Source organism: Corallococcus sp. AB011P, from assembly GCF_003611605.1.
In the GTDB taxonomy this organism is placed as follows: domain Bacteria; phylum Myxococcota; class Myxococcia; order Myxococcales; family Myxococcaceae; genus Corallococcus; species Corallococcus coralloides.
Window position 1 is genome coordinate 1 of sequence record NZ_RAVX01000015.1, and the last position, 221,328, is coordinate 221,328.

A 221,328-nucleotide genomic window follows, 5' to 3' on the forward strand; every position below is an offset into this window, starting at 1 on the left:
GCTTCACCGCTCCAGCCCTGAACTCTGGGCTGAAACTACGCCGCTGCCGCCGCTGCCTCTTCTCGCTTTCCGACATCCCACACCCTTCCATCACATCGGGGGTGTCCACGGAAGCGGGGGACTCTCAGAGTACCACGCAGAGGTCCTGCGTCGGCTCCGGCGTGTAATGCTGGGATGCCAGGACGCCGGGCAGTGCCGTGCCGCATTGGTTGACGAACTGGCGACGATCGCGAAAGAGCTCGTGACTGCTGGGACCAAGCTGCGGAAGCTCATCACGAAGGACCCCCAGGGTTGAGCCACCATGCCGCGACACTTCTTCGAACTCGACATCGACATTGATGCACCGGGCCGCTGGTATCTGCGGGAGCCCACCGATGTGGATGGGAAACCGGTTCCAGATATCTGGGCGTTTGTATCCGGGAAGACCGTCATGGACCCCGGGACGCTACGTGTGCCGCTGTCGCGGCCCGGTCAGCCACTGGACTTCGACAAGACGACGGTGGCAGGAACGCCCATCGTCAGTGGGCGCATCGCTTCTGTATTCCGCGAGCTGGCACTCCACGACGTGCAGCTCTTCCCGGTGGAAGTCGAGGGACAGGCCGAGCCGTTCTACCTGCTCAATGTGATGCGCGTGATTCGCTGCATCGACGATGCCGCCTGTGAAGAAGCACGACGCTGGACGCCCGAGAACGGACGCCCCGACAAGGTGGGGGAGTACCATGTCGTTTCCGGCTTGCGCATCGACACAACGCAGGTGGGCAACGCCGCCATCTTCCGCCCTTGGGGATTTCTCCTGCCCATCATCCTGGATGGAGACCTCAAGGCGGCCCTGGAACATGCCGGCATCGTGGGCGGGAGGTTCGTTGAAGTGTAGAACTCCGACTCAAGGGTAAGCCCCTGAACATCGCTGCTGTCCGCCCCGCGACCGAGGCCGCCTGGGAGAGGCCAGGAGCCCCCTCAAGGAGCCGCCACGAATTGCAACGACACAACCCCCACGGGCACGGGCTCGCTGGAGATTTGTCGGTCTCCCAGGCAGACGTCCGGAGCTGCCTCGGCCCCACTTCGGGCCCGTGCCGTCACCGTGACCTGCCCGAGGAAGCACAGCCCCCTCGTCAGCGGAATGATGAATTCGCCACTGTCTTGGACCGTGGCGGTACGCGGAGCGAGCAGACACCCCATGCCAGGCTGGCAGTTCAGCAGCTCAGGGGGGAGCAGGGGCCCGCAGGCCGCGGATGGGCTTGATGCGTCTGGCACCGCCTGCAGCGAGAGGGAGACCTGCGTACCCGGGGGGAAAGGGGCACCATTAGGGGCGGTCAGGCGCCCGAAGAGCTGTGCATCCGGAATCCCTGATTGGCCCACCTCCACAGTGGTCCGGGGCGCGAGCAATTGGCCACCCGTGGGCCATACCTCATCGAGTTTCCATGTCGCGGCGCCTCGGAGAACATCGCCGGTCAGCACCTGAAGGATGACCGTCCGGGAACTCTCCTCCTCGCCCAACTGAAGAGGGAGTAGCAATCGGCCCAACTCATCTAGCATCCCTTGCTGTTCACTTGAGCCGTTGCTGAAGGTGCCCAACGAAGTGCGCACCCGGACGGTCTTCTTCGGCTCATCCGGCAACATCACCGCGACGCCGATGGTGCGGCAGCTCTCAAGAACCTCTCGCGCGGCCCGCCGGGGCGGAGAGGCGGGATTGGAGAAGTCCACCTGGGAGAGCGTGATGGTGGGACCCACGAAGGCGATGCGCGCATCCCGAGGCCCACGAAGGAGCAGGTGCGCCGAGGGCGTCACGGGCAGCAAGTTCCCCACCCGCACGCGAAACTGCCACGTGCTGCCCGGCTGATTGGGCGCTACCAGCACCTTGCGCCCGAGAAACGAGTCCGCCTCCCTCTCGGTGAGCTCGAGTGGTGTGGATGTTGGCATCTCGATGCCATCCAACACGGAGGCGATGGTCACCTGTCGATTGCGCAGCGTCGCCGGAACGCGGACCACAATGCCGACCGTACCGATTCCGGCGACGGCCTCGCAGGACTCGCTGTCACAGCCCTCCACGTGCGCCGAGATGTCAGGCGTTGTGAGGTTCACCACTCGCGTTGGCAGGGCGTACGAGTCGATACGCCCCTCGAAGCGCCATGTTCCCTCGGGGGCATCCGGCACGGAGAGGAACTTTCGCCCCACCAGCCGGTCTCCTTCTCGCTCCAACGCCAGTTCCAGCTTGGTGGTCTGCCCCAGCGCGGTGGCATAGACGACGGCCTCCCGGCCCATACCCGCCGGTGCCGAGACAACAAGCTCCTCCTCGCCCAGGCCCGCCGGGAGCCCGTCACAGATGTTGCTCGCGCAGCTCCCCACTCTCAGGGACAACTCGCCGGGCACCGTGAGCGGAAGGGCTGGCGTAGGCGTCGTGTATGTGCCGTCCCCCACGAGGAGCGTCAGGCTCCGCCCAGGCGTGGAGGGGACGAAGACCTCTGTTACCGCAGCGTACTCCTGGTCGTAGGGCGCTTTAAGGTGACGCTGCACGAGCGTCTTGTCACTTCCCTGCGATGCTCCATCGAGCTGCATCTTGAGGGTGGGGGCGGTCACCTCCTTCAGGTTGTCGAACCGCAGGTCTGTGTAGTGGGCCATCACCCGGAGCAGGTCCGTCCCCTGTCTCAACTGGCATGACTCGCCCGGGACGACGCTTGAGTCCGCGCAGCTTTCTAAGCCCAGCTCCGCTGGAGGCGCAGGCACCTCGCCGCAGGCGCGGAAACACTTTTGCTGTGCATCCCATCGCTCCACATATAGGGTGGGACCCTCCTCCAGTTCCGACGCCGAACAGCCCGCGAAGAGCAGGATGAGCAGGTACGTGCCCCGGTTCATGGCTTCTCCATCTTGAACGTGAGCGAGCGGAGTTCGCCGTCGAGTTCGAGGTCGACCACGGCGTAGCTCCCCTTGGTGTGGGCACGGCGCCGGATGACGAGGACGACCTCGGACTCGACCAGGGGCGACGCCCCAACGCGCTGCTCCATCTGGTTTGTCTGAAGGATTGCCTCGAACGAGGGGGTGTTGCGTACCTTGAGCCGCCTACTTGCGCCGGGTAGGTGGCGCAGCTTGAGCGTGACGGAGCCGCCATCTCGAAGCGAGCGGCTCTCCGCGGTGACCTCGAAGTGGGGAGCCGCGGGGAATACCTCCACAATGGACGTATACTGGGCATCGCCGAGCGTCCAGCTCACCCTGCAGGCAGAGGTTGCGGTTTGCGGTGACCGCTCGAACACGATGCCAAAGGCTTGCCGATCGAGCTGCGTCAGGAGAACGCTCTCCGGGGTGACGGAGAAACCCTCGCTGGGATGTATGAATAGGGTGTCGGCACCATCCTTCTCGTAGGTGACAATCGCTCTGGCTGAGGCTTTCGAACGGGTCGGATTGGACTCGACTGTCGCGCTCTTGATCTGGTTGGGCATCTCGTCCTCACTTGACTGGCACGGCGGTGGGGGTACGGCCAGCCAGCAGCCCGGGGATGTTGGCTTGAAGGCTCAGGCTAAAGAGGTGGGTGACCAACCACCGGGGCTGCTCCTGCGTCAGCGTGGAGCGGCGTTCACCGACGAAAGCGGCGCCATAGGAGACGCTGACGTAGGGAGCGGGGTGGAAGGCCAGAGCCGCGAAGAATGGCACGGGGAGATCTGGTGGAGCGCTCAGCCGCTTCTGAGGCCCGAAGGGAGACGCCAGGATCCCGAGCTGCAGCGCGAAAGCCCGGCCCCAGTCGCTCGAGCCATTGCTCCACATGGGCGAGTTCACCGAGTTGGGATAGGCAGTCAGCTCGATGCCGACAGTCACACGCGAGATGCTCTCGACGTTCTCAGCTGGCAGGAGGCCATAGCCAACGATAGGCGTGATATACTCCTCGACGTAGCTCGACTGACTCAGCTGGCTAAGCGGGGCGTTGGCGGTCGTGGAGACGATGGGAGGGCTGATGCGGCTCTCTGCGATCTTCGCCACCGAGTCTCGCTCCGCGTCGCGCCACATCTTGGCGGCTGAGATGTATTCCTGGAGCCGCTCCACGGCCCTCCTCAGGCCATGGCTCGGTGCAGTCCGATAGCGCTCAGGCCATTTTCGCGGATCGTCCGCCCTTGGGGGGCAAGCCCTGTCCTGATACTTGCTATCGGGAGGATCTTTCAGCACCTGGGTGGAAATCCACTGCCCCAACGAGGCGAGGACCTCTTGCTCAGTGCCACCCAAGAGAGGTTTCCTTGGGAATGCGGCTGCGGCCACGCAGAGCTGATGGGCACGCTGTTCAAAGTCCGCCAGTGCCTGCAGTCGTGCTTGCAAGCCTGCTGCGAATGTCTCATCCGAGGACTTGAGTTGGAGAGCCTGGTCCCCTTGGGCTTGGGCTATCAGTCCCACATGTTTTTCCACCAGCTTTGCCGCGGCGAACGCGTCCTCGAACCCATTGCCGACACGAAGCCTGGCAGCCCCATATTCGAGCACGTCGCGCAGCGTCAGTTTGGTCCCCAAGGCCGGGATCGTCTCCAGGTCGAGGTCCACATCGGCGAAATCATCCACGCTTTGGGGCTTCGCGGAGGAGGCCAGTGTCAGCCCCTTGAAGTCCGCCCGGAGCCTGAGGTGTGTGACCTTCAGCTTCTTGTAGAGGTAGGTGTTCCCGTTCCAGGCCAGCTCTTTGCCTTGCGCCACAAGTGTCTCGGCAATTGCATGTGCCAGGGGATCTGTGTCGATGCTGAGAAACTGGCTGCTCGGCCGCCAACCTTGAGCATGGCTGTGCGCTGCAAGCAGGCCCGGCCACGCATTGAGTTCCGCAACGATGTCGCCAGGGGCGTAGCGCAGGTGGGTGGCTGCGTTGACGAGCGTGCCCTTCACGTAGCCAAGGAGTTCTTCCTCGTTCCTGGCGAGGTGCAACTGCTCCTTGAGTGCTCTTACGAGACACTCTTCCTCGGGCAGCGCCTTTCCGTCCGGGGCTGAGCATGATGCCGGAGCCCCATTCCGAACAGCCTCGACCGCGTCAAGATAGCCAATCACCAGCTTGCGGACCGTGATGGCGTCGTCTCTAATCTCTGTCTTCTTGTGGTAGACGAAGAGGCAGTAGTCGGCACCGTCGACGAAGAACTCCGGGGCCGAGACAAGCACGCTGAAGGTGGATTGCTTGCCCTCATCTTCCTTTGGGCGTGTCCACCCCCCTGGAACATAGGCGCCGTGATCGATGCGAAGATCCTCATAGACGGTGTTGCCCGAGTTGTCGTTCCAGAGTTCATTGACGCCGATGCGGCCCCGGCGCTTCCCAAGAAGGGTAGTGTCTGGATTGTCGTCCAGGATGAGCGCTTCCGACACCTGTTGGCAGTTGTCAGCCTCATGGAACTCCAACGCTGGGGCCGCGAAGGGCGACCGGCGGTAGCGCACGAAGACCGGCCATACCTCCATGACCGAGGCTGGCACCTCGCCCTCCAGATAGAAGGTCTTGGTAATGGGCAGTGGACTGATAGGGCCTGCCGGACCGAACTTTACCTTGAGGAGTTCCTGGGCGGTTGCATGGGCTGGAACAGCCAGCGCGGCGGCAATCGCCGCCAAGGTCGCTTGAACTCTCATGATGATTCCTTGGTAGTGAACGAAGCGACGATGTAGAGGCGGCCGGGTGCCGGACGCATCCACAGTCCCGCTCTCAGCCCCACGCACCGTGGGACGACGCCATGAACCTCGCACCGGCACTTCTGCCATGTGCACCCCCTGAGTCAGACGCGCAGGGCTCCATATTGCAGATGTTTTATCTCGAACACAAGCCGCCGCCAGAGGGGCTTGCGCTTCACCGTGGAGATGGCTGCGGGATTTCAAGTGGAATGGATGCGGTGCGCGCGAGCGATCTGCTCGCCATTGAAGATGAGCCGGAGCTCGGCCAGGTAGTTGGGATGGTAGTGCACTCCAAACCTGCGGCGTGAGGTGCTCCACACGTATGAGTGTCCAGCTCATGGTGGGGAAACCGCAGACCCGCCCCAGCTCCGCCATCGGCTGTCATTCCTCCGAAATCAACTTCGGAGGTCGGCTTGTACGCGGTCTCGCATTCAATCGGATCGCACTGTCGCTGGAACCACGCAGCCGTCGCGCCCAATAATCTACGGGTGCCTCCCTGCCTCCCTGCCTCCCTGCCTCCCTGCCTCCCACGCGGCGTACTACCTCTGTCCGCGACAGGCGTCCCTCTCTCTCCATCTGCTCCGTGGCCTGGCTTTCGACTGCCACGCCCGTCAGCCCCTGGCAGGCTCAAACGAAAGCCGGCGCCGAACTGATCGTTGGCAACGACTATCCCCAGCTTGAAGGGCCTGGTCCGCGAACTCGTCTCCGACGTATTCTGGTAATGCGTAGCTCCCTTGCCGCTCCCTCCTCGTTCCAGGAAGAAGCCGGGCTGCCCCCGGGCGGACGATAGAGCGGCTCTGGAAGCTTTCGTCTTCGCGCTTCGAGGCGGAATCCCCCGGAAGATGCTGCCCTACAAGCAGTTCGGCCTGTCGGGCATGACTGCCTGGCGCTGGCTGGAGTCGTGGACCCGGGCCGGCGTGTGGGAAAAGCTCCAGGAGCGGCTGTTCGACCAATTGGGTTTGCGGGCGAGGTGGACTTCTCGCGGGCGTCCATCGACTCTTGGTCTGTTCGAACGTCGAGAGGGGCCCGAGCCAACGAATGGAGCGAATGCGGGTAGCAAACATCATGCTTCTGCGGCGCAACCTCCGCTGGCGTAGGGGTCACGCCCGTTCTCAGTACTCGGGCCGCAGAAGTTTTTCGCGCGCTGGCCCCCAACGACGTGCAGCTCTTTCCCGTGCAGGTCGAGGGACAGGTCGATCCCTATTTCCTCCTCGTCGCGGCGCGCACGGTCCGATGCGTTGATGAGGCCGCGAGTGAAGAGTTCAAGCTCTGGACTCCTGAAGACGGGCAGCCCGAGAAGGTCGGGGGATACAAGTACGTCGCCGGGCTGCGTATCGACAAGGCAAGGGTCGCTGACGAGCGTGTGTTCCGCCCGTGGGGACTTCGGTCCGCGCTCATCGTCGATGGCGACCTCAAGGCCGCACTGGAACAGACAGGCATCGTGGGAGGACAGTTCGTCGAGGTGTAGAACCCTGGCTCATGGAACTTCGTCCCTCCGTCCTCCTGGGCCTGCTGTGCCTCCTGTCAATCACAAGCACCGCGCGTCCGCGCTCCAGTGACCTGGGCATCCCCTTCGGCGGACAGCCCGGTGCGCTCAATGCAATCACCGACGTGAAGGGCGTTGAAGTGGGCCACGTCACGCTGAACACCGGCGCCTCTGTCCGGACTGGCGTCACCGCCGTGCTGCCCCGGGGCCGGGAGGCCGTGGCGCAGCCTGTCTTCGCGGCGACCTTTGACCTCAATGGCAGCGGTGAGATGACCGGCACCCATTGGGTGAAGGAGTCCGGTCTGCTCTCCGGCCCCGTGATGATCAGCGACACCCACGCCGTGGGCGCCGTACACGAAGGCGTCATCGCCTGGGCCCAGAAACGGGACCTCACCTGGGAGCTGGGCCTGCCCGTGGTCGCGGAGACCTGGGACGGCTTCCTCCACGACATCGATGGCTTCCACGTCCGGCCCCTGCACGCGATGCAGGCGCTCGACGCCGCGCGCCCGGGTCCCGTTCCGGAGGGCTCCGTGGGCGGCGGCACGGGCATGATCTGCCATGGCTTCAAGGGCGGCATCGGCACGGCCTCCCGCAAGCTCCCGGCCGAGCAGGGCGGCTACACCCTCGGCGTGCTCGTGCAGTGCAACTACGGCAGCCGCCGCCTCTTCTCCGTCGCGGGCGCTCCCGTGGGCGAGGAGATCCCCGACCTGCGCTCCTGCTACTTCGGAGACGCCCCGCCCAAAGGCCCCTACCGCGCCAACCTGCCGCCCTGCTCGCGGCGAGCCAGCGCCGGTCCGCCGCCTCCGGAAGGCATGGGCTCCATCATCATCGTGGTGGCCACCGACGCGCCGCTCCTGCCGCACCAACTCGACCGCGTGGCCCGGCGCGTGCCTCTCGCGATTGGGAAGATGGGCGGCCTGGGAGAGAACTCCTCCGGCGACATCTTCCTCGCGTTCTCCACCCAGCCCGTGAGCTCCACGGAGGTCGCTCCGGTCTCCATGCTCGACAACGAGCGGATGAGCCCCCTCTTCGAAGCCACCGTGCAGGCCACCCAGGAGGCCATCCTGAACTCGATGCTCGCCTCCGACACGATGACCGGGTTCCAGAGCGTCCGCGTCCATGGCCTGCCACCCGAGCGGCTGGTGAAGGCCCTGCGGAAGTACGGACGCCTGCCGCCGGCCCCGAAGCCCACGAAGTGACAGCGGATCCGCCCGGCCTTTCCCGTGCTCCCTCCACTGCGCCATGCTGCGCCGCCTGACGCAAAACAAGGGGATGCGGAATGGAGACGGACGCCTACGGACCGCCGAAGGATGAGCAGGAACTGGCCGCCATCGCGGACATCACCGCGCAGGCGTTCGCCATGCCGCTCGCGGACTCCGAGACCGTGGTGCGCAAGAACTTCTCCGAGTCCTCGCTGCGCATCCTGCGCGTGAACGGTGACGTGGCCGCCACGCTCACTCTCATCCGCATGGGCCAGTTCCTGGGCGGCCGCTCGGTGCCCCTCATCGGCGTGGGTGGCGTGGGCGTCGCTCCCGCGCACCGGGGCGCCGGCGCCGCCACGCGCCTCTTCCATCACTTCCTGCGCGAGATGCGCGACGAAGGCGCACCCCTCTCCGTCCTCTACCCCGCGACCCAGCCGCTCTACCGGCGCGTGGGCTACGAGGTCTCCGGCGCGCGCTACGAAATCCACGTCGAAGCAGCCTCGCTGGAGCTGGGGGAACGCTCGCTGACCCTGCGTCCCATGCGCCCGTCCGACGACGCGGCGGTGGAGGCGTGCTACCGGCGCTTCGCCTCCCAGCACCACGGCTGGCTGGACCGAGGGGACTACATCTGGCGGCGCGTGCGCACGCCCCGCGGCGACACCGCCTACGGCTACGTCGTGGAGGGCGCGTCCGGCATTGAGGGCTACGTGTACCTCGTGCGGAGCCTCTCGCCCCAGGGCGCCGTGCCCACGCAGGTCCTCAAGCTCACGGACTTCACCGCCACCACGCCCGCCGCCGCGCGACGGCTCCTGCGCTTCCTGGGCGACCACCGCTCGCTGGCGCGGGACGTGATGTGGTTCGGCGGCGCGGACGAACCGCTCCTCGCGCTGCTGCGCGAACAGACCTACCAGGTGAAGCTCTCCATGCACTGGATGACGCGCCTCTTGGACGTCCCCCGGGCCCTGGAGGCGCGCGGCTTCGCTCCCGGCCTGTCCGGCGCGCTCCACCTGGACGTGGAGGACGACCTCCTCCCGGAGAACACGGGGCGTTTCGTGCTGGAGGTGGAAGGCGGCACCGCCCGCGTCCGGCCCGGCGGCGAGGGCCGCCTCAAGCTGCACGTGCGCACCCTGGCGCCGCTCTACACCGGCTTCCTCACGCCTCGCGCACTCCAGCTCGCCGGCATGCTGACCGGGGACGACGCGTCGCTCGACACCGCCAGTGCCCTGTTCTCGGGCCCCGCCCCCTCGCTGCGCGACATGTTCTGACGGACAGGCGCGGGCTACCCGGCCCGCGCAGGGAGTGGTAGGAGCGGCGTCCTCGGACGGAGGAGACTTCACACGTGCGCGCGTTCGTCACCGGTGGCTCGGGGTTCGTCGGGAAGCACCTGCTCGCGGCGCTCGCGAAGCGCGGGGAACCAGCGCGTGCGCTGGCCCGTTCTCCAGAGGCCGCGCAGGCCATCCAGGCCGCGGGCGGCGAACCATGGGAGGGCGACCTCTCCGACCCGGAGCGCCTGCGCCTGGGCATGGAGGGCTGCGACACCGTCTTCCACGCCGCCGCGCACGTGAAGATGTCCGGCCCCCGCGCGGCCTTCTACGAAACCAACGTGCGTGGCACGGAGGCCGTGCTGGAGGCGGCGCGCGCGGCCGGCGTGAAGCGCTTCGTGCACGTGAGCACGGAGGCCGTGCTCGTGGACGGCGGCCCCATGGTGAACCTCCACGAAACGCACCCGCTGCCCGAGCGCCCCGTGGGCCCGTACCCGTCCACCAAGGGCCAGGCTGAACGGCTCGTGCTCCAGGTCAACTCGCCGGAGTTCACCACCGTCGCCGTGCGGCCCCGCATGGTCTGGGGGCCGGGGGACACCACCGTGCTGCCCGCGCTGGTCGCCGCGGTGAAGTCCGGGCGCTTCCGCTGGATTGGCGGCGGGCACTACCTGACGTCCACCTGCCACGTGGCCAACGTCGTGGAGGGCATGCTGCTGGCCGCGGAGAAGGGGCACGGCGGTCAGGCGTACTTCCTCACCGACGGCGCGCCCGTGGAGTTCCGCGCCTTCGTCACCGCGCTCCTGAAGACGCAGGGCGTGGAGCCCGGCGACAAGACCCTGCCCACCGCGCTGGCCGCGACGGTGGCCGTGGTCAGCGACTTCGTCTGGGACATCCTGGGCCTCAAGAGCTCTCCGCCCCTGTCCCGCACGGAGCTGCTGCTCGCGGGCCAGGAGGTGACGGTGAGCGACGAGAAGGCCCGGCTGGAGCTGGGCTACACGGGCAGCGTGTCGCGGGACGAAGGGCTGCGCTCGCTGGCCACGAACGCGGGCTGAAGCGCGGGAAAAGTCCCCCCGGGTTGGAGTAGCCTCCCGGGTCATGCGCAGGTTCGAATTCGTCGACGGCAACAGCTCCAAGTTCTGGATGCCCGAGGTCCAGGGCGCCACGTTCATCGTCACCTACGGTCGCATCGGCACCGCGGGGCAGCGCAAGGAGAAGGCCTTCCCGGACGAGGAGGCCGCCCTGCGCGAGTACAACAAGAAGGTCGCGGAGAAGGTCCGTGAGGGCTACGCAGAGGTGAGCACGGGCGATGCCCCGCCCGCGCCGCCCCCGAAGGCCGCCGCCCCGCCGCCCCCCGCGCTCGTGCTGCCGCGCCGCGTGGTCGCCGCCACGCCTGGCCCTGAGGCCGTGACCGCCGCCGCGTCCGCGCTCTCTCTGCTCCAGTCGAAGCTCAAGGGGCCCAGCTGGAAGGTGACGCGCCTCTCACGCAAGGCCCGTCACGCGCTCCGCGCCCTGGGCGGCGTGGATCCCGCGGCGCACCCGGCCCTGGCCGCGCCCTTCACCGCGCTGATGGCGCACGTGGTGGGGCCCAAGGCGGAAGGACGGCTGCCGGTGCGCCACGCGCTGGGGCTCTTGTCCCAGGTGGACGTGGCCGCCTTCCAGCGCGCGGCGGAGATGTGGAAGGCCGCGCCCGCGGGCTCGGTGCCGGCGGGCGTGGCCGCCGCGCGGACGCTCAACGACCCGGAGCTGGCGCTGCGCGTGACGGCGCTCCTCAGCGAGCGCCCCGACCTGCGCGACGGCTCCGAGGACGCCTGGACGAAGCGCTGGACCGTGCTCAAGCCGCACGTGGAGGCCCACCTGTCCGGCGTGGGCCAGTCGCTCGCCGCCTTCGTGGGCGGCGTGGACGCGGGGGGCGACGCGCACCTGTCCAAGCGGCTCGCCCGGCTGGGAGCGTGACGGCGGAGGCCCGCGCGTCACGCCCGTGGCTAGGGCGCGCTTTCCGCCGCGCTACCACCCGCGGACGCGGCGGGCTTCTGGAGGGTGGCGGCCGTGGGCTCGCGGTCCATCTCCTCCTCGGGGTAGGCCTGCGCCGCGTCCAGGTACTTCTTCGCCTGCACCCGGCGGCGCTCCGCCTTCGACAGCCCCTCGGGGCTCAGCAGCGCGGGGTCCGCGCCTCCGGACTTCTCCACGACGTGGCCGTCGCAGAAGAACCACTCGGTGCGCCCGTCCGGCGACACGCGCGCGAAGAAGAGGTCCGGCTGGCCCACCTTCGAGGGCTTCGGGCACCACGTCTCGCGGGCCTTCGCCTCGCGCTCCGCGCCCTGCTCGCGCCACTGCTTCTGCGCCTCGCGCAGCGCCGCGGCCGCTTGAATCCGGGGCCCCAGCTCCATCCGCTCCCGCGTCTCTGTCAGCAGCTCCCCGCCGCGCCGGGCCAGGTCCGGGAACGCGCCCGCGCGCCGGAAGTCGCAGGTCTTCAGCGCCTGGAGGTTGTTCTCGTGCACCTTCAGCACCGGGGGCAGCGTGCGCAGGCCCTCCTCCAGCAGCGCCAGGTGCTTCGCGTGCTCCAGCGCCTTCGGGTCCAGGGCCTGCTCCGTCTCCTTGACGAAGCGGGCCAGCAGGCCGTTCACCGCGGTCAGCTCGTCCTGGAACCAGCGCGGCTCCGCGTCGCAGGGGCTCGCCTTCGCCCCCGTGTAGTCCCGGTACTCCGCCCGGGACATGCCCAGCGCGTAGTGCTGGACGGGCGGGGCCTGCTTCGCCGCGCAGCCCCCGAACACCGCTCCCAGTCCCAGGAGCGCGATGCTTCGTGCCAGTGTCATCATCTGGCCCATTCTGCCAGTCCTATGAGGACAAACAAACTGGCGGGACGGTTCCTGGAAGGGGAGCGGCCGGGGGAGAGGCTGTGAGTGACAGGGTTGTGACAAAAGCGCCGGTGGGCTTTCCGGGACCGCGACCCGGGGTACGAGGGGGAGCATGAAGCCCCGGGCTCTCCTCGTCATTGGCATGCTGGCCGCGTTGCTGGGGGTGTTCTACCTGCTGGCGGCCCCGATGGCGCCCCGCCCGGGGACGCCGGAGCCGGAGTCCACCGTGCTGCCGTCGCGGCGGCGGGTGACGGACATCACGTTCCTCTACAGCACGGAGAAGCGCGCGTGGGTGGAGGCGGCGCTCGCGGAGTTCGAGCGGACGCATCCGCGGGTGCGGGTGACGCTGGTGGGGCGGGGTTCGCTGGAGGCGGCGCAGGCCATCCTGGAAGGGCGGGAGAAGCCCACGGTGTGGAGTCCGGCGGACAGCGCGGAGTTGCGCATGCTCGCGGCGGACTGGGCGACGGACGCCTCGCACGGGCCGCTGTTCGCCACGCAGGGAGACGCCGCGCCGCATCCGCTGGTGATTACGCCGCTCGTGTTCGTGGGCTGGCAGGACCGGATGGAGGTGTTGCGCAAGGCGGGTGGAGGCGCGGCCCTGTCGTGGAAGACGCTCCAGCGCGCGGTGGCGAGCGACCGGGGCTGGCCCGCGGTGGGAGGCCCGCCGGAGTGGGGCTTCGTGAAGCTGGGCCACACGGACCCCCGGAAGTCCAACTCCGGCCTGCAGGCACTCCTGTCCGCGACGTTGGAGTACCTGGGCCGGCGCGAGGGCGTGAAGGAAGGGGACCTGCTGGATCCGGGCTATCAGGCCTGGCTCCAGGGACTGGAGCGGGGCGTGACGCGCTTCGAGCCGTCCACGGGCACGTTCATGACGGACCTGGTGCGCTACGGGCCGTCCCGCTACGACCTGGCGCTGGTGTACGAGAGCCTGGCCATCGCGCAGCTGGACCACGCGCAGGGCCGGTGGGGGCCGCTGCGGGTGGACTATCCGCCGGTGACGCTGTGGAGCGACCATCCGGCGGCGGTGCTCCAGGCGGACTGGGTGACGCCCGAGCAGCACGAGGCGGCGCTGGAGTGGGTGGCCTTCCTGCGCAGCCCGGAGGTGCAGGCCCGGGCGCTGGCGTTCGGCTTCCGGCCGGCGGATCCGTCCGTGCCGCTGAAGACGCCGGATGCGAACAACCCCTTCACGCGGCTGGCGGCGCACGGCATCCGCGTGGACGTGCCGCCCGCAGCGGATGTGCCGGACGCGTCCGTGCTGCGCACGCTGTTGGATTTGTGGACGCGCATGGGCGTGGGGCGCTGAGGGCCGCACGCAGTAGCCGCCTCCCGGCGGCGGCGTTCCGAGTCCGGAAGGTGGACATTCGGCGGGGACCAGAATGGCTGGCCCCTGTCGTCCCATGTCACGCTTCCAAGTGCATGCGAAGCCACCGCGCCGTCCTCCTGCTGTCGTGTGCCGTCGCCGCGCTCACGGGCTGCCGGAGCGCGACGCGGTCGCCTGATGCTGAAGTCCCCGTTGCTCCGGGAGCGCTGCGGCCCGTGGCGTCCTTCGCGCGCATCGAGGACACGCAGGCGCGCTCCGTGGCGCTCTTCGTGGAGGCGGGGCGGGTGATTGCCCATCCGCGCTGCACCAACTGCCACCCGCCGGACGGGCGGCCCCGGCAGGGCATGGCCCAGCAGGCGCACGTCCCGGCGGTGGTGGGCGGCGAGGATGGCCACGGCGCGCCCGGACTGCCCTGCACGGCCTGTCATCAGGCGACGAACACGCCCACGGTGGGCGCCACCGTGGCCAGCATCCCGGGCAATCCCAAGTGGGCCCTGGCCCCGGTGGGGATGGCGTGGGTGGGGCGCTCGCTGGGCGAAATCTGCGAGCAGCTCAAGGACCCGAAGCGCAACGGCGGCAAGGACCTGTCCGCCATCCAGCACCACATGGCGGAGGACGTGCTCGTGGGCTGGGGCTGGAACCCGGGCCCCGGACGCGAGCCGGTGCCCGGGACGCAGGCGGAGTTCGGCGCGCTCATCCAGGCCTGGGTGGACACCGGCGCCCACTGCCCGAAGCCCTGATGGACAGGGTGACACTCCCGTCATGGCGCGGCTGAGCGGGCACTCACAAAAATGGAACCAGCGTGTCAGGAAAATAGGCCTCAAGCGTCGCTTGCGCACTGGAGGTGGTTCACATGGGTATCAAACTGAGTGGTAGCGATGGAGTGAGTGTAGAGATTCCTGAGGGCGGTACCGGGCTGCAGGGAAGCGACGGCCGGATGGTCGCGATCCCGAAGGGCGGTACCGGGCTGCAGGGAAGCGACGGCCGGATGGTCGCGATCCCGAAGGGCGGTACCGGGCTGCAGGGAAGCGACGGCCGGATGGTCGCGATCCCGAAGGGCGGTACCGGGCTGCAGGGGCCGGACGGTCGGATGGTGGCAGTTCCGGCGGGACGGCTGACGACGACATCACCCTCTGGTCGCCTGAAGCTGGTTCCGATGCGGAAGCGCTAAGTCCATAGGAATTGATAGAAGTCCCCAGCTGCTGTTGCGGCTGGCGTCACGCTCCCAAGCGCCCGACGCCAGCCGCTTCTAGTTTCTAGCTGCCTCTTGTCTCAGGGCCTTCAGTCGCTCCGCGGTGAGGGGCAGGTCCCGCACGCGCAGGCCCGTGGCGTCGAACACGGCGTTGGCGAGCGCCGCGGCTGAAGGACCCTGGCTCGCTTCCCCCGCGCCGAGGAACGGCTCCTCCGGCCGGTCGATGAGCTGCACATCCACGGACGGCGCTTCAGAGAAGGTGAGAATGGGATAGCCCTCCCAGTCGCGAGACAGGATGCGCCGCGAGTCGAATCGCACGGCCTCCTTCAGACTCCAGCTCAGCGATTGGATGAGCCCGCCCTCCAACTGGTTGGCCAGTCCATCCGGGTTGACCACCTCGCCCGCGTCGGCGGCGAGGACGGCGCGCACCATGCGCGGCACGAGTGTGTCCGGAGGCACGACGACCTCCAGGCACACCGCACAGTACGCCGCCAGGTTCTTGTACCGGGCGAAGGCGAGCCCGCGTCCGTGATGCGGCTTGCGCTGGTATCGCTCCCAGCCGAACCGCTCCGTCGCGCGGACGATGACTGCCTTTGCCCGGTCATCGCGAAGCTGCCGGAGCCGGAACGCGGCGGGATCCACGTTCGCGGCGTGCGCCAGTTCGTCCATGAAAGACTCGATGGAGAAGACGTTCGCGTAGGCACCCAGGCCGCGCATGGACGACACGCGCAGGGGCATCGCCGTTACGAAGTGCGTCGTCACGGCCTGCCCCGGAAAGGCATACAGCGGGATGGCGTTGCGGTCGGCGGAGTAGTTCGGCGGCCCGCCGTTCCTGGGTGTCGGCTGGGCGAAGGGCTTCGCCAGCGAACGGCCCGCGAGCAGGTTGCCAGGAACGCCCCCGGGTCGTGTCCCATGCGACATGGACCACAGCGCGTAATCCCAGTCGAGCACGTCCCCGTTCGCGTCCACGCCCGCGCGCACCCGAGTCACCATGGCGGAGCCATAGGGCTCGTTCGTGTGTTCGTCCTCGCGCGACCACTGCACGCGCACCGCGCGGCCGGGCAGGGCGCGGGCCAGCAGCGCGGCGTCCGCCGCCACGTCGTCCGCGCCGTTGTGGCCGTAGCAACCGGAGCCGTCCTGATGCCGGCAGTGCACCTGTTCCTTCGTCAGTCCGAGCATCTTCGCCAGGGCCTCGGCCGTCTCGAAGACGCTCTGGCTGTGGGTGTGCACCGTCATCGTGGCGCCGTCCCACTCCGCCACCGCGCAGGATGGACCGATGGACGCGTGCATCTGATACGGCCGGCGATAGGTGGCCTCCAGCGTGCGCGCGGGCGCGACGTCGGTGGGGCGCTCCACGGAGTGGATGACCGTGTCTTGCGTGCGCTGTGCCAGCAACCACGCATGTGGATCCTCGGGCAGGGGGGCGCCGTCCTTCCAGCGCGCGGCGGCGGCCAGCGCGGCGGCGGCCTGCACCGCCTGCCATTCACGCGTGGCGATGACGCCCAGGAAGCTTCCGTCCCGCACCACCTTGAGCACGCCGGGCATCGCGGCCACCGGCGTGGAGTCCACCGCCACCAGTGATGCACCCGGCGTGGGCGCGCGCACCACGCGGCCGTGCACCAGCGTGTCGGATCGCAGGTCCTGGACGAAGCGCGCTTCCCCCACCACCTTCGCGGGCAGGTCCATCCGGGGAAGGGACCGGCCCACCTGCTTGCGTTGCGCGGCGGGCTTGGGCGCGACGGTCCCGGTGGCCTCGCGCTGGAGTCGCTTTCCTCCCACGAGCTCCCAGTAGGTGACGCGCGCGCGTCCGCCCGTGTCCCGCAGCGTGCCGTCCCGGACGGTGAGCCGCGTCGCCGGGACGCGCAGCTTCTTCGCGGCCATGTCCACCAGCAGCGCGCGCACCTCCGCGGAGGCCTGCCGCACCGCCGCGCCGCCATTGGGAATGGACATGCTCCCGGCCGTGGGACCTTCAGGAGGACAGAGGCGAGTGTCCCCGGACACGACGCGCAGCCGCGACGGTTCGACGTCCAGCTCCTCCGCGCACAATTGTCCCAGCGCGGTGAGGATGCCCTGGCCCAGCTCCACCTTGCCCGTCATCAACGTGACGACGCCGTCCTCGCCGATGCGGATCCACGCATCCAGCCCGGGCGTGCGCGCCAGGCCCTGGGGCAGGCCGTTCTTCTGCCCGGGCGCGGCCCACGCGACCTCCGGCCCCGCGAGCGCGAAGGCCATCACCAGCGAGCCCTTCAACACCGAGCGACGGGAGACCGGAGCGCTCATTCCGCCAGCTCCGCCGCCGCGCGCTGGACCGCGCGCACGATGCGGTTGTGCGAGCCGCACCGGCACAGGTTCGCATCCAGCGCGGTGCGGATGTCCGCCTCGGTGGGCGAGGGCCTCCGGCGCAGGAGTCCCGCCGCGGAGAGGATCATCCCCGGGATGCAGTACGCGCACTGTCCGGCCTGCTCCGTGAGGAACGCGCGCTGGAGCGCGTGCAGCGTGCCGTCCGGAGCGCGCAGCCCCTCCACCGTGGTGACCTCCCGTCCCTGGAGCGACACCGCGGGCACGACGCAGGAGCGCACCGGCACCCCGTCGCGCAGCACGGTGCACGCACCGCACTGGCCCACGCCGCAGCCGTACTTCGCACCGTTGAGCCGCAGCGTGTCGCGCAGCACGTAGAGAAGGGGGATGTCCTCCTCCTCGTCGATGACGTGGGATGCTCCGTTGACGTTCAGCGTGAAGGCCATCCGCGGGCTCCTCCAGGGGAGGTGCGGAAGGCTAGCAGCCCCGCTCAGTGGCTCCGGAAAAGGCGGACACCGAACGTCCGCCTCCCATCAACACCGCGCGGCTCCTACCGCACCAGCGTCACGAACTCGGAGACGCGCAGGGCCCAGGCCTCCGCGGAGTCCAGCTCCGAGCGGGCATCGCAGTAGCGGTCGAACGACGCCTCCGAACCGTCCCGCGCGAAGAGGGCCGCGTTGAAGTCCTTCTGCGCCGTGGTGAGCCACTGGCTCGCGCGCATGCGCAACCAGTTGACCACCTGCGGGGTGGGCTCCACCTGGTTCAGATCCAGCGAGGTGGGGTGCAGCTCCACCATTTCTCCATCCTTCTCAGACTCTGGCATCACGTTCATGGACCGGATGGTTGCCATGGCCCCCAGGCTGAGCACCCGACCCGGATGGACGAGACAAACGTCGGTAGTGAGCAGTTGCCGACGCTGAAATCTTCGCTGAAGGACGGAACGTCAGACTGGCGGGCTGCGTCAGATGACGCCATCCCACCCGGTGTCATTGCGGCGGAAGGCGTCGCGGATGGCCTGAACGGTGGGCTCGGGGAGGGGCCCCTGCTCCAGGGTGCGTGCGTTGGCGCGCAGGTTGTCCAGCCGCGTGGTGCCCACGATGCAGGTGGCCACGCCCGGCGCGAACGCGGTGAAGCGCAGCGCCAGCTCCGGCCAGTCCAGGCCGTCCGTCTGGAGGGCCATGCGCTGCATCCGTTCCCAGTACTCGCCCACGTCGTGCGCGTAGGGGCGCCCCGGGAAGCGCCATGGCGCGTTGGCCAGGGGCCGCTTGGCGATGACGCCCACGCCGCGCTCGAGGGCCTTCGCCACGCCATGGTCCAGCGAGCGCTGGTCGAAGAGGTTCACGGACGTCTGCACCACGGCGAACGCGCCTGTCTCCAGCGCGGCGTCCAACCCGGCGTTGTCGCCCGAGTACGCGGCGGCGCGCACCTTGCCCGCCTCCACGGCGCGGGTGAGCGCCTCGATGAGCCCCGGGCGGTGGAGCACGTCCGGTGGACACGAGTGGAAGTGCAGCACGTCCAGCACGTCGGTGCGCAGGCGCTGGAGGGCCAGGTCCACGCCGCGCGTGATGCACTCGGGGGTCCAGTCCTCCACGCCGGGCACGCCGTAGCCGCACTTGGTGGACAGCACGAACTCGCGGCGGCGCGCACCGAGGAACCGGCCAATCCGCTCCTCGGACACGCCGTAGCTGGGCGCGGTGTCGATGAGGGTGATGCCCGCGTCCAGCACGCCGTTGAGGAGCGCCTCCGCGTCCGCGTCGCTCAGCGCTTCACTGCCCACGGGCCCCGCGCCGAAGCCGAGCGCGGACACGGTGAGGCCACTCTTCCCCAGGGGACGTTGAATCATCGGGTGGGGCCCTCTCCACGCGCGGCCAGGTCGATGAAGCCGCGGATCCAGATGAGGTTCACGGCGTCGCAAGCATCCTGAGACGTGGGCGTGGTGGTCTCCAGCGCGGCGGTGTACGGCACGCCCTGTCGCATGTACCAGTCGGTGACGCTGCCGTCGTGGAAGACGATGAGGCCGTGCTCGTCGGCGTAGGCGTTGTCATCCACCTTGCGGCTCTTCACCACGGTGGCATGCGCGGCGGCGGCCTCCTGCATGGGGTGATACGCGGCCTTGTCCCCGAAGACGTACGCGTACGTGGCGACGCCGCCCAGGTAGTTGTCCTGGTGGATGTCGAGCGCGGCGTCCGGAGCGGGGAAGCGCGCCAGGTCCGTGCGCACCGCGCGCGTCTCCTTGGGGCCGCCGTCGTACAGGGCCCAGCGGAGGATGGACGGGTCACCCACGAGCTCGCCGCGCCACTCGCCGGGGGCGACCTCGTAGCGCATGAAGTCGTTGTTGGGCTTCTCACCGCTGCGGTTGTAGCGGGTGCCGTCCTCGAAGCCGGAGGGGTTGATGCAGGGGTAGACGCGCAGGCCCACGCCCTTGGACTTCGCGTACGCGACGATGTCCGGCAGGTGCTTCGCGAGCGTCAGCGGGCCGGCGGGCTCCTCCCCATGGAAGCCGGACGTGATGACGAGCCAGCGGTCGCCCGGGACGATGAGGCGGAAGAGGGGATAGTCGCGCCCCCCTTCCTGTACCTGGCCGTATTCAGAGAGCTCCCCCAGGGAGGCGTGGGAGCGGATGCGTCGAGCGTAGTCGGTGTAATCCACCGTCCGACCATAACCGCGTGCGTCATTCCTGCCCACGAAGGTTCACGGCGATGCACGGAATGTGTCATGCGCCGCGCACCGTGGGAGGGCGTTACTTCTCGCCGGTGCGCTCGCGGAACTCGCTGGCGAGCGTCTGGCGCTGGGCGGGAGTGAGCGTGCGGTGGACTTCGAGCACGGCATCCACCGCCTTGTGGGCGAAGGCGCGAGCGGCGTCGATGCGCGCGTCCACCAGCGAGTGGAGCTTCGCGGCGTCGGGCGCGTCGGACGTCAGCTGGGTGACGGCCTCGGTGCGCACGGCCTGCTGCCCTTCCATGAGGGACTGGCCTTCGTTGAGGAGGCGGTCCTTCACTGCGTGGATGGAGGAGCGCTGCGCTTCGGTGGCGTTGAGGTCATCCAGCTTGTCGTCCAGCTTCCAGGTGACCATCTGGTTGATGCGAGCCGGGTCGGGCGTGCCGCGGTGATGGCGGCCCCAGCCGAAACCGGTGAGCAGGGTGACGGCGACGACGGCGGTACCGGCGATGACGAGCGTCTTCTTCATGGCGTGCGGCTCCAGGAGTGGGGGTGTCGTTTCCCGCTGCTTGACTGGAACCAATATGGAAGCCGCCGGTTGCGGTGGTTTGAGCTGGCGGTGAAGAAGTGTGAAGGCTCAGCGGCCATCCCAGAACGCCATGTCGCCGTACTCCCAATCCCAGGGCACCCCGGCTTCACCCAACACGAAGCGCACCAGGTGGGGATAGGCGGGCTCGGCGCGGACGTCGTTGCTCAGGATGAGCACGCAGCGGCGTCCACGCGGCAGGCACACGAGGGTGTTGGCGGTGCTGTCGTTGTGGCCGTTCTTGAAGAACCCACGTCCCTGCGGGCCGTCGAACACCACCACGCCAAGGCCTGCCGCCAGGTCCTTGCGCCGTGACTCCGGCGGCAGTTCGTCCTGGAGGGTAGGGAACTGGCTTCGGGTGGTGATGGGCAGCTGCGGCGAGGTCATCCAGGCGAAGGTTTCCGGCGACAGGCCCTCACCACTCACCAGCGCGGCGGCGAAGCGCGACAGGTCATCGAGCGTGGTGTCCATGGAACCGGCCGCGCGCACCCTGCTGCGTTCGTCGTGCGGTTCAACACTGCCGTCGAGCTTCCACCCGTCGGCCAGGTTCTGAGCGAAGTCCGGCCGCCACGTCATGCTGGTCGTGCGCATGCCGAAGCGGTCGAAAACGCGCCGTTGCATCTCCGCGCCCACGTCCAGCCCGAGCCCGCGTTCGAGCACGAACTGCATCAGGATGATGCCGTCGCCGGAGTACGCGAAGCGGCTGCCCGGAGCGAAGTGGATCCGCAGCCGCTCGTCCGGTTCGAGGAATCCGAAGTTGGCGAAGCCCGCACTGTGGGTCAGCAGGACGCGCGGCGAGATGTCCCGCCAGCGTTCGTCACCGGCCAGATGGGACCAGGTCGAATAGCGGTTCTCGTCCGGGTAGTCGGGCAGCGGCTTGTCCAGGTACTTCGAGATGGAGGTGTCGAGGTCGATGCGCTTCTCGTCCGCCAGCTGCATCACGACGTACGCGAAGACCGTCTTGGTGATGGACGCGCCGTACATCACCGTGTCAGTGCGCAGCGGTTCGCCTTTCGCATCACGGGAACCATAGGCCCGGGTCGCGACGACACGACCGTTGTCGATGACCGCGATGGCCAGCCCCTTCGCGCCAGTCGCGGACATCGCGCGAGCCGCTTCCGCATCCAGCGCGGCCACGTCGGGAACGGGCGGCGACTCACGAACCGCCGACGTCGTCGCACAGCCGCTGGCAAGCAACACACACAGGCTCCAGGCACGTAGGGTGTTCCGCAATCGGCTCTCCTCCAGCGCGAAACATCCGCGAAGCAGGAATCGTACTACGTGCCCGAGTGCGACTCCCCGCATCCGGGGGAACGCATTCGCGTCCGCGCTGAACGCGGACGTCGCGGCGCTGAGCAAGAAACTCCGGGCGTTCCCTGGGAGGGGGCTCGCATCTTCGGCTGGCCCTCCGGTTGCTAGCTGGAGTCCCCGGAGCCCGCATCCCCTATCCGAGCTCTCCCCCACGACAGGATGGAACCGCCGTGCCCAACTCTTCCTCACCGTCGACTCCGCAGGTCCCTCTCATCCCCCCTACCACTGAGGTCATCAGCATCCCTGTCGCCGGGCCGCTCGACGTCTCCGGCGACAATGGCGAGTTCCGCCTCATCCAGACCGGCTCCTCCCTGGTCCTGGTCGGAGTCGACGATGACAAGAAGCTCCAGGGCTACTTCAGCGCGTCGACCGTCGCCTACCTCAGCCGCCCCCAGGGGAATCCGAAACGACTGGACCCCTGGACCCACTTCACCATCGAGAAGGACTCCACGCAGTCCTCCCTCGCCTTCCTGACCCAGAAGCGCATTGGCGTGGTCGCGAACCGCGACCTCGTCTACATCTTCTGGATCGACACCTCGAACAACCTCCTGTGCGCGACGCGGGTCTCCCCCGGCTCCACTCGCTCCACGACGGACTGGTGCCAGGTCTCGCTGCCCTCCACGACGGCGGGAGGCAGCGCGACCCCCGTGAAGATCCTCGCCCACGGCGTATCTGCGTGCGCCGGCAAGGGCGCGACGGAAATCCTGCTCAACTACCTCGTCTGGGATTCCACGCACAACCAGCTGCAGGTCTGGCACCTCGTCCTGGACACGGGTGATTACAATCCGTTCACCAATAACTGGGTTTCCAAGCTCCCGTCCTGGTTCGTGACGGCCCCCGCCACCAGTCCTTCCCAGACATCCTCGAACCTTTCGCATCTCGACGTCCGCACCATCCTCGTCACCCAGCCGGGAGCCACCGCCACCGACGCTCCCGTCAACTGCGTCATCGCGGCGCTGTGGGATGAAACCCATACCAACACGACCACCTTCTCCTGGACGCTGGACGCCGCGTGCCACGCCAACGTCAGCGCTTCGCCGCCGGCGCCGATGCTCCTCAACTGGCCCAACTCGACCAGGAGCCGCAAGGCCCTGGGGACGAGCCTGGCCGTGGATCCCGCTGGACGACTGGTCGCCCTGTTCGCCGACGGCAACAAGAGCAACGCGATCTCCATCGCCGTGATTCAAGACATCCTGCCCCTGCGCCAGCTCAATGCGTCGGTCGCCGCGCCTGTCTGGAAGGAGTACGGCAAGATATTCACGAGCACGGAAGAGGACACGATGGGTCCTCTCTCGATGTTCTTCTCGGTCGGCGCCATCCCCGAAGCGTCGAGCCAGGACGCAACCACCCTCCCCATCATCCTGGGGATGGTGTGGGTCCGCGAGGCTTCCAGCTCGATCGGTTCGCCCATCCAGATGTCCTCCCTGAAGTATGGCGACTTCAAGATGCAGACCGCCCTCCACCCGCCGAAGCAGGAGAACGCGGGCAAGCGTCTGCTCACGTCGGTATGCGACCCGTTCCCCATGCCCATTCCGGCGCCGGAGGTCTGGGGGAACTCCAGCCCCGACGGCATGGCCGACTGGAACATGTTTGATTACGAGATGAACACGACCCAGGAAGACGTGGTCTTGAATGAGATCAACTTCTCCGCGACCCTGGGATTCCAGACCTCCTCGAGGGCGACCGCCTCCGTGGCCGCGTTCGATGGCCTCAAGGCGGGCGGGAGCTTCGGCCTCTCCGTGAAGGCCGGAGGCTCGGGGCGCTTCGCCTGGCAGGACGGCAAGTTCACGGCCCAGAGCATCAAGGTGCAGACGAAGGCCTACCGGCATCCCTACTACCCGCTCAGCGACGCGTCTCCCTACCTGGTCCGGCCCTACGGGTGCTACTTCGGGCGGTCGCTGTTCTGGCTGCGTTCCCAATACGGCACGGCGGCGAACCTCGCCTTCAACCAGAACACCTCGTTCACTCCGGCGCCGTTGATCGTGGCCCACTGGCCCGTCGTCTCGAAGGACGCGGATGAAACCGCGGCGGGTGACTTCTTCAGCTACGCGTGCACGCCCGGCGTGGTCGACTCCTACACCGAGGCGGCAATCAACGCCCGGATGTTCAACCTGTATGCCGAGTGCGTGAACAGGCTGGCGGCCGCCGGCAAGACACCGGCGGAGATCCAGCAGATCTTCACGGCTCCAGACGGAACCGACCTCAGCCAGTTCTACAAAGGCAACAACTACGTCGCCGCCGTCGTCGCGAAGTACGGCACGGAGACCAACATCAATGGCCAGAAGTACCTCAAGTTCGCCATGAGCGGCGGCTCGGTCTGCGACGGCCAGTACCGGGTGTCGAACAGCGAGACCTCGGGCTTCGGCGTCCACCTGGATGTCAACGCCTATGCCGGCTTCGTTCAGGAAGTGGAGGTCGGGACCCCGGGCCTCTCTGCCTCTGGAGAGACGTACATCGGAGGGTCGCTTGACTTCTCCTTCTCGTTCCAGCGCGACTCGACGAGCACCACGTCGAGCGGCGTCGGCGTCTACACCTACCTGAATACGCTGGCGCCGACGCAATCCCTGTCGGCGCGGCTGTACATCCTCAAGGAGGCGTATCTGTGGGCGCTCGAACTGAAGTACTTCCCGGCCATCGCGCGTGATTGGTACCTCCAGGCCCTGGCCACCGCGAAGCAGCAGGGTGAGTTCACCTCTCCGGCGGAGGAGCCGAACCTGGACATGCTGGCTGGCACCACGTCGGCGGACAACCTCCTGCTCTACGAGCAGTCGCTGCCCACGCGCTTCATGTTCGTCGTCACGGGCTGGGACCAGGGGCCGCAGCCCTACACGCCCATCAACGTGCCCAGGGACCTGCCCGGTGGATACGACATCGCCACCTTCAACGTCGGCGTTCCGGACGGCGCCACCTTCAAGCTGCCGGGGCCCTGCGACGTGGCCTACGGAGCGAACGGCCACTTCCGCTTCATCCCGGGTGTGACGGGCAGCATCACCTTCAACGCGGCGACCTTCGGTGATCCGCATTCCGGTGGCGCGAACCTGGGCTACTACCGGCAGGTCGGCTACCCCAACCGCTCGGCATACAACGTCCAGCAGGACTTCACCCGGGTCTGCGCCGAGGGCCAGACGTATGCCCTGGGCGATACGCCGACGACGGTGGCGTTCGGAACCGACACGCTCTGGAACGTGGTCGGTGGGCTGACAGGGACCGTCAGCGCCTCGGATGCCACGTTCGGAGATCCGGCGCGCGGGACGGGCAAGGAGCTTCGCATCCTGTCGAAGTAACAGGACGGAGGGCCCCCGGTGGCGGCGTCGTCACCGGGTTGGCCGTTCCAAAGCCAGCCCAAGCCAATGGCTCAGAGCAGCCCGTCCAGGATGAGCCCACGGCGCTGGTAGTCCTGCATCTGCGCGCCGTCGTGGGCCACCACCGGGTGCAGCTCGGGCGCGGTGCGCAGCAGGTCGTGCAGCCACCGCAGCTGGTGTGCCATCGCCTGTGCATCCTCGCCGCCCAGCCAGTTGGTGAGCCGCGGGTGCCTCCTCGGGAGCCGGATGTTGTCCTGGTGCCAGGCCACGTCGCCAACGAGCAGGAACTCGCGCCCGTCGACGAGCCGCACGTACACCAGCTGGGTGCCGGGCGTGTGGCCCGGGGCCTTGATGAGGACCACGCCGGGGCGCAGCAGGTGCAGGCGCTCGTACTGGAGCGGAGTGAGCCGGGCGCGCAGCTCCGCGGTGAAGCCGGCTTCCTGCGCGAGCGGGCTGCGCAGTTGTTCGTCCGTGAGGTGAACCTTGCTCGCCACCTCGTCCAGGTATGGCGAGTGCGCGATGCCCGCGCAGTGGTCGAAGTGCTCGTGGGTGACGACCGTCGCGTCCGCGCGGCGCAGCGCCTCCTGGACCCGGGTATAGGCCGCGGCGTCGAACTCCGAGCCGGGGAACTGGGCCTGCTGCGTCTTCTCGTCGCTCACGACGTCCACCAGCACCGTGCGGCCGTCGGCATAGACGACCTGGTACGCGTTGAAGTCGAAGGAGAGCTCTCCGAAGCCGCTGCCGGCCACCACGAGCGCGTGGGGCACTCCGGAGGCCCGGCCCACGTGCTGGCTGCGCAGTGCGATGGGGAGCGGCGCGCCGGTGGAGACGGCCAGAGCCCGGATGGCGCCCAGGTCGGCGTCGAAGCGCGATGTCTCCGGTACGTTCACGTCGCTCAGCCCCACGGCCGCGACGACGACCAACACCAGCAACAGGGCCGCGACAGCCAGGCCCACGCGACGCCACAGGGTCCGCTTCATGGCCGGCATCTTGCCGACTCCCGCCGTCGCCCTGCGTGAAATCTCCGCGGTGTGCGCACCTGAGTGCCTCCAGGCGAGTACCGGCGCAAGGCTCGTGAGGGCTGAACCGGAGTCCGTGATTCGCGCTCAGGATGGGGAGCAAGCAGGCCCGGAGCCGGAGGGAAGAGGGCTCAGGGGCACCTCCCGTTCGGCGCAACACGTCGAAGTCGAACGTCCTGCTGTGTAACTCGGCGGAAGTCTACTCGCGGCGTCCTCTCCTTCATCCGCTCCTTCCTGGCCACTGCCTCAAATCCCCGCGCGCACCTGCTTGAGGGAGCTTCTTCCGGGAGCCCTGAAAGCGCCATCCCCCGGGAGAGGTAAAGACAGCTGACATCCGTCTGGACATCCTGCGCCCCGAACACCGACCTCTTGGGGCGTCACACAGGCATGAAGACTCATCGGATGTTGGCAGTGGTCGCGGGACTGTTCCTGGCGGGTTGCGGCGGCGGTGACGACCCGGGGGAGGACAACACTCCCCCGGTGACGTGCTCCGCGGCGAACTGCACGGGCTGCTGTTTCAACAACACCTGCCAGACAGGGAACACTGCTTCTGCGTGTGGCAAGGCCGGGGCCGCGTGCAAGGCGTGCAACGCGGCCCAGGTCTGCAAGACGGAGCAGACGTGTGGTGCGGATCCGGCGGGTGTCTGGTTCGTCCAGCCCACGTCCGCTCAAATCACGGCTAGCAACAATGGCACAGCCTGGGATGCGGATGGCTCCGCGCCAGATGTCTTCGTGGAGATGCAGTGCCCGGGGGCGACGGTGACCTCCGTCACACCGGAAGTGGAGAGCTATACGCCCGCGTGGACTTCGGGCGGTTGCACCGCCACGGCGGGTCGTCTGCTCGCGGAGCCATGGGCCTTCCGCGTCTGGGACAGTGATGTCAGCGTCAATGACACCATCACCGGTGTCCTCCTGTATCAGTTCAGGGAGGAGGATTTCACCGCGGGCCGTGTCACGCTCCAGCCTTCGGGGGGAATGACGTCCATCACCCTTGCCGTGCGGAAGCAACCATAGGGTCGCGAACCGAAACATGCCCGGGGCCACCATCGATGTCGCTGCGGAAGACATCCCTCGGGGCCGGAGCCCTGCCTGATGGCGTCAGGGCTCCGGCGCTCCTTCCCGGGACTTCAGCGGCTACGGGCTGAACATGCCGGTGAGCACGCTGGCGCGGCCTCGGGGCAGCGAGCGCTTGAACGGGCTCGTCGCGAGGTCCGAGCCGGGCTGGTACCAGTTCTGGATCTCCGCGAAGTAGGTCTGGCCCGCCTGCAGCACGCCCGGGGCCGGTACACGCTCTGGAAAGCCGTGTGCAGCGCCGCCACCCGCGTCGCGGCGGTGAAATCGTTGCTCGAGCCCAGCCGGTAGATGTTCACCACGTAGTTCGTGGCCGTGCCGACCAGGGGCTTCGACCAGCGGCTTCGACCAGGGGCTTCGACCAGGGGCTTCGACCAGGGGCTTCGACCAGGGGCTTCGACCAGCGGCTTCGACCAGCGCAGCGAGACGTCGGTCCCACGCCCGTGAGGTTCTGGAACGCGCCGCGTTTCCCAGCGCGTAGCTCTTCGTGAAGCCTGCGGCGGCCAGCGCCACTTTCTGCCACGTCGCAGGGAGCGGGTTGTTGTAGGGCATGTTCCCCGTGACGAGTCCGTCCGCTGCGTGTCGGGATTGAGCTTCACGAGCACGGGCGCCCCGCTGATGGACGCGAGCGCCGAACCCAGCGCGGCCGGCCGGGCGGACATCCAGATTTCGTTGTACGTGCTGACCGCGCCCGGGTTCACCTGGGTGTGCATGGCCTCGAAGTCCGAGCGTCTCCAGTCCACCGCGACGGTGCCTGTCGCGACGGGCTGGGTGAAGGTGCCACTGACAGTGACGGGCTGGCCCTCCACCTGCGTCATGCCCGTGTCGAGCACCTTGTGCATCGTGCGGTAGGGCACTCCATTCGCGCTCGTCTGCAACCGCACCCCGTTTCGCGTTGCAGGAGGGGTACACCCCTCGCCCCTTGCGCGAGAAGGTGACGAGCAGTTCGTTCTTAAAACTCTCGCAGCGCACTCGCCCGAATTTGCGCACCAATACGTCGCATTCATACTTCTCTGGTTACAAGTCGGGGACAGCCCGCTATGCGAGTGACCTCAGTCTGGGCGGTGTTTCGCTATGGTGGGTTGCTGCTCATTTCAATTTTCAGTGGAATTTGGCATCCATTGAACACTGCCGCCTGTAAGAGAAAAGGGTCAAGATCGTCTAGCACGAATCCCCTTTTCTGAAATACGGATGCGCGCACGGAGTCTACTGCATGTGCTCGAATCGTGTTGAATCCCAGGCTTCTGCTTAGGTTGGTGAGTCGCTTAAGAAAGTCAGGAAAGATTCCATTCCCGAGTCCCGCAAATTTCTGGTCTCGGCCCATGGGGCGAGTCGCGATGATTCTTGGGTTGGCGAGATAAATGTCGCCAATGAATAGACTTGATGGGTAGATACCGGCCAGATGCAATATCACGCACTCATGGGGGCCGGCTGTGCCCGTAATTCGAATCTGATTGTGCGGTGCGCCGATTTGTTCCGCAAAATCAGGCGTCGCTTGCCAGATTTTAGGATCTGGCCATCGGCTTAGGGGATGGTGCGAGTCACGAGGTAGATGGGCAAGTCGGTAGTGGCGGTCAACAAAAACTGCTGTGTTGTAGTCTGCGCAGTCTTCGGCGCGAATCTCATCGCGTGTTCTGAAAATACGCCATTTTATGTGGTCCGCGACAATGATCTCCACCTTCGTTCGCGGCAGAAGGTCAAGGAGAACGTTGTCCGTGGCCAGTAGTAGCGACGGAACAGGAGCATTGAGTCGCTCATCCGTCTGCGGCCTGAATGTTCCTCGGTTTATTCGTTGTTCTTGGCGCTCACGGTTTCTGCGTACCATTCGATTAGTATAGCAGGTAGAATCGAACAGTCATGTCGTGACGAGTCGCTCCCCGCTGGGGGCGTGCAGTAGCGTCGAGGGGGCGGCGGAGTGGTATCTCCCTGGAGACTTGATCTCGTCCCATAATTGAGCGAGCAGGCATAGGGGACGGTCGGGCCGCTGATAGACATGGAGGGGATGGCCATGTTTGAAGCTGACCGGTGGACCTGACTGCAGCGTGCAACTGCCCATCTTGGTCTACATGCTCAACAACGGGACGTCCTGCCGCTTCAGCCGCTACGCGCTGCCGTCGGCGGAGTACCCGACCTCTTTGCACGCGGCGCTGCTCGTTGTGTGCACGCTCCTGGCGGTTCCTCCGCCCCAGCAGGCCGAGGGCTGAGTTCGTAGGCGTGTCACGGATGCGGTCGTCGCGGACCATGGCCATGCACCTCGATAGTTTGAACTTCGCGGTGACGAGGTCCTTCTCCTCTCGCGCAAACTTGGGCGCTACCATCGCTCGCCATGGATTCACCTTCCGACCTGTCCTCCGCCGCCCATTCGCCGGTCCCCACGTCGCCGCCGCGCGTGTGGACGGTCCTGGTTGCGTTCGCGCTCCTGGTGACGGCCATCGTCGTCGGGGGCGTCATTTCCGCCAGCATCGCGATGGCGATGGAGATGCTCCGCTCGGGAGTGAGCCCGCAGGACACTGGAGCCATCCAGGCCCTGACGGAGAAACTCAAGTTGATGCCCTGGCTGATGGTCGCGGCCGTGATGACGTCCAGTTGCCTGGGGTTGGTCGCTGCGCTCCTGGGCGGGTTCTTGTCCCCCACGCCGTTGAGGCAGCGGCTGCGCCTGGACGCGGGAACGCCGATACCTGCTTGGGGCTGGGTGGCCGCGCTGGTGGGCTGCTTCACGATGGGGCAAGCGATGGAGAGCTTGTCGGTGCTCGCGGGCGTATGGAATTACGCGGCGTCGCTGAAGGGATTGCAGTCCGCGAGTCAGGGCTCGTTCGTGACCTTCGCGGCGTTGCTGTTCTTCGGCGCGCTGGTGGCGGGCACCGCGGAAGAACTCTTCTTCCGGGGCTACGTGCAGACGCGGCTCGTAGAACGCTGGGGACGCACGGCGGGCATCGCGGGCGCAGCCACGCTCTTTGGCATCCTGCACTTCGACCCCATCCACAGCCCCATGGCCCTGATGATGGGCTTGTTCCTGGGCTGGCTCGCGGAGCGCACGGGAAGCCTGCGGCTGCCCATCTTCGTCCACGTCTTCAACAACCTGACGTCGTTCCTGCTGTCTCGCTATGCGCCGTCCACCACGGAGCTGCCGGCCTCCGTCCACGTGACGCTGCTGGGGGTGTGCTCACTGGCGTTCGTGGGAACAGTGATGGCGTTGCGGCGGATGGATGCCCGTTCTCCAGAGTCCGTGCTCGCCGGGCCCTGAAGCCCTCAGGGGCCCAAGGCACCGCGAGCCTCACCGGCGGCATCCGGCAACTCCGCCGCGAGCTTCGCCCGCAGCGTCGCCACGATGTCCGGATGGTCCCCGGCCACGTCCCGCAGCTCCGACGGATCCGACACCGTGTCGAAGAGCTGCACGCGCACCCCATCCGGCGTGGGCAGCTCCAGCAACTTCCACCGGCCCAGATACAACCCCCGGTGCCGCGCCCGGCGCACCGGGCCCTCCCACTCCGGCTTCAGCGCAATCTCCCCCGTGTCGCCCTCCACCATCGCAATCTCATAGAGCCACGGATACGGCATGCGCACCGTCTGGTACGGCTGCCCATCCCTGTCGCTGAACCAGACATCCGTTTCAATCAACGCGGGCACATCCGGTAGCTGCTTGGGCTCCGGACCCGGCCGCGCGAGCGGCGCCAACGAGCGCCCCCGGAACGACTCCGGCGCGGGCACGCCCAGCAAATCCAACACCGTCGGCGCCACGTCCAACGAGCGCGCCCGCTGCGTCACCTCCCGCCCGGATGCCACCTGCCCGGGCATCCGCACCACGAACGGGATGCGCAGCCCCGCGCTGCCCCACAGGTGGTCGCCGTGGCCCTGACCCAGCCCCTCGTCCTCCAGATGCTCGCCATGGTCCGACACCAGCACGACCAGCGTGTCGTCCCACCGCCCCTGCCGCTCCAGGTCCGCACGCACGTTCCCCACGAGCCCATCAAACGTGCGCACCCCCGCGTCGTAGTTCGCCCCCAGCGCCGCGACGTCCTCCGGCGTGGTCGCGGGCGCATCCGGATCCACCTCCATCCGAGGCGTCGCACCGAACCGCCACGGCCCCCGATACCCCCGCTCCACGTACTTGCCCTCCAGCGGCCACGGCGCGGCGTACGGGAAGTGTGTGGACGACGCGAACACCACCAGCGCGAACGGTGCGTCCTCCGGCAGCCCGTCCAGTACATGCCGCACCCGCGTGCGCAGCGGGGCAGGGTCCGTCAGCTCCGGGAACTCGCCCCGCTCCTTGAACAGCCCCGGCGCCAGCGCTGTCCACGGCAGCAGCGCCACATGGGTGATCAACATCCGCTGCCGCACCAGGTCCGGGAAGCGGAAGTCCGGCGCGGACACCCGCTGGAAGCCATACGGAAACCGCGAGAAGTGGTCCCCCGCGTAGTCCGCCACCACCGCCGTGCGGTACCCCTGCGCCTCCAGCGCTGTCGCCAGCGTGGTGAGCTTCGTCTCACGCGCCTCGCGCCCCACCAGCGTGTGCACCACCGGGTGCTCGCCCGCGTACTGCGACGTGAGCAGCGTCGTCCATGACGGCGCCGTGCGCGGCACCTGCACCACCGTGTCGTTGAAGCGCGTGCCCTCCTCCATCAACCGGTCGATGTTCGGCGACGTGGACCGCGAATAGCCGTTGCCCGACAGATGGTCCGGCCGCAGCCCGTCCGACGCCAGGATGAGCAGGTTCGGTCGCGCACGCACGGTGGACTCCGGACCCTGTTCCGTCCGCGTCAGCCCCAATCCCGTGAAGCCCGCCACCGCCGCCGCGGCCGTCACGCCGCCCAGCACGCCGCGCCAGCGGGTCGACTCCGCCAGCCACCGTCCCACCACCGCCAGCACGCTCATCACCGGCAGCACCAACGCCGCGAACGTCCAACCTGACGGCTGCGTGCCGCTCAGCCCTCGCAGCAGCGCCGCCGTCACCTCCGAGCGCTCGTACAGCGTCGCCGCGTACAGGTGCGGATGCCTCGCCATGTCCCCCGCAACCAGGAAGCCCTCCACCACCAGGCACCCCAGGCCGCTCAGCCAGAACACCGCGCGCCGGCTGCGCTCCGCCGCCCACAGCCCGGCCCCCAGCAGCGCCCCCAGCACCAGCCCCACCACGCAGTACGCGCCAATCAGCCGCGCCACCTGCCACAGCGCCACGCTCCGCCACGCGTTCCACACGTACTCCGTGACGACGTGGCTCTCGTTCCCCTGGTAACCCAGTTGCATGTTCAGCAGGGCACAGAGCGTGTAGAGCGCCAGGAAGACGAGCAGGCCCGCCCGGCAGCCCAGCAGGAGGGCGCGAGCGAGCGTCGGCGGTGTACGGGCGAAGGCGGGCATCCTGGGGCAGCGTGGTCACGAATCCCACGGTGGCCACCCCGTGGCCGGAAGGAGTGCCCACGCCCGGACGGACGGGGGGCTGGAATTCCGCTCCCGGTGTCTCCCGGGCCGGTTTTCCGGGCCCCGCACGCGTGCGTCCCGCTTCTTTCTTCCAGCCCCGTCACTGGACTGGCGAGCAGGGGTTGCGGGCTCTAGTGTTCAGGCGCCTCTTTCTTCACCGGGAGCCGGAACGCCCATGTCCTTTACCCACCTTCACCTCCACACCCTCTATTCGCTGCTGGATGGGGCCATCCGGATGAAGGACCTCATCAAGACGGTGAAGGAGAAGGGCATGTCGAGCGTGGCCGTGACGGACCACGGCAACATGTTCGGCACCATCGACTTCTACAAGAAGGCCAAGGACGCCGGCATCAAGCCCATCCTCGGCCTGGAGGCCTACGTCGCGGGCCCCAAGGGGCGCGAGGACCGTTCGGAGAAGGTGGCCCACCACCTCATCCTCCTGGCCAAGAACGCGGAGGGCTACGCGAACCTGCGCTACCTGTCCTCCACCGCGTACATGAACGGGTTCTACTACCACCCGCGCATCGACAAGCAGGTGCTCGCGGAGCACAGCAAGGGACTGGTCGGCCTCACCGCGTGCCTGGGCGGTGAAGTCACCAGCGCGTGCTTCCGCGGCGACATGGACCACGCCCGCCGCGTGGCCGCCGAATACAAGGGCATCTTCGAGCCCGACAGCTTCTACCTGGAGGTCCAGTCCAACGGCATGGTCGAGCAGGACAAGGCCAACGAGAACCTGAAGCAGCTGTCTCGTGACCTGGACATCCCGCTCGTCGCCACCGCGGACGCGCACTACATCAAGCGCGAGGACGCCAAGGCGCACGAGCTGCTCATGTGCATCGCCAGCGGCAAGACGCTGGCGGACAACAAGCGCCTGCGCCACTCCACCGACAAGCTCTACGTCACGAGCCCGGAGGAGATGCTCGGCTTCTTCTCCGACTCGCCGGAGGCCGTGCACAACAGCATGCGCATCGCGGACATGTGCAACGTGGAGCTGAAGCTGGGCAAGCCCATGCTCCCCACGTTCAAGGTGCCGGACGGCCACACCCCGGACTCCTTCATGTCGGAGCTGGCCTACGAGGGCCTGCGCCAGCGCTTCAAGGAACTGGAAGGCCAGTACCCCATCGACCGCGAGCAGTACCAGGCGCGCCTCACGCTGGAGCTGGGCGTCATCCAGCGCATGGGCTTCTCCGGCTACTTCCTCATCGTCCAGGACTTCATCAACTGGGCCAAGGACCACAACATCCCGGTGGGCCCGGGCCGTGGCTCCGGCGCCGGTTCGCTCGTCGCCTACGCGCTGCGCATCACCGACCTGGACCCCATCCCGTACAACCTCCTCTTCGAGCGCTTCCTCAACCCGGAGCGCGTGTCGATGCCGGACTTCGATATCGACTTCTGCCAGGACCGGCGCGACGAGGTCATCAAGTACGTGGGCCGCAAGTACGGCGAGATGAACGTGGGGCAGATCATCACGTTCGGCTCGCTCAAGGCCAAGAGCGTGCTGCGCGACGTGTGCCGCGTCTTCGGCCTGCCCTTCAGCGAAGGCGACCGCATCGCCAAGCTGGTGCCCGAAGTCCTCAACATCACCTTGAAGGAGGCCATCGAGATGGAGCCTCGCCTCAAGGAGATGATCGAAAAGCCCCAGAACATCGGTGAGGTGGAGGGCAACCCCGTCACCACCAAGGACGTGCTGGAAATCGCGCTCGCGCTGGAGGGCCTGCACCGCCAGCCCGGCATGCACGCCGCGGGCGTGGTCATCGCGGACAAGCCGCTCTGGGAGTTCGTGCCCGTCTACCAGCCGCCCGGCGAAAAGATCCTCATCACCCAGTTCGCCAAGGACGAGGTGGAGGCCGCGGGCCTGGTGAAGTTCGACTTCCTCGGCCTGAAGACGCTCACGGTCATCCAGCACGCGCTGGACCTGGTGAACCGCAACCACGGCAAGGACATCAAGCGGCACGAAATCCCGCTGCACGACGAGAAGATGTGGCAGCTGATGGCGGAGGGCGACACCGCCGGCGTCTTCCAGATGGAGTCCAGCGGCTTCACCGAAATGGTGATGAAGCTGAAGCCGACCTGCTTCGAAGACGTCATCGCCGCGGGTGCGCTCTACCGCCCGGGTCCGCTGGACTCCGGCATGGTGGACGTCTTCATCAACCGCAAGCACGGCCGGGAGAAGGTGGCCTACCCGCACCCCAACCTGGAGCCGGTGCTCAAGGACACCTACGGCGTCATCGTCTACCAGGAACAGGTGATGCAGATCTCCCAGGTGCTGGGAGGCTACACCCTGGGCCGCGCCGACCTTCTTCGCCGCGCCATGGGCAAGAAGAAGGCCGAGGTCATGCAGGCCGAGCGGGCCGGCTTCCTCGAAGGCTGCAAGATCAACAACGTGGACCTGAAGGTCGCGGGCGAAATCTTCGACCTGATGGAGAAGTTCGCCGAGTACGGCTTCAACAAGAGCCACTCCGCGGCGTACGGCCTGGTCACCATCCACACGGCGTGGCTCAAGGCCCACTACCCGTGCGAATTCATGGCCGCCCTTCTCACCAGCGAGAAGGACAACACCGACAAGGTGGTGAAGCACATCGGCGAGGCCCGCGAGTCGGGCACGCAGGTGCTGCCGCCGGACGTGAACCAGTCCGACATGGCCTTCGGCGCGGTGGAGGGGAAGATCCGCTTCGGTCTGGGCGCCATCAAGGGCGTGGGCGAGGGCGCCATCGAGTCCATCCTGGAGGCGCGTAAGGAAGGCCCCTTCAAGAGCCTCTTCGACTTCTGCGAGCGCGTGGACGGCCGCCGCGTCAACCGCAAGGTGCTGGAAGCGCTGGTCAAGGCCGGCGCCTTCGACTTCGAGAAGCGCCCCCGCGCGCAGCTCTTCGAGACCATCGAGCGCGCGATGAACCGCGGCTCCTCCAGCCAGAAGGACAAGGCCGCCGGTCAGAGCTCGCTGTTCGGCATGCTCGCGGGCCCCGCGTCCTCCGGCACCGGCCTCAAGGATGACTACGCGGCGGTGGAGGAGTGGCCGGAGAAGGAGCGCCTGGCCTTCGAGAAGGAGTCCATCGGCTTCTACGTGTCCGGCCACCCGCTGTATCAGTACGAGAAGGAGCTCAAGCGCTACGCGCGGCCCATCACCGCCGTGCAGCGCGCGCGCCGCGACGAGAAGCTCACCGTGGCGGGCATCATCACCGTGCTGCGCGAGCGCCCCACCAAGACGGGCAAGCGCATGGCGTGGGTCACCATTGAAGACCTGTCTGGCTCCACGGAGCTGGTGTGCTTCCCGGGCAAGGACGGCACGCGAAACGTGATGGGCAAGGACGGCAAGTGGTCCAAGCAGGGCCCCAAGCCGGGGTACGAGCACTGGGAGCACCTGCTCAAGTCGGACGACCCCATCCTCGTCACCGGCACGGTGCAGATTTCCCAGCGCGACGAGAACACGCCCACCGCGGAGCTCATCGTCGAGGACATCCAGAGCCTCAAGGCCGTGCGTGAGAAGCGCACCAAGCGCCTGGAGCTGCGGCTGCCCGCGGAGATCGTCACCGAGGAGCGGCTGGCGAAGCTCAACGAGTTGGCGAAGAAGTACGCGGGCGCGACCCCGGTGGCGGTGAGCGTGCTGTTCCCCGGGGAGGCGGAGGCGCACATCTCCGGCACCACCCTCAAGGTGCAGGTGAACGACGATTTGCTCCTCGCGGTGGACCGCCTCTTCGGGCAGAAGGTCGTGGAGTTCGGCTGATTTCGAAAGGAAGCGATTCCATGGCGGACAGCGTGTTCAAGGATGGGCTGCTCAAGGGCAAGACGGCGTTCGTCTCCGGCGGCAGCAGCGGCATCAACCTCGGCATCGCCACCGCGTTCGTGAAGGCGGGCGCGAAGGTGGCCATCAACGGCCGCAACGTGGAGAAGCTGGAGGGCGCGGTGAAGGGCCTTCAGGCCCACGGCACGGCCATGGGCGTGGCCGCGGACGTGCGCGACTACGCGTCGGTGGAGAAGGCGCTCCAGCAGGTGAGGGACGCGTACGGCGAGATCGACGTGCTGGTGTGCGGCGCCGCCGGCAACTTCCCCGCGCCCGTGCTGGGCATGTCCTCCAACGGCTTCAAGGCGGTGATGGACATCGACGTGCTGGGCACCTTCAACGTGTCGCGCGCCGCCTTCGAGCACCTGCGCAAGCCGGGCGCCGCCGTCATCAACATCTCCGCGCCCCAGGCCTACCTGCCCATGGCCATGCAGGCCCACGTGTGCGCCGCGAAGGCCGGCGTGGACATGCTCACCCGCGTGCTCGCCATCGAGTGGGGCGGCACGGGCGTGCGCGTCAATGCCATCACCCCGGGCCCGATTGAGGGCACGGAGGGCATGAGCCGCCTGGCTCCGTCGGAGGGCTCGCGTCAGAAGCTCGCGGAGGCCCTGCCGTTGCAGCGCTTCGGCACCCCGGACGACATCGCCCGGCTGGCCCTCTTCCTGGCCTCGGACGCCGCGTCCTTCATCACCGGCGCCATCATGGTCTGCGACGGCGGCCAGTCCCTCCTGGGCGGCGCCGCGGTGCTCCAGGCCATCAACGGCTGATTCCAGTGTGTGCAAAGTCCCGGCCCTGTTTAGCGGGGGCCGGGGGAGGTCTGCTAGAAAGCACTGCAACCCTGCGTGAAGTGCACGCTGCCGCGCGGGGCTGCTCGCTGGACGGAGACCTCCATGTCCCCACGGATCGCTGTGCTCGCCCGCTGTCTGGGGTTGAGCGTGCTGTGTCTGGGCCTGTCACTCGGCTGCAATGACTCTGGAACCTCCCCGCAGCCCCCGCCCGAGGTGGACGGCGTGGTGGACGTGGCGGCCTCCACGGTGACGGTGGACCGGCCCACGGGGGTGCTCGCGAACGGCCAGGACGTGGCGGTCGTCTCGGTGACGGCGCTGCGCAAGGCGGACGGCTCGCGGCTGTCCGGGCGCACGGTGACGGTGACGGTGGAGGGGGAGGGCGCCTCCGTCCTGGAGTCAGCGGCCATCACCGACGTTACCGGGGTGGCGAGGGCGCGGGTGTCCTCCACGGTGCCGGGCGTGAAGACGGTGAAGGCCTCCGTGCTGGATGATACCGGCAAGAGCGTGCCGCTCACCCAGACGGCCACGGTGGACTTCGCCAGCGTCAGCACCGTGAAGAGGCTGGCGTTCCGCGCGACACTGCCGGACGGCATGGTGGGCGTGCCGCTCGAAGGCCTGGTGGTGGAGGTGCTCGACGGCGCCGGCGCGTTGGTGACGGACAGCACGGCGGAGGTGACGCTGTCGCTGGGCTCGGGCGGCATCGTGCTCCCGGAGGGGCGGCTGACGGTGGCGGCGGTGAACGGCGTCGCGACCTTTTCGGACGTGGTGCTGAAGAAGGCGAGCGGCATCCTAAACTTCATCGCGAAAGCTCCGGGCTGCATCGCCGTGACCAGCAACTTCATCTCGGTGGTGCCGGGCGCGGTGTCGGGGCTGGGGCTGGGCACCCTGCTGGAGACCGCCACGGCGGGCGTGGCGCAGGACCTGGATGTCACGCTCAAGGACCAGTACTCCAACACGGTGACGACCTACTCGGGCACGGTGACGCTGACGTCCACGGACGCGGCCGCGACGCTGCCCGCCGCTCACACGTTCACCGCCGCGAACGCGGGCAGGTTCAAGTTCCAGGGCATCACCTTCCGCACGGCCGGGCGTCAGTTCCTGACCATCGCGGACAGCGCGGGGGACTTCTCGTTCGAGCAGCCCGTGGACGTGTCCGCCGCGGCGCCCTCGAAGCTGGTGTTCACGCAGCAGCCCGCTTCGCCGGTGTCGACGCACGCGTCCTTGGGGGATGTGAAGGTGGCGGTCCAGGACGCCTTCGGCAACCCGGTGTCGGCGACCGGGCTGGCGGTGAAGCTGTCGCTGCCGGCGGGGGCCTTCACGCTCGCGGGGGCCGTGAGCGCGGCTCCGGTGGACGGCGTCGCGACGTTCACGGGGTTGAGCATCGCGGGGCATGGCACCACGCACCTGGTGGCCTCCGCGCAGGGCCTGCAGGACGTGAGCAGCGCGGACGTGCAGGTGGTGGATGACGTGGCGCCCGCGAAGCCGGTGCTGACGCAGACGGGGGCCACGGAGACGGGCCTCACCGTGCAGTGGACGGGCGTGGGGGATGACGGTGTGCAGGGACAGCTCGCGTCGCAGGAGCTTCGTTACTCCACGTCCGCCATCACCACGGACGCGGCCTTCAACGCGGCGACGCCGGTGACCGTCGCCGCCCCCGTGCCCGCGGGCACGGTGCAGTCCGCGAACCTCTCCGGCCTGACGCCGGGCCAGACGTACCACGTGGCGCTGAAGGTGACGGACGCGCACGGCAACTCCGCGCGGTCGGACAGCCTCGCGGTGTCGACGTCGGATCCGCAGGTGGCGCAGCTGGCGTTCACGCCGCAGCCGTCGAACGGCACCGCGGGCTCGGCGCTCGCGAACGTGGCCGTGTCGCTGCTGGACTCGCGCGGCGACGTCGTCTCCACGGCCACTACGGCGGTGACGCTGACCCTCACCGGCCAGTCCGGCTTCCCGGCGGTGACGGTGACGGCGGTGGACGGCGTGGCCACGTTCCCTGGCCTGCGCGTGGATACGGCGGGTACGTTCACGTTCACTGCCACGGCGGGTGCGCTGACGAAGGTGAGCCAGTCCTTCACGGTGGGCGCGGGCGCCGCGGCGAAGCTGGTGCTGGCGCCCTTCCAGGCGCCGGTCAACGCGGGCGCCTTGCTCGCGGTGACCCTGTCCGCGACGGATGTCTACGGGAACATCCTCAAGGACTACACCGGCACGGTGCACTTCACGTCGTCGGACGCGCAGGCGGAGATTCCCGCGGACGCCGTCTTCGCCCCCTCGGACGAGGGCCAGAAGACCGTCTCCGGGCTCGTGTTCAAGACGGCGGGCGCGCGGACCTTCACCGCCACGGACACCGTCACCCCGGCCCTCACGGTGACGGTGGACGTGGACGTGCGGGCTGGCGCGGCCGCGGTCCTCGATGCCGTCGCGAGCTCGGGCCCCTTCGGCGCGGGCCAGTCGCTGAGCTACGAGCTGGTGGCGCGTGACACCTACGGCAACGTGGCGAAGGACTACGCGTCCACGGTGACCTTCTCCTCCACGGACGCGCAGGCGGTGCTGCCCGGGGCCTATACGTTCACCCTGCTGGACGAGGGCCGGCACACCTTCAGCGTGGAGCTGCGCACCGCCGGGGACCAGTCCGTCACCGCGGAGGACGTGGCGGACGCGTCGCTCACGGCCTCGCACACCTACTCCATCATCCCGGCGGCCGTGGGCCATCTGACCTTCGCTTCCGCGCCCACGACGGGCTCGGTGCGGCAGGCGCTGGCGGACATCCAGGTGGCAGTGAAGGACGCCTACGGCAACACCCGCACCGACGCGTCGGCCGACGTGCAGCTGGCGTTGGTGGGCGGCACCTTCGCCCAGGGCATCCCCACGCGCACCACCACGGGCGGCGTGGCCACCTTCGGCGAGCTCAGCATCAACGACGAAGGCACGTACCAGCTCCGGGTGAGCGCGGACGACTTCCAGACCGTCACGTCGGCGGACCTGATCGTCTCCGACGTGGAGTCGCCGGCCGCCGCGGCGGGCTTCAGCGCGACGGCGGTGGACGGTGCCAGCATCCGGCTGGACTGGCAGGCCCCCGGTGATGACGGTGTGCTGGGCACGGCCGCGAGCTACGAGCTGCGCTACGCCACGTTCCCCCTCAACGACGCGACCTTCGGCGTGGCCACGCTCCTGACGGGCGTGGGTGCGCCGCGGACGGCGGGCACGGCGGAGTCCTTCACTGTCACCGGCCTGACGGCAGCCACGACGTACCACTTCGCGCTGAGGACGTTCGACGGCGCGGGCAACGCCAGCATGCTCGCCACCGCGAGCGCCGCCACCACCAACCCGTGTGATGGCTACGTGTGCACGCCGCCCGCGCCCCAGTGCACGGAGGATGGCTATTCGCTGGAGGTGTTCTCGTCGGTGTGCGTGGTGCGGAACGGCTCGCCGACCTGTGAGGACGGCGAGGGGTCCCTCCAGGCCTGCACCGGCGCGGACGCGGTCTGCTACGCGGGCGCGTGCACCAACGCGCCGCACCCGGGCGCGGGCGAGTTGGTCATCTCGGAGGTGATGCACTCGCCTTCCGCGGGCACCACGGAGTACCTGGAGCTGACCAACACCACGTCGAAGCTGCTGGATGCGCACGGCCTGGTGGTGAACCTGGTGGACGGCGCGGGCACGGCCTCGTCCTTCACGGTGCTCCACAACCCCACGTTGCTGGTGCCCCCCGGAGGGAGGACGGTGCTCGCGCAGGACGCGAACTTCACGCGCAATGGTGGCGTGTCGGCGAACACCGACTACGGCATCGACGTGTTCATGGACAGCACCGGCTCCATCACGCTCAAGCAGGGCACGGTGACGGTGGACAGCCTCACGTACACGAGCGCGTTCCCCCAGGCGACGGGCCGGGCCATGAGCCTCGCGTCCAGCATCATCGGGACGAAGGGCAGCGCCCAGGCCTGGTACTGGTGTGAGTCCACCGGCAGCCTGTCCGGCGGGGACCGGGGCACGCCGGGCCAGGCCAACGACGACTGCGGCATGAACGTGGAGAAGCCGCTGAACTGGTGCGCCATCCAGTACCCGAAGACGTTCCCGTCGCCGGACGGCGCCTACCCGGCGACCATCAGCACCACCGACAGCTACGACATCTTCAGCCAGTTCTACAGCTACGACGTCACGCAGCGGAACACGAAGGGCAACGACTCCTACCCCTTCATCGAGGCGCAGCTGGGCTACGGCACGGACGCCACCAACCCGGCGGGCTGGACGTGGACGGCGGCGGCCTTCAACACGGGCTTCACCACGCCGAACTCGAACAACGACGAGATGAAGGCGGTCCTCCAGATCCCCACGGCTGGCACGTACAGCTACGGCTTCCGCTACCGCTTCACGGGCGAGCAGTGGGTGTACTGCGATCAGTTCGGCAAGGTGGATCCTCCCGCGGGTACCTACGGCTCGGTGACGGTGGGCAAGGCCGCGCTGACGAACCACGTGGTCATCAGTGAGGTCAGCGGGGGCCTCACCGGGGCCGCGACGGACGAGTTCATCGAGCTCTACAACCCGACGAACGCGGACGTGGACCTGTCCAACTGGCAGGTCAGCTACAAGTCCGCGACCGGGCCCACCTGGAGCGCCGCGGTCACCATTCCGGCCGGGAAGGTCATTCGCGCCCACGGCTACTTCCTCCTGGGCGGGGCGGCCTACCCCAGCACTGGCGCGGCCGCGAGGGACGTCGGCTACAACAGCTTCGATATGTCGGCCTCCACGACCGCGGGTGGCAACGTCCGCATCCAGCGCCTCGTGGGCTCGACGTACGTGGATGTGGACCGACTGGGCTGGGGAACCGCGGACTCCTCCGAAGGCACCAAGGCTCCGAGCCATCCGGCGTCGGGCGGGAGCATCGAGCGCAAGGCCGTGTCCGCCTCCACCTCCGCCACCATGGCGGTGGGCGGCGCGGACGCCGTTCGAGGCAATGGGTATGACACGGACAACAACGTCAACGACTTCGTGACCCGCGCTGTCCGGCAGCCACAGAACTCCTCGAGCCCGCTCGAGTTCTACTGACGCCTCCGTCCCACCCCTGCTGAAGTCCCAGGAAGGCCGCCTCCGGCACGCACGCCGGGGCGGCCTTCCGCCGTTGGGGCACCGCCCGCCCGTCCGCCGCCCGACGGACGGGGCAGGGGAGGGCGTCCACTGCCCGGCAACCGCCCGCGCCACGCCACACGGATGCTGCCAGGGCCGGCGGAGCGCATTAGCTTTGGGCACTTTCCTGACACCCACGGCTTGAGAGGAGCCTTACCTGTGTCCGAGCCCCTGGTCCCCGACGCCGCCCGCCACGTCACCTGCCCGCCGGAGGAGTTCCGCCGCGCGAGCGAGGAGGCCCTGGCCAGAGCCCGCGACGGCATCGCGCGACTGAAGACGCTGCCCGCCTCCACGCCCCCCAAGGAGGTCCTGGAGGTGTTCGACGAGTCCTCCGCCGCGCTGGATGACGCCGCCGCGCGCGCCAGCGTCGTGCGCCACACGCACCCGGAGGCCGCCCTGCGCGAGGCCGCGGAAGCCTCCGAGCAGGCCATCGAGAACCTGGCCAACGACATCCGCATGGACCGGGGCGTCTACGACGTCCTGGCGCGCGTGGACCTGTCCAACGAGGACGCCGCTACGCGCAAGTGGATGGAGAAGGTGCTGCGAGACTTCCGCCGCGCCGGTGTGGACCGCGACGACGCCACCCGCGCGAAGGTGAAGGCGCTCCAGGAGGAGCTTGTCCGCATTGGCCAGGAGTTCAGCCGCAACATCAGCCAGGACACCCGCAAGGTGTCGCTGCCCCCGTCCGCGCTGGACGGCCTGCCGGAGGACTACGTGCGCGCGCACGCCCCCGGCGAGGACGGCCAGGTGCGCATCTCCACGGACTACCCGGACCTGGTGCCCTTCCTCACCTACGCGCGCGACGGCAAGGCTCGCGAAGAGCTCTGGCGCGCCAACCGCCAGCGCGGCTACCCCGCCAACGTGAACGTGCTCCAGAGCCTGGTGCAGAAGCGCCATGAGCTGGCCACGCTGCTGGGCTACCCGCACTGGGCCGCCTACGCCACCGAGGACAAGATGGTGCGCACCGCGGACGCCGCAGGCACCTTCATCCGGAAGATCGCCGACGCGTCCGAAGAGCGCATGAAGCGCGACTACGCGGTGCTCCTGGAGCGCAAGCGCAAGGACGACCCGAACGCCGACAAGGTGAACCCGTGGGACTCCGGCCACCTGGATGACCGCGTGAAGGCGGAGCAGTACGCCTTCGACTCGCAGACGGTGCGCCCCTACTTCGAATACACGCGCGTGAAGCAGGGCGTGCTGGACCTCACCGCGCGCCTCTTCGGTGTCACCTACAAGCCCGTGAAGGACGTGCCCGTGTGGCACACGGACGTGGAGGTCTACGACGTCTACGAAGGCACCACGCTCAAGGGCCGCTTCTTCCTGGACATGCACCCGCGCGCGGACAAGTACAAGCACGCGGCCCAGTTCACATTGACGAGCGGCAAGTCAGGCCGGCGGCTTCCGGAAGGCGCGCTCATCTGCAACTTCCCCAAGCCCGGCACGGAGCCCGCGCTCATGCAGCACGGCGACGTGGAGACGTTCTTCCACGAGTTCGGCCACCTCTTGCACCACATCTTCGGCGGCCACACGCGCTGGGCGGGCCTGTCCGGCGTGCGCACGGAGTGGGACTTCGTGGAGGCCCCGTCGCAGATGCTGGAGGAGTGGGCGCGCGACGTCACGTGCCTGCAGACCTTCGCGAAGCACTACCAGACGGGGGAGGCGCTGCCCGCGGAGCTGGTGGAGCGCATGCTCGCCGCGGACGAGTTCGGCAAGGGCCTCTTCGTGCGCCAGCAGATGTTCTACGCGGCGCTCAGCCTGGAGCTGTACCGGCGCGATCCGAAGGACCTGGACGCCACCGCGCTCGTGCGAGAGCTGCAGGGCCAGTACATCCCCTTCCCGTACCTGGAGGGCACGTACTTCCACCTCACCTTCGGGCACCTGGATGGGTACTCGTCCAACTACTACACGTACATGTGGTCGTTGGTCATCGCGAAGGACCTCTTCACGGTCTTCCAGACGAAGGGCCTGCTCAACCCCGAGCCCGCGCAGGCCTACCGCCGCGCCGTGCTGGAGCCGGGCGGCTCCGACGACGCCGCCCGCCTCGTGAACCACTTCCTCGGCCGCGACTACGACTTCCGCGCGTACGAGGCGTGGCTCAACAAGGCCGCCTGAGCGGCTGACGACACGGCAGCCCCAGGAGGCTGGGGCTGCCGGTGCTCAGCGGAACGTCACTCCACCTTCGTCTGCTGCACGCGCCAGATCTCCTCCGCGTACTGCTTGATGGTGCGGTCGGAGGAGAAGATGCCCGCGCGGGCGACGTTGATGATGCACTTCTTCGTCCAGGACTCGGTGTCCTTGTAGGCGCGCGCCACTTCCTCCTGCTTCGCCGCGTAGGACGCGAAGTCCGCCAGCACCAGGTAGCGGTCCTCGTTGAGCAGGCTGTCCACCAGCGGCTGGAAGAGGTTGCGGTCCTCCGGCGAGAAGAAGCCGGAGCGGATGAGGTCCAACGCCTCGCGCAGCTCCGTGTTGGACTCGTACACCTCGCGCGGCTTGTAGCCGGCCTTCTTGCGCGCGATGACCTCGTCCGCCGTCAGGCCGAAGAGGAAGAAGTTCTCGTCGCCCACCGCGTCCCGGATTTCGACGTTGGCGCCGTCCAGCGTGCCCAGCGTCAGCGCGCCGTTGAGCATCAGCTTCATGTTGCCCGTGCCGGAGGCCTCCCAGCCCGCCGTGGAAATCTGCTCGGACACGTCCGCCGCGGGGATGATGCGCTCCGCCAGGCTCACCCGGTAGTTGGGCAGGAACACCACCTGCAACCCCGTGGCGCCCGCGTCGCTGTTGACCACCTCCGCGATGCCGTTGATGAGCCGGATGGTCAGCTTCGCCAGGTGGTAGCCCGGCGCCGCCTTCGCGCCGAAGAGGAACGCGCGCGGCGTGATGACGCTCGCCGGGTCGCGCCGCGCCTTCATCCACAGCGCCACGATGTGGACGGCGTCCAGCAGCTGCCGCTTGTACTCGTGCAGGCGCTTGATCTGCACGTCGAAGATGGCGTCCGGATTGAGCTGCACCCAGCGCAAGTCCCTCACGTGCTGGGCCAGCTCCTCCTTGTTGGCGCGCTTCACCTCGCGGAAGGCCTTGCGGAACTCCGGGTCCTCCGCGTGCGCCTCCAGCTTCAGGAGCTGGTCCAGGTCCGTGGCCCAGCCCTCACCGATGCGGCTCGTGATCAGCTTGGACAGGCGCGGGTTGCACCACGCCAGCCACCGGCGCGGCGTCACGCCGTTGGTCTTGTTGTTGAAGCGCTCCGGGTACATCTGCGCGAAGTCCGGCAGCACGTCGCGGCGCAACAGGTCCGTGTGCAGCGCGGCCACGCCGTTGATGCTGTGGCTGCCCACCACGGCCAGGTGGGCCATGCGGATCTTCTTCTCCGGGCCCTCCTCCACCAGGCTCATCCGCTGCTGCTTCTCCACGTCGAACGGGTAGCGGATCTGCACCTGGCGCATGAAGCGCTGGTTGATCTCGAAGATGATTTCGAGGTGACGCGGCAGGAGCCGCTCGAACAGCGACACCGGCCAGCGCTCCATGGCCTCCGCCAGCAGCGTGTGGTTGGTGTAGCCGAACGTCTCCTGGGTGATGGACCACGCCTCGTCCCAGAGCAGGCGCTTCTCGTCCACCAGCACGCGCATCAGCTCCGCCACGCCAATGGCCGGGTGCGTGTCATTGAGCTGGATGGCCACCTTCCGGGAGAAGTCACGGAAGTCGTTGTGGTTCTTCAGGTAGCGCCGGACGATGTCCGCGATGGAGCACGCCACGAAGAAGTACTGCTGCTTGAGGCGCAGCTCCTTGCCGGCCTGGAACGCGTCGTTGGGGTAGAGGACCTTGGAGATGACCTCCGAGTCGTTCTTCTCCACCACGGAGCGCTCGTAGTCACCGGCGTTGAACAGCAGCAGGTCGAACTCCGCGCTCGCGCGCGCCTGCCACAGCCGCAGCGTGTTGACCGTGTTGTTGCCGTAGCCCGCGATGGGTGTGTCGTACGGCACGCCAATCACCGTCTTGCCGCCCACCCAGCGCGCCACCGGCCGGCCATCCGGACCCTGGTGGTGCTCCACGCGCCCGAAGAAGCGCACCGGCACCGCCTTCTCCGGCCGCACGATCTCCCACGGGTTGCCGAACTTCAGCCACTCGTCCGCGCGCTCCACCTGGTGTCCCTCCACCAGGTCCTGGGAGAAGATGCCGAACTCGTAGCGGATGCCGTAGCCCATGCCCGGGTAGCCCAGGGTGGCCAGCGAATCCAGGAAGCACGCCGCCAGCCGGCCCAGACCGCCGTTGCCCAGGCCCGCGTCCGGCTCCATCTCCAGGAGCTGGCTCAGGTCCACGCCGACTTCCTGCATGGCGGCGGCCGCGGCCTCGTACATGTTGAGGTTGAGCAGGTTGTTGCCCAGCGCGCGACCCAACAGGTACTCCGCGGACAGGTAATAGGCGCGCTTGACGTCCTGCTCGTAGTAGGTGCGCGCCGTCTTCACCCAGCGGTCCGTGAGGCGGTCACGCACGGCCAGGGACAGCGCCATGAAGCGGTCGTGCGGGGTGGCCGTCTCCGGGTTCTTGCCGCGCGAATAGCGCACGTGTTCGAAGAAGCCGCGACGGACGCTGGCCGCGTCGAGCCCGGTGCGGCCGCTGTCTTCGGGGGTTCCCGAGGCGGAGGGCGGGGGCGATGCGGGGCGCGCGGAGGCGGGAGGAGCCATAAGTCGGTCGTCTCGAAGGTCGCGAGGGGGTTGATGGACTGTGCAGGCGCCCGCGCTTTTGACGCGGGACGCCCATGACGGAAGGGTACCGTGTCACGCCAGCCCAGGGCAGGGGAAACCCACGTCCCACGCCTGGGGTCGGCCGCTTCCCCCGTCAGGGAGGGAAGGTGCTCGGGGACCCGCCGTGACGCAGCGCGGCCCCAGGGAATGACAGACATCCGCATCGACCTCGTGAGAGGGACCGGAATCACGCGGAAGTAGGGTAAAACGCTTTGTGCATGTCCCTCCCCCTGGATGACCTGGAGCAGCGCATTGCCCTCACCCGGCCGGGGGACACCGTGCGGGGGCTGAGCTTCGCGGCGGTGCTGCGGCTCGTGCACCAGCGGTTGGGGCGTGACGCGGCGGAGCGTCTGCGCGCGCCGCTCATGCAGCGCAGCCCCGTGGACTTCTTCTCCTACCCGGCGGTGGACTTCCTGCGGCTGCTCGCCTTCGCGTCGGAGGCGCTCCAGCCGGAGTTCGGCACGCGTGACGCGGCCCTGCGGGCGTGCGGGGAGGCCATCGTCGGGACGTTCTTCGAGTCCACGGTGGGGCAGACGCTCCTGCGCCTCACCTCTGGCGGCGGAGACCCCAAGCGCCTCTATGGCAACGCGCCCGCGTCGTACTCCACCGCGGTGAGCTACGGGCAGCGCGAGTACCAGGCCCTGGGCGACAAGCGCGTGCGGCTCGTCTTCAAGGGCGACCTGCTGCCCGTGGAGGTCCACGAGGGCATCCTCGTCGGCCCCCTCAGCGCGCTCCACCGCGAGGGCAGCGTGCGGGGCACCGAGCGGTGCCTGGGCGACTCCGAGTTCCTCATCGAGTGGACCTGACGGCTCGGCGAAAAGCGGCGGGCCCCGCTCCACCGTGAAGGGGAGGGGGCCCGGGGGCTGTCAAGGCAAGGCGTTTGGCGCCTACTTCGTGGCGGTGGGCGGCGGGCCCGCCTTGCCAGCGACGGCGGCCACGGACACGGCGTCAATCTGCTGGGCCATGTCCTGCGCCTTGGCGAGGAAGTCCGCCGTCAGCTCCTTGGGCAGCGGATCCGCGCGGGGGAACTTCTGGGTGAGCGGGTTGGCGTAGGTGCCGTTGCGCTTCAGGCCGAAGTGCAGGTGCGGGCCGGTGGAGCGGCCGGTGTTGCCGGAGTAGGCAATCACCTGCTTCTGCCGCACGCGCTGGCCGGAGCGCACGCCGTCGCCGAAGCGCGACAGGTGCATGTACTGCGTCTCCATGCCGTTGGCGTGGCGCAGCACCACCATGTTGCCGGCGGCGCCCGCGTTGCCCGCGGACACGACGGTGCCATCCGCCACGGCCCACACCGGGGTGCCAATGGGCGTGCCGTAGTCCACGCCGTTGTGGTTCTTCACGTACTGGAGCACCGGGTGGAAGCGCGACCCGAAGCTGCTGGTGACGTGCGCGTACTTCAGCGGGCTCTTGAGGAAGGTCTTCTTCGCGCTGGCGCCGTCCTCCTGGAAGAAGTTGGCCTCGCCGTTGGGCAGCACGTAGCGGAACACGCGCTTGTTGCCCACCAGGCCGCCTTCATACGTGGCCGCCAGCACCTCGCCGTAGCGCAGCACGCGGCCCTTGGAGACGAACTTCTCCACCAGGGCCTTGGCCTTGTCGCCCTTGCGCACGTCCCGGTAGAAGTCGATGTCCCACGCGAACACGTCCGACAGCACCAGTCCGATGGACGGGTCCTCTCCGGCCGCGAGTGTCGCCTCGTACAGGGACGAGCTGATCTCCAGCGACACCAGCGACACCTGCTTCTCCACCTCGATGGAGCGCTTGCTGCCGACGTACTTCTCCCCGTCGCGGCGCACCTGCCACTCGTCCACGGTGCTCTGGCGGTAGTCGAAGAAGTCCAGCTCGCCGTTCTTCATCACCAGCCGGAACTGGTCGCCCACGCGCGACTTGCGGAAGTCGAACACGCCCTCCAGCGCGGAGATGACCGCCGTCACCTGCTCGTCGGGCAGCTGCGCGTCGTGCAGCGCGCCCGCCAGCGTCTGGCGCGGCTCGATGCGGCGGTTCTTGATTTCGAACTGGGTGGCGGCTTCGGACGTCGAAGCCACCCCGAGGGCGGCAAGGCAGAGGAGGGAAGCGGTCTTCATGGGGGGCGATACAGGAGTGTAGAGGACTGTTGGTCCTCCGCCCAAATCCTGACCGCACTTCCCAAGCCCGCCTGCCTGCTTGAGGCCCCCGAGGCTCGGAAGACTTACAGCTCCACTTTCTTTTCCGAGTGGTGCTGCCCGTCGTAGCGCAGCAGGGTCCCCTTGCCGTCGTAGCGGGTGATGATGTTCACCGGCCGCCGCCACAGGGACTGGAGGTTGCGCAGCGTCTCCCGCGCGTAGTCTCCCTTCAGGTCCTGCCCGTCATGCTTGTGCGCGAGCAGCAGCTCCGAGCGGTTCTCGTAGTTGCCGTCCACGACCTCGATGATGGGCTGGCCGAAGTTGGTGAGTGACGTGAGCAGCTTGTTCTTCACCTTGCGGAACTCGCGGTCCAAGATCTCCCACGAGTTGCGCTTGTCGTTGAAGCCGTAGACGAAGAGCTTCTGCTGCTGGGCGAACTCGGCGGTGAGGAACGTGTCGATGAAGGTGATGTCGTTGTAGTGCTTGCGCACCTCGAAGATCTTCTCACGCCCCGCGCCCAGCTTCTTGTCCCAGGCCTGGCGCGCGCGAAGGTCATCGCACTCGTCCCACTCCTTGCCGAACTTGCCCTTGTTCCACCGGTCCTCGATGTCCCGCCACAGCTCGATGCCCAGCTTGTACGGGTTGATGGCGCCGGGGCGCACGCCCATGGTGCCGGAGTGGTGGTCCGCGTAGTCGATGATCTCCTCGTCCCGCAGCGCCCGGCGGGTCATGATGGTGGAGTGCCAGTAGCTGGCCCACCCCTCGTTCATGATCTTCGTCTGGCCCTGCGGCGCGAAGTAGTACGCCTCGTCGCGCAGGATGGAGAGGATGTCCACCTCCCACGGCTCCAGCGGCGCGTGCTCCAGGAGGAAGTAGAGCACGTCGCGCTGAGGGCGCTCCGGGAAGCGCTTGCGCTGCTGCTTCTCGTCCTCCGCGCGCTTGCGCTGTGAGTCCATGAACTCCGAAGGGTTGATGAAGCCGCGCATGTACTCGCGGTTCACCTTGAAGCCCTCCACGCGCTCGTTGGACTTCGCTTCTTCCTCCGCGCGCTGCGGATCCGGGTTGCGCCGGATGTGGGGCGCGTGCTGGTCGATGAGGTTCTCCAGCGACAGCGTCCGGTCGATGAAGTCCTCCACCTTCTCCACGCCAATCTTGTCCACCCACCGCCGGACGCGGGTGGCGTGGTTGGCCATGTCGTCAATCATCCGGCGGTTGGTGTGCCGGAAGGAGAAGTTGTTCTTGAAGAAGTCGCAGTGACCGTAGACGTGGGCCATCACCAGCTTCTGGTCCACCTCCGGGTTGCTCTCCATCAAGTAGGCGTAACAGGGGTCGTTGTTGATGACGAGCTCGTAGATTTTCGAAAGCCCGTACTCGTACCCCTTCGCCAGCTGCTCGTACTCCATGCCCCAGCGCCAGTGGGGATAGCGGGTGGGGAAGCCGCCGTAGGCGGCCACCATGTTCATCTCGTCGTAGCTCACCATCTCGAAGACGGTGTCGAAGAAATCCAGGCCGAATTCCTTGGCGTAGCCGTGGATTTCATCCCGCAGCGCTGCGAGTCGCGGTGTGAGGCTCTTGGGCATGGGGCGGTGGCTCCGGTGGGGGATGAGACAGAAGCGCCTTGTCAGCGCCCCTTGCCGAGGAAGTCCTTGATGGAGGCGTAGATGGCGTCCTTGTCCGCGATCTCGCTCAACGAGACGTTGTTCGTGTCACCCACCGCCTCGCGCAGGTCCTTGATGAACTGCCCGCTGCCGTAGGGCGACTCCACCTGCCCGTAGGCGAACTGGTTCACCTGCGGGAGGATGTCGTTGCGGAGCATCTCGATGCACTGGCGCGTGTCGTCCGCGCTCCAGTTGTCCCCGTCGCTGAAGTGGAACGGGTAGATGTTCCACGCGCTCTTCGGGTAGTCCGCCTGGATGATGTCCCGGCACAGCTTGTACGCGCTGGAGATCATCGTCCCGCCGGACTCGCGGGTGTGGAAGAACGTGTCGCGGTCCACTTCGCGGGCCACCGCGTCGTGGATGATGTAGCGCGACTCCAGCCCCTTGTACTGGTGCTTGAGCCACGTATCGAGCCAGAAGCTCTCGATGCGGACGATCTCCTTCTGCTCGTCCCCCATCGAACCGGACACGTCCATCATGTAGATGATGACCGCGTTGGTCTCCGGCAGCTCCTGCAGCTTGTAGCTGCGGTAGCGCCGGTCCTCGCGCGTGGGGATGATGACCGGCATCTTCGGGTCGTAGGTGCCGGTGGCGATTTGCCGCTTCAGGGCCTGCTTGAAGGTGCGCTTGAAGTGGCGCAGGGACTCCGGGCCCGTGGTGTTCACGCCCGTGTATTTCACCTTCTGCGTGACGATGCGCTCGTTCTGCCGCCGTTCGATCCGCGGCAGCTGGAGCTCCTCGCCAAGAATCTGCGCCAGCTCCTCCAGCGTGACGTCCACCTCCAGGGCGTGATCGCCTTCGCCCTGGCCGGCCTGATGCCCGTCCCCGGGCTCCACCGCCCCGGGGCCGAGCTGCTGACCCACGTCACCGTCACCCTGTCCGACGCCGCCCTGCTCCTTGTGGCCGTACTTGAAGCGCGGGATGTCGATGAAGGGGATGGGGATGCTGATGGCATCCTTGCCCTTCTTGCCCAGCATCTCGCCCTTCTGCACGTACTTGCGCAGGTTGGCTTTGATCTTCCCGCGGACGATCTGTTTGAAGCGGGAGTGGTCCTGGTGGATCTTCAAGGTCACGGTGTCACGTCCCTCTTGAGGCAAGTCGCTAGGCGTTACTCCTTGGCGTCACCGCGGGCGAAGATGCTGGCCACGAAGTTCAGCACGTCCGTGGAGCAGATCTCGCAGTACCCGTAGTTCTTCATCATCCGGTCCTTCACCAGGTCGATCTTCTCCTGGGTCTCCTTGTCCACGACGGACGACACCAGGTTCTTGAGCTTGATGCTGTCCTTCTGGTCCTCGAACAGCTTCAGCTCCAGCGCCTTGTGCAGCCGCTCGTTGGTCCGGTAGTTGAAGGTCTTGCCCTCCACGGCGAGCGCGCCGATGTAGTTCATGATCTCCCCGCGGAAGTCGTCCTTGCGGCTCTCGGGGATGTCGATCTTCTCTTCAATCGACCGCATCAAGCGCTCATCCGGCACCTCGTAGATGCCGGTGTACTTGTTGCGGACCTTCTCCTTCTGGGTGAAGGCCTTGATGTTGTCGATGTAGTTGCCGCACAGCTTGCCGATGGCGTCCTCGTCGGCGCTGATGGCGCGCTGGACCTCGTTCTTGACGATGTCCTCGTACTCCTGCTTCACCGTGGTGAGCAGCTCCTTCATGCGCTTGCGCGCGTCCTCGGTGTTGATGAGGGAGTGCGTCTTCAAGCCGGCTTCCAACTCGTTGAGCACCATGAAGGGGTTGATGCAGCCCTCGCCCTTGTCGCTCACCAGGGCGTTGCTGATTTTGTCCTGGATGTAGCGGGCGCTGATGCCCTCCAGGCCCTCGCGCACGGACTCCTTGCGCAGCTCCTTGATGTTGTCCTCGGTGAAGTTGGGGAGCGTCTTGCCGTTGTAGAGCTTGAGCTTCTGCAGGAGCGACAGGTTGTGCTTCTTGGGCTCCTCCAGGCGCGTGAGGACGGCCCACATGGCGGCCATCTCCAGCGTGTGCGGGGCGATGTGCTTGCCCTTGATGGCGCGGGAGTTGAAGTCCTTCTCGTAGATCTTCACCTCTTCCGCGAGCTTGGTGATGTACGGGATGTCAATCTTCACCGTACGGTCGCGCAAGGCCTCCATGAACTCGTTGTTCTCGAGCTTCTTGTACTCGGGCTCGTTGGTGTGCCCGATGATGACCTCGTCGATGTCCGTCTGAGGGAACTTCTTCGGCTTGATCTTGTGCTCCTGCGACGCGCCGAGCAGGTCGTAGAGGAACGCGACGTCCAGCTTGAGCACTTCGACGAACTCGATGACGCCGCGGTTGGCGATGTTGAACTCGCCGTCGAAGTTGAAGGCGCGCGGGTCGGAGTCCGAGCCGTACTCGGCGATCTTCCGGTAGTTGATGTCGCCGGTGAGCTCGGTGGAGTCCTGGTTCTTTTCGTCCTTGGGCTGGAACGTGCCAATGCCCACGCGGTCCTTCTCACTGAAGATGAGCCGGTTGACGTGCACGTGGCCCATGACCTGGGCGAAGTCACCGCCGTACTGGGTCATCAGCTCCTTGAAGACGAAGCGGCACGCGGGGCACAGCTCGCAGCCGTTGGGAATCGTGTAGCCGGACTCGGGCGGGGACAGCTCGGAGAAGACCTTGTCGCGCCACTCACGGGGGATGAGGTTGAGGGGCTCCTCGTTCATCGGGCACTTCATCTTCTCCTTCGTCACCGTGCCGTCCGGCTGCTTCTTGTCGGTGAGCCATGAGAAGGTGTAGGCGGCGCCCTCCGGCGTCTTGGAGTACTCCTCCATGCCCTTCTTGAGCAGGCGGGCGATGGTGGACTTGGACGAGCCCACGGGGCCGTGCAGGAGGATGACGCGCTTCTCCGTGCCGTAGCCTTGCGCCGCGGACTTGAAGACGTTGACCAGCTTCATCAGCGGCACGTCCAGGCCGAAGATGGCGTCCCGGCCGCCGAAGCGCTCGTCGCTGAAGAAGTGGTAGCGGGTGAGCTTCTTCTTGTTGTCGATGTACTCCGACTTCCCGTGGCTGAGGATCATGTCGTAGATCCTCTGGAAGGCGGTGCGGGTGACCTTGGGGTTCTTGCGGACGATTTCGAGGTAGTCCTCGAAAGAGCCCTCCCAGTTGAGTTCCGCGTAGGTCTTCACGTCCTGGAACGCGGCGATCCTGGAGACCCACGAGCCCTTCTCAGCGTCCTTCATGTCTCTCCCTCGTAGCCTCACAGGAGGACGCGAACGGTCGCGTGCTTCCGGGGGGCCAACATGGTGAACCTGGAGGGCTGGAAGGCCATTCCACACCCACTCCGAAGAGGTCCCAGGCGACGACAATCGCGATGCTTCAGCCCCTTCGGGACCCCGCCGCGGAGTGGGACCGCGCGTTCGGCTCGTGTCGGAGGGGAGCCGCCCTCCTCCACGGGGTGAAAAGGCACTTCGATTATAAGGACCCTGACGCGCGCTGGGAGGAGCCCCCCCGGTGCGATGTGTCCGGTCCCACCTCACCCAAGCGCGTACTTCCCGACGCTTGGGCTGCCGCTGGAGGACATCCCGTCCGGGCAGGCCCTCACTGTGGGGCAGCGTCCGTGTCCGCTCCACATGTCGGCGTGACGGCCGGCGCACCGGTTCCATCCCGCCCAGAAGGGTGCGTAACGGCGCGAATCCCACGCTGCCCGGGGAAGTGATTCCCCAAGAAGCACAGGGCAGGCGGGCGGGCACCGGGCAGGTGGGAGGGACGCTGGCTTGGCTTTGAGCCCTGCCTGCGTATCCTCGCGCGCGCCATGGTTCCCGCTTCGAGTCCCGCCGCCCTTGCTTCCCCTCCTACCGCCGTGCCCGGTCTGTCCGCGGTGCCCGCACCCCAGCCCGAGCCGTCCACCCGGTGGTTGGTGGGCCTGCTGCTCCTGGCGGCGCTCCTGCCCCGGTTGGGGGTGTTCTTCATCAACGAGAACCTCTTCGGGGACGCGGTGGTGCGCACGGAGCTGGCGGAGCGGTGGCTTGCCGACCCTCACGTCATCACGTCCTACAAGGACGGCACGTACCAGTTCGGGCCCCTGCACCTGTACCTGGTGGGCGCGGTGCTGTCGGTGTTCGAGCGCGACGTGGCGGGCCGGCTGGTGAGCCTGTTGTTCGGGGTGGCGTCGGTGGTGCCGCTGTTCGCGCTGACGCGGCGGCTGTTCGGCTGGCGCGCGGGCGTGGCCGCGGGGCTGGCCTTCAGCGCGTGGGGCATGCACCTGCAGTTCTCCACCACCGCGGGCAGTGAGTCGGTGTCGCTCTTCTTCATGCTGGCGGTGTTCGCGCTGGTGGCGGAAGGGGTGGAGGAGAACCGCTTCCAGCCGCTGTTCTGGGGCGCGGTGCTGCTCAACTTCGCGTGCGCGCTTCGTTACGACGCGTGGATGTACATCCCGCTCATCACGGTGGCGCTGGTGTTCAGCAGCGAGGACCGGGTGGCGTCCCTGACGCGCGCGGTGGGCTTTGGCCTGGTGTGCCTGCCGTTCCCGCTGTTGTGGATGCAGGGCAACGAGCTGGCGCACGGCGACCCGTTCTTCCCCATCAAGGCGGTGGAGGACTTCCACAAGCAGTGGGTGGCCGACTCGGGTGGTGCGGGGGGCGCGCTGGGCTGGCGGCTGCAGCAGCTGGGGTTCTGGCCCGCGGTGGCGCTCTTCACGCTGACGCCTGGCGTGGCGCTCTTGGGCGCGGTGGGCATGGTGCGCGCGTGGAAGAAGCACCCGGAGACGCGCTGGCTGGTGGTGATGGCGGTGCTGCCCACGCTGTACTTCACCCTGCGCGCGGCGGTGCTGCTGAACTTCGTGCCCCTGGCGCGCTTCACGGTGACGCAGCTGGTGCTCCTGCCGGTGTTCATGGCGCCGGGCCTGGCGGCACTGGTGGGCAACAAGGGGGCCTTCGCGCGCCGCGCGGTGGTGGGGGTGAGCGCGGTGCTGGCGGTGGTGATGCCGGTGGCGCTGGGCATCTACACGTTCCGCACCGAGGGCGGGCTGCATGACTCGCTGCGCCCGGTGAGCCCCACGTCCACGAACCCCGTGGCGGTGATGCAGGTGGCGCGCTACCTCAAGGAGGAGGTGGCGGCGAAGGGCGGCGCGGCGGCCATCGACGATGATCCGCGCTACATGGACCTGCAGGTGGCCTTCTTCTCCACGCTGCCGGAGATGCGCATGGCGCGCGTGCGCTGGGACACCTTCCGCCAGCGCATGGAGGACGCGCGGCCGGAGGTGCTGGTGCGCTTCGACGGCGGCAAGCTGGTGAAGGACCCCGGCGTGCAGCTGGATGGGCGCACGCTGACGCTCGACGGCGTGGCGTACCAGGAGCAGGACGGCTTCTCCGCGCCGCTGCACGTGTACCGGCGTCAGCCGTAGTCCGTCAGCGATTCCCGGAGGTGCTGCTTTAGCCCTCCGGGTCGTAGTTGTCGTCGTAGCCGTCGTCGTTCTTGGGGCGGTGCGCGTCCAGCCAGCCTTGCAGGATGAACTGCGCGGCGAGCTGATCGATGACCTCCCGCCGCTTCTCCCGGCGCACGTCCGCTTCCAGCAGGGTGCGCTGGGCGGCGACGGTGGACAGCCGCTCGTCCCACAGCTCCACGGGCAGTCCAGTCGCGCTCTCCAGCACCTGCGCGAACTTGCGCGAGGCCTCCGCGCGGGGCCCCTCCGTGCCGTTCATGTTGAGGGGCAGTCCCAGGACGAAGCGCGTCACCTCGTGCTCCTTCACGAGCCGGGACAGCTCCGCCAGGTCCCCCTTGAGCGACGTGCGCCGCACGGTGGTGACCGCCTGGGCGGTGAGCCCCAGTCCATCCGAGACGGCCACCCCGATGGTCTTGGTGCCGTAGTCGAGCCCGAAGGTGCGCATGGGCGCGGGACTCTAGCCGCAATCCTCCGCGGCGGACCGACCCGTCCGTGGGTGGGGACGCGGCTTGCGGACCCCGTGGGCCAACCCCGCGTTTCGACTCGCCCCGAGCGCGGTTCCGCCCGGCACCGCCGCTGCAATGCCTGTCCGCGTCCGAAGAGACGGCGCGCGGCACCTGGCAGCACCCACTTCAACCCGTCGCGCGGGAGTATCGATGCTCGACATCCTGAAAGGCGTGGCGAACCTGCTGGGCGGTCCGATGACCGCCGTGGCCGACCTGGCGGGGGACGCCCTGGGGCTTCCCCCCGTCCTCACGAACTCCATCAAGACGGCCGCGGGGGTGATGAGCGGCAACGTGATGATGGCGGCCAGCGGCGCGCTGGGCGTGGCGGATGAGCTGAAGAAGAACCCATCCGCGAAGACGGAGTACTGCGCGCCCCAGGACGCGGCGAAGGCGGGCGCGGGCTACGCGAGCTCCGCTTCGTCGGGGGCTTCGCAGGCGGGAGGCACCTCCGGAAGCCGCAGCCCGCTGGACCCCAAGCTGCTGGACTACGCGGACTCGCTGCGCACGCTGGAGGCGAACTTCGGCTACCTGGACCTGCTGGACGGCAAGAAGGACGGCTCGCTGTCGCACGCGGACCTCCAGCGCATCTCCCAGGACAAGAACGTGTCGCCCTCGCTCCGGGACGCGGCGAAGTTCCTCGTCGACAACCGCGCCTTCTTCGAACAGGTGGACACGGCGAAGAAGAGCCTCCTGCTGCTGAAGCTGCCGGGCATGAACGATGACCGCATCGAGCTGGTGGGCCTCCAGCAGGAGTCCAAGCGGCTGGCCGGCGAGTTCGCGAAGTACGGGCGTCCAGAGCGGCCGGGCCGCCCGGCCCCCACGCCGACGGACTGCGCGCCCCCTCCGACGGACTGCGCGCCGCCCACCACCGGCGGTGGCTCCCGGCCGGGCAGCGGGGCAGGGCGGCCGGGCACTGGCGGCACGGGGCGCCCGGGCAGCGGCACGGGGAGCACGGATGGTGGCGTGTCGGGCCGGCCGGGCCATGGCGGCGGAAGCACCGGGGGCACGGGGCGGCCGGGGGGCAGCGGGGGCACGGGGGCGGTGGATCCGGACCTCAAGGAGTACGCCGACGCGCTCCAGGTGCTGGACGAGAACTGGGACACCTTCGACACGGCGAAGGGGACGAAGGACGGCAAGCTGACGATGGCGGACCTGGAGGCCGTGCTGGACAGCCCGGCGGCGTCCTCCACGCTCAAGCGCGCCGCGCAGTTCTTCACGGACCACCCGGAGTACTGGCACCGCCTGGAGATGGCGGCGAGCGGCGGCCGGGACGGCGTCACCAGCTGGCAGGACCTGGACGCGGAGCTGGACTCGGTGGCGAAGCCGTCGAGCGGCAGCGGCCGGAGCACGGGCGGTTCGCGGGCGCGCGACATCGTGGACAACCCGAACCTGAGCATCGAGCAGAAGGTGCAGGCCCTGCTCATGGGCATCACCGAGGACACCGACGGTGAGCTGCTGGACGTGATGAACGAGATGGCCAGCGCCCGCGAGGAGCGCGCCACGCTGGGCGCCAGCGACTCGGACAAGGCGCGCGGCGCGAAGCTGGATACGAGCATGAAGGAGCTGGAGCTGCGGCTTCAGACGCTGATGGAGAAGCGCAAGGCCATGTTCGACCTGATGAGCAACATGTCATCGAAGTTCAACGAGATGGCGAAGACGGCCATCTCCAACCTGCGCAGCGCGTGAGGGCCGCCATGGGACGCATCATCAAGCACGAAGGCGGCGAGGGACTGACGATGGAGAGCGGCACGGCGCGCAGGCTGAAGGCGTTCGCGCGGGGGGAGACGACCTGGGCGGAGGTGGAGGGGATGACCTTCGAGGAGGCGAAGGCCATCGCGCAGGTGGGCTGCGACCTGGCGGCGGCGGGCCGGCTGGAGGAGGCGCGCATCCTCTTCGAGGGGCTCGTGGAGGGTAACCCGAAGGACTCCGCGGCGCACGCGGCGCTGGGCACCGTGTACCAGAAGCTCGGGAGGGTGGAGGACGCGCTCACCGAGTACACGCACGCGCTGACCGGAGACCCGCGCAACCCCGTGGCGCTGACGGGCCGTGGCGAGCTGCACCTGCGCCGGGGCGAGCGGCAGGGCTTCACGGACATCGCCAACGCGGTGGAGGTGGATCCGCATGGCGAGACGTCCGCGGGCCGCCGCGCGAAGGCCCTGGTGAAGGCCATCACCCTGGTGGCGGTGGAGAAGTTGAAGGAGGGTGCTCCGCCGACGTGAGGCGTTGACGGGAGAGACGTTTCAGGACGGATGTGCCACCGGACAGTTGGGGAGCGGTCCGGGGGCGGCCGGCCGGAGGGTGGGCCTGGATGGCGAGGGGGAATGGCGTGGAGGCCCATCCACCGGCGGCTTCTTGAAAGCGGCTTCAGGGCATGTCGAGCGCGGTGAGCCGCTCCCCGATGGGGGGATGGCTCATGCCCTTGAGCACGACCCAGCGGGGAGGCTCGGGGTCCATCTTGTTGACCCGGGCGGCCTTCACCAGCATCCGGCGGAAGGCGCCGGGGTCGCCGGTGAGGTTCAGACCGTAGCGGTCCGCCTCGCGCTCGCGCTCGCGGGAGAACGCTCCGGACACGGGGGCCGCGAGCGTGATGAGGAGGAACACCACCAGCGAGATCAGCGGCAGGGTGCGGATGTCGCCCGCGCGCTGGACGCCCCACCAGCCCCGGCGGGCGGACAGGCGCTGCAACTGGTCGATGAGGAGGAGCAGGGCCAGCACCGCGAGCGAGGAGACGATGCGGCCAGGCCAGCGTGGCTCGTTCACGTGGCCCGCCTCGTGCGCCACCGCGGCCAGGATTTCATCCTCCGAGAGCTCGCTCAGGATGACGTCGTTGAGGACGATGGTGCGCGTGGGGCCCTGGCCAGCGAAGTACGCCTGGATGCGCTTGGACTTCACGGACGTCTTCTCCACCACCACGTCGGAGAAGGTGATGTCCGCCTTGCGCATCAGCGCGGTGATGCGCGAGCGCAGCGGCCCCTCCTGCAACGGGGTCTGGTCGTAGTAGAGGCGGGCGCGGTACGGGTCCAGGGCGGAGGACACCAGCATCAACAGGGCCACGGGCACGCCCAGCACCAGCCACCACCGGCGCACGCGGCGGGCCAGGCCATACAGGCCGACCACGAGCGCCGTCAGGGCGATGGCGCCCACGAGGGTGCCCTTGAACCACATCCCCGCGAAGGTCGCGGGCGTGTCGTTGGACAGGCCGTGCCGGTGCTCCAGCACGTAGAAGAAGTACACGTTCGCGGGGGCGTAGAGCAGCTGGGTGGCCAGGTCGATGAAGAGCGCGAAGAGGAGCGCGGCCCCCCAGCCGGGCTCGCCCCACAGCCGGTCCATGGCGCTGATGAAGGCGCGGCTCACCGGGGCCTTGCGCAGCTTTCCGCCAAACCCGCGCTCCAGTGCCGCCGCCGCGGCCGTCGCGCCCCGGTACACGGGCCGCACGAGCACGGCCAGGATGAGCGCCGACAGGGCCAGCCGCACCAGCGGGTCCACCGCCGCCCGGATGTAATAGGGCTGGTGGTAGGCGTGGATGTCGGCGAGCTGCTCCGGGGTGAAGAGCGGTTCCATGGCCGGCGGGGGACGCTAGCGGTGCTTCGCGCCCGCGTTGGAGGCGGGCATGGGCACGGAGACCCCTTCCGACTCCGTGTCGGCGTCCGCGTCCGCGAGCAGGAGCGTCTTCACCTTCTCCAGGCTCTGGCGGGTGCGGTCCACGAAGGCGTTCTGCGAACCGATGCGCTCGGCGGCCTCCAGCGTGCGCTCGTAGATGTTGATGGACTTGGTGAGCAGCACGCGGATCTTCTTGCGCAGCTCCTGGCGGTAGACCTCGGCCTCCTCGGCGTTGAGCTCCGGGGGCGTGGGCGAGTTCACCATGTGCTCGTGGAGGTTCTCGTACAGGGCGCCAATCTGCGCGCCCGCGGCGGTGGCCCAGTAGCCGTTGCCCACGCGGATGGAGCGCAGGTAGTGGCCCTGCGCGGACAACAGCAGCTCCGCCTTGTAGTTGAGGTCCTGCGCCAGCCCGTCGCTGCCCCGGCTGGCCTCCAGCTTCACGGCTTCGTAGTGCAGCCGGTAGATTTCCCCCACGAAGAAGTGCGCCTGCGCGGGGAAGTAGTCCTCCACCTCCGCCTTGTCCGGCAGGGCGTCATACGCGGCCAGCGCCTTGCGCAGCGTCCCTTCCGCGTCGTCGGTGCGGCCGGCCTCCACCTGGCAGATGCCCTGCTGCACCTGGGCCTCGATGCGGCGGCCCGCGGGCAGGTCCGCGCGCGCGGCCAGCGTCGTCAGGAGCTTCACCGCCTCCTCGTAGCGCTCCAGGTGGTAGAGCGTCTCCGCCACGCGGAAGGACGCGTCCAGCGCGTCGCCCTGGCCCTTCTGGGGCTCCGCCAGTTCGGAGAAGCGCCCGTAGGCGTCGTCCCACTCCTTGAGGCGCTGGTGCGCGAGGCCCGCGTTGTAGAGGGCCTGCCGGCGGTGCTGGCTGTTGGGGTGGAAGTCCACGAGCCGGCCGAAGTAGCGCGCCGCCTGCTTGAAGTCGTTGGCGGCGAAGGCGGAGGTGCCACCCGCGAAGAGCTCCTCGTCGTTGAGCTTGTCCAGCTCCAGGTCCGCCGTCACCGTGACGGGGTCGAACTCCACGACCTGCTTGTTCGCCGTGGCGTCCGGCTTCGCCGCCGCGCCCGTGGTGCGGCAGCCCGTGAGCGTCAGGCCCAGGCCCAACACGCCCACCCACAGCCACCGCCGGGCGACTCCGGCTGACTCCATCCGCTTCCTGCCGTGCATGCAGCTCGCTCCCATCCGGACGCCCACGTCACCCGGTGCGGCCCCGGACATCGACACCCCGGAGACCCGCCAGGTTCCCGGAAGTGCTCTCCAGAGTCCGCCAGTCTAATGCGGGAAGGCCTCCGGTGCTTTGTCGCCCGTCCGCCCGGCATGAACGCCGCCTCGCGCCGGAAATGCCCGGCGGCTCCGAGCCTCCGGCGCGTCACGCGGGGGGGGAGGGCGCTCAGGCGAGGACGTCGTCGCCCAGGAGGTAGCGGCCGGTGCCCCACAGCGCGGTGAGGTCGTGCACGTCCAACCCGAAGCGCGGCACCTGGATGAGGGGCGTGCCCGGACAGGCCGCGCGCAGCTGCGCCAGGCCTTCCAGGTCCTGCTGCGCCAGCACCTGGGTTTCGCGCAGCGTCTCCTCCACCTTCGCGCGCCGGGTGGGCGTCAGCGTGGCCGCGTCCGCCCACTGCGCCTGGGTGGGCAGCGGGTGCACGCGGTTCACCACGATGGCCGTCATCTCCATGCGGTTCTGCTTGAGCAGCTTGTGGAAGTGGATGGCCTCGTCCAGCCGCTCCGGGTTGGGGCTCGTCACCAGCACGAAGCCCGTCGTCTGGTCCTCCAAGAGCTCGCGCACGCCGCGGGCGCGCTCGCGGAAGCCCTCGTTCATGGAGGAGAGCGTCAGCATGAAGGAGGACAGCTCCTGGAGCATCTCCGTGCCGGTGAAGCGCGACAGCGCGCGCGTCACGTAGCTGCCGCCCAGGTTGAAGAGGGACAGGCCCACCTTGCCCGCCTTCAGCGCGGGCGTGAGCAGCCACTTGGCCGCTTCGTTGTCCAGGAAGTCCAGCACCCGGTTGGGCGCGTCCAGGAAGTCCAGCGCGTGCGCGGTGGGCGGCGTGTCCAGCACCACCAGCTCGTAGTCCTTGCTGCGGCGCAGGTCCCAGACCTTCTCCATGGCGATGTACTCCTGGCTGCCCGCCAGGGCCGTGGAGAGGGACTGGTAGAAGCGGTTGGCGAAGATGCGCTCGCGCTGCTCCGGCGGGGCCACGCGGGTGATGAGGTCGTCCCAGGTGGCCTTCATGTCCAGCATCATCGCGTGCAGGGGTGCCCTGGGCTTCACGCCCAGGCGCTCCAGCACGGACGCGGGCACCTCCGCCTCTTCGTTGCCCAGGCCGGACAGGCCCAGGGAGTTGGCCAGACGCTTCGCCGGGTCGATGGTGCACACGATGCTGGGCCGGCCATCCACCGCCGCGCGCAGCGCGAGCGTCGCCGCCACCGTCGTCTTGCCCACGCCGCCGGAGCCCACGCAGATGAGCACGCGCTTGTTCGCGAGCGCCGCTTGCAGCGCCGTCATGCTCCCGTGCCTCCCGTCACCATCTCGTTCAGGTGCCCCATCACCGTCTCCACCGCGTCCCGTCCGAAGCTCGGCACGAACAACCTGGGCACCGTGTACACCGGCGCGTGGAGGTTGCGCTCCAGCTTCGTGCCCGCGAGCACCGCCTGCGACGCGCGGTCATGGTGCGCCTGGGCCACGCGCAGGAGCTCCGGGTGGCCCGCGAGCGCCTCCAGGTCCGCCTCCGTGAAGCGCTGGGGGAAGGCCTGGTTGAGCACCGCCGCGTGCGTGCGGATGTGCACCCTGTCCCTCAGCGCGCCGTGCAGCTCCAGCGCTTCGTTCACCGGCATCTCCTCCGGCAGCGCCACCAGCACCGCGGCGGTGACGGACGGGTCCACCAACAGGTCGCGCATCTTCAGCGCCTCGCGCGTCATGGGGCCCGGCGGCACCGTCTGCAGGAGCACCTGCGGCACGCTCAGGAAGGAGATGGCGTGGCCGGTGGCGGGCGCGTCCAGCACCAGCGTGTCGTACTTCCAGCGGCCGTCCGGCAGCTTCTCCTGGAGGTGGAAGAGGATCTTCCCCAACAGCACCAATTCCTGGAGCGACGGGATGAAGCGCAGGAAGTAGCGCACCAGCCGGTTCTCGAAGACCGTCTTGTAGAGGGTCTCGAAGCGCAGGACCATCAGGCCGTACTCGCGCATGGCCTCCTGGGGGCGCACGTCCACCGCCCAGAGGTTCTCCTCCAAGAGCTTCACCTCCGGGCCCGCTTCGGGCAGCTCCAGGATGCGGCTGACGCGCTCCTGGGTGTTCACTTCACACACCAGGGTGCGCCGTCCGGCGCGCACCGAGGCCAGGGCCAGGGCGGCGGCGATGGTCGTCTTCCCCACGCCCCCCTTGCCAGAGACGATCCACAGGCGTTTGTCGAGCAGTCCGGCCATAGAGGGCGCGCGAACCGTAGGGATGGGCTCCCGGAGAGTCAACGAGAGTCCACGAGCGGAAATCCCCATTGTTGCCCTGCTTGACACGTCGCGTTGGCCCCTCCCAGAGTGCGGCGTCCTCTTCCTGACGTCCCGCCTGTCCCGACGGCCGAGTCGCCTGTTTCGTGGTGGGCCGGACCCGAACGGTTCCAAGAACATGCTCAAGAACAACCCGGTGATGAAGAAGCTCGTGGAGACGGGCGAGGAGCGCGTGGGCAAGCTCGCGCAGCAGCTGCTCTCCAACGAGAAGTTCGTGGCGGCGGTGCAGACGCTGGTGTCCCGCTCGCTCGCGGCGAAGGGGACGCTGGACGCGGCGCTGCGCACGGCGCTGTCCGCCATGAACCTGCCGTCCACGGCGGACCTGGAGCAGCTGCGCTCGAAGGTGGACGACCTGGAGCGGCTGCTCGCGTCCGTCGAGGGCAAGGTGGACACGCTGGTGTCGAACACGTCCTCGAAGAAGAAGGGGTAGGGCGCGGCAAGCCCTCAAAAGCCATGCGGCGCATCGCGTTCATCAACGAGAAGGGCGGCACCTGCAAGACGACGCTCGCGGTGAACACCGCCGCGTGGCTCGCGCTGGAGCAGCGCCGCCGCGTGCTGCTGGTGGACCTGGACACGCAGGGCCACGCGGGCAAGTCACTGGGCTTGGACGTGCGCACGCTGCCGCGCAACGTCTTCCACCTGCTCACCGACGCGGAGGTGTCCCTGGCCTCCGTGGTGCGCCCCACGGGTGTGAGCGGGCTGGACGTGGTGCCCGCGTACAAGGAGATGGCGGACTTCCCGGTGGTGGTGGCGCAGGACCCGCGGCGCGCGCACCGGCTGGCGGACCGCATGCGCGAGGCGGAAGCCGCGGGCTACGACATGGTGCTGTTCGACGCGCCTCCGTCCATGGGGCTCACCACGCGCAACATCCTGGTGGCGGCCACGGAGGTGGTGGTGCCGGTGGCGCTGACGTACCTGGCGCTGGACGGGTGCGCGGAGCTGGCGGAGACGGTGCGCCAGGTGGGCGAGGCGGAAGGCCGCTCGGATTTGCGCGTCACCCGGGTGGTGCCCACGCTGTACCGCAAGACGGCGCTGGCCACGGCCATCCTGGAGCGCCTGCGGGCGTACTTCCCGGACGCGCTCGCCGCCACGCCGCTGGGCTACAGCGTCAAGGTGGACGAGGCGCAGAGCCACGGGAAGACCATCTGGGAGTACGCACCCCAGAGCCCGGGGGCGCGGATGCTCGCGGCCATCGCGGCGGAGATTGACGGCGGGGCCCCTCCAGCGAAGCGGAAGCGGACCCGGCCGAAGGTGGCCTGAAGCGCCGGCGCCCGCTTCCTCACGGGCGCCACGGCGTTCAGGCACGGGGCACTTCAGGACTCGCTGGCGTCCTTCTTGTCGCCCTTCTCCACGGCGTCGAGCTTCTTCTCCAGCTCCTCCAGCCGCTGCGCGAGCGCCTGCATGTCGCGGCCCAGGGCGGGGAGGTTGCCGGTGAGGTTCTCCACGACCTGCTTCACGCGCTCGTCGATGCGGCGCTGGAAGTCCTCGAAGGCGCGCTGGCTGGCCTTGAGCAGCTCCGCCGGGTTGAGGCTCGCGGCGTTGCCTTCGGCCTGGGGCGCCGCGGGCGCGGCGGCGGCGGGGGCCTCCGGGGGGGCCTCCTGCAGGCTGCCGTCCTCGCGGCGCAGCAGCTTGTCCAGCCGCTGCTCGGCCTCCTCGCGGATGGAGGCCACGCGCGGCGAGACCTCCTTCTGGATGAACCCGGAAATGGACTCGCCAGGGTGGCGGATGATCTCCCGCAGCACCGACAGCGGCATCTGGTTCTTCTTCTTCTCCTCCTCGAAGATGATCTGCGCGAGGGTGACGGAGGTCAGGTCTTCCTTCGTGCGGTTGTCGACAATCCGCACTTCGGTGCCCTCCTTGATCATCGCGGCGATTTCATCGAGCGTGACGTACCGGCTCTCCACGGTGTCGTAGAGCTTCCGGTTCGTGTAGCGCTTGATGATCTTCGGCTCCTTGGTGTTGCTGGGAGCGTTTGCTTGCTCGGCCTCGCTCATGTCTGTCGTCTCCGACCCCGGCTGCGCCTTGGCATTTACTGGTTTACTTCTTGATTTCCAAAGGGGCGAACCTCGTATCAAAGGGGTTGGAAGCGAGCAAGTTACCCGGGCCCGACTCGCCGTGGTTGACGGGTGGGCCTATGCTCCAAGTCCCCCCGACCCGACCCCATGATCGTCCAGTGCGAACAGTGCCAGACGCGGTTCAAGATCCCCGACGAGAAGGTGACGGAAAAAGGGGTCAAGGTCCGCTGCACCAAATGTCAGAACACCTTTCGGGTGGCGCGTGAGCCCGCGCCAGCCCTGAGCGCCCCCCCGCCCGCTGGCCCTCCGGCCGAGCAGGCGGACCCGTTCCAGTCGTTCGGAGACGCCCCGGAGCCCACCGGGGAGGTCACCCGGCCGGGTGCCGCGTATTACGCGCCCGGCGCCCCCGCGGTGAAGTCCCAGGTCCAGTCCTGGGGTGACGTGGATGTGGACATCGACGTGGACGCCCCGCAAGCGGCCCCCGGCCGGGCCCCCGCTACGCCGGGCGCCTCCGGGGCGATGATGCCGTTCGACCCGCCCACGCCGTCTCCGGGAGTCGCGTCCCGGCGTCAGGCGGCCCCGCCGCCCCCGCCCCCGAGTCCGGTCGTGCCGGACCTGGATGACCCGTTCGCGGACTTCATGCTGGATGCCCCGGCGCCGAGCGCTCCGGTGGCCGCTCCCCGGCCGGCCGTGGCGGCTCCTCCCGCGGCGGCGCCCCGCCCGGTGCCTCCGGGGGCCTTCGCGCCTCCCGCCGCCCGCGCTGCTCCTCCCGGGGCGTTCGCGGTGGGGAACGCGGGTGCGGCCCGCCCGGCGGCCGTGGCTCCGAGCGGACCGGGCGCGTTCGCCGCGGAGGCCGCGCCTCTGGGGGCCGCGGCGCCCAGGGGCCCGGTTCCTCCAGGGGCGGTGGCTCCTTCGCCTCCGAGGGCCGCCCCAGCCGCCACTCCGGGGCGTGCCGCCATGCCTCCAGGGCCTGGTGCCGCCTCGGCCGGGGGCCCGGCACCGTCGGGCGCTGCCCCCTCGCGTGCCGCCATGCCTCCGGCGGGAGCCCCCGTCGCGCGCGTGCCTTTGGCCTCGGTCCCTGCAGGGGCGTCACGTCCCGGGGCCGAGCCCGTGGCCTCCCCGGGGCTGGCCGCCGCCGGTCCAACGGGCCTCGCGCCGGATCCGCTCTTCGACTTCCCCATCGACGCTCCGGCGGCCCCGGACGCCGCGGCCCTGCGGCACGCCGCGAACGTCGCCGCGGCGCCCTCGCCGAGCGGCGCCACGGCGGTGGGGCCGGCGGTGCCCTCGCCGGGCTTCGAGAGCGAGGATCCGTTCGCGTCCATCGACATGGCGGCTTCGTCCCCGGACCTGTCCGCCGCGCCCGAGGACACCCACGTCGGTCCGGAGCCGATGGGCGACCTGTTCGACTTCTCCGGCGCGGGGGCCTCCGGTGAGGAGGGGATGGCCGCCTCCGACACCGGCCGCGCCGCGCTGCTGGGGGACGTGCCCGCCGAAGCGGGCGCGGAGGAGCCCGGCGGCATCTCGCTGCTGAGCGACGTGCCGGCGTACGACGACGGCGACCCGTTCAAGATCACCACTCCCCGCCGCGAGGTGGTGGACCTGGCCAGCATGCGCTCCGGGCCGGCCGTCACCGTGGCCAAGCCCTCCGTCCGCATCCAGGACGTGGGCATGCCCCAGCGGCGGATGACCGGCCGCGCGCGGAAGCTGACGGGGCTGGTCCTCAACCTCGCCATCGCCACCGTGCTGGTGGTGGCCCTGGGCGCGCTGGGCGCCATGTACCTGCGCGACGGCAAGGTGGACCCCTCCACGCTGTCCCCGGACCGCCTGCGCACGCTGGTGCTGCCCGCGTCCCGCCCGTTCATCGCGAGCGACGTGTCCAACGGCCTCTACGAGACGCGCGACGGCCGCATGCTCTTCGTCGTGCGCGGAGAGGCGGAGAACCGCACCGGCGCAGCCGCGGCCGTGCGCGTGCGCGCCGCCCTCTTCGACGGAGACCAGCGGGTGCGCTCCACGGAGGGGCTCGCGGGCGCGCTGGCCACGCCGGAGGAGCTCCACGCCGTCACCACCCGCGAGGCCGCCACCGCGCTCCGCCAGCGCATGGACGCGGCGTCCCTGCCGGTGCCTCCGGGTGGCAAGGTGCCCTTCCTGGTGCTGTTCCAGGAGTTCCCCGCGGACCTTGCCGGCCACCGGCTGGAGGTGACGCTGGAGCCCATCCCCTCCGAACCCACCGCGGACCGCACGGGAGGCTGAGGCGTCATGTCCACGCTGGAGGAGGCCCGCGCGCTCGCGCGCAACCTGCACGCCCTGGGCGGGGGCGCCACCGTGCGCCGCAAGGCCGCCGCGCGCGAGCTGGCCCGGCGTGAGCCCTTCGACACGAACGAGCTCATCGGCCACCTGCTGTCGCTGTCCCGCGCCGGGCAGGCCCCCGCCACCTGCGTGCTGTCGGACTTCCTGGCCGCGTTGGACCAGGAGGCCGAGCACATCCCCCACGTGGAGGCGCTCCGGCGCATGGCCCACGTGCAGTCGCTGGAGGCGGTGGCGGACCTCTTCGCCCAGGGCCCCGCGCGCAAGGAGCTGAACGCGGACGCCGCCGCCCGCGCGGACGCGCAGGCCGCCAACCAGTCGCTGGGCCACCTGAAGCAGCAGGCCCGCCTCACGCGCGACCCGGACGTGCTGTCGCGCCTGGCCACCGTGAGCAACCCGGCCGTGCTGCGCAACGTGCTCATCAACCCGCGCCTCACCGAGGACCTGGTGGTGCGCATCGCGGCGCGCAGGCCCGCGCGTCCGGAGCCGCTCGTCGAAATCTGGAAGTCGCCGCGCTGGTCCGTGCGCCACAAGGTGCGCCGCGCGCTGGCCTTCAACCCGTACCTGCCGCCAGAGGTGGGCGCGAAGCTGGTGCCGCTGCTCTCCACCGCGGACCTGCGCGAGCTGGTGGAGGACGCGGGGCTTCTGCCCGCCCTGAGGCAGCAGGCCGCGCGCCTGCTGCTCGCGCCAGCGCCCGGCAGCCCGCCCGGTCCACTGGTGCTCCCGACAGGGGAGGAGTTCTAGGAGCGGCGGTCCTTGGAGGAGCCTTCGGTGAAGTCCGCGTCGGTGCTGCCCCGGCGCGAGTGGGGCAGGTGCTTCACGTCCACCAGGTCGTCGCCGCGCGACGCCTTGCGGAACGAGTAGACGAACTTGCCCACCGCGTTGCCCAACTGCCCCATCCGGGCGGCCGAGAAGACCACCAGCAGGATGAAGCCGAGGACGAGGAACTCTCCGGTGCCCAACATGCGTCGGACACTGCAATAAACCCACCCGCGAGGCAAGTCGCGCCACCGCGTCCGCCCCTGGACGCGCCCGCCACGCCGGCGCTGCGCACGGGGGGCGTTTGAGCGCACACTGCGCGCCCATGCTCCTGCTCGCTCACCGTGGTGCCAGCGCCGACGCTCCCGAGAACACCCTGGAGGCCTTCGCGGAGGCCGTGCGCCAGGGCGCTGACGGCGTGGAGCTGGACGCCATGGTGTGCGGCTCCGGCGAGGTGGTGGTGTGTCACGACGAGCGCCTGGACCGCCTGGCCCATCAGCCCTGGGAGGTGCGCACCACGCCCTGGTGGAAGCTCTCCCGCGCGGACGTGGGCACGCCCCTGGGCTTCGCCCCCGCGCGCATCCCGCTGCTGGAGGAGGTGCTGGACGCGCTGCCGGAGCACTTCCTGGTCAACATCGAGCTGAAGTGCGACCGCTTCGACGACGGCGGCCTGGCGGCGGGCGTGGCGCGGCTGTTGCGCGAGCGCGACCTGGCGGGCCGGGTGGTGGTGTCCAGCTTCAACCCGCTGTGCCTCTTCCGGCTGGCGGCGGTGGCGCCCACGCTGCGCCGGGGCTTCCTCATCGACCCGGACAAGCCCTGGGCCCTGCAGGCGTACGCGCTGAGCCCGCTGGTGTCCTCGCACTCGGTGCACCCCTTCCACGAGGCGTGCACACCGGAGCGCGTGGCGGCGTGGAACGACGCGGGCCTGCGCGTGGCGGCGTGGACGGTGGACGACCCCCGGCGCGCCCGCGAGCTGCGGGACCTGGGGGTGTCCTACCTCATCACCAACCGCCCGGGACGCGTGCGGGAAGCCCTGCGCTGACTAGAAGTCCAGGCCCAGCGTGGTGTTGAAGGCGAAGACGGAGGGCAGGTCGCGGCTGCCGGCGCCCTCCTGGTCGAAGCTGCCCAGGTTGGTGAGCGAAATCTCCGCGCCCAGCTGCAACACGCCGCCAATGAAGCGCGCGCCCGCGTAGAAGCGCGGGGTGAGGTTGTCGCCCGCGTCCACCCGCGAGTACGGCGCGGTGTTGGTCAGCGCGTCGCGCGAGTCGTTGCCCGCGGAGTCCGCCTGGGTGCGGCTCGGGTCGAAGTCCAGCGTGCGCGTGGTGGCGCTGACGAAGTTCAGGTCCAGGCCGCCGTAGGGCGTCACAGTCACCATGCCGCCCAGCGGGAACTGCTTGCCCACGCCGATGTCCAGGCCCGTGGTGGTCAGGTCCAGGTCTTGCGCGCCGAAGAGCTTCGTCACGTGCAGGCGCAGGCCCACGTCCGGCAGGTACGTGAAGCCCTCGTTGACGGCCCACTTCAGCTCGCCCGTGGCCGTCACCATGGCGCTCTTCTCAATCCAGCCCACGCGCCCGCCCAGCTCCAGCGAGAAGGGCAGGCCCTTGCGCACGTGCAGGGACGGCACCAGCACGGAGCCCGGCTGCGCGGCTTCCGTGGGCAGTTGCACGTCCTCCGGGAGCGACACGACGGACAGCTCCGCGTTGAACGCGAAGCCCGAGTGGCCCGTGGTGCGCGGGGGCATCAGGTTCGCGGACGTCATCACCGCGCCGTATGTGCGCGCGAAGGCACGGAAGTCCGCGCTGGCTTCCGCGAACTCGGTGTTGGTGATGACGGGAGTGGTGCCCCGGCGCTCGACGCCGAAGCGGGAAATGACCAGGTCGTTGGCGTCCGCATGGGCCGCGGCCCCTGACAGCGCCGTCGCGAGCACGAGCCACCGACTGAACGTCCGCATGGGGGAATCACGCCTCCGGGACGCATGCCGGCCAAGCGGGCGCCCACCTCCGGCGGACCCTAAATCGGCCCTCGGTGAAGCGTCAACAAAACGGGCGGCCCTCCTCCAGGGAAACGCCCCCTTTGATGGGGGACGTCCGCTGGAAGCGAGCCGCCCATGGGTCAGGCGCTCCGGGGATGACCCCGGAGGATTACTGCTGGCGCGGCTTCACCGGGGTGGTGGCCGTGGCGGCGGGCGTCGCCACCTTCTGGGCCACCTCCGCCGGACGGCGGCGGATGACCAGCGTGCGGCGGCTGGCGAACTCGGTGCTCTCGCGGGCCACCACCAGCACGTTGTTGTTGCCCTCCTTGAGCGTGAAGTCGGAGGTGAACTTCAGCGTGTTGGGCTCGCCGCCCTTGGGGTCCACGGCCTTGAAGTAGACCTTCTGGTCGTTGACCAGCACGTAGACGTCCAGCAGGCCGTTGGGGTCCTTCACCGCGCCGGAGAGGGTGAACTTGTCGCCGTTCACCACCACGCCGCCGTGGGACGGGTCCACGTCCAGCTTGATGTCCGGCGGCTGGTGCGTCGTGGTGTACGCCACCGTCTTGGGCGCCACCGCCTTGCCGGTCTTCACTTCCTTCGCGTCCTGCGTGCGCACGAAGGCGAAGCGGTCCTTCTCCAGCGCGACCTTGTAGTAGCCCTTGGTGGTGGCCTCCAGGGCCAGCGTGGCGCCCTGCGGCAGCTTCGCCACCGGACGCGCGTCCGCGGTGGGGGAGGCGAACAGCTCGGCCTTGTCGTTGAGCTTCACCAGGCCCTTCTTCGCCTCCAGCGGGGCCACGGGGCCGTCCTTCACGGGCAGCTGGAGCTTCTCCAGGACGAACTCCTCCAGGGGCTCGTCGAGGATGGCCAGCTTCAGCGGGAAGGTGTCGCCCTTGAAGCCCTTCTTCAGGGACACCTGGAAGCGCGCCGTCTTCGTCTCACCGGGCTTGATCTCCCCCAGTTTGAAGCGGCCCTTCTCGATGAAGATGTTCGCGTCGCCGCCGTTCTTGATCTGCGCGAACGAGTCCAGCGCCGGGCCCACGCCCGTGTTGGTGACGTCCATCACCACCGTGACGTCCTCGCCGCGCTGCACGGCGCCGTCGCCGTTGCACTCGGCGCAGTCATCCACCACCTGCCAGTTGAAGGCGAAGGTGGGGCGGGGCAGCTCCACGAAGGACAGCTCCGACACCAGGGTGTCGCGCAGGGCGCCGTTGTCGTCGAACAGCTTCACCTTCACGTCGTCGCGGCGGCTGGTGAGGTCCTTGGGCAGGCGCACCTGCACCTTCCAGGACTTCTTCTCACCCGGGGCGATGGCGCCGAAGAGGAACTCGCGGCGGTCGAGGAACGCGTTGTCGCTCTCCGTCCAGCCACGCACGCGCTTGAGCGGCTCCGTGCCCTTGTTCTCCACGTTGATGACCATGTCCAACTGCTCGCCGGCGGCAATCTTGGTGTCGGCGCCCGGGGAGAAGCTGGCGTCCAGCTGCACGTTCTTGGGCGTGGGACCGGGGCTCCAGTCCAGGCCGAGCGCGGCGATGGCGTTGTTGATGCGCTGCTCCTCCTCGTTGCGCTTCTGCTCCACGAACTGCTTGCCCTTGGCGAGCTGCTCGGAGCGCTTCAGCGCCGGCACCTTCAGGACGAAGTCGCGGGCGAACTGGACCTCGAAGTCCTCCTTGATCTCCTCCTGGGACTCCGCGTCCAGCTGGTCGTCCAGGTCCTCGCCCTGGCCGGCCACGTCCACGTCCAGGAGCGGATCATTCTGGCCGTGCTCCTTCTTGTCCTTGGTGCCGGTGCCCGGCTTGGCGGCGACCTTCTCCTTGGGCTCTTCCTTCTTGGCGGCGGCCTGGGCGGCCTTCTCGTCCACCTTCAGGTACTTGAGGCTGGTGCCCGGCTTCTCGCGGTCCAGCACCTCTTCGCGCTTCTTGGCGACGGTGGAGGACTCCGGGTTGCCGAAGTGCTGATCCAGGTCCGCCTCGCCCATGGACTTGCGGGGCGCGAACACGTCCACCCGGTCCGCGGTGACGCGCGTGGGCACCAGCTGGATGTCCGGCACGATGCCCACTTCCTGGATGGAGACGTCACCCGGGGTGAGGTACTTGGCGATGGTCAGCTTGAGCGCGCTGTCGTCCGGGAAGTCGTAGAGCACCTGCACGCTGCCCTTGCCGAACGTCTGCCGCCCGATGATGACCGCGCGGTCCAGGTTCTTGAGCGCGCCCGCGACGATTTCAGAGGCGGAGGCGCTGCCCGCGTTCACCAGCACCGCGATGGGGTAGTTCTCCTCGCCGTCCGCGGGGCGCGCGCGCTTCTCCTCGCGCAGCTTGTCGCTGAAGCCCACCGTCGCGACGAGGGTGCCCTTGGACAGGAACGTGTCCGACACCTGGATGGCCTGCTCCAGCAGGCCGCCCGGGTTGCCGCGCAGGTCCAGCACCAGGCCCTTGAAGCCGCCCTTGGCGTCCGCCTGCTTGCGGATGTCCGTCAGCGCGGCCTCCAGGTCGCGCGTGGTGTTGCCCTGGAAGTTCTTCAGGCGCACGTAGCCCACGCCGCCCGCGAGCAGCTTGTGCTGCACGGACTCAATCGAAATCATGGCGCGCGCCACCGTCATGTTGCGCGGCTTGTCCCAGCCGTCGCGCTCCACGGTGATGGTGATGCGGCTGTCCACCGGGCCGCGCAGCTTGGACACGGCCTCGTTGAGGTCCATGTTGACGGTGGACTCCTCACCAATCTTCTTGATGCGGTCGTCCTTCTGGATGCCGGCGCGCGACGCGGGCGTCTTGGGCAGCACCTTCACCACGGTGAGGTTGCCCTCCTTCATCTGGATGACGAAGCCCAGGCCGCCGAACTCACCCTTGGTGGACAGCTTCATCTCCCGGTACAGCTCCGGGCGCAGCAGCACCGAGTGCGGATCCAACGTGGAGAGCATGCCGTTGACGGCGGCGTACTCGATGTCGCGCGTCTCCTCGATGGGACGCATGTTCTTGGACAGGAAGTCGAACACGTCCTTCAGCGCGAAGGACATCTTCCACAGGGAGTCCACGTGGGAGATGTCGAACTCCTTCTGCTTGCCGTTGACGTTGACGTTGAGCTTGCCCGTCTCCGGGTTGCCGTCCACGAGCACGTCCGGGACGCTCTTCTCCACGTACTCCAGGGAGGCGATCATCATCTCCTTGGGCTTCACCCGCTTGGGGTCGACGTAGTTCTCCTTCACGTAGAGGATGACCTTCGTGAGGACGCGGAGGCTGTTGAGGTCGTGAGGGGCCTTCTCGCCCTTGCCGGCGGCAGGCAGCGCGCCGTCCCAGGAGTCCTGCCCCGCCTCCGCCGCTCCCACGGTGAGCGGGAGGGGCGCACGGTCACTGCCTGCGAATGCCCAGGCCCCCAACAGAACGGCGACGGCGGTGATGCGGCGGAAGATACGCGGCATGCGGTTCATCCCAGCTGGGGCGCGAGAGGCGCCCCGGGTGATGCGTGAAAAGCCCTGTGAATCCGAACGGTTCGACGTAAGCCAAGGAACCAGGCAGCGGCCGGGCAAGCCTAATCACGGCTTCCAGGTGCTTCAAGGCGTGGCGTTGTCACTAGCGACCGAGAACGTCTGCCGCAGGCAATGCGTTCCCGGGGAGCCTGGACGTACGGACACCCGGCCTCACCCTTTATTTCGCGTCAGCCCCTGGCATCCGGTGGCGGGGGCAGGTCCCCGGCCTCCCTCAGGGCCCGGTAGAGGAGGGTGCCCCCGACGATGGCCACCGGGAGGAAGAAGGTGTTGAGGATGGGAACCCACAGGAGCAGGTAGACGCCCGCGCCGAAGCCCAGGCAGAGGGCCCGGCGCTCGCGCAGCATGCGGCGCACCTGGGCGAAGGGGTACAGGTGGCGCGTCATGGGCGCGGCCAGGTGCTCCGCCGCCATCCAGAGCATGGTCCACAGGCTGGCCAGCACGGTGAACGCCACGCTGCCCAGGCCCGGCACGAAGTTCAGCGGCAGCAGCACCGCCAGCCCCAGGAAGAGCAGCGCCATGCGGGCGAGCGTGTGCAACAGCCCTGTCGTCATGCTCCGCAGGAACGAGGCGGGTGAGAGCACGGCGTCCGCTCCCGCACACTCGGCCTCGGTGGCCTCCGACACCGGGTCCTGCAGCGGGGTGAGGAGCAGCGGAGGCACCACGTTGGCGCCCACCACCCAGGCGACCAGGGAGCCCAGCACGAGCGCGGTGTGCCAGCCGGCCTGTCCGTACCAGGAGTCGGGCCGGGCCCACACGGACTCCAGGAGACCGGGGGCGTAGCGGTAGAGCAGAACGGCCAGTCCCACCAGGGTGATGGCGGTGAGGACCGCGCACAGGCTGGAGAGGAGGAAGAGGCGGCGCGAGCGGAAGATGAGCCCGAAGGCGCGGCCGAGCACGCCCACGCCCTGGAGGAAATCCGACAGACGGGGCCGGGGGGACAGGGTGGGGACGGGGGATGCAGGGCGCATGGGGGCAGGGTGCTCAAATGAGGGCAAGGCCAACGGGCCCCGTTATATAGGGCGCCCTCATGTCCCTCGACCTCAAGCGCGTGGCCTCCGAGCCCCTCACTTCCGCCGCCCCCCTGGTGGAAGAGCTTCGCAAAGGGGAGAAGCCCCGGACCCAGCACCGGCTGGGGCTGGAGCACGAGAAGTTCATCTACCCCGTGGGGTCCGCCCAACCCGTGCCCTACGAGGGACCGAACGGGGTGGGCGCCCTGCTGGAGCGCATCGCGCCGGGCGGCTACGAGCCCTTCCGGGAGACGCCCCAGTCGCCAGTCATCGCGCTGCAGCGCGGGATGGCGGCCATCTCCCTGGAGCCGGGCGGGCAGTTCGAACTGTCCGGCAGCCCGTTCCGTACGGCGCGGGAGGCGCACCAGGAGAACCTGGAGCACCTGAAGGAGACGAAGGCGGCGGCGTCCGGCTTGGGCCTGCGGCTGGTGGGGCTGGGCTACCGGCCGGTGGGCACGACGGGCGAAATGCCCTGGATGCCCAAGACGCGCTACCAGGTGATGCGCCGCACGCTGCCGGAGCGCGGCCGGCTGGCGCTGAACATGATGCTGATGACGTCCACCGGGCAGGTGTCGCTGGACTGGGCGGACGAGGCGGACTGTGTGCGCAAGACGGTGGCGGTGGCGCGCCTGTCGCCGCTCCTGGTGGCGCTGTACGCCAACAGCCCGCTCCTGGAGGGCAAGCCGTCCGGCTACATGTCCTTCCGCAGCCGCGTCTGGGAAGAGGTGGACCCCACGCGCTGCGGCTACCTGCCGTCGTGGTTCGACGGCTCGTTCTCCTATCAGGCCTATGTGGACTGGGCGCTGGACGCGCCGCTCCTGTTCCTGCGCCGCGAGGGCGAGTACCGCCACCCGAAGCTCACCTTCCGCCAGTTGATGAAGGAGGGCTACGAGGGCAAGCCGCCGGACATGGGGGACTGGACGGACCACCTGTCCACGCTCTTCCCGGAGGTGAGGCTCAAGAAGGTGCTGGAGGTGCGCGGCGCGGACAGCGCCAGCGCGGCCATGACGGGGGCGCTGGGCGCGCTCTGGCGCGGCATCCTCTACGACGCGCAGGCGCTGGAGGAGGCGGAGCTGCTGCTGCCGCGGCTGACCTTCACCGAGCACCTGGCCTTCCACGACACCGCGCGCCGCGAGGGCCTGGCCGGGAAGCTGGGGCCGCGCGAGCTGCACCGGCTGGCCGGGGAGATGGTGGCCATCGCGAAGCGGGGGCTGCAGCGGTTGGACCCCGAGGACGCGCCGCTGCTCGCGCCGCTGGAGGCGGTGGCGGCTTCGGGCCGGTCTCCGGCGCAGGCGGTGCTGGACGCGTGGAAGGAAGATCCGCGTCCGGAAGTGCTGATGACGCGCTTCGAGCTGTGAGGATGTGATGCGTCCGCGGGGGCGTGAGTCCCGCGGACGCGGAGCCGGGGCGGCGGGTTAGAAGCGGCCGCCCACGGTGAGGTTGCCGTTGAAGAGGTTGCCCTTGGCCTCCTCGGTGGTGCCGGGGATGGTGGTCAGGTCCTCGCCACCGACGAGGCGGTAGGTGGCGCGCACGCCGGCGGACAGGTGGCCCAGGCGGTATTCGATGCCCGCGGCCAGCGGCAACTCCGTCTGCCAGTCATTGCCGTAGATGGGCGCGGAGCCCGAGGACGCGTGCAGGAAGCTGAGGCCGAAGCCCGCGCCCACGAAGGGGTGCCACTTGTGGTCGACGACGGGGCCGAGCTTGCCCATGAACGTGCCGTTGTTGCGCCAGATGTGGTTGCCGCCGCGGACGCGGGCGTCATCGATGGGGATGTTCTGGCCTTCGTACCCGACCTCCACGCCGATGTACTTCCAGGGCTGGGCATTGGCGTTGATGTTGAACAGCCCGCCCACGCCCGTCTCGTCGCCCAGGTCGCCGGTGAAGCCGCCCAGGCCCACGCCCACGTCCAGGCCGGCCGTGGCGTCCTCTTCGCTGAAGCTGAGCTTGCGCGACACCTCGCTCGCATCCATCGCGAGGGCCGGTCCCGCCACGCATGTGCCGGCCACCACCAGTCCTGCCACCATCGAAGTGCGTTTCATGACCAGGTTCCTCCTGCTTGAAGTGTGGGACCTGGAATGGAAGCTGGGACGGGAGGGCCGGGCAGCGCACCCGCCCTGTGGACGGAGCCAGGAGGCCGAGGGCCTCAGCGCCGGCCGAAGAGCTTCTTCAAACCGGAAAGCAGGCCGCTTGGCCGGGCTTCCGGTTCGGTGTGGAAGGGCGAGCGGGCGATGAGTGCATCGCGGGAGGCGTCGTCCAGCTCCTCCTTCGCGAGCGTTACCGGCTGCCGCTTCGCGCCGGGCAGGGTGGCGCTGAAGGCGAGGGTTCCGTCGGTGGACAGCTCCAGGTGCACCTCCACCTCGCCGGGGCGCTCCACGGTGAGGGTGAGGGCGCCGAGCCATTCATTCTCCGTGGCGGTGGCGGCGGTGCCCTGGAAGAAGGCGAGCGCCAGCGGACCGGGGACGGTGATGGGGATGACGAGCGTCTTCGCGGTGGGCAGGCGGGTGTTGCGCTCCAGCACGCGGCGGAAGGTGCCCGCGTCCTCGGCGACGCCGATGGGGGCGGTGAGCACTTCCGAGACGCTGGCGGCGGGCTTGCCGGTCTCCGACAGCAAGAGCGCGTGACCGAGCAGCGCGGCGCCGCGCACCACGGCGGTGCGGGCGTCCACGCCGTCGTCGCGCACGGGCACGCCCAGGCTCTCCTCCAGGCGGCGGCGCACGAGCGGTGAACGGGACTGGCCGCCCACGAGGAGCACGGCGTCCAGGCCTTGAGGGGACAGGGCGTTGGACTCCAGCACCTCGCGGGTGACGGAGACGACGCGCTGGGCGAGGTCGGCGGTGAGGGCCTCCACGCGCTCGCGGTCGAGCTTGGGGCCAGGGCCCGTGGGCAGGGTGACGTCCACGCTGTCCTGGGTGGAGAGGGTCTCCTTGGTGGCTTCAGCGACGGTGCGCAGGGGGCCCCAGTCGAGCGGGTGTTCGGGGCGGGGGTGGCCCTGTTCGGCGAGGTCGCTGATGAGCGCCTCGGCGATGCGGGCGTCGAACTCCATGCCGCCGAGGGTGGGGTCGCCGCCGGTGGTGACGACTTCCAGGTCGTCGCCGGTGACCTGCACGACGCAGACCTCCAGGCCGCCGCCGCCCAGGTCCACGACGAGGACGCGTTTGCGAGCGAGACCCCGGCCGTGCGCGTACGCGAGCGCCGCGGCGGCGCTGTTGGTGAGCACTCGGGGCACGTCCAGGCCGGCCATGGTGGCGGCTTCGCGCAGGGCGGCGCGCTGGCGCTCTGTGAAGTGCGAAGGCGCGCAGAGCACGGCGCGCGTCACCTTGCGGCCCAGGTGCGTGGTGGCCGCCTGGTGCAGTTCGCGCATCAGCATGGCGGTGAGGAGGGTGGGCGCGACGAGGCGGCCATCGAGCTCCACGCCCGCGTCACCCTGGCGGTCGGTGGCGACGGGGAAGGGGAGCTGCGGGGAGAGCCAGCGCAGGTTCGGGGAGCGGGCGCGCACGCCGAGCAGGCGCTTGAGGCCGGTCGCGGCGTGGCGGGGTTCGCGGGCGGCTTCGACACGGGCGGCGGCACCGACCAGGAACTCTCCGGCGCTGTTCACCGCGATGACGGAGGGAAGGCCCGCGCCGTCCGTGCCGGGGATGGGGATGGGCGTGGCGACGCCGTCGATGAGCGCGGCGACGCGAGCGTGCGAAGTGCCCACGTCGATGCCGAGCACGACCTCCGCCGCCGCGGGCGGGGTGACGGGCACGGCGGGAGCCAGGTCGAAGAGCGTGCGGCGGCGGCTGCGCGCGGTGGCGGCGCTGCTCTGTGTGTCAGCGGGAGGCGGCGGCGCGGGTTCGTCGGTGCGCGGGGGCTGGGGCGCGGTGGAGGGTTGTGACGAGGCCGGGAGGACAGGTGCGGCGGCTTCGGTGGAGCGCGGGGATTCTGTCGCGACCGATGCTTGAGGACGCGGCTGTTCCGACGCCGCGCTGATGGGAGCGGTGGATTCGCTGGAGCCCGGGGAGGCTGCCGCGGTCGACGGTTGTCCCGACGCCGCGCTGATGGGAGCGGTGGATTCGCTGGAGCCCGGGGAGGCTGCCGCGGTCGACGGTTGTCCCAACGCCGCGCTGATGAGTGCGGTGGATTCGCTCGCGCGCGAGGAATCTGTCGCTGCCGAGGCTTGGGGATGCGGCTCCTCCGAAGCCGCGCTGATGGGGGCGGAGGCATCGCTGGAGCGCGGGGACTCTGGCGCGGCCGAGGCTTCGGGATGCGACTGTTCCGAAGTCGCGCTGATGGTTGCGGCGGCGTCGTTGGAACGCTGGGATTCTGTCTCGGCCGATGATTGGGGATGCGGCTGTTCCGAAGCCGCGTTGCTGGGCTCGGCGGCTTCGCTGGCGCGCGGGGATTCTGTCGCGGCCGATGCTTGAGGGGGCTGGGGTTCCGACTCAGCGCTGACCGTCGCGGTGGCTTCGCTGGAACGAGGCGGCTGCTCCGTGGCGGATGCCTGCTGCGAAGGCGTACTGACCTGTGCGGTGGTTTCGCTGTCGGGTGCGGGCTGTTGCTCCGAAGTCGAGCTGTCCGCACCGGGGGCTTCGTTGTTCCGTGTGGGCTGCTCCGCGGCGGATTCCCGCGGCGATTGCTCGTCGGCCGGGCTGACCAGAGTGGTGGCTTCGTTGCCGCTGGGAGCATTCGCCGCGGAGTGCGGTGTGGCTTCGCCCGAAGCGGCCGGTGACGCGGAGGCGCTGGTGGAAACCTGGAGGGGCGCCGATTCCTCGACGGGCGGCTTCGTGTCGGAAGCGAGCGCATTCGAGGCGTCCAGGGCCGCCGGGGTGGACACCGTCGGAGGCGGGGGCTCTTCGGGTGTCACCGTGGCCGGTGCTACCGGGGATGCGGACCGCGTCTCTTCATGGGACTCCGCAGCCAGAACCGAAGCGAGTGCCTCATCGTGCTCTGGCGCTTGGACCGACGCCGATTCGAGTTCGGGCGAAGCGTCCACCGCGGGAGCAGCCACTGCTGGGGGCGTGTCTTCGGATGCAGAGGGGGCGGAGGATCCGACGAGCGCCGTCCATGCATCCTCGGTCGGCAGCTCGACCACGACGACTGTCGATGCGTCCTCTTCTTCCAGCGGAGGCGCGGAGACGGGCTCGGGCACATGGTCCGAACTCGCAGTAGGCGCGACCGTTGATGTCGTGATGGCTTGCGTGTCGCGCTCGGGCTCGTCGGTGTCCGTGGCCCCGACAGCTTGTTCAAGCGCCGCGCTGAACGGATCCACATCCTCCGTGTCCGTGCTGAGCGCGCGCGGAAGGGAGTCCGGGTCGATGCCCCATGCGCGAAGGCGTTCGGCCTCCCGTTGGCTCGGCGTCGCGAGTGGCTCTGGAGGAGGAAGCGTTTCCTTCGTAGCCTCTTCCACTGCGTCGGAACCCGGAGCATCCGCCGGACGGAGTTCCTCCTGATGCGTCGTCGCCTGGCGGAAGTCTTCTACGGCGTCGGCGTCCGTGACCGCCGAGGAGGCCTCTGCTGGAGGGAGGGGCTCCTCAGTCGAGCCAGCGCCTGCGTCGAAGTCCGGGGCGGCCGAGAAGTGCTCCGCCGGCGGATGCGCTGCTTCGGTATCGACTCCCTCGGCATCGGAGTCCGACACAGCCCGAGCATCGTGTTCTTCCGAAGGCAACGTTGCCGCGAAAGAGGCTCCCTCGGTGTCGGAGTCCTGAGCCGTCCACTCACTGCTCGCCTCCGGATGGAGCGGTTCGTGGGCGCTGACGGCGTCGGAGTCCGAGGGAGCCCAGTCGCGACTCTCTTCGGGAGGGAGCGTCGCCTCCGCGGCGCTTTCCGCCGCATGGGAGTCCGGTGCGAACGAGGAACCGGGCTCCGCGGGTGCGGGGGCCGCCTCCGGCTCCATGCTGAGGTCGACGTCGAAGTCGAACGCCGGGTCGGAGTCCGCCTGCGTCCCACCGGACACGGCTGCTGCTTCCACGCGTGCCGGTTCTGCTTCGCCTGGCGTGTCCGCGAACGCGGAGGCCGTGTCGCCAGTCTCCTCCGTCGCGTACTCAGCGCTCCACCCGGAGTGCTCGGGAGCGTGCGCGGCTCCGAGCACGGCGTTCGGATCAAACGCGTCCACTGACGCGGGAGTGAAGTGGTTCGCGGATGCTTCGCCCGCGTCAGGAGCGCCAGATGCCTCGGGTTCCGGCGGATGCGCTTCGTCCTCGCGTGCATCCGGAACGGAGGCGTCCCCATCAGACACCGCGGCCTGCGCTTCCACGCGACCGTCATCGACGTCCGGAGCAGGTGGGGCATCCGCTGTGCTCGGAGTCGAATCCCATGCAGGGGCGTCAGTGAATGAAGCCGTTGCGGCGTTCTCGGCACCTGCGGGTGCCTCCCAACTCGAAGCTTCCGCACGCGCTGCATCGGCCGCAGATGAGTCGGCCAGCGCGTTCGTCTCAGCCTCGCCCGCGGAAGCCTCAACCTGCTGTGGATCCTCGGGAGGCTCCGGCGCCCTCACGGCCGCGAAGGTGCCGGTGGTCGCGGGCCTCCGTTCCCCGGCCTGGACTCCGCTGGACGCACGAGTCGCCGGCTGGACCGTGAACATTTCCTGGGTCGCCCGTTGTGCCTCCAGGCCGACCGGATGCCTCCGCGGCTTCCGCGGAAAGTCCACCGCCGGCAGCAGTGGCGCCAGTTCCTCTTCCTCGTCGACCGCGTGCTCCGGAAACAGCGACACCGGCTCATCCGGTTCAGCCAGGTCCGGCGGCGGCTCCTCGACGGGCAGCTTCACGGCCGGCAACGTCATGGACGCCTTCGGCGGCGCGGCGCGCGTCCTCGGTTCCTCGAGGGCGACCTTCGCCGGAGGCTCCACCGGTGCCGGCGCCTCGCTGCCTGACGCAGGCCGTGCCGGATTCACAGCCGGGGTTCGTCGCACCAGCCCCGGCGGCGCCACCTCCGTCCCACTCCGCCGCGCGACGATGCGATCGATGAGCGCCTTGCTCGCCGCGTCCAGCTTGGTGAAGCGCACCGTCATCCCGGTGCGGGCACTCCCCGCGTCCGGCTGCGCCTTCAGCACCACGCCTTCACCGCGCAACAGCCGCGTGCCGTCCGCGAGGACGAACTCGAACGCCAGCCCCGTGCCCTCCGGCTTGAGCGCGCGCGTGGCCACGAACACTCCACCGCGCCCCACGTTCGAGCCATACCGCTCGATGAACTCCTCCTCCCCCGTGTACGGGAGTCGGATGCGCAGGGGGAGGAGCTTGGGGGCCGACCCGGTCATCGCAAGGGGATCCGCACGTCCCCGCCAGCGCCCTGCACCACGAGCGCCAGCCCATCGTCTTGCACGGCGTCCGGCGGCACCTCGAACAGCAGCACGACTTCCGTGCGCTGCGCGGGCTCCCACGTGGAGGGCAGGGGCTTCGTGCCGGCCACCGCCTGCGCATCGCGCGCCAGCGGATACGTCTGCCCCTTCGCGTCCGTGAGCTTCACGCCCTCCAGTGTCAGCGGCGCGGGCATCCCGCCCACGTTCTGGGTGATGAGCTCCACGCGCAGGAACAGGTCCTCCGTCGTGAGGCTCAGCCCCGCCTTGCTGGAGCCCTTCACCGAGTGCGAGGCCTCCAGCCCCGTCACCTTCACCGCCACCGTGTCCACGTGCACGGTGTCGTTGCGCTCGGGCAGCCGCAGCTTGCGCGGGCCGTTGTCGCCCATGCCCGCGGCCAGGCCCGCCAGCTTCGACTCCTCCGGCTCGCGCTGGGGCGGCTGTGGACGCGTGGCCACGGCGCCGCCCTGCTTCACCCGGTCCGCCTCCGCGCGCAGCTTCTGGAGCGTGCGCGCGTCGGCTTCCTGGCCCTCCTCGGACGTGGAGGCTTCCTTCGTGCAGCCCCCCAACAGGAGGGCCGCCGTCAGGAACGCCAGGGGGCGGGATGAAGCGCGAGGACTCACGCCGGGCTCGCGCCCTTCACCAGCTCGAAGAGCTTCTCGAGCGCCACGGGCAGCTTGTCCGCGTCCGGGCCACCGGCCTGCGCCATGTCCGGCTTGCCGCCGCCCTTGCCGCCCACTTCCTTGGCCATCTCGCGCACCAGGTTGCCCGCGCTGATGCCCTTGGCGACGACGTCCTTCGTGGCCGCCACCAGGATGACGGCGCGGCCGTCCTTCTCACCGCCAATGGCGATGACGCCCGAGCCGATGCGGTCGCGCAGCTGATCCGCCATGCCGCGGAACACCTTGTCGTCCGCGGGGTCCACGCGCGTGGCCAGCACCTTCATGCCGTTGACCTCGCGCGCCTGGTCCAGGAGGTCCTTCTGCGAGGCCGACTGGGCCTTCACCGAGACCTCCTCCACCTTGCGCTCCAGCTCCTTCACGCGCTTCTGGGTGGCCTCCACGCGGGTGGCGACCTCCTTGGGGTTCGTGCGCAGGAGCGCCGCGACCTTCTTGAGCTCGTGCTCCTGCTCGCGCACGAACTGGAGCGCGCCCACGCCCGTCACGGCCACGATGCGCCGCACGCCGGACGCGACGCCGCTCTCGCTGGTGACTTTGAACAGGCCGATGTCGCCGCTGCGCTTCACGTGCGTGCCGCCGCAGAGCTCCGTGGACTCCGGGTGCACGGTGACGACGCGCACGGTCTCGCCGTACTTCTCACCGAACATGGCGACAGCGCCGGACTTCTTCGCGTCGTCCAGGTTCATGACGCGCGTCTGCGCATCCGCGTTGTCGCGTACCCAGGTGTTGACCAGGTCCTCCACCTGCTCCAACTGCTCCTGGGTGGCGGGGGAGAAGTGCGAGAAGTCGAAGCGCAGGAAGTCCGGCGCGACGACGGAGCCCGCCTGTTTCACGTGCTCGCCGAGCACGCGCTTGAGCGCCTTGTGCAGCAGGTGCGTGGCGGAGTGGTTCGCGCGGATGGACTTGCGGCGCTCCACGTCCACGGACGTCTGCACCATGTCGCCGACCTTCAGCGTGCCTTCCTTCACCTCCACGCTGTGGACGATGAGGCCCTGCACCGGGCGCTGCGCGTCCTTCACCTGCACCACGGTCTTGCCGCCGTGCGCGACGATGCGGCCCGTGTCGCCCTGCTGGCCGCCGGACTCGCCGTAGAAGGGCGTGCGGTCCAGCACGACGTCGACCGTGGCGCCCGCGGAAACCTGAGGCACCTCCACGCCGTCCTGCACCAGGGCGATGACGCTGCCTTCGCCCTCGTGGCCCTCGCCGTCGTAGCCCAGGAACTGGGTGGGGGCGGTGCGCGTGAGGACGGTCTGGAAGACGTCCTTGGTGGACTTCTTGGCGTCGGGGAGGAAGTCCGGGTCTTCGGCCTCCACCTTGAGCTTGTTGAAGCGCTCCAGGTCCACGTCGTAGCCGCGCTCGCGCGCGATGATCTGCGTGAGGTCCCACGGGAAGCCGTAGGTGCCGTGCAACAGGTAGACGACATCGCCAGAGAGGACCTTGCCTCCGGAGGCCTGGAGCTTGACCAGCTCCTCGTCCATCAGCTTGAGGCCGCGGTCGAGCGTGCGGCGGAAGCCCTCCTCCTCGTGCTTGGCGACTTCGAGGATGAAGGTTCGGCCGTCGCGCAGCTCGGGGAACGCGTCGCCCATGAGCTCGATGACGCGGTCCACGACCTTGAAGAAGAAGGGCTCCTTGATGCCCAGCTGCGTGGCACCGTGGCGGATGGCCCGGCGCATGATGCGGCGCAGGACGTAGCCGCGCGCCACGTTGGAGGGCTGGACGCCATCCGCCACGAGGAACGCGGTGGCGCGGGCATGGTCCGCGACCACGCGCTGGGACGCGCCGGTCTCCTGCGTGTAGGGCTTGCCGCACAGCTCGCTGACGGTGGAGAGGATGCCCTGGAACAGGTCGGTGTCGTAGTTGGAGCGCTTGCCCTGGACGACGGCCGCGATGCGCTCCAGGCCGGCGCCGGTGTCGATGGACGGCTTGGGTAGCGGGATGAGGGGCGCGTCCTTCTCCTTGCGTTCGAACTGCATGAACACGAGGTTCCAGATTTCGAGCCACCGGTCGCAATCACACGCGACGCCCTGGCACTTGCGGCCCGCGGCCTCTTCGACACAGGGGATGTCGTCGCCCTGGTGGTAGTGGATCTCGGAGCAGGGGCCGCACGGGCCGGTGTCGCCCATGGCCCAGAAGTTGTCCTTGTAGCCGAGCTTCAGGATGCGGTCGCGAGACACGCCCTCCTTCGCCCACAGGTCGAAGGCCTCTTCATCCCAGGGGATGTTGTTCTCGCCGTTGAACACGGTGACGGCGAGCCGGTCGATGGACAGGCCGAGCCGCTTCGTCACGAACTCCCAGGCGAACGAGATGGCGTCGGCCTTGAAGTAGTCGCCGAAGGAGAAGTTGCCGAGCATCTCGAAGAACGTGTGGTGGCGCGCGGTGTAGCCCACGTTGTCGAGGTCGTTGTGCTTGCCGCCAGCGCGCACGCACTTCTGGGAGGTGGTGGCGCGGCGGTAGTCACGCTGCTCACGGCCGGTGAAGACGTCCTTGAACTGGACCATGCCGGCGTTGGTGAACAGCAGGGTCTGGTCGCCAACGGGCACCAGCGAGGAGGAGGCGAGACGGCGGTGGGCGCGCTCCTCGAAGAACTGGAGGAACGCCTCGCGGATCTGGGAGGCGGTGAGGGCGGAAGGCATGGTGTGGGTATATGCCACAAGAGGGCCGGGCGCAGCAGTTCCTGGACGGGTCATCCCCCCTGAGACGGGGCATGTAGTCCGGGCTGACGACCGGAGGGCAGGGGAGCGGCCAGGGGCGGGGTGGGTGGCCTGCTGTGAACGCTTGGAGTCCCAGGTTCCGGCCCCGGGCGTCCCTCTTGCCATCGCGCTCCATGCCGCGCCCCCTATCGCGTCATCGCGGAGCCAGGGTGTTTCGTTCCAGAGGGCGGGAGGACCAGTGTTCCTCGATGGCCTGGACGAACTCGGGACGAACGATTTTCGCGCGCGCGAGCAGGAAGTCCCCCTCATCGCGACGGAGGTAGATGCCCTCCATGGGGGCATGGGTGTGGCGCGAGGGGCCGAGCAGGTTCACCACGTCGTCCGCAGTCAGATGCCCGCGCGCGACAGTCGGGACGGCCGCGAGGCCGAGTGAGGCCACGAGGGCGTCTCGTCTCGGGGAGGACCAGAATCGTCCGGCCCGCTTGTCGTAGACGTCGAAGGCGAGGAACCAGTCGGGCAAGGCGTCGTAGTGCACGCTGTGGACCGCGAAGCACCATTCGCCAAAGAGCATCAGGTGTTGGCCCAGGGTTTCGACAAGCTGCTGGCGCCTTGTCTCCAGCCAGGGCCACAGCGGCTGGAACTGGGGGGATGCTCGGGGACCGAGGTAGGCGCCGCGGTTCTGGGCTCGCAGCTCGCCGTCAGGGCCTACGGAAATGCCAAGGTTCGCCCCGTCTATCTTTTCCTCGACGAGGACCTCGCCATCGAGGAACTCGCGTGCCTCAGGTGGAGAGAGCACTTTGTCATGGCGTACCGGTCTGGCGGAAAGCCACGCGAGGTGCGGGGTGTGGGGGAACTTGAAGAAGTCGTCAGCCATCACTCGCCACCCTTACGCTCGTGGAGTTCCTCGATGTCCTTGGGGCAGAGAAAGTGGATGCGGACCCCGCAGCGCTCGAACTCTCTCCGCAGTCCCCACCATTTACTGTCCGTTGCCTGGAGGATGGGCGGCCGCTCCTCGTGGGCACAGCTCGCCGCGACGAACTTGCGGTCCGCCGGATCGAAGCCGGCAAGCGCCTGGTCACGGGGGAACTCCTCGAAGTCGCGGGGATCGTCCTGGCGTGGCGTCAGCGAAACCCGGACGCAGCGAGCCGGATTGGCGTGATTGGTCAGGACCCACTTGAGGAAGCGGTCTCCCACGCCTGGCTGGCCCGTAGGAGATAGCTTGTGTTTGTACTCGTTGATGATGATCCAGTCGTCATCAAGAACGATGCGTCCGCTCTGCATCACTGAGTTGATCGCCCGGACACAGGCCTGAACACACGCGGGGCTGACCGTGTTCGCATTGTTGGCGGTGAGCGGCACGTTGGTGTCGACGACGAATAGCGCAGGGGAGGCGTTCATTCGGGGGACTGCTCCTGCTGGCGCTTCATCGCCGCCTCGGTCATCGCGACGAGGTCTTCCATGTCGTCGCCGAAGAAGTCCTTCGGCCAGTTGATGATGTTCCCGTACTCATCAAGCTTCAGCTTCTCGATGCGCGAGCCCTCCGGGCCGGGCGAGCAAAAGTAGATGGCTGTCTCCTCCGGCAGCAGTTTCCCTTCCGCGATGCGCCGCTGGATCCGGCGCAAGAGGTGCTCGGAGTGGCTCTCGACGAGCAATTGGATGTTTCGAGGCTGCCCATCCTCACTGGCGTGAATCGCGTCGATGAAAACGTCCGCGAGTTCCGTCTGTGCTTTGGGATGAAGGTGGAGCTCGGGCTGCTCGAAGAGCAATGTGGAGCCGGGCTCGGTGTAGAAACATTGAAGCAATACAGGCATGACCTGGGACACGCCGAACCCAACGTCCGGCAAGCGAACCGCCATCGGGCTGCCAGGAGTGCGAACAAAGACTTCGTACTCTTTCCGATTGGGGGCGATGGGCTGCACCTCGAAGGACTCCAGCAGTCCCATGCTGACCAGCCTTTCCGCGATCAACTGCGCAAAAGGACGGGCAGGTTGGTCCTCCACCTCGATTGAGCGCTCATTCGCGGCCAGAAGCGCGGCAACCGCGAGGCTGCCGTCATCGCCTACGCTCTCAGGGGCCTCACCCGACCAGAGATAGGTTCTATGTGGGGGCTGTCGCAGTGGGCCCAGGTAATGGATTGCGTCCAGTTGGTCTTCGAGTTCGAGCGCAAGGCTGTCGAGGTCGCCGGGGAACTTGTAGTGCGTATCGGCTTCATGAGGGAACCCGTAGAAGTGAATGGGGGCTGATAGCGCCTCCCCTGCCGCTTCTTTTCTGGCAAACTCCAAGTTCTCCAGAAGAAATTCGTACCCTGGCCCATGAGCGCGCCTGGCCATGCCGATGCCGTGCGTGGACCGTGGTGTGTTCAGCCGATAGATGAACTGCTTTACTTCGATTCTGGCGGACTGCTTGTCTTCTTGGCCAATCAGGGCCTCGAAGGAGCGGGAAGGAAGTGGCAAGTTCTCCATCTTGCCTTGCGAGGTGGAGGGAACCTCGATTGAGTCCGGCACTCCTTCCTCCGGCACCCTCATGCTCCACTCCATGTTGAAGCGGAGGAGCGCGGCAGGGTTCTGGCGAAAGAGCATTTCCGGGAAGGTCCCCATGTCGACGAGCGTGCTCTCGTCACCCAGGTGGAGCACCCGCTTCCGGTCTCGCGACTGTGCTGTCTGCTGCAGCAGGAGGAGGAATTGCTGGAGGCTCGTCTTCCCCGAGCTATTCGTTCCGAAGAACATCGTGAGCGGCGCGAGCTGGATGTCGCCTGTGTCCTTCCACGCCTTGAAGTTCTGGATGTGGAGCTTCTTGAACATGCCGCCGGTTCTACCTCACTCCTGCTTCTTCGGTTTCATGCGGAGCATGGAAGAGTCCATCGGCGCTCAGCGCAGCTTCACTTCCTGGTTCTCCTCTAAAACCCGAGGGGCTCGCGACCGCACGCATCGGGCCCATCGGACGCCGCGGGCCCGTTGCGAACTCGGTCCGGGCGCTGCCGCACTCGGGGCCATCCACCACCTGCTCTCGGCTGGTGCCGCGTGGATCTTGATGCGCAGCAGTTCCTGGACGGGTCATCCCGAGGCGGACGGGGCATGTAGGCAGGGATGGCGACAGGGGCAAGGGCGCGGCGGGGGGGCTGCTGGCAGCGCTTGCGGTCCCAGGTTCCGAGTGCAGGCGGGCGATCGCGGTAGAGTGGCCCTGGCCCACATGCGAGCGAGCAGCTTGCTTCGCCAGGGCCTTGCCATGCGCATTGATCGCAGGAGCTTCTGGTTTCTGGATGCCGTCGTAGAGCTGAGAGAGAACCTGGCTGTCCTGGGAAGTCCCAACATCGAGGTCATCACCAACCGGCGCCCCCATGGGCTGGAGGCGCGGGAGCTGGCGCCAATGCTGGCCTCCCTGTGCGAGGCCGGGCTCATCAGGGTGAAACACTCTGAAACAGACGCTCTCGCCCGGACGCTCCCGGAGATTGAAAGCGCGCTCGCGATGAGTTCGTGCGCGCCGGGGCGCTACTCGGGCTTCTGGTATGGACTGACGCCCGAGGGCGGGGCCGTGTGGGAGTCACTGACCCGGCCGGATTGGAGCCGCTATTCCAAGGGCTGGAGTGATGGGGACGAGCACTGCTTTGAAGCGGGAGGGCATGAGCTCGCGGGGGAGGAGTTCGCCAGGGAGGCCTCGCGACCGTCGAGGGTCCTGGTTCCTGGGAGCGCGGTGTGGACGGTCATGCGACCCTGGTCAGCCACCTACTGGAAGACGGTGCCCGTGGGCTTCCAGGTCCGCTATCGGTCGACTCGCGGCAAGTGGGACCGTGTTGCCGAAGGGATTTGGGAGAAGCGTCACCCGGTGCAGCGTCCCTGGTATGAACAGCCAGCGTTCTGACGTGTGCGGTCCGCCTGATCAGCCATAGCCAGCGGAGTTCGCCGCGCTGCGACACATGCTCTGAGTCTCGGCTTCTCACGGACTTGGAACGGGCACGCAACTCCCGGCGCCATTGACCGACAATGTAGGCAAGCCTCCCTGCTGCTCAACTCGGCTCCCCCTCCCGAGGTCCCCTCATGGTCCAGGTCACGCGTCCTTCCAGCCTCACGCCGTCCACACAGACGCGGGTCGCTCCGGAGGCTCCTGCCCGGGCCAAGGGCGCGCAGGGCTTCAACGCCATCGTGAAGGGGGACAGCTTCTCGTCGGTGGCTCCGGCGGGGTCGCAGCAGGTCAATGCTCTGCGCCTTCCCATCCCCTGGCCCGGCAAGGGCGAGGCGGACAAGATCGGCTGGATCCAGAAGGCGTATCCGCCGGCGAAGGACTCCACCGCGGAGTTCATGAAGCTCAACCAGGCCGTGCGCGCGGGCCAGAACGTGATGCCCCCCGAGGCCAAGAACTGCGTGTTCCTTGCCGTGGGCGGTCTGCTCTCCGAGGCCGCGCCCAAGCAGATCTACTTCGACAAGAACCTGGACGCGCTCGAAGCGCAGGGCCTCCAGGTCGGCCGCGTTCCCGTGGACACGGACATGGGCGTGGAGCACAACGCCGCCATCGTCCGGCAGGCCGTGCTCGAGGCCTCCAAGAACGGCAAGCAGGTGGTGCTCATCGGCCACAGCAAGGGCGGCCTGGACTCCGCTGCGGCCCTGTCGATGTACCCGGAGCTGAAGGACCACGTGCGCGCCCTGGTCACCATCCAGTCGCCCTACGGCGGCTCGCCCATGGCGCAGGACCTGCTGGACAACCCGCTCGTGCGCTACGGCGTGGGCGGCGCCGTCGAGGCGCTCGGTGGCAGCATCCAGGCCGGTGAGGACCTGACGTACGACTCGCGCAAGGAGTTCCTGGCGAAGCACCCGATGCCGCCGGGCATCCCCACCGTCTCCATGGCCTCCACCACCGCGAACCCGACGTCGCCGCTGTTCGCCATGCAGGAGTACATGCATCAGCGCTACGGCGTGAAGTCGGACGGCCTGGTGCTCCCGCAGGACGCGTTCATCCCCGGCTCCAAGTCCGTGACCCTGTCCGGACTGGATCACCTGGACTCCACCGGGACGACGCTGAACCCGTTCAAGCCCTACCAGCCCGAGGACCTGACCCTCTCGCTGGTCGCGATGGCGCTGAAGATGCCCAAGGGCGGCTGAGTTTCACGTCCCCGTGGGCGGGACCTTCTGCTTCAGCTCGCGGGCCGGAATCCCCGCCACGGTGGTCCCCGGCGCCACGTCGTCCAGCACGATCGCGTTGGCGCCAATCTTCGCGCCGTCGCCAATCACCACCGGGCCCAGCACCTGGGCGCCCACGCCGATGTAGACGTCGCGGCCCACGCGGGGCACGCCGACACGTCCGGGCAGGGGCTCCAGGCTCACGTTCTGGGAGATGAAGCTCTTCGCTCCAATCTCCACGCCCGGCGCGATGATCACGCCAATGCCTCCGTAGCCCAGCTCCACCGTGGGGTGCAGCACGGCCTTCGTGTCCACGTGGCTGTTGTGGAGGCGGTCGCCCACCGTGGCCACCATGTTCGCGAGCCTCGGGAGCGCCTGGAGCCGCTTCGCGGCTCGGTAGAACGTCAGCGCCGTCGGACCCATCTGCCCACCATCCTTTTCGCCACTGGAGCCCAGCGGAACTTCGAGCGTTGTAGCGTCTGCCCCATCCAGGTGTCCCGGTAGATGAACAGCCAGTGGTGCTGCCGGACCTGCTCCGTCCACTCGCGCTTGTAGGGAGCGTCATCTCCCAACAAGTCCAGCTCACCCAGGCCCCTTCCGATGCAGTCCTGGATCAGGTTCTCCGTCAGCAGGTGTCCCGGGCTCACTTCCGCCAGCGTCTCGTCGTAGCCCGGCTTCATCGCCAGATAGCGGCCGCCGTACTCCAGCCCGTACTGGAACGCGATGGCCCGTCCGTCCAGCCGCAGGAAATACAATCCCAACCAGCCGCGCTCCGCCGCCGTGTGCGCCAGCCCCGTGTAGAAGCCGCGCCGGTGCTCCGCCTGCGCGATCGCCGTGCCCTCCTGCGCCTTCCAGCCGCTCTGTTCCAGTGCGAAGGCCTCCTCCAGCTTCGACCCCAGGCCCTCCACTTCGGCCACGCGCTCCACCTCCACGCGGCCCCTTTCCTCCAGGCGCCTGCGCCTCCTGCGCAGCGGCTTAGCGTTGCTCCGGCCCTTCGTCCACGCCGCCACCGTGGGAGGCAACACCAGATAGGGCGAGCGTGCGCTCGGCCACGCGCCCCAGGGCATTCCCGCGCCCCTCGCAGCGTTGAGCAGCTCCCACGCCGCGCCGCCCTCCGGCACGTCCGACAGCCGGAGCACCTCCCAGCTCGGGTCGCCCAGCAGATGCGACAGGAAGGCCACCGCGGCGTGCCTGGGCTCCTCCGCCACCAGGTCGAAGCGGCATGAGTGCTTGTTCGTCAGCGACGACAACTGCCGCACCGGCACGCCGTATTGGTGGCCCTGCTCCTCCTGGAGCCCCAGCACCGCCACCAGCATGCCCAGCGCGTTCCTCGCGGTCAGGATGCGCAGGGCCGCGCCGGGCGCGAAGTTTTCAAGCCAGCAGCGCACGAACTCGTGCCGGTAGAACACCTGGTCGTCCGCGCGCTTCACCAGCGCGTTCCACTCCGCCTCCAATGCATTGAAGGCCGCGAGGCTCCGGACCTCCGCCACGCACAGGGGCTCCACGCGCCCGCGCGTCAGGGGCTCCACCGCTTTGAGGCGGGGGAGGGAAGGGACGCGTTCCCCGAGCACCGCGTCCGTGATGGGACTCTCCTCCATGAACATCGCTCCTCGGGTCTCTGTCTCGGGGGGACTCAGGATAGCGGCTCGCCTGCGTCATCCGCCGCTTCGGGCCCCAGCACGTCCGGTCCCTGCTTCTTCAAGGGCTCGTCGCGCAGCAGCACGGGGCCCTCGATCTTCGTCAGCGCGTTGGTGTCCAGGGGGACGTGGTGCACCTGCACCGGGACCTTGGTGCTGGGGAGCTCCACCATCGCCTTGAACACCGCCTCCGCGGGGGCCGGCATGACGGGCGTGGGCGCCTCCACCACCGGCACCAGCTGCTTCGGCTGCTTCTTGAGGCCGCGGAAGAGCCAGCCGCCCTTCTGGCGCTCGTACAGCTTGCGCGTCTCCACCGCCGCTCGCGCGTGCGACACGCGGCCCGTCTCCAGGTCCTCCAGCAACATCTCGCTCAGCCGGCGGCGCGTCACGCTGTCCAGGTAGTCGAAGACCTTCTCCAGCTTGCGCACCACCACCTGCGTCGCGCCGCCTGCCGTCGTGTGCGTCAGCGCGGCGATCTTCAACTCGTGCCGCGTCCGCGCGCGCTCCGCCAGCTTGCGCAGCCGGTCCGCTTCATCCGGCGACGCGGCCTTGCTGACGAGCCCCGGCAGCACCGTGCGCGCCAGGCCCGCGTCCACGAAGCCCGAGTCGTCGAACGTCTCCAGCGACTCCAGCGCCCGCCGCCGCGCCTCCACCGACGTGCCCTCCAGCGCCTTCAGCGCCGTCGTCACCCGGTCCAGCGCCATCCAGCGGTACACCCAGTCCAGGCCCGTGCCCTTGATGTTCTGCGCGCCCATGATGCTCACCTGCATCCCGGGCGCCACCGTGCGAGCGCACGCGTCCACCACCTGGTCGCCCGTCGCCTGCGAGTCGGACACAGGCACCAACTGCTCCAGCATCATGGCCTTGTACGCGTCGCGGAACTTCGCGTGGAACGCCTTCACTCGGCCCTGAGCATCCGCTTCACTTCGGGGCAGCAGCGCCTTCAGCCGCGCGTGCACCGCCATGCGGGCCAGCAGATACAGCGCGTGCTCGCGCACCTCGTCCTTCGTCGCGGATGTCAGCACCTCCGGCAGCGAGGAAGGCTGTGCGCGCGACGCCGGAGACAGCGCCTCGTCGATGAGCGGACCCACCTCGCGCTCCAGCGCGCGGCGCACCTTCTCCACACCCACGTCGTCGTCTCCGCCCTCCAGCGCCTTCTCCACCGCCGTCGTCAGCGCCAGCGTGGCAGTCGCCTGGAGTCCCGCGCCGGCCGCGTACCGCTCCAGCCGGTCCATGAACGTGGCCGTCGTGGGACGCGGCACCTTCAGCTTCGTCAGCTCCTTCGCGAGCCGCGCCTCCGCGCGGGCCTGGCCCTCGGGGCTCGCGACCTCCTCCACCGCGACGACCTCCGTGCTCAAGAGGTGCCGATCCAGCGCGTCGCGCACGTACTTCTGGAGACCCTCCAGGTTCGTGCCGATGAGCACGTGCCGGTCCGCGGGCGCGTCCTCCACCATGATGCGCGCGAACACCTCCGAGCGCGACACGCGGTCCCAGCGATTGTTGATGACCGTGATGACCGCGCGCTCCGGGTTCGCTTCCGGATCCACGTCCCCCAGGCCCGTGCGGATCCAGTTGTTCATGAAGCCCGTGCGCTCGTTCGCCGAGTGCCCGTTGATGAACTGGAGTTGCCGCCCGCGCACCTTCGCCGGCGGGAAGACCTTCAACACGCCGATTTCGGGCTGCACGTGCTCGGCCATCAGCGCCAGCGCGTACGGCCGCGACACGCCGAGCTGCTCCGCCAGCGTCGCGACCAGCGCCATGTTGCGCGGGTGCTCGCGGTAGGGGAACAGCGCGAGGAACTCCTCGGGAATCAGCTCCGCCTCCCACCACGCGCTGTGCAGCAGCGTCGTGTCCTTCTCCTGCGCCGCCTGCTTGAAGAGCGGGAGGAAGTGGTCCTCCGTCGTCACCACCCGGCCGCCCTTGGGCATGAAGTTGGTGATGACCGACGCGACGTTGATGCCCGCCGGACCCTGGATGTCCTCATGGTCCGGATAGGCGTTGGTCAGCGTGGCGAAGTCGTCCTTCATCCAGTCGTTCTGGAGCAGCTCGACGAAGTTGGGCTGCAGCGCCATGCACTCCCAGAGGAACACCTCCGTGCCCAGGCGCGCGCCCAGCTCCACCATGTCCTTCTGCTCCCAGATGGTGGCCTTGTCGTAGGGGCGGAAGATGAAGAACTCGGACGGCCCGGCGCCCGGGGCGCTGTGCACGAACATCGCCTCCGAGCCCGTCGTCTTCGCGAACACCTCGAAGCCCATGCCGGAGAAGAGCGCCGCCTTCAGGCGCTCCGTGCCGGACTTGCCGCGCGTGCCCCAGCCGCCGATGACGAGCGGGATCTTCTCCCGGGACTTCCGCACGTTCTGGCGCTTCACGTACGTGTCGCCCAGGAAGACGGAGAAGAGCGCCGCGGTGAAGAGGCCCAGCGCCGCGATGCCATTGCCCCCCATGCCGAGGAAGTAGCCCTCGTTCTCCATGATGCGCTCGGTGAGGAGCGCCAGGAATCCGCTCTGTAGGCCCAGCAGCGCGGGCGTGTGCAGCGTGGACGTGGGCTTCGGCGCGGCCTCCGGCTCGTGGAAGAGCGTGGCGAGCGGCGCGGGGACCTGCTTCTGCTGACCGTACGGCGTGAAGCGCACCTGGACGCCCAGCTCGCGCTCCACCTGCTCCACGAAGCGGCGGCGCTCACGGGGCTCCTCGCCTCCCAGCGAGTCCAGCCGCAGCGACGCGAGCCGACGGTAGTCCTTCGACACCTTCAGGCGGTTCGTCAGCCGGCGCAGGCGCGAGGCGGGCGGCACCAGCACCGTCTCGCCGTGGCTGCTGAACAGGTGCACCTTGCCGTCCTTCGACAGCGGCATGTCCAGCAGGTCGTCCACCGTGGGCAGGTGACGGCCCCAGCTGCCCTGGCTCGCCACGTGGACGCGCTCGCCGGGGACCAGCGTCTCCGTGATTTCGTCCAGGTGGCCCGGGTGCGCGCGCAGCGTGCCGGACATCACGCGGCCGGTGGTGTGCAGGAACGCCTGGCGCTTGTTCGGCGCGGGGCGGCCCAGCTCGTGCCACATGCGCCACAGGCGGCGCTCCTGCCGGTCGCCGTGCCACAGCGTCAGCGTCTTGTCCGTGCGCTCCGCGTACAGGCCGTGCCCGTCCTGCGACAGGTCCGCGAGGATGGCGCCCAGCCACGCGGGGCCCTCCGGCATCGGCGGCAGGTCCTCCGGCGCCGGCTGGAGCGGGATGCGCGTGCGGCTGCCCGGGCGGAGCTTGGAGACTCGGCCCGCGAGGAACGCCGTCCATGCCTGGCGCACGGGGTCCTTCACCCGGCGCAGCACCTGCGCGGCGGCGGCGGCGTCCTCCACCACCGGCCCCGTGGCGCCCGGCTGCGTCGCCAGGGATTCCACCGCGTCCAGCAGCGCCGCGTGCGCGGGGCCCAGTCCGGCGGCGCCCAGCGCTTCCGCCAGCGCGGCGGCGCGCTCGCACGACACGCGCAGCACGAGCGGCGCGGTGTCACGGCCGAGCACGTCCACCAGCACCTGGAGGGCAGGGCCCTTCACCTTTGGCGCCGCGAGCGCCGCGTCCACCGCGGCCAGCACGGCGGCGGTGCGCACGCGCGGGCTCTGCTCCGACAGCGTCTGTCCCGCGACGGATGGCAGCTGCTCCAGGCCCGCGAGACGGCGCAGCAGTGGCTGTCCGTCCGGGCGCTGCGCGATGAGGGCGCACAGGCCCATGCGCACGTACTCGCTCGGGTCGTGGTGCGCGACCTCGGTGAGCAGCGGCATGCGGTGCTCTTCCGAGAGCAGCGGCGCGCACTGCTCCAGCACCTGGCGGCGGAAGAGGAAGTCCTTCTCCGACGGCGCCTTCGCGCGCAGACGCTGGCGCAGCAGGGCCAGGCCCGTGAGCGCGTCCACCGTGAGCAGCGCGCGCAGGGCCTCCGCCTGGAAGAACGGACTCACGTCCTCCTGGCCCGCGAGGCTCGTCAGCGTGGGGCCCACTTCGGGCAGCGACGCGGCGACGCCCGGCACCGTCCGCGCGAGCTGCCGGAAGGCCTCCAGCGCGGCGGAGCGGTTCTGCGCCCGGGGCGCGTCCACGGCGCGGTCCAGCAGCTGCCTCGCCAGCGGCACGGCGGCGGGTCGCAGCTCCTGCTCGTGGGCCTTGTCCAGCACTCCCGTCAGCGCGCGGAGCGCCGTCTCTTCTTCGATCAGCAGCTTGTGGCGGCGCTTCTCCAGTCGCTCGCGCAGGGCGTCGAAGCCCATCCACCGGTCCAGGGCGCGCAGGTCCTCCTTGCGGTCCTTGCGGTCCTTCACCGTGGCCTTGATGTGCTCCACCAGCACCTGGCGGCGGGCGGCGTCATCCTGCGCCTCGTTGTGCTGACGCGTGAACTGGACGATCTCCGCGTGGACCGCGGCCAGCTCCGTCTCCAGGGCCTCCAGGGCGACGCCCAGCCACGGGGCCAGTCCCTCCAGGCCGGCGGGGCGAGGGCACGACTCCACCAGCCGCTGGGCCAGGACCTCGACCTGGGCCCCGCGCACTCGACGGTGCAGCGGGGGCAGGGCTTCCAGCAGTTGGGACTCGAGAGGTTCGTTCGCCGGGTGCATGTCGCGGCCAGAGCTATTCATTGCTTGAGAAACCTGCCCGGCGACTCCATGCACGCGTTCGGATCAGGACAGCTCACCCCTCCTCAAGGCTGCAAACGTCGTTCATCGAGCAGCTCCTCGAACTCCTCCTCGGTGGGCGTGACGTCCTTCAGCCCACGTCCACCCGTCCAATCCCACCGCGCTCCGAGTGAAAACATGTTCTGCATCCCGTACGGGCCGGAGAGGAAGGCGCGGTCCTCCGCGAAGAGCATCAGCCGGTTGCCGCCCCTGCCCATCCACACGTTCCAGTCCAGGCGGCCCGACACGCGGTGGCGCAGGTACTCCGTGGCGCGGTGAGCATCCTGGAAGCGCTGTGAAGCGCCGTAGCCCAGCTCCACGCGCGTGCCCTGGAGCTTGCCGCCCAGGAGCGCCGCCCAGCTCGCGTAGGCGCCCGCGTTGTCCACCGTGTAGATGTTCGCGTTGCTCACGGCGGACATGCCCAGCGTGACCACGTGGTCCTGGAAGGGCTGCCAGCGCAGCGACAGCCGGGGCGACAGGCGCCGCGGGTGGTCCTTGCCGTAGAGCCAGTAGACGTTCTGGTCGTAGCGCGTGGCGTCCACCGCGCTGCCGCCCTGCATGGACTCCAGCGTCAGGCCCAGGCCGGGGATGAGGCCCACGTCCGGGGACAGGCGCACGTAGCGGTCCGCCGCCACGCGGCCTCGCGCGCTCCAGCGCATCGTGCCGTCGATGGTCTGCGAGAACACGGAGCCCTGCATGGACAGGCGCAGGTCGCCGGGCAGTTGATTCACATAGCCGGCCACGGTGCCGCCGAGCACGGCGGACTGGTTCAGCGGGTAGCGGGCCTCGGGCGTGAAGCGCAGCCACGCGCGGCCCGGGGACAGCTCACGGCGCAGGGACAGGCGGACCTCCAGGCCCGTCTGGAGCGGGCGGTTGAGCAGCTCGCCTTCCTCCACGTCCTCGCTGCGATAGCCCATCTCCGCGGACACCATGCCCAGGCCGCTGGTGCGCGCCTCCGGAGGCATGCCCTCCGGCAGCAGCGACAGGCTGGGAGGCAGCGCGGGCCAGGGCAGCGGCTCCAGGCCCGTGGTGCCCTGGGCCCACGAGGGGGCCGCGAGCGCGCTCGGATCCGCTGCGACACCCAGTTGCACCTGCACCAGGGTTTCGCCCGCGGGCGACTCCAGGCTCACGCGGTGCGGACCGCGCGAGGGCAGCAGCAGCCACGTCTCTCCCATGCGGCCCAGCGGCTGGGACGCGCCCTGGAGGCCGGGGTCGGCGTCCTCGGGCAGGCCCAGGTGCATGAGCGGACCTTCCTCCGCGCTGGAGCCGCCGGTGCCGTCACCGGAGGGCAGCGGCGTGCTGCGCAGGAGCAGCTCGCGGCCCGCGGTGGGGGCCAGAGCGGTGGCGCGCACGCGCAGGGCGGTAGGGCCCAGCACGGTCATCACCACCGGCGCGCCCGGACGGCTGCGCAGGAGGGAGAGGGGCTGCGGGGCGGCCATGACGCGGGCGTGGGTGCTGGCTTCCTCGGACTCCACGAAGCGCACCAGGCCGGTCTGCTGCGTGTCGGCGCGCGCCATCACCACTTCCACCTGGTGTCGGCCGGGGACGTCCAGGCGCGTGCCCAGGATGGCGGTCTCGCCCTCGGGGACCTGGAGCTCGCGGACCACGCGACCGTCGACGCGGAGCGCGAAGGCGCAGGTGCCTGCGGCGTCCACGCCCGGACGCGGGGTGGTGCCGCAGAGGACCTCCGCGCCCAGGGGCCGGGGCTGCTTCACCACCAGGCTCATCACGCGCGAGGCACCGGCGGGCAGCAGCTTCGCCTCCGACAGCTTCCACGGGGGCGCGAGCAGCGCCTTGCGCACGGACATGGCGACGTCCTCGTCGTCCGTGCCGGCCTCCGACGTGGCGAGGAGCGAGCCCGCGGTCTCCTCCGCGTCGCGCAGACCTTCCCAGCGCGTCCAGCGGCCCGCGGTGAAGCGCATGCGGCGGACATCCGGATGATCCGCCCACGCCTGGAGCTGGCCCGCGAGCGCCGCGCCCAGGGGCGCACCGCCGTCCTTCCACGCCTGGGGCGAGTCCTGGAGCCGCTCCAGCATGCCGAGCGCTTCCAGGCCCACCTGCGGCAGGCCCGTCTCGCGGTACAGCGCCGCCATGGCCAGCGCGCCCGCCGCGTCCTCGCCGGACGCCGACAGCAACCGCGCTCTCAGGTAACGGCCCGCGAGGCTCTTGTCTCCCGACACCGCCGTGAGCGCCGCGTCCGTGTGGCCTTCGCGAGCCTGTGCACTGGTGGCCGCGAGCTTCGCGCCGTCCGTGTCCAGCGCCGGGAAGGCAGGGGACACCAGCGTGGGCTGGGTGATGGCCTGCGTGAAGCGCACCGTGCGCGGGGCCGCCTGCGACAGGCGGTCCATCAGCGCGAGCAGGCGCCGCTGCTGTTCCGGCGTCAGCTTCGCCTGCACGTCCAACAGCCGGCCCACGTCCGCGCGAGCGAAGCCGTCCTCCTGCAGCGACGACAGCAGCTCGGCGCGCGCGAGGCGCGGCTCCACGTCATCGGGTCCTGTGCGCAGCGCGCGGGAGAGTGTCTGGAGCGTCTCGTACGCCGTGCCCGCCTGCGGTTGCCGCGGCGGGGCAGGGGGCTCCTCGGACGTGGCCACCTCCGCGCGGCGCACCGCGAGCGAGACGGCGAGCTGTGCCTTCGGATCCTCGGGCTCGAACCACACCTCGCGCGCCTGCGCGGGCAGCGTCACCACCGCGGACACCGGCGCGGACGACGTGCCCTTCGCGCCTTCCAGCGCGACGTGGCGCGGGCTGGCGGCGGTGGGCATCAGCACCAGCCTGCGCGGATGGCCCACGTCCGTGTTCATGCGCACCACGAGCGGCTTGCCCGCGGTGGCATTCAACGGACGCAGTTGCACGCGCACCGGTGAGGGCAGCTTCGCGTCCGGCACCCGGAAGCGCACCGCCCTCTTCTCCACCTTCACCGGCCACTGCGAGCGCACGTAGCCCACCTCGCCCGGCGTCCCTTGCGCCTTCGCGGGCGCGAGTGACAGGAACGCGCGTGTGCCCTCCACGCCCTCCAGCTTCAGGGCGTGCTCGCCCGGAGGCAGGGCAATCTCCACCGGCTCCACCGCCGACAGCGGCAGCAGCGGGAAGGCGTTGCTCCCCACTCGCAGCACCGGGTTCGCCTTCGCGCCCGGCGGCGTCATCACGTAGGCGCGCAGTAGGGTAGGGGCCTCGGCGAGCCCCGTGGCCTGCACGTGCGTGGTGCCGCCCGCGGCGAGCGGCCACAGCGCGCTGCCCGTCATCGACGCATCGGCCTCCATGCCCTGGAGGTCCAGCCAGTGCGAGGCCTTCACCTCGGTCCCGTCGTCGCGGGGCGCGGGCGTCACCTGCGACCAGCGGCTCGCGCGCCACCACGCGGTGCGGTAGCTCCGGCGGATGTCCTCCGACAGCGGATCCGCGCGCCACGCCAGCTCCAGCGCGGCCAGCTCGCGGCTGCGCAGCGGATCCCCCAGCGGCAGGCGGGCCACCAGCTCCGACGCCTCGGCGGTGAGGAAGCCCGCGTCCGGCAGCGCGGGCGCGGTGCCCAGGAGCGCGTGCGCGACGTCCGGCTTGTTCGCGTCCAGGAGCCTCTTCGCGGTGAGCAGCCGCAGGTGCCACGCGAGCGGCGACGCATCCGCGCCCTTCAGCGTCTCCACCGCCACGTCCGTGTCGCCGTCACCCAGGGCGGCCATCACGGTCAGCAGCGGCGACAGGCCCTCCGTCTTGATGCGTCCGTACGTTCCGCGCGCCAGGTCCGGCATCAGCGCCACCAGCCGCTGACGCAGCAGCGACGGGCGGGCGGCGGGGTCCTTCTTCACCACCTCCCACGCCTTCTCCGCCAGCTCCGTCCAGTGCGTCTGGTGCGACAGCGCCTCGGACAACGTGGGCCGGCGCGTGGCGACGCGCGCACGCATCAGCGGCGCGGGGCCCTTCCAGCTCACGCGGTAGTTGTGCTTGCCCGGAGGCAGCGCCACGCGCATCTCCTCCGCGATGCCCACGCGCTCACCCGACGCGAGCACCCGCGCGGTGCGCCCGTCCGGCAGCGCCGCGCCCTCGGCGGCCTCCGCCCACGCGGGCTGCGGCGTGAGCTGCGCCTGCGCGAGCACCCCGCCCACGCCGTACACCTCCACCGTCGGGGCCTCGGCGGACGAGCCATCGCCCAGCACGGCGCGCGCCTCCAGCGACAGCACGCCCGGGCCCTCCATCTCCAACGCCCAGACCGAGCCCTTCTCCTCCGGGCGGACCCAGGGCGCGTCCATTCCGTCCAGCACCACCTCCGTGCCGGTGGGACGCGGGCGCTCCACGCGCACCGCCCGGCCGTAGAGCGGTGACACCAGCGCCCACTCGCGCAGCGCGGAGGCCTTGCGCCAGTCGCGCACCGCGGTCCGGAAGGGCGAGGACTCAGGCTCGTCCTTCACGAGCTCCGCCTCCAGCGCCGCGTCCACGTCCAGCCGCGCTCGCGTGGCCGCGTCGAACGCCAGCGCCGGGCGCGGCCCCTTGCCGTCGACCCACTTGAGGAGCGCGTCCCGCATCCGCTCCTCGGTGCGCGCCGTGGACGTGTGCGTGGGCCGCTCCACCACGATGCGGGCGTTCTTCGTCGCCGTGACCCACCAGATGCTGCCGGCGCCCATGGGCTCCGCCAGGTACCAGCGGCCCGGACGCTCCGGCACGCCCTCTTCCTCCACGCGCAGCTCGGGTGCTTCGCCGCCCTCCGACAGCGGCACGCGGGTGAAGCGCAGCGCCCCGGCGGGGCCGGTGACGCGCACCACGTCCAGCGGACCCAGCCACACGGCCGCGCCCTTCTGGGCCGTGACTTCCATCGCGCCCGTCACCTGCGGAATGCCGCCAGGCACGTAGGGCGCGTGGCCCCGGAGGTCCTCCAGTGCCACCGGCCCCCGGATGGCGCGCGGCTGCCAGGTCATGCCCTCCTCGCTGCGGGCGATGACGGACGGCTGGGAGACGGCGGGCTGCGCGATGACGGGCAGCGCCGCGAGCGCTCCCACGAGCAGGGTGTAACGGGCGCGGCGTCGAACAGGAAACATCGGCGCTCAGTCCTCCAAGGGTGCGAACAGAATCTGGGCCAGCCGGTCCAGACGCGCCGGGGTCGCCAGCGCTTTGCGCGTACGGGATGACATTTCCAGGTGCAGGAAGCGGGCTTGCGGATACGACTGGAGCAGACGGGCCTGCGCGTTCTGTGTCCCGCCGAGCACCTGCACTCCGTCCGGGAACAGCTTCACTCCAGGGCCGAGCGCCTCCTCCAATGGTGTGGCCACCTTCCGGGCCCACCTCCCGGGCTTGCGCGTCCCGTCGCTGATCACCGCCGCCAGCTTCTCCGTGCGGCCCTTCTGGACCTTGGACTCGCCGAAGCCGTGCAGCTGCACCACGTGCGGCGCGACGAGCTGGCGCGCGGCCAGGTCCGTCACGGTCTGGAAGAGGTGCTCCGGGTTGTGCGCGACGTCCGCGGCGTGCTCCGGATCCTCGGGCGTCTCACCGGGCGTGCCCTTGTAGCGGTGCGCGGTCGCGGTCATGAACAGGCGCGGCGCGCGGCCCTCGGGCGGGCAGACGAAGAGGGCGGCGCCGATGTCCTCCGTGCCGATGTCGAAGTAGGGGTGCGGCACCTGCACCACGTCGTTCGTCGCTTCGCCCGTGCGGATCACATACGCGCCCGCGCCGTGGTAACCGTCCGGCCGCTCACGCAGCACCCAGAAGGTGTCGCGCGGCGTGGTCCACGTCTCCAGGAAGAAGCCCACGGACGCGGCCACGTTCGTCAGCTCCGGGGGCACGTCCTTCTGCTTCGGCGCGGCGGCCAGCAACGCGGGGATGAGCTTCGAGAACGCGGTCCGCTCCTCCAGCGTGGTGGGGTGGAACGTCACGGCGTCCGCATGGGGCCACAGCCCTGAGAAGCGCGCGTCGACGCGACACCCCGACTGCTCGGGCACGTTCACGGATGGATCCTCCTGGGGCACGCGCTCCGGAGCGGGCCGCGCGGCCGCCTTCGTGCGCATGGCGTCGCGGCCCGCGTCCTGCTTCGAAGCCTTCGCGCCTGTCGCGGCGCTCGCGGTCGTCGCAGCGCTCGGAACCGTCTGGGCCCAGGCGCTCACGCCAGCGCCCAGCAGCGACACGACTCCCGCGGCCACGAGCGGGCGCCACGACCCGGTCCTCCCGAGGAACCTCACAACATGTCCTCGTCCGGCTGCCAGCCGCCCCGGTTCCACATGCGCGGCGCGGTGTTCTCCACCGCCTGACCGAACATGAAGAACCGCGCCCACATGGGCCCCGTGCCCAGCGACTGGATGCGCACGGTGTGCACGCCCGGCGCGATGTCCTCGCCCAGCGTCACCGGCACGGTGCGCGCGTACCACTTCACGCCCGGGCGGCCCACCGGCATGGCCGGCTCGCGCTCGGAGGCCGGCAGCACCACCGTGCGCTCGGCGCGCGTGACGTGCGGCACCAGCACGCTGGCGCGGCGCACGGGGTTGCCGCCATCCACCGTCACGGACAGCTGGGGCTCGGTCGCGCCCTCCGCCACCGGCGTGTAGACGACCACGTTGAGCGTGACCGAGCCGGGCCCCGTCTTGCGCACCGGCACACGCAGCCCACCCTGGCCCACCGGATACACCGTGCGCGAGCGCAGCCCGCTGCCCGCCGCCGGAGGCCGGTTGAGCAGCGCCGTCAGCCCCGGTGCAGTGGAACGCAGCAGCACTTCATGCTCACCCGGCGGCAGCGGCGGCAGCAGCTCCCGCGCCCGCGTGGAGCGCACGGTGAAGCGGTGCAGCGGCTCGCCGTCGAGCAGCACCTCCACCTCGTTGCCCAGCGCCGCCGCGTCCTTCAGCGACAGGCGCACCTCCGGACGGGTGGGCGTGCGCGCATCGAAGCGCGCCCGCACCGCGCGGCCCGGCTCCAGCACCGTGGACAGCGCCCTCACCATGTCCACCGTGTCCGCCGGCCCGGACTCCAGCACCTCCACCACCGGGGGCGAGCCATACGGGCGCACCACCACCGCGTCACCCGAAGGCGGAGACCTCTCCTCCTCGGGGCCCACGGGCTCCAGGCGCACCTGGCTGAGCAGCTCCATCCGCGCGCCGCCCTGCATCAGCGCGTTCAGGTTCGCCGGGCGCATCGGGTGCCACGCGCGTTGATCCACGGGCGCGTTGCGCCAGCGCACGCCGGTGAGCGCGTCGTTCGTGTACGGCGCGGACGCCGCCATGGGCTGACCGCTGGAGAGGAAGCTGTAGAGCTGCACGATGGTCGTGCGCGGCGCCTCCACGCGCAGCTTGCGCGCCCCCATCGGCAGGAACACCCGAGCGCTCGTCGCGCCCGACACCCACGCCGGCAGGTCAGTCACTTCTCCAGAGCCCGCGTCCTGGGCCGCCGTCGCCACGGGCGTGCAGGGCAGCGCGCCGCCCGGCAGCGGCACCAGGGCCGCGCTCTCGAACGGCGCGGGCTCCGGCGTCGCGTCCAGCGAAGCCTGTCCCAGGGACTGGCCCTGGGCATCCAGCACCGTGAGGCTCAGGTGCAGCGGCTCGCGCGAGGGCGCGCGGTCCAGCGAGCGCGCGTCGATGCGCACCAGCCGCCCCACCGCGTCCATGCGCGGATCGATGTCCAGCTCCAGCACCGGGCACGCCGGGCCGGTGGCGAACGCCTCCGTGCGGCGCGTGTCCGGCAGGAAGGCCACGCGGCCCTCCGACGCGACGCCCGGCTGGGGGCGCGACTCGGTGGGCAGCAGCCACGACTCGAACGGGCCCTCCACCGTGTAGCGCAGGTCCTCCTGGCCGTCGTTGCGCACCATCACCGTGTGCACGCCCGCCGGCAGCTCCAGCGGATGCGACATGGGCGAGCCCGCCACGGGGCCCGGCAGCTCCAGCGTGTGGGCCGTGCCGTCCGCGGACAGCGTCTGCACCGTCACCGGTCCGTGCGGTTGGGGATGCGCGTCCGTCGCGTCGCTCCACAGCCACAGCACCGGCTTCGTGGGCCCGGTGACGTTGAGGGCCACGGCGCGGCCGGCGCCCAGGCGCTCCTGCACGGACTCGGTGGCCTCCACCAGCGGCAGCCGGTAGGGGGTGCGGTAGACGGGTTCAATCTGGTAGTCGGTGCCCGCCTCGCCCTCCGCGTTGAGGCGCTCCCAGTGCTCCTCGGCGAGCCAGCGGCGCGTGTCGGTGGAGAGCTTCTCGAAGGGCTCGAAGGTGGCACGCCCGGCGCGCACCTCCGCGCGGGCCTGGGCCAGCTTCTGCGACGCGAGCAGCGGCAGCGTGCGGTGCGCGCGCACGTAGACGCGCGCCAGCAGCGTGTCGTTCGCGCCCGCGGCCCGCAGGTACAGCACGGAGTAGTCCGGGCGCTCCTTGGGCAGGCGCAGCACGAACTCGCGCTCGTCCGTCACCTGCTGATCCGCGTGCGTGGTGAAGGCGCTCTCCTGCAGGAACGTGCCGTCCTCCTGCGGCTGGCCCTTGCTCTGGCGCGTGCGCGTGAAGATGGAGCGCTCCAGCAGGACGCCGTCCGGCCCGCGCAGGATGGCCTTGAGGCCGTACTGGTACTGCTTCTCCGGCGCGTAGGGCGTGCCGTCCGGAAGCAGCTCGTGCGTGACGATGAGCAGTTCCTCGGCCTCCGCGGGGACGCGCACGCGCATCTCCCGGCCCGGCTCCAGGCGGTAGAAGATGAGGCGCTCGGCGTTGACGAACTTCGCGTCGCGCCGCGCGGTGGGCGTGTCGGTGTTGCTCAGCACGGCGAGGCTCGCGCCCCAGATGAGGGCCAGGCCCACCATCAGTCCAAGGAGCGCCACGAGGGCGCGGCTGCGGGTCTTCATCGACGGGCCTCTTCACGGGAGACTTCCCCGGTCAGCACCACCGGACGGCGGTGCCGCAGCGCCAGGTCCACCGTGCTCGCGAGCTCCGCGTCACCCGCGGTCAGCTCCGCGCGCTTCGCCGGCGACGGGTGCTGCTGAAGGAAATAGACGGCGCGCAGCACCTGCTTGCCCTGCCGCGCTTCCACCAGGAGGAAGGGCAGGCCGTATTCGGCGCTGAAGCCGGACTTCACCTGACGCGTCACATTGCCCACGCGCTTCGTCTGCGCCAGCGCGCGGAGGTCATGCACGTTCTGCTGCGCGACGTAGCGCTCCGCGCTCGCGGTCAGCTCCGCGAAGTGCTCCTTCAGCGCGGCGGACACCGGCTGCGTCGGCGCCACCAGCCGGTCCGCCAAGAGCGCGCGCTCGGGAGACTCGCGCGGCTCCTCGGGCAACAGGCCCGTGATGGCCAGCTCCTCCGCCACGAGCCGCGGGCCCACGAAGGCGCCGCGCAGCGGCTCGGACAGCCACAGCGTGGCCAGCCGCGCCCCTCCGAAGGTGCGGGAGAAGACCTGCTGCGGGCTTGCGTCGTTGAGGCCCGTCAGCTCCGGAGAGCCGTCGTGGTAGCGCACGCGCTGCCCCAACCAGCCCAGCGGGCCCTCCTGCGACAACAGCCGCTCCAGGTCCGCCGGCCGCTGCGCTGGAGTGAGCACCGGGCTGCCCACGTCCACCAGCACGTCTGCTTCCACGGACGGGCGGCCAGAGAAGCCGCGCAGGTGCAGCACCCAGCCCTGCTCCTTCGGCAGCGCGCGGTGCACCGCCTGGTGGAACGCCTGGAAGCTCGTGCGCAGCTCACCGAAGGTGGCGGGGTGGGGCATGTCGCCGGACGCGGTGGCGAACACCAGCGCGGTGGAGCGCGACTCGTGCCACAGCTCCGCGGCCACCGGCAGCGTGCCCGCCTCGCGGGCCGGCGACGGCACCTCCAGCGCGAGCGGAGCACCGCCCGGACGCACCATCAGCCCCGCGCCCAGCCGGCCCGGGGTGTCCTCCGCGTCCGTCACCCACCAGCATCCGGTGGCGCCCGCGCACTCCGTCACCGGGTGCACCCGCAGGCCCATCAGCGCCGCCATGGCCCCGGCCCAGCGCGAGCGCAGCTCCCGCGGCACGTCCGCCGTCCCACCGCCCAACAGCGGCGAGGCCACCTGTTGCTCCAGCACCAGCAGCTCCGCGTCCGACGGCCGCACCGCCGGCACGCGCGCCACTTCCGGCGTCACCATCAGCGTGCCCAGCGCGTCGCGCTCCGTCATCGGCGCGGCCAGCGCCTGGGCGTGCTCAATCACCAGCGAGGCCAGGTCCGAGGCGCCCGCGCGCAGCACGCTCACGCGCGACTCACCCCAGTTGCCACCGGGCTCCGGAGGCGGGTTCGCGGTCAGCGTCGCGCCGGGCCACAGCATGTCCAGACCCTGGGGCGCCTTGCCGTCAGGCGTGTGCAGCACCACCTGGCCCGGCTTCAGCGACGGATCCACGCGCAGCTGCACCCGCTCCCGCGAGGACAGCGCGTCGTGCGCGTGACGCAGCGGCGTCTCCGACTGCGCCAGCGCGTCGCCCAGCACCAGGCCCGCGCGGCGGGAATCCACGCCGCTCACGATGATGGCGCGGCAGTTCACGCGCTCGCACAGGAGCGCGGCGGCCTCGGCGCTCGGCGCCTCCGTCAGGGGACGCGGCACCTCCAGCACCGGCCCCTGCGCGCCGGGGACGAGCAGCGACGTGTCCCAGCCCGCCTTGCCGGCGCCCTCCACGCGCTCCACCAGCGCGAAGCGCGCGGGAACGCCGTCCTGCTTCGGCAGCTCGCGAAGCTCCAGTCCCAGCGCCACCGCCTTCGTGCGCAGCGCGTTCAAGTCTTCCGCGCGGCCCGACTCCAGCCACGCGTCCAGTCCGTTCCACAGCCCGCTGTACTCGCGCAGGTCGCCGTGTTTCAGCCGCAGCGACTGCCCACCCACGTCGCTCTCGCGCGCGGTGGCGCGGCCCATGACCATCAGGCCCAGCGGAGACTGGTCCAGGCCCAGCCCGGGCACCTGCTCGTGCGGCGCCTCCGCGGTGAGCGCAGTGGCCGGACGCGGCTCGATGAGCGACAGCCCGAAGCCCGCGAGGCTGCCGATGAGGAAGCCCGCCAGCGACGTATGCAGCGTGGGCAGGAGCACGCGCGCGATGACCTGCTTCTGCAGCATCTTCACCGCCAGCAGCGTGGGCACCAGGTAGCCGAAGCCGAACAGGTCCGTGACCTTCAGGCCTGGAATCCGGCCGCCCATGGCCCAGCCAATGCCCCACTTCACGAGGAAGCCCAGGCAGAAGACGAGCACCGTCTTGCGCGGGCCCTCCAGGTTGAGCGTGCGCAGCCCCGGCACCGACAGCACCGCCTTCGCGGCCAGCACCAGCAGCAGCACCTCCGCCAGCGTGGCCGCGAGCTTCAACGGCTCCAGCCACGTGAGCGCCAGCAGCGCGGGCACGAGGATGCCGTTGAAGTCCCAGCCGTACTTGAGGTTGAAGCGCGCGGCGAGGAACGCCGTCGTCAGCAGGATGATGTAGGCCTTGGGGCTGGACAGGAAGTCCTGCGCCACGTCCTCGTACATCAGCTCCAGGCTGGAGAAGGACAGGTTGGTGCCGGGCAGCAGCACGAAGCGGAGGATGACGTACGTGAGCGCCACCGGCACCGCCACCTGCCACAGCCCCCGGCGCAGCTTCAGCTTCCAGAAGGCGTTCGCGGTGAGCGGCACCAGTACCAGGCCGATGCTGTGCAGGCTGCGGTCGACGATGAAGGACGTGCCCCACCGCTCGTCCATCCAGTGGCCCAGCACGGGCAGGAGCCACGTCTCGCTGACCGCGCGCACCACCACGCTGGCGAGCACCACGGCGAAGAAGCGGTCGCGGCCGAAGAACTCACTCCAGGCCCCCGTGCGGGACAGTCCGCTGGAGAACGCCAGCGCCAGGCCATACGTGAGCAGTGATTCAGCGACGACGGTGCAGCCCGCCTCCGGGTGGATGACGAACACCGAGGCCAGGTAGCCGGGAACCACGAGGCCCACGAAGACCCACCCGAGCGTCTCCGTGAGGAGCGCCAGGATGAGCACGCCCACGAGCACCGCCACCAGGATGGAGGTATCGAGGGAGTAGGCCGGAAAGAGTGTCAGGGTCGAAAGGAGCGCCATGGTGGCCGCTCGAATCTAGGGAGGGCGCCGGACCCGACCAGGGTTGCCCCTCTCGGCCGCTGAGAAGCGTCCGCTGTCCAACCGAAACTTCGGGCCTTCAGTGTCACTGATTGACCAACCCCGGACACTGGTGTCGGACCCGTGGGCGGATCAGCCCACCTGCTTCACAGGAGGCGACGCTGTCTGGCACGGCACGTGCGGACGTCTCCCGCGAGACACTTCACGGGCAGTCCTGCGCGACCAGGGCCGGGCAGTCCAGGCCGGAGCCGCCGAGCGTGCAGGGCACGGTGTCCGCGAGCGCCTGCATGACGGCCTTGGACGACGCGCCGGTGCCGCGCAGCGTGGCGGACTGCTCCAGGTGGACGAAGCGGTCCGAGGCGGCGGCGGCCTCCGTGTAGCAGGCGTCCGCGGCGCCATTGTCGATGCGGCCCTGCACGTTGCTGGTGCCGCACAGGGTGCGGTGCTTGCCCGAGTCATCCGCCGCGTTGCAGGAGAAGGCCTTCTTGGTGCCCGTCAGGTGGGTGTTGAGCGCGTCGCGCAGGCGGTTGGAGAGCGCATCCGGCCGCGGTGTGCTGGTGCCGTCGCTCACCACGGCGGCCTCGGGGCCGTCGCCCGCGTCCATGCCGTGGATGCTGGCGGCGATGGCGCCCGGGTATGTGTCGCGCAGCGCGCGGTGCGCGGCGGTGAAGAAGTTGTTGCCGTAGTGCGCGACGTCGGAGATGCGCAGGCCCTTCGTGCCGCACACGCTGGTGGTTCCGCTGCACGGGCTGGCGGTGGTGACGGCGCAGCGGTGGCTGCCGGTGATGAGCAGCGCGCGAGCGCCCAGCGTCACCAGCTGCGTGGCCGTCTGACGCAGCGTGCCCTCATCAGAGTCCGCGTGCGGCGCCTCCAGCCACAGGTCGCGCGCGGGGAACAGGTTGATGATGAAGGTGCCGCCGCCACGCGACAGCAGCCCCTGCTCGCGCACCACCAGCCACCCGCCGCCCGTGTCGTTGCGGAAGGTGGACACGCCGTAGCCCATCCCCGCCAGATCCTGCACCACCTGCGGCGTGGGACCTTCGGTGAGCAGCGTGCGGAACACGCCCTCGAACGCGGCGAGCTCCGTGCCGCCCGGCTCCTTGAAGCCGCCGCTGTTCGCCGCGGCGATGGGCGCTGTCTGGAGCCACGACGTCAGGTTGCCCGTCAGGGTGGACAGCGAGCTGAGCGGCGAGCACACGCCCGTCGTGGGGGCAGGCGCGCTGACGACCGGCGTCTCGGCCGCGGGCGTCTCCGTCGTGGGTGCCTGGCTCGCGTCCTCCTCGGGCGCGGTAGGCGCGGTGGGCGTCTCGACGATGGTCCCCGGAGCGGACATGGAGGGACTCTCCGCCACGGCGTCACTCGGCCCGGCGACGGCACTGCTGCAAGCGGCTGCAAGGAGCAGGAGGCAGGACAAGGATGCACGCAGGGGGAGCAGGGACATGGTCCTGTCCCGAACAGCACGCCCTGCGCATGCATTCGCATCCCGTCAATCCGGGATGACAGCCGGAGCGGGGCTCGTTTGCCCGTCCGCCCTATGTCACCCGCCCGCTCAGGGCAGGGTCCGCAGCAGTCCCTCCGCGTCGGGTGCGCCCCAGCCGGTGGGGATGTCCCAGCCCGGTCCGGCTTCGTACTGACGGTCGGTGACACCCACGGTGATGTCGCGGAACGTCTGCTGCACTTCGGGCAGCGTGTAGAGCTGCGAGTTGAGCCAGCCCACCCGCGGCTTCTGCGCTTCCGCGCGCGCGCCGTTCACCACCGTCATGATCCCCGCGAAGATGGGCGAGGAGAACGACGTGCCGGTGTTGGGCGTGGTGACACCCAGCCACGTGTACCAGAAGCCGGTGTCCGCGTTCAGCGCCACGTCCACCACCGCGCGTTTGGCGGGCAGCGGGACGATGCCCTTCTGCCACTCCGGCGTGGCGAAGGTGCGGGTGATGCCGGAGCCGGAGTAGTACCAGGCCGTCTCGCCCGTCACCGTCATGCCGTTCATCTTCAACTGCGTGCCGCCCACGGCGGTGACGTAGGGGCTGTTGCCCGGGACGTCCACGCCCGCGGAGTCGCCGCTCGCCGCCGCGACGGTGATGCCCAGCGCGGCGGCCATGGTGCTGGCGTGGCTGTAGGCCTCATGCACCGCTTTGGGTTCGGAGTCCTCGCGGTGGGCGAAGGACGTGGTGATGACGCTCACCTCGCCCCGGCCAATGGCCTCGTTGTAGGTGTAGAGCATGGACGTGTTGCGCGCGTCCGGCCCCATGTAGACGAGCACCTCCGCCTTGGGCGCCATCGCCGCGGCCCACTCCACGTCCAGCGTGCCCTCGCGGTAGCGCGTGACGGGCGGCTCCATGGTCTGGATGACCTTGGGGTCCTCGCGCTCGATGCCCCACATCTTCCAGAAGGCGCGCAGGTCCTTCCACCGGAAGCTGGCGCCAATCACCACGCCCAGCTTCATGCCCTGGCCCTGGTAGCCCTGCTGATAGAGCGAGTCCACGTTGTACGCGCGCGCCACCTGCTGTGGCGTGAGCCCGCGGCTGACGGGGTTCGGCGGCTCCGTGGACGGCTGACCGAACTCGCCTGGCAGCGTGCCCGTCTCCGCCGGCAGGTCCAGCGCCACGACGGCGTGGATGCGCTGCTGCACGAACGTGGGGGCCTTGATGGTCTCCGTGAGGCCGTAGACGTCGTGCGGATCATTTCCGCCCTGGGGCGACTTGCGCTCCAGCACTCGCAGCGTCACGCCGAACGCCTTGTTGAACTGGGCCACCGTGCCCACGAACTGCACCAGCAGCCGGTTGGTGGCGACGTAGGGCACCTGCATGCCTTCGGACTTCAGCCAGTCCGTGACGACGGTGACGTCCTTCTCCAGCGGGGCGTGCTTCGCCATCCACTCGGAGGGCGTCATGTACTGGCGGAAGCGGGAGCCGCCCGGCTTGTAGATGTCCGCGATGTGCTCCTCGAGCGCTGACGGGTCTCGGATGGGGAAGGACACGAGCCCGCGGATGAGGTCCGTCACCGGCGCCTCGCCCTTGTCCGTGTAGACGCCCGGCAGGGGGCCCGGGACGCCGTCCGTCGTCGGGATGGGCGTGGGGTCCAACACCTCCGCCTCCGGGTCGGGCGGCGGCGGGTCCACCACCTCCGGCTCCGGCGGTGGCCGGCCAGGAGGGGGCTGGGACGTTTCGGAGTCGGGAAGGGTGGGCGTGGATTCCACAGGAGTCGGCCCGGGAGGTCGCGGCTTGCCCACCGACGTCAGGCGGTCCGAGTCACGGCAGCCACCCATCCACCCCGCCAGCAGAAGAACACCCGTCAGGATGTATCCGCGCTTCATTGCTCCCCCAGCCCGGAGTGACCCGCCTCGGGTCCCCGGCACCCCAGCCGTCCTCCCCCTGGAGGACGTCGGCCCTTGTGCGCATCGAAGGTGGGAGCGATTGCCCTGAGAGGCAACTGTCGTGGACAGGTAAATCGCGGCTACACTGTTGGCACTTCTTTGCCCATCCCCATGCGGCTGCCGACAGCACTCCTGCTCTTCCTCTTCCTGCTGCCGTGCGCTGCGCTGGCGCAGGGAGACACGCGCATCACCTTCCTGGGTCGTCAGCTGGAAAAGGGAAGGGATCCGCGTGCGCGCTCACAAGCCGCGCTGGTGTTGGGCGCCACCGAGGACCCAGAGGCGGTGACACCGCTGTGCGGCGGCCTCAAGGACCCGAGCGAGCTGGTGCGCGCGGCGGTGGCCAAGGGGCTGGGCGCGCTGCTGGAGCCGAAGGGGCTCGACTGCCTCCAGGCGGTGCAGGGGGAGGCGGACGCCACGGTGCAGGCGGCGGTGGCGGAGTCCATCAAGGCCATCAAGGCGTACCAGACGCGCCGGCCGCGCTTCTACCTGTCGCTGGACGCGCTGAAGGACAAGACGGGCACCGTGCCCGCGGAGCTCGTGAAGGTGACGGAGGCGCGGCTTCGTTCCAAGCTGGTGCGCCGGGGCGCGCAGATGGCGCCGGAGAAGGAGTCCAAGGCCGCGGCGAAGGGCGCGCTCAAGAAGCTGGGCGTGCACGGCTACCGCATCACGGCGGAGATCCAGAAGACGGACAGTGGAGGCCTGCGCCTGGCTCTCTTGTGCATGACGTACCCGGAGCAGTCCCTGATGGGACAGGTGGAAGTGAACGCCGCGGGGGCTCCGCCCGCGGACCTGTTGAAGGCCCTGATCCCCCGAGCCATCGAGGAAGCCGCCGCGACCTTCGACTGGAGCAGCGAGACATGACGACGACCACGGCCCAGGCCCCGACGACGAAGCGCCGCTGGCGCAACTTCCTGCTCGACGCGCCCTTCCAGCTGAGGCTCACCGCGTACATCGTCGGTGTGTCGTTGGTGATGGCGGCGCTCTTGGGCATCTTCCTGGTGCGCGCGGCGAACTCGCTGATGCACGAGACTGCGACGGCGGTGGACGCGCGCTCGGCGGCGGCGGAGGTGAGCCGCGAGTTGTCTGGAGCCACGCTCTCCAACGAGCTGATGGCCCACATGAACGACCCGGCGTTCGAGAAGCAGTTCCGAGAGCAGGCGCAGGCCATCGACGCCAAGTACGATGCGGAGCGCGCGGCCATCGTCACGCAGCGCGCGGAGCTGGAGCGCCATCAGCAGCTGACGTGGTGGGTGCTGGGCGGCTGCCTGGTGTCGTTCATCGCGGTGGTGGCGCTGGCGACCATCGTGGTGACGCACCGGATGGTGGGCCCGCTCTTCCGCATCAAGCGCATGATGCGCGAGGTCGCGGAAGGCCACCTGAACCCGCCGCAGCACGGCCTGCGCGAAGGCGACGAGCTGCAGGACGTCTTCGAGGTCGCGCGGGACATGACCCAGCGGCTGCGCGCGCAGCAGACAGAGGACGCGCGCGCACTGTCAGAGGCCCTGGCGCAGGCGAAGACGAGCGGCGCCACGGGTCCCTGGGTGGACGAGCTGAGCGCCCTGGAGGCGCGCTACCGCGAGCGGCTGGCGCGGTAGGGCAGGGCAGGCGCCCCGCTTCACCGCGCGAGGCGCCGCTCACCCGGAGCACGCGGCCCACGAGCGCGGTGGAGCAGAGCAGCGCCTTGCTTCAGCGCGCGAGGCGCCTCACACCCGCGCGGTGTCCGCGGTGAGCCCCATCTGAAGCAGCTCCGAGTGCAGCAGCAGCCGCGCCTGCGCCCATGGCAGCGCGACCACGCGGTAGCCCGCGAGCGCCTGGAGCAGCAGCGGCCGGTAGCTGGCGTGACCGGGGTCCGCGACCACGACGATGCCCCGGTCCGTGGTGGAGCGGATGAGCCGCCCGACGCCCTGACGCAGGAGCAGCAGCGCGCGCGGCAGCCGGTACTGGAGGAAGCCCAGGTACTCGTTGCCCGCCTTCGCCAGCGGCTCCTCGCGCGCGGCCACCAGCGGCCGTGACGCCGGCTCCAGGGGCAGCTTGTCGATGAAGACACACCCCACGCCGCGCCCGGGGATGTCCACGCCCTGCCAGAAGCTCTTGGTGCCCAGGAGCACCGTGCCCGTGTCGCGCTCCTGCCGCGCCGCCAGCGAACGGCCGTGTCCGCGAGACTGGCGCAGCACCTCGATGCCGTGCGGCTCCAGCCGCGCCTGCACCTCGCGCGACACGCGCTCCAGCCGCCGCGTGGAGGCGAACAGGCCCAGCACCCGGCCGCCCATCACCTGCGCCAGTCCGGAGATGCGCCCGGAGGCCCAGTCGATGAACGGCTCCTCGTGCGCGCGCGGTGCGTCCGTGACGAGCACCACCAGCGCCTGCTGTCCCAGATGGAACGGCGAAGGTGCGCGAAGAATCGGAGGCCTCAGCCCCAGCCGCTTCAGCACGAAGGGCACATTGTCACCCGTGCCCAGCGTGGCGGACGCCATCACCAGCGCGCGCTTGTTCGCGGCGAAGTCCTTCGCCACGGACTCGGACACGTCCACCGGCTGCGCGCCCACGCTCCATCGCTGCTTTCGAGGCTCCGCCCGCGCCGCGTAGCAGCGCTTCACGTCCGGCTCTCCGGCCAGCTCGCCCGCGAGCACCGACAGCTCACCCAGCTCCGTGGTGGCGCCGGCCAGCTCCCGCTCCAGCGAAGGCTGCTTCACCGCCAGCTCCGGCAGCGCCGCCAGCACCCGCACGGACAGCAGCGTGTGCACCCGTTGCAGCGCAGTGCGCACCGCCACCAGTCCCTCGCGCACGGGCTCCCAGGCGGGCAGGGCGCGCACCGCGTCCGTCACCCGCAGCTCCGGCGCGTAGGCCGCGTCGTCCGCGTCCTCACCGGGCATGGCAGCCGCGGGCTCGCACAGGGCCGTCACCTGCTCGCCCAGCAGGCGCGCCTCCTGGAGCAGCGTGCGCAGGGCGTCGTCCACCTCGGACATCAGCACGCGGGATTCGTCCCGGCGCGTGGCCGCGAGCGCGCGGCGCAGCTCCGCGAAGAGGCCCCGGCGCCCATCGCGTCCGTGCAGCCGCTCCGTGAGGCGCAGGAAGGCCAGGTCGGACAGCTCCACGGTGAGCGCGGTGGTGGCCACGTCCTCCAACTCGTGCGCCTCGTCCAGCACCAGGTGGTCCAGGCGCCCGTAGCGCGCGGGCCACGCGAACGCGAGCGACTGGTTGATGACCAGCACGTCCGCCTCGCGCGCCTGCGCCACCGCCGAGTGGTAGAAGCACTTGTGGTGATGCGGGCACCGCTCGCCCAGCGTCGTCGCCGCCTCGGAGCGCACCGCCGGCACCAGCCCGTGCATGCCCGGGAAGCGCTCGCGGAACCAGTGGCTCAGCCGGTCCAGGTCTCCGTCCACGCTGCGCCGCAGGTACGCGCGCACATAGGCCCGGGGCGCCCGCGCCGTGTGGTTCATCCCCGGCTCCACGCGCGTGGCCTCCAGCGCGCGGCGGCGGCACAGGTAGTTCGTCTGGCCCTTGAGCAGCGCATAGCCGAACGCGCCGCCCGTGGCCTGGTGCAGCCGGGGCAGGTCCTTCTCCAGGAGCTGGTCCTGGAGCGTCTTCGTGTGCGGCGCCACGCCCACCTTCAGCCCGTTGCGAGCGGCGAACAGCGCCGCGGGCGTGAGGTACGCCAGCGACTTGCCCGTGCCCGTGCCGGCCTCCACCGCCACCTGCCCGCCGTCCGACAGCGTGCGCGCCACCGCCTGCGCCATCTCCAACTGGGCGGGCCGCGACAGGAACCCGCCGCCCCGCTCCAGCGCGCCGCCGGGCCCCAGGACCTGGGCCACCTCTTCCGGACGCACCGGCAGCGGCGTCGCGTCCAGCTCGGGCTCCGGGGGAGGCCTGCCGCCATTCGCGCGCTTGCGCTCCGGCCGCGCGCGCAGGAAGCCGCCCGTCGTCTCCAGGTTCAGCGGCGTAGGCGTGGCCCGGCACGCCTCCCACAGCCGAGAGAGCAGCTCCAGCAGCGGGCGCGCCTCCGCGTCCATCGCCAGGTCGCGTGCGTCCTCTTCGGACAGGGCATCCAGCAGCGGCGTGGGCCCCAGCGCCGCGCGGGCCCTGGGGTCCATCGTGGACAGCAGGTCCGCCACGTCCTCCGCGCGCCCGTCACGCACGCAGCCATCCAGTGCGTGCACCAGCACCGCGTGCACCGCCACGCAGTCATGGAGCGCCCGGTGCGGCTGCTGTGAGCCCAGCTTCGCCCACCGCATCAGCGACTCCAGCGAGTGGCTGGGCAGCTCCGGGTGCAGGTAGTGCATGAGCTCGCACGAGTCGAGCACCGGCACGCCGCCGAGCACGTCCGGCAGGAAGCCCTTCTCGAACGGGGCGTTGTGCGCCACCACCGTCCAGCCCTTGAGCCGCTCACGAAGCTGGGCGCGCTCCGAGTCGAAGCGGGGCTGTCCGGAGAGCTGCGCGTCGGAGAGGCCGGTGAGCCGGCGGATGGTGAGGTTCAGCGGGCGCGAGGCCGAATACAGCTGGGAGAAGCGGTCCACCTCCCGGCCGTGCTCGAAGAAGAGGCAGCCCACCTCGATGACCTCGTCCACGCGGGGATCGAGCCCCGTCGTTTCGAGGTCCAGGAAGACGTGCCGGGTGAAGAGCTCCGAGCTGCCCATGCAGGCGCGTGAGCCTACCCGCCCGGGCGGACATCGCCAGTTAACGGAGCGGGGCGCTACTGCACGTAGAAGCGGCCGGTGGTCTCTCCCGTCGGGCACCCGTAATGGAGCATCCCGGACCGACGGGGCGTGAAGGCGATCTCCACCAGCGTGTTCAGAGGCAGCTTCACGTCAATGCCCTGGTCGGCCATCACCAGCGAGGTGGCGCATGTCGCCTCCGTCCTGCGCGTCACCAGCAGCGTCACCGGCTTGTCCTTGTGGAGCAGGACCAGCGAGGAGGGCTCGAAGCCCTTCTCCGTGACGGACAGCTCCAGCATCAGCGTCCCGTTCACCAGGTGCCCCTCTTCCTGGATGGCCGTGTAGCCGTGGCGTTCCCGGTGCTCGTCCGCTTCCGGCGCCTTCGCGGCGGCGGGCTCCTTCGAGCACGCCGGCTGCGTCACCCCCACGAGGACCGCGGCCACGGTGAGCACGAGGATGCGGCGGGAGGACGGGCGCATGCGGAAGGCTCCGGAAGAGGAGGCCGGGGCCTCAGTCCACCACGAACGTGCCGGCGATCATCTTCCCCATCGCGCAGCCGTACTTCAGCGTCCCGGACTGGTTCGGCGTGAAGGAGATGTCCACCGGCGTGTTCAGGGGCAGCTTCGTGTCGATTTGATACTCGTCCATCACGAGCTCGGTGGCGCACGTCAGGTCCGTCTTGCGTGTCACCACCAGCTTCACCGGCTCGCCCTTCTTGAGCTGCACCGGCGAGGGCTCGTAGCCCTTCTCCGTGACGGCCAGCTCCACCACGTGCACGCCGTTCTCCCGCCGTCCCACCTCCTGCGCGGCGGGCGCGCCCGGCTCCTTCGCGGAGGACTCCTTGGTGCACGCCTGCTGCGACGCCCCCGCGAGGACCGCCGCCGCGGTGAGCGCGAGCCAGGGCTTGATGATGCGGGAGAAGAAGGGGCGCATGGATGAAGGCTCCAGGGGGAGGAAGGACACGGGCGGCCCGCCGTGAAGGCAGGGCCGCCCGGAAGTAACGGCACCGCGAGCCGCTTTCAGCCCTCGGCGTCGGGCGTCGAACCGGCCTCGTCGTCGGAAGCATCCTCGGCGGGGGCCGGGGGCGCCTCGAAGCGCAGGAGCGCGTGCAGCGGGATGAACAGCTCGTGCCCGGGCTCACCCAGCAGCACGTCGAAGCGGCCCACGCGCAGGAGCGGCGCCTCCACCGTGATGCCGTTGCGCAGCACCAGCTTCACCGTCTGCCCGATGTGCGGCAGGAACGGCCGGGGGTCCGAATACGGGCGCTTGTCCGGCTGCCGTGCCACCTGCGCCGGCTTCTGCGTGAGCTTCGCGTCGCGCTCCAGGGTCGGCATCAGCCGCTCCCAGTCACCCCTGCGCGCGATGAGCACCACCTGGAGCTTCTCCAGCCGGCCCGTGCGCTCGAAGGTGAAGGCGATGGCCTCCTCCGCCAGCAGCGTGTCCAGCAGCGACCGCTCCGCCAGCACCACCGACAGCTCGGTCTTCTGCTCGATGAAGGCGCCCAGGAAGTCCGCGACGAGCGCGTTGTCCACCTGGCCGCGCGCCTGCTTGATGGCCGCCTTGCGCTGGCTGCGCTCCTTGCGCGCCATGAACTCCTGCACGGTGAGGCCGCTCTGGAGGATGCCGAACGCGTCTCCCAGCGACAGGCCCGGCGTCTGGCCCATCAGCTCGTAGACCTGGTCGAAGCGCTTCGCCTCCTCGGCGTGCAGCTTGCGCCAGATGCGCGCCTTCATCTTCCCTTCCAGCTCACCCTTGGCGATGCGCGCCGGCACGTGTTCGCGCGTGGCCAGCGCCAGGATCTGCTCCGGCGTGGGAGGCGGACGCGGCGTGCTGGGGCGCGGCGCGAAGCGACCCGGAGGCCCACCCGCGCGCGGCGGTCCACCCATCCCGGGACCCCGGGGCGGCGGACGTGACGCGGCCCCTGGCGTGAAGCCTGGCGCCGGCGCACCGGACGGCCGGGGCGGCGCCGAGGGGGCCGTCGTCGCCGTGCCTGCCGTGCCCACCGAGCCCGGAGCCGGGCGGGGCGGGGGAGCGGACGGCGCCACGGACGCGGACGGCCGGGGCGTGGGGGGAAGGCCGCTCGGCCGGGGCGCGGGCGCCACGCCCGGCGAGGGGCGGGGGGCCGGCGTCGCCGCGCGCGGAGCGCCTTCCGCGCTGGGGGGGACCACCGGGGCGGAGGGCGCCACCGGCGTGGGCCGGGGCGTGGGCCTCGGCGTGGGGGAGGGGGTGGGGGCAGTCGAGGACGGAGTCACCGGGCCGCCGGGCGTGGAGCCCGGTCTCCGGATGACCTCGACTGCGGGGAGCACCCGCCGTGTCTTCCTGTCGTTCACGGTTGTACGTTACCTGATGCGCGAGAGCCGGGCATGCCCGGGCTCACGGCTGGGGGGATGCTGAAAAGTCCACCTTCCACCCGGACGGTTCCCTCACCATCCGGACCTCGCCCGACCTTCCCGCCGAGCGCACCACCAAGGTCGCCACGTCGCCCTCCTGCCGGAGCAGCGAAACCTCCTGAACATCCGGCGGCACCGGGACATTCGCGAAGAACAGCGCGAGCGGCTCCGGCTTCACCATTCCCCCCGACGCGTCGCTCACCTGCTGCGCCCGCGTCTTCAGGACCTGCTGGGTCTGTTGTGACAGCCCCGCGTATGCCTTGGGCAGCTCTCCGCGCTGCACGTGTCGGTGGAACGTCTGGTAGGCCCCCACGGGGGTGTCCGGCTGCAGCCGGCTGCAGCCGCCCAGGGCAAGGAGGGCGAACAGCAGCCAGGTCGTCATCGCGAGCGGGCGCATGGGGCCTCCGATTTAGGTCAAACCGCCGCCGTGGGGAAGCGGGAGGTGTGTCACGCCGCGTGCTGGTGGACGCGATTGCGGCCCGTTCCCTTGGCGGAATACAGGCTCGTGTCCGCCGCGCGCAGCAGGGCCTCCGTGCCCGGAAGGTCGTCCGCGGGCACCGTCGCCACGCCCAGCGACGCGGTCAGCTTCACCTCCTGCGACATTCCGTCCGGCGACGTCCACGTCAGCTCCAGCCGCTCAATCGCCTCGCGCACCCGCTCGCACGCCCGGAGCGCGTCCTGGGGGGCCGCCTCCGGCAACAGGGCAATGAACTCCTCGCCGCCGTAGCGGGCCAGCAGGTCCACCTCCCGCAGCGTCGCGCGCGCCGTGTGCGCCACCGCGCGCAGCACCTCGTCCCCGAAGGGGTGGCCGAAGGTGTCGTTGATGCGCTTGAAGTGGTCGATGTCCAGCATCACCAGCGACAGCGGGGAGCGGTACCGGCGCGAGCGCATGAACTCCTCGCTCAGCCGCTCCTCGAAGTAGCGCCGGTTGAACAGGCCCGTGAGCGCGTCCGTGCGGCTGAGCGCGAGCAGCTCCTGCCGGCGGCGGTCCAGCTCGCGGTTGGCCCACTCCAATTCGCGGTTCTTCTCCAGGAGCGCGTCCTGCAGCGCCTTGAGCCGCAGCATGGACTTCACGCGCGCGCCCAGCTCCAGCATGTCGAAGGGCTTCACCAGGTAGTCGTCCGCGCCCAGCTCCAGCCCCTCCACCTTGCCCGCCGCCTGCCGGGCCGTCATCAGGATGACGGGGATGAAGCCGAAGCCGCCCTCGCCCGCGTTCGCCTTGACGATGCGGCACACCTCCACGCCGCCCAGGCCCGGCATCTCCACGTCCATCACGATGAGGTCCGGCCGGCCCGCGCGGATGGCGGACAGCGCCTGCGCCCCGTCCAGCGCTTCCTTGAAGACGTAGCCGTGCGGGGCCAGGCCCTCACGCACGTGGCGGATCTGCGCCGGATCATCGTCCACGATGAGCACGGTGCGCCCGGAGAAGTCGTTGGCGGGTCCGCTCCTGCGCACGCCCTCCGGCATCCGTTTCCTTTCGGCTTCCGGCATGAGGCGCCCACCCCCCAACAGGATGCGGTCGTGGCCCGACGTCGCGAGTGGCCCCCGGGGCGGGAACCCCGTGGGTGGATTCTCCTCCGGGTGGAGGGCGCTGCCAAGGGCCCTTCCGGGCACCCGCGGACACGAGGCCGCCGGGCGTCCAGGGCCTGACAGGCGCCGGAGAAACTACGGCGCGGGTTTCACCAGGCGTGCGCGGTACACGGGCTCTCCGGACGACAGGTAGCGCCGCTCGCGGGTGGAGGGCACCTCCTCCGGGTCGTACGGGTGGAACACCCCGGCGCCCAGCGGGTTTTGGAAGCCCGCGCCCTCCAGGATGCCCAGCATGGCCACCGCGCGGTCCTGCACGTCGGTGCGCATGTCGAAGCGGCCGCCGGGCTTGAGCAGCCCCAGCATCACCTTCGCGAAGTCAGGCTGCACGACCGCCCGCTTGGCATGCGAGCGCTTCCACCACGGGTCGGGGAACTGCAGGTGGATGACGTCCAGCGACCCGGGGGCGAAGATGCGCGGCACCACGAAGCGCGCGTCGGATTCGACGACGCGCAGGTTCTTCATGCCCGCCTTCTCCGCGCGCATCTGCGTGTCGCGCGCGTACTTCTTGCGCCACTCGAAGGCCACGAAGCGCACGCCGGGGTTTCTGCGGCAGTACTCCAGCGCGTGCCCGCCCGCCCCGGAGCCGATCTCCAGCTCCAGCGGCCCCGTGAAGCCGAACTCCGCTTCCCAGTCCGGGGGCGCTTCCAGGGGGACGAACTTGAGGCCGACCGGTTCAGGGAGCAGGGCAGGGCGCATGGCGGGAACGGGGGGCCTCTAACCATGGAGCTGCGTGGGTTGGCCAGGGCAAAAGCGCGCGGGGTGGTATAGGGAAGGGCCATGAAGGTCTTCCAGTCCGTGTCCGAGGCGGGCCGCCAGCTTCAGGGGCAGGCCCTCGCGCTGGGCAACTTCGACGGCGTGCACGTGGGCCACCAGGCCCTCTTCGCGGAAGCGCTTCGCCACGCCCCCGCGAACGCGCTCACCTTCCAGCCCCACCCGGGCAAGGTGCTCCAGCCGGACCTGGCGCCCAAGCTGATTACGCTCTTGCCGCGCAAGCTGGAGCTGCTCTCCGCGTGCGGCCTGTCCCACGTGGTGGTGCAGTCCTTCACCCGCGACTACGCGCGCTCCACGCCGCAGGACTTCGAGGCCGCCCTCTTCGACACGCTGGGCGTGGGCCACGTCGTCGTGGGCAGCGACTACACCTACGGCGCCCAGCGCGCCGGCACCGTCACCACGCTGCGCGACGCCGCGGCGAAGCGGGGCGCCCGGGTGCACGTCGTGCAGCCGGTGAACGTGGACGGCGTCGTCGCGTCCTCGTCGCGGATCCGCGAGTACATCCTGGAGGGCAGGGTGGGCGCGGCCAGGCGCCTGCTCGGCCGCCCGTTCGACCTGGATGGCACGGTGGTCTCCGGCGCGGGCCGGGGGCGCACCATCGGCTTTCCCACCGCCAACGTGGACACGCAGAACGAGCTGCGGCCCGCGCCCGGCGTGTACGCCATCCGCGTGCGCCTGCTCGCGGAAGCAGAAGGGCCGTGGCGGCCGGGGGCGGCCAACATCGGCGTGAAGCCCACCTTTGGTGGCACGGAGGTCACCATCGAGGCGCACCTCCTGGACTTCACCGGCGACCTCTACGGCAAGGAGCTGCGGGTGCAGTTCCTGGAGCGGCTGCGGCCCGAGCAGCGCTTTGGCTCCGCCGCCGAGTTGGTGGGTCAAATCAAACGCGACGTGGAGGCCGCCCGCACCGTGGTGGCCCGCGGCGACGGGTAGGGCTCCAGATCCCAGGGGCGGCCCTCTGGAAGGGGGCTCCGGACAGCAAGGGAGCACGCCAGGGCGCCTTGACAGGCCGCGCATCGGTTTCCTCTAATCCGGGAGGATCCGTGCCAGGGCTTCAGGCCCCTGTAGCATGGCCTCATTCCCCCCCGCGGGTCCCGCTGACAGCCGGGGCTCTGGCTGTTCCCTCCTCACGCTCAAAGAGGCATCCCAGAAATGTCCGGTCGACTCGGTGAATTGCTGGTGCGCGAGAACCTCATCTCCGTCCAGCAACTCCGCAAGGCGCAGGAGGAGCAGCAGAAGAGTGGCGCGCGCATCGGCACGGCGCTCATCAAGACGGGCGCCATCGAGGAATCGAAGCTCACCGACTTCTTGTCGAAGCAGTACGGCGTCCCGGCCATCAACCTGAAGGACTTCGACATTGATCCGGACATCATCAAGCTCGTGCCCAAGGAAGTGGCCGAGAAGCACCTGGTGATCCCGGTCAACCGCGCAGGGCCCTCCCTCATCGTGGCCATGTGCGACCCGTCCAACATCTTCGCGGTGGACGACCTGAAGTTCCTCACCGGCTACAACATCGAAGCCGTCGTCGCGTCGGAAATCTCCATCCGCGAAGCCATCGAGCGCTACTACGCGGAGAAGGGCCCCTCGCTGGAGGACATCGTCGGCGACGTGGGCGACGACATCGAGGTCGCCAAGGAGGAGCAGGAGAACGTGGATGAGATGGCCAAGGCCGCGGATGACGCGCCCGTGGTCAAGCTGGTGAACCTCATCCTCATGGACGCCATCAAGAAGGGCGCGTCCGACATCCACATCGAGCCGTACGAGAAGGACTTCCGGGTCCGCTTCCGCATCGACGGCGTGATGTACGAGGTGATGCGCCCGCCCATGAAGCTGCGCAACGCCATCACCAGCCGTCTGAAGATCATGGCGTCGCTGGACATCTCCGAACGGCGCCTGCCGCAGGACGGCCGCATCAAGATCAAGATCGGCGGCGGCAAGGAGATGGACTTCCGCGTGAGCGTGTGCCCCACGCTCTTCGGCGAGAAGGTCGTGATGCGCTTGCTCGACAAGAGCAACCTGCAGCTGGACATGACGAAGCTGGGCTTCGACCCGCAGCCCCTGGCCTGGTTCAAGGAGGCCATCGACCGGCCCTACGGCATGGTGCTGGTGACGGGCCCCACGGGCTCCGGCAAGACGACGACGCTGTACTCCGCGCTCTCCAGCCTCAACGACGTGGGCACCAACATCTGCACCGCGGAGGACCCGGTCGAATTCAACTTCGCCGGCATCAACCAGGTGCAGATGCACGAGGACATCGGCCTGAACTTCGCGGCCGGTCTGCGCTCCTTCCTCCGCCAGGACCCCGACATCATCATGATCGGTGAGATCCGCGACTTCGAGACGGCGGAAATCGGCGTGAAGGCGGCGCTCACGGGCCACCTGGTGCTCTCCACGCTGCACACCAACGACGCCCCGGGCACGGTGAGCCGCCTGCTCAACATGGGCATCGAGCCGTTCCTCGTGACGGCGTCGCTCAACCTCATCCTCGCCCAGCGTCTGGCGCGCCGCCTGTGCCCGGCCTGCAAGCGCCCCGCGGAGAAGGTGGACGAGCAGGCCCTCATCGACGCGGGCATCCCGCCCGACAAGATTGGCACCTTCACCATGTACGAGAAGGTCGGCTGCCGCGACTGCAACGACCGCGGCTACCGCGGCCGCGTGGCCATCTACGAGGTCATGCCCTTCTGGGATGGCCTCAAGGAGCTGGTCATCAACGGCGCCTCCGCCGCGGAGCTCAAGCAGGAGGCCATCCGCCTGGGCATGAGCAGCCTGCGCATGAGCGCGCTCAAGAAGCTCATGGACGGAATGACGACGCTCGAAGAGGTCGTGGGCAACACCGCGCCGGACCGCTTCTAGTCACCCCACCTCCTCCCCACACTTCTTCCTCCGACAGGACACGCATCCGTGGCCAACCTGCACCAGCTCCTCAAGGCGATGGTCGAGAAGGGCTCTTCCGACCTCCACATCACCACCGGCTCGCCGCCGCAGCTCCGCGTGGACGGTGAGCTCGTCCCGCTCAAGACGGCGCCGCTCACGCCCGTGGAGACCAAGCAGCTCTGCTACTCCATCCTCACGGACGCCCAGAAGCACAAGTTCGAGGAGGAGAACGAGCTGGACCTGTCGTTCGGCGTGAAGGGCCTGTCGCGCTTCCGCGCGAACATCTTCATGCAGCGCGGCGCCGTCGCCGGTGCGTTCCGCACGATTCCCTTCAAGATTTTGACGTTCCAGGAGCTGGGCCTGCCGCCGGTGGTGGCGGAGCTGGTGAAGAAGCCGCGCGGCCTCATCCTGGTGACGGGCCCCACGGGCTCCGGCAAGTCCACCACGCTGGCCTCGATGATCGACAAGATCAACACCGAGCGTCATGAGCACATCATGACCATCGAGGACCCCATCGAGTACCTGCACCCGCACAAGAACTGCCTGGTGAACCAGCGCGAGGTCGGTGCGGACACGCGCAACTTCAAGACGGCCCTCAAGTACATCCTCCGCCAGGACCCGGACATCGTGCTCGTCGGTGAGCTCCGCGACCTGGAGACCATCGAAGCGGCGCTCACCATCGCGGAGACGGGCCACATCTGCTACGCGACGCTGCACACCAACAGCGCGGTGCAGACCATCAACCGCGTGCTGGACGTGTTCCCCCCGTACCAGCAGCCCCAGGTTCGCGCGCAGCTGTCCTTCGTGTTGGAGGGCGTGATGAGCCAGGCGCTCGTCGCCAAGCAGGGCGGCCCGGGCCGCGTGCTGGCCCTGGAGGTCATGGTGCCCAACCCCGCCATCCGGAACCTCATCCGCGAGGACAAGGTCCACCAGATCTACTCGTCCATGCAGGTGGGTCAGGCGAAGTACGGCATGCAGACGTTCAACCAGGCGCTGGCCGCCCTTCTGGCGCGCCGGGTCATCTCCCAGGACGAGGCCTTCGGCCGTTCCTCCGACCCGGAGGAGCTGCGCAACATCCTCGCCTCGGGCGGTGGACCGGGTGGAGCCCAGCGGCCGGCCGGGGGAGCGGGCGCCCGTTAGTTTTGGGGCATGAAAATCACAGGTTAGACTCCTCGCCCTCCCCGGAGGTCCCGTCATGGCAGCACCTGCAGTGCAGCAGAAGGCGACAGCGTCCAAGAAGAACACGGCCCAGTTCCTCTGGGAGGCGAAGACCAAGAGCGGGGAGAACAAGAAGGGCGAGATGGAGGCCTCGGACGTCGAGGCCGTCAACGCGCGCCTGAAGTCCCTGGGCCTCAACCCGACGAAGGTGCGCAAGAAGAGCGCGCTCGACGGGGAGATCACCCTGCCCGGCATGGGCGGCGTGACGGGCAAGGACATCCTCATCTTCACCCGTCAGTTCGCGACGATGATCGACGCGGGCCTGCCGCTGGTGCAGTGCTTGGACATCCTGGCCAGCCAGATGGACAACCCCGCCTTCAAGAAGGTGGTGTTCGCCATCAAGAGCAAGGTGGAGCAGGGCAGCACCTTCGCGGACGCGCTGAAGGAGCACCCCAAGGTCTTCGACGAGCTCTACGTGCAGCTGTGCGCCGCGGGCGAGGTGGGCGGTATCCTCGACACCATCCTCAACCGGCTCGCCGCCTACCGTGAGAAGAACGAGAAGCTCAAGGCGAAGGTCAAGGGCGCCATGACCTACCCGACGGTGGTCATCCTGGTGGCCATCGGCGTGACGGCGCTGCTGCTGCTCAAGGTGACGCCCGTCTTCGAGAAGATGTTCTCGGACTTCGGCTCCGCGCTGCCGGGCCCCACGCAGGTCGTCGTGGACATGTCGAAGTTCGCCCAGGCGTACTTCCTCCACACCGTCGTGGCCATCGGCGCCATCGTCTTCGCCTTCACCTGGAGCTACCGCCAGCCCAGGGGCCGCAAGTTCTGGGACAAGACCTTCCTCAAGCTGCCCCTGTTCGGCGACGTGCTTCGCAAGGTGGCGGTGGCGCGCTTCACGCGCACCCTGGGCACGATGATCTCTTCTGGTGTGCCCATCCTGGACGCGCTGGACGTGACGGCGAAGACGGCCGGCAACCGCACGGTGGAAGAGGCCATCTACTACGTGCGCGGGAAGATCGCCGAGGGCAAGAACATCGCGGGGCCGCTCTTGGAGACCAAGGTGTTCCCGTCCATGGTGGTGCAGATGATTGGCGTCGGTGAGGCGACGGGCGCCATGGACACCATGCTCAACAAGATCGCCGACTTCTACGACGACGAAGTGGACACGGCCATCGGCGCGCTGACGTCGATGATCGAACCCATCCTGATGGTGTTCCTCGGCGGCGTGGTCGGCGGCTTCCTCATCGCCATGTACCTGCCCATCTTCTCGCTTGCCGGCGCGATCAAGTAACGCGGTGGCACGAAGCACGGCGCGAAGCGTGGCCCCGGGGCTGCGCTCGCGCCTGGTGTGGCTGGTGTTGTTCCGCACCGTGGCGGCGAGCCTGTCGCTCGTCGTGACGGTGGTGCGGCTGGTGACCCAGCCCGTGCAGGAGCCCAGCCGCGCGGACTCTTTGTCGTTCGCGGTCATCGCGGGCGCCTACCTCCTCACCGTGGTGACGGGCCTGCGGCTGCGCCGGGGCACGGCCGGGCGCCTGGACGCCACGGTGCAGGTGGTGGGCGACGTGCTCATCGCCACCGGGCTCGTCTACCTGAGCGGCGGCGCGGACTCCCCGCTCACGTTCCTCTACAGCCTGGCCGTCATCGGCGCGGCGGTGGTGCTGGACTGGCGCGGCGCGCTGGTGGCCGCGGCCGTGTCCACGTTCGCCTTCACCGCGCTCTTGCTGGTGATGGGGCTCACCACGCCCGCGGGCAGCGTCATGGTGTCGCCCTCGCGGGTGCTCTTCGTGCTGGGCAGCAACGCGCTGGCGCTGGTTCTCATCGCCGTCCTGTCCGGCTACCTGTCGCGCCAGCTGTCCGCCACCGGCGGCGCGCTGTCCCAGAGCGAGGCGGACCTGCGCCGGCTGGGGCGGCTCCAGCAGCTCATCCTGTCCTCCATGCCGTCCGGGCTCGTCACCTGCGACGTCCACCGGCGCGTCACCTTCCTCAACACCGCGGGCAGCGGCATCCTCCAGGAGGACGCCCTCGCGTGCGTGGGGCAGCCCCTGGAGAAGCTGCTGCCGGGCGTGTCCACGCTGGCGCCGCGCTCCATCCGGAGCGAGCTGCCAGTGCAGACGCCGGGCGGCAAGCGGGTGCTGGGCCTGTCGGTGTCACCCCTGGAGGGTGAAGCGGGCGCGCTGCTCATCGTCTTCCAGGACCTCACCGACCTGCGGCGCATGGAGGAAGACCTGAAGCGCACGGACCGGCTCGCGAGCCTGGGCACACTCTCCGCGCAGCTCGCGCACGAACTGCGCAACCCGCTGGCCTCCATGCGCGGCTCCGCGCAGCTGCTGGCCCAGGAGCAGTCGCAGGACGCGGTGGTGCAGCGGCTCACCGGCATCCTCACGCGCGAGTCGGACCGGCTGGCGCGGCTGGTGGAGGACTTCCTGCGCTTTGCCCGCCCACCCCAGCCGCAGCGCCGCGCGGTGGCGCTGGACACGCTGGTGTCGGAGACGGTGGACATGCTGCGCGCGGACCCCCTCACGCGCGAGGTGACCCTGGAGGTGCGGGTGCCCCAGCCGCTGACGGCGCAGGTGGATCCGGATCAGCTGCGCCAGGTGCTTATCAACCTGGTGCGCAACGGCTGTCAGGCGGCGGGGGCGCGGGGCACGGTGCGCGTGGCCCTGGCACGGGCGGACCAGGAAGCGCAGATTCGGGTTTGGGACTCGGCCGGCAGCATCACGGAGGAGATGATGGGACACCTGTTCGAACCGTTCTTCACCACGCGGAGCGGTGGCACCGGGCTGGGCCTGTCCACCGCGCACTCCCTCATCCGCGCGCACGGCGGCACCATCCGCGTGACATCGCACCCGGCCGAAGGCACCGAATTCCTGGTGGGGCTGCCGCTGTGAGCGCGCTCCATGAGGGGGGCCCGCGCGGCCACGTGCTGGTGGTGGACGACGAGCTGTCCATGCGCGAGTACCTCGAAATCCTGCTCGTGCGGGACGGCTACGCGGTGACGAGCGTGCCCGCGGTGGCGGCCGCCTGCGAGGTGCTGGCCCGGGACTCCGTGGACCTGGTCATCTCCGACATGAAGCTGGGCCCCGGCGGCAGCGGGCTGGACGTGCTGCGGGCGGCGCGCGCGCGCAAGGAGCCGCCGGAGGTGGTGCTCATCACCGCCTTCGGCACGCCATCCTCCGCGGTGGAGGCCATGCGCGAGGGCGCCTACGACTACATCTGCAAGCCCTTCGACAACGAGGAGCTGCGGCAGCTGGTGCACAAGGCGCTGGAGAAGCGCGCGCTGCGCCAGGAGAACATCACGCTGAAGGAGCGGCTCCTGCCGGGCCTGGGCGGGCTGATGGTGGGCTCCAGCCCCCGCATGCGCGCGCTGTGGCACCTGGTGGAGAAGGTGGCCCCGGGGCGCAGCACGGTGCTGGTGACGGGGGAGAGCGGCACCGGCAAGGAGCTGGTGGCCCGGGCCATCCACCTGCGCGGCCAGCGCGCCGCCCAGCCCTTCCTGCCCTTCAACTGCGGCGCCCTCAACGAGGGCGTGCTGGAGAGCGAGCTGTTCGGCCACATGAAGGGCTCCTTCACCGGCGCCACGCACGAGCGTCCGGGCCTGCTGGTGTCCGCGGGCGAGGGCACGGTGATGCTGGACGAGGTGGGGGAGATGCCCCTGTCCACGCAGGTGAAGCTCTTGCGCGTGCTGCAGGAGCGCAAGGTGAAGCCCGTGGGCAGCGCGGCGGAGATTCCCTTCCACGCGCGCGTCATCGCCGCCACCAACCGCCGGTTGGAGGCGGAGGTGAAGGCGGGGCGCTTCCGCGAGGACCTCTTCTACCGGCTCAACGTCATCACCCTGGAGCTGCCCGCCCTGCGCGAGCGCCCGGACGACATCGCCCCGTTGGCGACCCACTTCCTGGCGCGCCTGTCGGAGGAGCTGGGCCGCCCTGCGCTGCGGTTCGCCCCGGAGACGCTGGCCCTGATGGAGCGCTACGCGTTCCCGGGCAACGTGCGCCAGTTGCAGAACATGGTGGAGCGCGCGGCCACGCTGTCGGACTCGGACCTGCTGGGGCCCACGACGCTGCCGCCCACGGTGCGCGGCGAGGCGGAGCCCCAGGCCCGCTCCGGCGAGGCCGGCGAGCCCGCGATGGGGGCGGGCTTCAACCTGGAGCGCCACCTGGACGACAGCGAGCGGCGCCACCTGCTGGCCGCGCTCAAGCAGGCGCAAGGGGTGAAGACGCGCGCCGCGGAGCTCCTGGGGCTGTCCTTCCGCTCCTTCCGCTACCGGTTGGCCAAGCACGGCCTCACCGACGAGATGGACGAGCCGACGCCCCGGGCCTGAAGCCCGGGGCCGCCGTGCTTCACGTCAGCGGAAGTCGCGCCGCTCGAAGATGACGGTGGCCAGGGCGATGAGCACGCCCGCCCACGCGACGCTGTAGGCCGCGCCGGACAGGAAGGTGCTGGCGTCCACCGGCAGCGCGTACGTGGCCTGCGGACGGAAGTTCACCCGCTCCAGGTTGGGCAGCGCGTAGTAGATGGTCTTGCCCAGCACCTGGATGAACGTGCTCTCCGAGCGGCTGGCGATGGCGTAGAGGTCGCCCGTCAGGTGCCCGGTGAAGTACAGGCCCGTGGTGGCGATGGCCGACACCGCCGGGCCCGCGAAGCTGGAGAAGAGGATGCCCACGCTGCTGATGACGAGCAGCTCGAACCACAGGCCCGCGCTCGCCAGCAGCTGCGTGGAGGTGATCTCCGCGCGGAACAGCAGCAGTTGACTCAGGAAGACGAGCGTCATCGCCACCAGCAGCGCGCCCAGCGTCAGCATGGTGCCGGCCAGCCGCGCCAGCAGGAACTGCGTGCGGGACACAGGCTTGCTCACCACCAGGAAGATGGTGCGCCGCTCGATTTCGCGGCTGAGCAGGCTGCTCGACAGGAACACCGCCAGGAAGACGAGGATGATGCTCATCATCCCCAGGCCGAAGTCCGTCAGCACGCGGTCGAACGTGGTGACCGTCACCTCCGTCACCAGCGTGGAGGAAAGCAGCACCACCGCGGCGAACACGCCCACCACCACCGTCACCCGGTTGCGGCGCGCCTCGCGAAAGCCATTCCACATCATCGCGCTGAAGGCGCTCATGTATTGATCTCCCCGCCCACGGTGGACGCGCGCCCGGACTCCTTGAGCGCGTTCATGAACAGCTGCTCCAGCGAGAACCGCGCCGGCTGCACCTGGTTCACCCGGCCCCCGGCGCCCAGCACGCCGCTCAAGAGCCGCTGGGTGTCCACGTCCGACACCTGGAGCAGCACGCGGCCATCGAGCGCCTGGAGCGACTCCAGGGGAATGCCCAGCCCCTTCACCGCGTCCGGCGCCATGCCCTCCACCACGACCTCCACGGTGGGCACCTGCGCGGACACCAGCTCCCGGACGCTGCCTTCGCGCACCAGCCGTCCGCCCACCAGCACCGCCAGCCGGTCGCACAGCGACTCGACGTCCGGGATGATGTGGCTGCAGAAGAGGACCGTGGTGCCCTTCTCCCGCTCCGCCAGGATGAGGTCGCGCATCTGGCGGCGGCCCAGCGGATCCAACCCGCTCGTCGGCTCATCCAGGATGAGCAGCTTCGGCCGGCTCACCAGCGCCTGGGCCAGCGCCACGCGCTGCACCATGCCCTTGGAGTAGCGGCGGATCTGCAGCTTCTCCGCGCCCGCCATCTCCACGGAGCCCAGGACCTCCTTGACGCGCACGTCCAGCTCCTGGCCGCTCAGGCCCGCGAGCTGTCCGGCCAGCGTCACGAACTCCCGGCCCGTGAGGTACTCGTACGGGGCGGGGTTCTCCGGCAGGAAGCCCACCAGCCGCCGGGTGGAGGCCGCATCCACCGGCTGGCCGAAGATGCGCGCGACCCCGCTGCTGGGGCGCACCAGGTTCATCAATATCTTGATGGTGGTGGACTTGCCCGCGCCGTTGGGTCCGAGCAGGCCGTAGATCTGCCCGGCCCCCACCTGGAGGTCCAGCGACTGCAGGGCGCGCACGGTGCGGTTGAACCAGAAGCCGACCTTGTAGGTCTTGGCGAGCCCCTGGGCCAGGATGGGAGGGGCGTCAGGATGGGGTGTCGTCATGGCGCTTGGGTCGTCCGGGGCTTGGGCAGGATGCGTTCGCCGCTTTCGTCCTTCTCGTCCTGGATGAGCTCCAGCCGGAACCTGGAGGCGTTGGAGTAGGCCCGGCCGTCCTCGCCCAGGAAGAACTCCCCGCCCAGCGGATCCGCGGGAAGCATGCGCAGGTCGCCCGCGGTCACCAGCGCGGGCAGCGTGTCGGGCAGGCGTCCCTCGCGAGCGCGGTAGCGGGCGATGGCCGCGTCGATGCCCCGGAGCACGCGCTCCTGCTGGATCTCCTGGATGCGCTGCTCGTAGAAGGCGCGCGACTCCTCGTCCTCCGCGCTGTCGCGCAGCGCCAGGGTCAACGACATGCTCGCGTCGAAGTCACCGGACTGCGCGTACAGCCGCGTCGCGAGCGCGGCGAAGTAGGGCGGGGCACCCTCCCACCGGGACATCTCCTGGATGAGGTCCGCGGCTTCCTTGTACTTCCGCTCGAAGAACATCAGGTTGTACGCGAGCTGGAAGGTCAGGGGCTGGTCGTGGGGGACGTTCGCCACGCCCTTGCGCAACAGGGCCGTGGACTCCGCCGTGTTGAGGTAGCCGCCCTTGCCCGTGTAGACGGGGATGGTGAGGCCTCCGTAGAGGTACGCCTGCCGGAACTTCGGATCCAGGTTCGTCACCAGCTCCGCGTAGTCGGAGACGTGGAGGTAGTCCTCCGCCCGGACCGCGCTGCCAATGCGGTTGAGCATGAGGATCCAGAAGTAGTCCGTCACCAGGCCCTTCTGCGCGGTGAACAGCGCCTTGAGCAGGTCGGGGCGTGGGAGCAGGGGACCGCCGCCTTGCCTGCGCGGGGGGACGGGCGGCGCGGACAGGAGGGCTACCAGCAGCAGTCCCGGAACGAATCGCAGCAGGGGCAGCTTTCGCATGGCCTCACGAAACGACAACGGGACGCCCGAAATGCCCGGGCGCCCCGTTGATTGTGCCATGTCGAGCCGCTTCGGTGAATCAAATGAAGCGAGCCCGGCAGGCTTGCACGGCGTGCAGCGAATTAACCGCCGCAGCTCACGTCGTTGAACGCGTTGGTGGGCTCGCCCGCGACCAGGTTCAGGCCGTTCGGGGTGTCCTCGTCGATGCCGCAGGGGTTCTGCACGACGGCCTCACCGGCGACCGTGTTGGACGTGATGCCCCAGGTGTCACCCTCGGGATCGTTGTCCACGTTGCCGATCGCCGTCGCGTTGAACGAGCAGTTCGGGCACGTGTCGATGTCCGGGTTCACGCCCACCGCGTTGACGGCGTCCGCGGCGGCCGGCCCCGTGGGGAACTTCAGCGCGTCCTGGCCGATGCAGCCGAGGATGGCGCCCGGGCGGCGATCCGTGGGGGTCGCGTTGACGGGGGTGTTGCAGGCCGTGGCCATGCCGTAGCTGTAGCGGTTGCCGGCCTCGGGATCAAAGCCGATGACCGTGAAGTTCACCTGGTACTTGTCCTTCTCTCCGAAGTACGCCTTCTGGGCCGTGAAGATGGCCTTCAGGTTCGTCTTCGCCTCCGACTGCTTGGACTTCGCCTGGAAGCGGATGAAGTTCGGGATGGCGATGGCGGCCAGGATGCCGATGATGGCGACCACGATCATCAGCTCGATCAGGGTGAAGCCACCCTTCTTCCGGAAGAGACGGTTCATCATGTTTGGGAACTCCGCGGCAGGCAGAGGGGGGTTGAACGACGTGCGAACTCTTAGCATGAAGAGTGCCAGGCCGAACACTTCGCCCAACCACCGGGATTCCCAGGGCAGGCGGCCGAGGCAGGGGGTGGATCACCGGCGGGCCTGCCAATTTTTGTCACTGACGCTGACGGTTTTCGTCCTCCATCGCGCAGTCGCCAGCTTCGGAAGCGGCGGGTAGGATTCCGGCCCCGTGACGTTCACCTACGCGCCGGGCTGGGCCGAGCCCCTCTTCATCCTCTTCCTGTTCATCCTCGGCCTGTGCATCGGCTCATTCCTCAATGTCGTCATCGCACGGGTGCCCGAAGGGCTGAGCATCGTGCGACCCGGGTCCCGCTGCCCCAAGTGCGGGCACGTGCTCGCCTGGTACGAGAACATCCCCGTCCTGTCGTGGCTGGGGCTGCGCGGGAAGTGCCGAGGCTGCGGCATGCCCATCTCCCCGCGCTACGTCCTGGTGGAGCTGCTCACGGGGCTCCTCTTCCTCGCGTGCCTCAAGCGCTTTGACTGGACGTACGCGCTGGTGCCCGCGCTGGTGCTGGTGTTCCTGCTGGTGCCGCTCACCTTCATTGATCTGGAGCACTGGATCCTGCCCTTGTCGCTCACCGTGCCGGGCATCGTGGCGGGCATCGTGCTGGCCATTCCCCTGGGCCAGGACGCGGTGGTGAACGCGGTGGTGGGCGCGTCGGTGGGCTTCCTCACCTTCCGCTTCATGGAGTACGTGGGCTGGAAGCTCTTGAAGAAGGAGGCGCTGGGCGGCGGGGACAAGTTCCTCGTCGCGCTGCTGGGGGCGTTCCTCGGCTGGCAGTCGCTGCTCGGCATCCTCTTCTTCTCGTCGTTCCAGGGCTCCATCGTGGGCGTGGCGATGCTCGCCCTCACGGGCCGGGCAGGCCCTCGCGGCGAGGAGAAGGAGGATCCGTCCAAGGCCCCTGCCGACGAGGAGCCGGAGGAGCCCGCGTCCACGATGACGTGGGAGTTCACGAAGCCCGGATTGCCCTGGTGGAAGCGGGTGGCGCTGGTGATTCCGTGCCTGCTCCTACAGGACATCCCGGACGTGACCCTGGACGAGGAGACGGGCGAGGATCAGTGGGAGCCCGGGGTCACCAACATCCCGTTCGGTCCATGGCTGGCGCTGGCGGGGCTGGAGGTGATGCTCCTGGGGCCGCTGCTCGCGCGCGTGCTGCCCCCGGAGGTGGCGATGATGCTTGGAGGGACGCAGTGAGGAACCCCGCGCCGGTGCGGGGATGAAGTGGCGCATCGCCAGCGTGGCGTTCCTCCTGGGCTCGCTGTCCACGGGCCTGTCGTGGCTGACGCTGCAGCCGGTGCTCATCCGCCTGCTGGACACGGCGCGCAGGCTGGCGCTGCCGGGGTCTCTGGACATGGAGAGCCTCGCGCGGATCCGCGCCTTCCTGCCGCTGGCGCTGGGGCTGGATCTGCTGGTGCTGACGCTGCTGGCCTATGGCGTGCTGGACCTGGCGGTGGGCCGCCCGCTGCGCGCCATGGAGAAGTCCGTGGAGCAGCTGGGCCGGCTGCAGCTGGACGTGCCGCTCTCCGGGCAGGGGGGGCCGTTCCTGTCGCGCATCCAGCGCGAGCTCCAGCGCATGGCGGAGGCGCTGCGCCAGGAACAGGCCCTCACGCGCGCGCAACTGGAGGCGCTGCGCGAGGCGAACGCCCGGCTCGCGAGGGCGCAGACGGAGCTCGTCGCCTCCGAGCGCCTGGCCACGGTGGGAAAGCTGGCCGCGGGCGTGGCGCACGAGGTGGGCAATCCGCTGGCGGGCATCCTGGGCTACCTCTCCCTGGCCCGCTCCAGGGCGCAGGGGCCGGAGCTCAAGGACTTCCTGGAGCGCATCGACCATGAGGTCCTGCGCATCGACCGCATCGTGCGGGGGCTTCTGGACCTGGGCCGCCCGGCCAGCACCCAGCCCGGGCCGGTGGACGTGGGGCAGGTGGTGGAGACGTGCGTGCGGCTGGTGCGCGCCGGGCCGGAGCTGGACCGGGTGGACGTCGCCCTGGACGTGGCGCCCGGCCTGCTGGCCCGCGCGGACCCGGGCCCCCTGTCACAGATCCTCATCAACCTGCTGCTCAACGCCGCCCAGGCCATGGGGGGCGAGGGCCGCGTGCGCGTCTCCACCCGGCGCGAGGACGCGCTCGTCCTGGTGGAGGTGGAGGACAGCGGCCCGGGCCTGTCGCCGGAGGTGCGCGCGCACCTCTTCGAGCCGTTCTTCACCACCAAGGGACGGCAGGGCACGGGCCTGGGACTCGCGGTGTCCCTGAATCTGGCCCAGGGCATGGGCGGCCGGCTGGACGCGCGCGACGGAGCGGGCGGCGGCGCGTGCTTCCGGCTATCGCTGCCAGCAGCCTGACGGCGGGGCTGGACGGCATATGATGGGCATCCCCCATGCCCCTCTTCCGCACCGTCCTCGTCGCCGACGACGAGCCGTCCATCCGCCACATCCTCACCCTGGTGCTCACCGACAAGGGCTACGACGTGCGCGCCGTCGCAGACGGGGACGAGGCCCTGCGCGAGCTGTCCACGCGCGCCTATGACGTCCTGGTGACGGACGTGCGCATGCCCAAGCGCGACGGGCTGTCGGTGCTCAGGGCCGCGCTCGCGGAGCATCCGGGCCTCACCGTGGTGGTGATGAGCGCATACGGCTCCCAGGAGCAGGCGCTGGAGGCGGTGCAGGCGGGCGCCTACGACTACGTCCAGAAGCCCTTCAAGCCAGAGGAGATCGTCCTCGTCCTGCGCAAGGCGGAGGAGCGCGAGCGGCTGGTCCGCGAGAACCGCCGGCTGCACGAGGCCCGGCTCCCCGGCGCCTCGGGTAGCCACATCCTGGGGCACAGCGCCGCGCTCCAGGCGGTGCTCAAGCAGGTGGCGCGCGTGGCCCCGGTGGACACCACCGTGCTCATCTCCGGAGAGAGCGGCACGGGCAAGGAGCTCATCGCGCGCGAGCTGCACGGAAAGAGCCGCCGCTCCGCCATGCCCTTCGTCGCCGTCAACTGCGGCGCCATTCCCCACGGCCTGCTGGAGAGCGAGCTGTTCGGCCACGCGAAGGGCGCCTTCACCGACGCGCGCACCGCCCGCCGAGGCCTGTTCGCGGAAGCCGACGGCGGCACGCTCTTCCTCGACGAGGTGGGCGAATTGCCCCTGGGCGCGCAGGTGAAGCTCCTGCGCGTGCTGCAGGAGGGGGAGATCCGCCCGGTGGGCGAAAGCCGCGTGGAGCGCGTGGACGTGCGCGTGGTGGCCGCCACGCTGCGCGACCTGGGCAAGCTGGTGACCCAGGGCGACTTCCGCGAGGACCTCTACTACCGCCTCAACGTCGTGAACCTCATCCTGCCGCCCCTGCGCGAGCGCCGCGAGGACATCCCGCTGCTCGCCCACTCCTTCCTCCAGCGCTTCAACCGCGACCTCAACCGCGAGCCTCCGGTGGAGGGCGTCACCCCGGAGGCGGAGGCCCTGATGACGGCCTACGCCTGGCCGGGCAACGTGCGCGAGCTGGAGAACGCCATGGAGCGCGCGGTGCTGCTCGAGGAAGGCACCCACATCGCGCCCGGCAGCCTTCCGGAAAAGCTGTGGGCGGCTTCCGCACCCGCCCCGGCGGGGACGGCTCCGCCGCTACAGGCCGGGAGCGACCTGTCGCTCAAGCGCGCCATCCGGGAGCTGGAGGAGTCCTACATCCGGGCGGCGCTGCGGCGCACGAAGGGCAACCGCACCCGGGCGGCGGAGGTGTTGGACATCAGCCACCGGGCGCTCCTCTACAAGATCAAGGAGTACGGCATCGACCCGGACGCGGAGGGCGCCCGGACCTGAGGGCAGGGGAGACGCCCGGCGGGCAACCCTCGAGGAATCCTCCGGCGCGATTTGACGGAACGCTGCCGGGGCCGGAAAATCGGGCCTCCGCGATGGTGGGCCTGGGGGCGCGGTCGTGGCTGGCTTTCACGGCGCTCTCCCGTCCGCAGGGCGGCCGGGCGCCAAGCACTTTTTAGGAGGGGTATCAAGCCGGTGCTACGCTGGCGCCCTCTCCGATGGAGTTACGCATGGCGAAGGGCAAACTGGCACTCGGGCTGGATATCGGGTCGACGTCGATCAAGATGATCATGCTCAAGGAGCAGCGCAAGCGCGGTGAAGTCGGCTACGCGCTCCAGAGCTTCGGAATGAAGCCGCTGCCTCCCGAGGCCATCGTGGACGGCGCGTTGATGAACTCCACGGCCATCGTGCAGGCCGTGCAGGAGCTGATGTCCGAGCTGAAGGTCAAGGGCAAGGACGTCGCCATCGGCGTGTCCGGCCACTCGGTCATCATCAAGAAGATCCAGATGCCCCGCATGAGCCAGGAAGAGCTCGAGGAGAGCATCCAGTGGGAGGCGGAGCAGTACATCCCCTTCGACGTGAAGGACGTGAACATCGACACGCAGATCCTGGACGGCGGCGGCAACGACGCCACCGGCCAGATGGACGTGCTGCTCGTCGCCGCCAAGAAGGACATGATCAACGACTACACCACCGTGGTCTCCGAGGCGGGACTGGCCCCGGTGGTGGTGGACGTGGACGCGTTCGCCGTCCAGAACATGTTCTCCACGAACTACGAGCTGCCGGACAAGGAGACCGTCGTCCTCATCAACGCCGGCGCCTCCGTGGTGAACATCAACATCATCGCCAACGGCGTCACCGTCTTCACCCGTGACGTGACCATCGGCGGCAACCAGTTCACCGAAGAGATCCAGAAGCAGCTCAACGTCTCCTACGAGGAGGCGGAGGCGCTGAAGATCGGCGGCAACCGCGCGGACGCGGACGCCGTCGTGCCGCAGGACGTGGAGCGCGTGCTCTCCAGCGTGGCGGAGCAGGTGGCCGGTGAAATCCAGCGCTCGCTGGACTTCTACGCGGGCACCGCCGCGGACTCGAACTTCACCAAGGTCTACCTGTCCGGCGGCACCGCGAAGATCCCCGCCCTGTTCAAGACCATCGAGGCGCGAACCGGCGTGCCGGTGGAGATCCTCAACCCGTTCCGGAAGATTGAAGTGGACAACCGCAAGTTCGACCCCGCGTTCATCATGGACGTGGCGCCCATGGCCGCGGTGGCAGTGGGACTGGCGCTCCGGCGCCCGGGCGACAAGCTGGGCTGATACCGCTCTGGCCACGAGGAAATCACGCACATGATGATCCGAATCAACCTGCTGCCCGTCCGGGCGGTGAAGAAGCGGGAGATGGGCCGGCAGATCCTGGCCCTCTACGCCGCGGTCCTGATCGCCGCGATGATCGGCAACTACGTCTGGTACGCGAACCGCGACGACGAGCTGCAGCGGGCCAACCAGGGCATCGCCCAGACGAAGGCGAAGATCGCGGAGCTGGAGAAGGTCATCGGCGAGGTGACCAACATCAACGCCCGCAAGACGGAAGTGGAGAAGAAGCTCGCGGTGCTGGACACGCTGCGCAAGGGCCGCAACGGGCCGGTGCGCATGCTGGACGCGCTGTCCTCGGCCATCCCCAAGAAGGTCTGGCTCAAGAACTTCGTCGAGGCGTCCAACAAGGTCACCATCGACGGCTCGGCCGTCAGCCACGACGAGGTCGCGGAGCTGATGCGCGGCCTGGGCAGCATGGTGTGGACGCCCAAGGGCATGGGGCGCCTGGTGGACCAGGGCCGCACCGCCAGCAAGACGTCGCGCGTGGAGCTCTTCAACACGGAGACCGCCAGCGTGGAGGAGTTCTCCGCGAACGAGATCAAGCCCTTCTTCGGCAACGTCGAACTGACCAACGCCGTGCAGTCCAAGGCCGCCTCCGCCGGCGCGGCGACGTTCGTCGACTTCAAGCTCACCCTCACCGCCAACTACGCCATCTGATTGGCGGCGAAGGACCCCTGTCATGGAAAAATACCTGGATCAACTGGCGAAGGCCCCCCCCGCGGCGAAGTTCGGCGGGCTCGCGGCCATCGTCGTCATCTTGACCGTGGGCAACTTCTTCTCCTTCATCAAGCCCACGGACGAGAACATCATCCGCCGCGCGGCGGACCGCCGGAAGCTCGACCAGGAGCTCGCGGAGAAGAGCGAGATCGCCCAGAACCTCAACGAGCGCCGGCGTGAGATGGACGTGCTCGAGCAGAAGCTGGCGGAGGCCCTCACGGAGCTGCCGGAGCGGCGCGACATGGAGGAGCTGCTCGCGCAGATCAACGACATCGGCAAGAAGTCCGGCCTGGAGATCGCCCGCGTGGAGCCCGGCAAGGAGTACGTCGAGGGCACCGAGTTCTTCGCGCGCATCCCCATCAAGATGACGGTGAGCGGCAACTACCACGAGATCGCCATGTTCCTGCAGGAGATGGCGAACATGCGCCGCATCGTGAACGTCAACAACATCAAGCTCGATGGCGCGGCCCTGAAGAACGAGAAGGTCATCCTCCAGAGCAGCTTCCTGGCGACGACGTTCCGCTTCGTCGACACGAAGGCCTCCGACAAGAAGGCCTCCGACAAGAAGGCCTCCGACAAGAAGAAGAGCAACTAGAAACTTGATCCGCCCGGCAACAAGGGCGACAAGGGATGACGCGGATGAAGACGTTCAAATCCACGATGACCGTTGCGGTGCTGGCGCTGACCCTGTCCGCTTGTGAGGACACGCCCAAGGCCCCACGCACTGCTCCCCCCAAGGCCGCCGCCCCCGCGCCGGCCCCAGTGGCGGAGAAGACCGAGGCGTCGGCGGCGCCAACGTTCGTCTACACCTATAGCCCGGTGGGCAAGCGGGACCCGTTCCGCAGTCCGCTGGAGGAGCTCGGGCCGGTGGCGCGTGACGCACCGGAGCGGGCCTGCAACGAACCCCTGTGCGTGTTCGACCTCGACCAGCTCAAGCTGGTGGCGGTCGTCACGGGGGACGCCAGCCCGCTGGCGATGGTCGAGGACCCCCTGGGTCGCGGCCACATCGTCCGGCGCAACACCCGCGTGGGGCGCCAGGGCGGCAAGGTCACACAAATTCTCCGGGACTCGGTCACCGTCACCGAGGTCTTCACGGGCGCCAAGGGCGAGCTCATCAGCAATCCGGTGAGTCTCCAGCTCAAGGCGGATGGCGTGAAGGACCCTGCCTACAACCTGATGACGGGCAAGAACTGGGAGTAGCGCCCCACGGCGCGCCCGCGGGCAGTCGTCGCCCGCTTCCAACTTGTTGAGGGGACGCATGCTCGAGCAGAGCGCTGTGACGAGGGGCAAGTGGTTCATGGCGACCGCATGGGCGGTCGTCCTGGCAAGCGCCAAGGTGTACGGCGCGGATCTCAATACGCTGAGGGACCTGCAGGTGTCCCGGACGGGGGCTGGTGCCCAGGTCGTGGTGACCGGGACCCGGCCGCCCACCTTCACCGTCTTCCGGCTCAGTGGGCCGGAGCGGCTGGTGGTGGACCTGTCGTCCGCGGACGCCACCGGCATCAAGGGGCACCATGACGGCACCGGTCCGGTGTCCGGCGTGGTGGCCGCCCAGTTCTCCGACGCGCGCGCCAGCGTGGGCCGCGTGCTGGTGGCGCTCGATCAGGCCTCCCAGTACGACGTCCGCGCGGAAGGCAACCGCGTGGTCATCTCCGTGGACGGCTCGCCGGTGGCCCCCGCCGCCGCGACCGCCCAGGCTCCGCAGGCTCCGGCCGAAGCGAAGCCGGCCGAGCCCGCGCCGAAGGCCGAGCCCGCGCCGGTGGTAGAGGCGATGGTGGCGGTGGTGCCGGAGGAGGGGACGTCCTCCAAGGCCGCCCCGTCCCAGGCGCCGGGCCGTGAGAACGTCGTCGCCACGGAGGCGGATGAGCGCGAGGTGGCCCACCCGGCCCAGCGCATCACCCGGCTGTCCCTGGACGGCGAGTCGCTGCGCGTCGCCGCCGACGGCGAGATCGCCCGCTATGAGGTCCTGGAGCTGGTGGACCCGCCTCGCCTGGCCGTGGACGTGTACGGCGTGGGCCTGAGCGCGAAGGCGCCCAAGGTGAAGGGCAACCTGCTCAAGGACGTGCGCGTGGGCGCCCACGAGGACAAGGTGCGCCTGGTGCTCGTGGCCAAGGGCGACATGCCCGCCTACCGCGTGGACCGCGCCGAGCGCGGCCTGGAGGTGGTGCTGGGCGCCGCGGTGGCGCGCAAGTCCAAGCCCGCCCAGCCGCGCGACGCGGTGGCGGAGACGGAGCCCCTGCGCCCGCAGCCCCTGCCCGTGCAGGAGCCGGCGAAGCCGCAGCCCGCGGTGGCGCAGGCCGCGCCGCAGCCGGCGGTGGTGGAGGTCAAGGACCTGTCCTTCGACGAGAGCCCCTCGGGCGGTCGCGTGCAGCTGAAGCTGTCCGGCGCGACGGCGTGGAAGGTGGACCGGCCGGATCCGCGCAGCGCGGTGCTGACGCTGGAGAACGCGCGGCTGCCCAAGAAGCTGGAGCGCAGCCTGGACACCAGCGCGCTGGACACGCCGGTGAAGATGATCAGCGCCTTCAGCGTGCCGGGTGAGGGCCGCAAGGTGCGCCTGGTGGTCGCCGCGGACGGCGCCATCGAGGAGAACGTCACCCAGGGCGCCAACAGCCTGAGCTGGCGGCTGGACGTGCAGGGCGTGAAGACGGAGGAGGTGGCCGTCACCCAGCGCACCGCCGGCTTCACGGCGGAGGCCCCGGCGTACGCGGCGGAGGGCGCGCCCCAGCAGGCGCGCTACCGCGGCAAGCGCGTGTCCTTCGAGTTCAAGGACATCGACATCCAGAACCTGCTGCGCGTCATCGCGGAGATCTCCAAGCGCAACATCGTCGTGGCCGACGACGTGTCGGGCCGCGTGACCATCCGCCTGCGCAACGTGCCCTGGGACCAGGCGCTGGACCTCATCCTGCGCACCAAGCAACTGGGCCAGGAGCAGGTGGGCAACATCATCCGCATCGCGCCGCTGAAGACGCTGGAAGAGGAGGCGCGGCTGCGCCAGGAGCGCAAGAAGTCGCTGCAGCAGCAGGAGGACCTGCTGGTCAGCCTGGTGCCGGTGAACTACGCGGTGGCCGGTGACATGTCGGCGCGCGTGAAGGACGTGCTCAGTGACCGCGGCACGGTGACGGTGGACGTGCGCACCAACGTGCTCATCATCAAGGACATCCGCTCCAACACGGAGAAGGCGCGCGCCCTGGTGCGCAGCCTGGACACGCAGACGCCGCAGGTCCTCATCGAGAGCCGCATCGTGGAGGCGAGCACCTCCTTCAGCCGCAACCTGGGCGTGCAGTGGGGCGGTCAGACGCGTCTGTCGGCCGCGTCAGGCAACCCGACCGGCCTCATCTTCCCCAGCACCGTCGGTGTCACGGGCGGCGCGGGCGGCACGGCGGCGGGCGTTCCGGCCCAGCCCAACTTCGCGGTGAACCTGCCGGCGGCGGTGGGTCAGGGCCTCGGTGGCGCCATGGGCTTCGCCTTCGGCTCCGCGGGCGGCGCCGTGCAGCTCAACCTGCGCCTGTCCGCGGCGGAGTCCGAGGGCACGGTGAAGACCATCTCGTCGCCCAAGGTCACCACGCTGGACAACAACACGGCCCGCATCAGCCAGGGTCTGTCCATCCCGTTCAGCCAGACGTCGGCCGGCGGCGTGAACACGACCTTCGTGGAAGCGCGCCTGTCGCTGGAAGTCACGCCGCACATCACCCAGGACGGCAGCATCCTCATGTCCATCGCGGCGCAGAACAACCAGCCGGACCCGTCCAACACCGGTGCCAACGGCCAGCCGTCCATCCAGCGCAAGGAGGCCAACACCCAGGTGCTGGTGAAGGATGGCGACACGACGGTCATCGGCGGCATCTACGTGCGCCGCGGCAGCACCTCGTCCGACTCGGTGCCCTTCCTGGCGAAGATTCCCGTGCTCGGCTTCTTCTTCCGGAGCACCCTGGAGACGGACGTGCGGCAGGAACTGCTCATCTTCATCACGCCCCGCATCCTCAACCGGCAGACCATCGCGCAGAGCCTCTAACGGCACCGCGCCTGATTGGGAGACACTCCAATGAAGCCCTTCTTCATCGCGGCGGCCCTGTCGCTCGGGCTCTGCTCGTGCTCTGAAAGCGCCCCCGTCGTCCAGATCCTCCAGACCATCCAGCCGGACGACAGCTGCGACTTCGGCCCTGACGATACCGGCATCGCAAGTGGTTCGCTCAACCTGGCCTACCGGAACGCCTACGTGCTGGGGCTCGTCGTCAAGTCGACGTACGCGAGCACGCCCATCGACGTGAACGGCGTCCCTCTGGAGCCGGACACCGACATCGGAGGTTCCGCCGCCGCCTTCGTGGACACGCTGAAGCTGTCCTACTCCTCGACGCCGAGCATCAACATCCCCGACGGAGAGGTCCCCTACACGGCGGTCATCAATCCCTCGTCGGACGAGAACCGGCTGGTGGTCAACCTGATGACCTCGGAAGCCGCGGCGGCCCTGCGGGCGGCCCTGTCCGGGACCACGACGGCCACGGTGAGGGTCACCGTTCAGGTCACGGGCAAGTTCGCGTCGGGCGGCAAGAAGTTCGAGTCGAACGAGGTCGTCTACGGCATCGACGTCGCCAATGCGCCCGTCCTGCTTCCGACCTGCGCCGGGACCGAGTCGCCTGCGATCCCCGCGGGCCCGTGTGGTTCGGGTGCCGGTCAGGACGGCCAATATCCCTCGTGCCAGCCCGGTCCGGCGGCCCCGGGCGTTGGGGGCTAGATGGCCTTCCGCACGCACCTTGAAGCGGTGGTGAACCAGGTGGACGGAGCCCTCGCGTGCAGCGTGATGGGCTTCGACGGCATCTCCGTGGAGACGTTCCAGAAGGACGAAGCCACGGAGCTGGACGTGTCCGGCACCTGGGTGGAGTACGCCAACCTGCTCACGCAGTTGAAGAACGCGGCCGAATCCCTGAAGACGGGCACCGTCACCGAGGTGTCCGTCAACAGCGAGAAGGTCCTCACCGTGATGCGCATGCTGACGCCGGAGTACTTCCTGGTGCTGGCCCTGCGCGCGGACGGGAATTTCGGCAAGGGGCGCTATGTCCTGCGCGTCACCGCGCCGCAGGTGAAGGCGGAGCTGTAGCCGCGCACGTCCGCTCGGGCAGGGGATTGTCGAGCCTGCCCGGCGACGCAGCGTGCCTCCGCTTTCCTCTTTGCAGGAACCAGGGCATGGGCTAGACACCCCGGACTTTCGCCTTTACGTTCGTCCCAGGAGTCGGTCCCATGGCCGGGTTTGTCGATACGTCTGAATTCCGCAATGGTTTGAAGATCTTGTGGGAGGACAAGCCGTACGTCATCGAGTACTTCCAGCACGTCAAGCCTGGGAAGGGCTCCTCCTTCACGCGTACGAAGATCCGCAGCCTGCTGGACGGCCGTGTCCTGGAGCCCACGCTGAAGTCCGGCGACAAGGTGGGCACCCCGGACATCGAGTCCAAGGACATGCAGTTCCTGTATGTCCAGGGCGACGAGTACCACTTCATGGAGAAGAAGACCTTCGAGCAGACCTTCCTGACCAAGGAAGGCCTCGGGGAGTCGATCAACTTCCTGAAGGAGAACCTGGACGTCGAGATCCTCTTCTGGAACGGCAAGGCCATCAACGTGGGCCTGCCGAACTCCGTGGACCTCAAGGTCACCAAGTGCGACCCGGGCGTGCGCGGCGACACCGTGTCCGGCGCCATGAAGCCCGCCACGCTGGAGACCGGCTACACCGTCAACGTGCCCCTGTTCATCAACGAGGGCGACGTGCTGAAGATCGACACGCGTGAAGGTGGCAAGTACCTCACCCGCGTGGCCACCGCGGGCTAAGGGCAACTTCCCTTCACCTGGCGACCCGGGAGGGGTCCGAATGGCAACGAAGCGCAAGGCAACCCGGCCGGCCGAGTCCTCGGGCGCGGCCTCCGGGCGGGATGCGGGCAGCACGTCGCTGGACGTGGATGCCCTCCGGCAGATCGTCGAAATCCTGGAGGCCTCCGACGTCACCCGGTTGGTGTGGACGAAGGGCCCGGAGAAGCTCTACATCCGCCGCGGTCACGCGCCGGAGACGACCATCGTCCACCACACGGCGCCGTCGGGCCCCGGGGTGACGGTGTCGCCGCCGGTGGAGTACGCCGCTCCGGCCGCGCCCCGTGTGGCGCCCGCCGCCGCGCTCGCGGCCCCCACCGCCGCGGCCCCGGAGAAGCCCGCGGAGAAGCCGGGCCACCAGGTGACCAGCCCCTTCGTGGGGACGTTCTACCGGACCCCCGCGCCGGATCAGCCCCCGTTCGTGGACGTGGGCACGGTGGTGCGCAAGGGCCAGGTGCTCTGCATCGTGGAAGCGATGAAGTTGATGAACGAAATCGAGTCCGAGGTCTCCGGCCGCATCGCCGAGGTCCTCGTGGAGAACGGTCGCCCGGTGGAGTTCGGCCAGGCGCTGTTCCGCATCGAGCCGGCCTGAGTCTGCTGACCCGTCAGGCGCGTCCGGCCCCATCCGGGCGGGACGCGCCCCAGGCCCTCGCGAAGGAGCACGGCCGTGTTCAAGAAGGTACTGGTCGCCAACCGCGGGGAGATTGCCCTGCGGATCATCCGCGCATGCCGTGAGCTGGGCATCGCCACCGTGGCGGTGCACTCCACCGCTGACGCCAACGCGCTGCACGTGCGCTTCGCGGACGAGGCCGTCTGCATCGGGCCGCCTCCGTCCAAGGAGAGCTACCTCAACGTGCCGCAGCTGCTCTCCGCGGCGGAGATTACCCGCGCGGACGCCATCCACCCGGGCTACGGCTTCCTGTCGGAGAACGCCGAGTTCGCGGAGGTCTGCGAGAACTGCAAGATCCGCTTCATTGGCCCGCGCCCGGAGATGCTGCGGCTGATGGGCAACAAGGTGCGCGCGCGCGCCGCGGCCCGCGAGGCCGGCCTGCCGTTGCTCCCGGGCAGCCCCGGCGTGGTGAAGGATCCGCGTGAGGCGGAGGCCTTCGCGAAGGAGATTGGCTTCCCGGTCATCCTGAAGGCGGCGGCGGGCGGTGGCGGCAAGGGCATGAAGATCGTCCGCGAGCCGGGTGTGCTCGCGCAGGCGTTCTCCACCGCGCAGGCGGAGGCCCTGGCCAGCTTCAACAACGGCGACCTCTACATCGAGCGGTACGTGGAGAAGCCGCGCCACATCGAGATTCAAATCGTCGCGGACGAGCACGGGAACGTCATCCACCTCAACGAGCGTGAGTGCTCCGTGCAGCGGCGGCACCAGAAGCTCATCGAGGAGAGTCCATCCCCCGCGCTCACGCCGGAGCTGCGCCAGCGCATGGGCGAGGTGTCCGTCGCCGCGATGCGGAAGATCCGCTACAACAACGTGGGCACCATCGAGTACCTGCTCGACGAGCGCGGCGAGTTCTACTTCATGGAGATGAACACGCGCATCCAGGTGGAGCACCCCGTGACGGAGCTGGTCATGGGCGTGGACCTGGTCCGTGAGCAGATCCGCATGGCCTACGGGCACCCCCTGCGCTTCAAGCAGGAGGACGTGCAGATACGCGGGCACGCCATTGAATGCCGCGTGAACGCGGAGGACCCCGTCACCTTCGCGCCGTGGCCGGGCAAGATCACGGGCTACAGCGTGCCGGGCGGCTACGGCGTGCGCGTGGACTCCGCCGCGTACGAGAACTACACGGTGCTGCCGCACTACGACAGCCTGCTGTCCAAGCTCATCGTGCACGCGGAGGACCGCGAGACGGCCATCCGCCGCATGCAGCGCGCGCTCTCCGAGTACGTCGTGGAGGGCATCCGCACCAACATCCCGTTCCACCGGGCCGCACTGGCGGAGGAGTCCTTCCAGGAGGGCAACTACGACACCCGCTTCGTGGAGCGCCTGCTGGCGAGCGAGACGGGTTCGCGCCGGCTCAAGAAGGCCGTGGAAGAGACGCCGTAGCGCTTTGCCGTGAAGGCGTGGAAAACCCGCCGGGCGTGCGAGCGTCCAGGCGGGTGATCCAGCCCTGGGGGAGGGCAGGCTGTTTCTTGACCCGCATCGGAGGATTCCGTTAGCCTCCGATGCTCCCCCCCAGAGAAGGACTGAAACCCGCGAAGTTCCTCGGGGTTTCTGCCTGTCGGAAGCGCACGCTCGATGGACAAGAACAAGATCATCGAAGCCGCCGCGAAGCTGGTCGCGAAGGGCGCGTACGACAAAGCCATCAAGGAGTATCAGAAGGTCCTGGAGGTCGACCCGAAGGACATCCGGGTCCTCCAGAAGATGGGGGAGCTGTACCAGAAGAAGAACGACAACGCGCAGGCGGCGCACTTCTTCACCAAGGTCGCGGAGAGCTACTCCTCGGACGGCTTCTTCCTCAAGGCCGTCGCCCTCTACAAGCAGGTCCTCAAGCTCAACCCGAACCTGCTGGAGGTGAACCTCAAGCTGGCGGAGCTGCACCAGCAGCTGGGCTTGATGTCGGAGGCGATGGCGTACTTCCAGATCGTCGCCAACCACTACGACAAGGCGGGCGACACCAAGTCGAGCCTCGACACGCTGAAGAAGATGGTGGATCTCGACCCCGAGAACGTGGCGTCGAAGATCAAGCTCGCGGAGCTGTACGCGCGCGAGAACATGACGAAGGAAGCGGCGCAGGAGTTCAAGCGCGCCGCGGAGTACCTCAAGCGCAACGCCCGGGCGGATGACTGGCTTCGCGTCGCGGAGCGCCTCTCCGCGCTGGAGCCGGACAACCTCCCGCTCGCGAAGGAGCTGGCTGCGTCGTACCTGCAGCGCGGCGACCAGAAGCGCGCGCTCGCCAAGCTCCAGGTGTGCTTCAAGGCGGATGGCCGCGACGTGGAGACGCTGACGCTGCTGGCCCAGGCGTTCCAGGGGCTGGGCCAGGTCTCCAAGACGGTGTCCGTCTACAAGGAACTCGCGAAGATCCACCAGGAGCGCGGTCGCACCGCTGAGTCCGACGGCGTGTGGACGCAGATTGAGCTGCTGGATCCGCAGGATCCGGATCTGCTCGCGCGCCGGGGCCCCGTCGCTGAGCCGGAGCCGGAGCCCGCGCCCGCCGCCGTGCATCACCCCGTGGAGGAGGCCGCGCCCGCGTGGAGCGCGCCGGCCCCCTCGGCGCCCCCGTCCCGTCCCGCGCCCGCCGCGCCGCCCGCGGCCGTGGCACCGCCTCCGCCCGCGGGGATGAGCCGCGAGCAGCTGGCCAAGCTGCTGACGGAGACGGACGTCTACGTGAAGTACGGGCTCCACGACAAAGCGTTGGAGCACCTGCGCAAGGTGTTCTCCGTGGATCCGGAGAACCTGGACGCGCACGAAAAGGCGTACCACATCTACGTGGCGGCCAATAACGGCGCGCAGGCGTCCGAGCAGCTGCTCAACGTGCTGCGCCTGTGCACGCGCCGCGCGGACGTGCAGCGCGCGCAGCCGTACCTGGCGACCATCCTCCAGGAGAATCCGGCGCATCCCGAGGTGCCCGCCTTCCTGTCCGTGCTCCGCGCGGAAGGGGGCTTCGTGGCTCCTGCGGCGACGCCGGGCGTGGAGTCGCTGGAGGAGGACGCCATCCTGGTGGACTCCAACGAGGACGAGATCCTCGTCGCGGATCCGCCGGAGGACGCGCTCGCGCAGCCCGGGGGTGACGAACTCGCGCTCGCGGCGCTGAGCCACGGGTCGGACTCGGACGAAATCGTCGACGACGAGGTCGCGGAGACCACGTTGAGCGGCGAGGAAGCGGTGATGGGCGAGCCCATCAGCTCCGCCGAGAACACCGTCTACGACCTGCCGCCGCAGGACGACCTGGTGATGGGGTCCGACGAGGACTCGCTGGTGCTCGCGGATGAGCCGGGCCTGGTCGGCTCGGATGACTCCGGAGGCTTGGACGACGAGCCGCTGCTCGCCCAGGACGACACGCTGGCGTACGCGGCGGACGCGGACGGCGACGAGCCCATGGTGCTCGCGGACGACGCGGGCGGCATGTCGCTGGGCGACGAAGAAGAGGCGCCGCCCACGCGCATCCTGTCCCCGTCGCGCGCGCTGCTGGAAGAGGCCGCGCCGGACACGCTCCAACTGCCGACGCTGGGCGACAGCGGCGACGACGAGGCCCTGATCGAACCCGGCATGTCGCTGGGCGAGGACGACGACGCGCCCACGCGCGTGGGGCTCGCGCCCCTGGATGCGTCCGCGCTGGACGACGCGGGCCTGGACGAAAGCTTCTCCGCGCCGGTGGAAGAGCCCGCGTACGCGGGTGGCATGTCGCTGGGCGACGAGGAAGAAGACGAGCCCACCGCCGCGCACATGGTGCTGCCGTCGGTGGAGGGGCTGTCCTACGACGAGCCCCAGACCGAGGCGTTCGCGGACGAGCCGGAGCCGGAGCCCGAGGCCCTGGCGGATGCGCCGGAGCCCGAGCCGGAAGCGGAGCCCGAGGAGGAGCCTGCCTCCGAGGAGTGCGACGAGGCGTCGTTCTTCCTCGACCAGGGGCTGCTGGAAGAGGCGCGCGAAATCCTGGAGACGGTGGCCATCGCGTTCCCCGGCCACGTGCGCGCCGGCGAGCTGATGGCGCGGCTGGAGGAGATGGAGGCCGGCGGTGGCGCGGCCCCCGAGGACGACGCTCCTTCGGAGCCTCTGCACGTGCCCTCCGTGCAGCCGGTGACGGAGGCGTCGCTCGACGACGGCGCCGGTGGCGGCGACGCGTTCGACCTGGCGGCGCAGCTGGCCGGTGAGCTGGACGACCTGGGCGGTGAGTCGCTGGCGGCGGTGCCCCCGGCGGAAGAGGACTTCCAGTACTCGGTGGACGAGGTCTTCGCCGAGTTCAAGAAGGGCCTGGCCAAGGTGGTGAAGCCCGAGGACGTGGACACGCACTACGACCTGGGCATCGCCTACAAGGAAATGGGGCTGCTGGACGACGCCGTCCACGAGTTCGAAGTGGCCCGCCAGGGCTGCGTGGGCACCCCGCGCGAGCTGGACTGCCTGACGATGATTGGCATGCTGCACACGCTGCGCGGCAAGCCGGACGAGTCCGTGGCGGTGTTCAAGGAAGGCCTTTCCAACGTGCTCGCGACGGGCGAGGTGGCCAAGGCGCTGGGCTTCGAGCTGGCGAGCGCCTACGACGCGCTCAACGAGCAGGGCAAGGCGCTCTTCCACTTCCAGCGGGTGGCCGCCATGGACGCGAAATACCGCGACGTGGGGTCTCAGGTGACGCGGCTGTCGGCGGTGACCGCACCGGAGGAGGACCCGCTGCCTCGCGCCGGAAAGGGCCCCGCGACGCCGGTTCCCGCCGCGGGCGTGCCGAAGGCTCGTAAAGTAGGGTACGTGTAGCGCGTCCCCCCACGAGGCCCGGCGAGCGATGACGACCTACCTCGATTTCTTCGAACTCACCCAGGAGCCGTTCTCCAACGCTCCGGTGAGCCGCTTCTATTACAACTCCGCGCAGCACTCGCAGGCCCTCACGCGGCTGATGCACGCCGTGGGCTACATGAAGGGCCTGTCCATCCTCATTGGCGACATTGGCGCGGGCAAGACGACGCTCGCCCGGCGCATGCTCGACTCGCTTCCGGAGTCCGAGTACGAGGCCGCGCTGCTCGTCATCATCCACTCGGGCATCACCGCCCAGTGGCTCCTGCGCCGCATCGCGCTCCAGCTGGGCGTGGAGAACCCCGCGCAGGAGAAGCTGGCGCTCCTGTCGCAGCTCTACCAGCGCCTGCTGCAAATCTATGAGTCCGGCAAGAAGGCCGTCGTCCTCATCGACGAGGCGCAGATGCTGGAGACGCGCGAGCTCATGGAGGAGTTCCGGGGGCTGCTCAACCTGGAAGTGCCGGAGCGCAAGCTCATCTCCTTCGTCTTCTTCGGCCTGCCGGAGATCGAGAAGAACCTGAAGCTGGATCCGCCGCTCGCCCAGCGCGTGGCGCTCCGCTACAAGCTGGAGCCCTTCACGGCGGAGTCCACGGAGGCGTACGTGAAGCACCGGCTGCGGCTCGCCGGCTGCCCGCGCATGCCCTTCACGCCGGAGGCGCTGCTCGCCGTGCACGAGCACTCCGGCGGCACCCCGCGCGTCATCAACACCCTGTGCGACAACGCCCTCTTCGAGGCGTTCCTGGTGCGCTCGGAGACCATCAGCGCGGAGCTGGTGCACCGCATCGGCAACAACCTGGGGCTCCAGGGTGGCTCGGCTGCCTCCCAGGCAAGCGAGCGGGCGAGCGCGCCCGCCACCTCGCTGCCCCGGACGGCGAACACCAAAATCGACCTGGCGGAGATCGACCGCTACCTCGAGGGACTCGGTAAGCTCTAGCGGCTTGTCCCTCCCCAGCCGCAACAGTGCAGCGCGCAAGGCGCTCTTGTTGGTGCTCCTCGTGGTGTCGGGGAGCATCCTGCTGTTGCGTCAGCCGTTCACCTGGGACGCCGCCTGCACCCTGGCGCGCAGGAACCTGCCGGACCTGCTGGGCGTGGACGTGGGCATCGGCCGGTGCGAGTTGGATCCGCTGGGCTCGCGCGTGGTGCTGCACGGCGTGTCGGTGTTCTCGCCGGGCAGGGACACGCCGCTGTTCGCCGCGGACGAGGCGGAGGTGGGGCTGGGCTTCCTGTCGCCCCTGTCCCGCCGCTTCATGCTGGGCCACGTGCGCGTGCGCCATCCGCGCGTGGCGCTGGATTTGTCCCGGCCCTCCGCGGCCCCGCCTTCCTCCGACGGCACGTGCCCGCTCACGCCGCTGACCCGCGTGGGCGTGGGGCGCGTGGACATCACCGGCGCGGAGGTGCGCCTCGCGCTGCCGGACGGGCGGGGCGTGGAGGTGGAGAACCTGGACGTGGGGTGGGTGGAGCACTGGGGCGTGATGGAGCTGGAGGTGGGCGCGCGGCGGGGCGTGGTGCGCCTGGGCGCGGGCGGCGGCGAGCTGACGCTGGGGCAGCTGGGCTTCACCGGCGCGCTGGACCCCGATGAAGGCCTGTTGGACGTGGAGCGCGCGGAGGTGACGCTCGACGACATCACCGCCACGGTGTCCGGCCGGGTGGAGACGCTGTGTCATCCGGTGCTCGCGCTGGACGCGCAGGTGTTCCTGCCGCTGCGCACGCTGTCGCAGGCGAAGCTCCTGCCGCGTCCGGCCACCGGGCACCTGTGGACGCGCCTGTCCATCACCGGGAAGCCGTCCGCGCTCGCGGTGGGCGCGGACCTGTCCGCGAGCAACCTGGCCTATGAGCAGTACGGCCCGGTGAGCCTCAACGCGCGCCTGTCGTACGCGGGGGACCGCGTGCGCGTGGAGTCGCTGGAGGCCCCGCTGGGCTCCGGCAAGGTGAAGCTGTCGGGCGCGCTGAAGCTCACGCCGGAGCTGCCCGTGGACGTGACGCTCCAGACGGAGGACGCGTCCTTCGGGCGCATCCTGGAGCGCGCGGGCGTGGCGGGCTCCTGGGTGGACTTCCCCGCGACGGCGAACGCGCACCTCACCGGGACGCTGCTGCCCCGGCCGTCGCTGTCCGGGCCGCTGGATTTGCGCAGCGGCCGCTTCGTGCTGGCCACGCGCGCGTTCGACGCGCCGGTCAGCGCCGGCAAGACGCTGCTCACCTTCGAGCGGGGCCGCGCGCAGACGGCCGTGAAGCTTTCCGGGGACCGCGTGTCCTTCAGCCGCCTCACGGTGGAGTCCGGCCGCTCGCGCGTGCACGGCGACGTGACGCTCTACTTCGACACCGCGCGCGGCCTGGACATCCAGGGCAACGGCGAGCTGGAGCTGTCGGACTTCGGCCACATCGCGGAGCTGCCGTGGTCCGGGAAGGGCTCCGCGAACTACTCCATCGTGGGGCCGTATTCGGACGTGAAGGTGGACGCGAGCCTGTCCCTGCGCGACTTCACCTTCTGGGGCTTCGGCCTGGGCGTGACACAGGCGAAGCTGTCGTATTCGAATGGCCTGCTGTCCTTCCCGTCGCTCACCGGCCAGAAGGGGCGCACGCAGTACTTCGGCAACGCGAAGCTCGCCTTCGCGCGCCTCCTGCACCTGCGCCTGGACGTGACCGTGCCGCAGGGCCGCACCGAGGACCTGGTGGACCTGGTGGCGGGCCTGAGCCCGTCCATCGCGGTGATTCAAGGCCAGTTCGCCGGCGCGGCTTCGGGCCGCGTCGAAATCGACAGCCCCCTGGAGAAGCTGGAGGGGCTGGTGGCCTTCGACCTGCGCGACACCACGTACCTGGGCCGCAGGCTGGGCGCGGGCTCCGCGCGGCTGCGCTTCGTGGACGGCAAGGAGATGGTGCTGGAGCGCACCGTGCTGGACGGCCGGATGGGGCGCACCTGGGTGGAGGGCTCCTTCGGCTTCAGCGCGGGCGCGCTGGACTACCGCTTCGGCGGAGAGAACCTGTCGCTCGCGGAGGCCGTGGGGCAGGAGACCGCGGAAGAGATGGGCATCCAGGGCGCGCTCGCGCTCGCGGGCACCGTGGCGGGCTCGGCGGACAAGCCCGACATCCAGGCCACGCTGAAGGGCCCGCGCATCACCTTCGCGTCGCGCGACCTGGGAGCCATGGACCTCGCGCTGCGCCAGGAGGGCAAGCAGCTGCGCATCACCGGGCGCCCCTTCCGCGACGCGCAGGGCTACCTGAACATGACGGTGAAGGAGCCCTACCTCTTCGACTCCACCGTCGACCTGCTGCTGCCTGAAATCAAGCCGCTGCTGCCGCAGACGCCGGCGCTGGCGGGTGTCACCGGCATGCTCGCGGGGCGCGTGACGCTGCAGGGCCCGCTGCTGCAACCGGAGGGCTACTCGGTGGGGGCGACGGTGCGGGAGCTGTCGCTCGCGCGGGGCGACCTGCGCGGCCGCAACCAGGGGCCCATCGTGCTGACGTACCTCAACGGCCGGCTGGACGTGCAGCCCTTCCGCTTCAGCGGCGCTTCGGTGGACTTCTCGTTGGGCGGCTGGGTGAGCCGGCGCGCCATGAACATGGGCCTGCGCGAGGGGCGCATGGACGTGCGGCTGCTGGAGCCGCTGTTGCCCGGCATGGAGCGCGTGGGCGGCCAGCTGCGCGTGGACGCGGAGGCCACCGGTTCGCTGGACGCGCCGTCGGTGGTGGGCACCGCGGAGCTGTCCGACGTGCGGCTGTCCATGCGCGACATGCCGCTCACCGTGCGCGGCATGTCCGGCCGCCTGGAGATGACGGGGCAGCGCGTGCTGCTGGAGCACCTGCAGGCCCAGGTCAACGAGGGCCAGGTGTCCGCGCGCGGCGACATCCGGCTGGAGCGCTTCGTGCCCAAGCGGCTGGCGCTGACGCTGCAACTGGATGCCGTGCCGTACCGGATGACGGAGGACCTGCCGCTCACCGTGTCCGGCCTGCTTCAGGTGGTGGGACCGCCCACGGGGCCCACCGTCACGGGTGGGCTGGACATCATCAAGCTGCGCTACCAGAAGCCGTTGGACATCGAAGCGCTGCTCAAGACGATGCAGAAGAAGCCGAACCTCGCCATGGGCGGAGGGGGCGAGCGCGCGAGGGACCCCTTCTTCACCTGGGACGTCAACGTGCACTTCGGTGACGTGCGCGTGGACAACAACCTGGCGAAGGCGCGGCTGCTGGGCGACGTGCGGTTGACTGGCACGGACGTGAAGCCGGGGCTCCTGGGCCGCGTGGAGGCGGCCGAGGGCAGCCAGGCGTTCTTCCGCAACAACCTCTTCACCATCGACCAGGGGCAGCTGGAGTTCCGCGACGCGTCCGGCATCGACCCGGTGTTCGAGGTGCAGGCGCAGACGTCGGTGCGCGAGTTCGTGGTGAAGTTGCACGCGTTCGGCCGGCCGGCCAACCCGCTGGTCGTGCTGTCCTCGGAGCCGGTGCTCACGGAGGGTGACATCCTGTCGCTGCTGACACTGGGGGTGACGAGCGCGGACAAGGACACGGCCGCGTCGGCGAGCTACGGTCTGGCGGCGGAGGCCCTCTTCAACGTGTCAGGACTGGACCGGCAGGTGCGCCGGTTCCTGCCCAGCAACCCCGTTCTCAGGGACTTGTCCCTGCAGATCTCCACCACCTACAACGACGCCACCCGGCAGGCGGAGCCGACCGCACAACTGGAGTCGAAGTTCCTTTCCGAGCAGCTTAAAATCGGGATGACCCAGCCAGTGAGTGGGCGAGGCACCCGGGCACGCGCTGAGTACCGCTTCGACGACCGTCTTTCCGCACAGGCCCAGTGGGACAACGAGAACAGCCAGGCGTCGTTCGGAAACCTCGGGCTCGAGCTGAAGCTGGGCTGGGAGGTCGAGTAGCCGCGCTGGCCGCGGTGCTGCTCCTCGTGTGCGCGCTGCCCGCCTTCGCCGCGCCCGTGGGCGACGACGATGACGCGCCGGAAGTGGTGGCCGTGGAGCTGCACCTGCCGGAGGGCATGGCCCCGGACGGGCTGTCGGGGCTCGTCACGCTGCGCAAGGGACAGGCGCTGACTCCGGGCGCGGTGCGCAAGTCGGTGGAGCAGCTGTTCGCCACGGGTCGCTTCGCGGACGTGGTGGCGCTCACGCAGGAGGTGCCGGGGGGCGTGCGGCTGGTGTTCCAGCTCCTGCCGCTGCCGCTGCTGTCGCACGTGGCGGTGCGGGGCAACCAGGTCCTCACGTCCGGGGAGCTGTTGGAGGCGAGCGGGCTGCTCCAGGGCGGGCCGTTGGATCCGGAGGAGCTGGACACCGCGGCGGACGCCGTGCGCGAGGCCTACCAGCGCAAGGGCTACGACGCCGTCGACATCCAGGTGGAGGAGCGGCCGGTGCCCGCGGGTGGCGTGGCGGTGACGCTGGTGGTGGCGGAGGGCAAGCCCACCCGCGTGCGGCAGGTGACCTTCTCCGGCAGTCCCGCGCTGCCGCTGCCGCGCCTGGTGGAGGCGCTGGGGATGAAGCCGGGGGAGGTCTTCGACCGGGCGAAGCTGGACGGCGGCCTGGAGCGGCTGCGTGTGCTCTTGCGCGAGGGCCAGCACTGGCGGGCCTGGGTGGGCACGCCCAACGTCGTCGTGGAGGACAGCGAGGCGTCCGTGGCGGTGCCGGTGTCGGCGGGGCCCGCGTTCCACCTGCGCTTCGCGGGCAACCGCCGCTTCCCGGACTCGCTGCTGGCGCGCGTGGTGGCCTACGACGGCGAGGAGGCGATGGACGAGACCGTGGCGGCGCGGCTCGCGCGGCGGCTGGAGGCGTTCTACCGGCGGCGCGGCTTCCACGACGCGCGCGTGCGGGCGATGGAGGTCCTCCGGCCGGATGGGGACGCGGCGGTGCTGGGCTTCCAGGTGGACGAGGGCGCCCCGCTGCGCGTGACGGACGTGCGCTTCCACGGCAACGCGGCGCTGTCCTCCGTCGTGCTGCGCTCCATGCTCACCAACCAGGTGGCGGCGCTGGAGACGTGGCCGGAGCTGGACCTGCCCATGCGCGAGGATCCGCTGGAGACGGAGGGCCGCGATCGGCGCAACGACACGAGCGTGATGTCCCCGCCCGACCCGTCCACGGTCTACGTGGAGGACACGTGGCTGGAGGCCGCGGACGCGATGACGATGGCCTACCGCGAGCAGGGCTTCGCGTCCGCGCAGGTGACCTTCCGGGGCCTCACGCTGGACCGGGTCCATCACACGGCGGAGGCGGACTTCGACGTGGAGGAGGGGCCCCGGGCGTTGATCCGCGCGCCCATCTTCCTGGGCATCCCGCTGGAGGTGGATCCCGTCTGGGTGAACCTGCTCCTGCCCGTGGGGACGCCGCTGAGCTTCGAGAAGGTGGACCAGGCGCAGGCCGCGCTGGAGCGGGGACTGGGCCGCGAGGGCTACCTCTTCGCGCACGTGAGCAACTCGGTGTCGGTGGAGGAGGACGGCACCTCCGCGCAGGTGACCTACCGCACGGACCTGGGGCCTCGCGTGCGCGTGGGGCAGGTGCTGCTCCAGGGGCTGACGCGCTCGGATCCGGACGTGGTGCTGGCGCAGCTGGACTTGAAGCCCGGACAGCCGCTGTCGGTGGAGGCGCTGGCGGAGGCGCAGCGCCGGCTGTCGCGGCTGGGGCTGTTCCGCCAGGCGGAGGTGTCGCTGGCGGACCCCAACCGCCGTGAAGCCTCCAAGGACGTGCTGGTGACGGTGCAGGAGCGCCCGCGCATCGACGGCGAGGTGTCCGGCGGCTACTTCCTGGTGGACGGTCCGCGCATCACGCTGGACACGGCGTGGCGCAACCTGGACGGCCGGGGGCTGAACCTGCTGGCGCGCGGCAAGGTGAACTACGCGGGCGCGAGCGCGGAGGCGCTGTCGTCCTCGCGGCTTCCGGCCGGGTGCTCCACGGGAGAGCTGTCCGGCGAGGCGTGTGAGTCCGACCTGGATGGCTTCAGCGGCCTGGGCGGACGCGGCAACCTGGCGCTGTCCCAGCCCCGGCTGTCGTTCCTGGCGCCGCAGGAGATTGGCGCGCGGCTGGACCTGATTGGCGAGCGCGTGCACCGGCCGTCGTACCTGTCCACGCGGTTCGCGGCGGTGCTGGGCGCGGACTGGGCGCTGGCGTCGTGGGTGAACGTGTCGCTCCAGTACGAACTGGAGAACAACCGGCTGCGCTCGCGCGGAGGCGTGTTGGAGCTCATCAACCGCGCGGACCAGGAGCGCCTGCGCTACCCGTACGGTGACTTCGCGTTGCACTCGCTGCGCCCGTCCATGACGTTGGACTTCCGCGACGACCCGGCGAACCCCCGGCGCGGCATGGTGCTCAGCAGCAGCGTGGAGTTCATGCGCGGCATCAGCGTCCACCCCACGGACGTCGCGGGCAACCGCGTGCCGGAGTTCCCCATCGACGGCGTGAAGCTGTCCGGCAGCGTGAGCGCGTACGCGCCGCTGGGCCGCCGCGCGAGCGTGGCGGTGAGCGCGCGCGCGGGCACCATCGTGCCGCTGACGCAGGGGGCGCAGAACATCGGGTCCAAGCTGTTCTACCTGGGCGGCTCCTCCAGCCTCCGGGGCTTCCGCGAGGACGGCGTGCTGCCGCAGGACGTGCGCGAGGTGCTGCACCAGCGGCTGGCCGCGTGCCGCGCCGTGATTTCCCCCGCGGGCTGTCCGGATGACCTGAAGGCGGTGCTCGCCGGACAGGTGCCCGCGAGCCAGGGCGGCGAGCTCTTCACCCTGGCCAAGGCGGAGCTGCGTGTGCCGGCCATCGCCTCGGTGGACCTGGGGCTCTTCTTCGAGGCGGGCAACCTGTGGCAGGACCGCACGCTGTTCGACCCGGGCGTGCTGCGCTACGCGGCGGGCGTGGGCCTGCGCTACGTGACGCCCGTGGGCCCGCTGGCCTTCGACGTGGGCTTCAACCTGGACCGCGACGAAGCGCTCAACGAAGCGCCCACGCAGTTCCACTTCAGCATCGGGACGTTCTGACCGGAGGCCTTCGCCCATGCGAACCCACCTTGCGCGCCGTGGAGTGGTTTGGGGCCTGGGCCTGCTGGGGTTGTTCGCGCTCGCGTGTCAGCACGGACCGGACGCGGCGGAAAAGGCGCCGCGCCCCGCGTGGATGCCGCCGGAGGGCACCTGTCCTCGCGGCGCGCAGCTCCAGATGGAGCGGCTGGGGCTGAAGGTGGGGGACCGCATCCCCGTCATCGTGGACAGCATCCAGGACCACCCGGGTCCGGCCCGGTACAACTACAGCTTCGTGATCGCGCTGCCGCAGGCGGAAGGGGAGGCGAAGCTGCCGGGGGCGCGCATCGGTGGGCGGCTCTACGTGACGAAGCACCGCGTGTTCGGCCGGTATGATCGCATCTTCACCCCGGAGAGCGGCGCCACGTCCGTGCCCTTCTGCGGCGTGCTGCTGGACACGCGCTGGGACCGGGACGGCGAAGGGCTCATCGCGTATCCCAGCCCGATGAAGGGCTTCTCCGTGGTGCAGGACAACACGGGCGTCATCCAGGTGGTGGACCGCTACCCGTGAGGCCCGCGCCTCAGTCGACGTGCAGGGTGTAGGCGCGCTCGTCGGAGAAGAGCAGGTCCGCGACGCCGAGCCGGAAGGTGAAGTCGCCCTGGGTCATGGGCTTGCCGGAGAGCGTGCCGTCCTTCGTGTCCAGGAGGATGCCCGGGGGCAGCGCTCCGTCCTTCAGGCTCCAGGTGCCCGTGCCGCTGGCGCGCACGGTGTAGCTGTAGTCGGAGCCCGCGCGGCCGGCAGGCACCGCACGAGACACCAGCTTGAGGCCGAGCCCGGCCTCCGTGAGGGTGATGGAGAGCGTGCCGGTCGTGGACTGGGGCGACGTGTCGCTGTCCGTCACGACCACCGTGAACTCCTTCCTCCCCGCCTGGGTGGTGGTGCCCGTGATGTTGCCGTTGGAAGCGAGCACCAGGCCCGCGGGCAGCGACTGCTGCGGCGCGAGGGCGAAGCTGTACGGCGCCTTGCCTCCCGTCGCGGAGATGCGCTCGGTATAGGAGCGACTGTTGATGGCGTCCGCGAGCGGCTCCGGGCCCGCGACCCGCAGCAGCGGACGGACGGGCAGTCGCAGGCTGCCGCTGGCGCGCTTCGTCGGGACGCTCTGGTCGGACACCTCCACCGGGAGGACCAGCTCCCCCGAGCGCGTGGGCGTCCCGGTGATGCGACCCGCGGTGTCGAGCGCGAGGCCCGTGGGGAGCTGGGCGGTGGCGGTGAACGTGTACGGCGGGGTCCCGCCGTTGGCCTGGAGCTGCGCCGAGTAGCTGACGTTCTCGGTGCCCTCCATCAGGACGTTGGATTCCAGCGCGAGCGGGGCCGTGGGACCTGCGTCTTCGCTGCCCGCGTCCACCTGGCCCGCGTCGGCTTCGCCCGCGTCCGTCTCACCGACGGGCCCAGTGCCCGCATCCACCTCCGCGCCGCCGCCGTCCGTCTCCGCGTTCGTGTCCGGATCCTCGTCGAGCCCGTCACAGCGCCCGCCCTCGCCGCAGGTCGGCAGGCAGCGATTCTCCGAGGCGAGGCATGACGTGCCGGAGGGGCAGCCCCCCGGCACATCGCATGCGGCGAAGCGCGAGAGGTCCGGCGCGAACGTGCATGCCCCCGCCGCGAGGAGGGTGGCGCTCATCAACGCGGCAAGCAGCTTCCTCATGGCAGGGCCTCCGTCACGGGCGTCGCACCCCGCAGGGCGTAGCGCGGGTGCGGGTCCCGCGACAAGTGGATGCGCGACCCGTGGGAGCCATCAGGTGTCCCCATCTGTCTACTCATGGAATCTCCCAGATGAAGGACACCGTGCCCCCGACGCCGAGCAGCGCGCCCGCGCCCAGCAGCACGTTGGACGTCCGCGCCTGACGGCGGCCCGCGTCGAGCCGCGACGCGATGCATTCCGCGAACGCCTCGCCGGCCGTGGCGCAATCACCGCTGTTCTTCGACAGCTTCGACTCCGTGCTCCGCGCCGCCAGCCCGAAGCCCACGCCCGCGATGAGCGCCGCGCCGCCCACGCCCCACAACACCTTGGGCAGCACGCGCGAGCCCTGGGGCTCCCGCGTCGCCTGCGTCGTCACCAGGGGCGACCACACCTGCTGGAGCGCCTGCCTCGCGCGCGCGTCCGCCTCACCCGGCGTCGTGGCCGGGGCCTCGAACTGCGCTCGCGTCTCCGGGCCCCGCGCGTCCGTCACCGTGAGCGCCACGCTGCGCTTGCCTCCCACGCCCAGCGCCACGCCCCGCACCAGCCTGCGCACGCCCAGCGCCGTGGCCTGCGCGCTCCGGCACTCCGCGTCGCCACACGCCGTCAGCGCCGCGCCCGAGCCGCGCAGCCGCGCCACCGTGTCCTCGCGCGACTCCAGGCACGCGTCCGGCAACGCGGCCACCGCGCGCCGCGTGGCGTCCTCCAGCTCGCGCGCGTCCGTGGACGGCAGGGCCAGCCTTTCGAAGGGCATCAGCACCACGCGCGTGTTCGCGTCGCAGGGCGCCGACATGCGCAGCAGCATCAACAGCAGGGATGCGGGCAGGCTCATGGCAGGTTCAGGGCACCAGCGCGGCGTCGGCTTCATCCGACGACGGCGTGATGCCGAGGCTCGCCATGTAGCCCCGGTAGAAGCGCGGCCCGAAGGGCACGGAGAAGAGCTTGTCGCGCATCGCGTCCTGCACCGCGCCCCGGGCCGCCACGCTGGCGTCGTGCCAGGGCAGGCCACCCGCGTCCACCACCTCCGACGCGCGGCTGATGGCGAACGGCGCCTCCCGGCCGCTGCTCCGCAGGTAGTAGCCGCGGCCCACGGGCAGGGCCACCACCAGCGGGCGCTCGCGCTCCTTGTGCAGCTCCACCACGCGGATGCCGCGCGAGTCCTCCACCCAGAGCCGGCCCGCCAGGCCCGTGGGCACCATCAGGTAGCCCAGCGACGTAGCGTCCCCCAGGTCCGTCAGCGCGAACGCGCGATTGAGCGCGGGCGGCTGGATGAACACGTTCGGCTGGCCTCGCACGTCGTCCGTGCCCTGGCTCGCGGCGGCCACGAAGGCCCGCAGCTCCGCGTAGTCCACCTTGCCGTCCCCGTTGACGTCGCCCGCGCCCGACAGCGCCGAGCGCACCATGTGGCTGAAGACGCCGGAGCGGATGGCGCTCCACTCCTGGCTCTCCTGCTCCGAGGCCGTGGACAGCACCACGCCCACCTGCGGGAAGCGCTCCAGCTCGCGGTTGCCCAACAGCCCCTTCACCGCGTCCACGTACGCTGGGCCCACCGGCAGCGCGCCGCGCGAGTGGACGAAGAAGTAGGAATCACACGCGTCCACGATGAGCTGGAGGAAGGACGCCTTGCTCGGCGCGACCACGCGCTCATACAGCTCCGTGCGCGTCAGCGGCCCGTCCAGCAGGCTCACGGAGCCTTCACCCGCGGCGCGGCGCTTGCCATGACCCACGAACACGAAGGTCAGCACCGGCACGGCGCCCTTCGCCCGGTCCTCCGCCATGCGGGCGTTCAGGCGCGCGAGCGCGGCCCTCAGCGCGGGGTGCGTGGGCGGGCGCGTCTTCGCGGCGAGCCCCGGGTGCAGGGCCTGGGTCTCCGCGTCCAGCACGCTCAGCAGCACCACCTCGCGCGAGCGGGGCGCGAACAGCTCGTAGTACCGGGCGCCGTCGTCGTCCGCGTAGCGCAGGGGCGCCTGGGACGGTTCCGTGCCCGTGTTGCTGGCCACGATGAGGGCGTAATGCACCTGCTCCGGCGCGGCGCTCACGGCGGTCCCGGCCAGGACGAGGAGAACACCCAGGACCAGCGGCCTGTGAGGGGGCATAGGCATCAAGGGTTTGCGCGATGCGCTGTGCGAAAGAATGCCATGGGCCGCGACCGACAATCCACCCGTGGCCGCTCGCGACAACATGCGGATGACGGGACCGCGACGGTCGCGGTAAGCCCTTGAGGGATGGAGTGGGATGCCGACACGTTGCGCCGTTTTCGCGAAGGCACCCCGGAGGTGCTGGCGGAGGTGTATCGCGCGCACGCGGAGCCGCTCGCTCGTCTGCTCAAGGCGGCCGCATGGCGGGGAGCCTTCACCCGTCTGAGGAACGCGATGGAGCTGGAGAACACGTTGTTGGAGACCTTCGCCCGCGCCTTCGAGCCGCGCACGCGCGCCGCCTACAACGGCACGCGTCCCTATGCCCACTTCCTGATGGGCATCGCGCGCAACGTGCTGCTGGAGCAGTCGCGCGAGCGCGAGATGGTGGGCCGGGACGAGGCCTTCGAGGGGCTCACCGAGTCCTCCTCCGAGGAGGGCGGGCTGGATGCGCTGCTGGAGGACCGCGAGGTGGAGGCGCTGCTCGCGGCGTTCAAGGGCGGCCTGTCACGTGAAGAACATCGGCTGTTCGAGCTGCGCTTCAGCGAGGGCCTGCCCCAGGAGGAGGCCGCCACGGCGCTGGGGCTCACGCGCATCCAGGTGCGGCGGCGCGAGTTCGGGTTGAAGTCCCGGTTGCTGGGGTTCCTCCAGTCGAAGGGGTACCTCCAGGACCTGGAGACGCAGGGCTGGAGCTTCTTCAAGCGGCGGGGTGCGCGATGAGTGGATGTGACGACCGCCGGATGAAGCAGGCCATGGCCGCGCTCTTCGAGAAGGGCCGCGACGGAATGGACGCGGACGGCTTCGAGCGCCTGCGCGAGCACCTGGCCACCTGCCCTGACTGTCAGGAGACGTACACTCGGCTGTCGCGCGTGGAGTCGGTGCTGGAGCAGCGGGCGCTGCCCCAGGCCCGGAGCGCGCTCCTGGAGCAGGCGCTGTTCGCCAGGCTTCAGCCCGCCCCCGCGCGTGCGGTGGTGGCGCCCGAGCGCCGGAAGTGGTTCGCGTCCCCGCTCTTCATGCCCCTGGCGCTGAGCGCCGCCGCGGCGACCGTGGCGCTGGTCGTCGTGGCTCCAACACTGGAGCGCCGGGAGCAGGACGTGCCGGAGTGGCAGGCGCGCTCATCCGCTCCAGGCGAAGGGGCCTGGGGCGTGCGCGCCTTCTGCATCTCGCCCGAGGGCACGGTCCTGTCGGAGGCCCGGCCCGGTGGGACGCTGACGTGCGCGGAGGGCAACGCGGTGCAGTTCAGCTACACCGCGCCGGAGCGCGTGCGCCTGTCGCTGGAGGGGCTGCCTTCCGAAGGCGAACCGCTGCGCTTCTTCCCGAGCGAGGGTCCGGCCCCGGAGGTCGCCGCGGGCGTGGATGTCACGCTGCCCTTCAGCACGCCCGTGCAGGGCGGATGGCTGACGGGGCCGGTGCCGGTGCGCGCGCGCTTCACGGACGCGCAGGGCCGCACCGTCGCGGACACGCAGGTGACGCTCCAGCCGCGCTGATCCGCCTGCGCATCCCTTCACCCAACCCCTCGAACGAACAACCCCCCTCCCGTGCAAGCACAGGAGGGGGGCGGGGACTGTCGTGCCTTGTGGGGTCCGTGAGTGACTACGGACGCTGGACACGGCGGTCCACTTCCGCGGTGCCGGTGTACTGCGTGGCCACGTTCAGGAAGCCCTTGAGCTGAACGCGCCAGGTGCCGGCGGGTGGGTTCGAAAAAGTGACGGCCTCACCGGTGGAGGTGCCCTCGGCGCTGGTCGCGACGAGCTCTCCGTTGGGGCCAAAGACATACAGGTCCAGGTCGTAGGCCGGGTCGCCCCAGTCCGTATGGACCGCGAGGACGACGTGACGGTGGCGGCGGCCCAGTCCAGCGACAGCAGACGCTTCATGGGGTGCCCTCCCGAGGTGCGTCGCGGCTTTTCAAAGCCCGCGCAAAAGGGGTGTGTCGGGGGAGCGTTCCCGTGGATCGCCGCTGCACCGGATTGTTCTGTACTGGCTGAATCCGGAGGGCTGTCGGGGAAGAGGGTCTTTCCCGCCCCTGGCGGTGACAGTGTCCGGAGCACGAACGGGCCCGAGGTGGGTCGCCGGTATACAGTCCGCGTCGTGTTCTACGCGTGTGTGCGGGCGGTGGTGGCGCTGGCGTTGCGGCTCTTCTACCGGGTGAAGGTGAATGCCCCGGGCGAAGCGCCCTCCGGGCCGGTGCTCTTCGTGGGCAACCATCCGAACGGGCTCATCGACCCGGCGTTGGTGTTCATCCTCACGCGGCGCCAGGTGACGTTCATGGCCAAGGCGCCGTTGTTCAAGCTGCCCGTCATCGGGTGGCTGTTGAAGGGTTTGGACGCGCTGCCGGTGTATCGCAAGCAGGACGACCCGACGCAGATGGGCCGCAACGAAGGCACGCTGGAGGCGGCGAAGGGCGCGCTCGTGCAGGGGCGGGCCATCACCATCTTCCCGGAGGGCAAGAGCCACTCGGAGCCGGAGCTGGCGGAGCTGAAGACGGGAGCGGCGCGCATCGCGCTCAACGCCGCGCGCGAGGGCGCCCCGGTGCGCATCGTCCCGGTGGGCCTCACCTACGCGGAGAAGAACGTCTTTCGCAGCGAGGTGCTCATCGACCAGGGAGCGCCCATCGACGTGACGGCCTTCCTGCCGAAGGACGCGGCGGGGGAGCAGGACGCGGTGCGCGCGCTGACGGAGCGGGTGGCGGAGGGCCTTCGCGCGGTGACGCTGAACCTGGAGCAGTGGGCGGACCTGCCGGTGGTGCAGGTGGCGGAGCAGCTCTACGCCTTCCGCCAGGGCGGCGTGCTGGACTCGGAGCGGCTGCGGTTGTGGGCGCGTGGGGTGCGGCTGTTCCGGACGCAGGAGCCGGAGCGCTACGAGCGCCTGCGCCAGCACCTGTCCTCGTTCGGCCACCGGATGTCGCTGGTGCAGGCGGCGCGGCCGGAGGACCTGTCCGTAGAGTACCGCCCGGGCAATGTGGTGCCGTTCGCGGTGAAGACGCTGGCGCGGCTGGTGTTCGGGCTGCCGCTGTTCGCGCTGGGGCTGACGGTGTTCGCGCTTCCGTATCCACTGCCCCGGATGGCGGCGCGGCGCGCGGAGCTGGACATCCAGGCCACGGTGAAGTTCCTCACCGCGGTGGTGGTGTCCGTCGTGTGGTGGTGGGGCCTGACGGCGGTCGCGGCGGTGTGGGGCGGGTGGGCGTGGGGGCTGGGGACCTTCGTGGGCATCCCGCCGCTGGCGCTGTTCACGCTGTCGTTCGCGGAGCGCTGGGACGCCATTCGCCATGACCTGGAGCTGTTCTTCACGCTGGGCAACCGGAAGCGCCTGAAGGCCCGGCTGCTCGCGGAAGGGGAGCGGCTGGCGGGCGAGGTGGAGCGGCTAGCGGAGGAGTACCGGCCGAAGCTCGACGCGCCTGTCGCTCGGTAGCGGGAGGCGCGGCGGACCGGAAGATCCGCCGATGCCGCCGAAAGTCCCGCCCTCCTGTTGGACCGGGCCCGGTCGTTAGGTTCCTCCTCCAAGGGAATCAACACGAGGAGCAGGGCAATGGCGGCATACGACGTGGTCATCGTGGGAGGCGGCCCTGGCGGACTCAACGCCGCGCTGTATCTGGGGCGGGGGCGCAAGAAGGTGCTGCTCTGTGACGCGGGCACGCCGCGCAACGCGGCGGCGGAGCACATGCACGGCTTCGGTTCGCGCGACGGCATCCCGCCGCCGGAGTTCCGGCGCATCAGCCGCGAGCAGCTGAAGGCCTATCCCAACGTGGAGGTGCGCGACACGCGCGTGGGCTCCGTGGAGAAGCACGAGGGCGGCTTCCGCGTGGCGCTGGGCGACGGCACGTCGGTGGACGCCCGGCGCCTCCTGCTGGCGATGGGCGTGGTGGACGTCATGTTGGACATCCCCGGCTACAAGGAGCTGTGGGGGCCCAGCATCTTCCAGTGTCCCTACTGTCACGGCTGGGAGGTCCAGGACCAGCCGTTCGCCATGCTGGCGAAGAACCCGCAGTACCTGGATGGCGCCCCCATCATCCAGAACTGGTCCCGGGACCTCATCGTCTTCACCCACGGCACCTTCGAGGTGCCACCGGAGCAGCGTGAGAGACTCCAGGCCCTGGGCATCCCCCTGGAGGAGCGGAAGATCCGCGCGCTGCATGGGAAGGACGGACGCCTTGCGGAAGTGGAGCTGGAGGACGGGACGCGCATCGCCCGGAGCGTGATGTTCTCCGCGCCGCCGCAGAAGCAGCACGAACTGGTGACGCGGCTGGGGCTCGAACTGGATGACCTGGGCTACGTGAAGGTGGGCCCCACGGGAGAGACGTCCGTGCCCGGCGTCGTCGCGGTGGGTGACATGACGACGCCGATGCAGGCGGCCATCGCGGCGGCCAGCGCGGGCACCATCGCCGCGGCGATGATGAACCACGCCCTCATCCTGGAGGACGCGGACCGGCGCTACACGGAGGTGACGGGGAAGCCCGCCCCCTCACGGCAGAAGGGACACTGAGCGCGCGGCGAGGGCGCCGCGGATGGCACGAGGAGGCTCCTCGCGCCGCGAACGCGAGAGGCCCCGTGCCCGCCTGGCTCAGTGCGCGGACGGCGCGCGGTGCTGCTTGCGCCACGCGGCGGGCGTGAGCCCCTCCGCGCGCCGGAACAGGCGGATGAAGTGCGTGGGGTCCGCGTAGCCCACGCGCTCCGCGATGATGTCCACGCGCTCGTCCGTGGACATCAGCCGCCGCCGCGCCTCCGCCATCCGTCCGGAGATGATCCACTCCACCACGCTGCGGCCCGTGGCCTGCTTCACCGCGGTGGTGACGTGCGCGGGCGAACGGCCCACGGCGGCGGCCACCTCGCGCAGCGAGATGGGCTCCAGGCAGTGCCGTTCGATGAACGTGAGCGCATCCCCGGCGAGCGACGCCCGCGACTCCACGGGAGTCCACGTGCTGGAGCGCGCCACCTCCGCGAGCACCAGGGAGAAGAGGCTGCGCGTCACCTGCTCCCCCAGCGCGCGGTGCGGTGCGCGTGTCTCCGCGTGCAGCTCCGACAACAGCCGCACCAGGTGCTCCTGGCGCCCGGACGGAATCGGCACGACGGCGGAGGCGCCCTGGCGCACGCGCTCGAAGGGCTCCAGCAGCGGCCCCACCTCCGTGTGCGTGAAGGCGGACGGATGGAACCCGAGCCCCCAGACCTCCGCTCGCTCGGACGCCACCGTGCGGTGCTTCTCACCCGCGGGGATGAGCATCACGTCGCCCGCGGACACCGTCAGCCGGGTGCGCTGGTCGATGACGGCCCGTCCACCCGTGTAGAGCGCGAGCACGGCCTGCGGATGCGAGGCGGCGTGGGGGGAGGGCGCCTGCTGGGCATGACCGCATGCGACGACCAGGGTGCGCGACGGCGTATCCCAGACGTGCACCGGGTGTGAATGCGCGACCGTCACGAACGCCTCCGCTTCCTTCCCCGGCGAGCAGTGAACCTGCTCGCGTGAACCGAATGGGGCTCTTGATGCATTCCGGGCCCCGGCGTTTCGAACGATGGCGGTCAGCCCTGCTGCACGCGCGGCGTGGCCTCCCGGAACAGCTTCGCGCCCAGGAGGAGCGCCAGTCCGCCCAGCAGCACCGGCACCGCGTTGATGGCGATGGCGGTGTGGAGGCTGGCCATGTCGGCGATCTGCCCGATGAGCGTGGGCGAGATGGCGTCCCCCAGCATGTGGATGCACAGCACGTTGAGGCCCATGGCGAAGGCGCGGAACGCGGGCGGCACGCAGTTGACGATGGCCGCGTTGATGGGGCCGCTGTTGAGGAAGATGAGGAACTGCGCCACGCCGATGGCCGCGAACGTCAGCGTCGTGTCCGTCAGGTTCACCGCCAGGTACATGCACGGCGCCGCGAGCAGCAGGCCGATGCCGGACAGCCACAGCCCGCCACCCGCGCGCTTGCGGTCCATCTTGTCGCCCAGCCATCCACCGGCCACGGTGCCCGTGAGGCCCGCCACCGCCGTGATGGCGCCGAACACCAGGCCCACGCGGCCCGGGTGCTCCAGCCACAGGTGCCGCTCGCGCACCAGGTACGTGGGCATCCAGAACGCCAGGCCGCCAATGGAGAACGTCATCAGCGTGTAGCCCGCCGTCGTGGCCCAGAAGGCCATGTTGCGGCCCAGCCCCTTGAGGCCCTCCATGAAGGGCAGCTTCACCGCCGCGTCCGGCCCGTCCATGGCGCCGCGCTGGGGCTCCGGCATGAAGAAGGCCATGGCACCCAGCACGAGCCCCGGCACGCCGCCCGCGAAGAACGCCGCGTGCCACGAATACGTCTGCGTCAGCCACCCGCCCAGCCCGTAGCCCATGGCGGAGCCCACCGGGATGGCGATGTAGAAGTACGACAGCATCCGCGTGCGCTGCTCGCGCGGGTACAGGTCGGAGATGATGGACGGCGCCACCGCGCCATAGCCCGCCTCGCCAATGCCAATCACCGCGCGCGCCAGCAAGAGCGCCGTGAAGCTGGACGCCAGTCCACTGGCCCCCGTGGCCAGGCTCCACAGGATGACGCCGCCCGCGACCAGGAGCCGGCGGGGGATGCGGTCTCCCAGGAAGCCGCCCACGGGCGACGCCAGCATGAACACGATGATGAAGACGGTGCCCAGCAGGCCGGACTGCGCGTCGTTGATGCCGAAGTCCTTCTGAATCTCCGGCAGCGCGACGGCGATGATGTACCGGTCGAGGTAGTTGACCAGGTTGATCAGCGTGAGGATGAACAGCGCGTAGCCCGCGCGCACGGACTGCGTGGCGTGCGAGCTGGACGGAGCGACGGGGGAGGAGGCGTTCATGAGCGAGAGGAGCCGGAGCCAGAGCCGAAGCGGTGTGCCAGCAGGCCCCAGCGCAGGCCGCGGTCGCTCACGCGGCACGCCTCCAGGCCCAGCGCCTTCACCGCTTCACGCAGGATGAGGGCCCCCGCGGGGATGACGTCCGCGCGCTTGGGCTGGAGGCCGGGCAGCGTCCGCCGCGCGTCCAGGGGCATGGCGCACAGCCGGTCCGTGAGCGCGGCCAGCTCGCCCCGGGACAGCGTGCCGCCATGGACCGCCTCCGCGTCGTAGGTCGCCATCTGGTGCTGCACGGCGAACAGCGTCGTCACCGTGCCGGCCACGCCCACCAGCATCGCGCCGGGGGGCGGCGGGGGCAGGGCGGAGAAGGTGTCGCGCAGGTGCGCCTCGATGGCGCCGCGCTCTTCCGGGGACAGCGGGTCGGTGCGCACGTAGCGCTCCGTGAGCCGCACGGCGCCCACGTCGAAGCTGTGGCGGAAGGCCACCGTGCCGGCGTCGCTGCCGTAGATGAACTCCGTGGACCCACCGCCGATGTCCACCACCAGCAGCGGCCCCGCGGCCTCGCTCGCGAAGTCCTGGGCCACCGCGGCGAAGGACAGCTGCGCCTCCATCTCCCCGGGGATGATCTCCACCGTCACGTCCGCGCGGGCCTTGGCCTGGGCGATGAAATCCGCGCCGTTCTTCGCGTCGCGCGCGGCGCTGGTGGCGGACACGGCGATGGCCTCCGCGCCCAGTTCGCGGGCCTCGTTGGCGAAGGACACCAGCACGGACAGCGTGGCCTCCATGCCTTCGGAGGACAGCACGCGGCTGGTGTCCACGCCCCGGCCCAGGCGCGTGATTTCGGCGCGCTCCACCACGGCCTGGAAGCGGCCGTCCGGCTGGCGGTCCGCCACCAGCAGCAGCACGGAGTTGGTCCCGATATCGATGGATGCGAAGCGAGGCATGCCGCGAACACTACTCAACGCAGCAGCGCTTCCAAAGCACGCACCAGCGCCTCGTAGTCCGCCGCGGTGTTGTAGAGCTGCGCGGACAGCCGCAGGTGCCGGCGGGGCGCGCGGGGCCAGGCGGTGACGGGGATCTCGATGTGGTGCTCCTCGAACAGGCGCACATGCAGGGGATCCACGTAGAGCGGCGGCTCGGGGCGCTCCGGGAAGCCGTCCGGCAGCGCCACGCACGCCATGCTGCCCACCATGGACTCCGGGCACAGCGGCGTCGTGTTGCCCAGCTTCGCGTCCAGCCTCCGCCGGGCGGCCAGCACCTTCTCCCGGTTGGAGTCCATCACCTCCGGCCACCCGCCCGGAACGAGCCCCTCCATGAAGCGGATCACGGTGGGGATGCATAGGAAGGGCGTGGGGTCGACCGTTCCCACCCAGTCGAACTCCAGCCGGAAGCGCGAGCGGTCCGTGCGTGGCGAGTTGTGCCCGTGGCTCACCACCATGGGCTTGAAGTCCGGCTGCAGGTCGCGGCGCACGTACAGGAACGCGGCGCCCTTGGGCGCGCACAGCCACTTGTGGCAGTTGCCCGTGTAGTACGCCGCGCCCAGCTCCTGGAGCGCCAGCGGCACCATGCCCGGCCCGTGCGCGCCGTCCACCAGCGTCTCCACGCCCCGCTCGCGCAGCTTGCGCACCAGCTCCGCCACCGGCATGACCAGCGCCGTCTGGCTGGTGATGTGGTCCACGAGCAACAGCCGCGTGCGCGGCGTCACCTGCGCCATCACCGCGTCCACCACCGACTCCGGCGAGGACACGGGCCAGGGCAGCTTCGCCACCACCACCTTCACGCCCTTTTCAGCGGCGGCCACGTCCAGCGCGTTCTTGGACGCGTTGTATTCGTTGTCGGTGGTGAGCAGCTCGTCGCCGGGCTGGAAGCGCAGGTTGCGCAGCACGGTGTTCACGCCCGTGGTGGCGTTGGGCACGAACGCCAGGTCATCCGCGTTGGCACCCACGAAGGCCGCGAGCGCGGCGCGCGCCTCGTCCAGCAGCGGCTCCGCCTCACGAGCGAGGAAGCGCACGGGCTCCGCTTCCAGCCGGGCCCGCAGCTCCGACTGGTGCTGGAGCACCGCCTTGGGGCAGGCGCCGAACGAGCCGTGGTTGAGGAAGACGACCTGGGGGTCCAACCCCCAGTGGGTCTTGTGGGCGGGGAGGGGAGCGCTCATGAGGCGCGCAATGCACCCCGGCGCGTCCCCCCTGTCAACGTCACCCGCCGTGACGGACTACTTCGCCGCCGGAGCGGTGCCCCAGTCCGGCGTCAGCCAGTGGCCCTTCTCCATGGGCAGCGGCATCTGGTTGTTGCCCTCGGAGGTCATCACCCACAGGTGCGCGCCGCCGTTGCGGTTGGTGCTGAAGATGATGAGCCGGCCGTTGGGGGAGAAGGTGGGCTCCTCGTTGTTGCCCTGGTCCTGCGTCAGGCGCGTCACCTTGCCCGTGTCCACGTTGACGGTGAAGAGGTCGAACGCGTTGCGCTCGTCGCGAGCGGTGAAGGCGATGAGGTCCCCGCGCGGCGACCAGTCCGGCGTCTGGTTGTAGTTGCCCTGGAAGGTGAGCCGCTTCACGCCGGAGCCGTCCGCGTTCATCACGTACACCTGCGGGCTGCCGCCCCGGTTGGACACGAACGCGATGCGCTTGCCGTCCGGCGACCAGGTGGGGCTGGTGTTGAGGCCGTAGGGCGTGTCCGTGACGGCCTTCGCGCCGGAGCCGTCCGCCGAGGCGACGTGGATTTGAGCGCTCTCACCCTCCGCCAGCGCGTAGGCGATGCGCTTGCCGTCCGGCGAGTACGCGATGCCCGTGGCCATCTGGCCTTCGGTCACCAGCGGCTTCGCCTCGCCGCCGGGGGACTGCACGTAGATGTCCGGCCGGTTCTTCCGGTAGGACGTGTAGGCCACCTGGCCGGACGGGCTGAGCGTGGGGAGGATGTGCGTGCCGCCCTTGGTGAGCGCCTGCGCGTTCATGCCGTCCCAGTCCGCCACGTACACGTCGCGGTTGGCGCCCGCCTTGCGCACGTAGGTGATGCGCGACAGGAAGGGGCTCGCCTCGCGGGTGAAGTGCCGGTAGAGCGCGTCCGCCAGCACGTGCGCCAGCTGCCGGGGCTCACCGGCCGGCGCGTCCTTGGACACCTTCAGCTCCTCCTTGCCCGTGGCCACGCTGAACAGGCGCAGCTCGCCGCGCAGCGCGCCGCCGTCCTGCGCCAGCGACACCTTCACCAGCGACTCCGCGCCCACGTCCGCCCAGCGGCTGAAGTTGATGCTGCCCGCCGTCATGCCTTCCTTGGCGTCCGCGGTGAAGCTGTTGCGGTCCAGCACCTGGAAGATGCCGGAGGCGGTGAGGTCGTACGTGAAGGCGGTGTCGAAGGACTGGGCGGCCTTCTTGTCCGCGCCCTCCTGCACCACGGGCGCGGGGGCCGCGAGCGGCAGCGGGCGGAAGTTCGCGCCGGAGATTTCAATGACGGGCGCCTGCGCCAGCACCAGCGCGGGGACCAGGAGGAGCGACAGCAGGAGGGCTTTCATGGGCTGAACACCAGGACGACGCCGTTCTTCTGGAGCGCGTCGCGAAGCGCATCGGGGGGAGGAGAGAAGGGTGATGCCTTGCGCACGGCGGCCACCACCGCCGCGTCGAACAGCTCGTTGCCGCTGGCCTTGGCCAGGCTCACGTCCAGCACTTCACCCGCGCGGCCCAGCTTCATGGCCACCTGCGCCTTCAGGTACAGGCGCTCCGCGTCGGGGATGGTGTCCGCCACGTTGTAGTGACGGCGCACCTGGGACTTCAAAAGGCCGTAGTACCGCTCGCCCTCCGCCACCGCGGAGTCACCGTCCGGGTCGCCGTCCTCGGCACCCTCCAGCTCCTCCGGCTCCGTGGGTTTCGCGGACTTGTCGAACGCGCCGAAGAGCTTCTTGCGCCGGTCCTCCGCGGTCGCTTCCCCCTTCTGGGGCGCGGGGGCCGGGGCGGGCTTCACACCGGGCACCGCCACGGCGGCGGGGGAGGGCGCGGGCGTTTCCGCGGGAGGCGTGGGCGTGGGCTTCGCCACGACCTCCTTGGGCGGCGGCTGCGCCACTTCCTTGCGCGGCAGGAGCTTGGGGTCGCGCGGCTTGCCCAGCCGCACCAGCGACGCGTTGATGGGCTTCTGGTCCAGGTTCACCTTCGGCGCGGACGAGAAGCTCGCGTAGAGCAGCGCCGCGGCGACCACCGCCACGTGCCCGACCACGGAGACGACGAGGAAGCGCGACAGCCGGGTGGGCCGTGAAACCAGCAGGCTGTGGGTCACCGCGGAGCTCATGGGCTAGCGCTTCGCCTCCTTGGGCTTGCCCTTGGCGCCAGACGCGGCGGGGGCAGCCTTGCCGGAGTTGGACGCCTTGGAGCCCGTGGCCGGTTCCGTGATCATCCCCACGTTGGCGATGCCCGCGCGCTGGGCCGCGGCCATCACCTCCACCACCACGCCGTACGGCACGTCGCGGTCCGCGTGGAGGTAGACCTCCTTGTCCGCCTGCGCCTTGGCGTTGGCGGCGAGCTTCGTCTCCAGCTCCTCCAGCGGAACCTCCGCGTCCCCGATGTAGACCTTGCGCCCCGCGTCGATGGAGAGGACGACCTTCTTCTCCGTCGCCTCCACCGGGGCCGCCTTGGTCTCCGGCAGGTTCACCTTCACGCCCTGCTGGATGAGGGGCGCCGTCACCATGAAGATGATGAGCAGCACCAGCATCACGTCCACCATGGGCGTGACGTTGATCTCGCTCATGGTGGTGCGGCCACCGCCGCCCTTGCCTCCGCCCATGCCCATGTGACGGGTCTCCTAGCGGAAGAAGTGCCGCTTGATGATGTTGAGGAAGTCCGCGGAGAAGTTGGACATCTCCGTGTCGAACACCTTGATGCGGCTGACGAACGAGTTGTACGCGACCACCGCCGGGATGGCCGCGAACAGCCCCGCCGCCGTGGCGAAGAGCGCGTTGCCCACCGGCGCCGCCACCGTGGCCAGCGTGGCGTTGCCCTGCTCCGCGATGTTGTTGAACGCGCCCAGGATGCCAATCACCGTGCCGAACAGCCCCACGAACGGCGACGCGGCGCCCACCGTGCCCAAAAAGGACACGCGGTTCTCCAGCTCCGTGATCTGCGCCGTGGCCGCGCGGTTGAGCGCGCGCTCCACGTTCTCGATGCCGCCCAGCTTGGCGCTCATCGCGTCCTCGGCGCCGCCTTCCTTGTTACCGGTCTGCGCCAGCTTGCTCAGCTCTTCGTAGCCCGCGCAGAACACCTTCGACAGCGGCGAGCCCTCCAGCTTCTGGGCGGACTGGTAGATGGCTTCCAGCCGGGATGCCTTCCAGAACGTGTCAAGAAAGGTAAGCGACTGGGCGCGGGCACGCGACAACTGGGTGGCCTTCATGGCGATGAGGGCCCAGGAGGCGACCGAGACGCCCATGAGGAGGAGAAGCACCGCGAGCTCGATGAACGACGCGTCGCGGATGATCTCCACGTAGTTCATGGCGCCAAAGGCCAGGGGCAGGTGGGGTATCATGGGGTCCAGCGCGTAACATTCCGTCCTCGGGTGGGTCAAACCCGCTTACAACGCCCGGTTGCTTTGGACGGCACTGAATAATTCCCGGGGCTGGTCGTCTGGAGGGTTGTTACGGGCCGACGACCTCAACTTCCCGAAACCGAACCACGGATGCCCACCATGAACGCGAGAACGCTCGCCGCATTCCTCTGTCTCTCCTCTGGACTCACTGGCTGCGTCGTCGAAAGCAACCACCCGCGCTACCCCGGCGACGTCCGGATGTCGTGGAGCTTCGACGGCGCCACCTGCGGCCAGATGCGGGACATCGACGGTGTGGACATCTACATCGACGGCGAGCTCCTCGAGGGTGACGGCAAGTACCCCTGCTCGGCGAACGGCTTCGACGGCATCGTCCTGCACGACTTCGCGCCCGGCACGTACTCGTTCACGGCGGAGGCGGTGGACTACGACGGCGTGGCGGTCTACTCGTACCGCGGCACCTTCTCCGTGGACGGCAACGTGGCCGTGCCCATCAACTTCAACACGGGCCGCACGGGCGCCACCTCCTACGCCTATGTGAACTGGCTGTTCCCGACGGAGGCGGGCACGTCCTACCCCTCCTGCGGCCAGGCCGGGGTGGCCTACGTGGATGCCCGCGTGGATGACGGCCCGTGGGGGCGCTTCAACTGCAACCAGGGCAGCCAGGGGCGCTACGTGGAGACGCCGGAGATTGCCCCCGGGCAGCACTACCTGGAGGTCGTGGCCATCGACTCGTTCGAGCGGCCGCTCTACTACTACGGTGGCGGCTTCACGTCGCAGGCGGGCATCCCGGCTTCCATCACGGCGAACACCTGGATCATCGGCGGCGCCGCGGTGGGCTGGCAGCTCTATGAAGGCGCCACGCGGCTCAGCTGCGGCCAGGCTGGCGTGAGCGAGGTGGGCATCAACTTCCAGGACGTGCACACCAACGAGTGGGTCTACGGCGAGGAGGGCCAGTGGTTCTCCTGCAACGAGTCCCCGGCCGTCTTCGAGTTCCTGCGCCCCGGTGAGTACTTCGTGTCGCTGCAGGCGAACGGCACGGGCGGTCGGCGCTACATCTCGCCCCGGGGCGCGGACATGCTGCGCCTGCGCGTCTATGCCCACGACTTCCCGCCCGCGCAGGGCGCCGCCATCGCTCCGCTGGACCGCGTGCAGTAGTCGCGGGGCCCACCAGGAACGGGCGTCATGAAAGGGTCGGAGGCCTTCCAGGCTTCCGGCCCTTCGTGCGTTCCGGGGGACACGCGGGCGGTGCGGGGGGCGTTGGCATCAAACGTGATAGGGACTCCCCGCATGCGGCAAGACAGCCACGGTCCCATCGGCGTGTTCGACTCCGGCATCGGAGGGCTCACGGTCCTCAAGGCGCTCATGGCGCGGCTCCCCCACGAGCGCACGCTCTACCTGGGGGACACCGCGCGCGTGCCCTACGGCACCAAGTCCGGCGAGGTGGTGACGCGCTACTCGCTGAAGAACGCGGAGTTCCTGCTGGAGCGTGGCATCAAGCTGCTGGTGGTGGCGTGCAACACGGCCTCCGCCGCGGCGCTGCCCGCCCTCCAGGCCGCGCTGCCGGTGCCGGTGCTGGGCGTGATTGAGCCCGGCGCCCGCACGGCGCTCCAGCGCACCCGGGGCGGCGGAGTGGGTGTCATCGGGACGCCGGGCACCATCCGCTCCGGCGCGTACCAGCGGGCGCTGGAGGCGGGCAACCCGAAGGTCGCGGTGAAGGCGACGGCGTGCCCGCTCTTCGTGCCCCTGGCGGAAGAGGGGTGGACCAACGGCGACGTGCCGCTGCTCGTGGCTCGCGAGTACCTGGCCGGCTTCGCGCGCGACGGTGTGGACACGCTGGTGCTGGGCTGCACCCACTACCCGCTGCTCAAGGGCGTCATCGCCGAGGTCGTGGGGCCGCACGTGTCGCTGGTGGACTCGGCGGAGGCCACGGCGGAGGCGGTGGCGGAGCTGTTGGGAGAGAAGGGGCTCCTGGCTCCAGCGTCCGTGGGCGCGCCCGAGCACGCCTTCTTCGTCACCGATGTGCCGGAGCGCTTCGTGGAGGTGGGGGCCCGCTTCCTGGGGCGCCCCATTTCTTCCGCGGAGCAGGTGGACCTACGCTTCTAGGCAGCCTTGCCGCCTGGGCCCTGCTTCAGCGCACGGGGGGCGTGGAGACGCTCGCCGTGGGCTCCTCGGCGGAGGACTTGAGCAGCTCCTTGGCCGCCTGGATGACGGGCACCTCCTGGGCGACGTCCACGGCGACGAGCGCCTGGGCGGCCTCCGTGCCGATGTCGTCCTGGCGCGGCAGCTGGCCGGTGACCCAGGTGATGAGCCGCTCCATCAGCGGGAAGAAGTGGATCATCTTCAGCGGCCGGTTCATCCAGCCCACGGTGATGCAGTAGTACTGGTTGAAGGGCGCGGTGTGGTGGATGCGGTGGTGGTCCGGCGGCAGGATGAGGTGCACGCGCTGCAGGAAGTTGATGATCGCGGGCGGCTCATCCAGGTGCGACCACTTGTGGAACTGGTTGGTCGCCATCACCCAGAAGATCATCGCTCCCAGGAACGCGGCCAGGAACACCCAGCCCGGGCCGGCGAGCGGCACGGCGACCGCGAGCGCCGCCACCGGCAGCGACACGAGGCAGTTGTTGCCGTTGGTCTCCACGAAGTCATGGCGGGTGATGGCCTTCTCATCCACGTGGTGCTCGCGGAAGGGGCGGATGAACGCCTTGCCCAGGACGGGCATCTCCGTGGAGCCCCACGTGTCGCCCATCCAGTGGACGAAGCCGGACACGAAGTCCGCGGCCAGGTAGCCCAGCACCACCGCCAGAATCAGCATCCACGGCCCGGTGTGGTGGGTGCTCCAGAGCTTGTAGACGAGCACGCTCTCCAGGCCCACGAACGCGATGATGGAGGCGATCTCCATGGCGCGGATGGCGGGCGAGTAGCCTTGCGCGAGCGCCTGGGCATCCTGCAGGCGGACCTTCTCCGCGATGGTGTCCGGCTTCTTCATCGGTGGTGTTCCGGTCCGCGGCAGGGAGGGAGGGACTGACGGCGCGATCGTCAGAGGGGTTACGTACCCCAGGGCGTTTCGGCTTTTCAACAGAGCCGCCCATGCCCGCCAGGCTGGTGTCCTCGTGTGGATCCGCACACGGAGGGTGCCAGAAGGTGGCGGACGCACACCGGCCGGAAGCGGGCAGGCACGCGTAAAAGAGGTGCGGGGCGCGTGACGCTTACCTTGTGAAGCCTGGACCCCGCTGCTACGGTGCCCGACCTCGGCAATGGCGAAAACCTTCGAAAAAGCCGTCACTGGCTTCAATCACAACATCAAGCACAAGGGGAAGGTCTACCACGTCCAGACCGAGGACTCGGGCGTCAACAACCCCCACATCATCACCCACCTGTTCGTGGGTGGGAACATCCTCGCGTCCAAGAAGACGTCCTACGCGGACATCCTCAACGCGGAGAACCTGGCGGAGGTTGTTCGCGAGTTGATGGAGGAGCAGCACAAGGAGATGCTGCGCAACCTCATCAACGGCGTGTACGACAACTTCGAGTCCACGGTCCGTTCGTATCAGCCGGGCCAGCTGGCCACGGACGCGGAGATGGCCGCGCAGCCGAAGCTGCCGCCGCAAGCGCCCGCGCAGCCGCGCCCCCCCACGCCGCCTCCTCCTCCCGTCGTGGCCCCCGCCTCACAGCTGCCTCCGGAAGTGGCCGCCGCGCGCGCCCTCAAGGAGAAGCCGCGCATCAACGAGGTGGGCGTGGAGACGCTCTTCGGCGAGGACCTCATCTCCGAGAAGAGCCTGGACGAGGTCATCCTCAGCTACCTGGCGAGCGAGGGCGAGCCCTCTTAAGGCCGCTCGCGCGGTGCTGCCCTCCGGCCACGCCCGGCCCGTTCCTGGGCGGGCTCCGGGGGCGTGGTACGCTGCCCGGAGGGCCTCGCGCTTCTCCGGACATGATCCAGTTCTTCCACGTCTACAAGGCGTATCCCGGCGATCCGCCGGTGTTGCAGGACATCAACCTGAACGTGGAGAAGGGCGAGTTCGTCTTCCTCACTGGCCCGTCCGGCGCCGGGAAGACGACGCTGCTCAAGCTCATCTTCTGCGGGGAGAAGGCCACCAAGGGGCAAATCCTGGTGGGCGGGAAGAACATCGCGCGCATCCGCGAGTCGGCGGTGCCGTACCTGCGGCGCAACATCGGCGTGGTGTTCCAGGACTTCAAGCTGCTGCCCCACCGCAGCGTCGCGGACAACGTGGGCTTCACGCTGGACGTGCTGGGCGTGCCCCGCTCGGAGGCGCGCGAGAAGGTGCACCGGATGCTCAAGCTGGTGGGGCTGGAGCACAAGGCGAACTCGCTGCCCCTGCGGCTGTCGGGTGGAGAGCAGCAGCGCGTGGTGATTGCGCGCGCGCTGGTGAACGACCCCACCATCCTCCTGGCGGACGAGCCCACGGGAAACCTGGACCCGGCGCTCACCGTCGAGATCATGGACCTGCTCACGGACATCAACATCCGGGGCACCACGGTGATGGTGGCCACGCACGACGCCACGCTCCTGTCGCGCTACCAGAAGCGCACGGTGCGCCTGGAGCGCGGGCTCATCGTCTCCGACGAGGACGGCGTCAAGGCGGCGCGGCGGATGCTGGTATGAGCGTGCTGTCGAAGGCGGCCTACTTCTGGCGCTCGGCGGCCGGGGGGCTGAAGCACGCGCCCTTCGTGCACTTCATCGCCGTGTCCACCATCGCCATCGCGCTGTTCGCGGCGGGGCTGGCGCGGGGCGCGTCGCACGTGGTGGACAACCTGCTCGCGTCGCTGGGCGGCGAGGTGGAGGTGACGCTCTACCTGGCGCCGCAGCTGGGCGAGGACGAGGTGCACGGCGTCCACACGCGCGTGCTGGAGCTGAGCCACGGCGAGGTGACGGTGGTGCCGCCGGAAGAGGCGCTGAAGCGGCTCAAGCGCGAGCTGGGCGACCTGGGCGAGGCGCTGTCGGAGCTGCCGGAGAACCCGCTGCCCGCGACGCTGGAGCTGCGCGTGCCGGAGGCCCGTCGCTCCCCCGCGGCGCTGGCGGCCCTGGCGAAGGAGCTGCGCGCGCTGCCCGGCGTCACCGGCGTGGACTACGGCGAGGCCGCGGTGGAGCGGCTGTCCGCCATCGCCCGCGCGCTGAGCTTCGGCGCGCTGGTGGCGCTGGTGGTGGTTCTGGGGACGACCATCGTCATCGTCGCGGCCACGCTCCAGCTGGCCATCTATTCGCGGCGCGAGGAGATTGAAATCCAGAAGCTGGTGGGCGCCACGGACCGCTTCGTGAAGGCGCCGTTCCTCCTGGAGGGCCTGCTGCAGGGGCTGTTGGGCGCGCTGGTGGCGGTGGGCGGGCTGTGGCTCTTCGGCCGGCTCCTGGGGCCCACGCTGGGCTCGCTCTTCGCGTTCCTCCTGGGGCCGGGCGTGGCCGCGCCGTGGGTGGAGACGCGCACCGCGCTGGAGCTGCTCGCGGCGGGCTGCGCCCTGGGCCTGGGCGGCAGCTTCGTCGCGGTGGGGCGCTTCCTGCGCGTATGAGGCGGCTCGTCTGGCTCATGGCGCTCCTGGGCGCGAGCGCCGCGTTCGCCCAGCATGACGAGGAGGCGGAGCGCGCGGCCATCCGCGAGAAGCTGGCCGCGCAGCGCGCGACGCTGGCCCTGGTGGAGGCGAAGAAGCTCTCCGTGCTGGAGGGCATGGAGCTGATGGAGGACATGGTCGCCTTCTCCCGCCGCCGCGTGCGCGCGCTGGAGGGCGACCTGAACCTCTTCCGCCGCCGCGTCGCGCTCGCCGAGCGTGAGGAGGCCGTGCTGCGCGAGGCCCTGCGCGCCCAGTTGCGCCGGCTGTCTCCGCGCCTGCGCACCCTGTACCGGCTCCAGCGCCGCCGCCCGCTGGAGGTGCTCCTGTCCGCGGACGACTTCGCCGCGCTCATGTGGCGCGCCCGCGCGCTGGAGGCCAGCATGGCGGGCGACCTGGAGCTGCTGCGCACCGTGCAGCACGTGGCCACCCTCCAGCGGCAGGCGACGCTGGAGCTGAAGCGGCTGCACACCTCGCTGTCGCAGCGCGTGGCCTTCCTCCAGCAGCAGTCGAAGCAGGCCCAGGCCCAGCAGGAGGCGCTGGAGGAGGTGGTGGGGAAGCTGGCCGGCGAAGCGGAGCTGGCGAAGCGCGCCGTGCGCGAGCTGGAGGGCGCGGACGCGGAGCTCACCCGCATGCTGGTGGACCTGCACGAGGCCCCCGCGACGAGCGGCTTCGGCGCCCTGAAGGGCAAGCTGCCCCGGCCCGTGGCCGGCATCGTGGAGGTGGGCTTCGGCCGCGTGGTGAACCCGCGCTTCAACACCGTCACCGTACAGAAGGGCGTGGACATCCGCGCCGCGGCGGGCACCCCCGTGCACGCGGTGGCCGAGGGCACCGTCGTCTACGCGGGCTGGCTGCGCGGCTACGGCAACCTGCTCATCGTCGACCATGGCGACGACTTCCACACCCTGGTCGCCCACCTCTCCACCATCACCGTCGCCGTGGGCGCGCGAGTGGCTCCGGGGGACGTGGTGGGGGAGGTGGGAGACACCGGCTCCCTCAAGGGCGCCTACCTGTACTTCGAGGTCCGCCGCGCCGGGCAGGCCGTCGACCCCGCCCCCTGGCTGGCCCCCGCCACCGCCGCCGCCGGGACGCCCTGACATTGTCTGTTTGATGCGCTGCGTCCAAGACGCGGAGGCGTTAGAAGTGGGTGGTCGTCGGTGGACGAAGGAGGCCCTCGCGTGGACCTGATGGGTGGGATGCAGGAAGCGATGCGACGCGTGCTGGTGGCGCGGGGTGTGGAGTCGGAGACGGTGAACGTGGGTGGGCAGGCGGTACACCACTACGCGCTGGAGGGGCAGGGCAAGGGGCCTCCGGTGGTGCTGGTGCACGGGCTGGGCGGGTCCGCCAACGGCTTCGGGCGCACGTTCTTCGGGCTGGCGAAGCGCTTCTCCCGAGTGCTCGCGCCGGACCTGCCGGGCCACGGCTTCTCCGGCGAGTTCTGCGGCGGCCCCACCTGCGTACAGGGCCAGTTCGACGTGCTGCGCGCCTACTTCGAGCAGGTGGTGAAGACGCCCGCCCTCGTGGTGGGCAACTCGCTGGGCGGGGCCATGGCCGTCAATCTGGCCTCCGAGCATGCCGCCTGGGTGAAGGCGCTGGCGCTGGTGGCTCCCGCGGGCGCGGAGCTGACGCCGCAGGCGCTGGCGGCGTTGCTGGGGCACTTCGCGGTGAAGTCGAGCGCGGACGTCCGCGCCCTGACGCGCAAGCTCTTCCACCGGCCGCCCCTGGGCGCGCTGCTGCTCGCGCCGGCGCTGAGCAAGCTCTACACGACGCCCACGGTGCAGGCGCTGGCGGCGGATGCGCTCGCGACGCAGGCGAGCATCGCGCCCCAGGCGGTGCGGGATTTGAAGATGCCGGTGCTCTTCCTCTGGGGCGGCAGCGAGCGGCTCCTGCCCCCGGAAATCCTCGACTGGTACCGGCAGCACCTGCCCGCCCAGGCGGAGGTGCATGTGGTGGAGGGCTTCGGCCACGTGCCGCAGATGGAGCGGCCGGACGCGTTCGTGTCCCACCTGGTGGGCTTCGCGGACCGGACCCGCCTCTAAGGGCGGGAATCGTCCGGCGGGCCGGGTGTAGACTCAGGGGCCTTGCGACGGCCCCTTCCACCCGACCCCCGAGGACGCGCTCCCGTGATCCGTTTCCCGAAGCCGTGGCGCATGGGATTCGCCGCGCTCCTGCTGTGGGGCGCGCCCGCGCTCGCGCAGAAGCCAGGGGACGCGGCCGGCCGGGAGGAATCCGCGTACCGCCAACTGGAGCTGTTCGCGCGGGTGCTCTCCTACGTGGAGAACAACTACGTGGAGAGCGTGGACCGCAAGACGCTCATCCAGGGCGCCATCCAGGGGATGCTCGACACGTTGGATCCGCACACCCTCTTCATGCCTCCGGAAGTCTTCCGGGAGATGAAGATCGACACGTCCGGTGAGTTCGGCGGCCTGGGCATTGAGATCGCGCGCAAGGGCGACCGGCTGGTGGTGGTTGCGCCCATCGACGACACGCCCGCGGCGCGCGCGGGCATCAAGGCCGGGGACGAACTGCTCGCCATCGACGGGGAGAGCACCCAGGGCATGGACCTGGGCCGCGCGCTCCAGAAGATGCGTGGGCCGGCGGGTGGCCGCGTGCTGCTCACGCTCATGCGCGCGGGCTTCAACGCGCCCCGGGAGCTGGCCATCCTGCGCGACCACATCCGCATCGTGTCCGTGGAGAGCGCGCTCTACGGCGGCATCGGTCACGTGAAGGTGAAGAACTTCCAGGACCGCACGGACCTGTCCTTGAAGAAGGAGCTGGACCGGCTGCGCGCGCTCAACGGCGGCAAGGAGCTGGACGGCCTGGTGCTGGACCTGCGCAACAACCCCGGCGGTCTGTTGGACCAGGCCGTGGCCATGAGCGACCGCTTCCTGCCGGGCAACCTGCCCATCGTGTCCACGCGCGGGCGCGACGGCCGCAACGCCTCCGAGGAGAAGAGCCGCGACCGCGACACGGAGAAGGACTACCCGCTGGTGGTGCTGGTCAACGCAGGCAGCGCCTCCGCGTCGGAGATCGTCGCGGGCGCGCTCCAGGACCACGGCCGCGCGGTCATCATGGGCACGCAGACCTTCGGCAAGGGCAGCGTGCAGACCATCATCGAGCTGGAGGACGGCTCCGGCCTGAAGCTCACCATCGCGCGCTACTACACGCCCAAGGGCCGCAGCATCCAGGAGAAGGGCATCACCCCGGACTTCCTGGTGCCGGAGGACTCCTCCGGGAAGGCGGGGAGTGACGCGCCGCGGGAGAAGGACCTGCGGGGCCACTTCAAGGCGGAGCCGTCCCAGACGACGTCGGAGGTTGCCGCCCATCCCCGGACCCTGCCCGCGAACCTGAAGGACTGGGCGGTGACGGCGAAGCTCACGGATCCACAGCTGAAGGTCGCGCTCAACTACCTCCATGGGTTGGCGCCAGGGCCCGCGTCCCGGGCCTCCGGGAGCACCGCGGGTCGCTGAAACCCCCTTTCGAGGTGGCGTTCCGCCTCGCAGTGCGTGTAATGCGCACAGCAACGAGGGAGACCGGATGCGACGTCCTTTCAATCGCGCGCTGCACGCGACGCTCAGTGGCTGGCTGGTGGGAATGCTGGCCATGGGCCCCGCCGCCGCGCAGCAGCAACACGTACCGCTGCGGCTGATGCCGCGAACGCTGCCGACGGCGGCGGGCCCCCGCGTTGCGGTGGTGGCCATTCCCGTGGATGCCTCGCTCGAGGGTGAGGCGCTGGCGCTGACGCATTGGGCGGAGCAGGCCGTGGCCCGCTCCGGCCGGATGGAGCTGGTGCGGCTGACGGACGCGCTGGATGCCGAGGGCGCGGCCGCGCGTCAGGCGAAGGCGGTGGAGGGCAACGCCGCGTTCAAGGACGGCGCGAAGGCCTACGACGAACTGGACACCGTGAAGGCGCTCCAGAGCTTCGACAAGGCGGTGAAGGCCTACGAGCAGGCGGACCTGTCGCGCGCGTTCCCGCTGCTCAGCCGCGCGCGGGTGATGAAGGCCGCGACGCAGGGGGTCAACGGAGAGAACAAGGCCGCGGAGCTGGAGATGCGCGGTGTTCTCGCGGTGGACCCTCGCGCCACCTTCAACGCCAACTTCTTCCCGCCCGAGTCCATGGCGTTCGTGGAGAAGGAGCGCAAGGCGCAGCTGGACGGCGCGCAGGCCACGCTGAACGTGAGCACGCAGCCCGCCGCCGCGCAGGTGTTCGTGGACGGCACCTACAAGGGCGTGTCCCCGCTGGCGCTCACGGGCCTGACGCGCGCGGACCACTACGTGACGCTGGTGGCGCCGGGCTACGCCGTGACGGAAGGCCGGGCTCGCGAGGGCGAGTCTTCCTTCACGCTCGCGAAGCTGCCGGTGCAGCAGCGCTACGAGGCGCTCGTGGAGCGCATCGCGAAGAACCCCGACGACGAGGAGCGGGACCAGGCGCTGCAGGAGCTGGGCGCGCTCGCGGGCGTGCCGCAGGTGCTGGCGCTGCTGGTGCGCGGCGGTCCGGGCAACGCGCCGCTGACCGTCACCGGCCTGCGCATGGACGTGGCGGACGGCCACAACCTGGCGTACGCGCTGGGCCAGGTGCCGCGCGGTGACGCGATGGCCACGGGCTCCGAGGCGCTCTTGACGGGCCTGGTCGGCCAGGACGCGGCGCGCGTGGACGGCAAGCCGGTGAAGCACTTCGCCAGCGGCGGGGGCGTGAGCCGCAAGACAGCGGGCTACGTGCTGCTGGCCACGGGCGTGGCGCTGCTGGCGGGCGGCATCTACTTCGGTCTGGAGTCCTCCTCCAAGGCGGACGCGTTCAAGCTCGCGCCGCAGGGCAGCACGCGCGCGGAGGACCTGAAGAGCACCGGCAAGACGTACGCGCTGGTGGCGGACATCGGCGTGCTGGCGGGCCTGGTGTCCGCGGGCGCCGGCAGCTACCTGGCGTTCTACAAGAAGGGTGGGGGCTCGTCGTCCAGCGCCCCCGCGAGCCCTCCGGCGGAGAAGGCCGCGCCGGCCCGTGAGGCGAAGCCCCTGGACCAGGCGTTGCCCATGCCGCCTCCGCCCGCCACCAAGGCGGAGCCCTCTCCCAAGGCGGAGCCCTCTCCCAAGGCGAACGCCACGTCCACGCCCGCCACCGAGCCGGCCCCGGCGCCCCCGCCCCCGCCCCCTGTCTTCGAGCCGCCCCCGCAGCCGCCGCCCGCGCCCCCCGCGAAGAAGATGACGCGCAAGGAGCGTGAGGCCGAGGCGAAGCGCCAGCGCGCGGAGGAGGCCCGCCTCAAGCGCGAGGAGGAACAGCGCAAGAAGGACGAGGAGGAACAGCGCAAGAAGGACGAAGAGGCGAAGCGCAAGGCGGACGAAGAGGCGAAGCGCAAGGCGGAGGAAGACGCCCGGCGCAAGCGCGAGGAAGAGAAGAAGCGCCCCAAGCTCGACGAAGACGATCTCCGGAACTACTAGCCATGCGCCGCCTTTCATCGCTCATCGTTCCCTCGGCCCTTGTCCTGGGCCTGTCCGCCTGCAGCCTGCTCGTCAGCTTCGACCCCGAAGGGCAGCCCTGCGACCGCGGCCAGTGCCTGGAGGGCTACGTCTGCCGCAACGAGGTCTGCACCTCCGAGGACGGCACCCCCACCGACGCCGGCACGTCCGACGCCGGCACCAGTGATGCCGGCACCACCGACGCCGGTGGCGACTCGGACGCCGGTGACGACACGGACGCCGGCCTCACGGATGGCGGTCTGCTGCCCGACAGCGGCGTCCGCGACGGGGGCTGAAGTCCCGCGCCGGGCCCGTCGTCACCGGTCGCCGGTGACGGGGCCTGCCGCCGTTGCCGCCGCGCCTTGCGTCCCTGGCTCCAGGGGACCCGGGCGCGGCGCCCTGTAAACACTCCCGCACGTGGCCACCGGGCCGCGCCGTGTCCCCCCGGACACGGCTGCCTGCCGCTTGGCACCACCGCGAAACCCCTGTCATTCCAGCCACTTGAACGCGATGTCCGCGCCGGGGAGCACTTCCGGTGCGTGGCATCATCCGTGCTCTGACGCGGGCTCAAGGAGGCATCATCGACATGGGCAAGCGCGTGGGAGTGCTGATGGGCGGGTGGGGCGAGGAGCGGGAGATTTCGCTCAAGACGGGGGAGGCCGTGGTGGCGGCCCTGGAGACCTTGGGGCACACCGTCACCCGCGTCTTCGCGGGCCCCGGCCTGGACCGGGCGCTGCGCGCGGCGGACATCGACGTGGCCTTCCTGGCGCTGCACGGCCGCATGGGCGAGGACGGCCGGGTGCAGGGCCTGCTGGAGCTGCTGGAGATTCCGTACACCGGCTCCGGCGTGCTGGCCTCCGCGCTGGCCATGGACAAGCCCATGGCGAAGAAGCTCTTCCAACTGCACAACCTGGCCTCTCCCCGGGGCTACCGGGTGGCCCGCGAGGACGCGGAGCGCGCGCTGGAGCTGCACGGCGACAGCGGCTTCCCCTGCGTGGTGAAGCCCGCGAAGGGCGGCTCGTCCGTGGGCCTGTCCGTGGTGCACGACGCCGGGGCGCTGGTGCCCGCGGTGGTCCAGGCGTGCCGCTTCGGCGGCGAGGCCCTGGTGGAGCGCTTCGTCCAGGGCCCGGAGGTGACGGTGGGCATCCTCGGCGACAGCGTGCTGGGCAGCTGCGAGGTGTCCTACCCGCGCGAGGGCTTCGACTACGAGGCCAAGTACAAGGGCGGCGGCGCCCAGTACTTCCTCCCGCCCCGCCTGTCCGGCACCCGCCGCGTCAACGTGGAGTCGCTCGCGCTCGCGGCGTACCGCGCCCTGGGCTGCCGGGGCTATGGCCGCGTGGACCTGATGTGCTCCGACACGGAGAACGACGTGGTGCTGGAGGTGAACACCCTGCCGGGCTTCACCCCCACCAGCCTCCTGCCGAAGATCGCCGCCCGCGCCGGCCTGGACTTCCCCGCGCTGGTGCAGGCCGTGCTGGACCGCGCCACCCGTGACGAGTCCCACGTCGCGGAAGGCCCCGCCCTCGTGCCTACCGCTCCCGTGCCCCTGCGCGTCGCGCGCTAGGTCCTGTGCCGCTCGGAGCACCTGGGACGTCGTCCCGGTATCGCCCCGACGCAGGGAAGGAGGGGGTGACAACCTGCGTCAAAGCCGCCGTTCAAAGCCTCTCGAATCCGGGGAATAGTTTGACATGACCCGGGTGGCTCCCTATTGTCCGCCGGCGATCAGTAGCCGGAAGGTCAAAGCCCTGTCTTTTCGGGCACATACGGGGCGGGGCTCAGCAGACCCACAGGCGGCGGTCAGCGTGAGCGGTCGGTCGGCATGCCGCCACGTCTGGTAGGACCGCTGGCGCCAGTGCCAGCGGGAGGGGCTGAGCGTCACCGATGACCACCGTCGAGATCATCTTCCTGGCAGTCTACTTCAGCTTGCTGAGCGTGCTGGGAGTCTACGGCTCCCACCGCTACCGCATGGCGTTTTTGTATTACCGCCACAAGTTCAAGCTGCCGACGCCCAACGGCACGCTGAAGGCGCTGCCCAAGGTCACCATCCAGCTGCCCATCTTCAACGAGATGTACGTGGTGGAGCGCCTGGTGGAGTCGGTGTGCCGCATCGACTACCCGCGCGAGCTGCTGGAGATCCAGGTGCTGGACGACTCCACGGACGAGACGTGCGGCATCGCGCGCGCGTGCGTGGAGCGCCACCGTCAGAAGGGCCACGACATCGTCTACATCCACCGCGTCAACCGCCAGGGCTTCAAGGCGGGCGCGCTGGAGAACGGCCTCAAGCTGGCCTCGGGCGAGTACGTGGCGGTGTTCGACGCGGACTTCGTCCCCAGCCCCGACTTCCTGATGCGCACGGTGCCCTTCTTCGCGGACGCGAAGGTGGGCATGGTGCAGGTGCGCTGGGGCCACCTGAACCGTGAGTTCAGCATCCTCACGCAGGCGCAGAGCATCTTCCTGGACGGGCACTTCATCATCGAGCACACCGCGCGCAACCGCGCCGGCTGCTTCTTCAACTTCAACGGCACCGCGGGCATCTGGCGCCGCACGACCATCGGCGACGCGGGCGGCTGGCAGCACGACACGCTCACGGAGGACCTGGACCTGTCCTACCGCGCCCAGCTCAAGGGCTGGCAGTTCATCTTCCTGCCGGAGGTCATCTCCCCCGCGGAGGTGCCGGTGGACATGAACGCCTTCAAGAGCCAGCAGCACCGCTGGGCCAAGGGCTCCATCCAGACGGCGAAGAAGCTGCTCCCCACCATCCTCAAGAGCGACCTGCCGCTCCTGGTGAAGCGCGAGGCCTTCTTCCACCTCACCAACAACATGGCCTACCTGTTGATGGTGCTCCTGTCCGTGCTGATGCCCATCAGCATGGTGGTGCGCTTCCAGCACGGCCTGTACGGCACGCTGTTCCTGGACCTGCCGTTCTTCATCACCGCGACGGCCAGCGTCTGCGTCTTCTACGTGGCCGCCCAGCGCGAGCGCGGCGTGAAGGGCTGGGAGCGCTTCAAGTACCTGCCCTTCCTGATGAGCCTGGGCATCGGCCTGGCCATCAACAACGCGAAGGCCGTGGGCGAGGCGCTGCTCAACCAGCAGTCGGGCTTCGCGCGCACGCCGAAGACGGGCGCGGAGGGCAAGAACGTCAAGGCCGTGAAGAAGAGCTACCGGGGCAGCAAGACGCTGATGCCGGTGGTGGAGCTGCTCTTCGCCGCGTACTTCACCGGGGCGCTGTGGTTCGCCATCGACTCGCGCATCTACACGTCGGTGCCCTTCATCATCCTGTTCCTGGCGGGCTTCCTCTACGTGGGCGCGTCCAGCCTGCTGCAGGGGCTGGCGGGCCGGGCGAAGGTGCCGGACGCCGCCCCCGCGGTGACTCCCTCCGAGGAGCAGCCGCGTCAGGCGGCCTGAGCCGTTCGCACCGCTTCGCTGTCCACCTCGCGCCGCCGCTTCCCTCCTGGGCTCCTGGGCTCCAGGGCGGGGAGGGCGGCGCGGTGCTTTTCCACGGCTTCCGGCTTGGCGCCTACAGGCCCGCGTCGGGCGCGCCGCGCAGCAGCACCTGCTCCTGTCGCACCGGGGCGGGGCCGGAGGTCGCGGGACGGCAGCCCTCGTCGATGGCGGTGCTGGACGCGGCCCTCAGCGTGAGGCCTGCGTCGGTGCAGGCAACGGCCTCCGTGGGGAAGGCGACGGGGCAGGGCATCCCGGAGGCGCTGAAGCCGGTGGCGCGCGTCTCGCCCACGAAACCCTCTGGCGTGCGGGTGAGCACGATGCCCACGGAGCCCGCGTCCGGGGACTCCATGCCGCCGTCCGCCCACGCGCGCACCACCGCGAGCGACAGGGTGCGGCCGTCGTCCTGGGCCAGATAGCGGAAGGCCGGGTTCTGCGCGTGGTGGTAGTCGCCGGACTGGTCCTTCTCACAGCCGGGCGGCACGTGGATGGGAGGCGGCACGGAGGCCGTGGAGGTCTCCACTCGGGGTGGTGCCTTGCCCGGACAGGCCGCGAGCGAGAGGACACAGAGGCCGAGGGGGAGGGTGACGAGGGCGCGGTGCATGGAGCGCGGATATTCTCCCAACGGACGGCCCGGTGGGACGGTGTTTGCTTCCCCAGGGATGACTCTCTAACCTTCGGGCGACATGAGTCTTCGCCGCTTCGCCATCCTGTCGCTCGTCGCCACCCTGGCGCTGCCGTCCGCGGCGTTCGCCCAGGACATTGATGATCTCCTGGGTCCCTCGGAGACGAAGCCCACCAAGCCCAAGGGCACCAAGACCAAGCCCGCGAAGCCGCCGAAGCCGACGGCCAAGCGCAAGACGCCGCCCAAGAAGGAGAAGCTGGGCGCGCGCAAGGGCAAGGCGGGCAAGAACGCCGCCACGGCCACCGCCGAGGACACGGCCCCGGCGAAGGCCACGCTCGCGCTCAAGCTGGGCAGCAACGCGCGCGGCGCGAAGGTGACGGTGGACGGCCAGGAGGTGAACCCGCAGACGCCGCTGGAGCTGGCGCCGGGTGAGCACACCGTCGTTGCCCGCCGTCAGAACTATGCGGACTTCATCCAGCAGGTGACGCTGGCGCCGGGCCTGGCGACAGAGCTGATCATCGCGCTGGACGCGGCCACGGGCTTCGCGACCTTGCGCGCGGACGTGCCCCGCGTGGTGGTGTTCGTGGACGGCAACCGCGTGGGCCCCGCCCCCATCGAGAACTACCCCCTGTCCCAGGGGCAGCACGAAATCGAGTTCCGCGGGCCGGGGCTCAAGGACGTGAAGAACATCAACGTGCGCGCCGGTCAGCTCTACGTCGTGGAGGGGCGGCTGCGCCCCTCGTCTGACACGCCGACGGCGGTGGCGCAGGCGGATGATGTGCCTCGCTCGACGTTGCTGGAGCCCTCGAAGCCCGCGGGGCCGCAGGTGGACCAGCCGGGCCTGGCGCTGGGCACCGAGCAGCCGCCGGAGGTGAAGGAGAGCACCAGCAAGGCCTGGTACCAGAAGTGGTACGTCTGGGTGGGCGTGGGCGTGGTGGCCGCGGCGGCGGGCGCTGGCGCCTACGCGGTAACCCGGGGCCCCGCGGAGCTCACCCCGAACGAAGTGTGCGGCGGGACGTGTGACGGCGACATCGGGTTCTCGGGCCTGCGCCCGGCGATGCCCGCGAACGGCGTGCGCTTCTGACGACGCTCGGGGCGGACGTCCGCGTCCGCCCCGGTTGGCTCCGGAGGACTCTGGAGCCCCGGGCCGCTCAGTTGCCCCGCAGGTCGTCCTCGGCGCGGCCCGCGCCGGGCTCCAGCCGCAGGAAGACGTTCGTCACGCGGCCCACGCCCCAGTAGTCCAGCGCGGTGGCGCGGATGCGGAAGGGCTCGGACTCCGGCAGCAGGGCGCTGAGGTCCACCTCGTTGGGCTCGAAGCTGAAGGCGCGCCGGCCCACGTTGTCCACCTGCTCGTTGCCGATGAAGACGCTGTCCGCGAAGCCCACGGCGGCGCGGCGCGACACCTTCCCCTTCGTGTCCAGCACCTCCAGCAGCAGGAAGTTGTCCACGGCGAAGCCCTGCGTGCAGGCCGCGTCCCCGCAGAGGCTCGCCTTGGCGCCGTCCAGCAGCAGCTGCGGCGTCTCGCCGGTGGCGACGACGCGCGGCGTGCGCTCGCCCTCGCGGGTGTCCACCTCCACGTCCTCGCGCCGCTGCTCCAGGCGCGCCGTCTCACGCTCCGGCGTGGCGCTCAGCAGCTGGACCGAGCGCGGTTCGGGCGGCGCGGCGGCGGTGGACGGGGGAACCTGCTTCGCGCAGGCCAGGAGGCTCAGCGCGGCGGCGGAGAGGGTCAACGTTCGCGAGTGGCGCACCCGGAGGCTTGTAGCGAGCGGCCCTGGACGGGGTCAATTAGCATGCCCCCATGCGGACCTTCCCCGGATGGTGGCTGCTGTGCGCGCTGGTCGCGGGCCCCGTGGCCGCGGCGACACCTCCCGCCCCCACGGCCTCCGCCATCCCGGGCGCGGGCAGCGTGGCGCCAGAGGTGCAGCTGTGCCTCCAGCACCTGAAGCCGGAGGAGCGGGACCGGGCCGCGCGGGCGCTGGGGCCGCTGGAGTCCGTGCCGCTCTACCGCGTGCAGCTGGAGGTGGAGCCGAAGGAGCGGCGCCTCTGGGGCAAGGTGCAGGTGGAGCTGGTGGCCAAGGGCCCCAAAGCGGTGACGGAGCTGTACCTGCGGCTGACGCCCAACACCCGCTCCCGGCAGGTGACGCTCTCCGGCGCGAAGCTCAACGGGAAGGCCGTGGCGCTGGAGCTGGGGCCGGAGCCCACGTTGCAGCGCATCACGGTAGAGCCGCCGGTGCCCTCGGGCGGCACGGTGTCGCTGGAGGTCGCGCTGAAGGGCACGGTGCCGAAAGCGGCGCCGGGCGCGGAGTCGCTGCTGGGCTCGGGCGGGCTCCTGGGCGGCGGCGCGAAGGGCGGCACGGATGACCACGGGGCCTTCTCCGCCACGGCGGACGTGGTGAGCCTGGTGGGCGTGGTGCCGCAGGTGCCGCCGGTGGATGAGCAGGGCCAGCCGTGGGCCGGCCCGCAGGGCACGGGGGACCTGGCGCTGTACGAGCCCGCGCATGTGCTGGCCACGCTCACGGTGCCGTCAGGCTGGGCGGCGCACGCCACCGGGACGCCCATGGGCGCGGTGCCCGAGCGCGACGGCCGGGTGCGCTACAGCTTCGCGGCGGCGGCGGTGCGTGACTTCCCGGTGCTGGTGACGCGCGGCTACCAGTCCGCCACCGCCACGGTGAACGGCGTCACGGTGGAGAGCCACTTCGCGGCGCGGGACGCGGCGGTGGGCAAGCGCGTGCTCAAGTACGCGTCGCAGGCCCTGACGGAGTTCGAGAAGCGGCTGGGCCCGCTGCCCTACACCCACTTCCGCGTGGTGCAGGCGCCCTTGAGCGGCGGCGCGGGCGGCATGGAGTTCCCGGGGCTGGTGACGGTGGGCACGTCCCTCTACCGCGCGAAGCAGGACCCGCTGTCCATGCTGGTGGGCATGCCCGGCATGGAGGCCTTCCAGGAGCTGCTGGACGCGCAGGGCGGCGCGGGGATGCTGGCGCAGGTGAGCTCGCAGGTGGGCGCGTCCCTGGAGCGCACGCTGGAGTTCACCGTGGCGCACGAGGTGGCGCACCAGTACTTCGCGGGGCTCGTGGGCTCGGACCCCATCCACGACCCGGTGGTGGACGAGTCCCTGGCCCAGTACGCGGCGCTCCTCTACATGGAGTGGGCCCACGGCCCGGAGGCCGCCGAGTCCCTGCGCAACGAGGCCCTGGTGATGCCCTACCAGTTCTTCCGCCTGACGGGCGGCAGCGACGGCCGCGCGGACCGGCCCACGGGCGACTTCGACGGCGGCGAGCTGGAGTACGGCGCGCTCGTGTACGGCAAGGCGCCGCTGTTGCACCACGCGTCGCGCAAGCTCGTGGGGGACAGCGCCTTCTTCAAGGCCCTGCGCGCGTACGTGGACACGTACCGCTTCAAGTGGGCGTGCAAGGCCTGCTTCACCCAGGAGCTGGCGAAGGCGAGCCCCGCGAATGCGAAGGCGCTGACGCAGCTGCGCACGCGCTGGTGGGAGGAGGCCCACGGCGACGAGGACCTGGGCGCGGCGGACCTCCAGGGGCTGATGGAGGCCATGGGCGGCAACATGGGCATGGGTGGTGTGAAGCTGGACGCCCAGACGCAGCAACTGCTGGAGCAGCTCCTGCCCCAGTTGATGGGGCAGTAGGGCCGCTTCAGTCGAACAGCGCCTGCACGAACTCGCGCGGCTCGAAGCGGCGCAGGTCGGCGATCTTCTCGCCCACGCCCACCCAGACCACGGGCAGCTTCAGCTCGTCGCAGATGCCGATGATGACGCCGCCCTTGGCGGTGCCGTCCAGCTTGGTGAGCGCGATGGCGTTGATGCCCACGGCTTCGTGGAACTGCTTGGCCTGCTGGATGGCGTTCTGCCCGTTGGTGGAGTCCAGCACGAGCAGCACCTCATGGGGCGCGCCGGGCAGCGCCTTGTCCATCACGCGCTTGACCTTCTTGAGCTCCTCCATGAGCGGGGCCTTGGTGTGCAGCCGGCCCGCGGTGTCCGCGATGATGACGTCGGCGCCTTCCTCTTTCGCCTTCTTCACCGCCTCGAAGATGACGGCGCTCGGGTCGCCGCCGTCCGGGCCCTTCACCAGCTGGGCGCCCGCGCGCTCGGCCCACACGTCCAGCTGCTCCGTGGCGGCGGCGCGGAAGGTGTCACCCGCGGCGAGCACCACCTTCTTGCCCTGGCCGGTGAGCTGCGCGGCCAGCTTGCCGATGGTCGTCGTCTTCCCGGCGCCGTTGACGCCCACCACCATCACCACGTGCGGCGGGCCACCGCCCTCCAGCGAGCGCGGCACGGGCAGGTCCACCATGCGCGCCACCTCGTCGCGGATGGCGCCCTTGATGCGCTCCGGGTCCTTCAGCTCCGCGCGCTTGAGCTTGTCGCGCGCCACCTCCACCAGGTGGTCCGCGGTGCGCACGCCGATGTCGGCGGTGAAGAGGATCTCCTCCAGCTCCGACAGGACGGACTCGTCCATGGTGCGCTGGCCGCCGAACAGGCCGTTGAGCCGCGCCATGAAGCCCTGGTTCTTCGTGCGGTCCAGCCCCTGCGCCAGCGTGCGGCCGCCCTCCGCCTCCACCTTGGCGCGCGCCGCGGCGGCCTCGGCCTGACGGGCGGCCTCCGCCTGGGCGGCCTCCTGGGCAATGGCCTCGTCGCGCAGGCGCACCGCCTCGACCTGCTCCCGCTTGCGGCGCTCGCGCGTCTCGTCGTCGAGCGCCTTCTTGGCGCGGTACTCGACGCGCTTGGCCTCCTCCTCGCGCTCCTTGAGGGCGCGGACCTGCGCCTCCAGCCGGGCCTTCTCCGCCGGGTCCTTCGCGGCGTGGGCGGCGAACGAGGCCGTCTCGCGCTCACGGCGCAGCTCGTCCATGCGCGCGTGGGCGTCGTCCAGGTCGCGGCGCCGGGCGAGCTCCGCCTCGTTGGGCGGCAGCTCCACGCGCAGCTCGGGGCGCTCCGCGGGCAGCTGGGGCGCCTCCTCCGGCTTGCGGGGGGCCTCCGGAACGCGCTTCTTGCCGAAGAGCTTGCGCGCCGCGACGAGCGCCAGGACGACGAAGAGGGCCGCGCCGCCAATGCCCACCACTTCGCCGCCGGTGAGCCCGGTTTCCGGCGGAGTGCCCGTGCCCGGCTGCGTCGTCCCGTCGCCAGGAGTGGGGGCGGGGGAGGGGGCGGGGGGCACCTGCGCCAGGAGTGCGTCGAGGGGGTTCGGGGTCTTCATCGCCGCTCCGCATACACCAACACGCAGTTGGATGCAGCGCCCGTAGCCGGGTAGAACGGCCCTCCGTCATGCGCCTTCCGCCCCTGAACGTCCTGTTGACCGCCACCGTCCTCCTGGGGACTTCCAGCGCCTGCATCGTGGAGGCCCCCGGTGGGGCCAGCGACCAGGAGCGCCGCGCGGCCACCGTCGCCCAGGTGCCCCCGCTGTCCATCCGCAGTGGCGCCAACCTGGGCGGCAAGGTGGAGGTGGTGGGCGCGTCCGTGCAGCCGGGCCGCATCCCCGCCGGGGACCAGGCGCGCGTCACCGTCTTCTTCAAGGTGCTCCAGCCGATTGAAGAGGACTACCTCGTCTTCGTGCACGTGGAGGACGCGGACGGGCGCATGGAGCGCCTCAACGTGGACCACAAGCCCGCGGGCGGCCTGTACCCCACGACGCAGTGGAAGGTGGGGGAGACGGTGAAGGACGAGTTCGTCATCGCCCTGCCGCAGGGCGCGTCGCCGCGCGCCGTCAACGTGTGGATGGGGTTCTGGGAGCCGCGCAACGACAGCCGGCTGCCCATCACCAACCCGGAGACGGTGCGCAACGACGGCCGGGGGCGCCTGCTGTTGGCGCAGGTCCCCGTGGGCAAGTAACAGGGAAAAAACCGGAGCGGCCCTGTAAGCCGGGTTCTGTCCCCACCCCTTTCGGGATGGGCGGCGAACATTCATCTAGGGCCCTGGTTGCCCAGGGACCTCATCAGCGAGCAACCCGAACGCATGGGACGGGCCATCCCTGTCCCCTTTCGGGGACGCGCTCCTATTGGCTCTTGCTCCAGGTGGGGTTTACCGTGCCGTCCGAGTCACCCCGGACGCGGTGCGCTCTTACCGCACCGTTTCACCCTTACCCGCCCCCTTGCGGGAACGGGCGGTCTGTTTTCTGTGGCACTTTCCTGCGAGTCGCCTCGACTGGCCGTTAGCCAGCACCCTGCCCTCTGGAGCCCGGACTTTCCTCCCGCCATCCATGCCTGCGATGGCCGGCGTTCACCCGGACCGCTCCGGCACTCCTGGGGATACAACAGCCAGCCCGGGCGGGTCCACCTTCTGGAAGGGGCGTTGTCGTGTGTCCGCCTTCGCGGGCTGGGCGGGTGAGCGTCCGGAGGCCTGTCGGGTTTCCCCGCGCCTGAGCGTCCCGAAGTCCCGCGAGCGGCCTTCGCGGGAGGGAGGGGCGGCATGGAAGCGGTCATCTTCACGGGCATCCAGGGGGCGGGGAAGAGCAGCTTCTACCGGGAGCGCTTCTTCACCACGCACGTCCGCCTGAGCCTGGACATGCTCAAGACGCGGCACCGGGAGAAGGTGCTGCTGCGCGCGTGCCTGGAAGCGAAGCAGCCCTTCGTGGTGGACAACACCAACCCCACGGTGGCGGAGCGCTCCCGCTACATCTCGGCCGCGAAGCAGTTCGGCTTCCGCGTGGTGGGGCTCTACTTCCAGTCGAAGGTCGCGGACGCGCTCCTGCGGAATGATCAGCGCCCGGTGGAGCAGCGCGTGCCGCTGGTGGGCGTGCTCGGGACGTACAAGCGATTGCAGGTCCCCAATCCCGAAGAGGGCTTCGACGCGCTTTTCTTCGTCCGGCTGGGGCCGGACGGTTTCACCGTGGAGGAGTGGCAACGTGAAGTTCGATGAGCTGGACGAGAAGATGCGCGTGTTCGAGACCGCGCACGACCTGTGCGTGCTGCCCGGCGTGTTCATGGTGGCGCGCATCGATGGGCGCGGCTTCACGCGGCTCACGAAGGAGGTGCACGCCTTCGAGAGCCCCTTCGACGTGCGCGTGCGCGACCTGATGGTCGCGACGACCGGGCACCTGATGGACTGCGGCTTCCGGGTCGTCTACGGCTACACGCAGAGCGACGAAATCTCGCTGCTCTTCCACCCGGACGAGGACACCTTCGGGCGCAAGACGCGCAAGCTCAACTCCATCCTCGCGGGGGAGGCGAGCGCGAAGTTCTCGCTGCTCCTGGGGGACCTGGCCGTGTTCGACTGCCGCATCTGCGAGCTGCCGAACGCGGGGCTCGTGCGTGACTACTTCCGCTGGCGCAATGAGGACGCGGTGAGGAACGCGCTGAACGCGCACTGCTACTGGAGCCTGCGCCGCGAAGGAAAGAACGTGGCGGAGGCCACGAACATGCTCACGCGCCTGTCGGTGTCGGAGAAGAACGAGCTGCTCTTCCAGCGGGGCGTGAACTTCAACGACGTGCCGAACTGGCAGAAGCGCGGGACGGGGCTCTACCGGGAGACGTACGCGAAGGAGGCCCGCGACCCGAGGACGGGGGAGACGGTCCTCGCGGAGCGCCGCCGCCTCAAGGTGGACTACGAGCTGCCGATGAAGGATGCGTACGGCGCCTTCATCCTGTCGTTGCTGGAGGGCGTGGAGCGATGAGCGCGGACCTGGACCGCCTGATGCGTCAGTACCGGGAATGCGCCCGGCACGTGTGGAACACGTACTTCCAGCCATTGGAGGACGGGTGGCACGAGTTCATCAACGTGGAGCAGTCGCTCTTCCACGGGCTTGTCCTGGTCCAGGCGGGGATGGAGAACAGCCGGCCGGATGGCTCGGGCCTCGTGGAGGCCATCCGGGTTCGTCCCTGCTTTCCGCCCGTCGGACACCTGGAGGTCTTCCACGCGAAGACACCCTCGCCGGAGGTCCGGGAGGTGCCATGGCATCAGGGGCGCCTGAAGCCCGGGGAGATGGACCTCCGGTTCCAGGGCTTCTTTGACTGGGCGAACCTGGATGATCCCCAGGACTACCGCTTCGTCCGGGCGCGGGTCTTCGCCACGGAGCAGCCTGAGCTGGAAGGGTGTGACGTCCTGTTGGAGTACTCGGCCGTGACGTTCGAAGATGCCCGCCGATGACTTCGACTTCCTGCCGGGTTCGTTCGGGCGTCGCCCTCGTCGTGTTCGTGGCGGGCTGTGGAACCGCGAGAGAGGGGACGGCTTCACTCGGCGTCCGCGTGGAGCCCTCGGCTCCGCCTGAGTCGGTGTGGCTGCCGGCCGGGCGCTTCGAGATGGGCTCACCGGCGGGAGAGCCGGAGCGGGATGTGGACGAAGGGCCCCGGACGGAGGTCGCGTTCGAGCGCTTCCAGATGGACGTGACGCCCGTGACGGTGCGGGCCTTCGCGGCGCGACGTGAGCAGGTGCGCGCGAAGGATCCGCAGGCGCGCTGGTGGAGCGACGCGGAGACCCCGGGTGAGTGGCTCGGCCGCTGCAACCTGGACTCCGAGCGCACGGATCATCCCGTGAACTGCGTGGACTGGCGCGCCGCGCGGGCCTACTGCGAACTCGTCGGAGGCGCACTGCCCACGGAGGCGGAGTGGGAATACGCCGTGCGTGCCTCGACGACCTCCGCCTTCTGGTGGGGCGAGTCGTTCGACGCGGAGCACGGGGTCGGCTCGGTGTCGTGCGGGTCGCGAGGCTGCCGTGGCGGTACGGCTCCGGTGGTTCACGCCGGGCCTCGATGCAACGGCTGGGGGCTTTGCGACATGGCCGGGAACGTGTGGCAGTGGACCGCCACCGGCTATCAGGAGCGGCTGGGCGAGGACGCGCCTCCCGAAGTCTCCGGCGTGCCGGAGAAGCCCATCCACCGTGGAGGCTCCTGGCTCAATCACATCCCTTCCCTGTTCCGGTCCGCGCACCGGGGCCTCGCCTATCCGAAGAACGGCCTGACCGGAGTGGGGTTCCGCTGCGTGCACCGGCCTTGAGCGACGCGGCGTCGGAGGGAAGCGGCACTCAGGGTGTCATGGAACCAGTCCTTCCCTCATGGTCCGTATGTTCTGGAGGACGGTGGCCCACGGGGTCGTGAGGCACTGTCCTACCCGGGGCGGGGGATTGCGTGCGTTCGCCTGGGTGCCGCAGGATTCGCGCGCACGCGCCCGGGTGCCTTCGTGGCACGGCGCGACGGTTTCGAGGGGGACGCACATGGTCATTTTCGGTTCGCGGCTCTTTGGCAAGGTCGATGAGATTCCGGGCCTGGGCTACGTGGCGACGAAGTTCGGTCACATCAACTTCGTGCCGCTCATCCCGCTGGAGGGCTGGCTCGTCATGGCCGAGGAGGGCAATGGCTGGCGCGGGCAGGCCATCGCCATGAGCGGCAAGTCCGTGCTCGTGGCGTGGGCGCGCCTGCTGTTCATCATCTTGGGGAGCATCTCGCTGTTCAGCGGTTTCTTCTCTTTCGCCGGGATGCATCCGGTGGACGCCATCTTCAGCGGACTGCTCGCACTGACCTGCATCGGCGGGCTCATCGCTTCGTACAGGTGGAAGTGGGTGACCCAGGCGTCGCCGGAGCGCGCGATGGAGATCGCCCGTGAGGCGGGAATCAGCGAGGAGGGGCTGAGGCAGCTGCACCGCCTGTACTCGGCCCCGGAGGCCGCCACCGCCGCCGCGCCCGCTCAGCCGTGGACGCCGCCGGAGTCCTAGTCCGCCGCTCGCGGTCCTTCGCCGAAAGGCCTTGGGTTCACCTCACATGAGTCATGTCGTTGGCATCGATCTGGGCACCACGCACTCCCTGGTGGCCGCGCTCGACAGCGCGGGCCGTCCCAACCTCCTGACCAACCGGTTGGGGCAGCGCCTCACGCCGTCGGTGGTGGGGCTGGACGCGGAGGGGCGGCTCCACGTGGGCGAGTCCGCGCGAGCGCAGTTGCTCGTGCATCCGGAGCGCACCATCGCGGAGGTGAAGCGGCGCATGGGCCGCGACCTGCCGGTGACGCTGGGTGACCGGCGCTACAGCCCCACGGAGATCTCCGCGCTCATCCTGCGTGCGCTGCGCGAGGACGCCGAGCGGGCGCTGGGCGGCGCGGTGACGGAAGCCGTGGTCACGGTGCCCGCCTACTTCAGCGATGCGCAGCGACAGGCGACCAAGGATGCGGGGGAGCTGGCGGGGCTCAAGGTGGAGCGGCTGCTCAACGAGCCCACCGCCGCGGCGCTCGCGTACGGCGTGAACCACCTGGACGCCGAGCAGTACGTGCTGGTGTACGACCTGGGCGGCGGCACGTTCGACGTGTCCGTGCTGGAGATGTTCCAGGGCGTGCTGGACGTGAAGGCCTCCGCGGGCAACAACCAGCTGGGAGGCACTGACTTCGACCAGGTGCTGGCCGCGTGGCTGGGCGCGGAGTTCGAGCGCGCCCACGGCGTGTCGCTGGCCGGGAACCTGGCGGCGCGGGTGCGGCTCAAGGCCGCGGCGGAGGCCGCGAAGATCGCGCTCACGTCCGTGGAGTCAACGCCGGTCATCGTGCCGTTCCTCGCGCCGGGCCGGGGTGGAACGCCCGCGTCGCTGGAGGTGGAGGTGACGCGCGCGAGGTTCGAGGCGCTGATCACCGGCCTGGTGCGCTCCACGCTCGAGCCGATGGAGAGCGCGCTGAAGGACGCGAAGCTGTCGAAGAAGTCCATCGCGGAGGTGGTGCTGGTGGGCGGCAGTTCGCGCGTGCCGCTGGTGCGCCGGCTGGTCGCCGAGTACTTCGGGCGCGAGCCCCGCGACGGCGTGCACCCTGATGAAGCGGTGGCTCTGGGTGCAGCGCTGCAGGCGGGGCTGAAGACGGGCGCGGTGAGCGCCGCGCACGGCATCATGATCACCGACGTGTGTCCCTTCACGCTGGGCGTGGAGGTGCAGGCGTCGGTGGGGCGCGAACGTGTGAGTGGGGTCTTCTCGCCGCTCATCCCGCGCAACACGACGGTGCCGGCGTCGCGCACGGAGACCTTCGCCACCACGGCGGACGGGCAGAAAGCGGTGGAGATCCGCGTGTTCCAGGGCGAGGCGCGGCTGGTGAAGGACAACCTGCTGCTGGACGCGTACATGGTGGAGGGCGTGCCACCCGGACGCGCGGGTTCTGAGAAGGTCGCGGTCACGTTCACGTATGACATCAATGGCATCCTCGACGTGACGACGCGGGTGGTCTCCACGGGCAAGGAGGCCACGCTGGTGGTGGACAAGCGCTCGCAGCGCCTGGGGCCGGAGCAGCGGCTGGAGGCGAAGGAGCGGCTGGCGCGTGAGTGGGGCGCGGCTCCCGTGGCGGCGACGCCGTTGTCCGCGCCCGTGGCTGCTGCCGCGTCTCCAGAGGCCGACGCGGATGCCTTGTTGAACGCGGCGACCGAACGGATCGCGACCGCGCCGGCGCATGTGCGGCCCCGGCTGGAATCCCTGTGCAATGCCTTGCGCGAGGCCCGCGCGAAGGGCGACCGGGGCGCCGCGGCCCGGCTGGACGCCGAACTCACGGACCTGCTGTTCGACCTGGGTTGAGAGCGCGCGTGCTGCTGACCGAACTCAAGCGCGCGGTGGTGCTGCGTCCGTCGGAGCCGTCTGCGCGGTTCGCATTGGCCGAAGCGCTCTTCCAGGAGGGTGACTTCCGCGGTGCCGCGGAGCATGCGCGACTGGCCCTGGACCTGGGCGGAGGCAGTCCCGCGCGCCGCCTCTGGTGCGCCGCCTTGTCACGCGATGGCAGGCCGGCGGAAGCGCTGAAGCTGTTGGAGACGTCCGTTCGCCTCGCTCCTCGCGACGCGTCCCTGAGGGCCGAGCTGATCACCTTCCTGTCGGAGGCGGACCGGCTGGACGACGCGCTTGTGCATGCGTTCGAGGCCACCGAAGCGGCCCCTGGTGAACTGGAGGCCTGGCGCGCGGTCATCCATCTGTGCGAGCGCACGAACCGTCCATCCGAAGCCATGCCCGCGCTCCGGCGTGCCCGGCTGCTCGCGCCCGAGGACCCTCGCCTCGCGGAGTCGGTGCTGGGGGCTCGCGCGGCGCTCGGGCTCCCGGCCACCACCGCCATGCTGGACGCGCCTCCCCGGGAGCAAGCGGTACAGGCGCTCGCGCTGCCCACGGCGCGCTCCGCGCTCCGCGAGGCGAAGCTCGATGGCGCCGTCGAAGCGCTCTCCCGGGGGGCGCTCGCGGAGGTGAAGCGGCTGCTTGTCGTCGCGCCCGCGGCGACCCGGGCCAGCGCCGCCGCGGCCCTGCTTCGCGCGGAGCTGATGTGGCTGGAGGGACGTCCCGCCGCTCAGGTGGAGGCCGCCCGTCGCGCCGTGCTTGAGCTCGCGGGGGCACCGGGGGCCGCGGCGCTGCGCCTGGGAGACCTTCGGCTCGAAGCCGGAGCACTGGACGAGGCGGCGGAGCTCTATGCCCGCGCGGCCGTGAACGGAGAGTCCCTGACGGCGGTGGGCCGCGAGGCCGAGGTCGCCGAACGCCGCCGTCTGCTGGCGCGCGACCGGCCCGCGGTCGGACGCGTGGGCGTGCTCGGGTGGCATCCGGGAGGAGGGAGTGTCTCCCCGCTGGAGGCGATCGCGGTGCCCGGTCGCGGCGTCCTACGGTGCAGTGGTCACGTGGGGCCCAGGGCGCAGGAGGCGGCGGACGTGGCCTTCAGCGTGGTGCGTGCCCGCGCGCCCGCGCTGAGCCTGGGGCCGCTCATGACCCGTCAGGACCTGCACCTTCACTTCACCAATACGGAGATCGGCAAGGACGGACTGTCATGTGGTCTCGCCCTCTCCCTGGCGGGACTCTCCGCGTACACGCAGCGCCCGTTGCCCGCGCGGCTGGCCGTGACGGGTGAGCTGACGTTGAACGGTGACGTGCGGCCGGTGGGCGGCGTGCACGAGAAGTTGGTGGCCGCGTATCTCAACGGCATGCGCGTGGTGCTGCACCCGCGCCGCAACCTGGACGACGCGGCGGCGCTGCCACCCGAGGTGTCCAGGCGCCTGCGGCTCATCGCGGTGGACAGCTTGGATGAGGCGTGGCGGCTCGTGAACGCGGCCGCGAACACGCCAGGACTGGAGCGACGGTGAACAGCGAAGCTCGCCAGAACCCCTATGAGGTGCTGGGCGTCGACAAGGACGCGGACGCCCGCGCCATCAAGAAGGCGTACTTCGAGCGCGTCCGGCAGAACCCGCCGGAGACGCATCCGGAGGAGTTCCGGCGCCTGCGCGAAGCGTACGAACTGCTCTCCGACCCCGAAGCGCGCCAGGCCTTTGACGCCAGCGCCGCGCAACAGGCGGACGGCCCGGAGGCAGCGAAGAACGCCGCCCTCCAGGAGGCCATCAACCTGTTCGAGGCAGGTGACAAGGTTGGTGGCCGGAGGCTCCTCACCGAGCTGCTCAATGAGCAGCCGGACTTCCACGACGCGCGCATCCTGCTGGGCCGTCACTTCCTCTACGAGGGTGACGCCAAGGAGGCGTTGGCGGAGTTCGACGCCCTGCTCGCGAGGGCACCGGACCACTGGCAGGGGCACCTGCAACGGGGCTGGGCATTGCTCCGCCTGCAGCAGATGAAGGAGGCGGCGGATGCCTTCTGGCGCGCGGGCAAGCATGGCCCCTCGGAGGTGAGCCCGCGCGTGGCGCTGGCGGACTGCCTGGAGGCGATGGGGCAGGTGGCGGACGCACTCAAGGTGCTTGAGCAGGCGCAGTCGCTGCCCGGCATCTCACGGATGGACGTGCTCGCCCTCAAGGTGCGGCGCATCGCGACGATGCTGGAGTTCGGCCAGGACGCGGACGCGGCGAAGGCGCTGGAGCAGCTCGACGCCGAGCTGCCAGAGAGCACCGACCCCGAACTGCGCCGCTGGACGGGAGGCCAGCTCTCGTCGTCCGCCGCGCACCTCTTCGCTCAGCAGAACTCCAAGGGCGCGAACCAGTTGCTCGCGTTCGGCCGGCGCTTCAACCCGGAGAGTGTCACCGACGTCGCGTATCCGACGCGCGCCATCCTGGACGTGGACGCCCTGCCGGCCGCCACCCGCGAATGGTTGCACGAGGAGGCCGAGCGGCTCCACGGCTGGCGCACCGTGAGGCACTGGATGATGCCCGCCCTCTATACGCTGGGGCTCGCCGCCGCCACCGCCCTCCTGTTGTCCTTCATCTGCTTCGGTGGCAACGCGCGCGAGGTCGCAGTCTGGATCGTCTGCGCGGTCTTCGCGGCCGTCTTCTGTGGCGTCACGTGGGCCCAGGCCCGCCGGCTCCTCCGGGTGATGGCGAGCCCCTTTGGACGCTTCGACACCATCCATCCCCTGCACTTCATCCAGGTGGCCACCGACCGCGTCACGGTGTGGCCGTTCGTGCACCTGCAGAACCTGCACCTGGTGGACCACCAGGACAACGGCAACTACCAGGACACGACCCTCGAGCTGCGCTTCAACGACCAGCGCGTGGCGCTGAGGGTGCGCGGCAAGGAGCAGGCGGAAGCGCTGGCCCAGGAGTTGATGGGTCGGCGCCGCCGCGTGCTGGAGTTGCTGGGCCAGGGCATGCTGGACGCGGAGAGCGGGGTGGAGCACCTGCCCGCGGCGCTGCTCGCGCGCGCGGACAAGAAGGGCCGCGTGCGAGCGGAGAACGCACGCTCGCCCTGGCCCGGCGTGTTCGCCGCCGCGGGGGTGGGCGTGTTGCTGGTGGGCGGGGCCGTGTGGCCGCAGCAGCAGTCCGCGGCAGTACGCGCCTGGACTCGCGCCGCGTCCCAGGGGGACCTGGGCTCCATGCTCGAGTCCCTGCGCGAGCAGCCCGACCCCCGCTTCGCCCCACAGCTCCAGGCCCGGGTGGACGCGGAGCTGGGCAAGGCGCGTGCCCGGATGGAAGCGCGGTTGGATCCGGGCAGCGCCGCCGCGCCGTCCCGCGAATTCTTCACGAGTCTGCTGGCCGGTGTCTCGAGGGCGCACACTCGCCGCATCGCCGTGATCTGGGAGGCGCGGGAGGGCACGGGGATGCCGCCTCGGGAGGACTTCTCGGAATTGCTCATGAATGCCTGGCAGCGGACGGTGGATGAGGCGCTGGGGCAGAACGTCCTCAGCGTGAACGTAGGCCGAGGCTCACCGCGTGAGGCTCGGCCCCTGCTCATCCTCCGCGTGCGGGACGGCTTCCGAGGAGGCCAGCGGGTCTGGTCGGTCAGCCATGAAGGGCTGGACGTGCCGGTTCCTCCGCTGGAGCTCGTGGCCGACGCAGCGGATCCGCGGGCCCCTGAAGTCCTCTTTCACGCGTGGATGGACCGTTGGCATCTGCCCGGAGCGGGGAGCCGCCGTCCTCTGTTGTTCACCGCTTCGACGCTCGTCCAGGGGACCCGGCCGTGAGCGCACCTTCGACGTCTCCCCGCCAGGGCTGGATGCTGTTGGGCGGCATCGGTGTCTGCGCGCTCACCATCGTGGCGGGGGCGCGGTCTCTCACCTCCAACGCGGAGGTGGTCTTCGTCAATGCGTTGGACCTGCCAGTCACGGTCTCCGCGGGCGGCGAGCACTTCACGCTCGCGGCGAATGAGCACGCGTCGCACTCGATGCCGATGGGCCCGCTGGACGTGGACATCCAGGGCGAGAAGGGCACGCTGACGCACGAGACGGTGTTCGTGACCGACGAGAGCGGTCTCTTCGTCTACAACGTGCTGGGCGCCGCGCCGCTCTACCAGACGACGGTCACCTACTCCGACCGGTCCATCAACCCTCCAGAGCACGCGCCCCTGGTCCTGGCGGGCACGTCCTTCAAGCACGTGGGGCACATCGACTACGTGCTCACCAACCCTCCCGAGTCGTTCCCGGTGCGCAAGCGCGACAGCGGCACCTTCTCGCGCACCCACCTGGGGCAGGCGCTGGGAGGCTGGAAGACGAGCTACGGCTGGCTGGTGTCCACCCACCGCGTGGCCGAGGCGGCCCGCCTGGCGGAAGGGCTCCGGGAGGCCCTGCCGGAGACTCCGGAAATAGAGCTCGCGGCCGTTGCCGCCAGGAACCTGGTCGCGAGCGAGGAAGGGCTCCACGCGTCGCTCGCCGTCTCGCGGGCGCAGCGCGACGCGCATCCGGACGACATCGAAGCGCATCGGATGTGGATGCACGACATGCGCCGCGCCGGACGCGGTGACGAGCTCCATGCCTATTACCAGGCCGCGCTGGAACGCGAGCCCGGCTCGGTGCTCCTGGCGGTATTGCTCGCGCGCCTGGAGCCGGAGCCCGCGGGGACGGAGCGGTTGGAGGCACTGGTCCGCGACCATCCCGGGGAGCCGCTCCCCCGCCGGGCACTGGTGGGGCGTTACATGCGTCAGCAGCGCTGGGCGGAGGCGCTCCTGCTGCTGGACGCGATGGAGCAGGGCGATCCCGACTATCCGCGCTACCAGGACATGCACGCCGAAGCGCTGGTAGCCCTGGGGCGCCGACAGGAGGCGGCCCGCAGGCTGTCGGAGCGCCTGCTGCCGGTCGCGGACTCAAAGGACGCGGTGGACCTGGAGGGCGTGCTGCTCTACGCGAAGCTGGTGGGGCACGCATCGCAGAAGGGTTCGGCGAACGAGGTGATGCGGCAGCTCATCGAGAGCGCCCAGAAGAAGCGGCCGGACGGAATCGTCGCGGAGTGGCTCGCGGCTTCGCTCGGGCATTTCGTGGACGCCGCGAAGCTGCGCGCGGTGCCGGAAGACCATGCGCTCTCGGTCTCGACACGGGTGTTGATGGCGCTCGCCGAGGAGCCCGAGTTCGCCGCGCGGGCCTTCGTCAACGCGGACTTCGTTGGCTTCCACCGGATCGGCAGGGAGGCAGGCACGTTGCTGGCGGCGGAGTTCGAAAGGCTCGGGGACGCCGCGCTCTCGGCAAGGGTGCTGGACGCCTCCAGCGCGGAGCTGGGCTACGGCGAACTGCAGGACGTGCTGAGTGGCAAGCTGCCGGTGGAGTCCCTCACGATGCTGGACTGGGGCGAACGGGCCGCGCTGCACCTGGTGCTCGCGCGCCAGCTGGACGCCCGAGGCCAGGACTCGAAGGCGGCCTATGCGGTCGTGAAGAAGGAAGTGCTGCTGCCCGGCGCGGTCAGCATCGCGCTCCAGAACTGGGACCGCCCCAAGCCGTCCAACGCCGTGGCGGGGGACACGGCGCCCTGACGCGGGCTTCACACCGTGGCGACGGTGAACCCGATGCCCGGCAGTGCCTCGACCCACGACACGGAGGAGAAGCCCGCCTCCGTGAAGAGCTGGAGGAACTCTTCCCCCGTGCGGTGCCGCACGAACCCGGGATCCGCCAGCTCCGAGATGGGGCGGGCCAGCTTGACGAACCACTCAGGCCCCCCGTCCGCCACGAAGACCTTCCCGTGAGGCGCCAGCACCTGGCGGAAGGCGCGTGCCGCAGCCAGGCCATCCGGGTAGTGGTGGAATGACAGACAACAAAAGACGGCATCGAAGGCGCCCGTGAACTCCTCGGGTGGCTGCGCGACGTCTGCCTGGAAGAAGGCCATGTTTCGACAACCGGCAGCGCTCGCGGCGCGGTGCGCAGCCTCCACCATGCCCCGTGACAGGTCCGCGGCCACCACCTCTCCATCCGGTACCAGTTTGGACAGACGCAGGGCCGAACCCCCAGGCCCGGCTGAGGGATCCAGGATTCGGGCGTTTGGCGGCAGTGGCTGCATCAACTCCAATACCTCGTCGACGATGGGATCCGAGAAGGGTCGGACCACGGCGTCATAGACAGACGCGACGCGGTCGAACTCACGGACGTCCTCGTAGCCCGCGGGCTCGTTCGCCAATAGCACTGGCTGCGCATGCCTCAGGCTGAGATGCGGGCCGCCGCCTCGGAGTACACCGCGCTGCAGGGGCGGCCCCAGCGTGGAGGCCCGATAGAGGCCCAATCGTCGCAGCGCACGGGCCGGCTCAAAGACATACATTCGCCAGGACAGCAGCGTGAGGGCCAGCGCTTGATCCAATACGTGACGATTGACGGTGTGTTCCTGCATGGCGGATGCGATGGCCGGGTGGGTTCTGACCCAAGCATGAGCAGCGAGAGATGAAGCTGTAGCATACCCGCGACAGAGGGTGCTGCCCTTCCTGCGCCAAACATGATGAGCCATTCGAGCTTCGCTGGGACAAGCCGTTTCGAGGTGTGTGGACCGCTGGGGCAGGGCGCCACGGGCATGGTGTATCGGGTCCGGGACCGGGAGGTGGGCCGCGAGGTGGCGCTCAAGACGCTGCGGCTGCCTGGAGCGGAGGCGCTCTACCGGCTGAAGCGCGAGTTCCGCACCCGCGCGGGGATCGTCCATCCCAATCTGCTCCAGCTCCATGAGCTGTTCGTGGACGACGGGTTCCCCTTCTTCACCATGGAGCTGGTGGAGGGCGTGGACTTCCTGAGCTGGGCGCGGAGGGATCTGGTGCTCGGCGGAGGGATTCCCCGGACATGGGAGTCCTCCCTGGCCAGCGGGACGTCGACGTTGCAGGCCTCCGAAGGTGGGGAAGAGCGCGTCCCGGTCGTGGAGCTTGCCTCCGCCGTGCATGCACGGAGCAGCGGCGGGCCGGAGGTGGCTTCCCGGGAAGAGGCCTGGCCGCGGCTGCGAGAGGGATTGACGCAGCTGCTGCGAGGGCTGGGAGCGCTCCACGAGGCGGGGCTCGTGCACCGGGACGTGAAGCCCTCGAACGTGCTCGTCACCCGGGAGGAGCGCGTGCTGCTCCTCGATTTCGGCCTCATGACGGAGCGGCAGCAGCCCTCGCAGGGAGGCGCTCCGGCCCAGCGGCGCGCCGGGACTCCGGCCTATATGGCGCCAGAGCAGGTGACGGGCGAGTCCGTCACCCCGGCCTCGGACCTCTACGCGGTGGGGGCCATGCTGTATCAGGTGCTCACCGGTGCGTTCCCATTCGCGGCGGAGCCCGAGCGCTTGCTGGAGTTGAAGGTGAGCCAGGAGCCGCCTCCGGTCCACGCGCAAGCTCCGGACGCTCCCGAGGACCTGGCCGCGCTGGCTCTTGAACTGCTGGCGCTGGATCCGAAGCGACGCCCGTCGGCGGAGGAGTGCATCGCGCGGCTGTCCCCGGTGCCCGCCGGTGCGGCGCCACACCCATCCGCCACGGTGTCCGTGGGCCACGCCCCGTTCGTGGGTCGGGCTCGGGAGCTTCAGGTGCTTGAGGAGGCGCTGGCGGAGGTCTCCCAGCAGCAGCGGCTGATCACGGTGCATGTCCACGGGCCCTCGGGGATGGGCAAGTCCACGCTGGTGCGCGAGTTCCTCGCCCAGCGCGCTCCTGCCTCCATGCCCATGGTGCTCTCGGGACGGTGCCACCCACAGGAGAGCGTGCCCTACAAGGCCATGGACGCGGCGATCGACTCGCTGGCCCGCCAGCTTGGCGCGCTCGCCGTGGACGAGGCCGCGGCGCTCGTTCCTTCCCAGGCCTACGCGCTGACGCGCCTCTTCCCCGTCCTGGGGAGGCTGGCGGCGTTTCAGCAAGCGGCGACCCCCGCGGTGCTCCCGGAGCCCGCCGAGCTGCGGCACCAGGGCTTCCAGGCCCTGCGCGAGCTGCTGGAGCGGCTCGGCCGCGCGCGCCCGCTGGTGCTCTGGATCGATGACGTGCAGTGGGGAGACGCCGACTCGGCGCCGCTCTTCCAGGAGCTGCTGCGGTCACCCGCGCCGCGCATGTTGCTGGTGCTCTCGTGGCGGAGCGAGGACCGGAGCCGCAGCCCGCTGCTGCGCCGGCTGTTGGAGCTGGCCCCTCCCGGAGCGCTCTCTGCCTCCGCGCGCGAGCTGCCACTGGGAGCGCTGGGCGAGCAGGAGGTGGCGGCGCTGGTCTCGACCCTGCTCGGCGCGCGGACCTCCGGAAGTGATTCTCAAGTGGAGGCCGTCATCACCCATGCCGAAGGCAACCCCTTCATCGCCTGCGAGCTGGCCCGCCACGTGGGTGCGCACGTGGGTCAGGGACTGCCGCTGCCGGCCCAGGTGGATGTGGCCCAGCTGCTGATGGAGCGGATCCGCTCGCTCTCTCCGGAGCAGCGCGCGCTGCTGGAAGTGGCCGCCGTCGCGGGCCGGCCGCTGGGGCGGAGCGTGGCGCTGCGGGCCGCCGGGCTGGACGAAGGAGGTCGGGCCGTATCGGCCTGGCTGCGAGACTCCAGCCTGCTGCGTGAGGTTCCGGCGGAGGGCGAGGTGGACATCGCGGCCTACCACGACCGCATCCGCGAGGCGCTGCTCGAAGCGCTCCCGGCCAACGTGCGCGTGGGGCGGCACCGCGGCATCGCCGAGGCCCTCTCGGCGCGCGGCTCCGAGGACTTCGAGGCGCTGCTCGTGCACTGGGAGGGCGCGGGCGAGCCGATGCGCGCAGGCGGATACGCGGTGCGCTCCGCCGAGCGTGCCTCCCAGACGCTCGCCTTCGGCCGCTCCGCCGAGCTCTATCAGCGCGGGCTGGAGCTGCTGGGCGAGTCCGCGGATCGCCCCTCGCTGCTGGAGAAGCTGGCCCAGGCGCTGGCCAATCAGGGCCGCGCGCCCGAGGCGGCCCAGCGCTACCTGGAGTCCGCGGAGGCGCTGGGCACGGGGCTTCAGGGCACGCGCGTGAGCGGGCTGAAGCAGCGCGCCGCGGAGCAGTACCTGAAGAGCGGGCGCTTCAACCAGGGCTGGCGGGAGATGCGTTCGGTGCTGGAGGCGCTCGGCATCCCCGTGCCGGGCTCCTTCCTGGGGGCGATGGGCTCGGCCACGTGGCGCCGGGTCGTCTTCCTGGCGCGGCGGGTGGACGTGGACGCCGCCCGGCCCGCCCTCTCGCCCGAGGAGCGGCACCGGATGGAGGTGCTATGGGCCACATCCACCAGCTGGTCCATGGTGAACCCCACACTGGCGGATGCCTTCCGCATGATGCACCTGCTGCGCACGCTGAAGGCCGGAGACGCCTCCACGCTCTGCCGGGCCCTGGGCTTCGAGGCCGCCATGGAGTCCCACGTGGGCGGCCGCTTCCTGGAGAACAACGCCCGCAAGTTGCTGGAGAAGGTGCGGGTCCTCATGGAGCGCACGGGCAACCCCTATGATCAGGCCTGGTACTTCATGTCCGTGGCGAACCAGGCGTACACCCTGGGCCGGTGGCGCGAGGCGGCCGAGGCCTGCGACCGCGCCGACGTGCTCTTCCGCGAGCAGTGCCCGGGCACGGCCTGGGAGCGGGTGAGTGTAGCCATCTTCCACCACCACGCCCTGGCGATGCTGGGGGAGCTGCCCGCGCTGGCGGCGCGGCTGGAGGCGCTCGACCGGGACGCGACGCTGCGAGGCGACGTGCACGCGCGCTGCGAGGCCTGGATTGGCGAGCCCGTGTTGGCGTGGCTGGCGAAGGATCGCGCCGAGGAGGCCCAGGCCCGCGCCGCCGATGCGCTGGCCGCGCAGTCCCCGGTGGCGTCCACCTGGCCGGAGAACGCGTACCGCCGCCAGCAGTACGCGGAGCTGATCGCCTGCGTCTACACCTCCCACTATCGGGGCGATCCCTGGCCCGCGTGGAAGGCCGTCCTGGAGCACTGGGCGCCGCTGAAGTCCTCCTTCATGCTCTCACTGAGGGCCACCGGTCTGGGGCTGCGGCACATGCGGGCGCGGGCGGCACTGGCCGCGGCGGAGTCCCTCCCGGACGAGCGGACGTCTCCCCCTGACCGCGTGGAGCCGCGCTGGAATCGGCGGGCGCTGCTGGCCGATGTCCGTGCGCAGCTCCGGGTGATGGAGGGCGACCCCATTGGCAGTGCGCGCCCCCTGGGCAACCTGCTGCGGGCAGGGCTGGCCCGGCTGAGCGGGGACAGCGCCACGGCGGTCCGCGAGCTGGAGCAGGCGGTGGCGGGCCTCGAGCGCGAAGGCGTGGCGCTGTACCGGGAGGCGGCGCGGTACGCGCTGGGGACCCTCCAGGGAGGCGGCGAGGGCGAGGCGCTGCGGCGTCAGGCCTCGGAGTGGATGGCGGCGCGTCAGGTGGTGCGGCCCGGCGCGCTGGCAGCGGCGATGGTGCCCGGGCTGGGACTGCCGCCCGGGCCCCGGACCGCTCAAGACGTGGGAGGCCGGTAGCCGGCGGCGCCGCGCCGCAGGCTCTCCTCCAGTTGGGTGCGGATGCGTCGCAGCAGCCCGACGAGCCCCTCACCGCCTCCGTGGCCCGAATGCATCCCCAGCCCACGCAGCAGGGACTCCACCTGGGCAAAGGCATCCGTGGACGTAGCGGAGGCCGGTGATGCCGCCGAGAGATGAGAGAGCATGGAGGGGAGCACCTCGATGCCCAGGAGGTCCCAGGGATGGGGCAGTCCCATCTTGAAGTTCACCGCGTCCTGCTGCCGCAAGAGCATCACATCCGGCAGCTCGTTCGCCTCGGGGTCCCAGATGCGGCAGTAGTCGCCCATCGGCGTGGTGGCGAAGAGCTCCTCGTAGACATGGGAATCAGGCCGTGGCGTCGGGCGCTTGCTGTGCCTCCCCCCGCAGTGATCGAGGATGGCGTTGACGGCGTGCCGGGCCGACTCGTTGGCGGACTCCATGGTGGTGAGCCGGGTGAAGGTCTTGTTGTAGGTGCCCGCGAAGACGATCTGATCCCAATGCACGTAATAGCCACCGTGCGCGGCCTGCCAGAGTCCAGGCGGTAGGTCCCCATCGGGGGAGGACCCGTGAGCGCCTGACGTGGGGTCCCAGGGGTCGGGCCCCGGCCGGTGCTTCCAGTCTCCGGCGGTGGGCAACAGGAAGGGCGTGTTGTTCTTGATGATGTGAGCCTGGTCCGGATCGCTCCCGTCGTAGACGAGCCCCTCGTCGATATGGGTGAAGGCGGGCTCGGGAGGATTGAACTCCAGGAAGGGGCGCCCCTTCTCCTTTCGTTGGAGGGCCTTGCCGAGCTGACCCAGGACCTCGTTTTTCAATTGCGTCGGCGTGGACTTCCAGGCGCTCCTTCCCCCGGACCCTGGGGATTTCTTCTGCCATTCACCAATGTCGACGCTGAGCAGTGATTGGTACTGGCTCAGCCCCTGGATGGGCCGGTGCTGCCATGCGACGGGACTGCAGATGGTGGAGAGCCCCCACGGCGCATCGAGCAGGTAGAGGTAGCCGTCGATGACGTTGAGCTCCGTGGTGAAGAAGTACTGGATGCCGGAGAGCGTCTGGAGCCGATCCCATTCATACAGGCCGATTTCTGTTCGCGGGTCGCGCTGACGTGTCCCCGCTTCTCCCCGCTTGACGGGGACCTGGGTGGTGTAGCCCTGGAGCCCGCCTGGCACGCTCAGGTCCTTCTGGCGATACGTGAGCGGCATGTGCTGGGTGATTTCCTCCGCTGCGAGGACGTCCACGGCCACGACGTAATAGTCATCCGTGGTCGGGAACGTCTCCTTTCCATGCGGATACTGAACGATGGGATTGAAGCGAGCGCCTTCCGTGAGAGGGTTCACCGCCTCGAAACCCTTGAGCGTTGCCTGGATGAATTGGACGCCCAGGCGGCACAGGTGCGTGTGCCAGTGGCTGAACCAGGCCGCGCTGGTGGGCCCGTTCAGGGAGGCGTGGGTCTCCTCGGTGGGGACGATGACGTCGGTCAGGAGCTGGAGGTAGGTGTTGCCCGTGGTCCGTGCATCCGCTGCGCTGCCGTCCAGCGCCACCAGCACCCGCCCGGAGGACCGGACCAGATGGGTGAAGGCCTCGCTGTAGCGGTACCGCTTCCCGGAGCCGCTGTTTCCGGAGGCGCCTTCGATGAAGTCCCACCAGGAGATGTCCTCCAGTTCATGGGCCCTGCGCTCGGGGCTGGTGAGCATGTAGCGCAGGATCCGGAGCGAGAACTGGAAGAGATCCCTCGGTTGGATTCCCAGGTCCTCCAGGTTGCTCAGCCCGCCCGCCCCGCTCGCGAGGGCATTCGGGAAGCTGGCGGTCGCCCACTTCGTGACAAAGGGCGGGTGCTTCTCGCTGGCGATGCCGATGGTCGGTAGCGGGGCGAGGTTGTCGTAGGTGGTACGGGAGGTCGGCAGGGAGTTGTTGTCGTAGAGGGGGATGCGCCGCATCGTGTCGAAGACATGGCGGTAGTACGACGGGAAGTACCGGTATCCATGCTCGCCGGGGAGGATGGCGCGCCCAAGGGTGACCCGCACCCAGTTCCTGGCCGAGGGGGGCTGACCGAGTTCCGTGTTCGCAGGCCGGGGGGCTTCGTTCTTGAGATTTATCTCCGAAAAATGGCTCAGTGTACGGAGGCCCTCGGTCAGCTTGAGTTCGATGGACCTGGCCAGCCCCTTGCTCCGCTCAATCTCCACGGGGAGGTTCATCACCTGCTGAATTTCTTCCCGGCTCTGGTCGAAGAACGGCTGGATGTGGACGACGAAGTCAGCGCCGAGCGAACCGTCATGGACCTTGCCGGTCAGCTGCGCGATCGCATTATTCAGGTCCGCTTGCGAGCGTGGGGTGAGGAGGTCGGAGGGCTCGTTCTGGAACTCAAGCCAGAGGGAGGGAAAGGGCCTGGCCTGGTCGAGCCCAAGGTCCACCGAACTCGTGGTGAGCGGGTTGATGGGCGCGGCGGTGACGGGTGGGGAACCCGAGGGCGCCGGCTCCTCCGTCTGGAAGAAGATCGGCTGCTGACTGGAGGCCTGGAAGTACTGGGTGCGGGCCAGTCCCCCGACGGCCATGGACTTCTTGCCCCGTGAGTTGAGCGCGTTGGCGGCTTCGTAGACTCGGACTTCGAAGCCACGCAGGGCCAGCTCGTGGGCCGCGGTCATCCCCGCGATGCCGGCTCCAAAGACGTGGACCCGACGCTTCTTGGGCTTCGGGCCAGGGTTACAGGGGGGAACGGTGTCAGCCATGGGCCTCTGCCTTTCTTTCAGGGGAGTGCCGGGTGCGCGGCGTCCGCGCACGTCAGGCGAAGTTGGTGGAGCAGGGACGCAAAGCCCGCGCAGCGGACCGCCCCGTGCACGTAGCGGATCAGCCCCTCATGCGCGCGCAGGAGGACTTCCAGGGAGCCGACCACCTCGACGGCGTTGGAGAGCACCGCCTCCGTGAGCGTGCGCCGGTCATCGAGCACCTCGAGGATGGTCCGCCGCGAGGTGCCCACGGTGATGGACTCCTGGCCATCCACGGCGCGCAGGTGGGCCTGCGTGGAGGTGAAGGCAGCGGTGAAGTGCTCGGCGTCGATCTTCAGCGCGACGGCGAGGCCGGCCAAAGGCATCAGGAAGCGCCCGTGGGCCTGGGGCTGCTCGCGGGCCAGCAGCGCGAAGGAGCGGGCCAGCAGCGCCTGCACGCTGAGCTCAGTCACGGATGAACTCGAAGACACCGGTCCCCTCCATGGCCACGGAATGCCCACGCACGCGCCCCTGCGCCGTCACCCGGCCCAGCACCTCGTGGATGATGGTCACCTGCTCGGGGTGCTCCTCGGAGGGGGTGACGATGCGGGCGGAGTCCTGCGGGTAGAAGGACAGCTCGAGCGTGTCCGCCCCTCCGTGAGCGGCAATCTCCAGGGTCTCGGGCAGGTCCGCCGCGGCGCCCGGGGCCAGCAGCGCCATGACGCGAGGCACGGAGAAGGGGCGCGCCTTCCGGAAGCTGCCCCGGGTGATGACGCGGAGCTCCTCGTCCCGGAACACGCGCAATGGCTCGCCGCCGTGCCAGAGGAAGAGCCCCTGGTAGCGGGCCACCGAGCGGCCGCGGTCCGCCATGCGCACGTGCACCAGGCTCCAGGGGTTGGCCATGTCCCAGGGCAGCACCGAGCCCCACTCCCATGAGAAGTCATTGCCCCAGAGGAAGTGGCCCCAGTTGTGGTCATGGTAGGCGGGAGCGTCGTTCACCTGCACGGTGCGGCCCGCGAGCCGGAGCGTGCCGCGCGCCAGCAGCCGGGGAACGAAGAGCCAGGACAGGCGCCGGTCCAGGGTGAGCGGCTGGTTGACGGAGAGGGCCGGCAGCGTCACGGGGACAAGCTCCAGCTCGGCGGCCAGAGGTTGGTCGCGCAGCGCGATGGACAGGCGGTAGGTGCCGTCGATGAAGCGCAGGGTGTTGTGGCCGAAGCGCGCGTCGATGCGGCCGGCGGTCACCTCCACCTCGGCCTCCTCGAAGTGCTCCACATCTCCTTCCCAGCCCTCGCCGCGAGCCAGGACGATGAGGCGCGCCACCTCGGGCTGCCGGCCCTGCGTGGCCCGCACATCGTCAATCAGGCTGAAGTTGATCAGCAGGTGCGCCGCCTCGGTGTGCACGAGGAAGTGCTGCCATTCCTTGTGCGCGCCCCGCCCGCCCATTCGTGAGGGCGAGCGCCGGAAGTAGTCGTTGCCAGTCAGCAGCCGCGCGAGGCGCTCTGGCGGAGGAGAGGAAGGGGACATGGCCGACGCTGCTGCTACCGCAGCAGCTCCCTGAGAGAGGGCGCCGCGGACGCGTCAGGCTCCGGTGTCGCGACCGTTTCGGAGGATCGGCTCGCCTCCATCGCGCCCAGGAACGTCCGGCGCGCGGAGACGAGGCCGAGGACCATCAGCAGGAGCCGGTCCTCCTCTGGCTCGGGAAGGGGGGACGCCAGCGCGGCGGGCTCGGGCAGCAGGTGATTGAAGCGCTGGGACAGCGACAGCATGCCGAGCAGCAGGGGCAGGACCGGGTTGCGGTCAGCGAAGTCGCTCCAGGGCTCATCGAGCAGCGGCATGGGCCTCTCCCTGGTGCGGCAGGTCCTGAAGCTGGCGCAGCAGCTCCTCCAACCGGGCGGAGTCCGTGGCCTGGAAGAGCGCCTCGATGTACGCCGAGGGCAGCACGGTGGCCGGATCCTCCTCGGGGATGTTGAGGGAGAGGGCATCCCAGAGGCGGCGGCCCTGCTGGAGCAAAGGAGAGGAGGCAAGAGCGGACTTCCAGGCGGCACCCTCGGGAGTCACGGCGAAGCGCCGCCCCTCCGCGACGAGCGCGCAGAAGGCCGCCTGCACGACGATGGGGTGCTTGAGCATCAGCACCTGGAGCCGTCGCAGCAGCCCCAGGAGCACCTCCTCCTGCGAGCCCGCCGGGAACGATTCGCTGGCCCCAGGCGCCGCGGACGGAAGCAGTTGCTCGAACAGCAGATCCCGGATGCGATGCGCCTCTTCATGGAGAATCGCCTGGGTGCGGATGAAGTCGAAGAGGGAGGACTGGGGGGAGGGGGGAGGCACCATGGAGGGCGTCACTTCGCTCGCAGGAGGACGTAGGAGGTCAGGCCCTCCAGCAGGTCCCGATGGATGGAGGGGGGGAGCCAGCCGCGGCACACGTCGAAGCGCCGCTGGGCATCTTGCAGCCAATCCCGAGCCACCCGCTGAGCATGGCCAATGCTGTCGTGGCGCTCCATGAGCGAGAGGAGAAAGCGCACCTGCTCGGGAGTCTTCTCCGCACGGCGAGGTGCCGCGTTCCGTGCCTCGCGCAGCCGCTGCCGCCCCACGACCGTCAGCTCGCCTTCCTCGACGAGCCGGTCCAGCTGCGCATCGAATGTCGTGGGCTCCGGAGCCGCCTCCGGGGAGGGGCGGGGCAGGGAGAGGATGCGCTCGGCTTCCGCCCGGTCCCCGGCGGACACGTGACGCATCATGTGCAGCAGCATCAGGGTGCGCTTGCCCTCCCAGAGATCGCCGCCGATCTCCTTGCCATACGCGCCCACCTCGCCGCGCAGGTTGAGCACGTCGTCCTGGATCTGAAAGGCGATGCCGAGGCTGCGGGCGAAGGCAGCCAACTGCTCGATGCGCTCCCCGTCCTGACGGGCCGCGATGGCGCCCACCACCATGGGGGTGATGAAGCTGTACCAGCACGTCTTCTGCTCCACCATCCGCACGTAGTCCTCGTCGCTGAGAGTCCACGCGCCCCGGCGGATCCAATCGAGCTCGAGGGCCTGGCCCTCCACCGACTCCTGCGTCATGCGCGCCACTGCCTGGAGGATGCGCAGCGCGGGGCCCAGGCCCACGGCGCCGATGTTGTCCAGCAGCGGCCGCAGCGACAGGGCGAACATGGCGTCCCCTACGTTGATGGCAACGGGGATGCCGTGCGCCCGGTGCAGCGTGGGGCTGCCTCGACGCAGCAGTGACTCGTCCTCGATGTCGTCGTGGATGAGGAAGGCATTGTGATACAGCTCGAGCACGGTCGCCGGGCGCAGCGCCGCCTCCAGCGTGCCTCCCAGCGCACGGCACGTGGCGATGCAGAGTGCCGGCCGCAGCCCCTTGGCCTCTCGCAGCGGGTAGTCCAGCATGAGCTGGTAGAGGAACGGCGCGTGGTGGCGCTCTGCGGGGATGATCCGGCGGAGCTCCTCGAGCACGAGCGAGCGGCACTCCTCAAGATAGCCCGCGAGCAGCTCCCTGGTCCCGGATGGATCCTGCACCGCGCGCGAAGCTAGCATGCGACGGTGAGTGTTTCGCGAGGTCAGAGAAGCAGATGGGGCTCTTGCTGCAGTTGGAAGATGGACGCCGGTTCACCTTGGGAACGCGCTGTCTGCTGGGACGTCACCCCGCGTGTGATGTTCACATACCGGACGGCCGGGTCTCCGGCGAACACGCGAGCCTGCACTGGGCGGGCGCTCACTGGGAGCTGAGGGACCTGGGCAGCCGCAACGGCACGTTCGTCGAGGGGCGGCGGCTGGCCTCGGGCGAGCGGGTAGAGCTGGGGCAGGGGCAGGACTTCCTGCTGGGAAAGAGTGGCATCGGCTTCCGGCTGCTGGACGCGTCCCCTCCTGCGGCGCGGGCCCGGCACCTGGCCACGGGGCTGGTGCGGGTGGCGACCGGCGCGTTGCTGGTGCTGCCGGATGACGACGAGCCACAGGCCAGCCTCTTCCCACTGGATGGCGGGCAGTGGGTGTTGGAGTTGGGAGAAGAGCGGCGCCGGCTGAAGGACCAGGAGCGGGTGTGGCTGAGCGGCTCGGAGTGGGTGGTGGAGCTGCCCCTCGCGGCCACGGAGACACTCGAGGAAGCGGATGCGCCCACGTTGGCGGAGGTCCGGCTGCGCATCGGCGTCAGCCGCGACGAGGAGCACGTGGAGGTGGCGGTGCACCTGCGGGAGGGGGTGCGGATGTTGCCTCCCCGCTCCTCGCAGTACCTGTTGGCGACGCTCGCACGGCTGAGGCTCGCCGAGCACGCCCTGGCGCCGTCCGAGCAAGGCTGGGTGGACCGCGAGCGGCTCTGCCGGATGCTGGCCACGGACACCAACAAGCTGAACGTGGACATCCACCGGGTGCGCAAGCAATTCGGCGCGCTGGGCATCCAGGATGCGGCGGGCGTCGTGGAACGGCGCCCGGGCACGGGGCAGGTGCGGCTGGGGATGAACAGCGTGGAAGTCTTTACGCTGTAGCGGGGTCGCTTGAAATCACTTGCAGCGACTACATGTCGCAAGAGGACGCCGTGACGACATTCAACGTGACGGGACCCACCGCGAAGAACTCGGAGCTCGTGTTCGAGCCGAACGCAAGGTTCCTCGGGACCCAGCGCAGGCGGTACGTTCCGGCGGGGAGGCGCATGTCATTGAGCGCCACGGTGGCCGTCGTTGATTGCGTCGCCTGGCTCGCCGTGATGGGGTTGCCGATGTCGACGAAGCCGCAGCCACGGTCGAGCTGGAGCTGAACCAGATACGAGGGCGCGGTGGGGTAGCCAGGGTTGTGATTGTGGTAGTGAAGGAAGGTCAGGCTCTCCAGCTTGACGGGCTCCGTCGTCGTGAAGTCAATGAAGGGGTACTCGGTACCGAAGGCTCGCGTCAGCAGGACGGTGCCCCACGGGCTGCCCCAGTTTTCGGCCGGTCCCCCGCCCGTTTGCGTGGCCGCACCGGTGAGCCACCCTGCGGACGACTCGCCGACGGAGTTCGAGACGGCACCCACGCTGGTCGTGTTCTCGAAGTTCCACGTCATCGCCGCGGATTGCCCCGGCTGGGGTGAAACGAGCGTGGCGACAGCGCGGGTCACGTCCGCGGGCGGGGACCCTGCAGCCTTCTCCCCGGTGTCAGTCCCTTCGCAGCCAGCCAGCAATGAGGTGATGACGAGCGCCTGGGCGCAGCGCTTGAAATGGGAGTGAGTCATTGTGGTTCTTTCGTGTATTGGATTGTTGAATTCACTTGTGGCGCCTTGGCCACAGGCAGAAGCCAAACTAGAGAGTTGTCCCTGCCGGGGCGATTACACGGCGTTACAGACAGGGGGGGGCGCGCATGGACTGCTGTCAGGACTCCAAGGCCACCTACGCGCTACGCAGCAGAGCTGGGAACACGGCGCCCTGACGCGGGCTACATCCGCTCGTCGATGGCGCGGTTGCTCATTTCGTCCGCCTCCGCGTTCTGCGCGCGGGGGACGGCGAGCTGATGCCGCACGAATGGAATCGGCTTCGCGCCGCCGACTCCTCCTGACGCTCTCTCACTTCGCCCCCTCAAACTCCCAGCAACGATTCGCGGCGTCCTGCACGTGGAGAATCCGCGTTTACATTTGCCGGGTGCAGCGCCTTGTCCTCGCAGTCATTCACCTGGGACGAGGCGCATTCGGTGACCGGCGGGGGGATGGGTCACTGCGTCCAGAAGATGGACGAGGTTTGATTGTCCATCACACCCATGCCGGTGCAGCCCCCGCCGCAATCAATTGAGGGGTTTGGCCCCGTAGCCGGGCCGTTGTCGTTCTGGTAGTGGTACGAGTGATTGCATCCAGCGAAGCTCCTCGACGAGGAGATGATGTCGTTCCACCCCGCTGGCATGCTCGGGACGAACAGGCTGCCGCACCCGCCATAGGTAGAGACGAAGACAATCGAGTTTCCCGAATAGGCGGACGCCGTCCATCTGTCCTCGTACTCGATACCAATCACGATCTCATTGGGTGCGGCCTGGTGGACTGACTTCAGGTCGGACTCCTTGAGATCCTTCGGGTTCGCCGTCGCGGGCAGCCGCACGGTGCCCCCGGTGGCGAATGAGATGGCTTCGGGGAACGAGGTAAAGCACTTCGGCGCGGGGACGGTGTCGGACGCCGGCAGCGGCTCACCGGGCGTGAAGGGCATGACGTTCATGACGCAATGCTGTGCGGCCTGGGTGACGGGCTCGTGCGCGGCCGGCTCCCCGGTGTCGGTCCCTCCGCAGCCAGCCAGCAGCGAGGTGATGACGAGTGCCTGGGCGCAGCGCTTGAGATTGAGCTGAGACATGGTGTTTCTCTCGTATGTGGATGGGTTTGAATCCGCTTGCAGCGCCTTGGCCACAAGCAGGAGCCAAACTAGAGAGTTGTCCCCGCGTAAGCGTTCACGGGTGGTGCTCGCCTGGGGGGGCAGTGAGGCAGCGAACGGTGGGCCTCACCACACTCGACGTGGGCTGGGGGTGATTAGAAATACTGGGACGTGGCCACGCCCGACCCGAGAGATGCGCGTATCGCG

General features: G+C 69.7%; 169 protein-coding genes, 1 other RNA gene and 4 pseudogenes. 90 read left to right on the forward strand and 84 right to left on the reverse strand.

Annotation, left to right across the window (positions count from 1 at the left end):
• The first annotated feature begins 94 nt into the window (after nucleotides 1–94).
• Nucleotides 95–295 (forward strand): AHH domain-containing protein, encoded by a 201-nt coding sequence (locus tag D7X30_RS43865; RefSeq protein ID WP_370051783.1) that lies wholly within the window; start codon nucleotides 95–97, stop codon nucleotides 293–295.
• A gap of 6 nt (nucleotides 296–301) precedes the next feature.
• The gene (locus tag D7X30_RS29095; RefSeq protein ID WP_120566236.1) at nucleotides 302–874 is read left to right on the forward strand and encodes an imm11 family protein; all 573 of its coding nucleotides are present in this window, start codon (nucleotides 302–304) and stop codon (nucleotides 872–874) included.
• 83 nt (nucleotides 875–957) lie between these two features.
• On the opposite strand, the gene D7X30_RS29100 is transcribed toward D7X30_RS29095, so the two are convergent.
• Genes D7X30_RS29100 through D7X30_RS29110 form a run of 3 tightly spaced genes read right to left on the reverse strand, consistent with a single transcriptional unit; the run spans nucleotide 958 to nucleotide 5,568 of the window.
• Nucleotides 958–2,853, reverse strand: coding sequence for a hypothetical protein (locus D7X30_RS29100; protein WP_120566237.1), 1,896 nt, complete (start codon nucleotides 2,851–2,853; stop codon nucleotides 958–960).
• On the reverse strand, nucleotides 2,850–3,434 hold the full coding sequence (locus D7X30_RS29105; RefSeq protein ID WP_120566238.1) for a hypothetical protein: 585 nt from the start codon (nucleotides 3,432–3,434) through the stop codon (nucleotides 2,850–2,852). Before D7X30_RS29105 ends, D7X30_RS29100 begins: the two co-directional genes overlap by 4 nt.
• Before the next feature lie 7 nt (nucleotides 3,435–3,441).
• Nucleotides 3,442–5,568 carry a hypothetical protein gene (locus D7X30_RS29110; RefSeq protein WP_120566239.1) on the reverse strand — a complete coding sequence of 709 codons (2,127 nt, stop codon included), beginning with the start codon at nucleotides 5,566–5,568 and terminating at the stop codon, nucleotides 3,442–3,444.
• 773 nt (nucleotides 5,569–6,341) lie between these two features.
• Between D7X30_RS29110 and D7X30_RS43870 the strand changes: the two genes are divergently transcribed.
• From D7X30_RS43870 to D7X30_RS29140, 6 genes and pseudogenes are all read left to right on the forward strand, one after another.
• Nucleotides 6,342–6,704 (forward strand): transposase, encoded by a 363-nt coding sequence (locus D7X30_RS43870; RefSeq protein WP_120566240.1) that lies wholly within the window; start codon nucleotides 6,342–6,344, stop codon nucleotides 6,702–6,704.
• A gap of 23 nt (nucleotides 6,705–6,727) precedes the next feature.
• Nucleotides 6,728–7,075 (forward strand): annotated as a pseudogene (locus tag D7X30_RS29120) (imm11 family protein); the annotation flags it as partial.
• 11 nt (nucleotides 7,076–7,086) lie between these two features.
• Nucleotides 7,087–8,292 carry a P1 family peptidase gene (locus D7X30_RS29125; RefSeq protein WP_120566242.1) on the forward strand — a complete coding sequence of 402 codons (1,206 nt, stop codon included), beginning with the start codon at nucleotides 7,087–7,089 and terminating at the stop codon, nucleotides 8,290–8,292.
• A gap of 80 nt (nucleotides 8,293–8,372) precedes the next feature.
• Nucleotides 8,373–9,560: an enhanced intracellular survival protein Eis gene (gene eis / locus D7X30_RS29130; RefSeq protein WP_120566243.1), complete on the forward strand. Its 1,188-nt coding sequence runs from the start codon at nucleotides 8,373–8,375 to the stop codon at nucleotides 9,558–9,560.
• A 74-nt stretch (nucleotides 9,561–9,634) separates the two neighbouring features.
• Entirely contained in the window at nucleotides 9,635–10,609 is a 975-nt protein-coding gene (locus D7X30_RS29135) for an NAD(P)-dependent oxidoreductase (RefSeq protein ID WP_120566244.1), read from the forward strand.
• A 43-nt stretch (nucleotides 10,610–10,652) separates the two neighbouring features.
• The gene (locus D7X30_RS29140) at nucleotides 10,653–11,510 is read left to right on the forward strand and encodes a WGR domain-containing protein (RefSeq protein ID WP_120566245.1); all 858 of its coding nucleotides are present in this window, start codon (nucleotides 10,653–10,655) and stop codon (nucleotides 11,508–11,510) included.
• A 29-nt stretch (nucleotides 11,511–11,539) separates the two neighbouring features.
• Here D7X30_RS29140 and D7X30_RS29145 read toward each other — a convergent pair whose 3' ends face one another.
• Nucleotides 11,540–12,373 (reverse strand): hypothetical protein, encoded by an 834-nt coding sequence (locus tag D7X30_RS29145; protein ID WP_233591848.1) that lies wholly within the window; start codon nucleotides 12,371–12,373, stop codon nucleotides 11,540–11,542.
• Nucleotides 12,374–12,524: 151 nt separating this feature from the next.
• Between D7X30_RS29145 and D7X30_RS29150 the strand changes: the two genes are divergently transcribed.
• The 3 genes from D7X30_RS29150 to D7X30_RS29160 all read left to right on the forward strand — a co-directional run bounded on the left by D7X30_RS29150 (nucleotide 12,525) and on the right by D7X30_RS29160 (nucleotide 14,904).
• A complete protein-coding gene (locus tag D7X30_RS29150) occupies nucleotides 12,525–13,715 on the forward strand; it encodes a substrate-binding domain-containing protein (RefSeq protein ID WP_120566247.1) in 1,191 nt (396 codons plus the stop codon).
• 113 nt (nucleotides 13,716–13,828) lie between these two features.
• Nucleotides 13,829–14,473 carry an Isoquinoline 1-oxidoreductase subunit gene (locus D7X30_RS29155; protein WP_120566248.1) on the forward strand — a complete coding sequence of 215 codons (645 nt, stop codon included), beginning with the start codon at nucleotides 13,829–13,831 and terminating at the stop codon, nucleotides 14,471–14,473.
• A gap of 113 nt (nucleotides 14,474–14,586) precedes the next feature.
• Nucleotides 14,587–14,904 (forward strand): hypothetical protein, encoded by a 318-nt coding sequence (locus tag D7X30_RS29160; RefSeq protein ID WP_147443350.1) that lies wholly within the window; start codon nucleotides 14,587–14,589, stop codon nucleotides 14,902–14,904.
• A 78-nt stretch (nucleotides 14,905–14,982) separates the two neighbouring features.
• Here D7X30_RS29160 and D7X30_RS29165 read toward each other — a convergent pair whose 3' ends face one another.
• The 7 genes from D7X30_RS29165 to D7X30_RS29195 all read right to left on the reverse strand — a co-directional run bounded on the left by D7X30_RS29165 (nucleotide 14,983) and on the right by D7X30_RS29195 (nucleotide 21,826).
• The gene (locus tag D7X30_RS29165; RefSeq protein ID WP_120566250.1) at nucleotides 14,983–17,205 is read right to left on the reverse strand and encodes a molybdopterin cofactor-binding domain-containing protein; all 2,223 of its coding nucleotides are present in this window, start codon (nucleotides 17,203–17,205) and stop codon (nucleotides 14,983–14,985) included.
• On the reverse strand, nucleotides 17,202–17,669 hold the full coding sequence (locus D7X30_RS29170) for a (2Fe-2S)-binding protein (protein ID WP_120566251.1): 468 nt from the start codon (nucleotides 17,667–17,669) through the stop codon (nucleotides 17,202–17,204). The genes D7X30_RS29165 and D7X30_RS29170 overlap by 4 nt, the downstream gene beginning before the upstream one ends.
• A 104-nt stretch (nucleotides 17,670–17,773) precedes the next feature.
• Entirely contained in the window at nucleotides 17,774–18,019 is a 246-nt protein-coding gene (locus D7X30_RS29175) for a FruA-associating protein, FapA (protein ID WP_120566252.1), read from the reverse strand.
• Nucleotides 18,020–18,184: 165 nt separating this feature from the next.
• Nucleotides 18,185–19,066 (reverse strand): aldo/keto reductase, encoded by an 882-nt coding sequence (locus D7X30_RS29180; RefSeq protein WP_120566253.1) that lies wholly within the window; start codon nucleotides 19,064–19,066, stop codon nucleotides 18,185–18,187.
• The gene (locus D7X30_RS29185; protein WP_120566254.1) at nucleotides 19,063–19,872 is read right to left on the reverse strand and encodes a hypothetical protein; all 810 of its coding nucleotides are present in this window, start codon (nucleotides 19,870–19,872) and stop codon (nucleotides 19,063–19,065) included. The genes D7X30_RS29180 and D7X30_RS29185 overlap by 4 nt, the downstream gene beginning before the upstream one ends.
• 91 nt (nucleotides 19,873–19,963) lie before the next feature.
• Complete coding sequence (locus D7X30_RS29190; RefSeq protein ID WP_120566255.1) at nucleotides 19,964–20,410, reverse strand: Spy/CpxP family protein refolding chaperone; 447 nt, start codon at nucleotides 20,408–20,410, stop codon at nucleotides 19,964–19,966.
• Nucleotides 20,411–20,518: 108 nt separating this feature from the next.
• A complete protein-coding gene (locus D7X30_RS29195; RefSeq protein ID WP_233591849.1) occupies nucleotides 20,519–21,826 on the reverse strand; it encodes a serine hydrolase in 1,308 nt (435 codons plus the stop codon).
• Nucleotides 21,827–21,948: 122 nt separating this feature from the next.
• Between D7X30_RS29195 and D7X30_RS29200 the strand changes: the two genes are divergently transcribed.
• On the forward strand, nucleotides 21,949–25,062 hold the full coding sequence (locus tag D7X30_RS29200) for a hypothetical protein (RefSeq protein ID WP_120566256.1): 3,114 nt from the start codon (nucleotides 21,949–21,951) through the stop codon (nucleotides 25,060–25,062).
• 71 nt (nucleotides 25,063–25,133) lie between these two features.
• Here D7X30_RS29200 and D7X30_RS29205 read toward each other — a convergent pair whose 3' ends face one another.
• The gene (locus D7X30_RS29205; RefSeq protein WP_158619416.1) at nucleotides 25,134–26,060 is read right to left on the reverse strand and encodes an MBL fold metallo-hydrolase; all 927 of its coding nucleotides are present in this window, start codon (nucleotides 26,058–26,060) and stop codon (nucleotides 25,134–25,136) included.
• 441 nt (nucleotides 26,061–26,501) lie between these two features.
• Between D7X30_RS29205 and D7X30_RS29210 the strand changes: the two genes are divergently transcribed.
• Nucleotides 26,502–27,113 carry a hypothetical protein gene (locus tag D7X30_RS29210; RefSeq protein WP_120566258.1) on the forward strand — a complete coding sequence of 204 codons (612 nt, stop codon included), beginning with the start codon at nucleotides 26,502–26,504 and terminating at the stop codon, nucleotides 27,111–27,113.
• A gap of 120 nt (nucleotides 27,114–27,233) precedes the next feature.
• Here D7X30_RS29210 and D7X30_RS43875 read toward each other — a convergent pair.
• Together D7X30_RS43875 and D7X30_RS41745 are read right to left on the reverse strand one after the other, a co-directional pair.
• Nucleotides 27,234–28,054 (reverse strand): annotated as a pseudogene (locus tag D7X30_RS43875) (ABC transporter substrate-binding protein); the annotation flags it as partial.
• A gap of 188 nt (nucleotides 28,055–28,242) precedes the next feature.
• Nucleotides 28,243–28,848 carry a hypothetical protein gene (locus tag D7X30_RS41745; protein WP_147443351.1) on the reverse strand — a complete coding sequence of 202 codons (606 nt, stop codon included), beginning with the start codon at nucleotides 28,846–28,848 and terminating at the stop codon, nucleotides 28,243–28,245.
• 364 nt (nucleotides 28,849–29,212) lie between these two features.
• Between D7X30_RS41745 and D7X30_RS42050 the strand changes: the two genes are divergently transcribed.
• Both D7X30_RS42050 and D7X30_RS29225 read left to right on the forward strand, forming a co-directional pair.
• Nucleotides 29,213–29,374 carry a hypothetical protein gene (locus D7X30_RS42050; RefSeq protein ID WP_158619417.1) on the forward strand — a complete coding sequence of 54 codons (162 nt, stop codon included), beginning with the start codon at nucleotides 29,213–29,215 and terminating at the stop codon, nucleotides 29,372–29,374.
• A gap of 122 nt (nucleotides 29,375–29,496) precedes the next feature.
• A complete protein-coding gene (locus D7X30_RS29225; RefSeq protein WP_120566260.1) occupies nucleotides 29,497–30,414 on the forward strand; it encodes a CPBP family intramembrane glutamic endopeptidase in 918 nt (305 codons plus the stop codon).
• 5 nt (nucleotides 30,415–30,419) lie between these two features.
• Here the strand turns inward: D7X30_RS29225 and D7X30_RS29230 are convergent, their stop codons facing one another.
• On the reverse strand, nucleotides 30,420–32,522 hold the full coding sequence (locus tag D7X30_RS29230) for a sulfatase (protein WP_120566261.1): 2,103 nt from the start codon (nucleotides 32,520–32,522) through the stop codon (nucleotides 30,420–30,422).
• A 235-nt stretch (nucleotides 32,523–32,757) separates the two neighbouring features.
• Here D7X30_RS29230 and dnaE point away from each other — a divergent pair, with 235 nt between their 5' ends.
• From dnaE to D7X30_RS29250, 4 genes are all read left to right on the forward strand, one after another.
• Nucleotides 32,758–36,303, forward strand: a complete 3,546-nt coding sequence (gene dnaE, locus D7X30_RS29235) for a DNA polymerase III subunit alpha (protein WP_120566262.1) — start codon at nucleotides 32,758–32,760, stop codon at nucleotides 36,301–36,303.
• 20 nt (nucleotides 36,304–36,323) lie between these two features.
• The gene (locus D7X30_RS29240) at nucleotides 36,324–37,127 is read left to right on the forward strand and encodes an SDR family oxidoreductase (protein WP_120566263.1); all 804 of its coding nucleotides are present in this window, start codon (nucleotides 36,324–36,326) and stop codon (nucleotides 37,125–37,127) included.
• Nucleotides 37,128–37,250: 123 nt separating this feature from the next.
• Nucleotides 37,251–42,191: a lamin tail domain-containing protein gene (locus D7X30_RS29245; protein WP_147443352.1), complete on the forward strand. Its 4,941-nt coding sequence runs from the start codon at nucleotides 37,251–37,253 to the stop codon at nucleotides 42,189–42,191.
• A 237-nt stretch (nucleotides 42,192–42,428) separates the two neighbouring features.
• The gene (locus D7X30_RS29250) at nucleotides 42,429–44,381 is read left to right on the forward strand and encodes a M3 family metallopeptidase (RefSeq protein WP_120566265.1); all 1,953 of its coding nucleotides are present in this window, start codon (nucleotides 42,429–42,431) and stop codon (nucleotides 44,379–44,381) included.
• Between the two features lie 56 nt (nucleotides 44,382–44,437).
• On the opposite strand, the gene D7X30_RS29255 is transcribed toward D7X30_RS29250, so the two are convergent.
• Nucleotides 44,438–46,945 carry a glycogen/starch/alpha-glucan phosphorylase gene (locus tag D7X30_RS29255; RefSeq protein ID WP_120566266.1) on the reverse strand — a complete coding sequence of 836 codons (2,508 nt, stop codon included), beginning with the start codon at nucleotides 46,943–46,945 and terminating at the stop codon, nucleotides 44,438–44,440.
• A 278-nt stretch (nucleotides 46,946–47,223) separates the two neighbouring features.
• Between D7X30_RS29255 and D7X30_RS29260 the strand changes: the two genes are divergently transcribed.
• A complete protein-coding gene (locus tag D7X30_RS29260) occupies nucleotides 47,224–47,811 on the forward strand; it encodes a DUF2378 family protein (RefSeq protein WP_120566267.1) in 588 nt (195 codons plus the stop codon).
• 81 nt (nucleotides 47,812–47,892) lie between these two features.
• Here D7X30_RS29260 and D7X30_RS29265 read toward each other — a convergent pair whose 3' ends face one another.
• The 4 genes from D7X30_RS29265 to D7X30_RS29280 form a co-directional block, all read right to left on the reverse strand.
• Nucleotides 47,893–49,083 (reverse strand): peptidoglycan DD-metalloendopeptidase family protein, encoded by a 1,191-nt coding sequence (locus tag D7X30_RS29265; RefSeq protein WP_120566268.1) that lies wholly within the window; start codon nucleotides 49,081–49,083, stop codon nucleotides 47,893–47,895.
• A 104-nt stretch (nucleotides 49,084–49,187) separates the two neighbouring features.
• Entirely contained in the window at nucleotides 49,188–50,681 is a 1,494-nt protein-coding gene (locus tag D7X30_RS29270) for a SpoVR family protein (protein ID WP_120566269.1), read from the reverse strand.
• 41 nt (nucleotides 50,682–50,722) lie between these two features.
• Nucleotides 50,723–51,832 (reverse strand): DUF444 family protein, encoded by a 1,110-nt coding sequence (locus D7X30_RS29275; RefSeq protein WP_120566270.1) that lies wholly within the window; start codon nucleotides 51,830–51,832, stop codon nucleotides 50,723–50,725.
• A gap of 35 nt (nucleotides 51,833–51,867) precedes the next feature.
• Nucleotides 51,868–53,931: a PrkA family serine protein kinase gene (locus D7X30_RS29280; protein WP_120566271.1), complete on the reverse strand. Its 2,064-nt coding sequence runs from the start codon at nucleotides 53,929–53,931 to the stop codon at nucleotides 51,868–51,870.
• A 572-nt stretch (nucleotides 53,932–54,503) separates the two neighbouring features.
• Between D7X30_RS29280 and D7X30_RS29285 the strand changes: the two genes are divergently transcribed.
• Entirely contained in the window at nucleotides 54,504–56,093 is a 1,590-nt protein-coding gene (locus D7X30_RS29285) for a glycosyltransferase family 39 protein (RefSeq protein WP_120566272.1), read from the forward strand.
• 28 nt (nucleotides 56,094–56,121) lie between these two features.
• On the opposite strand, the gene ruvX is transcribed toward D7X30_RS29285, so the two are convergent.
• Entirely contained in the window at nucleotides 56,122–56,577 is a 456-nt protein-coding gene (gene ruvX, locus D7X30_RS29290) for a Holliday junction resolvase RuvX (RefSeq protein WP_120566273.1), read from the reverse strand.
• Between the two features lie 211 nt (nucleotides 56,578–56,788).
• Between ruvX and D7X30_RS29295 the strand changes: the two genes are divergently transcribed.
• Nucleotides 56,789–58,324 (forward strand): hypothetical protein, encoded by a 1,536-nt coding sequence (locus D7X30_RS29295; protein WP_120566274.1) that lies wholly within the window; start codon nucleotides 56,789–56,791, stop codon nucleotides 58,322–58,324.
• Nucleotides 58,325–58,332: 8 nt separating this feature from the next.
• Nucleotides 58,333–58,857 (forward strand): tetratricopeptide repeat protein, encoded by a 525-nt coding sequence (locus D7X30_RS29300; protein ID WP_120566275.1) that lies wholly within the window; start codon nucleotides 58,333–58,335, stop codon nucleotides 58,855–58,857.
• Between the two features lie 145 nt (nucleotides 58,858–59,002).
• Here D7X30_RS29300 and D7X30_RS29305 read toward each other — a convergent pair whose 3' ends face one another.
• The 4 genes from D7X30_RS29305 to D7X30_RS29320 all read right to left on the reverse strand — a co-directional run bounded on the left by D7X30_RS29305 (nucleotide 59,003) and on the right by D7X30_RS29320 (nucleotide 63,652).
• Nucleotides 59,003–60,199 carry a M48 family metalloprotease gene (locus tag D7X30_RS29305; protein ID WP_120566276.1) on the reverse strand — a complete coding sequence of 399 codons (1,197 nt, stop codon included), beginning with the start codon at nucleotides 60,197–60,199 and terminating at the stop codon, nucleotides 59,003–59,005.
• A 15-nt stretch (nucleotides 60,200–60,214) separates the two neighbouring features.
• Nucleotides 60,215–61,399: a tetratricopeptide repeat protein gene (locus D7X30_RS29310; protein WP_120566277.1), complete on the reverse strand. Its 1,185-nt coding sequence runs from the start codon at nucleotides 61,397–61,399 to the stop codon at nucleotides 60,215–60,217.
• A 223-nt stretch (nucleotides 61,400–61,622) separates the two neighbouring features.
• On the reverse strand, nucleotides 61,623–62,735 hold the full coding sequence (locus tag D7X30_RS29315; RefSeq protein WP_120566278.1) for an ArsA family ATPase: 1,113 nt from the start codon (nucleotides 62,733–62,735) through the stop codon (nucleotides 61,623–61,625).
• Entirely contained in the window at nucleotides 62,732–63,652 is a 921-nt protein-coding gene (locus D7X30_RS29320) for an ArsA family ATPase (RefSeq protein WP_120566279.1), read from the reverse strand. The genes D7X30_RS29315 and D7X30_RS29320 overlap by 4 nt, the downstream gene beginning before the upstream one ends.
• A gap of 196 nt (nucleotides 63,653–63,848) precedes the next feature.
• On the opposite strand from D7X30_RS29320, the gene D7X30_RS29325 reads away from it, so the two are divergent.
• Together D7X30_RS29325 and D7X30_RS29330 are read left to right on the forward strand one after the other, a co-directional pair.
• The gene (locus tag D7X30_RS29325) at nucleotides 63,849–64,160 is read left to right on the forward strand and encodes a hypothetical protein (RefSeq protein ID WP_120566280.1); all 312 of its coding nucleotides are present in this window, start codon (nucleotides 63,849–63,851) and stop codon (nucleotides 64,158–64,160) included.
• Nucleotides 64,161–64,183: 23 nt separating this feature from the next.
• The gene (locus D7X30_RS29330) at nucleotides 64,184–64,990 is read left to right on the forward strand and encodes a ParA family protein (protein ID WP_120566281.1); all 807 of its coding nucleotides are present in this window, start codon (nucleotides 64,184–64,186) and stop codon (nucleotides 64,988–64,990) included.
• Between the two features lie 53 nt (nucleotides 64,991–65,043).
• Here D7X30_RS29330 and D7X30_RS29335 read toward each other — a convergent pair whose 3' ends face one another.
• Entirely contained in the window at nucleotides 65,044–65,724 is a 681-nt protein-coding gene (locus D7X30_RS29335; RefSeq protein WP_120566282.1) for a polyhydroxyalkanoate synthesis regulator DNA-binding domain-containing protein, read from the reverse strand.
• 168 nt (nucleotides 65,725–65,892) lie between these two features.
• On the opposite strand from D7X30_RS29335, the pseudogene D7X30_RS43470 reads away from it, so the two are divergent.
• The 3 genes and pseudogenes from D7X30_RS43470 to D7X30_RS29345 form a co-directional block, all read left to right on the forward strand.
• Nucleotides 65,893–65,991, forward strand: a pseudogene (locus D7X30_RS43470) (zinc-ribbon domain-containing protein); the annotation flags it as partial.
• Nucleotides 65,992–66,855: 864 nt separating this feature from the next.
• A complete protein-coding gene (locus D7X30_RS43155) occupies nucleotides 66,856–67,995 on the forward strand; it encodes a hypothetical protein (RefSeq protein WP_233591867.1) in 1,140 nt (379 codons plus the stop codon).
• Between the two features lie 6 nt (nucleotides 67,996–68,001).
• Nucleotides 68,002–68,793 carry a hypothetical protein gene (locus tag D7X30_RS29345; RefSeq protein ID WP_120566284.1) on the forward strand — a complete coding sequence of 264 codons (792 nt, stop codon included), beginning with the start codon at nucleotides 68,002–68,004 and terminating at the stop codon, nucleotides 68,791–68,793.
• Here D7X30_RS29345 and D7X30_RS29350 read toward each other — a convergent pair.
• Nucleotides 68,790–69,014, reverse strand: coding sequence for a twin-arginine translocase TatA/TatE family subunit (locus D7X30_RS29350; RefSeq protein WP_120566285.1), 225 nt, complete (start codon nucleotides 69,012–69,014; stop codon nucleotides 68,790–68,792). The genes D7X30_RS29345 and D7X30_RS29350 overlap by 4 nt on opposite strands.
• A gap of 119 nt (nucleotides 69,015–69,133) precedes the next feature.
• On the opposite strand from D7X30_RS29350, the gene D7X30_RS29355 reads away from it, so the two are divergent.
• Nucleotides 69,134–69,850: a glycerophosphodiester phosphodiesterase family protein gene (locus tag D7X30_RS29355; protein ID WP_120566286.1), complete on the forward strand. Its 717-nt coding sequence runs from the start codon at nucleotides 69,134–69,136 to the stop codon at nucleotides 69,848–69,850.
• On the opposite strand, the gene D7X30_RS29360 is transcribed toward D7X30_RS29355, so the two are convergent.
• The 3 genes from D7X30_RS29360 to D7X30_RS29370 form a co-directional block, all read right to left on the reverse strand.
• Nucleotides 69,851–70,759, reverse strand: coding sequence for a hypothetical protein (locus D7X30_RS29360; protein WP_120566287.1), 909 nt, complete (start codon nucleotides 70,757–70,759; stop codon nucleotides 69,851–69,853).
• Between the two features lie 190 nt (nucleotides 70,760–70,949).
• Nucleotides 70,950–74,201 carry an MXAN_5808 family serine peptidase gene (locus D7X30_RS29365; RefSeq protein WP_120566288.1) on the reverse strand — a complete coding sequence of 1,084 codons (3,252 nt, stop codon included), beginning with the start codon at nucleotides 74,199–74,201 and terminating at the stop codon, nucleotides 70,950–70,952.
• A gap of 227 nt (nucleotides 74,202–74,428) precedes the next feature.
• Nucleotides 74,429–75,229 carry an EI24 domain-containing protein gene (locus D7X30_RS29370; RefSeq protein ID WP_120566289.1) on the reverse strand — a complete coding sequence of 267 codons (801 nt, stop codon included), beginning with the start codon at nucleotides 75,227–75,229 and terminating at the stop codon, nucleotides 74,429–74,431.
• Between the two features lie 59 nt (nucleotides 75,230–75,288).
• Between D7X30_RS29370 and D7X30_RS29375 the strand changes: the two genes are divergently transcribed.
• Entirely contained in the window at nucleotides 75,289–76,626 is a 1,338-nt protein-coding gene (locus tag D7X30_RS29375; RefSeq protein WP_120566290.1) for a glutamate--cysteine ligase, read from the forward strand.
• Nucleotides 76,627–76,683: 57 nt separating this feature from the next.
• Here the strand turns inward: D7X30_RS29375 and D7X30_RS29380 are convergent, their stop codons facing one another.
• Nucleotides 76,684–77,307: an outer membrane protein gene (locus D7X30_RS29380; RefSeq protein WP_120566291.1), complete on the reverse strand. Its 624-nt coding sequence runs from the start codon at nucleotides 77,305–77,307 to the stop codon at nucleotides 76,684–76,686.
• A 104-nt stretch (nucleotides 77,308–77,411) separates the two neighbouring features.
• Entirely contained in the window at nucleotides 77,412–79,013 is a 1,602-nt protein-coding gene (locus D7X30_RS43160; protein WP_233591865.1) for an Hsp70 family protein, read from the reverse strand.
• 232 nt (nucleotides 79,014–79,245) lie between these two features.
• Here D7X30_RS43160 and D7X30_RS43165 point away from each other — a divergent pair, with 232 nt between their 5' ends.
• On the forward strand, nucleotides 79,246–79,671 hold the full coding sequence (locus D7X30_RS43165) for a hypothetical protein (protein WP_233591868.1): 426 nt from the start codon (nucleotides 79,246–79,248) through the stop codon (nucleotides 79,669–79,671).
• Between the two features lie 2,534 nt (nucleotides 79,672–82,205).
• Here the strand turns inward: D7X30_RS43165 and D7X30_RS29390 are convergent.
• The 6 genes and pseudogenes from D7X30_RS29390 to D7X30_RS29415 form a co-directional block, all read right to left on the reverse strand.
• Nucleotides 82,206–82,499, reverse strand: a pseudogene (locus D7X30_RS29390) (TIGR02266 family protein); the annotation flags it as partial.
• On the reverse strand, nucleotides 82,496–83,161 hold the full coding sequence (locus D7X30_RS29395; protein WP_120566292.1) for a hypothetical protein: 666 nt from the start codon (nucleotides 83,159–83,161) through the stop codon (nucleotides 82,496–82,498). The gene D7X30_RS29395 and the pseudogene D7X30_RS29390, both read right to left, overlap by 4 nt.
• On the reverse strand, nucleotides 83,158–86,178 hold the full coding sequence (gene alaS / locus D7X30_RS29400) for an alanine--tRNA ligase (RefSeq protein WP_370051764.1): 3,021 nt from the start codon (nucleotides 86,176–86,178) through the stop codon (nucleotides 83,158–83,160). The genes D7X30_RS29395 and alaS overlap by 4 nt, the downstream gene beginning before the upstream one ends.
• A complete protein-coding gene (locus D7X30_RS29405; protein WP_120566294.1) occupies nucleotides 86,063–86,743 on the reverse strand; it encodes an RNA ligase family protein in 681 nt (226 codons plus the stop codon). The genes alaS and D7X30_RS29405 overlap by 116 nt, the downstream gene beginning before the upstream one ends.
• Nucleotides 86,743–87,267, reverse strand: a complete 525-nt coding sequence (locus tag D7X30_RS29410; protein WP_120566295.1) for a hypothetical protein — start codon at nucleotides 87,265–87,267, stop codon at nucleotides 86,743–86,745. Before D7X30_RS29410 ends, D7X30_RS29405 begins: the two co-directional genes overlap by 1 nt.
• Nucleotides 87,264–88,670, reverse strand: a complete 1,407-nt coding sequence (locus D7X30_RS29415; protein WP_120566296.1) for a DUF3696 domain-containing protein — start codon at nucleotides 88,668–88,670, stop codon at nucleotides 87,264–87,266. Before D7X30_RS29415 ends, D7X30_RS29410 begins: the two co-directional genes overlap by 4 nt.
• A gap of 424 nt (nucleotides 88,671–89,094) precedes the next feature.
• On the opposite strand from D7X30_RS29415, the gene D7X30_RS29420 reads away from it, so the two are divergent.
• Together D7X30_RS29420 and D7X30_RS29425 are read left to right on the forward strand one after the other, a co-directional pair.
• Complete coding sequence (locus D7X30_RS29420) at nucleotides 89,095–89,727, forward strand: hypothetical protein (RefSeq protein ID WP_147443353.1); 633 nt, start codon at nucleotides 89,095–89,097, stop codon at nucleotides 89,725–89,727.
• A gap of 176 nt (nucleotides 89,728–89,903) precedes the next feature.
• Nucleotides 89,904–90,962 (forward strand): triacylglycerol lipase, encoded by a 1,059-nt coding sequence (locus D7X30_RS29425; protein WP_120566298.1) that lies wholly within the window; start codon nucleotides 89,904–89,906, stop codon nucleotides 90,960–90,962.
• Between the two features lie 3 nt (nucleotides 90,963–90,965).
• Here D7X30_RS29425 and D7X30_RS29430 read toward each other — a convergent pair whose 3' ends face one another.
• The 9 genes from D7X30_RS29430 to D7X30_RS29475 form a co-directional block, all read right to left on the reverse strand.
• A complete protein-coding gene (locus D7X30_RS29430; protein WP_120566299.1) occupies nucleotides 90,966–91,403 on the reverse strand; it encodes a serine O-acetyltransferase in 438 nt (145 codons plus the stop codon).
• A complete protein-coding gene (locus D7X30_RS29435; protein ID WP_199724573.1) occupies nucleotides 91,385–92,578 on the reverse strand; it encodes a GNAT family N-acetyltransferase in 1,194 nt (397 codons plus the stop codon). The genes D7X30_RS29430 and D7X30_RS29435 overlap by 19 nt, the downstream gene beginning before the upstream one ends.
• A gap of 35 nt (nucleotides 92,579–92,613) precedes the next feature.
• On the reverse strand, nucleotides 92,614–97,218 hold the full coding sequence (locus D7X30_RS42055; protein WP_158619418.1) for a hypothetical protein: 4,605 nt from the start codon (nucleotides 97,216–97,218) through the stop codon (nucleotides 92,614–92,616).
• A gap of 62 nt (nucleotides 97,219–97,280) precedes the next feature.
• Nucleotides 97,281–102,275, reverse strand: a complete 4,995-nt coding sequence (locus D7X30_RS29450; protein ID WP_120566301.1) for a hypothetical protein — start codon at nucleotides 102,273–102,275, stop codon at nucleotides 97,281–97,283.
• A 6-nt stretch (nucleotides 102,276–102,281) separates the two neighbouring features.
• On the reverse strand, nucleotides 102,282–103,370 hold the full coding sequence (locus D7X30_RS42060; RefSeq protein ID WP_158619419.1) for a hypothetical protein: 1,089 nt from the start codon (nucleotides 103,368–103,370) through the stop codon (nucleotides 102,282–102,284).
• Nucleotides 103,371–103,405: 35 nt separating this feature from the next.
• The gene (locus D7X30_RS29460) at nucleotides 103,406–106,033 is read right to left on the reverse strand and encodes a hypothetical protein (protein WP_120566302.1); all 2,628 of its coding nucleotides are present in this window, start codon (nucleotides 106,031–106,033) and stop codon (nucleotides 103,406–103,408) included.
• A complete protein-coding gene (locus D7X30_RS29465) occupies nucleotides 106,030–109,215 on the reverse strand; it encodes a poly-gamma-glutamate biosynthesis protein PgsC/CapC (RefSeq protein WP_120566303.1) in 3,186 nt (1,061 codons plus the stop codon). Before D7X30_RS29465 ends, D7X30_RS29460 begins: the two co-directional genes overlap by 4 nt.
• Nucleotides 109,216–109,435: 220 nt before the next feature.
• Entirely contained in the window at nucleotides 109,436–110,566 is a 1,131-nt protein-coding gene (locus D7X30_RS29470) for a hypothetical protein (protein WP_120566304.1), read from the reverse strand.
• A gap of 216 nt (nucleotides 110,567–110,782) precedes the next feature.
• Nucleotides 110,783–112,549 carry a protease pro-enzyme activation domain-containing protein gene (locus D7X30_RS29475; protein ID WP_120566305.1) on the reverse strand — a complete coding sequence of 589 codons (1,767 nt, stop codon included), beginning with the start codon at nucleotides 112,547–112,549 and terminating at the stop codon, nucleotides 110,783–110,785.
• A gap of 171 nt (nucleotides 112,550–112,720) precedes the next feature.
• Between D7X30_RS29475 and D7X30_RS29480 the strand changes: the two genes are divergently transcribed.
• Together D7X30_RS29480 and D7X30_RS29485 are read left to right on the forward strand one after the other, a co-directional pair.
• On the forward strand, nucleotides 112,721–113,470 hold the full coding sequence (locus tag D7X30_RS29480; protein ID WP_120566392.1) for a HEAT repeat domain-containing protein: 750 nt from the start codon (nucleotides 112,721–112,723) through the stop codon (nucleotides 113,468–113,470).
• On the forward strand, nucleotides 113,467–114,204 hold the full coding sequence (locus D7X30_RS29485; protein WP_120566306.1) for a HAMP domain-containing protein: 738 nt from the start codon (nucleotides 113,467–113,469) through the stop codon (nucleotides 114,202–114,204). Before D7X30_RS29480 ends, D7X30_RS29485 begins: the two co-directional genes overlap by 4 nt.
• A 108-nt stretch (nucleotides 114,205–114,312) precedes the next feature.
• Here D7X30_RS29485 and D7X30_RS29490 read toward each other — a convergent pair whose 3' ends face one another.
• The 4 genes from D7X30_RS29490 to D7X30_RS29505 form a co-directional block, all read right to left on the reverse strand.
• Nucleotides 114,313–117,243 carry a helicase C-terminal domain-containing protein gene (locus tag D7X30_RS29490; RefSeq protein ID WP_120566307.1) on the reverse strand — a complete coding sequence of 977 codons (2,931 nt, stop codon included), beginning with the start codon at nucleotides 117,241–117,243 and terminating at the stop codon, nucleotides 114,313–114,315.
• A gap of 56 nt (nucleotides 117,244–117,299) precedes the next feature.
• Nucleotides 117,300–117,740 carry a copper transporter gene (locus D7X30_RS29495; RefSeq protein WP_120566308.1) on the reverse strand — a complete coding sequence of 147 codons (441 nt, stop codon included), beginning with the start codon at nucleotides 117,738–117,740 and terminating at the stop codon, nucleotides 117,300–117,302.
• Nucleotides 117,741–117,771: 31 nt separating this feature from the next.
• Nucleotides 117,772–118,194, reverse strand: coding sequence for a cupredoxin domain-containing protein (locus tag D7X30_RS29500; RefSeq protein ID WP_120566309.1), 423 nt, complete (start codon nucleotides 118,192–118,194; stop codon nucleotides 117,772–117,774).
• 86 nt (nucleotides 118,195–118,280) lie between these two features.
• Entirely contained in the window at nucleotides 118,281–119,147 is an 867-nt protein-coding gene (locus tag D7X30_RS29505; protein ID WP_233591852.1) for a hypothetical protein, read from the reverse strand.
• Between the two features lie 40 nt (nucleotides 119,148–119,187).
• On the opposite strand from D7X30_RS29505, the gene D7X30_RS43170 reads away from it, so the two are divergent.
• The gene (locus tag D7X30_RS43170; protein WP_233591853.1) at nucleotides 119,188–119,655 is read left to right on the forward strand and encodes a hypothetical protein; all 468 of its coding nucleotides are present in this window, start codon (nucleotides 119,188–119,190) and stop codon (nucleotides 119,653–119,655) included.
• On the opposite strand, the gene D7X30_RS29510 is transcribed toward D7X30_RS43170, so the two are convergent.
• The 3 genes from D7X30_RS29510 to D7X30_RS29520 form a co-directional block, all read right to left on the reverse strand.
• Nucleotides 119,635–120,048, reverse strand: a complete 414-nt coding sequence (locus D7X30_RS29510) for a hypothetical protein (protein ID WP_120566311.1) — start codon at nucleotides 120,046–120,048, stop codon at nucleotides 119,635–119,637. The two genes, D7X30_RS43170 and D7X30_RS29510, sit on opposite strands and share 21 nt — an antisense overlap.
• A gap of 50 nt (nucleotides 120,049–120,098) precedes the next feature.
• Nucleotides 120,099–121,142, reverse strand: coding sequence for a diguanylate cyclase (locus D7X30_RS29515; protein ID WP_120566312.1), 1,044 nt, complete (start codon nucleotides 121,140–121,142; stop codon nucleotides 120,099–120,101).
• A 174-nt stretch (nucleotides 121,143–121,316) separates the two neighbouring features.
• Nucleotides 121,317–121,937: a tRNA (guanosine(46)-N(7))-methyltransferase TrmB gene (locus D7X30_RS29520; RefSeq protein WP_120566313.1), complete on the reverse strand. Its 621-nt coding sequence runs from the start codon at nucleotides 121,935–121,937 to the stop codon at nucleotides 121,317–121,319.
• Between the two features lie 81 nt (nucleotides 121,938–122,018).
• On the opposite strand from D7X30_RS29520, the gene D7X30_RS29525 reads away from it, so the two are divergent.
• The 6 genes from D7X30_RS29525 to D7X30_RS29550 all read left to right on the forward strand — a co-directional run bounded on the left by D7X30_RS29525 (nucleotide 122,019) and on the right by D7X30_RS29550 (nucleotide 130,365).
• Nucleotides 122,019–122,945: a bifunctional riboflavin kinase/FAD synthetase gene (locus tag D7X30_RS29525; protein ID WP_120566314.1), complete on the forward strand. Its 927-nt coding sequence runs from the start codon at nucleotides 122,019–122,021 to the stop codon at nucleotides 122,943–122,945.
• Nucleotides 122,946–123,164: 219 nt separating this feature from the next.
• Nucleotides 123,165–124,865, forward strand: a complete 1,701-nt coding sequence (pilB, locus tag D7X30_RS29530) for a type IV-A pilus assembly ATPase PilB (RefSeq protein ID WP_120566315.1) — start codon at nucleotides 123,165–123,167, stop codon at nucleotides 124,863–124,865.
• Between the two features lie 48 nt (nucleotides 124,866–124,913).
• A complete protein-coding gene (locus D7X30_RS29535) occupies nucleotides 124,914–126,026 on the forward strand; it encodes a type IV pilus twitching motility protein PilT (RefSeq protein WP_120566316.1) in 1,113 nt (370 codons plus the stop codon).
• A gap of 55 nt (nucleotides 126,027–126,081) precedes the next feature.
• Nucleotides 126,082–127,338, forward strand: a complete 1,257-nt coding sequence (locus D7X30_RS29540) for a type II secretion system F family protein (protein WP_120566317.1) — start codon at nucleotides 126,082–126,084, stop codon at nucleotides 127,336–127,338.
• Nucleotides 127,339–127,342: 4 nt separating this feature from the next.
• Nucleotides 127,343–128,935, forward strand: a complete 1,593-nt coding sequence (locus D7X30_RS29545; RefSeq protein WP_233591856.1) for a nitrogen regulation protein NR(II) — start codon at nucleotides 127,343–127,345, stop codon at nucleotides 128,933–128,935.
• On the forward strand, nucleotides 128,932–130,365 hold the full coding sequence (locus D7X30_RS29550; RefSeq protein ID WP_120566318.1) for a sigma-54 dependent transcriptional regulator: 1,434 nt from the start codon (nucleotides 128,932–128,934) through the stop codon (nucleotides 130,363–130,365). Before D7X30_RS29545 ends, D7X30_RS29550 begins: the two co-directional genes overlap by 4 nt.
• Before the next feature lie 24 nt (nucleotides 130,366–130,389).
• Here the strand turns inward: D7X30_RS29550 and D7X30_RS29555 are convergent, their stop codons facing one another.
• The 4 genes from D7X30_RS29555 to D7X30_RS29570 form a co-directional block, all read right to left on the reverse strand.
• Nucleotides 130,390–131,157 carry an ABC transporter permease gene (locus D7X30_RS29555; RefSeq protein ID WP_120566319.1) on the reverse strand — a complete coding sequence of 256 codons (768 nt, stop codon included), beginning with the start codon at nucleotides 131,155–131,157 and terminating at the stop codon, nucleotides 130,390–130,392.
• The gene (locus D7X30_RS29560; RefSeq protein WP_120566320.1) at nucleotides 131,154–132,134 is read right to left on the reverse strand and encodes an ABC transporter ATP-binding protein; all 981 of its coding nucleotides are present in this window, start codon (nucleotides 132,132–132,134) and stop codon (nucleotides 131,154–131,156) included. Before D7X30_RS29560 ends, D7X30_RS29555 begins: the two co-directional genes overlap by 4 nt.
• On the reverse strand, nucleotides 132,131–133,036 hold the full coding sequence (locus tag D7X30_RS29565) for a pilus assembly protein PilG (protein ID WP_120566321.1): 906 nt from the start codon (nucleotides 133,034–133,036) through the stop codon (nucleotides 132,131–132,133). Before D7X30_RS29565 ends, D7X30_RS29560 begins: the two co-directional genes overlap by 4 nt.
• A gap of 122 nt (nucleotides 133,037–133,158) precedes the next feature.
• Nucleotides 133,159–133,788, reverse strand: a complete 630-nt coding sequence (locus D7X30_RS29570; RefSeq protein WP_120566322.1) for a type IV pilin protein — start codon at nucleotides 133,786–133,788, stop codon at nucleotides 133,159–133,161.
• A 229-nt stretch (nucleotides 133,789–134,017) separates the two neighbouring features.
• On the opposite strand from D7X30_RS29570, the gene D7X30_RS29575 reads away from it, so the two are divergent.
• The 18 genes from D7X30_RS29575 (at nucleotide 134,018) to D7X30_RS29660 (ending at nucleotide 159,513) form a co-directional block, all read left to right on the forward strand.
• Nucleotides 134,018–135,043 (forward strand): A24 family peptidase, encoded by a 1,026-nt coding sequence (locus D7X30_RS29575; RefSeq protein ID WP_120566323.1) that lies wholly within the window; start codon nucleotides 134,018–134,020, stop codon nucleotides 135,041–135,043.
• A 22-nt stretch (nucleotides 135,044–135,065) separates the two neighbouring features.
• The gene (locus tag D7X30_RS29580; RefSeq protein WP_120566324.1) at nucleotides 135,066–136,184 is read left to right on the forward strand and encodes a sensor histidine kinase; all 1,119 of its coding nucleotides are present in this window, start codon (nucleotides 135,066–135,068) and stop codon (nucleotides 136,182–136,184) included.
• Nucleotides 136,185–136,219: 35 nt separating this feature from the next.
• Nucleotides 136,220–137,632, forward strand: coding sequence for a sigma-54 dependent transcriptional regulator (locus D7X30_RS29585; RefSeq protein WP_120566325.1), 1,413 nt, complete (start codon nucleotides 136,220–136,222; stop codon nucleotides 137,630–137,632).
• Between the two features lie 227 nt (nucleotides 137,633–137,859).
• On the forward strand, nucleotides 137,860–138,942 hold the full coding sequence (pilM, locus tag D7X30_RS29590; RefSeq protein ID WP_014399064.1) for a type IV pilus assembly protein PilM: 1,083 nt from the start codon (nucleotides 137,860–137,862) through the stop codon (nucleotides 138,940–138,942).
• Between the two features lie 30 nt (nucleotides 138,943–138,972).
• A complete protein-coding gene (locus tag D7X30_RS29595; protein ID WP_120566326.1) occupies nucleotides 138,973–139,656 on the forward strand; it encodes a PilN domain-containing protein in 684 nt (227 codons plus the stop codon).
• Nucleotides 139,657–139,678: 22 nt separating this feature from the next.
• Complete coding sequence (locus D7X30_RS29600; protein WP_120566327.1) at nucleotides 139,679–140,311, forward strand: type 4a pilus biogenesis protein PilO; 633 nt, start codon at nucleotides 139,679–139,681, stop codon at nucleotides 140,309–140,311.
• A 44-nt stretch (nucleotides 140,312–140,355) separates the two neighbouring features.
• Nucleotides 140,356–140,916, forward strand: coding sequence for a pilus assembly protein PilP (locus tag D7X30_RS29605; protein ID WP_199724574.1), 561 nt, complete (start codon nucleotides 140,356–140,358; stop codon nucleotides 140,914–140,916).
• A gap of 58 nt (nucleotides 140,917–140,974) precedes the next feature.
• Nucleotides 140,975–143,728, forward strand: coding sequence for a type IV pilus secretin PilQ (gene pilQ / locus D7X30_RS29610; protein WP_120566329.1), 2,754 nt, complete (start codon nucleotides 140,975–140,977; stop codon nucleotides 143,726–143,728).
• 30 nt (nucleotides 143,729–143,758) lie between these two features.
• Complete coding sequence (locus D7X30_RS29615; RefSeq protein ID WP_120566330.1) at nucleotides 143,759–144,448, forward strand: hypothetical protein; 690 nt, start codon at nucleotides 143,759–143,761, stop codon at nucleotides 144,446–144,448.
• Nucleotides 144,449–144,811, forward strand: coding sequence for a hypothetical protein (locus D7X30_RS29620; protein ID WP_120566331.1), 363 nt, complete (start codon nucleotides 144,449–144,451; stop codon nucleotides 144,809–144,811).
• A 140-nt stretch (nucleotides 144,812–144,951) separates the two neighbouring features.
• Nucleotides 144,952–145,533: an elongation factor P gene (gene efp / locus D7X30_RS29625; RefSeq protein ID WP_120566332.1), complete on the forward strand. Its 582-nt coding sequence runs from the start codon at nucleotides 144,952–144,954 to the stop codon at nucleotides 145,531–145,533.
• Nucleotides 145,534–145,573: 40 nt separating this feature from the next.
• Nucleotides 145,574–146,161 (forward strand): acetyl-CoA carboxylase biotin carboxyl carrier protein, encoded by a 588-nt coding sequence (accB, locus tag D7X30_RS29630; protein WP_120566333.1) that lies wholly within the window; start codon nucleotides 145,574–145,576, stop codon nucleotides 146,159–146,161.
• A gap of 75 nt (nucleotides 146,162–146,236) precedes the next feature.
• Nucleotides 146,237–147,622, forward strand: coding sequence for an acetyl-CoA carboxylase biotin carboxylase subunit (gene accC / locus D7X30_RS29635; RefSeq protein WP_120566334.1), 1,386 nt, complete (start codon nucleotides 146,237–146,239; stop codon nucleotides 147,620–147,622).
• A gap of 192 nt (nucleotides 147,623–147,814) precedes the next feature.
• Nucleotides 147,815–150,982, forward strand: coding sequence for a tetratricopeptide repeat protein (locus D7X30_RS29640; protein ID WP_120566335.1), 3,168 nt, complete (start codon nucleotides 147,815–147,817; stop codon nucleotides 150,980–150,982).
• A gap of 28 nt (nucleotides 150,983–151,010) precedes the next feature.
• Nucleotides 151,011–151,952: an ExeA family protein gene (locus D7X30_RS29645; protein WP_120566336.1), complete on the forward strand. Its 942-nt coding sequence runs from the start codon at nucleotides 151,011–151,013 to the stop codon at nucleotides 151,950–151,952.
• Nucleotides 151,953–151,956: 4 nt separating this feature from the next.
• Nucleotides 151,957–155,883, forward strand: coding sequence for a translocation/assembly module TamB domain-containing protein (locus D7X30_RS29650; RefSeq protein ID WP_120566337.1), 3,927 nt, complete (start codon nucleotides 151,957–151,959; stop codon nucleotides 155,881–155,883).
• A 14-nt stretch (nucleotides 155,884–155,897) separates the two neighbouring features.
• Nucleotides 155,898–158,966 (forward strand): outer membrane protein assembly factor, encoded by a 3,069-nt coding sequence (locus D7X30_RS29655; protein WP_120566338.1) that lies wholly within the window; start codon nucleotides 155,898–155,900, stop codon nucleotides 158,964–158,966.
• Between the two features lie 16 nt (nucleotides 158,967–158,982).
• Nucleotides 158,983–159,513 (forward strand): hypothetical protein, encoded by a 531-nt coding sequence (locus D7X30_RS29660; protein ID WP_120566339.1) that lies wholly within the window; start codon nucleotides 158,983–158,985, stop codon nucleotides 159,511–159,513.
• 10 nt (nucleotides 159,514–159,523) lie between these two features.
• Here the strand turns inward: D7X30_RS29660 and D7X30_RS29665 are convergent, their stop codons facing one another.
• From D7X30_RS29665 to D7X30_RS29675, 3 genes are all read right to left on the reverse strand, one after another.
• Complete coding sequence (locus tag D7X30_RS29665; RefSeq protein WP_120566340.1) at nucleotides 159,524–160,645, reverse strand: Ig domain-containing protein; 1,122 nt, start codon at nucleotides 160,643–160,645, stop codon at nucleotides 159,524–159,526.
• 112 nt (nucleotides 160,646–160,757) lie between these two features.
• Nucleotides 160,758–161,510, reverse strand: coding sequence for a hypothetical protein (locus D7X30_RS29670; RefSeq protein WP_120566341.1), 753 nt, complete (start codon nucleotides 161,508–161,510; stop codon nucleotides 160,758–160,760).
• A gap of 7 nt (nucleotides 161,511–161,517) precedes the next feature.
• Nucleotides 161,518–162,774 carry a hypothetical protein gene (locus D7X30_RS29675; RefSeq protein ID WP_120566342.1) on the reverse strand — a complete coding sequence of 419 codons (1,257 nt, stop codon included), beginning with the start codon at nucleotides 162,772–162,774 and terminating at the stop codon, nucleotides 161,518–161,520.
• A gap of 150 nt (nucleotides 162,775–162,924) precedes the next feature.
• On the opposite strand from D7X30_RS29675, the gene D7X30_RS29680 reads away from it, so the two are divergent.
• Nucleotides 162,925–163,533, forward strand: coding sequence for an RNA polymerase sigma factor (locus D7X30_RS29680; RefSeq protein ID WP_233591857.1), 609 nt, complete (start codon nucleotides 162,925–162,927; stop codon nucleotides 163,531–163,533).
• 32 nt (nucleotides 163,534–163,565) lie between these two features.
• Nucleotides 163,566–164,300, forward strand: a complete 735-nt coding sequence (locus D7X30_RS29685) for a hypothetical protein (RefSeq protein ID WP_233591858.1) — start codon at nucleotides 163,566–163,568, stop codon at nucleotides 164,298–164,300.
• Between the two features lie 106 nt (nucleotides 164,301–164,406).
• Here the strand turns inward: D7X30_RS29685 and D7X30_RS29690 are convergent, their stop codons facing one another.
• A complete protein-coding gene (locus tag D7X30_RS29690) occupies nucleotides 164,407–164,664 on the reverse strand; it encodes a PPC domain-containing protein (protein ID WP_255424219.1) in 258 nt (85 codons plus the stop codon).
• Between the two features lie 237 nt (nucleotides 164,665–164,901).
• Here D7X30_RS29690 and D7X30_RS29695 point away from each other — a divergent pair, with 237 nt between their 5' ends.
• On the forward strand, nucleotides 164,902–166,221 hold the full coding sequence (locus D7X30_RS29695) for a lysophospholipid acyltransferase family protein (protein ID WP_120566345.1): 1,320 nt from the start codon (nucleotides 164,902–164,904) through the stop codon (nucleotides 166,219–166,221).
• Nucleotides 166,222–166,338: 117 nt separating this feature from the next.
• Nucleotides 166,339–167,292, forward strand: a complete 954-nt coding sequence (locus D7X30_RS29700) for an NAD(P)/FAD-dependent oxidoreductase (RefSeq protein WP_120566346.1) — start codon at nucleotides 166,339–166,341, stop codon at nucleotides 167,290–167,292.
• Between the two features lie 78 nt (nucleotides 167,293–167,370).
• On the opposite strand, the gene D7X30_RS29705 is transcribed toward D7X30_RS29700, so the two are convergent.
• The 8 genes from D7X30_RS29705 to D7X30_RS29740 form a co-directional block, all read right to left on the reverse strand.
• Nucleotides 167,371–168,222 (reverse strand): AraC family transcriptional regulator, encoded by an 852-nt coding sequence (locus tag D7X30_RS29705; RefSeq protein ID WP_120566347.1) that lies wholly within the window; start codon nucleotides 168,220–168,222, stop codon nucleotides 167,371–167,373.
• Nucleotides 168,223–168,323: 101 nt separating this feature from the next.
• Nucleotides 168,324–169,604 (reverse strand): MFS transporter, encoded by a 1,281-nt coding sequence (locus D7X30_RS29710; RefSeq protein ID WP_120566348.1) that lies wholly within the window; start codon nucleotides 169,602–169,604, stop codon nucleotides 168,324–168,326.
• Entirely contained in the window at nucleotides 169,601–170,542 is a 942-nt protein-coding gene (locus D7X30_RS29715) for a Ppx/GppA phosphatase family protein (RefSeq protein ID WP_120566349.1), read from the reverse strand. Before D7X30_RS29715 ends, D7X30_RS29710 begins: the two co-directional genes overlap by 4 nt.
• 14 nt (nucleotides 170,543–170,556) lie before the next feature.
• Nucleotides 170,557–171,753, reverse strand: coding sequence for an aminotransferase class V-fold PLP-dependent enzyme (locus D7X30_RS29720; protein WP_120566350.1), 1,197 nt, complete (start codon nucleotides 171,751–171,753; stop codon nucleotides 170,557–170,559).
• Between the two features lie 57 nt (nucleotides 171,754–171,810).
• A complete protein-coding gene (locus D7X30_RS29725) occupies nucleotides 171,811–173,100 on the reverse strand; it encodes an LpqB family beta-propeller domain-containing protein (RefSeq protein WP_120566351.1) in 1,290 nt (429 codons plus the stop codon).
• On the reverse strand, nucleotides 173,097–173,867 hold the full coding sequence (locus tag D7X30_RS29730; protein WP_120566352.1) for a cell envelope integrity protein TolA: 771 nt from the start codon (nucleotides 173,865–173,867) through the stop codon (nucleotides 173,097–173,099). Before D7X30_RS29730 ends, D7X30_RS29725 begins: the two co-directional genes overlap by 4 nt.
• A 3-nt stretch (nucleotides 173,868–173,870) precedes the next feature.
• A complete protein-coding gene (gene tolR / locus D7X30_RS29735) occupies nucleotides 173,871–174,365 on the reverse strand; it encodes a protein TolR (protein ID WP_120566353.1) in 495 nt (164 codons plus the stop codon).
• 12 nt (nucleotides 174,366–174,377) lie between these two features.
• On the reverse strand, nucleotides 174,378–175,094 hold the full coding sequence (locus D7X30_RS29740) for a MotA/TolQ/ExbB proton channel family protein (RefSeq protein WP_014399034.1): 717 nt from the start codon (nucleotides 175,092–175,094) through the stop codon (nucleotides 174,378–174,380).
• A 159-nt stretch (nucleotides 175,095–175,253) separates the two neighbouring features.
• Between D7X30_RS29740 and D7X30_RS29745 the strand changes: the two genes are divergently transcribed.
• Nucleotides 175,254–176,270 (forward strand): hypothetical protein, encoded by a 1,017-nt coding sequence (locus D7X30_RS29745; protein ID WP_147443354.1) that lies wholly within the window; start codon nucleotides 175,254–175,256, stop codon nucleotides 176,268–176,270.
• 132 nt (nucleotides 176,271–176,402) lie between these two features.
• Complete coding sequence (gene murI / locus D7X30_RS29750; protein ID WP_120566355.1) at nucleotides 176,403–177,218, forward strand: glutamate racemase; 816 nt, start codon at nucleotides 176,403–176,405, stop codon at nucleotides 177,216–177,218.
• A gap of 25 nt (nucleotides 177,219–177,243) precedes the next feature.
• Here the strand turns inward: murI and carF are convergent, their stop codons facing one another.
• Nucleotides 177,244–178,101, reverse strand: a complete 858-nt coding sequence (gene carF, locus D7X30_RS29755; protein ID WP_120566356.1) for a plasmanylethanolamine desaturase — start codon at nucleotides 178,099–178,101, stop codon at nucleotides 177,244–177,246.
• 268 nt (nucleotides 178,102–178,369) lie between these two features.
• On the opposite strand from carF, the gene D7X30_RS29760 reads away from it, so the two are divergent.
• The 10 genes from D7X30_RS29760 to D7X30_RS29805 all read left to right on the forward strand — a co-directional run bounded on the left by D7X30_RS29760 (nucleotide 178,370) and on the right by D7X30_RS29805 (nucleotide 189,527).
• Nucleotides 178,370–178,942 carry a hypothetical protein gene (locus D7X30_RS29760; protein ID WP_120566357.1) on the forward strand — a complete coding sequence of 191 codons (573 nt, stop codon included), beginning with the start codon at nucleotides 178,370–178,372 and terminating at the stop codon, nucleotides 178,940–178,942.
• A 101-nt stretch (nucleotides 178,943–179,043) separates the two neighbouring features.
• Nucleotides 179,044–179,736, forward strand: coding sequence for a cell division ATP-binding protein FtsE (gene ftsE, locus D7X30_RS29765; RefSeq protein ID WP_120566358.1), 693 nt, complete (start codon nucleotides 179,044–179,046; stop codon nucleotides 179,734–179,736).
• Complete coding sequence (locus D7X30_RS29770; RefSeq protein WP_120566359.1) at nucleotides 179,733–180,635, forward strand: ABC transporter permease; 903 nt, start codon at nucleotides 179,733–179,735, stop codon at nucleotides 180,633–180,635. Before ftsE ends, D7X30_RS29770 begins: the two co-directional genes overlap by 4 nt.
• A complete protein-coding gene (locus D7X30_RS29775; RefSeq protein ID WP_199724575.1) occupies nucleotides 180,632–181,768 on the forward strand; it encodes a murein hydrolase activator EnvC in 1,137 nt (378 codons plus the stop codon). Before D7X30_RS29770 ends, D7X30_RS29775 begins: the two co-directional genes overlap by 4 nt.
• Before the next feature lie 81 nt (nucleotides 181,769–181,849).
• Nucleotides 181,850–182,710: an alpha/beta fold hydrolase gene (locus D7X30_RS29780; protein WP_120566360.1), complete on the forward strand. Its 861-nt coding sequence runs from the start codon at nucleotides 181,850–181,852 to the stop codon at nucleotides 182,708–182,710.
• A 111-nt stretch (nucleotides 182,711–182,821) separates the two neighbouring features.
• Nucleotides 182,822–184,141 (forward strand): S41 family peptidase, encoded by a 1,320-nt coding sequence (locus D7X30_RS29785; RefSeq protein WP_370051785.1) that lies wholly within the window; start codon nucleotides 182,822–182,824, stop codon nucleotides 184,139–184,141.
• 67 nt (nucleotides 184,142–184,208) lie between these two features.
• Entirely contained in the window at nucleotides 184,209–186,104 is a 1,896-nt protein-coding gene (locus tag D7X30_RS29790) for a PEGA domain-containing protein (RefSeq protein ID WP_120566362.1), read from the forward strand.
• A gap of 2 nt (nucleotides 186,105–186,106) precedes the next feature.
• Nucleotides 186,107–186,418 carry a hypothetical protein gene (locus tag D7X30_RS29795; RefSeq protein ID WP_120566363.1) on the forward strand — a complete coding sequence of 104 codons (312 nt, stop codon included), beginning with the start codon at nucleotides 186,107–186,109 and terminating at the stop codon, nucleotides 186,416–186,418.
• Between the two features lie 290 nt (nucleotides 186,419–186,708).
• Nucleotides 186,709–187,686, forward strand: coding sequence for a D-alanine--D-alanine ligase (locus D7X30_RS29800; protein ID WP_120566364.1), 978 nt, complete (start codon nucleotides 186,709–186,711; stop codon nucleotides 187,684–187,686).
• Nucleotides 187,687–188,003: 317 nt separating this feature from the next.
• A complete protein-coding gene (locus tag D7X30_RS29805) occupies nucleotides 188,004–189,527 on the forward strand; it encodes a cellulose synthase family protein (protein WP_120566365.1) in 1,524 nt (507 codons plus the stop codon).
• A gap of 112 nt (nucleotides 189,528–189,639) precedes the next feature.
• Here the strand turns inward: D7X30_RS29805 and D7X30_RS29810 are convergent, their stop codons facing one another.
• On the reverse strand, nucleotides 189,640–190,167 hold the full coding sequence (locus D7X30_RS29810; protein ID WP_199724576.1) for a hypothetical protein: 528 nt from the start codon (nucleotides 190,165–190,167) through the stop codon (nucleotides 189,640–189,642).
• Nucleotides 190,168–190,249: 82 nt separating this feature from the next.
• On the opposite strand from D7X30_RS29810, the gene D7X30_RS29815 reads away from it, so the two are divergent.
• Complete coding sequence (locus D7X30_RS29815) at nucleotides 190,250–191,272, forward strand: PEGA domain-containing protein (RefSeq protein ID WP_120566367.1); 1,023 nt, start codon at nucleotides 190,250–190,252, stop codon at nucleotides 191,270–191,272.
• 67 nt (nucleotides 191,273–191,339) lie between these two features.
• Here D7X30_RS29815 and D7X30_RS29820 read toward each other — a convergent pair whose 3' ends face one another.
• Nucleotides 191,340–191,936, reverse strand: coding sequence for a hypothetical protein (locus D7X30_RS29820; protein WP_120566368.1), 597 nt, complete (start codon nucleotides 191,934–191,936; stop codon nucleotides 191,340–191,342).
• 50 nt (nucleotides 191,937–191,986) lie between these two features.
• Here D7X30_RS29820 and D7X30_RS29825 point away from each other — a divergent pair, with 50 nt between their 5' ends.
• Nucleotides 191,987–193,831, forward strand: a complete 1,845-nt coding sequence (locus D7X30_RS29825; protein ID WP_120566369.1) for a M1 family aminopeptidase — start codon at nucleotides 191,987–191,989, stop codon at nucleotides 193,829–193,831.
• A gap of 7 nt (nucleotides 193,832–193,838) precedes the next feature.
• Here the strand turns inward: D7X30_RS29825 and ftsY are convergent, their stop codons facing one another.
• Nucleotides 193,839–195,392, reverse strand: coding sequence for a signal recognition particle-docking protein FtsY (ftsY, locus tag D7X30_RS29830; RefSeq protein ID WP_120566370.1), 1,554 nt, complete (start codon nucleotides 195,390–195,392; stop codon nucleotides 193,839–193,841).
• 68 nt (nucleotides 195,393–195,460) lie between these two features.
• Here ftsY and D7X30_RS29835 point away from each other — a divergent pair, with 68 nt between their 5' ends.
• Complete coding sequence (locus D7X30_RS29835; protein WP_120566371.1) at nucleotides 195,461–196,024, forward strand: hypothetical protein; 564 nt, start codon at nucleotides 195,461–195,463, stop codon at nucleotides 196,022–196,024.
• Between the two features lie 9 nt (nucleotides 196,025–196,033).
• Here D7X30_RS29835 and rnpB read toward each other — a convergent pair.
• An RNA gene (gene rnpB / locus D7X30_RS29840) (RNase P RNA component class A) lies at nucleotides 196,034–196,427 on the reverse strand.
• Nucleotides 196,428–196,600: 173 nt separating this feature from the next.
• On the opposite strand from rnpB, the gene D7X30_RS29845 reads away from it, so the two are divergent.
• From D7X30_RS29845 to D7X30_RS29885, 9 genes are all read left to right on the forward strand, one after another.
• Nucleotides 196,601–197,050: an AAA family ATPase gene (locus tag D7X30_RS29845; RefSeq protein WP_120566372.1), complete on the forward strand. Its 450-nt coding sequence runs from the start codon at nucleotides 196,601–196,603 to the stop codon at nucleotides 197,048–197,050.
• On the forward strand, nucleotides 197,037–197,804 hold the full coding sequence (locus D7X30_RS29850) for a tRNA(His) guanylyltransferase Thg1 family protein (protein WP_120566373.1): 768 nt from the start codon (nucleotides 197,037–197,039) through the stop codon (nucleotides 197,802–197,804). Before D7X30_RS29845 ends, D7X30_RS29850 begins: the two co-directional genes overlap by 14 nt.
• The gene (locus D7X30_RS29855) at nucleotides 197,801–198,277 is read left to right on the forward strand and encodes a hypothetical protein (RefSeq protein ID WP_120566374.1); all 477 of its coding nucleotides are present in this window, start codon (nucleotides 197,801–197,803) and stop codon (nucleotides 198,275–198,277) included. The genes D7X30_RS29850 and D7X30_RS29855 overlap by 4 nt, the downstream gene beginning before the upstream one ends.
• Nucleotides 198,274–199,122, forward strand: coding sequence for a formylglycine-generating enzyme family protein (locus tag D7X30_RS29860; protein WP_120566375.1), 849 nt, complete (start codon nucleotides 198,274–198,276; stop codon nucleotides 199,120–199,122). Before D7X30_RS29855 ends, D7X30_RS29860 begins: the two co-directional genes overlap by 4 nt.
• Before the next feature lie 217 nt (nucleotides 199,123–199,339).
• A complete protein-coding gene (locus D7X30_RS29865) occupies nucleotides 199,340–199,837 on the forward strand; it encodes a hypothetical protein (protein WP_120566376.1) in 498 nt (165 codons plus the stop codon).
• Between the two features lie 46 nt (nucleotides 199,838–199,883).
• The gene (locus tag D7X30_RS29870) at nucleotides 199,884–201,653 is read left to right on the forward strand and encodes an Hsp70 family protein (protein WP_120566377.1); all 1,770 of its coding nucleotides are present in this window, start codon (nucleotides 199,884–199,886) and stop codon (nucleotides 201,651–201,653) included.
• Between the two features lie 8 nt (nucleotides 201,654–201,661).
• Entirely contained in the window at nucleotides 201,662–203,185 is a 1,524-nt protein-coding gene (locus D7X30_RS29875; protein WP_120566378.1) for a S16 family serine protease, read from the forward strand.
• The gene (locus D7X30_RS29880; RefSeq protein WP_120566379.1) at nucleotides 203,182–205,443 is read left to right on the forward strand and encodes a J domain-containing protein; all 2,262 of its coding nucleotides are present in this window, start codon (nucleotides 203,182–203,184) and stop codon (nucleotides 205,441–205,443) included. Before D7X30_RS29875 ends, D7X30_RS29880 begins: the two co-directional genes overlap by 4 nt.
• On the forward strand, nucleotides 205,440–207,218 hold the full coding sequence (locus tag D7X30_RS29885) for a lipopolysaccharide assembly protein LapB (RefSeq protein WP_147443355.1): 1,779 nt from the start codon (nucleotides 205,440–205,442) through the stop codon (nucleotides 207,216–207,218). Before D7X30_RS29880 ends, D7X30_RS29885 begins: the two co-directional genes overlap by 4 nt.
• An 8-nt stretch (nucleotides 207,219–207,226) precedes the next feature.
• Here D7X30_RS29885 and D7X30_RS29890 read toward each other — a convergent pair whose 3' ends face one another.
• The gene (locus D7X30_RS29890) at nucleotides 207,227–207,856 is read right to left on the reverse strand and encodes a class I SAM-dependent methyltransferase (RefSeq protein ID WP_233591859.1); all 630 of its coding nucleotides are present in this window, start codon (nucleotides 207,854–207,856) and stop codon (nucleotides 207,227–207,229) included.
• A gap of 312 nt (nucleotides 207,857–208,168) precedes the next feature.
• Here D7X30_RS29890 and D7X30_RS29895 point away from each other — a divergent pair, with 312 nt between their 5' ends.
• Nucleotides 208,169–212,098, forward strand: coding sequence for a serine/threonine-protein kinase PknK (locus D7X30_RS29895; RefSeq protein ID WP_255424220.1), 3,930 nt, complete (start codon nucleotides 208,169–208,171; stop codon nucleotides 212,096–212,098).
• Here the strand turns inward: D7X30_RS29895 and D7X30_RS29900 are convergent.
• The 6 genes from D7X30_RS29900 to D7X30_RS29925 are packed head-to-tail and all read right to left on the reverse strand — an operon-like array spanning nucleotide 212,077 to nucleotide 218,264.
• Nucleotides 212,077–214,839 (reverse strand): NAD(P)-binding protein, encoded by a 2,763-nt coding sequence (locus D7X30_RS29900; protein WP_120566382.1) that lies wholly within the window; start codon nucleotides 214,837–214,839, stop codon nucleotides 212,077–212,079. The two genes, D7X30_RS29895 and D7X30_RS29900, sit on opposite strands and share 22 nt — an antisense overlap.
• 17 nt (nucleotides 214,840–214,856) lie before the next feature.
• On the reverse strand, nucleotides 214,857–215,288 hold the full coding sequence (locus D7X30_RS29905; RefSeq protein ID WP_233591861.1) for a sterol-binding-like protein: 432 nt from the start codon (nucleotides 215,286–215,288) through the stop codon (nucleotides 214,857–214,859).
• Nucleotides 215,281–216,339, reverse strand: a complete 1,059-nt coding sequence (locus D7X30_RS29910) for a hypothetical protein (RefSeq protein WP_120566383.1) — start codon at nucleotides 216,337–216,339, stop codon at nucleotides 215,281–215,283. Before D7X30_RS29910 ends, D7X30_RS29905 begins: the two co-directional genes overlap by 8 nt.
• A gap of 14 nt (nucleotides 216,340–216,353) precedes the next feature.
• Nucleotides 216,354–216,650, reverse strand: a complete 297-nt coding sequence (locus tag D7X30_RS29915) for a hypothetical protein (RefSeq protein WP_120566384.1) — start codon at nucleotides 216,648–216,650, stop codon at nucleotides 216,354–216,356.
• Complete coding sequence (locus D7X30_RS29920; protein ID WP_120566397.1) at nucleotides 216,634–217,143, reverse strand: hypothetical protein; 510 nt, start codon at nucleotides 217,141–217,143, stop codon at nucleotides 216,634–216,636. Before D7X30_RS29920 ends, D7X30_RS29915 begins: the two co-directional genes overlap by 17 nt.
• 8 nt (nucleotides 217,144–217,151) lie before the next feature.
• Nucleotides 217,152–218,264: a polyprenyl synthetase family protein gene (locus tag D7X30_RS29925; RefSeq protein ID WP_233591863.1), complete on the reverse strand. Its 1,113-nt coding sequence runs from the start codon at nucleotides 218,262–218,264 to the stop codon at nucleotides 217,152–217,154.
• Nucleotides 218,265–218,380: 116 nt separating this feature from the next.
• Between D7X30_RS29925 and D7X30_RS29930 the strand changes: the two genes are divergently transcribed.
• On the forward strand, nucleotides 218,381–219,289 hold the full coding sequence (locus D7X30_RS29930) for an FHA domain-containing protein (RefSeq protein ID WP_120566386.1): 909 nt from the start codon (nucleotides 218,381–218,383) through the stop codon (nucleotides 219,287–219,289).
• A 28-nt stretch (nucleotides 219,290–219,317) separates the two neighbouring features.
• Here the strand turns inward: D7X30_RS29930 and D7X30_RS29935 are convergent, their stop codons facing one another.
• Both D7X30_RS29935 and D7X30_RS29945 read right to left on the reverse strand, forming a co-directional pair.
• Entirely contained in the window at nucleotides 219,318–220,007 is a 690-nt protein-coding gene (locus D7X30_RS29935) for a hypothetical protein (RefSeq protein WP_147443356.1), read from the reverse strand.
• Between the two features lie 472 nt (nucleotides 220,008–220,479).
• The gene (locus tag D7X30_RS29945; RefSeq protein WP_120566388.1) at nucleotides 220,480–221,103 is read right to left on the reverse strand and encodes a hypothetical protein; all 624 of its coding nucleotides are present in this window, start codon (nucleotides 221,101–221,103) and stop codon (nucleotides 220,480–220,482) included.
• Nucleotides 221,104–221,328: the final 225 nt, after the last annotated feature.

Excerpts from the sequence above, each read along its gene's own strand:
- D7X30_RS29280 (WP_120566271.1), bottom strand. The coding sequence starts at position 53,931 with ATGAAGGACGCTGAGAAGGGCTCGTGGGTCTCCAGGATCGCCGCGTTC.
- D7X30_RS29870 (WP_120566377.1), top strand. The coding sequence starts at position 199,884 with ATGAGTCATGTCGTTGGCATCGATCTGGGCACCACGCACTCCCTGGTG.
- D7X30_RS29720 (WP_120566350.1), bottom strand. The coding sequence starts at position 171,753 with ATGAGCGCTCCCCTCCCCGCCCACAAGACCCACTGGGGGTTGGACCCC.
- accB (WP_120566333.1), top strand. The coding sequence starts at position 145,574 with ATGGCAACGAAGCGCAAGGCAACCCGGCCGGCCGAGTCCTCGGGCGCG.
- D7X30_RS29095 (WP_120566236.1), top strand. The coding sequence starts at position 302 with ATGCCGCGACACTTCTTCGAACTCGACATCGACATTGATGCACCGGGC.
- D7X30_RS29100 (WP_120566237.1), bottom strand. The coding sequence starts at position 2,853 with ATGAACCGGGGCACGTACCTGCTCATCCTGCTCTTCGCGGGCTGTTCG.
- D7X30_RS29805 (WP_120566365.1), top strand. The coding sequence starts at position 188,004 with ATGACCACCGTCGAGATCATCTTCCTGGCAGTCTACTTCAGCTTGCTG.
- murI (WP_120566355.1), top strand. The coding sequence starts at position 176,403 with ATGCGGCAAGACAGCCACGGTCCCATCGGCGTGTTCGACTCCGGCATC.
- D7X30_RS29715 (WP_120566349.1), bottom strand. The coding sequence starts at position 170,542 with ATGCCTCGCTTCGCATCCATCGATATCGGGACCAACTCCGTGCTGCTG.
- D7X30_RS29845 (WP_120566372.1), top strand. The coding sequence starts at position 196,601 with ATGGAAGCGGTCATCTTCACGGGCATCCAGGGGGCGGGGAAGAGCAGC.
- D7X30_RS29675 (WP_120566342.1), bottom strand. The coding sequence starts at position 162,774 with ATGCCCCCTCACAGGCCGCTGGTCCTGGGTGTTCTCCTCGTCCTGGCC.
- D7X30_RS29540 (WP_120566317.1), top strand. The coding sequence starts at position 126,082 with ATGGCAGCACCTGCAGTGCAGCAGAAGGCGACAGCGTCCAAGAAGAAC.
- D7X30_RS29835 (WP_120566371.1), top strand. The coding sequence starts at position 195,461 with ATGCGCCTTCCGCCCCTGAACGTCCTGTTGACCGCCACCGTCCTCCTG.
- D7X30_RS29300 (WP_120566275.1), top strand. The coding sequence starts at position 58,333 with ATGGGACGCATCATCAAGCACGAAGGCGGCGAGGGACTGACGATGGAG.
- ftsY (WP_120566370.1), bottom strand. The coding sequence starts at position 195,392 with ATGAAGACCCCGAACCCCCTCGACGCACTCCTGGCGCAGGTGCCCCCC.
- D7X30_RS29270 (WP_120566269.1), bottom strand. The coding sequence starts at position 50,681 with ATGCCCAAGAGCCTCACACCGCGACTCGCAGCGCTGCGGGATGAAATC.
- D7X30_RS29605 (WP_199724574.1), top strand. The coding sequence starts at position 140,356 with ATGAAGACGTTCAAATCCACGATGACCGTTGCGGTGCTGGCGCTGACC.
- D7X30_RS29140 (WP_120566245.1), top strand. The coding sequence starts at position 10,653 with ATGCGCAGGTTCGAATTCGTCGACGGCAACAGCTCCAAGTTCTGGATG.
- D7X30_RS29485 (WP_120566306.1), top strand. The coding sequence starts at position 113,467 with ATGACGACGACCACGGCCCAGGCCCCGACGACGAAGCGCCGCTGGCGC.
- D7X30_RS29505 (WP_233591852.1), bottom strand. The coding sequence starts at position 119,147 with ATGGGTGGACCGCCGCGCGCGGGTGGGCCTCCGGGTCGCTTCGCGCCG.
- D7X30_RS29920 (WP_120566397.1), bottom strand. The coding sequence starts at position 217,143 with ATGGTGCCTCCCCCCTCCCCCCAGTCCTCCCTCTTCGACTTCATCCGC.
- D7X30_RS29620 (WP_120566331.1), top strand. The coding sequence starts at position 144,449 with ATGGCCTTCCGCACGCACCTTGAAGCGGTGGTGAACCAGGTGGACGGA.
- D7X30_RS29365 (WP_120566288.1), bottom strand. The coding sequence starts at position 74,201 with ATGAACCGCATGCCGCGTATCTTCCGCCGCATCACCGCCGTCGCCGTT.
- D7X30_RS29420 (WP_147443353.1), top strand. The coding sequence starts at position 89,095 with ATGCGCATTGATCGCAGGAGCTTCTGGTTTCTGGATGCCGTCGTAGAG.
- D7X30_RS29560 (WP_120566320.1), bottom strand. The coding sequence starts at position 132,134 with ATGACGACACCCCATCCTGACGCCCCTCCCATCCTGGCCCAGGGGCTC.
- D7X30_RS29370 (WP_120566289.1), bottom strand. The coding sequence starts at position 75,229 with ATGCGCCCTGCATCCCCCGTCCCCACCCTGTCCCCCCGGCCCCGTCTG.
- D7X30_RS29430 (WP_120566299.1), bottom strand. The coding sequence starts at position 91,403 with ATGGGTCCGACGGCGCTGACGTTCTACCGAGCCGCGAAGCGGCTCCAG.
- D7X30_RS29770 (WP_120566359.1), top strand. The coding sequence starts at position 179,733 with ATGAGCGTGCTGTCGAAGGCGGCCTACTTCTGGCGCTCGGCGGCCGGG.
- D7X30_RS29790 (WP_120566362.1), top strand. The coding sequence starts at position 184,209 with ATGCGACGTCCTTTCAATCGCGCGCTGCACGCGACGCTCAGTGGCTGG.
- D7X30_RS29435 (WP_199724573.1), bottom strand. The coding sequence starts at position 92,578 with ATGGAGGAGAGTCCCATCACGGACGCGGTGCTCGGGGAACGCGTCCCT.
- D7X30_RS29315 (WP_120566278.1), bottom strand. The coding sequence starts at position 62,735 with ATGACGGCGCTGCAAGCGGCGCTCGCGAACAAGCGCGTGCTCATCTGC.
- D7X30_RS29730 (WP_120566352.1), bottom strand. The coding sequence starts at position 173,867 with ATGAGCTCCGCGGTGACCCACAGCCTGCTGGTTTCACGGCCCACCCGG.
- D7X30_RS29320 (WP_120566279.1), bottom strand. The coding sequence starts at position 63,652 with ATGGCCGGACTGCTCGACAAACGCCTGTGGATCGTCTCTGGCAAGGGG.
- eis (WP_120566243.1), top strand. The coding sequence starts at position 8,373 with ATGGAGACGGACGCCTACGGACCGCCGAAGGATGAGCAGGAACTGGCC.
- D7X30_RS29110 (WP_120566239.1), bottom strand. The coding sequence starts at position 5,568 with ATGAGAGTTCAAGCGACCTTGGCGGCGATTGCCGCCGCGCTGGCTGTT.
- D7X30_RS29565 (WP_120566321.1), bottom strand. The coding sequence starts at position 133,036 with ATGCGAAAGCTGCCCCTGCTGCGATTCGTTCCGGGACTGCTGCTGGTA.
- D7X30_RS29555 (WP_120566319.1), bottom strand. The coding sequence starts at position 131,157 with ATGAGCGCCTTCAGCGCGATGATGTGGAATGGCTTTCGCGAGGCGCGC.
- D7X30_RS29285 (WP_120566272.1), top strand. The coding sequence starts at position 54,504 with ATGGTTCCCGCTTCGAGTCCCGCCGCCCTTGCTTCCCCTCCTACCGCC.
- D7X30_RS29145 (WP_233591848.1), bottom strand. The coding sequence starts at position 12,373 with ATGATGACACTGGCACGAAGCATCGCGCTCCTGGGACTGGGAGCGGTG.
- D7X30_RS29585 (WP_120566325.1), top strand. The coding sequence starts at position 136,220 with ATGCCCCTCTTCCGCACCGTCCTCGTCGCCGACGACGAGCCGTCCATC.
- D7X30_RS29150 (WP_120566247.1), top strand. The coding sequence starts at position 12,525 with ATGAAGCCCCGGGCTCTCCTCGTCATTGGCATGCTGGCCGCGTTGCTG.
- D7X30_RS29865 (WP_120566376.1), top strand. The coding sequence starts at position 199,340 with ATGGTCATTTTCGGTTCGCGGCTCTTTGGCAAGGTCGATGAGATTCCG.
- D7X30_RS29350 (WP_120566285.1), bottom strand. The coding sequence starts at position 69,014 with ATGTTGGGCACCGGAGAGTTCCTCGTCCTCGGCTTCATCCTGCTGGTG.
- D7X30_RS29425 (WP_120566298.1), top strand. The coding sequence starts at position 89,904 with ATGGTCCAGGTCACGCGTCCTTCCAGCCTCACGCCGTCCACACAGACG.
- D7X30_RS29795 (WP_120566363.1), top strand. The coding sequence starts at position 186,107 with ATGCGCCGCCTTTCATCGCTCATCGTTCCCTCGGCCCTTGTCCTGGGC.
- D7X30_RS29825 (WP_120566369.1), top strand. The coding sequence starts at position 191,987 with ATGCGGACCTTCCCCGGATGGTGGCTGCTGTGCGCGCTGGTCGCGGGC.
- pilQ (WP_120566329.1), top strand. The coding sequence starts at position 140,975 with ATGCTCGAGCAGAGCGCTGTGACGAGGGGCAAGTGGTTCATGGCGACC.
- D7X30_RS29855 (WP_120566374.1), top strand. The coding sequence starts at position 197,801 with ATGAGCGCGGACCTGGACCGCCTGATGCGTCAGTACCGGGAATGCGCC.
- D7X30_RS29740 (WP_014399034.1), bottom strand. The coding sequence starts at position 175,094 with ATGATACCCCACCTGCCCCTGGCCTTTGGCGCCATGAACTACGTGGAG.
- D7X30_RS29450 (WP_120566301.1), bottom strand. The coding sequence starts at position 102,275 with ATGTTTCCTGTTCGACGCCGCGCCCGTTACACCCTGCTCGTGGGAGCG.
- D7X30_RS29355 (WP_120566286.1), top strand. The coding sequence starts at position 69,134 with ATGCTCCTGCTCGCTCACCGTGGTGCCAGCGCCGACGCTCCCGAGAAC.
- pilB (WP_120566315.1), top strand. The coding sequence starts at position 123,165 with ATGTCCGGTCGACTCGGTGAATTGCTGGTGCGCGAGAACCTCATCTCC.
- D7X30_RS29180 (WP_120566253.1), bottom strand. The coding sequence starts at position 19,066 with ATGATTCAACGTCCCCTGGGGAAGAGTGGCCTCACCGTGTCCGCGCTC.
- D7X30_RS29210 (WP_120566258.1), top strand. The coding sequence starts at position 26,502 with ATGTTGGCAGTGGTCGCGGGACTGTTCCTGGCGGGTTGCGGCGGCGGT.
- D7X30_RS29295 (WP_120566274.1), top strand. The coding sequence starts at position 56,789 with ATGCTCGACATCCTGAAAGGCGTGGCGAACCTGCTGGGCGGTCCGATG.
- D7X30_RS29405 (WP_120566294.1), bottom strand. The coding sequence starts at position 86,743 with ATGGCTGACGACTTCTTCAAGTTCCCCCACACCCCGCACCTCGCGTGG.
- D7X30_RS29125 (WP_120566242.1), top strand. The coding sequence starts at position 7,087 with ATGGAACTTCGTCCCTCCGTCCTCCTGGGCCTGCTGTGCCTCCTGTCA.
- D7X30_RS29645 (WP_120566336.1), top strand. The coding sequence starts at position 151,011 with ATGACGACCTACCTCGATTTCTTCGAACTCACCCAGGAGCCGTTCTCC.
- D7X30_RS29915 (WP_120566384.1), bottom strand. The coding sequence starts at position 216,650 with ATGCCGCTGCTCGATGAGCCCTGGAGCGACTTCGCTGACCGCAACCCG.
- D7X30_RS29600 (WP_120566327.1), top strand. The coding sequence starts at position 139,679 with ATGGAAAAATACCTGGATCAACTGGCGAAGGCCCCCCCCGCGGCGAAG.
- pilM (WP_014399064.1), top strand. The coding sequence starts at position 137,860 with ATGGCGAAGGGCAAACTGGCACTCGGGCTGGATATCGGGTCGACGTCG.
- D7X30_RS29330 (WP_120566281.1), top strand. The coding sequence starts at position 64,184 with ATGCGGCGCATCGCGTTCATCAACGAGAAGGGCGGCACCTGCAAGACG.
- D7X30_RS29325 (WP_120566280.1), top strand. The coding sequence starts at position 63,849 with ATGCTCAAGAACAACCCGGTGATGAAGAAGCTCGTGGAGACGGGCGAG.
- D7X30_RS29935 (WP_147443356.1), bottom strand. The coding sequence starts at position 220,007 with ATGACTCACTCCCATTTCAAGCGCTGCGCCCAGGCGCTCGTCATCACC.
- D7X30_RS29470 (WP_120566304.1), bottom strand. The coding sequence starts at position 110,566 with ATGTCCGCTCCGGGGACCATCGTCGAGACGCCCACCGCGCCTACCGCG.
- D7X30_RS29945 (WP_120566388.1), bottom strand. The coding sequence starts at position 221,103 with ATGTCTCAGCTCAATCTCAAGCGCTGCGCCCAGGCACTCGTCATCACC.
- D7X30_RS29580 (WP_120566324.1), top strand. The coding sequence starts at position 135,066 with ATGAAGTGGCGCATCGCCAGCGTGGCGTTCCTCCTGGGCTCGCTGTCC.
- D7X30_RS29595 (WP_120566326.1), top strand. The coding sequence starts at position 138,973 with ATGATGATCCGAATCAACCTGCTGCCCGTCCGGGCGGTGAAGAAGCGG.
- D7X30_RS29895 (WP_255424220.1), top strand. The coding sequence starts at position 208,169 with ATGAGCCATTCGAGCTTCGCTGGGACAAGCCGTTTCGAGGTGTGTGGA.
- D7X30_RS29725 (WP_120566351.1), bottom strand. The coding sequence starts at position 173,100 with ATGAAAGCCCTCCTGCTGTCGCTCCTCCTGGTCCCCGCGCTGGTGCTG.
- D7X30_RS29260 (WP_120566267.1), top strand. The coding sequence starts at position 47,224 with ATGTCCCTCCCCCTGGATGACCTGGAGCAGCGCATTGCCCTCACCCGG.
- D7X30_RS29410 (WP_120566295.1), bottom strand. The coding sequence starts at position 87,267 with ATGAACGCCTCCCCTGCGCTATTCGTCGTCGACACCAACGTGCCGCTC.
- D7X30_RS29495 (WP_120566308.1), bottom strand. The coding sequence starts at position 117,740 with ATGCGCCCGTCCTCCCGCCGCATCCTCGTGCTCACCGTGGCCGCGGTC.
- D7X30_RS29910 (WP_120566383.1), bottom strand. The coding sequence starts at position 216,339 with ATGTCCCCTTCCTCTCCTCCGCCAGAGCGCCTCGCGCGGCTGCTGACT.
- ftsE (WP_120566358.1), top strand. The coding sequence starts at position 179,044 with ATGATCCAGTTCTTCCACGTCTACAAGGCGTATCCCGGCGATCCGCCG.
- D7X30_RS29465 (WP_120566303.1), bottom strand. The coding sequence starts at position 109,215 with ATGGCGCTCCTTTCGACCCTGACACTCTTTCCGGCCTACTCCCTCGAT.
- D7X30_RS29155 (WP_120566248.1), top strand. The coding sequence starts at position 13,829 with ATGCGAAGCCACCGCGCCGTCCTCCTGCTGTCGTGTGCCGTCGCCGCG.
- D7X30_RS29815 (WP_120566367.1), top strand. The coding sequence starts at position 190,250 with ATGAGTCTTCGCCGCTTCGCCATCCTGTCGCTCGTCGCCACCCTGGCG.
- D7X30_RS29665 (WP_120566340.1), bottom strand. The coding sequence starts at position 160,645 with ATGAGGAAGCTGCTTGCCGCGTTGATGAGCGCCACCCTCCTCGCGGCG.
- D7X30_RS29160 (WP_147443350.1), top strand. The coding sequence starts at position 14,587 with ATGGGTATCAAACTGAGTGGTAGCGATGGAGTGAGTGTAGAGATTCCT.
- D7X30_RS29520 (WP_120566313.1), bottom strand. The coding sequence starts at position 121,937 with ATGCGCCCTGCCCTGCTCCCTGAACCGGTCGGCCTCAAGTTCGTCCCC.
- D7X30_RS29775 (WP_199724575.1), top strand. The coding sequence starts at position 180,632 with ATGAGGCGGCTCGTCTGGCTCATGGCGCTCCTGGGCGCGAGCGCCGCG.
- D7X30_RS29685 (WP_233591858.1), top strand. The coding sequence starts at position 163,566 with ATGGCCGCGCTCTTCGAGAAGGGCCGCGACGGAATGGACGCGGACGGC.
- D7X30_RS29230 (WP_120566261.1), bottom strand. The coding sequence starts at position 32,522 with ATGCCCGCCTTCGCCCGTACACCGCCGACGCTCGCTCGCGCCCTCCTG.
- D7X30_RS29710 (WP_120566348.1), bottom strand. The coding sequence starts at position 169,604 with ATGAACGCCTCCTCCCCCGTCGCTCCGTCCAGCTCGCACGCCACGCAG.
- D7X30_RS29700 (WP_120566346.1), top strand. The coding sequence starts at position 166,339 with ATGGCGGCATACGACGTGGTCATCGTGGGAGGCGGCCCTGGCGGACTC.
- D7X30_RS42055 (WP_158619418.1), bottom strand. The coding sequence starts at position 97,218 with ATGAATAGCTCTGGCCGCGACATGCACCCGGCGAACGAACCTCTCGAG.
- efp (WP_120566332.1), top strand. The coding sequence starts at position 144,952 with ATGGCCGGGTTTGTCGATACGTCTGAATTCCGCAATGGTTTGAAGATC.
- D7X30_RS29105 (WP_120566238.1), bottom strand. The coding sequence starts at position 3,434 with ATGCCCAACCAGATCAAGAGCGCGACAGTCGAGTCCAATCCGACCCGT.
- D7X30_RS29670 (WP_120566341.1), bottom strand. The coding sequence starts at position 161,510 with ATGAGCCTGCCCGCATCCCTGCTGTTGATGCTGCTGCGCATGTCGGCG.
- D7X30_RS29810 (WP_199724576.1), bottom strand. The coding sequence starts at position 190,167 with ATGCACCGCGCCCTCGTCACCCTCCCCCTCGGCCTCTGTGTCCTCTCG.
- D7X30_RS29860 (WP_120566375.1), top strand. The coding sequence starts at position 198,274 with ATGACTTCGACTTCCTGCCGGGTTCGTTCGGGCGTCGCCCTCGTCGTG.
- D7X30_RS29190 (WP_120566255.1), bottom strand. The coding sequence starts at position 20,410 with ATGAAGAAGACGCTCGTCATCGCCGGTACCGCCGTCGTCGCCGTCACC.
- D7X30_RS29335 (WP_120566282.1), bottom strand. The coding sequence starts at position 65,724 with ATGAGCGAGGCCGAGCAAGCAAACGCTCCCAGCAACACCAAGGAGCCG.
- carF (WP_120566356.1), bottom strand. The coding sequence starts at position 178,101 with ATGAAGAAGCCGGACACCATCGCGGAGAAGGTCCGCCTGCAGGATGCC.
- D7X30_RS29615 (WP_120566330.1), top strand. The coding sequence starts at position 143,759 with ATGAAGCCCTTCTTCATCGCGGCGGCCCTGTCGCTCGGGCTCTGCTCG.
- D7X30_RS29205 (WP_158619416.1), bottom strand. The coding sequence starts at position 26,060 with ATGAAGCGGACCCTGTGGCGTCGCGTGGGCCTGGCTGTCGCGGCCCTG.
- D7X30_RS29175 (WP_120566252.1), bottom strand. The coding sequence starts at position 18,019 with ATGGTGGAGCTGCACCCCACCTCGCTGGATCTGAACCAGGTGGAGCCC.
- D7X30_RS29240 (WP_120566263.1), top strand. The coding sequence starts at position 36,324 with ATGGCGGACAGCGTGTTCAAGGATGGGCTGCTCAAGGGCAAGACGGCG.
- D7X30_RS29345 (WP_120566284.1), top strand. The coding sequence starts at position 68,002 with ATGTCCACGCTGGAGGAGGCCCGCGCGCTCGCGCGCAACCTGCACGCC.
- D7X30_RS29225 (WP_120566260.1), top strand. The coding sequence starts at position 29,497 with ATGGATTCACCTTCCGACCTGTCCTCCGCCGCCCATTCGCCGGTCCCC.
- D7X30_RS29745 (WP_147443354.1), top strand. The coding sequence starts at position 175,254 with ATGAACGCGAGAACGCTCGCCGCATTCCTCTGTCTCTCCTCTGGACTC.
- D7X30_RS29415 (WP_120566296.1), bottom strand. The coding sequence starts at position 88,670 with ATGTTCAAGAAGCTCCACATCCAGAACTTCAAGGCGTGGAAGGACACA.
- D7X30_RS29255 (WP_120566266.1), bottom strand. The coding sequence starts at position 46,945 with ATGGCTCCTCCCGCCTCCGCGCGCCCCGCATCGCCCCCGCCCTCCGCC.
- D7X30_RS29475 (WP_120566305.1), bottom strand. The coding sequence starts at position 112,549 with ATGAAGCGCGGATACATCCTGACGGGTGTTCTTCTGCTGGCGGGGTGG.
- D7X30_RS29165 (WP_120566250.1), bottom strand. The coding sequence starts at position 17,205 with ATGAGCGCTCCGGTCTCCCGTCGCTCGGTGTTGAAGGGCTCGCTGGTG.
- D7X30_RS29510 (WP_120566311.1), bottom strand. The coding sequence starts at position 120,048 with ATGCGCCCGCTCGCGATGACGACCTGGCTGCTGTTCGCCCTCCTTGCC.
- D7X30_RS29785 (WP_370051785.1), top strand. The coding sequence starts at position 182,822 with ATGGGATTCGCCGCGCTCCTGCTGTGGGGCGCGCCCGCGCTCGCGCAG.
- D7X30_RS29500 (WP_120566309.1), bottom strand. The coding sequence starts at position 118,194 with ATGCGCCCCTTCTTCTCCCGCATCATCAAGCCCTGGCTCGCGCTCACC.
- D7X30_RS29265 (WP_120566268.1), bottom strand. The coding sequence starts at position 49,083 with ATGAAGACCGCTTCCCTCCTCTGCCTTGCCGCCCTCGGGGTGGCTTCG.
- alaS (WP_370051764.1), bottom strand. The coding sequence starts at position 86,178 with ATGAGGGGGACTTCCTGCTCGCGCGCGCGAAAATCGTTCGTCCCGAGT.
- D7X30_RS29375 (WP_120566290.1), top strand. The coding sequence starts at position 75,289 with ATGTCCCTCGACCTCAAGCGCGTGGCCTCCGAGCCCCTCACTTCCGCC.
- D7X30_RS29760 (WP_120566357.1), top strand. The coding sequence starts at position 178,370 with ATGGCGAAAACCTTCGAAAAAGCCGTCACTGGCTTCAATCACAACATC.
- D7X30_RS29930 (WP_120566386.1), top strand. The coding sequence starts at position 218,381 with ATGGGGCTCTTGCTGCAGTTGGAAGATGGACGCCGGTTCACCTTGGGA.
- D7X30_RS29900 (WP_120566382.1), bottom strand. The coding sequence starts at position 214,839 with ATGGCTGACACCGTTCCCCCCTGTAACCCTGGCCCGAAGCCCAAGAAG.
- D7X30_RS29480 (WP_120566392.1), top strand. The coding sequence starts at position 112,721 with ATGCGGCTGCCGACAGCACTCCTGCTCTTCCTCTTCCTGCTGCCGTGC.
- D7X30_RS29360 (WP_120566287.1), bottom strand. The coding sequence starts at position 70,759 with ATGCGGACGTTCAGTCGGTGGCTCGTGCTCGCGACGGCGCTGTCAGGG.
- D7X30_RS29490 (WP_120566307.1), bottom strand. The coding sequence starts at position 117,243 with ATGGGCAGCTCGGAGCTCTTCACCCGGCACGTCTTCCTGGACCTCGAA.
- D7X30_RS29305 (WP_120566276.1), bottom strand. The coding sequence starts at position 60,199 with ATGGAACCGCTCTTCACCCCGGAGCAGCTCGCCGACATCCACGCCTAC.
- D7X30_RS29460 (WP_120566302.1), bottom strand. The coding sequence starts at position 106,033 with ATGAAGACCCGCAGCCGCGCCCTCGTGGCGCTCCTTGGACTGATGGTG.
- D7X30_RS29380 (WP_120566291.1), bottom strand. The coding sequence starts at position 77,307 with ATGAAACGCACTTCGATGGTGGCAGGACTGGTGGTGGCCGGCACATGC.
- D7X30_RS29515 (WP_120566312.1), bottom strand. The coding sequence starts at position 121,142 with ATGCCGGAAGCCGAAAGGAAACGGATGCCGGAGGGCGTGCGCAGGAGC.
- D7X30_RS29660 (WP_120566339.1), top strand. The coding sequence starts at position 158,983 with ATGCGAACCCACCTTGCGCGCCGTGGAGTGGTTTGGGGCCTGGGCCTG.
- D7X30_RS29800 (WP_120566364.1), top strand. The coding sequence starts at position 186,709 with ATGGGCAAGCGCGTGGGAGTGCTGATGGGCGGGTGGGGCGAGGAGCGG.
- D7X30_RS29640 (WP_120566335.1), top strand. The coding sequence starts at position 147,815 with ATGGACAAGAACAAGATCATCGAAGCCGCCGCGAAGCTGGTCGCGAAG.
- D7X30_RS29525 (WP_120566314.1), top strand. The coding sequence starts at position 122,019 with ATGAAGGTCTTCCAGTCCGTGTCCGAGGCGGGCCGCCAGCTTCAGGGG.
- D7X30_RS29170 (WP_120566251.1), bottom strand. The coding sequence starts at position 17,669 with ATGGCCTTCACGCTGAACGTCAACGGAGCATCCCACGTCATCGACGAG.
- dnaE (WP_120566262.1), top strand. The coding sequence starts at position 32,758 with ATGTCCTTTACCCACCTTCACCTCCACACCCTCTATTCGCTGCTGGAT.
- D7X30_RS29570 (WP_120566322.1), bottom strand. The coding sequence starts at position 133,788 with ATGATGAACCGTCTCTTCCGGAAGAAGGGTGGCTTCACCCTGATCGAG.
- tolR (WP_120566353.1), bottom strand. The coding sequence starts at position 174,365 with ATGGGCATGGGCGGAGGCAAGGGCGGCGGTGGCCGCACCACCATGAGC.
- D7X30_RS29310 (WP_120566277.1), bottom strand. The coding sequence starts at position 61,399 with ATGCACGGCAGGAAGCGGATGGAGTCAGCCGGAGTCGCCCGGCGGTGG.
- D7X30_RS29245 (WP_147443352.1), top strand. The coding sequence starts at position 37,251 with ATGTCCCCACGGATCGCTGTGCTCGCCCGCTGTCTGGGGTTGAGCGTG.
- ruvX (WP_120566273.1), bottom strand. The coding sequence starts at position 56,577 with ATGCGCACCTTCGGGCTCGACTACGGCACCAAGACCATCGGGGTGGCC.